The 230,686-nt window shown below is 62.3% G+C and carries 200 protein-coding genes, 1 tRNA gene and 3 pseudogenes (1 of these 204 cut by a window edge); 80 read left to right on the top strand and 124 right to left on the bottom strand.

Features of this window, described 5'->3' with window-relative positions; genetic code table 11:
- On the top strand, positions 1-1,247 hold the 3' portion of the coding sequence (locus ACIQC5_RS01020) for an O-antigen ligase family protein (protein ID WP_400277783.1). It extends 52 nt beyond the left edge of the window; 1,247 of the gene's 1,299 nt are visible here — the last part of the coding sequence; the start codon falls outside the window, past its left edge; its stop codon occupies positions 1,245-1,247.
- Positions 1,248-2,208: 961 nt separating this feature from the next.
- On the opposite strand, the gene ACIQC5_RS01015 is transcribed toward ACIQC5_RS01020, so the two are convergent.
- The 9 genes from ACIQC5_RS01015 to ACIQC5_RS00975 form a co-directional block, all read right to left on the bottom strand.
- On the bottom strand, positions 2,209-3,072 hold the full coding sequence (locus tag ACIQC5_RS01015) for a CpsD/CapB family tyrosine-protein kinase (RefSeq protein WP_400278669.1): 864 nt from the start codon (positions 3,070-3,072) through the stop codon (positions 2,209-2,211).
- Positions 3,073-3,151: 79 nt separating this feature from the next.
- Positions 3,152-3,616 carry a YveK family protein gene (locus ACIQC5_RS01010; protein ID WP_400277782.1) on the bottom strand — a complete coding sequence of 155 codons (465 nt, stop codon included), beginning with the start codon at positions 3,614-3,616 and terminating at the stop codon, positions 3,152-3,154.
- 277 nt (positions 3,617-3,893) lie between these two features.
- Complete coding sequence (locus ACIQC5_RS01005) at positions 3,894-4,775, bottom strand: glycosyltransferase family 2 protein (protein WP_400277780.1); 882 nt, start codon at positions 4,773-4,775, stop codon at positions 3,894-3,896.
- Positions 4,772-5,893, bottom strand: coding sequence for a polysaccharide pyruvyl transferase family protein (locus ACIQC5_RS01000; protein WP_400277779.1), 1,122 nt, complete (start codon positions 5,891-5,893; stop codon positions 4,772-4,774). The genes ACIQC5_RS01005 and ACIQC5_RS01000 overlap by 4 nt, the downstream gene beginning before the upstream one ends.
- Entirely contained in the window at positions 5,884-6,852 is a 969-nt protein-coding gene (locus ACIQC5_RS00995) for a nitroreductase family protein (RefSeq protein WP_400277777.1), read from the bottom strand. Before ACIQC5_RS00995 ends, ACIQC5_RS01000 begins: the two co-directional genes overlap by 10 nt.
- Positions 6,853-6,927: 75 nt before the next feature.
- Positions 6,928-8,160 carry a lipopolysaccharide biosynthesis protein gene (locus ACIQC5_RS00990; RefSeq protein WP_400277776.1) on the bottom strand — a complete coding sequence of 411 codons (1,233 nt, stop codon included), beginning with the start codon at positions 8,158-8,160 and terminating at the stop codon, positions 6,928-6,930.
- 170 nt (positions 8,161-8,330) lie between these two features.
- Positions 8,331-8,855 (bottom strand): serine O-acetyltransferase, encoded by a 525-nt coding sequence (locus ACIQC5_RS00985; protein WP_400278668.1) that lies wholly within the window; start codon positions 8,853-8,855, stop codon positions 8,331-8,333.
- Positions 8,839-9,999, bottom strand: coding sequence for a glycosyltransferase family 4 protein (locus ACIQC5_RS00980; RefSeq protein WP_400277775.1), 1,161 nt, complete (start codon positions 9,997-9,999; stop codon positions 8,839-8,841). The genes ACIQC5_RS00985 and ACIQC5_RS00980 overlap by 17 nt, the downstream gene beginning before the upstream one ends.
- Positions 9,996-10,721, bottom strand: coding sequence for a WecB/TagA/CpsF family glycosyltransferase (locus ACIQC5_RS00975; RefSeq protein ID WP_400277774.1), 726 nt, complete (start codon positions 10,719-10,721; stop codon positions 9,996-9,998). Before ACIQC5_RS00975 ends, ACIQC5_RS00980 begins: the two co-directional genes overlap by 4 nt.
- A gap of 292 nt (positions 10,722-11,013) precedes the next feature.
- Here ACIQC5_RS00975 and gmd point away from each other — a divergent pair, with 292 nt between their 5' ends.
- The 7 genes from gmd to ACIQC5_RS00940 all read left to right on the top strand — a co-directional run bounded on the left by gmd (position 11,014) and on the right by ACIQC5_RS00940 (position 19,235).
- On the top strand, positions 11,014-12,042 hold the full coding sequence (gene gmd, locus ACIQC5_RS00970; protein WP_400277773.1) for a GDP-mannose 4,6-dehydratase: 1,029 nt from the start codon (positions 11,014-11,016) through the stop codon (positions 12,040-12,042).
- On the top strand, positions 12,042-13,016 hold the full coding sequence (locus tag ACIQC5_RS00965; protein ID WP_400277771.1) for a GDP-L-fucose synthase family protein: 975 nt from the start codon (positions 12,042-12,044) through the stop codon (positions 13,014-13,016). The genes gmd and ACIQC5_RS00965 overlap by 1 nt, the downstream gene beginning before the upstream one ends.
- A 42-nt stretch (positions 13,017-13,058) precedes the next feature.
- Positions 13,059-14,495 carry a sugar transferase gene (locus tag ACIQC5_RS00960; protein WP_400277769.1) on the top strand — a complete coding sequence of 479 codons (1,437 nt, stop codon included), beginning with the start codon at positions 13,059-13,061 and terminating at the stop codon, positions 14,493-14,495.
- A 43-nt stretch (positions 14,496-14,538) separates the two neighbouring features.
- Positions 14,539-15,852 carry a UDP-glucose dehydrogenase family protein gene (locus tag ACIQC5_RS00955; RefSeq protein ID WP_400277768.1) on the top strand — a complete coding sequence of 438 codons (1,314 nt, stop codon included), beginning with the start codon at positions 14,539-14,541 and terminating at the stop codon, positions 15,850-15,852.
- Between the two features lie 126 nt (positions 15,853-15,978).
- Positions 15,979-17,721, top strand: coding sequence for a DUF4012 domain-containing protein (locus tag ACIQC5_RS00950; protein ID WP_400277767.1), 1,743 nt, complete (start codon positions 15,979-15,981; stop codon positions 17,719-17,721).
- A gap of 178 nt (positions 17,722-17,899) precedes the next feature.
- Positions 17,900-18,511, top strand: a complete 612-nt coding sequence (locus ACIQC5_RS00945; RefSeq protein WP_400277766.1) for an LPXTG cell wall anchor domain-containing protein — start codon at positions 17,900-17,902, stop codon at positions 18,509-18,511.
- Positions 18,512-18,803: 292 nt separating this feature from the next.
- Positions 18,804-19,235, top strand: coding sequence for a VanZ family protein (locus ACIQC5_RS00940; RefSeq protein WP_400277765.1), 432 nt, complete (start codon positions 18,804-18,806; stop codon positions 19,233-19,235).
- On the opposite strand, the gene ACIQC5_RS00935 is transcribed toward ACIQC5_RS00940, so the two are convergent.
- The 3 genes from ACIQC5_RS00935 to ACIQC5_RS00925 all read right to left on the bottom strand — a co-directional run bounded on the left by ACIQC5_RS00935 (position 19,232) and on the right by ACIQC5_RS00925 (position 21,711).
- Positions 19,232-20,035: an alpha/beta fold hydrolase gene (locus ACIQC5_RS00935; RefSeq protein WP_400277764.1), complete on the bottom strand. Its 804-nt coding sequence runs from the start codon at positions 20,033-20,035 to the stop codon at positions 19,232-19,234. The genes ACIQC5_RS00940 and ACIQC5_RS00935 overlap by 4 nt on opposite strands.
- Before the next feature lie 19 nt (positions 20,036-20,054).
- On the bottom strand, positions 20,055-20,948 hold the full coding sequence (gene galU, locus ACIQC5_RS00930; protein ID WP_400277762.1) for a UTP--glucose-1-phosphate uridylyltransferase GalU: 894 nt from the start codon (positions 20,946-20,948) through the stop codon (positions 20,055-20,057).
- A gap of 172 nt (positions 20,949-21,120) precedes the next feature.
- Entirely contained in the window at positions 21,121-21,711 is a 591-nt protein-coding gene (locus ACIQC5_RS00925) for a hypothetical protein (RefSeq protein WP_400277760.1), read from the bottom strand.
- A gap of 410 nt (positions 21,712-22,121) precedes the next feature.
- Between ACIQC5_RS00925 and ACIQC5_RS00920 the strand changes: the two genes are divergently transcribed.
- The 8 genes from ACIQC5_RS00920 to ACIQC5_RS00885 all read left to right on the top strand — a co-directional run bounded on the left by ACIQC5_RS00920 (position 22,122) and on the right by ACIQC5_RS00885 (position 31,272).
- On the top strand, positions 22,122-22,823 hold the full coding sequence (locus ACIQC5_RS00920) for a DUF6270 domain-containing protein (protein ID WP_400277759.1): 702 nt from the start codon (positions 22,122-22,124) through the stop codon (positions 22,821-22,823).
- A 449-nt stretch (positions 22,824-23,272) separates the two neighbouring features.
- A complete protein-coding gene (locus ACIQC5_RS00915) occupies positions 23,273-24,955 on the top strand; it encodes an amidohydrolase family protein (protein ID WP_400277757.1) in 1,683 nt (560 codons plus the stop codon).
- Between the two features lie 99 nt (positions 24,956-25,054).
- Positions 25,055-25,975: an ABC transporter substrate-binding protein gene (locus ACIQC5_RS00910; RefSeq protein WP_400277756.1), complete on the top strand. Its 921-nt coding sequence runs from the start codon at positions 25,055-25,057 to the stop codon at positions 25,973-25,975.
- A gap of 34 nt (positions 25,976-26,009) precedes the next feature.
- The gene (locus ACIQC5_RS00905; protein WP_400277754.1) at positions 26,010-26,960 is read left to right on the top strand and encodes an amino acid ABC transporter permease; all 951 of its coding nucleotides are present in this window, start codon (positions 26,010-26,012) and stop codon (positions 26,958-26,960) included.
- Between the two features lie 26 nt (positions 26,961-26,986).
- Positions 26,987-27,736, top strand: a complete 750-nt coding sequence (locus ACIQC5_RS00900) for an amino acid ABC transporter ATP-binding protein (RefSeq protein WP_400278666.1) — start codon at positions 26,987-26,989, stop codon at positions 27,734-27,736.
- Positions 27,737-27,861: 125 nt separating this feature from the next.
- Complete coding sequence (locus ACIQC5_RS00895) at positions 27,862-28,566, top strand: GntR family transcriptional regulator (protein ID WP_400277752.1); 705 nt, start codon at positions 27,862-27,864, stop codon at positions 28,564-28,566.
- Between the two features lie 33 nt (positions 28,567-28,599).
- A complete protein-coding gene (locus tag ACIQC5_RS00890) occupies positions 28,600-29,586 on the top strand; it encodes an ornithine cyclodeaminase family protein (RefSeq protein WP_400277751.1) in 987 nt (328 codons plus the stop codon).
- A gap of 168 nt (positions 29,587-29,754) precedes the next feature.
- The gene (locus ACIQC5_RS00885; protein WP_400277749.1) at positions 29,755-31,272 is read left to right on the top strand and encodes a sensor histidine kinase; all 1,518 of its coding nucleotides are present in this window, start codon (positions 29,755-29,757) and stop codon (positions 31,270-31,272) included.
- Positions 31,273-31,334: 62 nt separating this feature from the next.
- Here the strand turns inward: ACIQC5_RS00885 and ACIQC5_RS00880 are convergent, their stop codons facing one another.
- The 3 genes from ACIQC5_RS00880 to ACIQC5_RS00870 form a co-directional block, all read right to left on the bottom strand.
- Positions 31,335-32,798, bottom strand: coding sequence for a YdiU family protein (locus ACIQC5_RS00880; protein ID WP_400277748.1), 1,464 nt, complete (start codon positions 32,796-32,798; stop codon positions 31,335-31,337).
- 43 nt (positions 32,799-32,841) lie between these two features.
- A complete protein-coding gene (locus ACIQC5_RS00875) occupies positions 32,842-33,219 on the bottom strand; it encodes a hypothetical protein (RefSeq protein ID WP_400277746.1) in 378 nt (125 codons plus the stop codon).
- A gap of 116 nt (positions 33,220-33,335) precedes the next feature.
- Positions 33,336-35,684 (bottom strand): glycosyltransferase family 2 protein, encoded by a 2,349-nt coding sequence (locus ACIQC5_RS00870; RefSeq protein ID WP_400277744.1) that lies wholly within the window; start codon positions 35,682-35,684, stop codon positions 33,336-33,338.
- A 221-nt stretch (positions 35,685-35,905) separates the two neighbouring features.
- On the opposite strand from ACIQC5_RS00870, the gene ACIQC5_RS00865 reads away from it, so the two are divergent.
- On the top strand, positions 35,906-37,471 hold the full coding sequence (locus tag ACIQC5_RS00865) for a glycosyl hydrolase family 18 (RefSeq protein ID WP_400277743.1): 1,566 nt from the start codon (positions 35,906-35,908) through the stop codon (positions 37,469-37,471).
- 53 nt (positions 37,472-37,524) lie between these two features.
- Positions 37,525-39,069, top strand: a complete 1,545-nt coding sequence (locus ACIQC5_RS00860; protein ID WP_400277741.1) for a hypothetical protein — start codon at positions 37,525-37,527, stop codon at positions 39,067-39,069.
- 11 nt (positions 39,070-39,080) lie between these two features.
- Here the strand turns inward: ACIQC5_RS00860 and ACIQC5_RS00855 are convergent, their stop codons facing one another.
- From ACIQC5_RS00855 to paaA, 6 genes are read right to left on the bottom strand one after another with little or no spacing between them, the layout of a single operon-like run.
- On the bottom strand, positions 39,081-39,860 hold the full coding sequence (locus ACIQC5_RS00855; protein ID WP_400277740.1) for an enoyl-CoA hydratase/isomerase family protein: 780 nt from the start codon (positions 39,858-39,860) through the stop codon (positions 39,081-39,083).
- A 9-nt stretch (positions 39,861-39,869) separates the two neighbouring features.
- Positions 39,870-41,075, bottom strand: coding sequence for a 1,2-phenylacetyl-CoA epoxidase subunit PaaE (paaE, locus tag ACIQC5_RS00850; protein WP_400277739.1), 1,206 nt, complete (start codon positions 41,073-41,075; stop codon positions 39,870-39,872).
- A gap of 8 nt (positions 41,076-41,083) precedes the next feature.
- Complete coding sequence (gene paaD / locus ACIQC5_RS00845) at positions 41,084-41,629, bottom strand: 1,2-phenylacetyl-CoA epoxidase subunit PaaD (protein WP_400277737.1); 546 nt, start codon at positions 41,627-41,629, stop codon at positions 41,084-41,086.
- 5 nt (positions 41,630-41,634) lie between these two features.
- The gene (gene paaC / locus ACIQC5_RS00840) at positions 41,635-42,555 is read right to left on the bottom strand and encodes a 1,2-phenylacetyl-CoA epoxidase subunit PaaC (RefSeq protein ID WP_400277736.1); all 921 of its coding nucleotides are present in this window, start codon (positions 42,553-42,555) and stop codon (positions 41,635-41,637) included.
- Positions 42,552-42,914, bottom strand: coding sequence for a 1,2-phenylacetyl-CoA epoxidase subunit PaaB (gene paaB, locus ACIQC5_RS00835; RefSeq protein WP_400277735.1), 363 nt, complete (start codon positions 42,912-42,914; stop codon positions 42,552-42,554). Before paaB ends, paaC begins: the two co-directional genes overlap by 4 nt.
- Positions 42,911-43,906 carry a 1,2-phenylacetyl-CoA epoxidase subunit PaaA gene (gene paaA, locus ACIQC5_RS00830; protein WP_400277733.1) on the bottom strand — a complete coding sequence of 332 codons (996 nt, stop codon included), beginning with the start codon at positions 43,904-43,906 and terminating at the stop codon, positions 42,911-42,913. Before paaA ends, paaB begins: the two co-directional genes overlap by 4 nt.
- 179 nt (positions 43,907-44,085) lie before the next feature.
- Between paaA and ACIQC5_RS00825 the strand changes: the two genes are divergently transcribed.
- Complete coding sequence (locus ACIQC5_RS00825) at positions 44,086-44,703, top strand: low molecular weight phosphatase family protein (RefSeq protein WP_400277731.1); 618 nt, start codon at positions 44,086-44,088, stop codon at positions 44,701-44,703.
- 139 nt (positions 44,704-44,842) lie between these two features.
- Here ACIQC5_RS00825 and ACIQC5_RS00820 read toward each other — a convergent pair whose 3' ends face one another.
- Complete coding sequence (locus tag ACIQC5_RS00820) at positions 44,843-45,814, bottom strand: LysM peptidoglycan-binding domain-containing protein (protein ID WP_400277729.1); 972 nt, start codon at positions 45,812-45,814, stop codon at positions 44,843-44,845.
- A gap of 383 nt (positions 45,815-46,197) precedes the next feature.
- Between ACIQC5_RS00820 and ACIQC5_RS00815 the strand changes: the two genes are divergently transcribed.
- The 3 genes from ACIQC5_RS00815 (at position 46,198) to ACIQC5_RS00805 (ending at position 52,597) form a co-directional block, all read left to right on the top strand.
- Positions 46,198-47,880 carry an alkaline phosphatase D family protein gene (locus ACIQC5_RS00815; RefSeq protein WP_400277727.1) on the top strand — a complete coding sequence of 561 codons (1,683 nt, stop codon included), beginning with the start codon at positions 46,198-46,200 and terminating at the stop codon, positions 47,878-47,880.
- Positions 47,881-48,128: 248 nt separating this feature from the next.
- Positions 48,129-51,677: a response regulator gene (locus ACIQC5_RS00810; RefSeq protein WP_400277726.1), complete on the top strand. Its 3,549-nt coding sequence runs from the start codon at positions 48,129-48,131 to the stop codon at positions 51,675-51,677.
- Entirely contained in the window at positions 51,674-52,597 is a 924-nt protein-coding gene (locus ACIQC5_RS00805) for a diguanylate cyclase (protein WP_400277724.1), read from the top strand. Before ACIQC5_RS00810 ends, ACIQC5_RS00805 begins: the two co-directional genes overlap by 4 nt.
- A 58-nt stretch (positions 52,598-52,655) precedes the next feature.
- Here the strand turns inward: ACIQC5_RS00805 and ACIQC5_RS00800 are convergent, their stop codons facing one another.
- The 8 genes from ACIQC5_RS00800 to ACIQC5_RS00765 all read right to left on the bottom strand — a co-directional run bounded on the left by ACIQC5_RS00800 (position 52,656) and on the right by ACIQC5_RS00765 (position 62,812).
- Positions 52,656-53,879, bottom strand: coding sequence for a hypothetical protein (locus ACIQC5_RS00800; RefSeq protein ID WP_400277723.1), 1,224 nt, complete (start codon positions 53,877-53,879; stop codon positions 52,656-52,658).
- Positions 53,880-54,020: 141 nt separating this feature from the next.
- On the bottom strand, positions 54,021-55,328 hold the full coding sequence (locus ACIQC5_RS00795; RefSeq protein WP_400277722.1) for a hypothetical protein: 1,308 nt from the start codon (positions 55,326-55,328) through the stop codon (positions 54,021-54,023).
- Positions 55,329-55,342: 14 nt separating this feature from the next.
- A complete protein-coding gene (locus tag ACIQC5_RS00790) occupies positions 55,343-56,926 on the bottom strand; it encodes an ArnT family glycosyltransferase (protein WP_400277720.1) in 1,584 nt (527 codons plus the stop codon).
- A gap of 59 nt (positions 56,927-56,985) precedes the next feature.
- The gene (locus tag ACIQC5_RS00785) at positions 56,986-57,792 is read right to left on the bottom strand and encodes a PIG-L deacetylase family protein (protein WP_400277718.1); all 807 of its coding nucleotides are present in this window, start codon (positions 57,790-57,792) and stop codon (positions 56,986-56,988) included.
- Positions 57,793-58,878 (bottom strand): glycosyltransferase family 4 protein, encoded by a 1,086-nt coding sequence (locus tag ACIQC5_RS00780; RefSeq protein WP_400277717.1) that lies wholly within the window; start codon positions 58,876-58,878, stop codon positions 57,793-57,795.
- A 130-nt stretch (positions 58,879-59,008) separates the two neighbouring features.
- Complete coding sequence (locus tag ACIQC5_RS00775; protein ID WP_400277716.1) at positions 59,009-60,565, bottom strand: lipopolysaccharide biosynthesis protein; 1,557 nt, start codon at positions 60,563-60,565, stop codon at positions 59,009-59,011.
- 13 nt (positions 60,566-60,578) lie between these two features.
- Positions 60,579-62,018, bottom strand: coding sequence for a glycosyltransferase family 4 protein (locus tag ACIQC5_RS00770; protein WP_400277715.1), 1,440 nt, complete (start codon positions 62,016-62,018; stop codon positions 60,579-60,581).
- Positions 62,015-62,812: a glycosyltransferase gene (locus ACIQC5_RS00765; RefSeq protein WP_400277714.1), complete on the bottom strand. Its 798-nt coding sequence runs from the start codon at positions 62,810-62,812 to the stop codon at positions 62,015-62,017. The genes ACIQC5_RS00770 and ACIQC5_RS00765 overlap by 4 nt, the downstream gene beginning before the upstream one ends.
- Positions 62,813-63,002: 190 nt before the next feature.
- On the opposite strand from ACIQC5_RS00765, the gene ACIQC5_RS00760 reads away from it, so the two are divergent.
- Positions 63,003-65,222: a S9 family peptidase gene (locus ACIQC5_RS00760; RefSeq protein WP_400277712.1), complete on the top strand. Its 2,220-nt coding sequence runs from the start codon at positions 63,003-63,005 to the stop codon at positions 65,220-65,222.
- Positions 65,223-65,287: 65 nt separating this feature from the next.
- Here the strand turns inward: ACIQC5_RS00760 and ACIQC5_RS00755 are convergent, their stop codons facing one another.
- Positions 65,288-66,100 carry a class I SAM-dependent methyltransferase gene (locus tag ACIQC5_RS00755; RefSeq protein ID WP_400277710.1) on the bottom strand — a complete coding sequence of 271 codons (813 nt, stop codon included), beginning with the start codon at positions 66,098-66,100 and terminating at the stop codon, positions 65,288-65,290.
- Positions 66,101-66,119: 19 nt separating this feature from the next.
- A complete protein-coding gene (locus ACIQC5_RS00750; RefSeq protein WP_400277709.1) occupies positions 66,120-66,503 on the bottom strand; it encodes an STAS/SEC14 domain-containing protein in 384 nt (127 codons plus the stop codon).
- A gap of 240 nt (positions 66,504-66,743) precedes the next feature.
- Here ACIQC5_RS00750 and ACIQC5_RS00745 point away from each other — a divergent pair, with 240 nt between their 5' ends.
- Complete coding sequence (locus ACIQC5_RS00745) at positions 66,744-68,387, top strand: ATP-binding protein (RefSeq protein ID WP_400277708.1); 1,644 nt, start codon at positions 66,744-66,746, stop codon at positions 68,385-68,387.
- A gap of 82 nt (positions 68,388-68,469) precedes the next feature.
- On the opposite strand, the gene ACIQC5_RS00740 is transcribed toward ACIQC5_RS00745, so the two are convergent.
- Positions 68,470-68,643 (bottom strand): hypothetical protein, encoded by a 174-nt coding sequence (locus tag ACIQC5_RS00740; protein WP_400277707.1) that lies wholly within the window; start codon positions 68,641-68,643, stop codon positions 68,470-68,472.
- A gap of 108 nt (positions 68,644-68,751) precedes the next feature.
- Here ACIQC5_RS00740 and ACIQC5_RS00735 point away from each other — a divergent pair, with 108 nt between their 5' ends.
- Positions 68,752-69,783 carry a hypothetical protein gene (locus tag ACIQC5_RS00735; protein WP_400277706.1) on the top strand — a complete coding sequence of 344 codons (1,032 nt, stop codon included), beginning with the start codon at positions 68,752-68,754 and terminating at the stop codon, positions 69,781-69,783.
- Between the two features lie 2 nt (positions 69,784-69,785).
- Positions 69,786-71,342, top strand: coding sequence for a putative bifunctional diguanylate cyclase/phosphodiesterase (locus ACIQC5_RS00730; RefSeq protein WP_400277704.1), 1,557 nt, complete (start codon positions 69,786-69,788; stop codon positions 71,340-71,342).
- A gap of 63 nt (positions 71,343-71,405) precedes the next feature.
- Here the strand turns inward: ACIQC5_RS00730 and ACIQC5_RS00725 are convergent, their stop codons facing one another.
- Entirely contained in the window at positions 71,406-71,966 is a 561-nt protein-coding gene (locus tag ACIQC5_RS00725; RefSeq protein WP_400277703.1) for a GNAT family N-acetyltransferase, read from the bottom strand.
- A gap of 131 nt (positions 71,967-72,097) precedes the next feature.
- Here ACIQC5_RS00725 and ACIQC5_RS00720 point away from each other — a divergent pair, with 131 nt between their 5' ends.
- From ACIQC5_RS00720 to ACIQC5_RS00710, 3 genes are all read left to right on the top strand, one after another.
- Complete coding sequence (locus ACIQC5_RS00720; RefSeq protein WP_400277702.1) at positions 72,098-72,562, top strand: hotdog fold thioesterase; 465 nt, start codon at positions 72,098-72,100, stop codon at positions 72,560-72,562.
- A 6-nt stretch (positions 72,563-72,568) separates the two neighbouring features.
- Positions 72,569-73,918 (top strand): phenylacetate--CoA ligase PaaK, encoded by a 1,350-nt coding sequence (paaK, locus tag ACIQC5_RS00715; RefSeq protein WP_400277701.1) that lies wholly within the window; start codon positions 72,569-72,571, stop codon positions 73,916-73,918.
- Positions 73,919-74,009: 91 nt separating this feature from the next.
- On the top strand, positions 74,010-74,612 hold the full coding sequence (locus ACIQC5_RS00710; protein WP_400277699.1) for a TetR/AcrR family transcriptional regulator: 603 nt from the start codon (positions 74,010-74,012) through the stop codon (positions 74,610-74,612).
- Between the two features lie 335 nt (positions 74,613-74,947).
- On the opposite strand, the gene ACIQC5_RS00705 is transcribed toward ACIQC5_RS00710, so the two are convergent.
- Positions 74,948-75,355 carry a VOC family protein gene (locus tag ACIQC5_RS00705; RefSeq protein WP_400277698.1) on the bottom strand — a complete coding sequence of 136 codons (408 nt, stop codon included), beginning with the start codon at positions 75,353-75,355 and terminating at the stop codon, positions 74,948-74,950.
- Between the two features lie 164 nt (positions 75,356-75,519).
- On the opposite strand from ACIQC5_RS00705, the gene ACIQC5_RS00700 reads away from it, so the two are divergent.
- From ACIQC5_RS00700 to ACIQC5_RS00685, 4 genes are read left to right on the top strand one after another with little or no spacing between them, the layout of a single operon-like run.
- Complete coding sequence (locus tag ACIQC5_RS00700) at positions 75,520-76,875, top strand: MFS transporter (RefSeq protein WP_400277696.1); 1,356 nt, start codon at positions 75,520-75,522, stop codon at positions 76,873-76,875.
- Between the two features lie 43 nt (positions 76,876-76,918).
- A complete protein-coding gene (locus tag ACIQC5_RS00695) occupies positions 76,919-79,135 on the top strand; it encodes an arylsulfatase (RefSeq protein WP_400277695.1) in 2,217 nt (738 codons plus the stop codon).
- 9 nt (positions 79,136-79,144) lie between these two features.
- On the top strand, positions 79,145-80,116 hold the full coding sequence (locus ACIQC5_RS00690; RefSeq protein ID WP_400277694.1) for a nucleoside hydrolase: 972 nt from the start codon (positions 79,145-79,147) through the stop codon (positions 80,114-80,116).
- Positions 80,103-81,122, top strand: a complete 1,020-nt coding sequence (locus ACIQC5_RS00685) for a LacI family DNA-binding transcriptional regulator (protein ID WP_400277692.1) — start codon at positions 80,103-80,105, stop codon at positions 81,120-81,122. Before ACIQC5_RS00690 ends, ACIQC5_RS00685 begins: the two co-directional genes overlap by 14 nt.
- A 79-nt stretch (positions 81,123-81,201) precedes the next feature.
- Here the strand turns inward: ACIQC5_RS00685 and paaZ are convergent, their stop codons facing one another.
- The 17 genes from paaZ to ACIQC5_RS00600 all read right to left on the bottom strand — a co-directional run bounded on the left by paaZ (position 81,202) and on the right by ACIQC5_RS00600 (position 99,864).
- The gene (paaZ, locus tag ACIQC5_RS00680) at positions 81,202-83,301 is read right to left on the bottom strand and encodes a phenylacetic acid degradation bifunctional protein PaaZ (RefSeq protein ID WP_400277691.1); all 2,100 of its coding nucleotides are present in this window, start codon (positions 83,299-83,301) and stop codon (positions 81,202-81,204) included.
- A 244-nt stretch (positions 83,302-83,545) separates the two neighbouring features.
- Positions 83,546-84,259 carry a tyrosine-protein phosphatase gene (locus ACIQC5_RS00675; RefSeq protein WP_400277689.1) on the bottom strand — a complete coding sequence of 238 codons (714 nt, stop codon included), beginning with the start codon at positions 84,257-84,259 and terminating at the stop codon, positions 83,546-83,548.
- A gap of 146 nt (positions 84,260-84,405) precedes the next feature.
- On the bottom strand, positions 84,406-85,293 hold the full coding sequence (locus ACIQC5_RS00670; protein WP_400277688.1) for an SGNH/GDSL hydrolase family protein: 888 nt from the start codon (positions 85,291-85,293) through the stop codon (positions 84,406-84,408).
- A gap of 196 nt (positions 85,294-85,489) precedes the next feature.
- On the bottom strand, positions 85,490-86,083 hold the full coding sequence (locus tag ACIQC5_RS00665) for a GNAT family N-acetyltransferase (protein ID WP_400277686.1): 594 nt from the start codon (positions 86,081-86,083) through the stop codon (positions 85,490-85,492).
- Positions 86,084-86,124: 41 nt separating this feature from the next.
- Positions 86,125-86,988 (bottom strand): 3-hydroxyacyl-CoA dehydrogenase family protein, encoded by an 864-nt coding sequence (locus tag ACIQC5_RS00660; RefSeq protein ID WP_400277685.1) that lies wholly within the window; start codon positions 86,986-86,988, stop codon positions 86,125-86,127.
- Position 86,989: 1 nt separating this feature from the next.
- Positions 86,990-87,787 carry an enoyl-CoA hydratase/isomerase family protein gene (locus ACIQC5_RS00655; protein WP_400277684.1) on the bottom strand — a complete coding sequence of 266 codons (798 nt, stop codon included), beginning with the start codon at positions 87,785-87,787 and terminating at the stop codon, positions 86,990-86,992.
- Positions 87,787-89,013 (bottom strand): thiolase family protein, encoded by a 1,227-nt coding sequence (locus ACIQC5_RS00650; protein ID WP_400277683.1) that lies wholly within the window; start codon positions 89,011-89,013, stop codon positions 87,787-87,789. The genes ACIQC5_RS00655 and ACIQC5_RS00650 overlap by 1 nt, the downstream gene beginning before the upstream one ends.
- A gap of 130 nt (positions 89,014-89,143) precedes the next feature.
- Entirely contained in the window at positions 89,144-89,800 is a 657-nt protein-coding gene (locus ACIQC5_RS00645; protein WP_400277682.1) for a pentapeptide repeat-containing protein, read from the bottom strand.
- Complete coding sequence (locus ACIQC5_RS00640) at positions 89,800-90,258, bottom strand: SRPBCC family protein (protein WP_400277681.1); 459 nt, start codon at positions 90,256-90,258, stop codon at positions 89,800-89,802. Before ACIQC5_RS00640 ends, ACIQC5_RS00645 begins: the two co-directional genes overlap by 1 nt.
- Positions 90,259-90,422: 164 nt before the next feature.
- Positions 90,423-91,886, bottom strand: coding sequence for an amino acid permease (locus ACIQC5_RS00635; protein ID WP_400277679.1), 1,464 nt, complete (start codon positions 91,884-91,886; stop codon positions 90,423-90,425).
- Between the two features lie 278 nt (positions 91,887-92,164).
- A complete protein-coding gene (locus ACIQC5_RS00630) occupies positions 92,165-92,473 on the bottom strand; it encodes a Rieske (2Fe-2S) protein (RefSeq protein ID WP_400277677.1) in 309 nt (102 codons plus the stop codon).
- Between the two features lie 17 nt (positions 92,474-92,490).
- Positions 92,491-95,007: a nitrite reductase large subunit NirB gene (gene nirB / locus ACIQC5_RS00625; protein WP_400277675.1), complete on the bottom strand. Its 2,517-nt coding sequence runs from the start codon at positions 95,005-95,007 to the stop codon at positions 92,491-92,493.
- Positions 95,007-95,354, bottom strand: coding sequence for a molybdopterin oxidoreductase (locus ACIQC5_RS00620; RefSeq protein WP_400277674.1), 348 nt, complete (start codon positions 95,352-95,354; stop codon positions 95,007-95,009). Before ACIQC5_RS00620 ends, nirB begins: the two co-directional genes overlap by 1 nt.
- 139 nt (positions 95,355-95,493) lie before the next feature.
- The gene (locus ACIQC5_RS00615; RefSeq protein ID WP_400277673.1) at positions 95,494-97,152 is read right to left on the bottom strand and encodes an ABC-F family ATP-binding cassette domain-containing protein; all 1,659 of its coding nucleotides are present in this window, start codon (positions 97,150-97,152) and stop codon (positions 95,494-95,496) included.
- 167 nt (positions 97,153-97,319) lie between these two features.
- Positions 97,320-98,183 (bottom strand): metal ABC transporter permease, encoded by an 864-nt coding sequence (locus ACIQC5_RS00610; protein ID WP_400277672.1) that lies wholly within the window; start codon positions 98,181-98,183, stop codon positions 97,320-97,322.
- Between the two features lie 5 nt (positions 98,184-98,188).
- Positions 98,189-98,923 (bottom strand): metal ABC transporter ATP-binding protein, encoded by a 735-nt coding sequence (locus ACIQC5_RS00605; protein ID WP_400277670.1) that lies wholly within the window; start codon positions 98,921-98,923, stop codon positions 98,189-98,191.
- Entirely contained in the window at positions 98,920-99,864 is a 945-nt protein-coding gene (locus ACIQC5_RS00600; RefSeq protein WP_400277669.1) for a metal ABC transporter substrate-binding protein, read from the bottom strand. The genes ACIQC5_RS00605 and ACIQC5_RS00600 overlap by 4 nt, the downstream gene beginning before the upstream one ends.
- Before the next feature lie 51 nt (positions 99,865-99,915).
- Between ACIQC5_RS00600 and ACIQC5_RS00595 the strand changes: the two genes are divergently transcribed.
- The 5 genes and pseudogenes from ACIQC5_RS00595 (at position 99,916) to ACIQC5_RS00575 (ending at position 103,796) form a co-directional block, all read left to right on the top strand.
- Positions 99,916-100,641 carry a lysostaphin resistance A-like protein gene (locus ACIQC5_RS00595; protein ID WP_400277668.1) on the top strand — a complete coding sequence of 242 codons (726 nt, stop codon included), beginning with the start codon at positions 99,916-99,918 and terminating at the stop codon, positions 100,639-100,641.
- Positions 100,642-100,657: 16 nt separating this feature from the next.
- Positions 100,658-100,734: pseudogene (locus ACIQC5_RS00590) on the top strand (VOC family protein); the annotation flags it as partial.
- Positions 100,735-100,755: 21 nt separating this feature from the next.
- Positions 100,756-101,709 (top strand): 1,4-dihydroxy-2-naphthoyl-CoA synthase, encoded by a 954-nt coding sequence (locus tag ACIQC5_RS00585; RefSeq protein ID WP_400277666.1) that lies wholly within the window; start codon positions 100,756-100,758, stop codon positions 101,707-101,709.
- A 9-nt stretch (positions 101,710-101,718) separates the two neighbouring features.
- Positions 101,719-102,852, top strand: a complete 1,134-nt coding sequence (locus tag ACIQC5_RS00580) for an AMP-binding protein (protein WP_400277665.1) — start codon at positions 101,719-101,721, stop codon at positions 102,850-102,852.
- 62 nt (positions 102,853-102,914) lie between these two features.
- A complete protein-coding gene (locus ACIQC5_RS00575; protein ID WP_400277664.1) occupies positions 102,915-103,796 on the top strand; it encodes a 1,4-dihydroxy-2-naphthoate polyprenyltransferase in 882 nt (293 codons plus the stop codon).
- 67 nt (positions 103,797-103,863) lie between these two features.
- Here the strand turns inward: ACIQC5_RS00575 and ACIQC5_RS00570 are convergent, their stop codons facing one another.
- On the bottom strand, positions 103,864-104,175 hold the full coding sequence (locus tag ACIQC5_RS00570; protein WP_400278664.1) for a DUF4229 domain-containing protein: 312 nt from the start codon (positions 104,173-104,175) through the stop codon (positions 103,864-103,866).
- Between the two features lie 87 nt (positions 104,176-104,262).
- Here ACIQC5_RS00570 and ACIQC5_RS00565 point away from each other — a divergent pair, with 87 nt between their 5' ends.
- Positions 104,263-104,673 (top strand): PLD nuclease N-terminal domain-containing protein, encoded by a 411-nt coding sequence (locus ACIQC5_RS00565; RefSeq protein ID WP_400277663.1) that lies wholly within the window; start codon positions 104,263-104,265, stop codon positions 104,671-104,673.
- A gap of 189 nt (positions 104,674-104,862) precedes the next feature.
- On the opposite strand, the gene ccsB is transcribed toward ACIQC5_RS00565, so the two are convergent.
- From ccsB to ACIQC5_RS00540, 5 genes are read right to left on the bottom strand one after another with little or no spacing between them, the layout of a single operon-like run.
- Positions 104,863-105,936 carry a c-type cytochrome biogenesis protein CcsB gene (ccsB, locus tag ACIQC5_RS00560; RefSeq protein ID WP_400277661.1) on the bottom strand — a complete coding sequence of 358 codons (1,074 nt, stop codon included), beginning with the start codon at positions 105,934-105,936 and terminating at the stop codon, positions 104,863-104,865.
- Positions 105,936-107,681, bottom strand: coding sequence for a cytochrome c biogenesis protein ResB (locus ACIQC5_RS00555; protein ID WP_400277660.1), 1,746 nt, complete (start codon positions 107,679-107,681; stop codon positions 105,936-105,938). The genes ccsB and ACIQC5_RS00555 overlap by 1 nt, the downstream gene beginning before the upstream one ends.
- Positions 107,681-108,436: a cytochrome c biogenesis CcdA family protein gene (locus ACIQC5_RS00550; RefSeq protein WP_400277658.1), complete on the bottom strand. Its 756-nt coding sequence runs from the start codon at positions 108,434-108,436 to the stop codon at positions 107,681-107,683. The genes ACIQC5_RS00555 and ACIQC5_RS00550 overlap by 1 nt, the downstream gene beginning before the upstream one ends.
- A gap of 4 nt (positions 108,437-108,440) precedes the next feature.
- The gene (locus ACIQC5_RS00545) at positions 108,441-109,046 is read right to left on the bottom strand and encodes a TlpA family protein disulfide reductase (RefSeq protein WP_400277657.1); all 606 of its coding nucleotides are present in this window, start codon (positions 109,044-109,046) and stop codon (positions 108,441-108,443) included.
- A 6-nt stretch (positions 109,047-109,052) separates the two neighbouring features.
- Positions 109,053-109,718 carry a histidine phosphatase family protein gene (locus ACIQC5_RS00540; RefSeq protein ID WP_400277655.1) on the bottom strand — a complete coding sequence of 222 codons (666 nt, stop codon included), beginning with the start codon at positions 109,716-109,718 and terminating at the stop codon, positions 109,053-109,055.
- Positions 109,719-109,934: 216 nt separating this feature from the next.
- Between ACIQC5_RS00540 and ACIQC5_RS00535 the strand changes: the two genes are divergently transcribed.
- The 3 genes from ACIQC5_RS00535 to ACIQC5_RS00525 all read left to right on the top strand — a co-directional run bounded on the left by ACIQC5_RS00535 (position 109,935) and on the right by ACIQC5_RS00525 (position 112,434).
- The gene (locus ACIQC5_RS00535) at positions 109,935-110,483 is read left to right on the top strand and encodes a YceI family protein (RefSeq protein WP_400278662.1); all 549 of its coding nucleotides are present in this window, start codon (positions 109,935-109,937) and stop codon (positions 110,481-110,483) included.
- A gap of 193 nt (positions 110,484-110,676) precedes the next feature.
- Entirely contained in the window at positions 110,677-111,339 is a 663-nt protein-coding gene (locus ACIQC5_RS00530) for a hypothetical protein (RefSeq protein ID WP_400277654.1), read from the top strand.
- Positions 111,340-111,600: 261 nt separating this feature from the next.
- Entirely contained in the window at positions 111,601-112,434 is an 834-nt protein-coding gene (locus tag ACIQC5_RS00525) for a hypothetical protein (RefSeq protein ID WP_400277653.1), read from the top strand.
- A gap of 48 nt (positions 112,435-112,482) precedes the next feature.
- Here ACIQC5_RS00525 and ACIQC5_RS00520 read toward each other — a convergent pair whose 3' ends face one another.
- From ACIQC5_RS00520 to ACIQC5_RS00455, 14 genes are all read right to left on the bottom strand, one after another.
- The gene (locus ACIQC5_RS00520) at positions 112,483-113,190 is read right to left on the bottom strand and encodes a redox-sensing transcriptional repressor Rex (RefSeq protein WP_400277651.1); all 708 of its coding nucleotides are present in this window, start codon (positions 113,188-113,190) and stop codon (positions 112,483-112,485) included.
- A gap of 76 nt (positions 113,191-113,266) precedes the next feature.
- Positions 113,267-113,521: a glutaredoxin family protein gene (locus ACIQC5_RS00515; protein ID WP_400277650.1), complete on the bottom strand. Its 255-nt coding sequence runs from the start codon at positions 113,519-113,521 to the stop codon at positions 113,267-113,269.
- 107 nt (positions 113,522-113,628) lie between these two features.
- The gene (locus ACIQC5_RS00510; RefSeq protein ID WP_400277648.1) at positions 113,629-114,594 is read right to left on the bottom strand and encodes a DUF559 domain-containing protein; all 966 of its coding nucleotides are present in this window, start codon (positions 114,592-114,594) and stop codon (positions 113,629-113,631) included.
- A 79-nt stretch (positions 114,595-114,673) separates the two neighbouring features.
- Positions 114,674-115,492, bottom strand: coding sequence for an HAD family hydrolase (locus ACIQC5_RS00505; protein ID WP_400277647.1), 819 nt, complete (start codon positions 115,490-115,492; stop codon positions 114,674-114,676).
- A 318-nt stretch (positions 115,493-115,810) separates the two neighbouring features.
- Entirely contained in the window at positions 115,811-115,909 is a 99-nt protein-coding gene (locus tag ACIQC5_RS00500; protein WP_003792170.1) for a 30S ribosomal protein bS22, read from the bottom strand.
- Between the two features lie 172 nt (positions 115,910-116,081).
- A complete protein-coding gene (locus ACIQC5_RS00495; RefSeq protein WP_017199160.1) occupies positions 116,082-116,294 on the bottom strand; it encodes a helix-turn-helix domain-containing protein in 213 nt (70 codons plus the stop codon).
- Between the two features lie 280 nt (positions 116,295-116,574).
- On the bottom strand, positions 116,575-117,714 hold the full coding sequence (locus ACIQC5_RS00490) for a 3-deoxy-7-phosphoheptulonate synthase (RefSeq protein ID WP_400277645.1): 1,140 nt from the start codon (positions 117,712-117,714) through the stop codon (positions 116,575-116,577).
- 220 nt (positions 117,715-117,934) lie between these two features.
- Complete coding sequence (locus ACIQC5_RS00485) at positions 117,935-118,942, bottom strand: acetylxylan esterase (protein ID WP_400278660.1); 1,008 nt, start codon at positions 118,940-118,942, stop codon at positions 117,935-117,937.
- Between the two features lie 75 nt (positions 118,943-119,017).
- Positions 119,018-119,737 carry a DUF1961 family protein gene (locus tag ACIQC5_RS00480; RefSeq protein WP_400277644.1) on the bottom strand — a complete coding sequence of 240 codons (720 nt, stop codon included), beginning with the start codon at positions 119,735-119,737 and terminating at the stop codon, positions 119,018-119,020.
- The gene (locus tag ACIQC5_RS00475) at positions 119,734-120,405 is read right to left on the bottom strand and encodes a rhamnogalacturonan acetylesterase (RefSeq protein ID WP_400277642.1); all 672 of its coding nucleotides are present in this window, start codon (positions 120,403-120,405) and stop codon (positions 119,734-119,736) included. The genes ACIQC5_RS00480 and ACIQC5_RS00475 overlap by 4 nt, the downstream gene beginning before the upstream one ends.
- A 60-nt stretch (positions 120,406-120,465) precedes the next feature.
- The gene (locus tag ACIQC5_RS00470) at positions 120,466-121,338 is read right to left on the bottom strand and encodes a carbohydrate ABC transporter permease (protein WP_400277641.1); all 873 of its coding nucleotides are present in this window, start codon (positions 121,336-121,338) and stop codon (positions 120,466-120,468) included.
- Positions 121,338-122,330, bottom strand: coding sequence for an ABC transporter permease (locus tag ACIQC5_RS00465; protein WP_400277640.1), 993 nt, complete (start codon positions 122,328-122,330; stop codon positions 121,338-121,340). Before ACIQC5_RS00465 ends, ACIQC5_RS00470 begins: the two co-directional genes overlap by 1 nt.
- Positions 122,309-123,853 (bottom strand): extracellular solute-binding protein, encoded by a 1,545-nt coding sequence (locus ACIQC5_RS00460; protein WP_400277638.1) that lies wholly within the window; start codon positions 123,851-123,853, stop codon positions 122,309-122,311. Before ACIQC5_RS00460 ends, ACIQC5_RS00465 begins: the two co-directional genes overlap by 22 nt.
- A gap of 189 nt (positions 123,854-124,042) precedes the next feature.
- Positions 124,043-124,801, bottom strand: coding sequence for a YesL family protein (locus ACIQC5_RS00455; protein ID WP_400277637.1), 759 nt, complete (start codon positions 124,799-124,801; stop codon positions 124,043-124,045).
- Positions 124,802-125,134: 333 nt separating this feature from the next.
- Here ACIQC5_RS00455 and ACIQC5_RS00450 point away from each other — a divergent pair, with 333 nt between their 5' ends.
- The 3 genes from ACIQC5_RS00450 (at position 125,135) to ACIQC5_RS00440 (ending at position 132,053) form a co-directional block, all read left to right on the top strand.
- Positions 125,135-127,162: a DUF6807 family protein gene (locus tag ACIQC5_RS00450; protein ID WP_400277635.1), complete on the top strand. Its 2,028-nt coding sequence runs from the start codon at positions 125,135-125,137 to the stop codon at positions 127,160-127,162.
- Complete coding sequence (locus ACIQC5_RS00445) at positions 127,159-130,467, top strand: family 78 glycoside hydrolase catalytic domain (protein ID WP_400277634.1); 3,309 nt, start codon at positions 127,159-127,161, stop codon at positions 130,465-130,467. The genes ACIQC5_RS00450 and ACIQC5_RS00445 overlap by 4 nt, the downstream gene beginning before the upstream one ends.
- Before the next feature lie 131 nt (positions 130,468-130,598).
- Positions 130,599-132,053 (top strand): NCS1 family nucleobase:cation symporter-1, encoded by a 1,455-nt coding sequence (locus tag ACIQC5_RS00440; protein ID WP_400277633.1) that lies wholly within the window; start codon positions 130,599-130,601, stop codon positions 132,051-132,053.
- Positions 132,054-132,133: 80 nt separating this feature from the next.
- On the opposite strand, the gene ACIQC5_RS00435 is transcribed toward ACIQC5_RS00440, so the two are convergent.
- The 6 genes from ACIQC5_RS00435 to ACIQC5_RS00410 all read right to left on the bottom strand — a co-directional run bounded on the left by ACIQC5_RS00435 (position 132,134) and on the right by ACIQC5_RS00410 (position 138,823).
- Entirely contained in the window at positions 132,134-133,420 is a 1,287-nt protein-coding gene (locus tag ACIQC5_RS00435) for an ABC transporter substrate-binding protein (protein WP_400277631.1), read from the bottom strand.
- A gap of 145 nt (positions 133,421-133,565) precedes the next feature.
- Positions 133,566-134,891 (bottom strand): MFS transporter, encoded by a 1,326-nt coding sequence (locus ACIQC5_RS00430; RefSeq protein WP_400277630.1) that lies wholly within the window; start codon positions 134,889-134,891, stop codon positions 133,566-133,568.
- An 82-nt stretch (positions 134,892-134,973) separates the two neighbouring features.
- Positions 134,974-135,615: a Poxvirus protein I5 gene (locus ACIQC5_RS00425; protein ID WP_400277629.1), complete on the bottom strand. Its 642-nt coding sequence runs from the start codon at positions 135,613-135,615 to the stop codon at positions 134,974-134,976.
- 25 nt (positions 135,616-135,640) lie between these two features.
- Positions 135,641-136,555, bottom strand: a complete 915-nt coding sequence (locus ACIQC5_RS00420; protein WP_400277628.1) for a carbohydrate ABC transporter permease — start codon at positions 136,553-136,555, stop codon at positions 135,641-135,643.
- Positions 136,552-137,505 (bottom strand): carbohydrate ABC transporter permease, encoded by a 954-nt coding sequence (locus ACIQC5_RS00415; protein ID WP_400277627.1) that lies wholly within the window; start codon positions 137,503-137,505, stop codon positions 136,552-136,554. Before ACIQC5_RS00415 ends, ACIQC5_RS00420 begins: the two co-directional genes overlap by 4 nt.
- A 31-nt stretch (positions 137,506-137,536) precedes the next feature.
- Complete coding sequence (locus ACIQC5_RS00410; RefSeq protein ID WP_400277625.1) at positions 137,537-138,823, bottom strand: ABC transporter substrate-binding protein; 1,287 nt, start codon at positions 138,821-138,823, stop codon at positions 137,537-137,539.
- A gap of 197 nt (positions 138,824-139,020) precedes the next feature.
- Here ACIQC5_RS00410 and ACIQC5_RS00405 point away from each other — a divergent pair, with 197 nt between their 5' ends.
- The gene (locus ACIQC5_RS00405; RefSeq protein ID WP_400277624.1) at positions 139,021-141,048 is read left to right on the top strand and encodes a beta-galactosidase; all 2,028 of its coding nucleotides are present in this window, start codon (positions 139,021-139,023) and stop codon (positions 141,046-141,048) included.
- Positions 141,049-141,129: 81 nt separating this feature from the next.
- Here the strand turns inward: ACIQC5_RS00405 and ACIQC5_RS00400 are convergent, their stop codons facing one another.
- The 3 genes from ACIQC5_RS00400 to ACIQC5_RS00390 all read right to left on the bottom strand — a co-directional run bounded on the left by ACIQC5_RS00400 (position 141,130) and on the right by ACIQC5_RS00390 (position 144,526).
- Positions 141,130-142,506: an ABC transporter substrate-binding protein gene (locus ACIQC5_RS00400; protein WP_400277623.1), complete on the bottom strand. Its 1,377-nt coding sequence runs from the start codon at positions 142,504-142,506 to the stop codon at positions 141,130-141,132.
- A gap of 150 nt (positions 142,507-142,656) precedes the next feature.
- A complete protein-coding gene (locus ACIQC5_RS00395) occupies positions 142,657-143,589 on the bottom strand; it encodes a carbohydrate ABC transporter permease (RefSeq protein ID WP_400277621.1) in 933 nt (310 codons plus the stop codon).
- Positions 143,582-144,526, bottom strand: coding sequence for a carbohydrate ABC transporter permease (locus ACIQC5_RS00390; RefSeq protein ID WP_400277620.1), 945 nt, complete (start codon positions 144,524-144,526; stop codon positions 143,582-143,584). The genes ACIQC5_RS00395 and ACIQC5_RS00390 overlap by 8 nt, the downstream gene beginning before the upstream one ends.
- Positions 144,527-144,917: 391 nt before the next feature.
- On the opposite strand from ACIQC5_RS00390, the gene ACIQC5_RS00385 reads away from it, so the two are divergent.
- The 3 genes from ACIQC5_RS00385 to ACIQC5_RS00375 are packed head-to-tail and all read left to right on the top strand — an operon-like array spanning position 144,918 to position 149,355.
- Positions 144,918-146,141: an acetylesterase gene (locus tag ACIQC5_RS00385; protein WP_400277619.1), complete on the top strand. Its 1,224-nt coding sequence runs from the start codon at positions 144,918-144,920 to the stop codon at positions 146,139-146,141.
- Positions 146,138-148,252 (top strand): DUF6807 family protein, encoded by a 2,115-nt coding sequence (locus tag ACIQC5_RS00380; RefSeq protein WP_400277617.1) that lies wholly within the window; start codon positions 146,138-146,140, stop codon positions 148,250-148,252. The genes ACIQC5_RS00385 and ACIQC5_RS00380 overlap by 4 nt, the downstream gene beginning before the upstream one ends.
- Positions 148,249-149,355, top strand: a complete 1,107-nt coding sequence (locus tag ACIQC5_RS00375; protein WP_400277615.1) for a M24 family metallopeptidase — start codon at positions 148,249-148,251, stop codon at positions 149,353-149,355. Before ACIQC5_RS00380 ends, ACIQC5_RS00375 begins: the two co-directional genes overlap by 4 nt.
- An 82-nt stretch (positions 149,356-149,437) precedes the next feature.
- Here the strand turns inward: ACIQC5_RS00375 and ACIQC5_RS00370 are convergent, their stop codons facing one another.
- Positions 149,438-150,889 (bottom strand): aldehyde dehydrogenase (NADP(+)), encoded by a 1,452-nt coding sequence (locus ACIQC5_RS00370; protein ID WP_400277613.1) that lies wholly within the window; start codon positions 150,887-150,889, stop codon positions 149,438-149,440.
- On the opposite strand from ACIQC5_RS00370, the pseudogene ACIQC5_RS00365 reads away from it, so the two are divergent.
- Positions 150,889-150,942 (top strand): annotated as a pseudogene (locus ACIQC5_RS00365) (hypothetical protein); the annotation flags it as partial. The gene ACIQC5_RS00370 and the pseudogene ACIQC5_RS00365 overlap by 1 nt on opposite strands.
- A gap of 59 nt (positions 150,943-151,001) precedes the next feature.
- Here ACIQC5_RS00365 and ACIQC5_RS00360 read toward each other — a convergent pair.
- The 4 genes and pseudogenes from ACIQC5_RS00360 to ACIQC5_RS00345 all read right to left on the bottom strand — a co-directional run.
- A pseudogene (locus ACIQC5_RS00360) lies at positions 151,002-152,063 on the bottom strand (mandelate racemase/muconate lactonizing enzyme family protein); the annotation flags it as partial.
- Positions 152,063-152,968: a 5-dehydro-4-deoxyglucarate dehydratase gene (locus ACIQC5_RS00355; protein WP_400277611.1), complete on the bottom strand. Its 906-nt coding sequence runs from the start codon at positions 152,966-152,968 to the stop codon at positions 152,063-152,065. The gene ACIQC5_RS00355 and the pseudogene ACIQC5_RS00360, both read right to left, overlap by 1 nt.
- Complete coding sequence (locus ACIQC5_RS00350) at positions 152,965-153,960, bottom strand: NAD-dependent epimerase/dehydratase family protein (RefSeq protein ID WP_400277609.1); 996 nt, start codon at positions 153,958-153,960, stop codon at positions 152,965-152,967. The genes ACIQC5_RS00355 and ACIQC5_RS00350 overlap by 4 nt, the downstream gene beginning before the upstream one ends.
- A 28-nt stretch (positions 153,961-153,988) precedes the next feature.
- Positions 153,989-155,410, bottom strand: a complete 1,422-nt coding sequence (locus ACIQC5_RS00345; RefSeq protein WP_400277608.1) for a Gfo/Idh/MocA family protein — start codon at positions 155,408-155,410, stop codon at positions 153,989-153,991.
- Between the two features lie 180 nt (positions 155,411-155,590).
- Between ACIQC5_RS00345 and ACIQC5_RS00340 the strand changes: the two genes are divergently transcribed.
- Positions 155,591-156,619, top strand: a complete 1,029-nt coding sequence (locus ACIQC5_RS00340) for a LacI family DNA-binding transcriptional regulator (RefSeq protein ID WP_400277607.1) — start codon at positions 155,591-155,593, stop codon at positions 156,617-156,619.
- Between the two features lie 70 nt (positions 156,620-156,689).
- On the opposite strand, the gene ACIQC5_RS00335 is transcribed toward ACIQC5_RS00340, so the two are convergent.
- Positions 156,690-157,388 carry a FadR/GntR family transcriptional regulator gene (locus tag ACIQC5_RS00335; RefSeq protein WP_400277606.1) on the bottom strand — a complete coding sequence of 233 codons (699 nt, stop codon included), beginning with the start codon at positions 157,386-157,388 and terminating at the stop codon, positions 156,690-156,692.
- Positions 157,389-157,464: 76 nt separating this feature from the next.
- Between ACIQC5_RS00335 and ACIQC5_RS00330 the strand changes: the two genes are divergently transcribed.
- Positions 157,465-158,811, top strand: a complete 1,347-nt coding sequence (locus ACIQC5_RS00330; RefSeq protein ID WP_400277604.1) for an alpha-hydroxy-acid oxidizing protein — start codon at positions 157,465-157,467, stop codon at positions 158,809-158,811.
- 80 nt (positions 158,812-158,891) lie between these two features.
- Here the strand turns inward: ACIQC5_RS00330 and gdhA are convergent, their stop codons facing one another.
- Both gdhA and ACIQC5_RS00320 read right to left on the bottom strand, forming a co-directional pair.
- Positions 158,892-160,229, bottom strand: coding sequence for an NADP-specific glutamate dehydrogenase (gene gdhA / locus ACIQC5_RS00325; protein WP_400277602.1), 1,338 nt, complete (start codon positions 160,227-160,229; stop codon positions 158,892-158,894).
- 225 nt (positions 160,230-160,454) lie between these two features.
- Positions 160,455-160,997, bottom strand: a complete 543-nt coding sequence (locus ACIQC5_RS00320) for an ArsR/SmtB family transcription factor (RefSeq protein ID WP_400277601.1) — start codon at positions 160,995-160,997, stop codon at positions 160,455-160,457.
- A 156-nt stretch (positions 160,998-161,153) separates the two neighbouring features.
- Between ACIQC5_RS00320 and ACIQC5_RS00315 the strand changes: the two genes are divergently transcribed.
- Positions 161,154-161,627 carry a hypothetical protein gene (locus ACIQC5_RS00315; protein ID WP_400277600.1) on the top strand — a complete coding sequence of 158 codons (474 nt, stop codon included), beginning with the start codon at positions 161,154-161,156 and terminating at the stop codon, positions 161,625-161,627.
- Between the two features lie 17 nt (positions 161,628-161,644).
- Here the strand turns inward: ACIQC5_RS00315 and ACIQC5_RS00310 are convergent, their stop codons facing one another.
- On the bottom strand, positions 161,645-162,871 hold the full coding sequence (locus ACIQC5_RS00310; protein WP_400277598.1) for an acetoin utilization protein AcuC: 1,227 nt from the start codon (positions 162,869-162,871) through the stop codon (positions 161,645-161,647).
- Positions 162,872-162,986: 115 nt separating this feature from the next.
- On the opposite strand from ACIQC5_RS00310, the gene ACIQC5_RS00305 reads away from it, so the two are divergent.
- A complete protein-coding gene (locus tag ACIQC5_RS00305) occupies positions 162,987-164,420 on the top strand; it encodes a TrkH family potassium uptake protein (RefSeq protein WP_400277597.1) in 1,434 nt (477 codons plus the stop codon).
- A 40-nt stretch (positions 164,421-164,460) separates the two neighbouring features.
- Positions 164,461-165,099, top strand: a complete 639-nt coding sequence (locus ACIQC5_RS00300; protein WP_364164415.1) for a TrkA family potassium uptake protein — start codon at positions 164,461-164,463, stop codon at positions 165,097-165,099.
- Between the two features lie 23 nt (positions 165,100-165,122).
- On the opposite strand, the gene proC is transcribed toward ACIQC5_RS00300, so the two are convergent.
- The 7 genes from proC to ACIQC5_RS00265 all read right to left on the bottom strand — a co-directional run bounded on the left by proC (position 165,123) and on the right by ACIQC5_RS00265 (position 174,122).
- Positions 165,123-165,953 (bottom strand): pyrroline-5-carboxylate reductase, encoded by an 831-nt coding sequence (proC, locus tag ACIQC5_RS00295; protein ID WP_400277596.1) that lies wholly within the window; start codon positions 165,951-165,953, stop codon positions 165,123-165,125.
- A 283-nt stretch (positions 165,954-166,236) separates the two neighbouring features.
- Complete coding sequence (locus tag ACIQC5_RS00290) at positions 166,237-167,070, bottom strand: sugar phosphate isomerase/epimerase family protein (protein WP_400277594.1); 834 nt, start codon at positions 167,068-167,070, stop codon at positions 166,237-166,239.
- Between the two features lies 1 nt (position 167,071).
- Positions 167,072-168,190 carry a Ppx/GppA phosphatase family protein gene (locus ACIQC5_RS00285; RefSeq protein WP_400277593.1) on the bottom strand — a complete coding sequence of 373 codons (1,119 nt, stop codon included), beginning with the start codon at positions 168,188-168,190 and terminating at the stop codon, positions 167,072-167,074.
- An 89-nt stretch (positions 168,191-168,279) separates the two neighbouring features.
- Positions 168,280-168,714 (bottom strand): SseB family protein, encoded by a 435-nt coding sequence (locus tag ACIQC5_RS00280; RefSeq protein WP_400277592.1) that lies wholly within the window; start codon positions 168,712-168,714, stop codon positions 168,280-168,282.
- 145 nt (positions 168,715-168,859) lie between these two features.
- On the bottom strand, positions 168,860-171,586 hold the full coding sequence (gene topA, locus ACIQC5_RS00275) for a type I DNA topoisomerase (protein WP_400277591.1): 2,727 nt from the start codon (positions 171,584-171,586) through the stop codon (positions 168,860-168,862).
- 113 nt (positions 171,587-171,699) lie between these two features.
- Complete coding sequence (locus ACIQC5_RS00270) at positions 171,700-172,338, bottom strand: ArsR/SmtB family transcription factor (protein ID WP_400277589.1); 639 nt, start codon at positions 172,336-172,338, stop codon at positions 171,700-171,702.
- Between the two features lie 68 nt (positions 172,339-172,406).
- Entirely contained in the window at positions 172,407-174,122 is a 1,716-nt protein-coding gene (locus tag ACIQC5_RS00265) for a methyltransferase (RefSeq protein WP_400277588.1), read from the bottom strand.
- Between the two features lie 92 nt (positions 174,123-174,214).
- Here ACIQC5_RS00265 and ACIQC5_RS00260 point away from each other — a divergent pair, with 92 nt between their 5' ends.
- Both ACIQC5_RS00260 and ACIQC5_RS00255 read left to right on the top strand, forming a co-directional pair.
- Positions 174,215-174,658, top strand: a complete 444-nt coding sequence (locus tag ACIQC5_RS00260; RefSeq protein WP_400277586.1) for a hypothetical protein — start codon at positions 174,215-174,217, stop codon at positions 174,656-174,658.
- 64 nt (positions 174,659-174,722) lie between these two features.
- On the top strand, positions 174,723-175,247 hold the full coding sequence (locus ACIQC5_RS00255; protein ID WP_400277585.1) for a hypothetical protein: 525 nt from the start codon (positions 174,723-174,725) through the stop codon (positions 175,245-175,247).
- A 40-nt stretch (positions 175,248-175,287) separates the two neighbouring features.
- Here ACIQC5_RS00255 and ACIQC5_RS00250 read toward each other — a convergent pair whose 3' ends face one another.
- Positions 175,288-176,184, bottom strand: a complete 897-nt coding sequence (locus ACIQC5_RS00250; RefSeq protein WP_400277583.1) for a rhodanese-related sulfurtransferase — start codon at positions 176,182-176,184, stop codon at positions 175,288-175,290.
- A 149-nt stretch (positions 176,185-176,333) separates the two neighbouring features.
- On the opposite strand from ACIQC5_RS00250, the gene ACIQC5_RS00245 reads away from it, so the two are divergent.
- Positions 176,334-177,029 (top strand): GNAT family N-acetyltransferase, encoded by a 696-nt coding sequence (locus tag ACIQC5_RS00245; RefSeq protein ID WP_400277582.1) that lies wholly within the window; start codon positions 176,334-176,336, stop codon positions 177,027-177,029.
- A 128-nt stretch (positions 177,030-177,157) separates the two neighbouring features.
- Positions 177,158-179,500 (top strand): DEAD/DEAH box helicase, encoded by a 2,343-nt coding sequence (locus ACIQC5_RS00240; RefSeq protein WP_400277581.1) that lies wholly within the window; start codon positions 177,158-177,160, stop codon positions 179,498-179,500.
- A gap of 103 nt (positions 179,501-179,603) precedes the next feature.
- Here ACIQC5_RS00240 and ACIQC5_RS00235 read toward each other — a convergent pair whose 3' ends face one another.
- From ACIQC5_RS00235 to ssd, 7 genes are all read right to left on the bottom strand, one after another.
- Positions 179,604-179,987 carry an Rv3654c family TadE-like protein gene (locus tag ACIQC5_RS00235; protein WP_400277579.1) on the bottom strand — a complete coding sequence of 128 codons (384 nt, stop codon included), beginning with the start codon at positions 179,985-179,987 and terminating at the stop codon, positions 179,604-179,606.
- Between the two features lie 36 nt (positions 179,988-180,023).
- Positions 180,024-180,536 carry a TadE family type IV pilus minor pilin gene (locus ACIQC5_RS00230; RefSeq protein ID WP_400277577.1) on the bottom strand — a complete coding sequence of 171 codons (513 nt, stop codon included), beginning with the start codon at positions 180,534-180,536 and terminating at the stop codon, positions 180,024-180,026.
- A 137-nt stretch (positions 180,537-180,673) separates the two neighbouring features.
- Positions 180,674-181,018, bottom strand: coding sequence for a DUF4244 domain-containing protein (locus tag ACIQC5_RS00225; RefSeq protein ID WP_400278658.1), 345 nt, complete (start codon positions 181,016-181,018; stop codon positions 180,674-180,676).
- A gap of 319 nt (positions 181,019-181,337) precedes the next feature.
- A complete protein-coding gene (locus ACIQC5_RS00220) occupies positions 181,338-181,949 on the bottom strand; it encodes a type II secretion system F family protein (RefSeq protein ID WP_400277576.1) in 612 nt (203 codons plus the stop codon).
- Positions 181,949-182,740 (bottom strand): type II secretion system F family protein, encoded by a 792-nt coding sequence (locus tag ACIQC5_RS00215; RefSeq protein ID WP_400277575.1) that lies wholly within the window; start codon positions 182,738-182,740, stop codon positions 181,949-181,951. The genes ACIQC5_RS00220 and ACIQC5_RS00215 overlap by 1 nt, the downstream gene beginning before the upstream one ends.
- Complete coding sequence (locus tag ACIQC5_RS00210) at positions 182,737-183,906, bottom strand: TadA family conjugal transfer-associated ATPase (protein WP_400277574.1); 1,170 nt, start codon at positions 183,904-183,906, stop codon at positions 182,737-182,739. Before ACIQC5_RS00210 ends, ACIQC5_RS00215 begins: the two co-directional genes overlap by 4 nt.
- Positions 183,907-184,049: 143 nt before the next feature.
- Complete coding sequence (gene ssd, locus ACIQC5_RS00205; protein WP_400277573.1) at positions 184,050-185,162, bottom strand: septum site-determining protein Ssd; 1,113 nt, start codon at positions 185,160-185,162, stop codon at positions 184,050-184,052.
- A 122-nt stretch (positions 185,163-185,284) separates the two neighbouring features.
- Here ssd and ACIQC5_RS00200 point away from each other — a divergent pair, with 122 nt between their 5' ends.
- The 3 genes from ACIQC5_RS00200 (at position 185,285) to ACIQC5_RS00190 (ending at position 188,312) form a co-directional block, all read left to right on the top strand.
- The gene (locus tag ACIQC5_RS00200; RefSeq protein WP_400277572.1) at positions 185,285-186,976 is read left to right on the top strand and encodes a bifunctional 3'-5' exonuclease/DNA polymerase; all 1,692 of its coding nucleotides are present in this window, start codon (positions 185,285-185,287) and stop codon (positions 186,974-186,976) included.
- Between the two features lie 57 nt (positions 186,977-187,033).
- Positions 187,034-187,918: a CHAD domain-containing protein gene (locus ACIQC5_RS00195; RefSeq protein WP_400277571.1), complete on the top strand. Its 885-nt coding sequence runs from the start codon at positions 187,034-187,036 to the stop codon at positions 187,916-187,918.
- Positions 187,919-188,111: 193 nt separating this feature from the next.
- Complete coding sequence (locus ACIQC5_RS00190) at positions 188,112-188,312, top strand: YegP family protein (protein WP_400277569.1); 201 nt, start codon at positions 188,112-188,114, stop codon at positions 188,310-188,312.
- Here ACIQC5_RS00190 and ACIQC5_RS00185 read toward each other — a convergent pair.
- From ACIQC5_RS00185 to ACIQC5_RS00175, 3 genes are read right to left on the bottom strand one after another with little or no spacing between them, the layout of a single operon-like run.
- Entirely contained in the window at positions 188,309-188,986 is a 678-nt protein-coding gene (locus ACIQC5_RS00185) for an NUDIX hydrolase (protein ID WP_400277567.1), read from the bottom strand. The genes ACIQC5_RS00190 and ACIQC5_RS00185 overlap by 4 nt on opposite strands.
- Positions 188,983-189,777 carry an endonuclease III gene (gene nth / locus ACIQC5_RS00180; protein ID WP_400277566.1) on the bottom strand — a complete coding sequence of 265 codons (795 nt, stop codon included), beginning with the start codon at positions 189,775-189,777 and terminating at the stop codon, positions 188,983-188,985. The genes ACIQC5_RS00185 and nth overlap by 4 nt, the downstream gene beginning before the upstream one ends.
- Positions 189,778-189,788: 11 nt before the next feature.
- Complete coding sequence (locus ACIQC5_RS00175; RefSeq protein ID WP_400277564.1) at positions 189,789-191,132, bottom strand: hypothetical protein; 1,344 nt, start codon at positions 191,130-191,132, stop codon at positions 189,789-189,791.
- Between the two features lie 467 nt (positions 191,133-191,599).
- Between ACIQC5_RS00175 and acs the strand changes: the two genes are divergently transcribed.
- The 4 genes from acs to ACIQC5_RS00155 all read left to right on the top strand — a co-directional run bounded on the left by acs (position 191,600) and on the right by ACIQC5_RS00155 (position 196,835).
- Complete coding sequence (gene acs, locus ACIQC5_RS00170) at positions 191,600-193,657, top strand: acetate--CoA ligase (RefSeq protein ID WP_400277562.1); 2,058 nt, start codon at positions 191,600-191,602, stop codon at positions 193,655-193,657.
- Positions 193,658-193,800: 143 nt separating this feature from the next.
- Positions 193,801-194,589 (top strand): DeoR/GlpR family DNA-binding transcription regulator, encoded by a 789-nt coding sequence (locus tag ACIQC5_RS00165; protein WP_400277560.1) that lies wholly within the window; start codon positions 193,801-193,803, stop codon positions 194,587-194,589.
- Positions 194,590-194,686: 97 nt separating this feature from the next.
- Positions 194,687-195,478, top strand: coding sequence for an ABC transporter ATP-binding protein (locus ACIQC5_RS00160; RefSeq protein ID WP_400277559.1), 792 nt, complete (start codon positions 194,687-194,689; stop codon positions 195,476-195,478).
- Entirely contained in the window at positions 195,471-196,835 is a 1,365-nt protein-coding gene (locus ACIQC5_RS00155) for an FtsX-like permease family protein (RefSeq protein ID WP_400277558.1), read from the top strand. Before ACIQC5_RS00160 ends, ACIQC5_RS00155 begins: the two co-directional genes overlap by 8 nt.
- Before the next feature lie 18 nt (positions 196,836-196,853).
- Here the strand turns inward: ACIQC5_RS00155 and ACIQC5_RS00150 are convergent, their stop codons facing one another.
- Entirely contained in the window at positions 196,854-197,873 is a 1,020-nt protein-coding gene (locus tag ACIQC5_RS00150) for a LacI family DNA-binding transcriptional regulator (protein ID WP_400277556.1), read from the bottom strand.
- A 14-nt stretch (positions 197,874-197,887) separates the two neighbouring features.
- The gene (locus ACIQC5_RS00145) at positions 197,888-199,087 is read right to left on the bottom strand and encodes a Gfo/Idh/MocA family protein (protein WP_400277555.1); all 1,200 of its coding nucleotides are present in this window, start codon (positions 199,085-199,087) and stop codon (positions 197,888-197,890) included.
- Between the two features lie 213 nt (positions 199,088-199,300).
- On the opposite strand from ACIQC5_RS00145, the gene ACIQC5_RS00140 reads away from it, so the two are divergent.
- The 4 genes from ACIQC5_RS00140 to ACIQC5_RS00125 all read left to right on the top strand — a co-directional run bounded on the left by ACIQC5_RS00140 (position 199,301) and on the right by ACIQC5_RS00125 (position 204,918).
- Complete coding sequence (locus tag ACIQC5_RS00140) at positions 199,301-200,263, top strand: carbohydrate ABC transporter permease (RefSeq protein ID WP_400277554.1); 963 nt, start codon at positions 199,301-199,303, stop codon at positions 200,261-200,263.
- A 9-nt stretch (positions 200,264-200,272) separates the two neighbouring features.
- On the top strand, positions 200,273-201,199 hold the full coding sequence (locus ACIQC5_RS00135) for a carbohydrate ABC transporter permease (protein ID WP_400277553.1): 927 nt from the start codon (positions 200,273-200,275) through the stop codon (positions 201,197-201,199).
- A 72-nt stretch (positions 201,200-201,271) separates the two neighbouring features.
- Positions 201,272-202,624, top strand: a complete 1,353-nt coding sequence (locus ACIQC5_RS00130; RefSeq protein WP_400277552.1) for an ABC transporter substrate-binding protein — start codon at positions 201,272-201,274, stop codon at positions 202,622-202,624.
- A gap of 116 nt (positions 202,625-202,740) precedes the next feature.
- Complete coding sequence (locus ACIQC5_RS00125) at positions 202,741-204,918, top strand: alpha-galactosidase (RefSeq protein ID WP_400277551.1); 2,178 nt, start codon at positions 202,741-202,743, stop codon at positions 204,916-204,918.
- A gap of 117 nt (positions 204,919-205,035) precedes the next feature.
- Here the strand turns inward: ACIQC5_RS00125 and aroQ are convergent, their stop codons facing one another.
- Together aroQ and ACIQC5_RS00115 are read right to left on the bottom strand one after the other, a co-directional pair.
- Positions 205,036-205,500: a type II 3-dehydroquinate dehydratase gene (gene aroQ / locus ACIQC5_RS00120; protein ID WP_400277550.1), complete on the bottom strand. Its 465-nt coding sequence runs from the start codon at positions 205,498-205,500 to the stop codon at positions 205,036-205,038.
- Between the two features lie 97 nt (positions 205,501-205,597).
- Positions 205,598-206,782, bottom strand: coding sequence for a MarP family serine protease (locus tag ACIQC5_RS00115; protein WP_400277548.1), 1,185 nt, complete (start codon positions 206,780-206,782; stop codon positions 205,598-205,600).
- 235 nt (positions 206,783-207,017) lie between these two features.
- Between ACIQC5_RS00115 and ACIQC5_RS00110 the strand changes: the two genes are divergently transcribed.
- Positions 207,018-207,695: a Crp/Fnr family transcriptional regulator gene (locus ACIQC5_RS00110; RefSeq protein ID WP_011775987.1), complete on the top strand. Its 678-nt coding sequence runs from the start codon at positions 207,018-207,020 to the stop codon at positions 207,693-207,695.
- A 109-nt stretch (positions 207,696-207,804) separates the two neighbouring features.
- Here the strand turns inward: ACIQC5_RS00110 and ACIQC5_RS00105 are convergent, their stop codons facing one another.
- Positions 207,805-208,959, bottom strand: a complete 1,155-nt coding sequence (locus tag ACIQC5_RS00105; protein ID WP_400277547.1) for an epoxide hydrolase family protein — start codon at positions 208,957-208,959, stop codon at positions 207,805-207,807.
- Positions 208,960-209,022: 63 nt separating this feature from the next.
- Here ACIQC5_RS00105 and ACIQC5_RS00100 point away from each other — a divergent pair, with 63 nt between their 5' ends.
- Complete coding sequence (locus ACIQC5_RS00100) at positions 209,023-210,003, top strand: helix-turn-helix transcriptional regulator (RefSeq protein WP_400277546.1); 981 nt, start codon at positions 209,023-209,025, stop codon at positions 210,001-210,003.
- 39 nt (positions 210,004-210,042) lie between these two features.
- On the opposite strand, the gene ACIQC5_RS00095 is transcribed toward ACIQC5_RS00100, so the two are convergent.
- The 3 genes from ACIQC5_RS00095 to ACIQC5_RS00085 are packed head-to-tail and all read right to left on the bottom strand — an operon-like array spanning position 210,043 to position 211,667.
- Positions 210,043-210,954 (bottom strand): NUDIX hydrolase, encoded by a 912-nt coding sequence (locus ACIQC5_RS00095; protein WP_400277545.1) that lies wholly within the window; start codon positions 210,952-210,954, stop codon positions 210,043-210,045.
- A gap of 18 nt (positions 210,955-210,972) precedes the next feature.
- Positions 210,973-211,509: a RidA family protein gene (locus tag ACIQC5_RS00090; RefSeq protein WP_400277544.1), complete on the bottom strand. Its 537-nt coding sequence runs from the start codon at positions 211,507-211,509 to the stop codon at positions 210,973-210,975.
- Positions 211,510-211,511: 2 nt separating this feature from the next.
- Entirely contained in the window at positions 211,512-211,667 is a 156-nt protein-coding gene (locus ACIQC5_RS00085; RefSeq protein WP_011775990.1) for a DUF4177 domain-containing protein, read from the bottom strand.
- On the opposite strand from ACIQC5_RS00085, the gene ACIQC5_RS00080 reads away from it, so the two are divergent.
- A complete protein-coding gene (locus ACIQC5_RS00080; RefSeq protein WP_400277542.1) occupies positions 211,666-213,990 on the top strand; it encodes a transglycosylase domain-containing protein in 2,325 nt (774 codons plus the stop codon). The two genes, ACIQC5_RS00085 and ACIQC5_RS00080, sit on opposite strands and share 2 nt — an antisense overlap.
- A 2-nt stretch (positions 213,991-213,992) precedes the next feature.
- Positions 213,993-214,934, top strand: a complete 942-nt coding sequence (locus ACIQC5_RS00075; RefSeq protein WP_400277541.1) for a metallophosphoesterase — start codon at positions 213,993-213,995, stop codon at positions 214,932-214,934.
- A gap of 39 nt (positions 214,935-214,973) precedes the next feature.
- Here ACIQC5_RS00075 and ACIQC5_RS00070 read toward each other — a convergent pair whose 3' ends face one another.
- On the bottom strand, positions 214,974-215,420 hold the full coding sequence (locus tag ACIQC5_RS00070; RefSeq protein WP_400277539.1) for a DUF2690 domain-containing protein: 447 nt from the start codon (positions 215,418-215,420) through the stop codon (positions 214,974-214,976).
- A 348-nt stretch (positions 215,421-215,768) separates the two neighbouring features.
- Between ACIQC5_RS00070 and ACIQC5_RS00065 the strand changes: the two genes are divergently transcribed.
- The 3 genes from ACIQC5_RS00065 to ACIQC5_RS00055 all read left to right on the top strand — a co-directional run bounded on the left by ACIQC5_RS00065 (position 215,769) and on the right by ACIQC5_RS00055 (position 219,593).
- Positions 215,769-217,568: an ABC transporter ATP-binding protein gene (locus ACIQC5_RS00065; protein WP_400277538.1), complete on the top strand. Its 1,800-nt coding sequence runs from the start codon at positions 215,769-215,771 to the stop codon at positions 217,566-217,568.
- Positions 217,565-219,397 carry an ABC transporter ATP-binding protein gene (locus ACIQC5_RS00060; protein ID WP_400277536.1) on the top strand — a complete coding sequence of 611 codons (1,833 nt, stop codon included), beginning with the start codon at positions 217,565-217,567 and terminating at the stop codon, positions 219,395-219,397. The genes ACIQC5_RS00065 and ACIQC5_RS00060 overlap by 4 nt, the downstream gene beginning before the upstream one ends.
- A 119-nt stretch (positions 219,398-219,516) precedes the next feature.
- Positions 219,517-219,593 (top strand) — tRNA-Pro (locus tag ACIQC5_RS00055).
- A gap of 158 nt (positions 219,594-219,751) precedes the next feature.
- On the opposite strand, the gene ACIQC5_RS00050 is transcribed toward ACIQC5_RS00055, so the two are convergent.
- Positions 219,752-219,979, bottom strand: a complete 228-nt coding sequence (locus ACIQC5_RS00050; RefSeq protein WP_400277535.1) for a hypothetical protein — start codon at positions 219,977-219,979, stop codon at positions 219,752-219,754.
- A gap of 126 nt (positions 219,980-220,105) precedes the next feature.
- Between ACIQC5_RS00050 and ACIQC5_RS00045 the strand changes: the two genes are divergently transcribed.
- Complete coding sequence (locus ACIQC5_RS00045) at positions 220,106-221,374, top strand: helix-turn-helix domain-containing protein (protein ID WP_400277534.1); 1,269 nt, start codon at positions 220,106-220,108, stop codon at positions 221,372-221,374.
- 73 nt (positions 221,375-221,447) lie between these two features.
- On the opposite strand, the gene ACIQC5_RS00040 is transcribed toward ACIQC5_RS00045, so the two are convergent.
- Entirely contained in the window at positions 221,448-222,383 is a 936-nt protein-coding gene (locus ACIQC5_RS00040) for a phosphoribosylaminoimidazolesuccinocarboxamide synthase (protein ID WP_400277533.1), read from the bottom strand.
- Positions 222,384-222,385: 2 nt separating this feature from the next.
- On the bottom strand, positions 222,386-223,696 hold the full coding sequence (purD, locus tag ACIQC5_RS00035) for a phosphoribosylamine--glycine ligase (protein WP_400278656.1): 1,311 nt from the start codon (positions 223,694-223,696) through the stop codon (positions 222,386-222,388).
- A 103-nt stretch (positions 223,697-223,799) separates the two neighbouring features.
- Between purD and ACIQC5_RS00030 the strand changes: the two genes are divergently transcribed.
- Both ACIQC5_RS00030 and ACIQC5_RS00025 read left to right on the top strand, forming a co-directional pair.
- A complete protein-coding gene (locus ACIQC5_RS00030; RefSeq protein WP_400277532.1) occupies positions 223,800-224,816 on the top strand; it encodes an asparaginase in 1,017 nt (338 codons plus the stop codon).
- A 51-nt stretch (positions 224,817-224,867) separates the two neighbouring features.
- Complete coding sequence (locus tag ACIQC5_RS00025; RefSeq protein WP_400277531.1) at positions 224,868-225,269, top strand: sterol carrier family protein; 402 nt, start codon at positions 224,868-224,870, stop codon at positions 225,267-225,269.
- Positions 225,270-225,339: 70 nt separating this feature from the next.
- On the opposite strand, the gene ACIQC5_RS00020 is transcribed toward ACIQC5_RS00025, so the two are convergent.
- From ACIQC5_RS00020 to ACIQC5_RS00005, 4 genes are all read right to left on the bottom strand, one after another.
- Complete coding sequence (locus ACIQC5_RS00020) at positions 225,340-226,827, bottom strand: cation:dicarboxylate symporter family transporter (protein WP_400277529.1); 1,488 nt, start codon at positions 226,825-226,827, stop codon at positions 225,340-225,342.
- Positions 226,828-227,080: 253 nt separating this feature from the next.
- The gene (locus ACIQC5_RS00015; protein WP_400277527.1) at positions 227,081-227,848 is read right to left on the bottom strand and encodes an SDR family oxidoreductase; all 768 of its coding nucleotides are present in this window, start codon (positions 227,846-227,848) and stop codon (positions 227,081-227,083) included.
- Positions 227,849-227,872: 24 nt separating this feature from the next.
- Positions 227,873-228,652 (bottom strand): aspartate/glutamate racemase family protein, encoded by a 780-nt coding sequence (locus ACIQC5_RS00010; protein ID WP_400277526.1) that lies wholly within the window; start codon positions 228,650-228,652, stop codon positions 227,873-227,875.
- Between the two features lie 95 nt (positions 228,653-228,747).
- A complete protein-coding gene (locus ACIQC5_RS00005; RefSeq protein WP_400277525.1) occupies positions 228,748-230,310 on the bottom strand; it encodes an NCS1 family nucleobase:cation symporter-1 in 1,563 nt (520 codons plus the stop codon).
- Between the last annotated feature and the right edge of the window lie 376 nt (positions 230,311-230,686).

Raw genomic sequence — 230,686 nt, 5'->3', positions numbered from 1 at the left:
CCGTACGCCTAAAGCAACAGGAAACAACCATCCGGGCTAAGGCTCCCATGCTTCTGACCCTGACAACGGTGTGGCTGTTGCTGGTTGATTCTCTTACCAGGGTGTCTGCCGGGCCGTTCAGCCTTTCGGGAGCCCTAACACTAGCCACGGCAGCTCTCTGCATTTTCCTCTCACCAATCGTCTTTCTTTCGCGCGCGTCCGGAAGGATTGGCACAGGGCGTGCCAGCCTGCCGTGGCCGCTGACGGCGTTCGTTGTGTTCGCCCTCAGTGCGCTGATCGTGACTCCCTCTGCAGAGGGTTTACAGAACGTTGCCGTATACACGATCTTTACTGCAACCGTGGCTTTGACGTCAGTGCAGGTTTCCCCGGCCGACGCCGAAGTACTCGGACGTAGAATTCGAGTCTTGGCCATTATCGTCACCGGCGCTTTTCTGGCCACGAACCTAGCCGGAATTCAGCTGTTTGGTGAGAGGTCCTTTGGCCTGGTCGGCTTGATCTTCCTGGCAGTCCTAATCCCGCATACACCGAAGAACAGGTTGGCCGGTTTGGCGCCATTCCTAGTCGCCGGCACCATAGCACTGAGCCTCTCCCGTACGGCGACGGTTGTTGCAATTACGATGCTCATGTTCCTCGCCGTACGCGCGAGGCGAGGATATAGATTGCTGGCATCTTTCTTCCTCGCAGCTGCGGCCGGAGCCGTCGCATATTGGCTCTTTAATTACTATGAACCCTTCAGAGAGCGGTTCATAGCTGGCGATGGAGCAGCCACAGTAGGCGGTGTCGAGCTAAACACTTCGGGCCGCGCAGTTCTTTGGGATATTACATACCGCTCGGCTCAAGAGGCACCCATTTTGGGGCACGGTCCAGGTTCGGCTTCGGCCCTCATAACGCCACTTTTCCGAAACATCGGACATCCACACAACGAGTACTTGAGGATCCTGCACGATTTCGGCTGGGTCGGTCTTCTACTATTCGGAGCGGGCATGATATTGCTAATCGCCCGAATCATTGTTCGGGCGAGATACTCTAGCAACCCAATTCATTGGTCTGCCCTTCTAGCTCTGTTTGCCGTGCTAGTTGCAGCCATCACAGACAATGTCATCGTGTACCCATTCGTCATGATGCCCTTAGGGCTGCTCGTGGGCGCTTCGCTAGGTTCGCCTTCTGGGCCGGCCCGAATTAGTCCGCAGTCAAACCGAGGGAAGACACGCTCAGGACGTGGACTGGTCGCGACGGCGAACAGGTGAGTAGCCCCGGCAAGTTTGCCCGAATAAGTTATGGTTGCCCTGCGCCCGGGTGCCAAGCCCATATCCACGAACCACAGAACCCGTCGCTACCCAGGCCACAAACGGTGATCATCCACGGTTAGCAACGTTTCGTGGCGCTGATCGCCGCGTGGCGAAAGAACCGCGTTGACCCGACGCGATAGTCGTCGTTGCCGAGCATCCGCGCTGCCACGGTGTCGACATCGGGCAGTTTGCAGTGTCGCGGAATCCGGCATATGAGCCACCCACAACCGAGACATCGAGGGATGCGGTGATCCAAGGTAGCTTCCCGATACCGATACGATTGCGGCCGCCAAAAGGGCGACCCAAAGCGTGTGGACCGAACCAGTCCTCGCATCTGGAGGGATCCGCGGCGAACATCCTGCGCCGACACGGGTACATCACGGAAGAGTCTCCAGTTCGCCCGAGCGGGCCGACGACGGCGCGTCGTCCAGATGTTGGGCTAGCGGGATTGCACGCGTGCCAACAAACCCACATGAGGGGGCTTGCTTCGATGGTCGATTCAATACGGACCAACCGCGAAGAGCCCCTACCCCGGCGTTTCTGTGCCGATCATGCGATAGTAGAAGGTCGAAGTTCGCTGTGCCTGCTTCGCAGCGTAGGCCAAGTAGGCTCAACTAGGGCTCCGCTTCTAACTCCTGCCCCATTTATGAGGGTGCGCGAAACATCCATCCCGCTACGGCTGCGAGTCCTTCAAGCTTCACAGCAGGAAACCTGACATACCACCGCTGGGAGCCCGCGGTCACTGGGCTGGTTGATGACTCTTGCCTCTTCAACCGTGGCCCTTCCATCTCCATTGACAGCGGAAACGTTAGCCTACTGACTTGGCCGTAGCTGTCGCCAAAACACGACGATGCGACTGAAACGCCGACGTCGCGCGGGTTGCACGGAGCACCAAAATGAGGCCGAAGACGAGCCGCGGTCACGCGCCCTTGGCCGAGGACATGCGTTCCGAATTTGACCGACTCCCTGAGGACTCTGCATCCGTCCGATAGTAGCTGTAGGCGTAAGCGTCCGGACCCTTGGCCGGCAATTGGTTGAGAACCATCCCGAAAACGTTCGAGTCTACAAGTTCAAGTGAATTCAGCGATTTCTCTAGATCATGTTGGCGAAGCTTATGGGAGCCAATAACAACCATTACGCCGCCAACATGCTGCGATAGGACCGCCGCGTCTGTGACCGGTAGAAGAGGAGGAGCATCAATGACGACCGTATCGAAAGCACCCTCCAATCGGAGAATCAACTGTTTCATTCCCTCAGAGCCCAAGAGCTCGCTGGGGTTTGGAGGTATCTCGCCTGAGGTCAGTACAAACAGATTGTCTTCGCCCCAAGCCTGAAGTAGATCGTTGACATCAGCCTTACCGACAAGGTATGTCGTTAGCCCCGCATTTCGGTCCAAGCCGAGGTAGTCACTAACCATGGGTCGGCGGAGGTCCGCGTCTACGAGACAAACCGACTGACCTGCCTGAGCTAGGGCGATGGATAGATTTATCGCCGTGGTACTTTTCCCCTCTCCAGGCAACGAGGATGTCACAAGCACAGATTTTGCTCGGCCCGAAACGTTCGCAAACTGAAGGTTTGTGCGCAACTGTCGGAATGACTCGGCACGAGGACTCTGGTGGGCGGCCTGTGTCAGAAGGGGCTTCCGAGTAGCGTCTTGGTCGAAGGAAATCCCACCCAGGAGCGGAGCATCAGTCACCTTCCGCAAATCGGCTTCAGTGCGAACTCGGTTGTCCAACACTGTCCTCAGAAGGGCGGCCGCTATGCCAAGGACAAGCCCGACCATGAAACCCAAGATCACATTAAGTCGGCCGTTCGGCGCCGACGGGGCAAGCGGTGCTTTGGCAGGCTTGATGATTGACAAGCTAACGGGCGACGACCCCCCCCGTCTTTGGCTTCTCCAAAGTATCTACCGTTCGTATCAGGCTGTCGCCCACGGCCTGCGCCAACGCAGCAGCTTGGACCGCGGATGCATCGGAAACTGAGATCTTGATCAGAACCGTGTTAAGTTCGGTCGTTGCAGTCACTCTCGATGCCAGTTCTTCGGCGGACACACTAATCCCCAGGGAATCGATTGCCGGCTGTAGAACTAAAGGCGAATCGATGGTTTGCACATACGACAAAACTCGCGCCTGGCTGAAATTGTTGCCCTGCTGCAGTTCCTGAACAGTGCCCGAGTTCTGAATTGCAACGAACAGTTGCGTCTCCGCTGTGTACGTTGGCTTGGAGAGCACAGTCAGCAGGCCGCCTGCCAAGAGCCCGAACAATGTGAAAGCAGTGATCAAGATCCAGTTGCGACGGAGAATTCGCACGTAGTCACGTATGTTCAAACCGAGTCCCCTTGAGTTGATAACTGGAAGTTGGCAGAGAGTGCCTTGGGGCGCCAACACGCCCACGGTAATTGTACGCATACGGCTGCGCCCTTTAGCGATTGAGGGCCCCTAGTCCGATGGTTCGCTAGCTTCACCAGTGCACCGACGAGTATGTCGCACTTGGCTGGAACCTGTTGGGCCGCCCGTTGCCATGTGTGAATGCAGTCTAGAGCGGAAAGATCGCGTTCGCGACAATATTTCCATTGGCTACGAAGGAGCGTTTCGGTAGCGGAAATCAGGCATCGACCGTACTGGTTCCACGCTGGCTCTCGCGCGCCCTCAATCTTAGTCGGGCTAATTGTGCCTGCTCACGAGCATTGCGAATGAGCCAACTCTTGAACGAATTAAGGTAGCCGATTGGCGTCCGCCTAATCTCCGTTGGCAGCTGATCAAGTGCCACTCCACTGCGTTGGGCAACGTTCCGACGTCGCGCCAAGTCGGCATACCAGTCGTTGCGGACAACGTAGCCAAGGCTAATCGGCCTGCTTGTACGGTATTTCACAAGTGGGATGGCGAGAGTGGCCAATCTAACTGGGCCCAACCGTAGGAGAAGACTGAAATCCTGGGCCCTCAAGCACGCTTCGTCGTAGCCGCCCACCTCAACGACCTGACTCCTTCGAAACATGGCTGCCGGATGTGGAATGGGCATCTTTTGGGCCAGTTGTCTAGCCCTGATTTCCGAAGTGTTCGTCGGCCAGCCTCCGACAACCGGTCCGCCCCACGCGCCGAACTCAAGAACCTGGGCCGATACTGCTCCAAGCTGCGGATCTTGGCTCAGTTGCTCAACTTGGAGTTCTAACCGCTGTGGCATAGAAATGTCGTCAGCGTCCATCACTGCGATAAAAGTCCCACGAGCAAGGGAGATGGCCCGATTGCGGCAGACGCCGGACCCAGAGTTCGTTTCCATCCGAATGATGGATACTCGGGGATCAGTAAAGTGCTCCGCTACAAAATCTGCCGTTCCGTCAGTCGAGGCGTCGTCCACTACCAACAACTCCCAGGAGTCAAAGGTTTGTTCCAGAATCGACTGAATGGCGTCGCCGATGACCTGCCGGTCGTTGAACGTCGGCATGATCACCGAAACGAGTGGTACTTCAGTGTGGCCGTTCGTACTCACAACGCCGATCCCTTCGCTGCAGGACCAATGACGTCTCGGACCTGACTCCACATAGCCTCAATCGACGAAACAAGAACCTGTCGTCGATGCTCCAGATCGCTACTCTTGGCCGATTCGACAACGAGGTCTAGCTTTTCTGACACGGAGTTGGGATCGTCCGGTTCGGCAAGCCAGTCGTCGACTCCAAACTGACTTAGCACTTCTCGATACTTGTGCGACCACGAGTGCGTAAGCACCGGCGTATTAGTGGTCAAAGCTGCCAAGACAGCGTGGTATCTCCCCGAAATCACAATCTCGGACTCAGCGATGAAGCGCTTCGTTTCCCAGCCCGTGAGGTCCGCAACAATACGAAGCGGCTCTTCAGACTGTAGGTGCTGCAGTAGCTGAAGATCCCGTTGCCCCTCATGTAGCAGGCCGACGACATCCAGCTGGTGGCGTCGGGCCCAGCGGACGCCCTCGATCAAGGAGGCGACATACGCCCCTTTGTCCCCGCGCTCCGCCAAGTTCCAATTGGGCACAACGACCATCCGCCTCAACCTAGGGAATTTGCCGCTCCGCAAATCTTCGCCGATGGTTATGTCCGGCACATGTTCGGACACCTGCGAGCCAAGCCCAAGGCTTCGTAGGTGTTCAGCCGAAGTGCTGTCTCGCGGAAAGACCAACCGGCAGATACTCAGAGCCTCCCGACACATGCTGGCAAGCGCTGGGTCAGTAAAGGCGCCATAGGCCTGTGGCAATGCGATTACCGGAATCCCCTGGCTATCCCACTGACGATACTTTCGCTGTAGCCACTTGGCTGTTTCAACGCCCCAAGCGTCGCCAAGTGCGAAGCCTGACGCATCCAGTACTCCGGATAAACCCTTAATACTGACGAGCTTCCCTGTCCGGACCTTCGGCAGATACTTGTCTGCCTTGTCGATCCTTGGGTTGCCCACGTATTGCGCAAGCCCAAGTTCCGCGATTAGCGATGGGTCTACTTTTCCGAATGTAACCGCAGGCTGCAGACCCATCCCGCGCAGTCGAGCAGCACAGGTCCTCAACAGGTGTTCAGCCCCGCGGTTGCCCAGAAACTTGTCCCCAACTTCGGCTCCGTTAATCAGAATGGTGTTTAGCGCCATGTCACTACCGTCCCCATGTTTCGTTTGTGGCTCCTGGGAACCTCTTGACCGTCGGTGCCATACCCAATTGCTATGAGCATGATGACTCTTTCATCCTTCTGAAGACTCAACGCCTCAGACATCCTTCTGTTTAGCGAGGGGATTTCCGGCCAGTTGATGCAGCACGAACTCAAGCCGAGGCTTTCCAGGGAGAGTATGAAACCCGTCGCGAAAAGACCACCATCAACGTAGATCGCGTGTCTGTCCCGGTGGTGCTCGTAGCCCCGGTGTTGACCTATTAGGACGCCGAGCAACGGAATCTGGTGCGAGAAGCCTGCGGTCCCCATCGGGATGGCGGCGACCTGGTCCAGGAGGGTGCCTTGCTCCAAGAGCTCCAACCTGAAGCTCTGCCGGTTGCAGGCACTAGGCGCGGTCAGTCCGACTTCCAGCGCCTTTTCAATCACGTTCCTCGGCACAGGATTCGGATTGAACCAGCGAACTGAACGACGATTACGAGCCGCCTCCGAAATCCCATCGAACGAAGTTTCAGAATTCAACGAACGGTAAGGGAACGGTGACAGTTCCTCCGCAACCACCGAGTGAGTATGATCCGTTAGATCCCAACGTCTCCGTGCCCGCACTATTCGATCATCTGATGATTCTCGCGTAGCTTCAAAGAACCTTGCCAACACATCCCTAGCCCACTGCAGTTCGCCCCAGTCCTCTGTGCCTGATGAGCACAGGTTAATGTACGTATCGACCGTGCCCTCAACATAGTCAGCTGCGAAGGACTTTCTCATCGGCCGAGAAATCAAGCCTTTCTCGATCCTATGGACTGAACGACGGAGAAACATTCGGTGGTCGCGACGTCTTTCGCCACTAAAATGCAACTGGTTACCATGGAGGACAGCATTCTTTTCATCGCTGAAGGCACCTGTCACGAGAAAATAGAGGCTGGCTCCTAGACCCACCTTGGCCATGTGGGAGGCCTTGCTGAAGACTGTTCGTTTTTGTCGGCGGAGTGACTCGACAATCCTGTCAGAAGGTTTCAACTTCTATTGCCTTTCAGATATTGCTCGGTACGCAGTGAGCCGGACGGTTCTTTTTGAAAGCATGAGTCCACCGAAGGCAAGGCAAAGAAGGCGCCGACCCTGCTTGGTAGTCGCCATGCTGATGCCTAGGGACAACGGGTGTGCAACGGCAGCTGCCAACGCGGCACCTAGCACTCCAAAGACTGGGATCAGGACCAGATTAAGGCCCGCACTACAACACAGCATCGTTAGATTATTCACCAAACTGACGTTGTAGGCCTTTTCAATAATTATAAGACGACTCAGGAATTGCCGCTGAAAAACAAAGAAGGTGGAAATTGCATAGATGGGCAGCAAGCCCGCAGCAATCGAGAATTCCGACCCATAAAGCCATTCAATGAGAAACGGACCAGCGAGTGCCAAAAATAACGTCATGCCTAAGCCAAGCAGGCCAATCAATCGTCCATTTCTTCGCGCGCTTCGAGCGTAGCTAGAGGGGCTACCGCTTGAACGAACGAGACCGTTGAAAAGAACGGTGACCAAACTTGTCGCAAGAATTACAGAAGCCTCGACAGGTCGACTTGCCGTGGAGTACTGACCCACATCAGTTTGACCAATCAGTGCGCCAACAATAAAGAGATCGATTCGTTGAGCCAGGGATGACATCACATTCCCAAGCCACAGACTGCGAAGTGACCAGATCTGCTCAATTCCCGATCTGTATTCACGAAATGCAGCGGGAATAAGTCTGAGCAGGAACCCAGATCGAGGCAAGACAGCGATCTGCCAAAGAGCCGCCTCAACGCCCTGCCATATCAGCACACGGGGAAGATCGCCATCACTGGCTGCGTAGAATTTTGGTATGGCCACAACCAAAACGACCAACGTTCTAGCAATACCCATTGAGAAGAAGTGCCCTTTAGCGGACTTTCCAAGCTCACCGACATCAAAAGTTCCAATGGCATAACCGCTGAAAAACACAGCTAAGGCCACGGGATCATCAATAATACCAGTGCCCGCACTAACTAGGCCGCCCACCACGAACGTTGGCAGAATCAGTACGAGTCGCGATGAAATAAGCGAAATAATAGAAGCTTCGACGTTCGGACCGGCGGTCAAAAGCCTGTGGACGGCGGCCCCCGCCAAACCTCCGACGGAAACTGCCTGCATGAGCGCCGCGCCAGCCAGAAGCAACGACAACGCACCAAGGTCGTCGGCGCCTGAGCTCCGACCAAGTAGAACTGTCAGAATGAACAAGCTCAGGACTCGAAGTACGATCCCCGCAGTTAGTGCACTCGTTTTCGTAACCGCGGAGACAAATTTTCTAAAGCTGCTCGGCCGCGCTTTCTGCGGGACGGCCTTCAATTGAGTCTGAGAGGATTCCATTCCGGTTCAGACACTTCTTTGAAATATTTGCTGCAAAACCATCACCGCTCGGCGCTGACAATTTCACGTGCTGGATTACCTGCAACGACGGACCCTGCAAGTACGTCTCGGGTGACAACTGAGCCGGCACCTATCTTTGAATTCTCTCCAACATTCACACCGCCGATGATGATCGCATTCGCCCCAATTTCCACACCGTCCTCAATTACTGGACACGGACCTCCAGGAACCTTATTTCCAATCACAATGCCATTTCTCAAGGTGACCTTGGAGCCGATTATCGTATGATCGTTGACTACCAACCCGAAGCCATGAAAAATCGTTATCCCCGGGCCAACGACTGTTTTGGGGCGGAGCTCCAACCCAAGGAGAAACTCCGTAAGTACTCGATACAATGCCACAAAAGGAAATGAAATCACCCTCGGCCGCTCATTGTCCTGCATGAGCCATTGGCAAGTACGTAGCGCTATAAGAACGAGTTGCGCCTTAGGATCACGGGGGTTTGCCGCGCAGTCAGCGGCAATGAATCGCCGAAGATCGCTGGCGGTTTCAATTCCTAAGTTCATTTTTTTCACGCCCCGTACTCGTAATGGTCCGTTGGTAGATTTCTGTCATCCTGTCGATCCAAGCTGACTCGGTATACTCCTGAAGGTAACGTGCCTTGGATTTCTCTGAATAGTAAGCATGCCGGCTATTCACGGTCCGAATGGCGTCACCAACCGATTCGGCGTGTGCATATACCACGCCGTGTGCATGCCTGACGATGTCGTCAGCAGCGCTGTTTCCCGCCCTGGCAACTACGGGCAGGCCCGCTGCCATCGCCTCCAAGTAAATGGTTGGAAGCCCTTCCGCCCAACTACTCGGCAGAATGAGACCAGTAGCGCCGCGGAGCTCGGCCAGTAACGTTTCCCGAGGGACGGCACCTGCGAAAGAAACGTTGGGGCCGCCAAGACTGGCGGCTTGAGCAAGAGACGGGCCGTCACCAAACACTGTCAGAGGCTGGTCGTCCGGCCAGCTTTGTAGTAGCTCAACGATGCCCTTTTCCGGGGTTAGGCGCCCGGCATATATCCATGCCTGCTTCGCCAACTTCCCTGAGCTGTGCAAATCGGCACCGACGAAATTCGGCACTATCGTACATCTGGGCTCCCGAAGTCCCAGCTCTCGATATTTCGCCAACGCACGATCGGACAAAAAGATCAGTTCGTTCGCCCGCGACAGAAGAGGATCCCTGTTCAATCCTCGAGAGTTACGAATGGCCAGCGGAAGACTGGCAATACGTGAGTCCTTGTAGCAGGCATGGATTACAGCATTGTGGTGTCCCGACTCCGGACACTCGGAGCAATTCTCGCCGTCTCGGAACAAGGTTCCGGCCGCACAGACTGGGCGAAAGTTATGGACTGTTGCCACGACCGGCCCCTGCCATACTCGAAGCCAATGGGTCGAATAGTTCGGAAATAAGTTATGCACATGCACAATGTCCGGAGAAAAGCTCTTCAGCCGCTCAACAGGAGATTCGCCTCGTCCGCTAACGACGTTAATGGCGGTCCTAAGCTTGTAGTGCGGTTCTTTGGCTAGATCGTCCGTTCTAACGTCAACGAGGAGGACGTCGTGGCCACTCTTTGATAGCGCCTGGACCTGCATTTCTACTACATTGTTTTCGCCGCTTGGCACCGCCCCCGAGTAGAAACTGTGGACAACTGCAATCCTCACCTTGACAGGCTATTTCTCGTGGCCGCATACAAGAACACCACGTTGCCCCACGCATAACGCTTCCATAGCCTTCGTGGCTCGGAGAGAAGGCGGTGAAGCCATTCGAATCCAATGGCCGTAACCCATCGAGGAGACACAGGCTTGGTTCCCGCCGAGAAATCAAAGGCTGCCCCCACGGCCGCACTCATAATCCCAACGGATGCCAGCCTTGCCGCTTCATAGTCCTGCTTGGGCGTCCCGAGGCCGACCCAGACTATTTCGGCGCCAGAAGCCCGAATCTGGTCGTCCTGCGCATCTAATTCTTCCGATGACATGTTCCGGAATGGAGGACTAAAGCTTCCAACAATTTGGACCCCTGGGTATCGCGCCTCCAAGCTTAGCTGGAGTTTTCGAAGGGTCTCATCAGTGGAACCAAGCAAGTAATGGCGAAGACCAACGTCTCGCCCGCGACTCATTACAGCCTCAAAAAGTCCAGGACCGCGAACCTGATGCAGGCGGCGGTGCAGCACGGAGATTGGCTTGCCATCGGGGAAGTTGAGAGCAGACTCTGAGACGCACTTTCGAAACGAGGAATCCGTTTCTGCTAAGGCGATGCTATAGGCGTTGAGGAAATGGATGTCGGCCGCTGGCCCGCCGGCCCTGACTCTGCCAATGATTATGTCTACGGCCTGATCGGGCGTCGAAGACGAAAACGGAACACCTGCAAATTTTACCTTGTCCATTGTACCCCCTGCCAATGATTACACCCGTTGATGCCGACCGGTCCAAGCGAAGCGCATCGAGTCATACGGCGCGGTTCGCGGGACTGTTCGGTCGGCCCAGTGTACCAATTGACCAAGCCTGTAAAGATTCAGTTGTGTAAAACATCGAAACGAAACCATTGTGTAACCCAGTAGCAAGTGAAAGCAGGTAGGCTGACCGCCAACGGCCGTCCGTTGTGTGGGCGCAGCGACTCAGGCGTCGCCCACGGGCCGGTAAATTTGGTTTCATGTCACAGACTCAGGGGGAACTGCGTTGACTAAACGTGCCTTCATCACCGGTATTACAGGTCAGGACGGCTCCTATCTTGCGGAGTTGTTGCTCGCGAAGGGGTATGAAGTTCACGGACTTATTCGCCGGGCCTCGACGTTCAACACAGCTCGAATTGACCACTTGTATGTTGACCCTCACGACCCGAAGGCGAAACTCTTTCTTCACTACGGTGATCTCAGTGACGGTGCGCGCCTTGTGACACTCATGGCCGAAATACGTCCGGATGAGGTTTACAACCTTGCGGCCCAGTCTCATGTACGTGTCTCATTTGACGAGCCCGAGCACACCGGGGACACAACAGGAATTGGCTCCATCCGGCTCCTCGAGGCCGTCCGGATGTCCGGCATCGAAACGAGGTTCTATCAGGCCTCATCGTCTGAAATGTTCGGCGCCACTCCTCCTCCGCAGGACGAGGACACTCCGTTCTATCCCAGATCTCCTTATGGAGCCGCCAAGGTATATAGCTACTGGGTCACCAAGAACTACCGCGAGGCCTACGGTATGTTCGCGGTCAACGGGATTCTCTTCAATCACGAATCGCCACGTCGTGGCGAAACATTTGTAACACGGAAGATCACCCGTGCCGTCGCCGCGATCAAGGCCGGCCGACAGGATCTCCTGTTTATGGGAAACCTGGACGCCGTACGTGACTGGGGCTACGCAGCAGAGTACGTCGAAGGTATGTGGCGGATGCTGCAAGCAGATGCACCCGAGGACTTCGTCCTCGCTACTGGCGGCAACTACACGGTTAAGGATTTCCTCCAGATCGCCTTCGAGCACGCAGGACTGAATTGGGAGGAACACGTACGATTCGACGAGCGGTACCTTCGCCCCACAGAAGTCGATGCTCTCGTTGGTGACGCTTCAAAAGCACACGAAAAATTGGGCTGGAAAGCGACAGTTCAGACTCCGGAACTTGCTCGCATCATGGTGGACGCTGATATCGAAGCACTCAAGAACGCCGGGAACCACTGGATCGACACCGTCGACCTTGAGAGCTGGAGGAACTAATGGCTGAGGCCACAGCATTCCGGCCTGGTCCCCTGGACCGCGATGCAAGCTTCTATGTTGCGGGCCACAAGGGCTTGGTGGGTTCCGCTATCTGGCGCAGGCTCAAAACCGAGGGCTTCACAGGCTTGACCGGACGGACCTCAGCAGAGCTCGATCTGAAGAATCGGGAAGCGGTATTTGCCTTTTTCGCCGAGAACAAACCCCGTTATGTCGTGCTAGCTGCCGCGAAAGTGGGCGGTATTCTGGCCAATAGTACCTATCCTGTGGACTTCTTGAGCGATAACCTAAGGATCCAGGTCAACGTATTGGATGCTGCCCGCGAGTATGGCACGGAGCGGTTGCTCTTCTTGGGTTCGTCCTGCATTTACCCCAAGTTCGCTGAACAGCCGATTCGTGAGGATTCGCTACTGACTGGGCACTTGGAACCCACAAATGACGCCTATGCTATAGCGAAAATTGCTGGAATCATGCATGTGCAGGCCATCCGACGACAATACGGTTTGCCGTGGATCTCGGCAATGCCGACTAACTTGTACGGTCCCGGGGACAACTTTTCACCGACGGGTTCCCACGTGCTTCCCGCGCTGATCCGTCGCTACGATGAAGCTGCTGCTTCGGGGGCCAACGCCGTAACGAACTGGGGATCTGGTTCACCGCGTCGAGAATTCCTCCACGTTGATGACATGGCGTCGGCATGCCTGCACCTACTGGAACATTACGACGGCCCCGAACAGGTGAATGTAGGGACCGGGACAGACGTCACGATCAAGGAACTTGCTGAGATCGTCGCCGACTCGGTGGGGTACGACGGCGCCATCGAATGGGACACGTCAAAGCCAGATGGGACGCCCCGCAAGCTCCTAGACACTTCGCGCCTTTCGGCAGTGGGGTGGACAGCCTCCATTGCGCTAGAGGACGGAATCCGGTCGACGGTCGCATGGTACCGATCGAATCTCGCGAAAATCCGCAGCTAGTCGTCGTCAGTTTCGCAGCTTCGGAAAGGGAATGGGGCCTCTTTGAGTCGTGATAAGGATTGGCAGGTCCGAGCATCCCGCCGACTGCGTGTGGTGGATGCTTTTGTCATTGCATGGGCTGTCGTGGGCGCATACGTAATTCGGTTCGGGTTCGACCCTGACTTTGTGATAACAGGTCAGGAGGCCAATTACGTTTGGATGTCCGTCGCCATCGCGGTTGTCTGGTGGTTCATGCTTGGCGCGTGGAACAGCCGGCAAAGCCGGATTCTGGGCGCCGGTCCCGATGAGTACAAGCGAGTAGCAGCGGCTTCACTTTGGTTATTTGGGCTAATTGCTATCTTCTCGTACGTCCTGAGGCTCGAACCCGCTCGGGGCTACGTGGGAATAGCTCTTCCCGTCGGTTTGGCCGGACTGTTGCTCGCGCGCTGGCTGCTCCGCCAACACCTCAGCGTCGCGAGGCAAAAGGGTGACAGCATGTCAAGACTCCTGCTTCTTGGTGGTCCGAGTGCCGTTGCTCACTTAGCTTCATCGCTTTACCGCGCAAAGCATTCAGGATATCTCCCAGTTGCGGCATACACGCCTGGCGCGCCTGGGCGACCGAGCATCGAACCCAATTCCGGGCTACCGATACTGGGCCACGACACCGATACGGATTCCGTTTTGGCCGCAATCGAAAGCTGCCAAGCTGATGCCGTAGCTGTCTCCGCTGGCGTTCAGTTGCATCCCCAAACCATTCGACACCTGGGGTGGGAACTCGCCGCTCGGAATATCGGTCTCATCATGGCTCCAGCCCTCACCGACATAGCCGGGCCCAGGATCCATACGCAACAGGTAGCAGGGCTTCCGCTGATCCACGTAACAACACCGACGCTTGAGGGCGGCCAACGCGTAGCCAAACGTCTTTTCGACGTTCTGGTGTCCGGAATTCTGATCGTGATCGCGTCGCCTCTCATGATTGCAATCGCCTTGTTGGTCAAGATTGGCAGCAATGGCCCCGTTCTTTTCAAACAGGACCGTGTGGGTATCGAGGGGCAACACTTCCAAATGTTGAAGTTCAGGTCCATGGTGCTGGATGCCGAGGCACGCTTACTGGAACTGCAGCATCGGAACGAGGGGAACGGCTTGCTCTTCAAGATCAAGGATGACCCTCGCATAACCCGAGTCGGAGGGGTCCTCCGAAAATACAGCCTCGACGAATTGCCACAACTATTCAACGTGTTCGTTGGCGCCATGAGCCTCGTGGGCCCCCGCCCTCCACTTCCTCGAGAAGTGGAGGCCTACGAGAGCGACGTGCGACGCCGCCTGTTAGTCAAACCAGGGCTCACCGGACTTTGGCAGGTCAGCGGACGGTCAAACCTGTCATGGCAGGACTCCGTTCGCCTCGACCTCTACTACGTTGAGAACTGGTCTCTTGCAGGAGATTTGGTGATCATTCTCCGTACAGCCCGCGCAGTGTTCCATAGCACTGGCGCTTATTAGCCCTTCCCGTCCAACGCAGTCGACTGCGAAAGGAACAACTCATATGCGTATTTCAGTCATTGGCTGCGGTTACCTGGGTGCAGTGCATGCCGCCTGCATGGCGAAACTGGGTCATGAAGTCGTGGGGATTGACGTAGACGATCGCAAGATCGCTGACCTGTCTGCCGCCAAGGCTCCATTTTACGAGCCTGGCCTAGAAGCACTCCTCAAGGATGTCCAGGAGACAGGAAGGCTTACGTTCACTACCGACATGGCTTCCGCCGCCGGCAATGACGTCCACTTCATCTGTGTTGGCACGCCGCAGAAGAAGGGTGAAAACGGGGCGGACTTGACATACGTCGACGCAGCCACGCAGGGGCTTCTCCCTTACTTGGCACCCGGAGACCTTGTCGTAGGTAAATCGACTGTTCCCGTTGGCACAGCTGCACGGCTCGCGGGACTAATTACGGATCACGAGCCAAAGGCGCATTTAGTTTGGAATCCTGAGTTCCTACGCGAAGGACATGCCGTCTCCGACACACTGCATCCCGATCGATTCGTCTACGGGGTTTCTGACGGTTCGGAAGACCACACAGCCGTGGCAGTTTTGGATGAGGTCTATGCGACGCCACTTTCGAGCGGAACGCCAAGACTTGTTACGGACCTTCCTACAGCTGAATTGGTCAAGACAGCTGCAAATTCCTTCCTCGCAACTAAGATCTCTTTCATTAACGCGATGGCGGAACTCTGCGACGCTGCTGGGGCAGACGTTACAAGGCTGGCGGATGCCATCGGCATGGATGACAGAATCGGGAGAAAATTCCTTCAAGCCGGCATCGGTTTTGGTGGCGGATGCCTTCCAAAAGACATCCGCGCATTCATGGCAAGAGCTGGTGAACTTGGAGCCGACCAAGCGCTTACCTTCCTCCGGGAAGTGGATGCTATCAACATGCGGCGCCGCACGCGCGTCGTGGAGTTAACGCGCGAACTGTGCGGTGACGGCCTCCTTGGCAAGCGGATCACCGTCTTGGGCGCAGCTTTTAAACCGGAGAGCGACGACGTTCGTGACTCCCCCGCTCTAAGCATCGCGGCCCAGCTGCAGCTGCAAGGCGCAGTTGTCACAGTGAGCGACCCGAAGGCACTGGCTAATGCGGCGCGGCGTTTTCCGGAACTCCAATATGTCCAAGACCTGGAGACCGCGGCCCATAACGCTGACGCCGTGTTGCTCCTCACGGAATGGCAGGAATATCGTGAACTCGACCCGCATCTGCTCAAGGACACTGTGGCCACGCCACGAATCCTGGACGGGCGCAATGTACTTGATCCAGCTAAATGGCGCGCCGCCGGTTGGCAATATCGCGGGCTTGGACGGCCGTAGGCAGTGAATATCAGTAACAACATGGCACCGAATAGAGCCACCAAGAACGGTGGGAAGCCCTCGCGCTCCCGGCGCCGACTAAGGCGGCGCCTATTGACAGCGGGTATCTGGACGACAGTTCTGACAATGGCAATCCTAGGAGTCAGTGTCTGGCTTGGAGCAAAAGCAGCAACGATTAAGTCTGAATTGCAGGCCGCTACTGCGCTCCTTCCAACACTGAAGGATCAGATCGCGGCCGAAGATGCCGCCGCGGCAGCCAAAACAGTCGGCTCGCTTGTTGAACACACTTCGTTGGCTCGGAGTGCCGCTAGCGACCCGCTGTGGAAAGCAACTTCGGCACTGCCGTGGATAGGTCCCAACCTGCAGGCCGCAAGTGATATAACAACTGCCGCAGACGACGTCGCGCGCCTCGGAGCCGTGCCTCTCGTCAAGGTCTATCAATCCCTCGACTGGAAAGCCTTGACGCCGACCTCAGAGGGCATGGACCTGGCACCCCTTAAGGCCGCTGCACCGAATGTACAGACGGCCGCCCACGCGGTTAGAGAGTCTGCCCAGCGCCTGAAGCGTATCGACGCGACAACCCTACTCCCTGAGATCGCCGGCCCACTTGTTTCGGCCCGTGACGAGCTCTCCAGCCTCAGCGAGGGACTGGAGTCTGCGGCGGATGTGGCCAATCTGGCCCCGTCGATGTTGGGGTCCGACACTCCGCGAGAGTACCTGCTCCTTATTCAGAACAACGCCGAGTCAAGGACAACTGGTGGCATCCCAGGCGCGCTCGCTGTGCTCAGCCTTGACAAGGGCAAACTTTCGCTCAGATCCCAAACGAGCGCAGGTGCTCTTGGTGCTTTTGTTCCCCCGGTGACAATTGATGAAGAACAAAAGGCGATCTACTCAGCCCGAGTTGGCAAGTTTATGCAGGACGTCAACCTCACGCCTGATTTCGCTACGACCGCGAGCACGGCTCAAACAATGTGGGAACAAAAAACCGGGGAGCGTCTTGACGGCGTGCTGTCGATCGATCCGGTCGCACTGAGTTTCTTACTAGAGGCTACCGGACCAGTAACTATCACTGATCCTTTAGTTCAGAAGATCGGCGGGGAACTTCCTTCGGAACTAAACAGCAAGAACGTTGTTCGTACTCTGCTCTCCGACGCGTATGCGTCAATCGAAGATCCCAACCTCCAGGATGTGTACTTCGCTGGTGCCGCGAAGGAAATCTTCTCCGCCGTCTCTGCTGGAAAGAGTGACCCCAAAGGCTTGATCGACGCTATTTCAAAAGGCATTGACGAACATAGGATCTTACTGTGGTCCGCCGCTGGAGGTGAACAATCCACTATTAGCAAGTACTCACTCGGCGGACTGGTCTCGGGCTCAAGTGTTTCTCCGACGCAGTTTGGTGTCTATTTCAACGACGGAACTGGCGCCAAAATGGACTATTGGACCAAGCGAACGGTCCAAGTAGTGAAGGACTGTACGCGCGATGGCTACCGCGAAGTCACTGTAAGAGTCACGAGCACCAACACGGCCCCGGCCGATGCGGCTACGTCGCTACCGAAATATGTGACGGGCGGTGGCATGTTTGGGGTGCCTGCGGGCACAGTACAGACAAATGTGGTCGCTTACGGGCCGGTTCAGTCAGATATTGACACGGTTGTCAAGGATGGCGAAAAGATCACCTTTGCCGCGCAACGCCACAGCCAGCGAGCGGTGGGCACGACAACCATCAGGCTTGCCCCTGGCGAGAGCACTTCTCTCGAGTTCAATTTTGGCCACATCGTGCAGCATGCCGAGCCCGAAATACTTGTCACTCCCACCACTCAGGCGGTCAAGGATGTGATCAAAGGTTCACAGAAGTCTTCCTGTGAATAGCGCAAGACGTGTACGTTAATCCTTTGTAACGGGGATGGATTTACTTTGCCCGGTTCACTCGTAAATGATAAGTTCTTTGTGGGCAACACATGAGATTTCACTTACGGTCGCGTGCACGTAGGGTCTCGGAAATCTCCAACACCACGTGGCATCCATTAAATGGTCTCAGGGGGGACACATGAAAAAGTCTTTAGCAGCACTTACACTTGCGGGGTCCATCGCACTGCTCGGCGCGGTTCCGGCCGTCGCAGCTAACTACCCGGCACCGGGAACAAACGTTGCCGTATCAGACGCCGCTGTAGCTCCCGGCGAAGCTTTTGTCTTCAGCGGCTCGGGCTTCACACCGGGAGAAGGTATCACCATCACGGTTACGCCGACGGGCACGCCGGCAGCCAGCGGCGGCAGCGTTTCCGCTGGTAGCCTCTCGGTTTCCGGACGCATCCCGCTGGCTCCGTCGACTTTGGGCGCTGTCGCTGACGGAAGCGGCGCTTTCGCGCTTCCGATCACCATCAACGAACCTGGCTCCTACGCCCTGACAGCTACCGGAAACACCTCCGGTGTCACGGTCGGTCCCGTCACGGTTGTTGTAGGCGGCGCTGGTCTGGCGAACACAGGTGGCTCTGGCACCGGGACCAACCTGGCAAACACCGGCGGCGTACCGCTGGCAAACACCGGCGCTGACTCCAGCCTGATCCTGTGGTCCATCGTGGGCGCAGGTGCACTTGCAGCAGGTACAGCATCCGTGGTGGTCGCCCGCCGCCGCGCAAAGAGCTCCGAGGTTTCTGCATAACAGCATCACCTCAAGCAGTTGAGGGTGGCTTGTCAACGAAGATTTCGTTGACAAGCCACCCTTTTTCTTGCCTATACTCCCCACCCCGGGGCAACTGTGGTATTCATGTGGCTATGGCAGGGACAGGGCGGCATTGGCGTAGGCGGAAGTGGCATTATGACCTCCGCATGCCTGCCATTCATCTGCCTGACTTAAGTCCAGACTTTCCCAAGTATTTATTCTTGGGCCTTCTGGCGATTGCGGCGTTCGCCGTAAGCGCGTGGGCCCTCATTCGAATTTCCTGAAGGTGCACTTGAAAAACCCACTCCCCTGGCGCATCTGCCTGGCAACATATCTGGTGGGTTTGGCAGCGGTAGGTTCTTGGCCAACACCCGTAGACAAGCCGATTCAAGGAACGCTTGCCTCACTGTTGAATTACCTCCACCACCACGGCGTGCCCGAGTGGTTTAGCTATAGCGTGATCGAGGTCTCAGCCAATGTGGCCATGTTTGTTCCGCTCGGAATCCTGGCCGCGATGGCCCTGCCCACAAGGGCCTGGTGGCACATCGCCGGGATCGGATTGTTCGTGTCCACGTGCATGGAGCTCGGACAACTATTTTTTATTACAGCGCGCTTTTCAACGGTTGTAGACGTTGTCACAAACACATTAGGAACTGTCATAGGCATCGGTGCGGCGCGACTGATAGCGCCTAGGAAGGCCCCAGGCCTTGCTGAGGCTTACTAACTGCTAAGGAACGTTTCTACGTCCTGTGCCACCCGTTCAGGGCTTTCCCAGAGGACCAGGTGCCCTGTGTCCTGATAGATCGTCAATAGGGAGCCTGGGATGCGGCCTGCCAGAGTCTGTTGATGGTGCCGCGGGACCAGATGATCGTGAGCGCCCCAAAGGATGAGCGTCGGCACAGCGGTTGACCCGGCTTCCGTCGGCGGGACCGCTTCATACAACCCCCGCAAGGACGCCTTCCAAACGGACGCCGGCATGGCCAACGCGTCGTGAACCCGGTCTTCGATGTAGCCGGCAGGGACAGTGTGCAGCAAGCGATACCAAGACAACGATTCCCGTACCCATTCCTCGGAAACAGGATCTGTCAGGGCGTCCACTTCGTCGGCAAATGGAGGACGGGAATGCAGGCTCAAAGGTGCACCTACAAGCACCACCGAGGCCACTCGGTCGGGATGTGTCACCGCCAACTGCTGGGCAACATATCCCCCGCTGGAAGAACCCAGAACATGAGCACGGGGTATCTGAAGGGCATCCAGTACAGCGGCGACATCCTCCGCGACCTCCACCAAGGAGTAGCCCTCCTCGGGCTTGTCGGCACCGCCATGTCCTCGCAGATCGGGCGCAACAAGGACCCTCGGCTGAAGCGAGGCAATCAGCCGATCGAAGCTCCCCCGCGATTCACCCCAAGCATGCAACAAGAGCAACGGCGCCCCGCCGTCGTCGTTCCCGCCCAAGTGCCCCTGAACAAAACACGGCACTCGGATTCCGGTGCGCAAGCGGATGGTCCAGACCCCGGATTCCATGAGCCCAGACTAGGCCCTTTCAGTCCAAGAAATCCTTCATCCAGGACTTCAGGTCCTCGCCGAATTCAGGTCGCTCGGAGGCCAGTGTGATGACTGCCTTCAGGTAGCTGAGCTTGTCACCGGTGTCGTAGCGACGGCCACGGAAAACGACGCCGTAAACGCCGGACCCTTCGCCCTCCCCCGCGGCGAGTGTCTGCAGGGCGTCAGTCAGCTGAATCTCGCCACCACGACCGGGCTCGGTCTGTTCCAAAACATCAAACACGGAAGGATGCAGGACATAACGTCCAATGACGGCCAAATTGGAGGGCGCATCTTCGAGGCTGGGCTTCTCAACCAGGCTGTTGACGCGGACGTAGCCTTCACCGTCAATTGCTGAGATATCGGCACAGCCATAAGCGCTGATTTGCGAAGACTCTACCTCGATCAAAGCGATGACCGACCCACCGGTTTTCGCTTGAACATCCATCATGGTGGCCAAGAGTTCGTCGCGCTCATCAATGAGGTCGTCCCCCAGCAGAACAGCAAAAGGCTCGTCTCCCACATGCTGGCGGCCACAGAGGACTGCATGGCCAAGCCCTTTCGGCTCTCCCTGACGTACGTAGTGGATCGGGCCCAGTGCCGAGGCGTGCTGGACAGCATCCAGCCGCTGCTGATCGCCCTTCAGTTCAAGGGAGCGCTCAAGGGCCGGAGTCCGGTCAAAATGGTCTTCCAAAGCCCGCTTGCTTTGGCCCGTGATCATGAGGATGTCAGTGAGGCCAGCGTTCACGGCTTCCTCCACCACGTACTGGATTGCCGGTGCGTCCACAACCGGCAGCATCTCCTTCGGCATTGCCTTGGTGGCGGGCAAGAAGCGCGTGCCCAATCCAGCAGCCGGAATTACAGCTTTACGCACAATATTCCCCCGTGTTGTCATGAGCAAACTCTATAAACTCGCTCAGGAAATGCGAAATTTGATACCCGTATATTAGTTAATACCGTTCAAGGGTGTCTACCCCTTCGGATTCAGGTTCAAAGGGCAGGTGCTTTCCGGTTTCCCGGAAAGCACCTGCCCTCAGTGAAAACGTATTACTTATTGAAGCCTAGGCCTAGGCCTGGGCCTTGGCCTTGGCTCGGCGAATCAGCGCTGCAGATGCTGCGCTGGCCGCCAGAGCGCCTCCGCCAACCAGCGACCACAGGACCAGACTGGAATCGGCAGGGGCGCCGGCGGCGGTGACGCTGGAAGCACCAGTGAAGCCGGGATTGCCCTTGCCGCCGCCATGGTTGCCGCCGCCATTGTTGTTGCCTCCGCCGTTGCCGGAGTTCACAGTAATAGCTGCCCAGCGTGTATTGCCGGACGTGGCGCCGACGGCGCTGATCTTGTAGTTGCCGCCGTCCACGAAGGTAATGCTGGTGGAAAAGGCGCCAGTACTATCCGCGGCGACGCTGAAGGCGGACGGAGCGGGCCGCTCACCGCCCGAATCCTTCTTGCCGCCTGTCCGCTCAAACGTGATGTTGATGGTTTCGCCGGCGAAGTAGCCGCTGCCGGCGAAGGTGATGGATTCGCCGGCAGCAATGGTGCCGTCGGAAACGGTGCCCTGCTCATTGCCCGGCGCCGGGTAGGTGGTTGCCACGGCCGGAGCCGTGCCAACCAGTGCGAGTATGCCTGCAAGCGCAAGCGCTGCAATAGACTTCTTCAAATGTCCCCCCTGAGACGAATTACGAAATTAATGTGATGTTGCGGATGCAGATCCCCCATGGAATAGCGTTCCGAAATCCCAAATGCCTATCCAGGGACGACGGTATCATTCACGGCCTGCTCTCAGCAGAGCTACTTGGGAGTAGTTACACAGGGTTAACCTGCGGTCTATCTGGTCGACTCGCAGCCAGCAAAACTGGATGACAGCGGATTGTGACAACGGATTGTGACAACCAAGTGGAGTTAGCCGGGCAGACTTGACAAGCACCTACGCCAGCGGGGCGACTCCAGTTTTCGGCCCCATTGTTGGCTCTCTTTGCGGTTCACCGGATCTGCAGTTTGTCGGCGGCAGCGCCGCTCGCTAGATATCGGTTGGAACGCAGCCCTCGACTGCTCCTGTAGGCTACCTAGGTGCCGTCTGTCTTCATATATGGGAGCTGCGTTTCCCGAGATCCATTTGAAAAACCCAGCGAATTCGAGCTCAAGGGCTACTTCGCCAGGTCATCAGTGGGCAGCGCCTTCCGCATGCCACCACCCCCGGACATCGAACTACCGAACGTTGACGCGCTGGCGAGCCGGTTCCAAAAGCGGATGGTTCAGTCGGACATCACAAAGTCCCTCTCAGAGTCGCTCACCACCACCGACTACGACGTGCTCGTGGTCGACTTCATTGACGAACGCATGAATACGATCGAGCTCGGTGCGACTGCATTCACAGCGTCGGAGGAGCTCAAAGCAACCGGTTACGCGGTTGACCCAGCCAACATCCACGAACCATGGAGCCCTATCGGCTTGGCCCACCGCCTCGAGGGAATTCGAGCGCTCACACGGATTGTTGACCCGCTCAAGATCGTCGTAAACCGTGTTCACTGGGCAACCGTTGACACGGACGGAGTGCCCTTTCCCCGTTCGCTGTGGTTCGACAGAAACAACAAGTTGCTCTACAACCTCTACAAAGAGATTGAGAAAACGCCGGGCGTCAGGTTCATCGATTACCCGGGCGGGGCACCCCTGGCCGCCCCCAAACACAAGTGGGGCCGGCAGCCGTTCCACTACAGCGAAGCTGCAAACGATCACTTCCTCTCTGAGCTCACGCGCTTGACGAACGCCTAGAGCGTTAGAACAAGACCGCACTCACACTCATGCTCTGACCGGCTCTCCGACAGTCGGCCATGGACTTCAGCGAGACTCGAGGTCGCCGGCTCCTGAGCAGCTCCCCCACGTCGCCGCTCGAAGCGGCGGCAGCTCCGCCATCGTACGCCCGGGAAGAATCAATCTCAGGTCTCACCGAGCCACCCCCTACCCGACCAGGGCACCCGTTTGTGTCGACGTGGCCCTCAATTGTGACGATCGTCATATTTTCACCATGAGACGACGATACGCCTTACAGTCCGCGGAATCTGGAGCATTTTGGTATGCCAAAGACTGGGTTACAGCCATCAGTTTTCGCGCCATGTCGGCAATCAGGAATCAGACCGTTGACCTGATTTTCCAGCTTGGTATACCGTGAGCGCATTCGGCGCCTACTTAGGCTGGCGCCATGACGAGGTAGGGAACGGCTAATGGGTGAAGTTGAACAGGTTTCCGCGAGCGCCGAGGCAGGATGTGCCGTGTGCGGCGCGGACGAGGTCCTGGCTTCGGAACGAGATGAGCGAAGCGTCCGAGGCCAGCGTCCTCAGATGAATGCGGAGAGGGTAGAAAGAGACTCAGGCCTCGCAGCGAAGCGGGGACTCGGAGTCGACGGGCTTCGGGACCACAGCCGGCCGCTGGTCCTGTCCCCCAGTTGGGTCTTGGCGCACGTCAACGACGAGATGGTTTTGTTGGCCGACCACGACGTTGTGGTGAAGGACGGCCGGATCGAGGCTGTCCGGCCACGCTCCGGCACTACCGACGAGCGCATCGACATGCACGGGCAATTGCTGCTTCCGGGTTTGATTTCCATGCACAGCCACGTAGCAGGCGGCGCTGCCACCCGCGGATACGTCGAGGGCAATCTGACTCCGATGAGCAAGGGGGCCCCGCTGCGGCAAGGCAGGCAATTCCTCAAGGCGATGGTGCTGTTGGAGGATCTGCCGGACGAAGACCTGGACACGATGACGGCACTCAACCTGGCAGAAATACTCCGGGGCGGTTGCACCACGCAAGTAGAGATGTCCAAGGGTCTGCGATCGATGCAGTCCTACGTTCGCGTGGCACGGCAGTTCGGCATCCGCGGTTATCCATCAGGGGCCGTCCCCGGGATGAAGCGCATCCTCCCGATCTGGAAAAGGGGAACGGACGATCAAGTGCTGTTTGATTCTGTCCCGGACACCATGGCAGAGATCCAGCAGAACCTGGAGTACGCCCGGACCATCAACGGTGCCGACGACGGACGGATCCTGCCCATGATGGCACCGGCCACCAACGCAGTGCACACCCCGGAAACGTTCGCCGCAATGAAGGCCGCCGCGCAGGAACTGAACGGCCTCCACATCCACCTTCAGGCCGGTTACGGCAGGGCGCCGCAGCCTGACAAGGTAGCCATGAACCGGTTGTGGGGCCAAGACGAGATCCCTTGGCTGCACAGTTTGGGAATCTTCGATGGATCCGTGCGGGTCTTCGGGGCCCACTTGCTGGGAATCGACTTCGAACGGGACCTCCCACTCCTGGCCAACTCGAGCTTCACTTTTGCAAACTGCCCATCCGGCACTGGCGCAGGCGTAACACCGGCACAGTGGCCGTGGCCGGAGGTCCTTGGAGCCGGCGTCAATTCGGGCATCGGTTTGGACACGCATTCGAATGACTACATCGAAAACCTCAAGATGGCCGTCATTTACGGGCGCATCCGCGCCGACTTCCTCGGCGATTCGACTCCCGTGCCCATGGTCCGCCCCTCCATTTGGACGGCGGTTGAGGCGGCTACGTTGGGCGGCGCCCGGGGCCTTGGCCGTGACGACCTGGGGCGGATCGCCGTTGGCGCGAAGGCCGACCTCACGAGCATCGACGTCAGCGGCTTGTTCGTCGGTGTTGGAACGGTTCCGCGCGAACCGCTGAACCACCTCATGTATGCCAACGGTCTTTCGGTCAGGAACGTGATGACAGACGGACAGTGGCAAGTCCGCGACGGCGCGCTGACGGTCGTCGACGAGGCCCGCCTGGTCCGCGACGCCGGCAGAGTCGTCGAGAGGATCTGGGACCAGATGGCGGCCGACGGCGTGTTCGTCGACGAGCCACGCAGCGACCTGGTACCAGCGGCTTCCCGCTAACAATTTTCCGGCACATCCCCGGCGACAAAATGCCCGGGCTGATTTGTGCTGCCATTTTTGCCCTGTATGACCCCGTTTCGATTATTAGGAGATAGATCAATGAAGAACTTTGCTCCCCGGGTACCTGGCTGCTGGAAGAAAGCAGTGGCGACCACGTTCCTTGTGTCGGTGCTTGCCAGTACCGCTGCTTGCAGCGGCGCCACTCAGACGGCCACCAAAATCGAGCCATCAGCCAGCGCGGCTCCGCTTGCCGATCTGCTTCCGGCAGACATCAAGGCCAAAGGCTCCATCATTGTTGGCACCCAGCCGGACTTTGAACCAGCCAATTTCACTCCGATCGGCGAGAACGGTGTTAAGGGATTCAACATCGACCTGATGGACGCCATGGCCGCCAAACTCGGTCTCAAAGTGACCTATCAAAAGGTCCCCTTCGACCAGCTGCTGGTAGGCGTGCAGAACGGTAAGTTCGACGCCTCAATCGCAGGCATGACCGACCGACCCGGACGTCAGGAAAAGGTCGATTTCGTTGACTACCAGGTTGCCGGAACCGTGTTCATGGTGGCCAAGGGCAACCCGAAGAAGATCACAGGCGAGCTAAACGGCGGCTGCGGAATCAAGATCGGCGGAGTCAAAGGCAACGACGACGAGCGGCTGGTCAACCTGATGGCCAAGGCTTGCACGGCCGAGGGAAAGCCTGCTCCGGAACTGATGACCTTCCCCACCGGAAGCGACAAGAACCTGGCGCTGACCTCCGGACGCGTGGATGCCATGTTCTGGCCCGACATGGCCGTCTCGGTAGTGCAGCGGGAAACTGGCGGAAAACTGGAATCAGTGCCCGTGAACTTCGAGGAAAAGGTCTTCCTCGGCATGATCTTCAATAAGCAGGCTCCCCAGCTCCGTGACGCCTTCCTCAAGGCAACTGAGGCCATCCACGAGGACGGCACGTATGACGAAATCCTGAAGAAGTGGGACGTAACCGTCATCGACTTGCCGACTCCCGGAATCAACCTCGCCAAGTGACCATCAGTTCCCCAACACGAAGAATGGAGCGCTGATGAGCATGCATTTAGCTGCAGATTCCCGCGTAAGAACTCCCGATCCTGGGTCCGGGGAAGTCATTCCGGCACTGGGCGAAAAGGCAAGAAAGCGAAAGCCTTACGGACAATGGGTTTCCGGAAGCCTGATTCTGGCTGTGATCTTCATGTTCATTTGGACGCAGGCAGGCAATGAGAATCTCGACTGGTCCGGCGTCGGTCAGTTCATGTTCCACCCGGCAATACTCAAGGGCATCACTGTTACCCTCCAACTTGCCGTCTTCAGCATGATGATTTCCGTAGTTCTGGCCTTCGGCATTGCCCTCATGTGCCAAAGCCGAAACCGAGTGGCATCGGCCGTGGGCAAACTGTATGTGTGGTTCTTCCGGGGCGTGCCGCTCCTGGTACAAATCCTCATCTGGTTCAACCTGGCCGTGCTGTATCCCACGATTTTGGGGACGGACACGAATCAACTGATTTCGGGATTCACTGCCGGCCTCTGCGCACTCTCTTTGGCCGAGTCCGGATACATGGCTGAGATCATCCGTGGCGGCATCATTTCCGTCAACAAGGGCCAGACGGAGGCAGGCCTCAGCATTGGGCTCACCCGAGGGCAGGCGCTGCGCCGGATTGTGCTCCCCCAGACAATCCGCGTGATCATTCCGCCAACGGGCAACCAGTTCATCGGGCTGCTGAAGGCCAGCTCCCTGGTTTCCGCGATCGGAGGCAGCGACCTGCTCACGCAAACGCAGCTGATCTATGGCCAGAACTTCAAAATCGTTCCGCTGCTGATTGTCGCCACGGCCTGGTACCTGATCCTGGTGAGCGTCGCCAGCGTTGGACAGTACTTCCTGGAGCGAAAGTTCAACCCTGAAGCTGCGTCCTCCGGGCTGAACTTGCGGCAAATCTTCACGGGACGCCCAGCGCGTCGGCAACAGCCTTCCCTTCTCACAAAGGCGGACGAGTCGTGACCACAACGGCAACACGAGCACCCTTGATGGTGGCTCAGGGCATCAACAAGTGGCTGGGACAAAACCACATCCTCAGGGGCGTTGACATGTCCATCGAGGCCGGCGAGATTGTCTGTGTACTTGGCCCGTCAGGGTCCGGCAAGAGTACGCTCTTGCGGTGCATCAACGGCCTGGAATCCATTGAATCGGGCACGATCCTGGTTGGTGGGGACCGTGTGGGCTTCAAGACCCACAAGGGGCACTTGTACGAGCACACCGAAGCTGAAGCGGCAAAGATGCGCCGAAGGGTTGGTATGGTCTTCCAGCATTTCAACCTCTTCAACCACATGACAGCTTTGCAAAACGTGACGTATGGCCCGCGCCGCGTCCTCGGTCAGTCAAAGGCAGAGGCCTTGGAACTGGGACTCGATGCGCTCAGCAAGGTCGGTTTGGCTGACAAGCCAGGGTCATACCCTGCCCAACTTTCGGGCGGGCAACAGCAGCGCGTAGCGATTGCCCGGGCTTTGGCCATGAAGCCGCAGCTCATGCTGTTCGACGAACCCACCAGCGCCTTGGACCCGGAGTTGGTGGGGGACGTCCTGACCGTCATGAAGCGGGTTGCTGAGGAGGGAATGACCATGATCGTTGTCACCCACGAGATCGGCTTCGCTCGAGAGGTGGCCGACAGAGTGGTGTTCATGGACGAGGGCCGTGTTGTTGAATCCGGCCCTGCGGCCCAGGTTCTGGATAGCCCTGCCCATCAGCGGACTGCGAATTTCCTGCGTCACGTCAAGTGAGGCCGTCTCCCAAAAGGTGAGTTTGGCCGTGGGGAAGCCCAGCTCCCCACGCAGTATCCCCAGATAAGCGTGGGGTCCGGCGAATACCGGACCCCACGTCTGAAGAACAGGAACGTACAACAAGAATGTCGGATTTTGCAGCACTCGCGGAGGCGCCAAACTCCGGGTCACGGACCGCCTTGGCCTATGTGCACATCAGGGACCGGATCATCAGCGGCGATCTCATTCCCGGTACCTGGCTCCGGGAGCGGGACCTGTCCTCAGAGCTCAACATGTCCCGGGTGCCAATCCGGGAAGCGCTCGTTCAGCTTGAGGCCGACGGATTTACCACCGTTGGTCCCCGCCACGGCGCCGTCGTCCGGCAAATGACCATCCAGGACGTGAATGAGGTGTTCGACATCAGGCTGAGCATCGAGGTTTCGGCGACGAGCATAGCCGCACGCCAAGTGTCTGAGGGGGCAGACCCTGCCCGTCTGCTCGAGGTGATGGCCCACGCAGAGTCGCTGGTCAGCAGCGAGGACGAAGACCTCAGAGCCCGCACGAACGTTGCCATTCACGACGAAATCTTCCGCCTGACCGGCAATGAGCTACTGACATCCGTGATCCGCCCCGTGGCCAATCGCATGCGCTGGCTCTTCGGCAATGTGGTCCAGCAAGACGCCTCACAGCTCTGCCGGGAACACGGGGAAATCTGCCAGGCAATCTGCAGCGGTCAAACCGAACTTGCCTCTGCGCTTGCCGTGGCACACATCGAGCACAGCCGGGGTCCGGCCATTTCCCAACTGGAAGGACGAATTCCGCGCCACCGACCGGGCCCGACAGCACCTTAACAACCCTTTTCGTTCCTTCGATCCGAGGTACCCATGACACTCGTTCTCACAGCATCGACTCTTGAAACGCTGGCCAGCATGGCCGAGACCATTACCGCCGTCGAACGCGGCTTTGGCGACATCGCGCGGGGTACTGCCCTTCAGCCGGGACCGCTGTCCCTTCATCTGCCGTCCTCGGAGGCCCGCTATCTGCTCATGGCAGGGCTGGCGGAAACTCAAAACCTTGCAGCCGTGAAGCTGCTCTCGGATATTCCTGCCAACCAGCTCAAGGGACTGCCCACACAGCGCTCCAGCATCCTCTTGGCTGATCGGCACACGGGAGAAACCCTGGCACTCCTGGATGGGCGCGTACCCACCCGCATTCGAACCGCTGCAGCAAGCGCAGTGGCCAGCAAGTACCTGGCAAGGCCCGACAGTTCCACACTGGGTCTGGTGGGCGCGGGAGCCTTGGCTATCGCCCACCTCGAAGCCATGCTTCACGTCATTCCCCTCCGCACTGTGGTTGTATGGTCGCGGAGCTCGTCCACCCTTGCGGCCTTCGAAGCCAAGACCGCCCACCATCCCATCGAGCTGGTCAAAGCGTCCAGCGTCCAGGAAGCCGTGGAAGCTGCAGATGTGTTGTGCACCCTCACGCCATCAGTGGAACCCCTGGTCCGTGGTGAGTGGTTCCGCCCTGGACTCCACGTCAACGCAGTCGGAGCCCGTCCGAGGCCGACCCACCGCGAAATCGATGCGGCGGGGATGAGCGGTTCCAGGGTGTTCGTTGACAGTCTGCAGACCGCCGTCGAGAAATCGGGCGACCTCATGATGGCCGTTGGTGAAGGCGCCATGTCGATGGACGACGTCCAAGGTGAGCTCGGCAGGATAATCTCCGGGGAGATCACCGGCCGTACGTCGGATCAGGACGTCACACTCTTCAATTCTGTGGGGATCGGCATGCTGGACCTGGCAATTGGGCGACTGCTCTACGATGCTGCGATCCTTCACGGCCTGGGAACGAGTATTGATATGTCCCGCTGATATGTGGGCCAGCCATTCCGTCAGTCACTATGCTTGGCAGCACAGGACTTGATTTCCATGATGGACGGAAGGTACTTGGCTATGGGGGATAGCGTTTTCTTGCCGCTGGAAGATTATTTCAGCAGAACTGGAACGCGAATGGCGGTTGTTTTATGTCAGCTGCCGTTGATGGCCACAGTGACGTTTATTGTTTTCCTGGCAGTTCTCTTCAACCCCGCCAGCCTGGTACACCCGGCCTTCTTCCTGGTAGTTTTCCTGCACGTCCTGATCCTGGGGATTTGCCTCGTTCTTCCGTGGAACCGTCTTCCCTCCTGGAGCTTCATCTTCATTCCCGTAGTGGACTGTCTAGTGCTGGGCCTCCTGCGCGAGGTCGGCGGTCCGGTACTTAGCGTGGTGGGACTGGTCATGGCGTTCCCTGTGATTTGGCTGTCGGTCAGCGCCAGCAAGATCCGGCTGGCTCTGGCCATCCTGGCGCCCCTTTGCGCCACCGTTGCTTCGCCGTTCGTCTTGGGGCACGAGGTTGAACGGTCAGAGATGATCCGCATGATTGTCTTCCCTGCCATCATGGGCGGTTTGGCGGTCACCGGGCATGCCGTTGCTCGCGGGCTGATCAAACATACCGATCGGCTGGACCGTAAGGACCGCGAATTGGTGCGACTTCATGGAGCCACCAAGGAACACGCACAACTCCTGGATACCGTCCTTGAAACAGTCAACGTAGGTGTCTGGGCCATGGACTCGAACGGCGCGGACATTCTCACCAACCGTCGTCTCCGCGCCGATCGTTCGTGGGCCCAGGAGTCGACTGAGGCCTTGAACCCGTTCACCCTGGAGCTTGGTCAGTTCCATGAAGAACGGAACAGTCCTGCCGACCTTGCCGTCCGAGGCGCAAGCTTCACCAACAGACTGGTCCGGGCGGGCGATGGGGAGAAGCAGCGCACCTTTTCGACGGCGGCACGTCCGCTGCTCGACGAAGCCGGCCAGCTGAAGGGTTCCATCATTGCCTTCACTGACGTCACTGCACTGCTGAAGGCGCAAACAGCCCGGGACAAGTTCGTGGCCACGATCTCCCACGAACTTCGAACTCCGCTAACGTCCATCCTCGGTTATCTGGAAATACTCGACCACCAGCCAAATCCCGCGTTCATGGGCATCATCGAACGGAACGCAGAACGTCTACTGACTCTTGTCAACGATTTGCTGCTGGTCGCATCCGAAGACCTCGAACTACGACGCCGGCCCACCGACGTCTCCGAACTGCTCCAGGAGGCGGTCAAGAACGCCAGGCCCGCGGCGGCAGCAAGGGATATCACTATTGCCGTGCGAATCCACGATTGCGTAGAGGCAGATGTAGACTCTGGCCAATTCTCCAAAGCCATTGACCAGTTGCTGTCCAACGCCATCAAGTTCTCCCCCGAAGGCAGCCAAGTGGCCATCGGTCTACGCGGAAATGACGGCAAGGTGGAACTGTCTGTCAGCGATCACGGAATCGGCATGACCGAACAAGAACAAAATGAAGCCTTTACCAAGTTCTTCAGATCCGACCGGGCCATGGAATCCGCAATACCCGGGGCAGGCCTGGGGCTCCCGCTGAGCAAAGCCATCATCGAAGCCCACGGCGGAACGATCGGGTTGAACAGCCAGCCCGGATCCGGCACCACTGTGACGGTCACCGTTCCGCGTTAGGCGCCAGAGGACCCCCGTGTGAGGTGGCGGCAGCGGCGTCGTCGTACGTGTGCTGTGGACGTTTACGTGCCGCAGAACGTCCGGTAGGGGCCAAAGCTCTCCGGAGCCGGGGCTGCGTAGTGTTCCAGCCCTGGCCGTTCGGAGTAGGGGGAATCTACTGCTTGGAGCAACCGTTCCAGTGGGCCTGTGTCCCCTTCCGTGGCGGCGGACAGTGCTTCTTCTACCAGGTGGTTGCGCGGGATGTAGATGGGGTTGGCCCGATCCATGGCATCAGCATCCGGCGTTACAGCCCGCCAACGTTCCAGCCATGCATCGAACGCTGCCAGGTCAACGATCATGCCGCGGGCGGGTTCAGCGTGCCCACGGGCGGCCTTTCCGAGGCTCCGGAAAAATGACGTGTAGTCCGCGCGTGATTCCTGAACCAGCCCGAGAAGCTCGTCAACCAGCTCGGACGCCACATCGTGGTCAACACGGTCGCTGACGCCAAGTTTGGCCTTCATGCCGTTGAACCAAGAAGCGCTGTACTGCTGACGGAACCCATTAAGCGCCTCAACGGCAAGCGCCACTGCCTGCTCCTCATCGTCGTGGATAAGAGGCGCCAGTGATTCGGCGAAACGGGCAAGGTTCCACTCCGCCACAAGCGGCTGGTTGCGATAGGCATAACGCCCTGACTCATCGATGGAGCTGAATACCGCTCCAGGATCGAAACCCTCCATGAATGCGCAGGGGCCGTAATCTATGGTTTCGCCAGACACTGTCATGTTGTCGGTGTTCATAACCCCGTGCACGAATCCCACCAGCATCCACTGCGCCACGAGTCTCGCCTGAACCGATATGACGTCCCTCAGGAGGCCAAGGTAACGGTTGGCTTCCCCGGCCGAGGACGGGTGGTGACGTTCGATCGCGTTGTCAGCAAGACGGCGAAGCAGACCCAAGTCATCGGTGGCCCTGGCGAATTGGAAACTGCCCACCCGCAAGTGGCTGCCGGCCACCCGGGTCAGAACCGCCCCGGGAAGGAGCGTCTCACGCTGAACGGGACGGCCTGTCGCGACCACGGCAAGGGACCTCGTGGTGGGAATGTTCAAAGCATGCATCGACTCACTCACGATGTACTCGCGCAGCATGGGACCAACCACTGCCCGGCCGTCACCGTTTCGGGCAAAAGGCGTCCGCCCCGAGCCCTTGAGGTGGACGTCGCGGAGCTTCCCGTCAGCGCTGGCGATCTCACCCAGCAGGAGGGCACGCCCGTCCCCCAAACGGGGTGAATACCAGCCGAACTGGTGACCGGAGTACGCCTGGGCCACGGGATTCGCTTCCTCCGGGACGGCATTACCGATCAGCAGCCGTACGCCCTCCGGGCTCCGGAGAAAATCAGGGTCAAAACCCAGTTCGACGGCGAGTGGCTGGTTGAGTACCAGAAGCTGCGGATCAGGCGCTTCCTCCGCCCGCCAAGGAATAGCCATCTCCGGGAAGTCCCGGGCGAAATGTCCCTCAAGCAAAGCGGTGGGATGCGCAATGTGGCTCATCATTCAAGGATATCGAGGTGCTGTGGTGCTCAGGGCATGGTGCTCAGGGCTGGATGTGACGCCTCAATGCGTCAAGCGTGGTCTCCGGCGAGGTGTTGAAGCAGAAAGAGATCCCGGGTGATTCTGCACTGCACACGTTGATAACCCGTTCGAAGAGTTCGGTGTACTCCGGGATCATCCTGATGCCACCACCGATCATCACCAGGCCGAATCGATCCCGGACGAACGCTGCACGAACCTCTGCCTCGGCCTCGTCGGGCGAGGTGCCGATCAGGCAGGACACGGCATCAAAACCCGCAGCGATCGTCGCGCCGAAGCCAGCCTCGATCCGCTCGGTCATGGTTGCCTCATCAAGACCGGGCGGCAGTTTGCTGTAGTCGAGCGCCCCGGCATGGATACCGATCATCAGGATTCGAGTCATGGTGCCACTGTGCCACGCAGTGAAATGTTTGTCTGCTTCCCGCCACGGCGCCCACGCCTGCCGCAAGCTTCCGAGAGCGCAGATCGGCTCCAACTGGAGCCAGTTTGACACTGTGCTCAGCGAAGCGAGATCCGCCGTCGGCGGTCTGTGCCGCCGCGGAGGTCCCTATTAAGCCTGCGGTCGCCGTGGTAAAGAATAGATTCCCAGTCGACTTCCTCGGCGGTTTTGGGTACTACCAGGGAGCCTGCAGGGACCTTGGATTTGGGTGTGACGTAGAGCCAGTTGATGGCCCCCAGGAAGACATCCACCACCGAGTTCCACAGACCGATGTAGGCCTGGATGCAAATCATGGCCAACACGGCATTCAGTGAAGCGAAAGCGACGTTGCCCCAATTGCCCTGTTCCGCGTCTCTCCAGATAGTCAGTACCGAGAACGCGACAATGGCATACGGAGTCAAGACATAGATGGCCGGCGCTGCTGTTCGATCCTTGACTTTGGGGGTGCGGACAAAGGGGATCTTGTCGCCCGTAAGACCCTGCTGGAGCGACTTCAGCACGCCCGCCAGGTTGACGGGAAGCAGGATGAGGTTGAACCCGTAAATCCGGAAGATATCGGTGAAACGATGGCCGCAGTCACGAAGGTCGGAGCCCATGCACAGGAAGTATGGGAGGGCGGCAACGAAAACTGCGGGACTGAGAAGCCTGCTGTCGTATGGGTACGCCAGCAGGAAGAGTAGCCCGAAGCTGGCCCAGGAAATCGATACCATGTAATTCACCCGCAGCAGCACCTCGCGAATGAGGATCCTCTGATGTTGGCTGCGCCGCTGCGAAAGCTGGTCCAAAAACTTCGGCAGGATCAGCAATCCGCCGTTGGCCCAGCGCCGCCGCTGAACCACCAGTGAACCAAAGTCAGGTGGGGTGGCGCTGTAACTCAGGCGCTCCGGGTAATTGACGAGGGTCCATCCATGACTTCCCAAGTCGATGCTGGATTCCGTGTCCTCAATGACAGTACGGTCCTGAATGTAGGTTCGGATTTCGAACCCACCAACCGTCTCCACTTCAACGATGTCTTCAAGTGCGCGTTTTCGGATGATCGCATTGGCGCCCACCCAAAACGTTGCCCCGTAGAACGTCAGTCCTTGATGCAATATGTGCTGGATGTCTGTGGTGGCACCGGCGATCCTTTCGATCCGGGTAGGGGCGCCACGGAACGAGGAATACGGTGTTTGCGTCACGGCCACCCGCTCATTGCCTGCAGATTCCAGGAAATACACCAACCGCAAGCAATAGTCCCGCAACAGCAGCGAGTCCGCGTCCAGGGTCAGCAAATATGCGCTGTCAGGAACCACCAGGTCGTCCTCGCGCGGAACATGGGAGGGACGCAGCACCAGACTTCGCGCCGTCTCCTCCACTCTCCACCGTTTGCCCATCAGGGAGATGTAAGCGTTGAGGTTCATGGCTTTGTTGGCCTCATGCGAAAGGCTGGCGTAGCGCTTACGCTCGAATGTCTCCGTCCGTACGTTGAAAATCCAGGTGAGACGAAGGTAAAGCTGCTCCATGCGTTCGGGGCTGGGCGCGGCGTTTTGGGCTTTCGCGGCATTTAGTGCCAACAACACCAGCCGAAGTTCGCGGGCCAGTCCCATGATGACCAAGTCCACGAAGAACTCGTCCACATGGTCCTGGACGGCTTCGGCCTCGGCCATTGCTTCCAGCCACTCCACGGCCGCCTCATACTCGCCGATCAGCACCTGAAGCTCCTCCGCAGGGGAAGCCACCGGCAACGTTGACCCATGACTCCCCCGGAAAGCGGCCAGTGCCCTATTCGTGCGGGCGGCTGGTGCTGCCAGGGCATTTGCGATCTGGCCAGCCAACGCACGGGTCTGTTCGAGGCGTTGTATTTTCTCGGATTCAGTCGGGTGAGGTGGATCATCCAGCAGCAACACCACACGCAGATCCGGAAACTCTTGGAGCGCGGCAGACCAAAGAGTTGCCCGCACAACATGGGGCTCCTCAGCATAGGACGGCACGAGTACCGTCACGGCCTGGTTGTAATCGGCAAAATGGTTATCCAGTTCGCCCCGGGGCACCCGACGGTGCTCCTTGAATCGATAGAGCGCCCCCTGCCGGGCCATGAGGTACATGAAAGCCGAGAACGTGAGGAAAGTGACGACGATAAGGTATGAAATCGACTCAAATCCGAACCGGAACCCGGAATTCGCATTATCCACAAACTGCCGAATGACGGTGGAGACGACGTAATAAATCCAAGACGCCGCCGTCACCAACATGGCCACCCGGCCGAGTACGATCTTTCGCGCCGACGGCGCAGGATGAACGATTGCCAAGGGCTCGGAACGACGCTCCGATCCCCATTGCCGTTTGCGTCCTGCACTTTCCAGCCGGTCATTTGGAAGCGTACTGGGATCCCGTGCGAGATCCGGTGAATCAACCAACTGGTCTGTCATAATTCCCCATCAGACTGTGAACCGGGCCCCGCGGCCCGGCACGGCTGAACGTCCGCCTTTTCCGAGCCAAGACGACGCCGATTGCCCCTTATAGTAATCGATGGCAAGGGCCTTCCCATTCCCCGTTTCGTCGATGGAAATCACTGGCATGACTTCGGGCCGCGTCGCAGTAATCTTGCATTTATTGGGCTCCAAATTCCGGCATCAACGTGGGGGTATTTATGTCGAGTCACTTTCCTGGGCGGAAGCTGTCCTGGGTTCGGCTCTCCGTGCTCCTGGCGGTGATAGCGGCAGTTGCAGGAGCCGGCGTCGTTTCCTGGCGAACGTACGTCGATTCCCGGGCGGCGGCAGCAACGCCGTCGGTCTTCAACGGCTACGTTGACGTGACAGCCACCCCCAAGTACGCATTTGAGCAGCCAGCCACTGAGGACACAAAGTCCGTGGTTTTGTCTTTCATAGTGGCCGATGCAAAAGATGGATGTGCGCCCTCCTGGGGGTCCTTTTACAGCCTTGACGCAGCCGCAACTGATCTGGATTTGGACCGACGCATCGCGAGATTGCGGCAAAACGGCGGCGACATCGCCGTATCCTTCGGCGGACTATCAAACCAGGAACTGTCCACCGCGTGCACCGATGACACCCGGCTGCAGGACGCCTACTCAACGGTAGTGGACCGCTACGGGCTGACCACGATTGATCTGGACATGGAAGGCGCCGCGCTGGCAGACAAGAACGCAATAGCGCGGCAGGCCAAAGCCATGGCCGTCCTGCAACAAAACCGTCAGGCGCAGGGCAAAGGCCTGTCCCTGTGGCTCACCCTGCCCGTGTCTCCGGCAGGGCTCACAGCGGAAGGGACGGCCGCCGTCGAACAGATGCTGGCTGCCGGAGTAAAACTAACCGGAGTCAACATCATGACCATGGACTATGGGGACAGCCGGGCGGCCGGCCAATCCATGCTTCAGGCGTCCATCGCGGCTGCGGAAGCAACCCACGCCCAGCTGGGCGACATCTACGCCAACGCAGGACAGGACCTGGGTGCACAGACACTCTGGCGCAAGCTGGGCCTGACCCCCATGATCGGCCAAAACGACATCGTGGCCGACGTCTTCACCCTGGAGGACGCCCACGGGCTTCACGACTTCGCCCAAAACAAAGGCATAGGCAGGATGTCCATGTGGTCTTTGAACCGGGATGCAGAATGTGGTCCGAACTATCCCACACTGTCCGTGGTGTCCGGCGCGTGCAGTGGCGTGCCACAGGGCGGTACCCGCTTCTCCTCCGCACTGAGCGCCGATTTTGGATCCAAAGCCACCACCGCCCCCAGCCCTGCCCAGTCAACGGGCACAGCCACGGCAACAGCGGTAATCGACGACCCCGCCACCAGCCCCTATCCAATCTGGTCCCCGGCGGCCACCTACGTGAAATCGAACAGGACCGTTTGGCAGGGCAACGTCTACGAGGCGAAATGGTGGACGAAGAACGAGGCGCCGAATGACCCCATTCTTGACGGAGCCGCTGCGCCCTGGAAGCTGATCGGTCCTGTCCTTCCCGGCGACCGGCCCGCACCCGAAATCACCGTTCCCGCCGGAACATATCCCGAGTGGTCGCCCGAAACCATTTACCACAAGGGAGACAGGGTGATGCTGGGCCAGCACGTATTCGAAGCCAAATGGTGGGTCCAAACACAGAGCCCGGAAGCGGCGCTGCAGGGCTCTACGGACTCGGCATGGATGAAACTCGCAAACGAGGGACTCACCAAACCAATCTCCGGAGCGGCGGGTGGGTAATTGCCTCCGACGTACGCAACCAGACGAACCATCTAAATTTCCTTGGGGGAACCATGAAATTGTCAGCCACTCGTGGATTCGCCGCATTGAAATCTGCGGGGCTCGCCATCACTGCCGTTGGGGCGGCGATGGTGCTGTCGGCATGCATCGCGCTTCCCCTGCCCGGCCTGCCCGTTGCGACTACGCCACCCTCAAGCAAGGCGCCCGAGGCGCGAAGCATGGAGATCGCGACGGCGGCCTGGGAAGTTGCGCTCGAACCCATCGGACAGCCGGTGGTCACCGACGGCGTTGCCTTGGTTTACGCAAAGACCCCTGCCGGAGTTGCAGCCCATGCCATTTCAGTTTCGAACGGCAAGGAACTGTGGACACAGCCCGTTCATCCGGGGTATGCGGCGCCTGCCATTCCCCTTGAGCCTGCAGTTACCAGGACCGCTGCAGGCACGAGCGCAGCGGTCTTCCTGCAGGCTGCGACTCCCCCGGCCAATAATGGCGGCGTCACGTGGTGGACTGCTCCCGTGGCCTTTGACCTGAAAACAGGCAATGAGCTCTACCGTGGCAGGCCAGAACTGGTCAGCACCCGTCCCTTTGCCTGCGACGACCACGTGGACATGTGCTTTATCGCCTTTGATGAAACATCCCAAACAGTGGAGCACTGGGTGGACTTGGATTCCGGCGAAGATCTGGCCGGTCCCGAAATCAACCCACTCACGGGGAATTTCCGGCCGGTGGGCAAAGAACTGTACTCGGTGGTGGCGAACGGCATCGAAACGCTGGCCCACGTCTCCTACGGCGAAGTGCTTTGGGAAGTTGAAATCGAGAAAATCTTTGGCAAAGGGGCCAGCACCGGCATGGGCTGGCACTTCACCTACTCTGAAAAGCTGGATCTCTACGTCGGCTCCGTTGGAATCAACCCTACGGATTTTTCACCCGACAAATTTACAGAGCAAACCTTCTCACTAAACTTGCGCGAAACGGCCAAGACCGTAGGCTTCCGGGCTTCAAGCGCACGGATTCTGTGGACAGCGGACGGCTCACAGGTGGAATGCTCCAAAACCATTGGCACAGTAGCGACGAAGCTGGAGGGTGGCGACGCATTCCCCATTCGATGTGAGTACACCGAGGGGTACATTGAATTTCCCGCGGGCAAGTACAGAGGTGCCAAGTCGAAGCTGGTCGGCTACGACCCCCTGACCGGCGACGCCGCATGGGAAACCGAGCCCATGGATGTCGGCTGGAACACGAGGGAACTCATTCCTACAGCAAGTCGCGGCGATCTGGTGATTGCGGGCGTCCCTAGGAGCGTGAATCTCTTGGACACCCGGACCGGCAAGTTCCGCGGGGCAAGCTTCGAGGACGTGTTTGTCTGCCTGAAGGAGACCACCTACACGTCACCTCCAAACGGACCCTACGAGGACCAGCCTGGCGGTGTCATCGGCGCTGGCTCGGTTACGGGTTTTCCATGCATGAAGAGTGGCACGGCCGTCCCAGCACTCACATACGGTGCGCTCACCGACCTCACCACTGCGGAGGACGGCATGGCCGTGATCTCGTTGGAAGGAAAAGTGGCCGGGTACAAGCTTCTGAACGAATTTACATAAGGAGCTGAGAACTACCCCTTGAAAACCGGCGCCCGCTTCTCCTGGAACGCCCGGAAGCCTTCGGCGTAGTCGTCGGTCTTGCACAGCCGTGCCTGCTCGGTGTTTTCCTCGGTCATGGAGGCCCACAGGCCCAGGCGCTGATCACGGATGTGGGCCACGAGTTCCTTGGACGCAACAAACGCTTGAGTCGCCCCGGTCGCCACCCGTGAAACGATCTCCCTGGTCACGGGCAAGAGTGAATCGGCAGGCATCGCGCGGCTGAACATCCCCTGTTCCACAGCTTCGGCGCCGGAAATGAGGTCGGCCGTGTAGATCAGGTCAAGCGTGCGGTGCATGCCAAGGCGCTCGGTAAAGTACCAATGCCCACCGGAATCCAACGTGGCGCCGAGCTTCGCAAAGGGTGAGCCGAATTTGGCATTGTCCGCCACGTACACAACATCGGTTGCCAGCAGAAGTCCCAGCCCAACACCCAGGCAAGCGCCATGAGCAGCAGCAAAAGTAGGTGCCGGGAAAGCTGCCATCTTCTTGAGCAGCGGTTCCACAAGACCACCCAGGTAGGCCTGCGCGTCATCGGTCTCAGGAGTAACCGCAGCGATGTCGCGGCCGGCGCAGAAGGCGCGCCCCTCTCCGCGAAGCAGCAGCGCCCGCACCTCACCGCGTGAGGCGGCGGCAGCAGCGTCGTCGTACGCCTTATCCAGTTCCGCAAGCGCGTCCTCGTTGAGCGAGTTCAGCTTTTCCGGGGCGTTGAGGACAATTTCGGCAATACCGTTGGCAATGGAGAGCTCGATCATGGGGACTCCTTAGACGTCGAAGTCGACGGTAACTTCTTCGCTGGTGGGGTGGGACTGGCAGGTGAGGACGTAGCCCTTGTCCAGCTCGTCCTGCTCAAGGGCGTAGTTCTCGTCCATGGTCACCGTACCGGTGATCAACTTGGCGCGGCAGGTACCGCAGACGCCACCGGCACACGCGAACGGAACATCCGGGCGGACGCGGAGCGCGGCGTTGAGGATGGACTCGCGGGCGTGCGTGGGGCTCGCGACATCCCCCGTGAGGCCGTCCAGCTTGAACGTGATCTTGAACGTGTCCTGCGACTCGTCCTCCACAACGGGACGTCCGGAGTGGCCTTCGGGACGGTCCGGACGACCCGTGGTGAACAGCTCGAAGCGGACATGTTCCGGCTCCACACCACGGGCAGCGAGAGTATCGCGGCACAACTGCACCAGCTCGAACGGCCCACAGAGGAACCATTCATCAACGTCCTCGGCATGAATCGCGCTGCTGAGCAGGGCCTGCAGCTTCTCGGAATCGATGCGGCCGGTCATCAGCGGCGCGATCCGCTGCTCGCGGGACAGCACGTGGTGCAGCGCCAGGCGCGACGGGTACTTGTCCTTCAGGTCCGCCAGCTCCTCCAGGAACATGACGTCCATGGCGGCCTTGTTGGCGTAGACCAAGTCAAAACGGGTGTCCGGGTTGGCGGCGAGCAGCGTCCGCGCAATCGCGATCACCGGCGTGATGCCGGAACCGGCTGCGATCGCCACGAAACTACCGGCACCCCCGGCCAACTCCTCGGGGTGGTTCATGGAGTTCATGACGTTGTGCTGGACGGACGAACCGTCCTTACCGTGCCGCGAAATGAACGCACCCTGCGGGCTCATGACGTCAAGGACGTCGCCAGCCTTCAGCTCGGCATTGGCCCACGTGGAAAAAATGCCGCCAAGGTCCTTCTTGATGGCCACGCGGATCTCGCTGCTGCCGTCCTCGAAACTGCGCGGCTCTGCGCAAATCGAGTAGCTGCGGCGGACCTCATGGGGCTCACCGTTCTCATCGGGAAGCGTCGTGCGCAACGCGACGTACTGACCGGGGAGGTAGTCGTACTGCCCGGCCAGCTCGACGGGAACGCCGAACGTGACCTCGATTGCGTCGTCCGTAAGGCGGCGGACTTCCGAGACGGTCAGGTTATGGAAAGACGCACGACGGCGGCTGGCTGTCTGGGTTTCGGTGGTCATGGAATTCCTTAGAGGACTTTGAAGTAGTCGAACGGTTCCTTGCAGTCCTGGCAGACGAACAGCGCCTTGCAGGACGTGGAACCAAAGCGGGTCAGCTCCTTGGTGTTCAGCGACGAACACTGCGGGCACTTCACGGCCAGGCTCAGGCGGACGGGGCCCGAGTGGCCACCGGCCTTTGAGCTTCCCGTGGGAGGGGCGATGCCGTACTCCTGCAACTTGGCCTTGCCGGACTCGGTCATCCAGTCCGTGGTCCATGCCGGAGCGAGCACCAGGTTGATGTCCACGCTGGCGTAGCCTGCTTTTTCGAAAGCCTTGCGCAGATCGTCCCCGATCGCGTCCAACGCCGGGCAGCCCGAGTAGGTGGGCGTGATGGTGACCTCGACGGCGGTACTTGCCGGGCCGCCGTCGTGCAGGTCTGTTGCTTCTGTGACCCGCACGCCGCGGAGGATCCCCAGGTCCTCGATGGTGAGGACCGGGATCTCCGGATCGCAGACCGTGGACGCGATGTCCCAGGCCCGTTGCTCTTGTGTCTGCATTTCTGAACGGGCAAGCATGCTGGTCACCAGCTCGCGCCGGGATGTTCGCGGGCAAGCACCTGCATCTCAGCAAGGATGTAGCCCAGGAACTCGGAGTGCTTGCCGCGGCGTCCACCGCCCAAAGACTGCGGGACGCCGGGGATTTCGAGCTCGGCCTCGGCCATGATCCCGCCCGTGAGGCGGTCGAAGTCGGCGCGAAGGCTGGAGGGCTGCACGGCGACGCCGGCCTCAGCCAGACGCATGGTGAGCTCGTCGTCTTCGAAGAGTTCGTCAACGTACGGCCACACGAGTTTGAAGCCCTGAATGATGCGCGCGCGGGACTCGTCCGTGCCACCAGCCAGGCGCAGCACCCACTGAGCGCTGTGGTCGCGGTGGTAGTCCACTTCCTTGACGGCCTTCGCGGAAATGGCTGCGATGGTGGCGTCCGTGGACTTCATGAGCCGCGTATAAAGCTCGTACTGGTAGTAGCTGACGATGAACTGGCGCGCGATGGTCACCGCGAAATCCCCGTTGGGCTGCTCGAAAAGGTGCGCCGAACGGAACTCGTGCTCACGGCGGAAGTATGCGAGGTCGTCCTCGGACTTGTCCCACGCAGCACCGGCATACGTCAGGAACGAGCGGGCGTGGCCCAACTGGTCCAAGGCGATGTTGCCCAGGGCGATGTCTTCCTCGAGTTCAGGTGCGCGGGAAATCCAGTGGCCCAGGCGCTGAGCGAGGATCAGGCCGTCGTCGCCGATTCGCAGCGCAAATTCCGCCACGTCTTCGGTGGGTTTGACCTCGCCGCGGCGGATCTCCAGGGCGATGTCCTCAGGACGCAAAGCATTGCCCGGTGTGATGCGCGTGGCGCTGGCTGAACCGTCACCGGAAGCGCCTGCTCCGTGGACGCCAACGGAGATGTCGCCGTGGCCCTCGATTGCGAAGTCAGTTTCGTGGTTGGTGGTCACAGGTGCTTCACGCCTTCGCTCTTGGTGTAGTACGTGGCGTGGCGGTAATCCTTGCCCTGCGGGGACTCAAAGAAGGAACCCTTGGAGTCCGGATCGCTGGAGGAAATCGCCTCGGCCGGGACAACCCAGATGGAGACGCCCTCGTTGCGGCGGGTGTACAGATCGCGGGCATTCCGGAGCGCCATGGCTGCGTCAGGTGCGTGCAAGGAGCCGGCGTGCACGTGGGAAAGACCACGGCTGGAGCGGACGAAAACTTCCCAGAGGGACCAGGGGGCTTCGTGGTGCTGTTGTTCGGTGGTGACCCCGGCAACAGGGGTCCCCGGCCGGGCTTGCGAGGTTGGGGAGTCGTTGGGGATCATGCTGCGTGTTCCTTCTGTGCTTGCTTGCGGGCGTACGCAACGGCGGCTTCGCGAACCCAGGCACCGTTTTCGTGTGCCTCACGGCGGCGCTCGATGCGCTGCGAGTTACAGGGGCCGCGGCCGGCCAGGACTTCCTTGAACTCGTTCCAGTCCAAGGGTCCGTGCTCCCACTTCTTGGTTTCTTCGTTGAAACGGATGTCCTTGTCCGGGAGGGTCAGGCCGAGGACACGGACCTGCTCCACCATCATGCCGACGAACCGGCTGCGCAGTTCATCGTTACTGAACCGCTTGATGTTCCAAGCCATGGACTGCTTGGAGTTGGGTGAATCGTCATCCGGCGGGCCGAACATCATCAGCGACGGCGCGTACCAACGGTTCACGGCCTCCTGGGCCATCTGCTTCTGCGCAGGCGTGCCATTGGAGAGCTCAAGCAGGATCTCGAAACCCTGGCGCTGGTGGAACGACTCTTCCTTGCAGATGCGCACCATTGCGCGTCCATAAGGACCGTACGATGCACGGCACAGCGGGACCTGGTTGCAGATGGCAGCACCATCAACAAGCCAGCCGATGGCTCCCATGTCTGCCCACGTCACGGCTGGATAGTTGAAGATGGACGAGTACCGGGCCTTGCCGGCAATCAGGTCATCCATCATCTTGTCCCGGGTCTGGCCCAGGGTTTCTGCCGCCGAGTACAGGTACAGGCCATGGCCCGCTTCGTCCTGGACCTTGGCCATGAGGATGGACTTGCGCTTCAAGCTCGGGGCGCGGGTGATCCAGTTGGCTTCCGGCTGCATCCCGATGATTTCCGAGTGTGCATGCTGCGAAACCTGACGCAGCAAAGTCTTGCGGTAAGCCTCCGGCATCCAGTCGCGCGGTTCGATGCGCGAGTCTTCCGAGATGATGCGATCAAAGTACGCCTTACCGGCCGCCTCCCGCTCTTGCTCTTCCGGGGACAGCTCAGCGGGCACTGATTGCAGATTCTGCGATGCCATGGTTGCTCCTAATAAATTACCGACCGTTCGTTCAGAATATGCGGAGGGGGCGATTTCCGTCAAGCTTTCCGGGCGGGTTGCAGGTCACCTCCGGATGTTGACAAGGACTCGTCGGGGACCACGTGTTAACTTGGGGTTGGACCGCCCCGTCCCGCACGTCACATGGAAAAGAGCTTTACGTGGAATCGCAGCAACCGTTCCGGATCCTCACAGTCTGCACCGGAAACATCTGCCGCTCACCGGTGGCGGAACGGCTCCTGCAGGCAGGACTTGATCAGGTTCAGGCGGGCGCCTTTGAAGTGCGAAGCGCCGGAACGCGGGCAATGGTGGGCGACCCAATCCAGCCTCTTTCGGCTGACATCGTCCACAACTTCGGTGGCCGCTCCGAAGCTTTCGCAGCGCGCCAACTAAATTCCAGGATTCTCCGGGAAACCGACCTGGTCCTGGCCATGACGCAGAAACATCGCGGCGAAGTTCTTCAACTGGATGCTTCCCTGCTGAAACGCACCTTCACCATCCGTGAGTTCGCCCGGATGCTCGCCGTCTTGGAATCGCGAGAAGTGGCATCGGACGCAGACGCCGCTCCCTCAGCGTCGATCGGCGACTTTTGGCGTTCGCTGGCAACCAGGGCTGCATCGGTCAGGCATCTCGCACTGCCGGGAGACCCTTCCGAGAACGACGTCATCGACCCCTACCGCCGAGGCGAAGATGCCTACCGACAGATGGAAGACGAACTTGCTCCGGCCATTCTTGGCATCCTTCGCTACGCACGGATAACGGCGCCGGCAACCCGATAGCAGACGCCGTAGGTGCCGGCACCCGCACCACACTTACAGACGCCGAAAAGCGGAGAGCGCCGAATCGACGCTCCCCGCTTCTTGGGGTTCCCTAAATTCACATCACCGCGCGGCCACTCAATGACTCGCGGCCACTCAATTAGTTGAGGGCGATCACCAGCATCTGGTTGGTTCCAGGAATGCAGGTCTGCAGGACTGCCCGCGGGAACCCACCGAACACGGCAGCCACATTGTTGGTGGTGCCGCCCTGGGGTACTTGTCCGCGAGCTGACACAGTGTATGTGCCGTAACCCGCGATCGTGACCGTTTGGCCCACGCCGATTCCCGAGAACCTTGCCCAGCCACCGCAGAAATCGTGCTCGGTGATAAAGAGCGAATAGCCGTCGGTTGGGGTGAAATGGATCGGCCCAATGCAGGCGTCCACCAAGGACTGGCCTCCGGAGCCGGCTACGTAGATGGTCCAGCCGGCCGGCGCAGCTGCCGGTGCCGGAGCAGCCTGCGCTGGTGCGGCAGCTTGGGCTGGTGCCGCGGCTTGCGCTGGTGCGGCGGGTGCCGGCTCGATGAGTGGAATTGCCGGCCCAGTGAGCTTCAAAGTCTGTCCGGGCATGATCACCGAGTAAGGACTCAGGCCATTGGCGGCCAGCATCGCGCTGACGTCCACGCCGAATCGTGCCGCAATGGAGCTAACCGTGTCTCCGGAAACAACCGTGTAGATGTTGGGGTCCGCTGCGGGTGCGGCAGGTGGAGCCGGCTCGGCCGCCACAGCCGGTGGGGCCGCGGCTGGTTCGGCCGCAACGGATGGAACGGCCGCGGGCGCCGCAGCTTCCGGAGCGGGGGCCGATGCTTCGGCCGTGGCGCTTGTGGAGGCAGAAGGGGATGCCTCTACTGATGGCACGTCCGACTGTTCGTTGGTCACCGTCAGGCCGACGACGGAGCCCGGGTTGGTTGTCCACGAAATCACCCAGAACAACAACGGGACAAGAAGTCCAATTGCTGCCAGCAGGGTGACCGTCACCAGAGGCATTTTGGACCTCCCGAATCGCGGGGACCGAGCACTGATGGGCGTTGTGGTTATGGGCGGAATGTGGGAATCGAGATCATTCATATTCATGGGGAATCCTGGGGAACCTAGGCCGGGACTGCACGCAAAGGAGGGCCGTCGCAGCCCAAAGGCTGTGCGCGGGCAGTAATGGGAGGAGCGCCGCTCGCAATTGCGAGAGGGGCGGACCACCGATGAGCCGGTGGAACGGAAATTCAGAAAACCCTAGGGAATTTCAATCGTAGAAATTGGCCAAGGTGACCACACGAGTAGGAGATACTCGTCTTTCTGCAGTACCGGCGCGATTTGCTCTAGGTATTACGCAATTTTCGTCGTCGCACCACTTGCTCAGTACTCACAAATGAAGTAATGCCGCTTCGATTACCCGCGGTGGGGTCCGATTTCCTTCACCTGAGCCTCACCCTCTGTTCATTGCGGCCCTGAACAGTGGAACCATGACTGACCTCTCGCGCCGCACCCTCGTCAAAACGTCCCTCGCCACCCTTGCCCTCGCCGGCGTGGCCACCGGCACCGCCGCCCCTGCATCGGCCGCCCCTGCTTCCGGAGCCCCGTCCGCTATCCCCCTGGTCCGTAAGCGCCTCACGCTGCCCAATGGGATCGCCACGGGTGACGTCACCTCGGACTCCGCCGTGCTGTGGTCGCGCGCGTCCGGGCCCGGTCGGATGATGGCCCGCCTCCAAGCAGTGGACAGCGCCGGCCAAGTCCTTCAAGGACGCTACGGATTCAGCCGCACTATCCAAGGACCGCTGGCCAACGAAGCCAGCGACTTCACCGCCAAGATCCATGCGAAGAGCCTCCCCGCAGGTACGCGGTTCGCGGTGGAACTCAATTTCGAGGACGAGAATGGCCTCGGCGAGGCAGTCAAGGGAACGTTCAGCACAGCGCCCGGTTCCGCTGCCGGAAAGTACGACGGCGGCACTGAAGACGCGCGCGGGGGCGGCAGTCCGTCGTCGTACTCCCAAAGCTTCGTGTGGACCGGCGATACCGCCGGCCAAGGTTGGGGCATCAACGAGGACCTGGGTGGGATGCGCGGCTACAAGGCCATGCACGCCACGCGCCCGGACTTCTTCATCCACTCCGGGGACACCATCTACGCCGATGGCCCCATCTCCGCCACGGTCACCGAAAAGGACGGCCGGGTGTGGCGGAACATCGTCACGGAGGAAGTCTCCAAGGTGGCCGAGACCCTCAAGGAATACCGCGGCCGACACCGGTACAACCAGATGGACGCCAACATGCTCGCCATGTTCGCGGACGTCCCGGTGATCGCGCAGTGGGACGACCACGAAACCACCAACAACTGGTATCCCGGCGAAATCCTGGACGACGCCCGATACACCGAGCGCGACGTCAACGTGCTCGCTGCGCGCGGCCGCCAGGCGTGGCAGGAGAACATGCCGATCGCTGACTCGGCGGCGCTATGGCGCCCTGGAACGTTCGACGCCGGGCAGTACCAACCTGCGCGCATCTATCGGAAGATTTCCCGCGGCCCGCAGCTGGACATCTTTTGCCTCGACATGCGGACGTTCAAGTCCCCCAACACTGACGGCAAAGAACCGTACGCCACCAACATTCTGGGCCAGGAGCAGGTGGACTGGCTCATCAAGGAAGTGCGGAAATCCAAGGCCACGTGGAAGGTCATCGCAGCTGACCTGCCGTTGGGCATCATCGTGCCGGACGGGGCCGTGAACCAGGAAAGCCTGTCCAACCGCGACAACGGCGCTCCCCTTGGCCGGGAACTGGAAATCGCAGGAGTGCTGAGTGCCTTCAAACGGGATGGCGTGAAAAACGTTGTGTGGCTCACTGCTGACGTCCACTACTGCGCAGCCCATCACTACTCCCCCGAGCGGGCCACCTTCACGGACTTCGATCCGTTCTGGGAATTCGTAGCCGGCCCCATCAACGCCGGCTCGTTCGGTCCGAATGCCATGGACGGAACGTTCGGCCCCGAAGTGGTGTTCGCCAAGGCCGGGCGTTTCCCCGGCGAGTCACCGCGGGATGGCGAGAACCAGTATTTCGGGCACGTAGCCCTTGGCCCCGACGGCACGTTCACGGTGAGCCTCCGCAACGCCAACGGCGCCGTGATCTTCTCGAAGGCCCTCACCCCCGCTCACTAGCCCAACTGAGTCGCATTTGTGCGCGTTTTGAACGCTCAAAACGCGCACAACTGCGACTCAGTTGGGGTTTCACGGTGCGTCACGTTTGTGTGTTCCCAGTCACTTAAGGCCCGGTTGGGCGTATGCTTCCCTCAGCGCGAAGGCAAGATGCGTTGTTCGCTTTTGGTGGGGCCACTTTTGAAGGCAGGGGTTCAGTGGCAGGAGTGAAGCACGAGGTTCTTCCGGTGCGCTTGCAACCGGTTCGGGACATGCCGTTTTTCCTTATCGCGACCGCACTGTGTGCGGTCCTCTTGGCCGTAGGGCTCGGCAGCGGCATTGGAACGTCGACGGCGCAGCTTGCGGGCGATCTGGCGTTGCTGGTCGCAGTCCTAACAGCACTGGTGACGCACGCCCGTGCCGCACTGCAACGCCGCGACAACACCACTGGGCGATTGTTCGTGGTGGCCGGACTGGCGCTGTGGTCGGCAGGAATGTGCATCTGGACGTACTACGGCATAACCCTCGACCATGTGTATCCCTTCCCGTCTTTGGCAGACATCGGCTTCGTCTGGTACGCGCTGCCCGTTTCGATCGGCCTGTTCTTGTTGCTCCGGGGGAAGGGGCTCCGTCTCCCGCTTCGCCGCACCATCCTGGACGCGGGTGTAGTAGCCAGTTCAATGTTCTTTATCGTCTGGAGTTCGTTGCTGGGGCCATTGGCCGGTGAAACCGGTCAAGACCCCCTCGCGCTGGCGACACAAATGGCCTACCCGATTGCCGACGTCTTCATGGTCTCCGTAGTGATCGTCCTGACCATGCGGGCAGCCCGCGGCCGACGCCTTCCTTGGCTATGCCTCGGCATCGGATTCTGGGTACTCGCCATCACGGACCTCACATATGTCCGCTTGACCATCGAAGGCGTGACTGGCGTCACGGGCTCGCCGCTGGCTCTGGGTTGGGTGGTGGCATTCCTTTTGGTGGGGCTCAGTCCACTGGTTCGGGAAGCGGACCATTCCAGCAAGGACGGGCGGGCTTACGCCGCGATGCTGGAGCTGCTGCCCTACCTGCCCGTGTTCAGTGCAGTGTTCTTCTCGCGCAGCCGCCCCATCGCCGGTGATCCGATCCTTTTAGTGACCGGGCTGACTGTGGTGGTGTTCGTGATCGTGCGGCAGGTGCTGATCGTCGTCGAAAATGTGACGCTGACCAGCGAGCTTGAATCGAAAGTCGCCGAGCGGACAGCGGAGCTGGAAGGCCTCGGGGCAATCGTGAACTCGTCCGCCGACGCGATTGTGGGCGAAACCCCCGACGGTTTCATCACCAGCTGGAACCCCGGAGCCGAGCGCATCTACGGCTACCCCGCCACCGACGCAATCGGCCGGCACAGCGACTTCTTCATCCCGAAAGACCTGCTGGAAGAAGAACGCGCTGTCCTGGCCACCACCGCGCTGAGCGGCCACGTCCACAACTATGAGACCCACAGGCGGCGCGCTGACGGTGTCATCATTCCCGTCTCAATCACCATGTCCCCCGTCCAGGGCGAGACCGGCATCCGTGGTGTCGCCACGATTTCCCGGGATATCACCCAACGACGCGAGGCGGAGGCCGAACTCATGGCCGCCCGTGAAGCGGCGTTGGAATCCAGCCGCCTCAAATCCGAGTTCCTGGCCACCATGAGCCACGAAATCCGGACCCCCCTCAACGCCGTCATCGGCCTCACTTCCCTCCTGATGGGCACGCGCCTCAACGAGGTCCAACACCAGTACGCACAAGGCGTCAAGGGCGCGGGCGAGGTCCTGCTGACACTCATCAACGACATCCTGGACTTCTCCAAGCTCGAAGCCGGCAAGGTTGATTTGGACGTGGCCGCGTTCGATCCCCGTGCTCTGGTGGAAGAGGTTGCAGCTTTGGTTGTGGAAGCTGCGCAGGGCAAGGACCTCGAGCTGGTTTCCTACTGCCACCCGGACGTTCCTGAACAGCTCATGGGCGACGCCGGCCGCATCCGGCAAATCCTGCTGAACCTGGCATCCAACGCAGTGAAGTTCACTCCGTCAGGCGAGGTGGAGATCCAGGTTTCGGTGGTCGATCAGGTTACGGACGACGCCGGAACGCACGACGCCGGCACGGGTCACCGGGGTGCCGGGCACGCGGGCACCGGCACAGCCTCCCTGCGCTTCGAGGTACGCGACACCGGAATCGGCATCAGCGCTGCCGACCATCAGAGATTGTTCGAGTCTTTCGCGCAAGCAGATGCCTCCACTACGCGTCGCTACGGCGGTACGGGCCTTGGCTTGGCCATCTCCCGGCGGCTGACCGAAGTCATGGGCGGCGAAATCGGCCTCGATAGCGAGGTAGGTGTTGGCAGCAAGTTCTGGTTCGTCCTGGACCTGCCCATTGGCCCCTCCGTACCCGAGACCGCCCGGCCCCTGCCCGCCACGCTCACAGGCCGCAAAGTCCTGGTGGTGGACGACAACGCAACCAACCGCTTGGTGCTCGAGGCGCAACTGGCCAGTTGGGGCATGGTGCCGGTGGCCTTTGCCGATGCCCGCTCCGCCCTGGATGCCTACCGAGCCGCGGTTTCCACCAGCCACCCCTACGACATTGCCGTGGTGGACATGTGCATGCCGGACACCGACGGCCTCGAGCTGGCCCGCCAGATCAACGCGGACGGCAATGGTGTGCCGGAATTCATCCTGCTGACCTCCACCATGCAAGTGGACAGGGCCAGCCTGACCTCGGCAGGCATCCAGGAGTACCTCACCAAGCCGGTTCGCAGCTCGGAGTTCTACAACCGGCTGCAACGACTCATGGCGTCCAAGCCCATCGGCACGTCAACCGTTACACGAGCGAAAGCCCCAGCTTCGCAGTGGGTCTCACCCGCGGAGGATTCCACGCCCGAAACGCTACTGCCGAGGCAGCTTGGCAGGCTTCTGGTGGCTGAGGACAACGAGGTCAATCAACTGGTTGCCCGCGGCATGGCCAACCGCCTTGGCTACGAGGTAGACATCGTCGACGACGGCGCCCAGGCCGTCGCAGCCACCCTGTCCGGGAGGTATGTGGCCGTGCTCATGGACTGCCACATGCCAGTGATGGATGGTTTCGAAGCCACCCGGACCATCCGAACCCGCGATGCCTCAATCGGCAGAATTCCCATCATCGCCATGACGGCCGGAGCCTTGAACGAAGACCGCGAGCGCTGCCTGGCCGCCGGCATGGACGACTACATCAGCAAGCCCGTGGATATGGACAAACTGGGCTCGGTCCTTGCCCGTTGGGTGCCCCAGCCGGATGCTGCCAGCGATGCGGCGCAGGCGGGAGCGGCGCAGGTGGAGGCAGCGCGGCCGGATGCGGTGCTGCTGGCTGTGACGGGGCAGCCGACCGAAGCGTCGCCGTCGGCAACAGGGCAACCGGGCGAAGCGCCGCCGTCGAACGCTGAACCCGAAGAAGGCCCAGCAGTGGCCGCTGTTCTTGATCACGGACGCCTGGAGATCTTGCGCGAACTCGGACCGGCAGACGGCTTTGGTCTGTTGCCGGAAGCCGTCAAGGCCTTCAAACATGAATCCCAGCGGGGGTTGCTATCCCTGGACGCGGCAATGCAGGACGGACAAGCCCCGGCGGTGGAAGCAGCAGCCCACAAACTCGCTGGAGCAGCCGCGAACATCGGGGCGATCGAAGCGGCAAGTTTATGCAAGGAATTGGAGCGACTCGGGCGCGACGGCGCCGCGGATTTGGGGACCCGTGGGCTTGAAATCCTCCAACGACTGCACGCAGAACTCGCCCGGGTGGACAACGCCCTGGAGCGCATGATGTTGGGAGCGCCATGAAAGTCCTCATTGCGGATGACGACCTCATCTCACGGATGATCACCAAGGCTGCCGTGGAGCAGTCCGGTCACGAATGCATTGTCGCGACCGACGGTGATTCAGCGTGGGAGCTCTTCAAGGAGCACAGTCCCGAGGCCGTAGTGACTGACCTGATGATGCCTGGCCTCAATGGGCTGGACCTCTGCCGCAACATCCGGGCGTCAGAGGAAGACTCTTATACCTACCTGATCCTGGTGACATCCCATGGGTCCAGGGAGGATGTGCTGACAGGCATGGAAGCCGGCGCGGATGACTACGTCACCAAGCCCCTGGACCCTTTCAGCCTGCACATCCGCCTCTTGGCTGCGCAGCGGATTACCTCACTGCACGCAGACCTGGCCCGCTACCGCTCAGCACTCACCGAACAAGCCCGCACCGATCCGTTGACCAAGCTGCACAACCGCTTGAAGCTGACCGAAGACCTGGCCCAACTGCACGCGCGCAGTGATCGCTACTCGCGGGACTACTGCCTTGCCATGGTGGATGTGGACAACTTCAAGAGCTACAACGACATCTACGGCCACCAAGCCGGCGACGCCGCACTCGTGTCCATCGCCGCCACTCTGGCCGGCCAGGTCCGGCAGACCGACGGCGTGTACAGGTTTGGCGGGGAGGAGTTCCTGATGGTGCTCCGTGAACAGTCGGCGGCGAGCGCTCACGGTGTCCTGGAACGCGTCCGCTCAGCGGTCTTGGAACTCAAGATTGACCATTCCGGAGATCCAGACGGCATCTTGAGCATCAGTGCTGGCGTGTCCGCCTACACGGACGGGCACAGGGCAGGGACCGAGCAACTGCTGCGCGAGGCGGACCTGGCCCTCTACGCAGCCAAGGCCGCGGGCAGGAACCGGGTGTCCCTGGCCGATGCCCTCCGCTCAGAGTGACCAGCAACTTCACTGGTGGAGGTGAGGCACAGCGGTTACCTGCCTTATCCTTCGCGCGTCAGCACACCGCGCTCTGAATATTGCGGGCATTTACATTCCCTGTGCCAGCCGGAAGGCGGTAATCACCTGAATTGCATGCCGTATTGTCTGTCATCGTCACGTAAGTCACCGGGCGCTCGAAGTCCACCGCCCCGCCGGTGGTCTTGATGTCGTTGTTTTTGAAGGTATTCCCTACGACCTGGATGTGGTGGATTTGCTTCGTACCGTCGTAATAGGCGTCGTGCAACCCCCGAGGCGAACCCCAAACGGTGTTACCTGTGATGTCAATGTTGTAAACAACCCCGGATCCTCCAGCAAGGTCAATCCCGGCGCCGTGACGGCCTCCACGCACGTTGTTATTGGCAATCCTGATGTCATGAACGTCCTCATCGCCGTACGTGTGAACGGCGATACCGTCGTCTCCGTCAGTGCCCTTGCGCTGGTCCACTACGTTTCCAACAATGTCCCCGTTGCTCGTGTTCATCGCATGAATGCCATCCAGTTCCACGTACTTTCCGCTGGTTGCCGACTGTGTGCTGCTGTCCTTAACACACCAATTCTCACCACCAACAAATGCGATGGAGTACGTAAAAGGGTTCCTCGTATGAACGCTTTGGACGAGCGAATTCACTGAATTGCGCACGTCAATCACGTACTCATTCAGGCGGCCAGACACATTGCCGTTCAACGAGTCACCTGATTGGTCTGCCGTGAAGTTGGAGAGGGTAGTATTGTCGGCGCCTGCTGTCGTCACGATCGGATATCCACCAGCGGGGCCGTTGTTACTAGTGAATGAAGGACCAGCTTTCAGGATCGTTTCAGGGCCTACACCTTCAAGCTTGACGTTGCTCTCCATCCGCAACTTGCCATTGATAATGAACGTGCCGGCAGGGATTTTTACCACTCCCCCGCCAGCGATTCCGGCCGCGTTAATTCTGCCTTGGATACTTGCAGTATCGTCGAGCGCATCGTTCGGAGTGGCGGTGACGCTATAAATGCTGGTCGAGCTGCTACCCGTGGCACCGCTTAACGAACACGACGACGATGTGACCGTGAGGGCTGCGGCACCTTGAAGGGAAGTAGCTGCTGCTGGGGCAGCGGTTGACGCGAGAACACAAAGAACAACCACGGCGCTTCTCATAGCGGTCGTACTGCGGGCAACGCGTCCTTTCCGGCGCGATGAGTGACTAGCGCCGTCGGGAGACGGCCAGTCGAAGATAATACTGCCTTTGAAATTAGCCACCGGTGTCAGTCTCCTCTGTGTTTTCGGCCTGGATGCGACGAGGCGTCCGTTCGTTGAGTGAGCGCACCTCGGTGGAAGTGACGTGAACTTTGGATTTTCTTTGGTGCCGCTCTTCTATAGCTCCGACTGTTTTCGGGGGCGTCACTGCTGAGCCGGGGGCTGCAACCTCTGGATGACTTCCTTGTAGTCCTCAGTGGTAACACCGCTGCCTTCGTCATCAAAGAGGTTCTCTTCGAAGCCGAACAGGAACATGGTCATCCCACATTGCACGGCGTACCCCGGAGCATTGCGCAATTGTTCAGCAAGGCTGTGTGATTGCGGTGAGCCGCCGGTGAAAGGTGCATTGGGAGGACCGGGGTTTTCACCGACCAGTCCCAGCCCGGCTCGCCGAGCCAAGGCGCTCGTGTACCGGTGGGAGGACCACCGTGAGACATCTTCCATCAGCATGCTCTCGTCGTCAGTGGGCAGGCACTGATCTTGCCGCGGAACGGCCGCGGCTGCACTCACGGCCGAGACGTCATCCAAGCCCGTGAAGTCCACGTCCACCCCTGGCAACGTTGCGAGCGCAGCGAAGTGAGCAGAATAGTCCAGGCCGCGTTCTTGGGCGCCATCCGGATTGGCCCGGCCATCCAAGCGTCCTTGCATGGCTAGTGCTTTGTCATTCGGCAAGACTCCTCGACCCGCAACGGGAACATGCATGCGCCCTTGATAGCCAAGTTTCCGTAGCTCGCGTATCTGCCATACGACTGCGTCCACCGTAGATCCGGCATACCAGTCCCACCACCGTTGGACCTGCTCGTCAGTTACGGACCGCCCGTGCCATGAGCTGGAGCCCGGAACCCACCCCGGCATGGGAGAAGGCGCAACGCCTTCAGCCAAACCGATGCCGTACTGGGGGGCGTCACCAAATGCCCAGTACTCGCGGTCATGTCCACCGTCACCGGGCCCTGGGTACCCCAGCTCCCCGCTGGCATTCGTCCCGACTCGTATTGCCGCTATGCCCTCAAACCCTAGGTCCGACGCAACAAGGGCCAAGTACTTTTGCGCCGCATCCCGCACTTTGGCACTGAATACGAGCTCGGACCCCTCGTCCTTTGGCACGCCCCCTGCGCTTCCCCGCAGCACACCTCCGGGCAGACCCCTTACCCAATCAGGCGGGTAATGCAGGCCAGGGGAGAGGACCACAGCCAGGCCAGCCTCACGGCAGCGGTTCAGTCGTTCGCGAACCTCTGCCACGTAGTGATGGTCCACCCGTCCGGCTCCCGGCTGGTACCGATCCCATGCCAAGGGTAATTCCACTACGGATACGCCGGCCTCCTGAAGTTCTGCGAGGCGTTCAGGTGTGCACGATGCACCCAGAACGCCGAAAGACAAGAGTTCTGCCGCCGGATCGGTCTGCACACCACAACCGACGATCACAGATGTTGTCATCATCAACAGCAAGGCCACACGAAGCAGGCTTCTCACGGGTAGCCGCCGGTCACAGGAGGGACGTTCAGTCCGCCCGCGACAGCGGCGTCCAATTTTGCGCGGTCCAACTGCCACACAACGGTGTCGCCTGACGTTGGTCCGCTGAAAGTGAAAACCGGTTGGGCGTTGTCCTGCAGCCAGTCCAGGAACTCAGGTGCGGCGAAGCCGTAGCCCTCGCTCAGTTGTCTCCCCTGTGTCAGGACATATTGCGCCTCGCGGTCATGCAGGGACTGCAAGGATGGCAAGACCTCCCACCCCTCATGCGGCATGAGCGCGAACTCACCAGTTACTGACGTCAAACCCACCTTGGAGGACATGGGCAGCTCGGCGTTCATCCAGTCCCGGGCACGGACAAGCCCGTCATCGACTACTGATCTTGCCTGAACACCCAGAAAGAGGCTGAGTATGGTCATGATTGCTGTGGCAGGCATGACGAGCGCCCGCAGACGGGGACGCCATTGCACCACCATCACAGCGGCTACGGGCACCGAAACCAGGGCAGCCAGCACCACGCAGTAGCCAAACTGTTCCTCTGCCGCCCCGAAGAAGACGGAGTAGATACCCACCAAGCCGGTAAAAAGCGAGAACAATCCAATAGCCCTCCGTTCCACCAGCGCAGACATAGCAGTTACTGCCCCAGCCACGATGGAAAGGCCCAGAAGCAGATAGCTGGTGCCGAAGCGTCCGACCAGGTCAATGAGCCGGTCTGCAAGGCTAACGCTGTGGACTGAATTGAAGCCTGTCATCTGAACGACGCCCATCATCCGTAGGACGCCCACCGATTTTTGTTCAATGAACTGCGGAATCAGCCCGCTGGCAGCGATCAAACCCAGATAAACCAGATAGGGAACTGTGGAGCAGACGAGGATTCGCAAGGCTGTTTGGAGGGGCACGGTTCTGCGCCAGACCACCGCGGCAAGCAACGGAACCACGGTGAACACGGCAGTCATGTCTTTCGTGGCGATGGCCAGTCCGAAGACCAATCCGGCGCTGATTTCAAGCCACAGGCGGGTTCGCCCCGACTTACGGTCGAGCAGCAACAGGACCAATAACCATCCCGACAAGACCGCCAGGCCAGCTGGAGTCTCCATCATCAACCGCCCATCCATGCGAAGGACAAACGGGTCGCTGGCCAGAATGACGCCAGCAACAACGGCAGGCCCAACACCCACCAGACGGCGAACCAACAGGAAACAGACCACCACCGCAACTGCTCCGAGAACACTATTGACCCAGCGCAACTGCAACGCCAAGTCCATGGAGTGGCCTTGGAGGCCCAGCACGCGGATGACCACTGCGTTGAGGGCGTAAGAGCCCGGAGGATGCAGGAAAAACGGGGTGCCAAGGATTGATGGCATGTGGCCATCCGCTATTTGCCTTGCAACGTCTGCGTAGGTTACTTCGTCAATGAAGACGTCATTGGCCTGTTGAACACCGAACAGCCGGAAGACCGTGGCCAGCAAGCCTACAAGGACTGCAACCCACAAGTGTGCCCGCAACGCCCGCTGAGAGGCACGGGCAGACCTCCGCGCCCGCCCACGGGGGGCAGTGACTTCGAGTTGGTAAAGCGAATTCATAATGCCCCTTATGTGAAGCGAAAAAGTCCTGAAGTAGAGGAAGCTGTGAGAAACAGCGGCTAGTCGACGTTGAGTTGTCCGGGCACAAAGTACGTTTCCGGTTTCAGGGGGATTACTCCGCTGGGGAACAGGGCATCTGCCTGCGTGGGATACTGCCTGATGCGCCCGCGTTTTGCGTCGAGTCCGGTATCCCAGGTCCACGGCACAAAGCCCAATTTGGACATGTGCGTTTTGTCCGGGACGGCAGCCAGATCGTAGGGAAAGTCTGAGTACATCACCACGTTGTCCGGGTGTCCTTTGCCTACCTCCCGGGTGATCAGGTGGTCCACATGCTTCCCCACCCCTGCCGGGCAAAACAACAGCTCAGCTTTGGTTTGTGCCATGAGTACGGCGATGTCGGAGCGAAGCTGGCGGATGAGGGCTCGATCACCCTTGGCGATCCTGCCCATCGCGATGTCGAACCGGTAGGTGGGGTAGCGGTGAGTGAGCTCCGGGAGCAGCCTCTCCCACTCGCTGCTCCCCAGCAATGGTGGCTTGCGCCGTCGTCGAAACAGCGCGTCCACTTCGCCAAGGTGGATGGATTGAACTCCCATGTCCTGCAGCACGGCACGGTCCTCCGACCGCCTGGCCTGAAACAATTCCCCAGCGTCCGGAACGGTGCATTGGCGCATGAAGGATCGGGCTGCCCGCGTGTGGGGTGATGGCATTGCCTCAGTGAACAGCGTTGCCACGATGATCTGCCGCCCTTGGGCCTGGGCTTCAATAAGCGAGCCGCATGACAGGACTGCATCATCCAGATGGGGTGACAGGAACAGCCAGGGGGCGTCGCCCGCCATGGAATGTTCGACTCGTGATCGGAGCGGCATTCAAGCCCTTTCGGCGTGGTCGGCTTGTGGCCGCCGGGTTTGAGGGTTCTTCAGTTCAGTGAGAGCGGTGCGATAGGCCTGCGCCTGCTTGTCGGCGAGCGCATCCCAGTTGTAACCGGCGGCAAACTTCCGCCCTTGCTCAGCCACGTGCTCCAGCCCCGTTTGGGAGTAACGGGAGGCAATTTCATCAGCCAGTGCCAGAACATCGAAAGCCTCCACTACCCACCCGGTACCGGGCGGGATGATCTCTTTCAGGCAAGGAATGTCGAAGGCAATAACGGGAGTGCCTGCCGCGAGCGCGTCAATGGCCACCAGCCCGAAGGTTTCGTGCCGCGAGGGCACTACCAGCAGCCGGGCATCGCTGAGAACCTGGAACTTCTTTTCCCCGGACAGCCACCCGAGCACCTGCACGCGCTCGGAGAGACCCTTGTCCCGGACGGACGTGCGCAGCCGTTCCTCGTCCGGGCCTGTTCCGGCGATCAGCAGTTTGCCTTCTACCCTTTCGCAGGCGTGCGCCCAGGCTTCCAGAAGGAGATCCAAGCCCTTGTGCCCGTACTCCAGTCGTCCGATGAAGAGGACATCCTTCCCCAGCCGGGGTTGGTTGTTCCAGACTCCAGGATCTACGCCGTTGCCGATGACGTCCACATGCAGGTCCGGGTTCAGTTCCTTTAACCGATCCCCGATGCCCTGCGAAACCGAGATGAGCCTGCGGTGCTTCCGCACGCCCAGTCGCTCTATCCAGTGCAGGGGCAGCTTGTACTGCCGTGCCTTGTCCCTGGCATGCAGCCATTGGACAACACCGATGGTGGGGCGCTTGGTCCAGAGCGGTGCGGCCATGGTCGAAAACGGAGCGAAAAAATCCTCCACCACCAGCTCGGTAGCCGACCGGCGCTTGCATACCTCGAACGGTAGCCGCGCAATATAGGCCACTAGCCTGGTTAGGCGGCTACTGCCCTTTCCGAAGCCGATGGGCACATAGTGCACGCCGTCTTCGACGCGTTCCTGCCAGCCTGGATAGCGGGTGGTCAGCACTGTGATCTGGAAGCCCTTTGTCGCCAGACGCCGATTGATTTCGTGCGTCCTCACTGATCCCCCGCCTGCCCCGGGCATTCGCGGATCTTCAAAGCCCAAATGCAAAACTTTCATAGCTGTCTTCCCGTCTATACATTTCTGGAGGGCAGCACCCTGCCCGTTGCAACTCCACAACTCCGCCGAATCAGCAGCAGTGGCGTCCTCTTTGAGAAGCACGTCGGTGAGGTGCGCCATGCGACCGGCGGCCGGTAGATTTGCTGCGTCTGCCAACCTGCCGACGTCGGGAAATCCTGAAGTCGTTCCTGTGCGGCAGCATGCCGCGCTGGTGGGCAAGAACGGTGGCACCGCTGATGCCGGCAAGAAGCAACCAGAGCAAGGGCTGCAGGTGCGCGGCGCCGGCAAGGACCACGATCAGGGCGAACGCCAGGATGGCGAACCTGCCCGTCCCCTTTCCCTGGTTGGCAGACGCCAGCACTGGACGCGCCAAGAGTGTCAGGACCAGGCCGGCGGTCACCGAACCGACGGCGGATCCCACGGCCATTCCCGAGACGGCGTTCAACTGCCAGCCGATCCACAGCCCGCCAATAACCAGAACACACGCACAAGCAAGGCCGATTTGGCAGCGGCGGTAGGCACGCATGGCAAGGAGAATGGTGGCGAGCACCATCAGGACGGCATAGCCAAGACCGGAAGCCGCCAGCCATGGCAGGAGTCCAAGGGAGCCGTGATACTTCTGCGGAACGATGAGGCCGGACATCAAGGGCGGTGCCGTGGCGATGATGGCGAAGGCCACCACCACAAGCTGCCCGAACGAGGCGAAGGAAGCGCCCAGCACCTCGCTGACCTTGACTCCAGGGGTGCGAAGCAAGGGAAATGCCACTAGCGCTGTCCCCGCAGCCACGTAGACGGGCCCCTTTGCAATGGTGGCGAGCGCTTGGAAACCTGCCGCCTCAACCGAGCCGTTGTCCAGAAAGCCGACCACTACGACGTCGATCCCCACCAGCACGGACACGACGCACAGGACCGACGCAATATCGCTCGTTTCGGCCCATCGCCACTTCTGAAGCAGCACCCCCGGACGCCAGCGGAGATCCCGATAGAACGACCACGGCACCACAAGAGGAGCCAGGCACCCCGCGACAAAACCGAGGACCGCTCCCCCGGCACCCCACGCCATAACGATCACCAGCAGGCTGAAGATCAGCCGCAAGACAACCTCGCCGATGGTGGACACTGCGTACCACGTGAAGCGGAGTTCGCCCTGAAGCCACCCGGCGGGCGCATTCACCACGAAAATGACAACGGCTGCCAGAGCCACCACTGCTGCCAGGTCCGGGCTGGCAAGTGCGAGAGTCACGCCGCCGGTGATGGCCGCTGCGGCAATTCCCGCCAGACAGGACACGAAGACCGAGAAGGCCACGCCGTTCCGCCGCTCTTCGGACCCTTCCGGATGCACGGCGACCACGTGGGACAGAGGAAGCGGAACCATTGCATTGGCCACGATCCCCACCACGCCAAGGATCATCGCGGCGGCGGCGAATTGTGTGTAATCCGCTGTCCCCAGCATGTTGGCCATGAGCAGCGTGCACGCGTAGCTGACCACACCCACCAGCCCCGCCGACACAGCCAGGAAGCCACTGTTTTGAGCTATGTTGACGTCGCGGTTCGGCGTCCTTCCCCGGCTTTCAGCTCTGGGCCTCAAGCGCACTGCGGTGGTTATGGCATGTTCGGATGAATCCACTGATTAGCTACCGTTACTGGCCATCGTTGGCTTCGGCCGGGGCGAAGACACGTCCGGGCCCGGCAAGCAAGGTGCTGCGGCTTGCCGATCGGATCTCCGCAGTGGCTACGCCGATCTTCTTCATGGCGGCAAATGCCTCGAACTCGTCCCGGCCCTTCATAATGATGGATACGTGACCGTCGGCCAGGGCATACTCGTCGGTCGGCCTCAGGGCGGTTGTGAAATCAATGCCCTGAGGAACCTCGAAGTGAACCAGTGTGGACAAGTCCGAGTGGGAGGCGCGTGGATCTCCGCCGTCACGGCGCATCTTCGCTTCCGCCAGGAGCACCCCCGTGAGCAGCATGGTGCTGCGTTCCCAGGTAAAGCAGCGGGCCCATTCACGGCACTCGCCGGAGACCATGGTGGCTGCTTCGGGTTCAGTCAACTCTGTGATCGCATCAACCATGGCGGGTCCGAAGTCCGTAGGATGGTCCACCAGCCATCCCGTACGACCGTCCACTACAGAATCCCTGATTCCCGGAACCCGCAGCGCCAAACACGGCACGCCCCAGGCTGCGGCCTCGACTACTGAACAACCCCAGCCTTCTGACGCCGACGTGGTGGCAGTCATCCATGCACGGCTCAACAGGGTGTCACGGACCTCATTGGGTTGGTATCCGTGGAAAGTGATGGCATGGTCCAGGCCGAGGTCCATGGCCAGTTGCTGCAGGCGGGCCCGTTCGGGACCATCCCCCACTATGTCCATGCGCAAGGTGGGAAGTCTCCGCGCGGCCACGGCGAACTGGCCCAGTAGCAGGTCCAGCCGCTTGTGGGGCACCAGACGGCTCACGACGGCGATGGTGGGCTCAGCGGCCCGCACGGCAACAGTGGGTGGAATGTCGATGGTGCCGTTCGGCACCACGTGGATGGGGCCCGTGAATCCAAGCTTTCGCAGCTCCAGACGGGTTGAAGGCGATACCGCCACGATGGCGCGCTGCCCGTACACCGTCTTGGCGCCACTGCTTTCGAGGAAGCGGCCCAAAGCGGCCATGGGCGGGGAGAAGCGGGTGCGGAACTGTTCTTGATGCACGTGGTGGACCAGCTGGACGATCGGGATGTCGCTACGCAGGAATAAGGGAGAAAAGAACGGGATTCCGTTTTGGCAATCCACCACGGCATCGAACTGGCCGTTGGTGCGCAGGAGTCTCATCGCGGCCTGCCCGTAGATGGAGAGTGCTCCGCCACCGCGCAATATACGGATGCCGTCAATGATCTCCTCGGCTGACTGGCCGGTGTCCCGGCCGGTAAACCACGTGACATGAACTCCGCTGCTCACCCATCTGCGCGAGATTTCATGCATGTACTGCTCGGCGCCGCCTGCCTGAGAATGCCTGACATCGCGCCAATTGAGCACCAGTACATGTTTCCCGGCAAGCTGCGTTGGGGCACTTGTGGCCGCAGCCGCCTCAGTCACGGCGCCACCTTCTGCAGTTGGAGGACCGACGCAAAACTTGCGACTCCGTCGTGGAAGGGCCGGAAGGTGGATTCTGCTCCGTCCGTCCAGGCCACGGGCAGCTCAACTATCCGTGCCTCATCGTGTTGAAGGCGGAGAAGGAGCTCAACATCGAAGGCGAAACCCGTGGTTCGGCACTGCACCATGGCCGCAGTGAGAGCATCCCGTTCAAAGAACTTGAAACCGCACTGAGTATCGAGGATGCCTTTCACCTTGGATTTGGTGAGGGCCCGGAACGCCTTGCCACCCATGCGCCGGCCAAGCTGTTGCGGGCGTACCAACGTGGAGCCCGGCGCGTGGCGCGAAGCGATGACCGCTGATGCACCAGCGTCAAGATGCGACATCGCCGTCGTCAGCGTGTCCAATGGCGTGGCGAGGTCGGCATCAAAGAAGCCTGTGTACTTGGACGTCCCGCTCAGTAAGCCACGGCGAACAGCTGCTCCCTTGCCGCGGCGCGAACACCCCACCAGGGAGATCTGTATGCTGTCTCTCTTCTCCTGGGAAATCCGGCGAACCACCGCTCCCGTCTCATCCACGCTTCCGTTGTCCACCACCACAATGCGCGAAGTCCACGGTTGGCTTGCAAGGAAATCGACGGTACTTATGAGGGTGTCGGGAATTCGCGCGGCCTCGTTGTACGCCGGAATGATGACCTCAAGGTCAACCTCGGAACGGCGCAACGAATCAGTGCGTCGCCGCTCGTGGGGCCTCCCCCGTTTGCCGATGTGGATACTGGGCGAATGAAGCAAACCCATCTGAACCTCCAAGATTCCGGAACGGCACCAAGTCGTGCTCGCCTCCTAAGCAGTGGGAAGACACCCCAAGTCATGACGCGAGTCTGACGTGAAGGTTCAAGTTGTTCCCGTCCGGGCCTTAATGAGCAGGTGCGGGCGCTCTGAGCGAAATCGCTGGTTCCTTGTCAGAGTGCGTCTATAGAGTTGCCACATGAGCCACACCTCTCCCGCATCCGCCCCTGCCACCACCTCGGAGGCGCTCCCTCCGATCGCCAAGCATGTTCCCAGCCACCGCGAACACCACGGCGACGTTTTTGTGGACAACTACGAGTGGCTCCGGGAGAAGGAATCGGCTGAGGTGGTAGACCACCTCAAGGCCGAGAACGCCTACCAAGAGGCGGTGACGGCTCACCAGGAACCGTTGCGTGAGGCGATGTTCCAGGAGATCAAGGGCCGCACGCAGGAAACGGACCTCTCTGTGCCCAGCCGCAAGGACGGTTGGTGGTACTACAGCCGCTCCGTGGAGGGCAAGGAATACAGCATCCAGTGCCGCGTCCTGGCTCAAAACACCGGCGACCCCGTGGCGGACTGGACTCCGCCGTCGGTGGAGCCGGGCGTCGACATCGACGGCGAGCAAGTGCTCCTGGACGGCAATGTGGAAGCCGAGGGCCAGCCGTTCTTCAGCATGGGCGGTGCCGCCGTAACCGTGGACGGCACCCTGTACGCGTACGCCGTGGACAACTCCGGAGACGAGCGTTTCACCCTCCGAATCAAGGACCTCCGTACTGGCGAGCTCCTCCCGGACGTCATCGAGAACATCTTCTACGGCGTGGCTTTCTCCCCTGACGGCACCCGACTTTTCTATACGGTGGTGGATGATTCCTGGCGTCCGTACCAGGTGAAAGCGCACGTGTTGGGCACGCCGGTCACCGAGGACGCGATCATCTATCAGGAAGACGACGTCGCCATGTGGCTCGGCTTTGATCTCGCCTCGGACCGCCGTCACTTGATTCTTAGCATCGGCTGCTCTGAGTTCAGCGAAACGCGCCTGCTGAAGTTCGCGGACTACGACGCCGGTCTGACCACGGTCATCCCCCGCGAAGAGCACATTCTTTATGAAGCCGAGCCGTTCCTTCTGGAGGGCGAAGAGACCCTCCTGCTGACGCACAACAAGAACGCCATCAACTCCATGGTGAGCCTGGTACAGCCAAGCGAGCTCAGCAAGCCGCTGGCCGAACAGCACTGGCGTACCGTCGTCGAGCATTCTGACGACGTTCGCGTCAACGGCGCGGGCGTAACGTCCACGCACGCGGTGCTGTCCGTCCGGAAGGACACCATCGAACGTGTCCAGGTATTGCCGCTGGCGGGCCTCGGCACGCCGCAGCAGGGCGCTCCCATTGAGCCCGCGTTCGACGACGAACTGTACACGGCAGGCGTCTCCGGCTCGGACTACGAGGCTCCCGTAATCCGCATGGGCTACACGTCGTATTTCACGCCGTCACGCGTCTACGACTTTGTCCTGCCCACCGCTGAGCTGCCCGACGGCCAGCTGCTGCTCCGCAAGGAAAGCCCGGTCCTGGGCGGCTACAACGCCCAGGACTACGTAGCGACGCGTGAGTGGGCGACGGCCGACGACGGCACCCGGGTACCGCTGTCGGTGCTGCGGCACGCTTCTGTGCAGCCGGATGGCACCGCCGCGGGTCTGGTGTACGGCTACGGCTCCTATGAGGTCAGCATGGATCCAGGCTTCGGCGTGGCTCGTCTTTCGCTGCTGGACCGCGGGATCGTGATGGTCATTGCGCACATCCGCGGCGGCGGCGAGCTGGGCCGCCAGTGGTACGAGGACGGCAAGAAGCTCAGCAAGAAGAACACCTTCACGGACTTCATCGCCGCTACCGACTGGCTGGCAGGCTCGGGCTGGGCGGATTCCTCGCGGATAGCAGCCATGGGCGGTTCCGCTGGGGGCCTGCTGATGGGTGCCATCGCGAACCTGGCCCCGGAGAAGTATGCCGCGGTAGTGGCGCAGGTACCGTTCGTGGATGCGCTGACCACCATCCTGGACCCCGAGCTGCCGTTGTCCGCCCTGGAATGGGAGGAATGGGGCAACCCCATCACTGATCCTGAGGTGTACGCCTACATGAAGTCCTACACCCCCTACGAGAATGTGCGGTCAGTGGATTACCCCAAGATCGCCGCCGTGACCTCGTTCAACGACACCCGCGTCTTATACGTGGAACCCGCCAAGTGGGTGCAGGCGCTGCGCTCCGTTTCGACGGGTTCCGAGCCGATCGTCATGAAGATCGAGATGGACGGCGGACACGGTGGCGCGTCGGGCCGCTACGTGCAGTGGCGGGAACGGGCGTGGGACTACGCCTTCGTTGCCGACTCCCTTGGCGCCACGGAATTGCTCCCGGGAGCAGGGCTCAAGTAGCAGCCCGTTCTGCTCGCCCGGAGACCCGGTTGGATGTTCTCGCAGCGGGCTGGCCCCGGCGCGTGTCAGCCTTTGCTCTGCGCGCGGAGGACCGCGAAATAGCCGGGGATCACGTCCGGGTTGGAAGGATTGCTCAGCGGTCGCGTTTCGATGCTCGCCGGACCGTCCTCCACCAGGCTCCAGTCCGCCGTCGGGAACGCCTTGGCACGTTGCGCTGCGCCAAAGCGGCCCGGCATGGGCAGTCCGCGGATGGCCCCCTCCAATGGCGCCGGTATGGAGTTCCGTGTGGCGCCCAGGTGGCTGACGTAGTCCACAGGACTGCCGGGAAAGTTGGTTTCGGCCAGGAAGACGCTCCCGCGGCGTCCGACGACGGGCAGCAGGTTGCGTGCCAAAGCTGCCCGGCCGTCGCGGTCCAACACGTGCAGGACGCCACGGATGAACACGTTCGCATCGCCGGTCATACCGGCCGCATTCAGCGCGGTCGCGATGGTTCCCCCAGCATCAGGTGCCGTTATGTCGCACACGGCGAATGACGCCGTCGTACCTTCCCCTGATTCGAACCGGGCACGTTCAACCGCGTTTGCTGAGTAGTCCACGCCCAAGGCGTGCGGGAAACGATCGGCAAGCAGGCGCGTGAAACTGCCATTGCCGCATCCAACATCAACCACCGGGAGACGGGGATCGAGGTGCTCCAGTTTGGCAAGATATCCCTCCAGCTCGTGGTCGCTGCCGGAGTCCCACAGAACATCGCCACTGGCTCCGGTTGACCGGACATTTCCCCAGAATCGGTCCCACGCCGTGAGCGGATCTTTGGGCGCGCCGGAAGAAAGCCTGATGAGGCGCGGGATGAGGAGGTACTTCCTGAGGGCGGCGAACACTCTCCAAATATAGGCGGCGTTAGCCTTCTTTCAGCCAGTCCATGGCCTCCGTTTCGGAGGTAAAGAACCGCGTAGGGCAGGGAGCTTTGAAAATACCCATGAAGAAATTGGCAATAACCCTGTCCACCGGAGACGAACCCAGCAGGGCAATTCGGTTGGCTTGGCAGGGTTTGGCAAACACCGAGCGGGCACCCCGGGTGACGTCATTCGTGGTGGCCATGTCCACGATCATGGGGTGCCGGTCAACGCCGCACAACTCGTTGACCCGGTCCATGGCCCGTTGGGCGTCGGCTTCCTTGATTCTGGCTCCGCGGGGCCATGTCAGCCTCAGAATTCCGGGCTCCTCAAGTTCCAGCTCAAACATCACTTGCTGGTGGTCTTGAGGTGCTGCTGGCTGATCCACAGTGATACTCCAGGAGGCTTGGGTGGCAAAGCGGCTGTCAGCAGGTCCCCGGCCGGACTGACAATCTCTAGGCTTACGAATCCCGTGCTGAATGTAAAGAGCAGCTCTTGCATTGCGTCGTGAAAAGGTCGCAGGCTAAACCCAATTGCTGCTGTGAGGCCGTTGGCCGGGATACCGCTGATATGGTGTTCCCAAATCACGAATTACCGTGGAACGCAGCGTTGTAACGGAAGGGGCTCAGTGGGTACGAACGGGGCCAGTATTCAGCACGTTTCCCGCTCCGCCGTGGTTGCGGATTCAGACGCCGCTCGTTTGGCTTTGACCACCGACGCACTTGTGGCTGCCGGTTTCGACATCATTGCCGCCTCAGACCATGAATCCCTGACCGTACAGCTGGCCGAAAACAGCCCGTCCGTGGTGGTCCTGGAGAACTCCCTCGGCCACGGACTCCACAGTCCAGGTGTTCCGGTCCTGCTGCTCCTGAACCCCGGCGACTCCGTTAATCTGGACGACGTCGAGGCACTGCGCGAAGTGGACTACGTCATGAGTCCTGTGCGCGCCGAGGAACTCACCCTGCGCGTTGAAACGTTGATCGGACGCGCCCGGGAACGGCAAAGGGCGCGCGAAGAAGTTGAGGCCCTGCGTGAGAGCCTCCGAAAAGTATCCGCAGCCGTCCGGGCAACCAACGACTCCCAGCGCATAGCGGACCATGTTGTCAGCGGCTTCGGCGAAGCATTGGGAGTGGACCACGTTTGGTTCGCGACTTTCCGTGACGAGCGCGTCCCACTCATCCGTGCGCAATGGAACCGGCCCGGGCTTGCGCAGCTCCCCGCGAAGCTTGGCGCCAGCGAGGACGCCGTTGCCGAGGTTGCCAACAGCCTCTGGACCGAAGCTGACGTCCTTGCCGTGTCAGATCACGCCGCGGAACCTGCCACCAAGGTGTCCTTGGCACTGCAGGAATGGTCCGGTGAACTCAATCCAGTGTCATCGGTGATCCTTCCAGTAGGAGAAGGACCGTCGGCCCTTGGCATCGTAGTTCTAGCCACCGTGCACGACCATCACGAGTGGACCCGCGTGGAAATCGCCCTCATGCAGCACGTAGCAGGCAACGTGGCACACGGACTTATCCAAGGCCACCTCATCAGTGCCCAGCAAAGGGTCCTCCAGCAACTGCGGGCCTTGGACAAGGCCAAGACGGACTTCCTCGCCACGGTCAATCACGAGCTACGGACGCCCCTGACCTCCATCACGGCCTACCTGGACATGATCCGGGACGGTTCCGGGGGCCCCGTTCCGGAAGGCATCGAAAAGATGCTTGACGTCATCGCCCGGAACTCGGACCGGTTGCGCAGGCTCATCACGGACATGCTGACGGTCTCCAAGCAGGACGGCAGCAGCCTGAACCTCAAGCCCGTGGACATCGCCCAACTCCTCCAAGTGGTGGTGGCGACGCTTCGACCCCAGGCCGAGTCACGGCACGTCTCCGTCGACTTTGACGAGGGCGCCGAGGACATTGAGGTCACGGCAGACGAAGCCCAACTGGAGCAGGTCTTCACCAACATCGTGGCCAACGCCATCAAGTTCACCCCAGAGGGCGGCAAGGTGGGGATCACCAGCGAGCGTTCCGCCTCAAAAGACGGCGGGCGTTCGGTGCTGATCCGCGTTGCCGACACAGGGTTGGGTATCCCGGAGCACGACCTGCCGCACGTCCTGACGCGATTCTTCCGGGCATCCAACGCGACCTCGACGGCGGTCCCCGGAAGCGGACTCGGCCTTGCCATAGCCCACGACATCATCAGCCGCCACATGGGGCGCCTGGAACTTGACTCCACTCTGGGCGCCGGAACCACCGTTTCCGTGGAATTGCCGGTAGGTGGCCCTTAGGTGTTAAAAACTGATGTCCCGGGCCCAAGCCCCGGGACATCAGTTTTATGTCAGCCTGTTACAAAACAGGCTCACCGGATATTTAGTTCGGCCACCACCCAATGCTGGTGGTGCTTGTGGTCGTGGTGGTGCTGTTTGGCCACCAGCCGATTGCCTCGGTGTTGGTTTCCTGTGCCGGTGCTGCATTGACGGTACCCACGAATCCGGTAACCGCCAGAATGCCTGCCATAAGCAGCGTGGCTGCAAATTTTTTCATCAAGTGTGCCCCTTTTCAAACTGATGCGAACTTAGCGTGTGACCTGAAAAAAGGTCACGGGGCTCACTATACGAGGAATTCGACGCTAAGGACATGGATAATGGGCACATGCCAAGTCCCCAACTAGCTCCCCATCTCGTGGCCGGGCTCAACGCACGCGCCAAATGGAAGAGTCGGGACTTCGACGAGGCATTCCGGCAGGCTGGAGAAGCGTCCGAGCTTGCCAATGAAGCCGGTGACGACATGGCTTGGTGGGACATGAAATCCTTGCAGGCTGAGTGTCTCCGCGACCACGGCAGGATCACTGAATTCCTGTCGTTGGCCACCGAATTGATGGAGAACAGCCTTACAACGGCATCCCCGGAGCTTGGCGCCCGGGCCGGTACCATGGTCGCCGTCGCGCTGCAGGGATTGGGCCGCCTTGCCGAGGCGGCAACGACTGCCGCCGACGCCGCGAAACTCGCCGCGGGTGACCCCGATTTGGTCTACGTGCAGATCCTTGCCCAGCGGGCATTGATTGCCGCCTTGGCCGAAAGCCGGCAGCTTGAAGATGCTTGGCGGGAATGCCTGGAATTGGAAACCCTGCTAAGCGACTATGTCGACGAAGACACAGCAGGCAAAGGTTACTGGGTGATCGGAAATGTAGCCTTCCTGGCCGACCGCGTTGCGGAAGGAAGCCGATACCACGACCTCGCGGCTGAAAGGCTTTCGCCGTCAAAGGACGTGGATTTGTGGGCCAGGTTCAATCGTGCTTCTGCGGAAATGCGCCTTCAGGCCCGTCTCAGCGATGCTGCAACACTGCGTTGCATTGAGCGGGCCGAGCTTGCCACCGACATTGTTGGCGGATCCGAGCGCGACCATATGGAAATGTCATTGGTCCGGGCTCATTGGAATTACCTCAGTGGCGATATGCACGCGGCCATAGCCATTCTTGAACCGCTGTGTGCGAAATCGTCCATCTTGGCGACCCAAACCTCGGCCGAGGCCCACTTCCTTTTGGCACGGGCACTGGTTTCTGCTGGTCGCGGCAAGGATGCCCTGACGTTCTTTGGTGAAGCGGCCGGCCTTTTCGACCAAGCCGCGCTCCCGGAACGCGGCACCGCTGTCCGCGACTATCTGCGGGACACGGTTGGGGAGTAAGCATGCCGGAAGGGAGCATGTATTCCGGAAAGGACCCCCGGCTGGGGTTGCTTCTGGACGGAATCGTCCGGTTGGCCGCCGGTGACCTGAACACACGAATCGAAGTGTCGGACGCCCGGGACGAGATCGACGCCGTCATCATGGGCACCAACCTGCTGGCAGAAGACCTCCAGATCATTTACGAGGAGCTGGAACAACGCGTAGCGGCCAGGACGCAGCAACTCCATGAGGCGCATATGGAAATGCAGCACATGGCCATGACCGATCCCCTCACGGGCCTCTACAACCGCTCGGCTTTTGCCGCCGCCTTGAACGAAGCTCAGGAAAAGGGGGCTACGGGTAGCAAACGTCCGGCCATCCTGCTGCTCGACATGGACGGCTTCAAGGGCATCAACGATTCCCTGGGCCACACCATCGGCGACCAGGTCCTGACGATCGTCGGCGACCGCATCGGCGGCGCCGTCCGCGAGGAGGACATGGTGGCCCGTATGGGCGGCGACGAATTCGCTGTTCTGCTGCAGGAGGTCACTCCTGCCACGGCCACCTCCATAGCCGGCCGAATATTGGCTGCGGTGGACCAGACCATGGAAGTGGAAGGTGAACACATCCGCTGCGGCGTCAGCATGGGCCTCCGCATGGCAGACCCGGGCCAGAGCGCCCAGGAATTGTTGATGGAAGCCGACATTGCCATGTACGAGTCCAAGGGTGATGGCCGGGGCAAGCTCAAGGTCTTCGAACCGTCCATGCTGCACGCCCGGCAAATGCGAAACCAGCTGGTGAGCGAACTGAAAGAAGCAATTGCCGGTTCCCAACTGGTGCTGAACTATCAGCCCATCATCCGACTGGAAACGGGCGAGATTGAAGGCGTGGAGGCATTGGTCCGCTGGAACCACCCCACGCGCGGCATCATCATGCCGGACGAGTTCATCCCTGTGGCCGAGGAAACCGGGATGATCTCCGACCTCGGCATCTGGGTGCTCCGCACCGCCGTCGAGCAGTTGCAGCGGTGGCGCAGCCACCCGCTCACCGCACACCACAACTTCAACATGCGCATCAACATCACGGCCGCGGACCTGCAGCGCCTTGATTTCGTGGAGGACGTCCGGGAAACGCTGCAGTCGGCGGGGCTGGAACCGTCACAGTTGGTCTTGGAACTGACGGAAAGCGCGGTCATCCAAGGCAACGACCTCGACCGATACACATTGATCAGCCTGGAGCGGCTCGGTGTCGGCATGGAAATCGACGACTTCGGTACGGGCTACTCCTCGATCGACTACCTCCGCCGGTTGCCTGTGCACGCCGTCAAGGTGGACCGGTCGCTGCTCTCCGCCCTCGGCAGCGATCCGGCGCAGCCTGCGCTCCTGGCCGCGGTGCTGCAGCTGATCCGCGCATGCGGCCTGGGTGCTGTGTGGGAAGGCATCGAGACGGCCGAACAGGCTGAGTACCTGCTGAGCATCGGGTGTACCAGCGGGCAGGGCTACTTCTTCAGCCGGCCGTTGCCCGAACCACAGCTCACCGAACAGCTGATGCACCACAAAGTGTGGCCCATTCGGGACTGAACGCACGACGGCGGGCGGCTGGTTTTGCCTGCCATGGCGCGGCAGGCGTCAGGGCTTCCGGCTTCAGGCCTGTCGGTGCGCCCGCCACTCGGAATCGAGGATGGCATAGATGTTCTCGCTGGCCCAAGCGCCCTTGTAGTGCCAGTTGTCCACCAGAGTGGCCTCCAAACGCATCCCGAGACGCTGGCAAATCCCTGCCGAGCCGGTGTTCAGGGCATCCAGCTTGGCGTCGATCCTGTGGAAGTGGAGTTGGTCGAAGGCCAGTTTCATCACGGCTTCTGCTGCCTCCGTGGCGAATCCCTGACCACGACCCTCCGGGTGCAGAATCCACCCGAGCTCAGCCTGCCCGGACCCTTCGAGCCATTTGAGGACAATCTCACCCATCAGTCCGGGTCGGTCACGGCGTTCGATGGCCAGGCACGCCCAGTCACCTTCATGCTTGAACTGGGAATTCGCGTAGCGGCCCAGGACCTCCATGGACTGCGTCATGGTCAGTTCGGGGCGCAGGAGGAACCGTGCCGTCTCGGGAAGCGATTGGTACGCGTGGAAACGTTCGAGGTCCCTTGCCTCGAAGCGCCGCAGGATGAGTCGTTCGGTCAGGATCGGAAGCTCGATTTCGGGCATGTCTTCGAGGCTACCGCGCCTCGGCAAATCCATGTCCCGCGCCTCCCCACATCCATGTCCAGTCTTGACAGTTCGAGCGATCTGGGATTACCTAATGAACATTCGGTAAATAAAGCTGGAGGCAATGACGCATGGTTGAAACAACCCTCTCCGGTGCATCGCACCACATCCTGACCAACGACTACGCGTCCGAATGGATGGGCATCGAGGTCCTCAAGATCGACGACGGCCATGCCACCATCCGCATGCACCTCCGCCAGGAAATGCTCAACGGCTTCGGCATGGCCCACGGCGGAATGATCTTCGCCTTCGCGGACACTGCCTTCGCGCTGGCCTGCAACCCGGCCAACCCCACGCCCAAGCAAGCTGCCAACATCACGGTGGCATCCGGCGTCGACATCAATTTCATCAAGCCGGCCTTCCAAGGCCAGGTGATTACCGCCGTCGCAAATCGCCGCGCCAGTACCGGACGCAGCGGCCTCTACGACATCCAGATCTACGCCCTCACCCCCTCACCTGATGCCGAGTCCGACGCCGAGCCCGGAGAACTCATCGCAGAGTTCCGTGGCCGCAGCCGCACCATCTCCAAGAAGTAGGAACCCATGACCCAGAACACCGTGGCCGCACCCGCCGCTACTACCTCCAAGGACAGTGCCCCCGTGCTGGACCGTGAAGAAACCATCTCCCGCGACGAGCTCGAAGCGCTACAGCTGGCCCGCCTCCAGCACACCGTTGCCTACGCGTACGATCGCGTGCCGCTGTACAAGCGCAAGTTCGACGAAGCAGGCGTCCACCCCTCGGACCTCCGCGAGTTGAGCGACCTCGGCAAGTTCCCGTACACCACCAAGGAAGACCTCCGCCTGGAGTACCCCTTCGGCATGTTCGCGGTCCCGCAGGACCAGGTTGCCCGCATCCACGCGAGCTCCGGCACCACCGGCCGCCCCACCGTGGTGGGCTACACCAAGAACGACCTCGCCAACTGGGCCACCCTGGTTGCCCGCTCGCTGCGCGCCTCGGGCGTCCGGCCCGGCATGAAGGTCCACAACGCCTACGGCTATGGTCTCTTCACTGGCGGCCTCGGCGCGCACGCCGGCGCTGAAGCGCTTGGCTGCACGGTCATCCCGATGTCCGGCGGCCAGACCGAACGCCAGATCCAGCTCATCCAGGACTTCAAACCCGACGCCATCCTGGCCACGCCCACGTACCTGCTGACGATCGCCGACGCCATGGCACACCAGGGCATCGACCCCACCTCCACGTCGCTGAAGTACGCAGTGCTTGGCGCGGAACCGTGGACGGAAGAGATGCGTCACGAACTCGAAACCACCATGAACATCAAAGCCTCGGACATCTACGGGCTCTCCGAGGTCATGGGCCCGGGCGTCGCCGGCGAAGCCGTTGAAACACAGGACGGCTGCCACATCTGGGAAGACCACTTCCGCCCCGAAATCATCGACCCGTTCGACCACTCCACGGTCCTGGGCGACGGCGAACCCGGCGAGCTCGTCTTCACGTCTTTGACGAAGGAGGCGTTGCCGATCATCCGCTACCGCACCAAGGACCTCACCCGGCTGCTGCCCGGCACCGCACGTCCGGCGCACCGGCGCATGGGCCGCATCACCGGCCGCAGCGACGACATGATCATCCTGCGCGGCGTGAACCTCTTCCCGTCCCAGATCGAAGAAATCGCCCTGCGCATCCCTGAACTCAGCCCGCACTTCCAGCTCGAAATCACCCGGCCCGAAGGCAAGCGCATGGATTCACTGACGGTGAAGATTGAGCGCCGCGAGAACGTTCCGTCCGAGGCAGGCACGACGGCGGCGCATACCTTGCGTGAGCAGATCAAGATTCACATCGGGTCCTCTTGCGTGGTTGACGTGGTTGAGCCGGGCTCGCTTGAACGGTCCAACGGGAAGCTCCGCCGGATCTACGACATGCGCCCCAAAGGCTGAGGTTTTGCGTTCGCCGCATGTCAGCCTCGAATCGCTGACATGCGGCGTCGCCGAACAGGAGCCCGCCTAGAGATCGTGAGAAAATGCCACCATGCCTACTGAGACCACCACTAAGCGCGGACGGCCCGGTTACGACCAACAATCGGTGCTCCGCATCGCCGTCGACGTCTTCAACCGGCACGGGTACGACGCAACGTCCATGGGCATCCTGGCCGAGAACCTCGGGATCTCCAAGTCAGCCATTTACCACCACGTGCCGTCGAAGGGCGACCTGCTGAAGCTCGCGCTGGACCACGCCCTGGGTGGTCTCGAAGCCATCCTGGACGAACCCTCAGCAACCTCCGGGCCCGCCGATGCGCGGCTCGAGTTCGTGCTCCGGCAAACCATTGCCGTCCTGGTGGACAGACTGCCGTTCGTGACACTTCTTCTGCGGCTCCGCGGCAACACGGAGATTGAGCGGAACGCCCTTGAACGACGACGCGCGTTCGACCACAAGGTGGCAGCGCTGATCTCCGCAGCCCGTGAGGACGGCTCCCTGCGCCAGGACATCGATCCCCGCACGGTCACGCGCCTCCTTTTCGGCACCATCAACTCGATCGTGGAGTGGTACAAGCCCGGCGGCTCCCTGTCCCCGGAGAAGCTCGCGGACGACGTCATCACCATGGCATTCGACGGACTCCACACGGCGGCTTAACCCCCTCTCACATCCCGGCCCGTTTGGCCCCACGTTCTCCCACATCCCGGCCCGTTTGGGCCAACGCTCTCCCACATCCCGCCCCGTTTGGGCCAACGTTCTCCCACATCCCGTCCCGTTTGGGCCAACGTTCTCCCACATCCCGTCGACTGGGAAGGCGAGCCGGCACCGCCGTCGTGAATGACGTCACGTGAAAGAGGATCCGCCGAAAGGCGCCGGGACGTGAAAGAGGATCGGGCCTACGACGCCCAACCACGCCCCGTCCACGCCTGGCACGGCGAAACGCTTCCCCTGAGGGGGAAGCGTTTCGTGTTCGTGCGGCAAGTGCCTGCCGGTCAGAGTTGGTATTCAGCCTGCTGGCCGAGGGTTTCATGGATGCACAGGACGTTGTTCTCGGTGTCCATGAACCAGGCGCATTTTTCGGCATCCGTGGTGCAAATGTGGTTTTCGGTCTTGAGGTCGGGCTCGTCGTAGTCCTGGAAAGTTACGCCGTGGGCTTCCATCTCCTCCACTATCCGCTCGATGTTCTGTACTTCAAAGCTCAGGGCGGTGTGACCGGAGTGCTTACCGTCCGTGACGGGCAACAATTGCAGCATGGGGCCGCCGTCGTTGCCGAACAAATCATTTCCACCCCAGGTCCTGCCGCGGTGCGGGAGGCCGAGCTTTTCCGCATAGAACATGCGTGCACGGCTCATGTCATCGACGGGCAGGACAGTAGTGGCTGTGTTGAGGGCTAGATGCATGTGGCCACCTCCTACGTTGGAAATCTTACGCTCGCCAACTAACCCTTGACAGGTGTCCAGCCCGGCTCTACGGTTATGAGATCGATCCCATCCTCTGAAGAAGGAACCATTGCAGACGCGTATGAGATCGATCCCACAGATATTGTTAATCGACGAGGACTAACATGAACCCCCACCCAACGATCCATCCGTCAAAGGCCCCTGCGAAGACTTCTCCGTGGACGGCCGCCACTGCCAGCACTATCGGCTCCGTGCTGGAGTACTACGATTTCTTCGTTTACGGCCCCATGGCCGCACTCGTCTTCGGCGCCATTTTCTTCCCAAGCGGCGACCCCGGACTGGCCGCGGTCCTCTCGCTGAGCACCTTCGCCGTCGGCTTCATCGCCCGCCCCCTCGGCGGCATCGTGATCGGACACCTTGGCGACCGCGTGGGCCGAAAGAAGATGCTCCTCTTCACGTTCTTCCTCACCGGCCTTGTCACTGTGGGCATCGGCCTTTTGCCCACATATGCCCAGGTCGGAGTATGGGCACCGATCATGCTCGTTTCGCTGCGTTTCCTGCAAGGAATCGGGCTCGGTGGCGAGTGGGGCGGGGCCGCGCTGCTCGCCGTCGAACATGCACCGGAAGCCAAGCGTGGCTTCTTTGGCAGTCTTGTCCAGGCCGGGGCACCGATCGGTGTCATCCTGTCCAGTGGCGTCGTCGCGATCCTGACCGGCACGTTGTCACGGGCGGACCTGCTGGCATGGGGCTGGCGGATCCCGTTCCTGCTCAGTGTCATCCTGGTCATTTTCGGCCTGGTCCTCAGGATGAAGATCTCCGAAACACCTGACTTCGAAAAGGCAGCAGCCACACCCGCCGCCAAAGAGAAATTGCCACTGGTGGTCGCCCTTCGCCGTTACCCCAAGCAAATCCTGGCCATGATCGGCGTGCACGTCAGCGACACCACCTTGGGCTTCATGCAGGGTGTCTTCATCATCGGCTTCGCTACCACCACGCTGGGCATCAGTCCCACTGTTGCCCTGATGGCCAATATCGCCTCATCCATCACCAACTTGATCACCACACCCCTGGCTGGCATCATTTCGGACCGATTCGGCCCGCGCCGGATCCTGGTGACCGCCACCGCGGCCTTGGCACTCTGGGCCTTCCCGATGTTCTGGCTCATGGAAACCAAGAGCGTTGCGGCCCTGTTCGTGGTGATGTCGGCCAACGGCATCATTGTGGGAATGCTCTTCAGCCAGCAAGCCACCCTGTTTGCCGCAGTGCTGGACCCAAAGGTCCGCTACACCGGCATGTCCATCGGCTTCCAGGTTGCCACGGTGATCGGCGGCGGCTTTGGCCCACTCATTGCCCAGGCCCTTCAGAACAACGCCGGCGGGGCAACGTGGAGCATCTCCGGATATCTGGTGCTCGTAGCCCTGGTTGCACTGGGCTGCGCCGTCTACCTGACCTCCCGCAGAGTCCAGTACGTCGCAACAACTCCCGCAGCGGCCCCGTCCTTGCACGCTCCACAGCGCTGACCCACCCGACGCACAAGCATTGAACAGAACGGAAACCGCAGCAATGCAGCAGGAATTTCGCGGCCGCATCGGCACCACAGTGGCCGAATCCGAAGCTTGGTGGCCCGAGCAACCCGGAGCCAACAGCACCGCACCCAACATTCTCATGGTCATCCTTGACGACACCGGCTGGTCCGATTTCGGGTGCTTCGGCTCGGAAATCGACACACCGGCCATTGACGGACTGGCAGGTCACGGCCTCAGGTACACCAATTTCCACGTCACACCGCTGTGCTCCCCCACGCGGGCCAGCTTGCTGACAGGCCGCAACCACCACTCCGTGGGTATGCGCTTCCTGGCCGACGCGGACACAGGGTTCCCCAATTCCCGCGGCTGCGTCCGCCCGGACGTGCCCCTCCTCCCTGAGGTTCTGCGCAGCAAAGGGTACGGCACGTACCTGGCCGGCAAATGGCACCTTGCACCACTGAATGAGCTCACGCCTGCCGGCCCCTTCCACAACTGGCCCCTGAGCCGCGGATTCGACCGCTTCTACGGGTTCCTCGACGGCTGCACGGACCAGTACTCCCCCGAACTCGTGGCCGACAACCACAGCATCGAGCCACCGTCCCGGGACGGTTATCACTTGAGTGAGGACCTGGCCGATCAATCAATTCGCTTCCTCAAGGACCACACCACCTACAGGCCGCACGCACCGTTCTTCCTCCAGCTCGCCTTGGGAGCCACACACGCTCCTTTCCAGGCACCGCGGGAGTACATCGAAAAGTACGTTGACGTCTTTACCAAGGGTTGGGACAAGACCCGTGCCGAACGGCTAAAGCGACAGGTGGAACTTGGCGTCGTGCCCGACGGGACGGCCCTCACCGAACGGCTGGATGAAGTCCGGGCCTGGGACGACCTGGACAGCACGGAGCAAGACGTATTCGCACATTTGCAGGCAGCCTTCGCCGGCTTCCTGGAGCACGCAGATGCGCAGATTGGCCGCGTACTGGAGTCCTTGAAGGCCATGGATCTGTACCAGAACACCATCGTGCTGGTCATGTCGGATAACGGCGCTTCCCGTGAGGGCGGTCCCTCTGGTGATGTGGATTGCAATGCTCCGTACTCGGGCGTCCGCAGGACCGCCGTCGAGCAGGTCAGTTTGTTGCCAAAACTCGGCAGCCCCCTCGGCGGTGCCCACTACCCTGAAGGCTGGGCGATGGCAGGAAACACGCCGTTCCGCCGCTACAAGCAGTTCGTTGACCTTGGCGGCGTTCGGTCGCCCTTGGTGGTTTCCTGGCCGGACGGAATCAGCTCGGTCGGTGAAGTCCGGGACCAGTTCCTGCACGCGATCGACATCATGCCCACGTTGATGGACGCGGCCGGCATTGAAACGGACACAGCTTTCGACGGCGGGTCAGCAGTTGCGACGTTCAGCGCGGCTGACGCGGACGAGCCACGCGAAACGCAGTTCTGGGAAATGCTCGGACACCGTGCCATCCGCCACGGCGACTGGAAAGCAGTCACTGCCCATATCCACGGCCAGGACTACAGCCAGGACGATTGGCGGCTGTACAACACCCGCGACGACTTCGCGGAGGCAAACAACCTGGCCGATAAAGACCCCGCCCGGCTTGCATCCCTCCAGTCGCTTTGGTGGCAAGAAGCAGAACAGGTCGGTGCGTTTCCGCTTGACGACCGCACGCTGGTGGAACTGCTCACCGCCCGCGGTCCGGCCGGTTTGGTCAACCGCAAGGAGATCATCTTCCGCGCCGGTCAGAGCCACGTCCCCTTGGCGAGTGCGATCACCGGGAGCGATCGAGCCCTGCAATTCACTGTGCACTTGCAGGACTTCCGGCCCGGCATGGAGGGCGTGTTGGTTTCCAGCGGCAACCTGCAGGGCGGGTACGTGCTCTACGTGCGCAACGATGTCCTGATCTTTGAACACAACGCCTTGGGCACTCGCGTGGTGCTGAAGTCGGACGTCGGGATTCCTGGCGGGACAAGCACAGTTGGTGTGCGGCTCACACCTTCGGAGGACCGTTCAGCACGGGTGGAGCTGCTCCACGATGAGGTGGTGGTTGCCGAAACCGGAATTCCCCGCACATCCAGCCACCTCTCTTTCTGGGGCATGGACATCGGTGCTGACCCCGTGAGTACTGTTTCCACGGAGTACGAGGCCCCGTTTGCCTTCCCCGCGGACGCAATCGACCGCGTCGCGTTGCACTTCAGGGACTCCCCGGACTTGGAAGACCTCGCCGAACTCATCGAATCCACGGAATAGGGTACGGGCATGGGACAACTCATTCTGGACGTCGATACCGGCGTGGACGATGCTCTGGCGTTGATGCTCGCCGCACGCCATCCTGACTGGAACCTGCGCGCTGTCACCTGCGTTGCCGGCAACACCAGTCTGGAGGGCGTGGTGCGCAATACAATCACGGTTCTCGACGCCGTCGGCGCCACCAGCGTGCCCGTCGCGGCTGGAGCTGCGCGGCCCCTGCTCGGCGAACCGCACGACGCCGGGCACGTGCACGGTTCTGACGGGTTGGCCGATCTTGGTTGGCCTCCGTCCACCCGCGCGCCCGCGGCGATTCACGCCGTCGAACTTTTACGCCGTGAGATTCTGGCGAGTCCTGAGCCCGTCACCCTGGTTCCGCTGGCCCCGATGACGAACATTGCCCTGTTGCTGCGGACTTACCCCGAGGTCGCCACGAACATCGGGCGGATCGTTTTCATGGGCGGGTCGGCATCCGCGGGCAATGCCTCGCCGGTGGCCGAATTCAATGTGTGGCATGATCCTGAGGCCGCCCAGATCGTCATCAGCAGCGGGCTACCGATCACCATGTATGGCTTGGACGTGTTCTACTCAGCCGCCGTGGAGGCGCCCGATATCCGGCTGCTGCTTGAAGCGGACGACGCCGGATGCCGGCTGAGCGGGCAACTTCTGTCCCATTTGGCCAGGGTCAACGGGGACGACTTCCGCTTGACCTCACCTGGGTCAGCCGGACTCGGTGACGCCGGAGCCGTCTGTGCGGTGATCGATCCCGAAGGACTGACCACCAGCCGGCTTCGGGTCGAAGTCAGTTTGTCGACACCGCTGACCCGTGGACAAACCGTGGTGGATCACCGGACCAAGGCCTCGGAGACCACTCTTCCCCACGGTTATCTCAGCCAGGACAGCATCGAGGTGGCATTGGACGTGGACGGGCCGCGGTATGCGTCGCTGTTTCTCGATACCATCAGATCCCATGACGGTAACTAGCCCAGCACCAGCCACCATGATTGATGTCGCCCGGGCGGCCGGCGTTTCCCGGGCCACCGTTTCGCGGGTGTTCACCTCGCCGTCGACCGTAGCGGAAGAGACCCGCACCAAGGTGATGGACGCCGTCGCGCGGCTCAACTACGTGCCAAACAGCGCGGCCCGCAGCCTGCGCAGCGGACGGTCCAGCACCATAGCGCTCCTTGTGGGCGACATCGCCCAGCCCTTCCACAGCCAACTGGCGAAGGCGGTGGCGCATGCCGCCGAAGCACGAGGCTACAGCGTCCTGCTCTGCGACCTCGACCACAGCATTACGCGTCTGGAGCGACTGTTGGACTCCCTTCCGCTCCAAGGTGTGGACGGCGTCATTCTGGCCACCGGTGACAACGTTGATACGCCCCATGTGCGTGCCGCCATTGAGGATGCCGAGGACCGTGGCACAAAAATTCTGCTCGGCACGCCGCAGCTTGCAGGGACCGGCACCCTGGTGATGACCACTGATTATGAATCGGTGGCCTACCAGGCGACGAAACACTTGCTGGACCAAGGTCGGTGGCCGGTGGCACTTCTGGGTGGCAGTACGGCGTCGGTGCTTTCGCCGTTCCTCAAGAGCGGATACCTGCGGGCATGCGCAGAGGCGGGACATTCCGATGTCATCCTTGCTCCCACGGAATACAGCACGGACGCCGCGCGTAGCGCGACGCAGGAGCTCCTTGAATCGTCGCAGCAGCCCGAAGGCATCGTGGCGTCAAGCGTCAGTGTGGCTTTGGGCGCCATGTCAGCATTGGCAGATGCCGGACTGGGGGCTCCCGGGAGAATCGGCCTTGTGGCGTGCGAGGAAGTCCTCTTGGCCGACCAGCTGCGGCCCAGGCTCACGACTGTGGGTACCAAGCTGGATCTGCAAGGTGCTGCCATGGCTGACGCGTTGATCGATGCTATCCAGGGGACGGCGACAGAGAGCCAGGATTGGGCCCCCGCGTTGATTTTGAGGGAATCCAGCGCCGGCTAAGCACAACGCGGGGTCACTTACGGCCCATGTTTCCCGCCAACATGGGCTGTAAGTGACCCCGCGTTGCTTTAGGTGGTGTCTACTTTTCCACGAGCGTCAGGACGTCGTACGTGGCCACGATTTCGTCGTTCTGGTTGGTCAGCACGGCGTCCCAGGCAACTTCGCCGTATTCATCGGTCTCCCGCGGGGTGATCTTCTTGGCGGTCAGCGTCACGCGGATGGAATCGCCGGCTGCCACGGGGGTGATGAAGCGCAGGGTCTCCAAGCCGTAGTTGGCCAACACGGGGCCCGGTGCGGGCTCCACGAAGAGTCCGGCGGCCCAGCTCAGGAGCAGGTAACCGTGCGCCACGATGCCCGGGAAGAACGGGTTGGCTTCGGCAGCTTCCTGGTTGGTGTGGGCGTAGAACGTGTCACCCGTCGAGTTGGCGAAGGCCGTGATGTCCTCAAGGGTCACTTGACGCAGCTCGGAGCGCACGGCGTCACCGATGCGGAGCGTCGAGAGGTGCTTCCGGAACGGGTGCTCCCCTTCGGTTTCAACCGTGAAGTTACGGTCCGCGCCGGTGTGCCACTGACCCGTGACAGCTGTGAGCATATTGGGCGAGCCCTGGATGGCCGTGCGCTGCATGTGGTGGAGGACGGAGCGGATGCCACCCAGTTCCTCGCCGCCACCTGCGCGTCCGGGACCACCGTGGACCAGGTGTGGGACAGGCGAGCCGTGGCCGGTTGAGGAGCGTGCGTCTTCACGGTTGAGCATGTGAACGCGCCCGTGATGGGCGGCGATTCCGGTCACCAGATCGCGTGCAACGGCGGGATCGTTGGTGCACACCGAGGCCACCAGCGAGCCTGCCCCGCGGGCGGCGAGACGAATGGCGTCGGGAAGATCGGTGTAGCCAATCACCGAGGACACGGGACCGAATGCTTCCAGCGAGTGGACCTCTTCGGCCTCCGCGTCAGCCCAGCTAAGGAGAACCGGCGACATGAACGCGCCGCCATCCACCACGCCCACGGTGCCGCCGACCGAGGTGACCGACGGCGAATCCAGAGATCCGTACGCAAGCTCACCTCCGGCGTCGAGCATTGACTGAACAGCGGCGCGGACATCGGCCAGCTGTTCGAGCGATGCCAAGGCGCCCATGGTGACGCCCTCAGCGCGCGGGTCGCCGACCACGACGCGCTCCGTGATGCGGGCGCCGACGGCGGAAGCGACGTCGGCGGTCAGCTCCTGCGGCACGATGATACGGCGGATGGCCGTGCACTTCTGACCCGCCTTGACTGTCATTTCGGTGACGACTGCCTTGATGAAGGCGTCGAATTCGGGCGTACCGGGAACGGCATCGGGACCGAGGATCGCGGCGTTCAGCGAGTCGGTCTCGGACGTGAAACGGACACCGCCCTGGACAACGTTCTTGTGGGCTTTGAGTGAGTTGGCCGTGGAGGCCGAGCCGGTGAAGGAGAGGAGGTCGCGGTAATCGAGTTCGTCCAGGATTGTCCGTGCGGAACCGGAGATCAACTGAAGGGAGCCCGCCGGGAGGATGCCGGACTCAACGATCGCCTTGACTGCGGCCGCGGCCACATAGCCCGTGGGTGTGGCCGGTTTGACGATGGTGGGGACGCCAGCCAGGAAGGCGGGGGCGAACTTCTCCAGCATTCCCCAGACCGGGAAGTTGAAGGCATTGATCTGGACAGCGACGCCCGGAATCCGCGTGTAAATGTGCTCTGCGACGAACGACCCGTCCTTGGACAGGGTTTCCATGGGCCCGTCCACCACAACCTGCGAGTTCGGCAGTTCGCGTCGGCCCTTGGAACCGAACGTGAAGAGCACGCCGATGCCGCCGTCAATATCGATCATGTTGTCGATCTTGGTGGCACCGGTCTGCGACGAGGAGTCGTACAGCTCCTGGCGCCGGCCGTTCAGGTACATGGCAAGCTCTTTGAGCTTGAGGGCGCGCTGGTGGAAGGTCAGCTTCCCGAGTTCCGTCTGGCCGGTAGTGCGGCCGTAATTGACGACGGCGGCAAGGTCCAGTCCGTCGGTGCTCACGTTGGCCAGGACCTCTCCGGTGCTGGCGTCGCGGACGGGAACCGTTTTGGCATCAGGTGCCGGCGTCCACCAGGCATCCTGGACATAGCTGGGGACGGTTGCAACGGCTGTGGTTTCCGGGGCGACTGCGGTAGTGGTCATCGTCGACGGGTCCTTCCAAGGCACGTGAAATCGGCACGGTCATTGAGTCTGCTGTGAGCAAACATTACTGACCGGCCGTTCGGTAATATATACAGGGTACATGAAGGCCGGAAGATGCACAGCAGAAATTTTCCGGCGCCCTCTCACATCCCACCCGCTTCCGGCGGACGCCCTTTCACATCCCACCCGATTTCGGCGGACGCTCTTTCACATCCCACCCGCTTCCGGCGGACGCCCTTTCACATCACTGCAGCTTGGCGTGAATGGCCGCCATGTCTTCCTCGGTGACGCCATTCCGCGCCAGGAATGCCGCAACATCCAGCGTTCCCAGAAACTCCCGGAGGCTGCGACGCCTCCGTTCCAGCTGCGCCTCCAGTGCAGCCTCGTCAAGATAGGGATCATGGGCGTGCGGAGCTCCATGGGTACGGTGCCGTTCATTGATGCCGCGCGCAGCGAGTTCATAGCCTCGAACGATCTCCTCATCGCCGACGCCCGCCAGCCGCTGCAGCATCAGCGCGATCACCCCACTGCGATCCCTGCCCGCCGAGCAGTGAATCACCACCTTGCCGGGCGAAACCGCAATGGCCTTGAACACCCTCGCGACCCTCTCCTCAAACAGCCCCACGTACTCGCCGTACTGCGCCGGATCCTTGAGGTACTGACCAAACAGCTCACCGAAGGCGTCGTGGTCAGGGTCCTCAGTCGGGCAATGCACGACGTCGATACGCGCCTTCACGTCGTCGGGCACCTCGGGATCGGTGTCACGGTGCTGCCGCTCTCGCGAGGTGCGGAGATCGATCACGGTGCGGACGCCGTCGTCGTACATCTGCTGCCAACCGGCCGCGGTGAGCCATTCGCGTCTCCCCATCCGAAAAACGTCGCCGGCAACGCGCCAAGCGTTCACGGCACCGTCCCATCGGACGCCCTGCTGACTCGACGCTTCGGCTTTCCCATCCATACGTGCCAGCTAAGCACACGCGGCGTCGGGACGTGGGAGAGGATCCGCCGAAAAGGGGCGGGACGTGAGAGAGGATCCGCCAAAAAGGCGCAGGACGTGAAAGAGGATCCGCCGAAAAGGGGCGGGACGTGGGAGAGGGTCCGTTCCTATTGCTTGGCGAGTTTCGCGGGTTTGATTGCTGATATCAGGGCCGACGCGTAGCCATTCAAGTGTCCGGCGACATTCGGGTGGAAGTTGGCGTCCGGAAGCGGGCTAAGGAATTCCAGGACGATCCACGATTCCGCGCCGGAGTTGGCTGCGTGCCCGATGAACCTGCTGGTGACGTCAACGAACTGCGCGTTGGTTCCGCTGGCCAGCACAGCCGCCTTGATGGTGGCGTTGAGGGCATCAACGGCCTGATTCACCAGGAGCTGGTTGCTTGGCGGGAGTACTGGGACTCCGTTGACGGGGTCGAAGAGCCGCGGGTAGCCCATGACCGCGATTCGGGCGTTGGGCGCGGCGGCCTGGATTGCTTGATACGTGCTCACAAGCCCGGCCTGAAGCGAAGGTAGGTTCGCAGCAACCGCCGCGACTGTGTCGGCACAACTCACGGGACCGGGTGCCGAGCACGCGGCCAGGATCAGCAGGCTGCCGGCGTCGATTGCACCAGCTGTGACGCTGACCAATCCAGCATTCTGCAGTGCGGGCTGCCCGCCGAGGACTTGCTCCAGCACGGTTGGCGTTACCCCGTCGTAGAAGGGGCTGGCTGGGGATAAGACCGCTCCGTGGCAGGCCAAGTTGGCCAGCAACGTGACGCGTCCGGTGGCGGCGACGTCGTCCACATAACCCGGATGGCTTTGCCAGCACGCCACGGGTGGCCGGTAGAGTCCACCGGAACCCGTGCCCGCCGTGTACGAATCACCGAGGGCTACATACGTGACGGGTGGCGGCGGTGCGGCGTTGGCCGGACTTGTCATGAACCCCAGGATGAACGCCAAGACGGCGAGCCCGCCCGCAAAAGCCGTGTACCGCCGTCGTGCTCGATGAGTTGCCATGATTTTTCCCCTTCATGCTGCTGGCTGGGACTCCGGGTGATCCCATGAACTGATCACTTTGCGGCTCGCCCACCAGTCGGCCGCGTACCGGGGCAATGTGTTGGCCAGATTACGCCTGGCAGGGAAGGGGGTACAGACCTTGAAGGTACTCGTTTTTCTGCGACCGCCCGTGTGGGGTGTTCGCAGCGCCGCGTGGCTAGCGCTGCTTGTCCAGCCTGAGCTCCAGGCCGTTGCGCACCGCGGGCCACTCGTGCTCCAGGATGGAGAACACTACGGTGTCGCGGAGTGCGCCGTCGGCGCTGCGGGAGTGGTTGCGCAACACGCCGTCCTGCTTGGCGCCGAGCCGGGCAATCGCTTCGCGGGACTGGAGGTTGTGCCAGTGCGTGCGGAATTCGACGGCGGGGCAGCCCAAGGTTTCGAAGGCGTGGCGCAGGAGCAGCAGTTTGGAATCCGGGTTGGTTCCACTGCCCTGAGCGGAGACGGCGTTCCACGTGGAGCCGATCTCGACGCGCGGGGTGACGGCGTCGATATTCATGTACGTCGTCATGCCGATCAGCTTGCCTGTGGCGTTGTGTCTCGTGGCGAACGGCAGCATGGAGCCGCTTTCCTGGAGTACCAGGCGGCGCTCGATTTCAGCGGCCATTCCCTCGGGCGTCGGGACCGACGTGTACCAAAGCTTCCAAAGCTCGCCGTCCTTGGCCGCCTCCACCAGGCCATCCTGGTGCTCGTGGGTCAGCGGTTCGAGCGTCACGAATTTGCCGGTCAGGGTGATGGGTTCGATAGAAGTCACCCGGTTAGCCTATCTGTCGCCTACCGGGGTGGGTGGGGACGTTAGTCAGCCCAGTCAAAGAAGCCCTTGCCGGACTTGCGGCCAAGTTCGCCCCTGGCCACTTTGTCCCGCAGGATCTGTGGCGGGGCGAAGCGGTCGCCAAGCGTGGAGTGCAGGTACTCCGCGATGCCGAGCCGCACGTCCAGCCCAACAATGTCCGTGGTCTTCAACGGGCCAGTCGGGTGCTTATAGCCCAGGACCATGGCGGCATCGATGTCCTCCGCGGACGCCACGCCTTCCTCCACCATGCGCATCGCCTCGAGAGCAATCGCCACACCCAGACGGGACGACGCGAAGCCAGGTGCGTCATTGACCACGACGGCGGTCTTGCCGAGTGCCTCGGTCCAACTTTTCGCCGCTGCAGCGAGTTCGGGAGACGTCTCTTTGGCCAGCACCACTTCGATGAGAGTGGAGGCGGGCACCGGGTTGAAGAAGTGGAGACCCACAAAATTGGCGGGACGGCGGAGCTCATTGGCCAACCCCGTGACGGACAGTGAGGACGTGTTCGAAGCCAGGAACGCGTCGGCGGACAAGTGGTCCTCAACAGCCTTCAGTGCGCTGACTTTGAGCTCGTAGTCCTCTGGCACAGCCTCTACCACGAGACCGCAGTGGATGAACGATTCGTAATCCGTGGAGGTACTGAATCGGGCCAGCGCTTCCTCGGCTGACTCCGCAAGGGTTCCGCGCGCCGCGGACTTGGCAACGGCCTCGACCACCCTGCCCTGCGCGCCGGCTGCGGCTTCATGATCGCGTTCTACGACGATCACTGTGGCGCCTTTGGTCAGGAACGCGTGGGCTATGCCGGCACCCATCCGGCCTCCGCCGAGGACTCCGACAACGTGTGGGATGGCGGGAACAGTTGTCATTTCAGGTCCTGTCTTGCGTGGGAGCGTCAGTGTCTTGCGATGCTTTCGCCGATTTCTTATCGAGGAAAGCCTGCATACGGTCGAACTTGGCCTGGGACTCGAAAAGGATTCCCTGCGCGAGCGTGTCGATCAGCGGGTGAGCCTCTGCCGGGGCGTGGAACACGGACTTGGTGATCCTTACGGCCAGCGCGTCCTGGCGGCTGATCCGATCGGCCAGGTTGTGTGCCGCATCCATGAGTTCCGGAGCCTCGTGGATTTCCGTGATGAGGCTGATCCGCAACGCTTCCTCGGCCCGCAGCACCGCACCGGCCAGCAGGATCTCCTTGGCCTTCGGCTCACCCACGAGTTCCTTCAGCCGCCACGTCGCGCCCGCCGCAGCCAGGATTCCCAAGCCGGTCTCCGGGTTGCCGATCCTGACGCTCGGTGTTCCGATGCGGAAATCAGCAGCGTAGGCGAGTTCAGCACCGCCGCCCAGGCAATAACCGTCCAAGGCTGCGATCACGGGCATCGGAAGCTTGGCGATGCGCACGAAGATGGTTGAATTGATCCCCTGCAGGGCGTCATCACGCCGGCGTTCGCGGAGTTGTCCGATGTCGGCACCCGAGGCGAACACGCCGTCAGTACCGGCGATGATCAGGATCTTGGGGTTCCGTTCCAGCTCGGCACACACCGAATGGAGCTCGTCCACCATCTTTTGGTCGATCGCGTTGCGGACTTCAGGCCTGTTCAACTGAACAGTAAGGCGGTCCTCGCGTTCCTCGATCAGGAGCGTAGTGAAGTCTTCCGGGTTCAGTGCCATTACACGCCTTCCAGCAGCATTGCGGTGCCCTGCCCGACGCCGATGCACATCGTGGCCAGGCCGAGCTTCGGTCCATTGTTGGAGGCAAGTTCGCGCTCCATGCGGCCCAGCAGCGTTATCGCGATGCGCGAGCCGCTGGAACCGAGCGGGTGCCCCAAACTGATGGCGCCGCCGTCGTTATTCACAATGTCGGGATCGAGTCCCAGGCGACGCATGCTTGCCAGCGACTGGGTGGCGAACGCTTCGTTCAGTTCCACGGCGCCGAGCTGATCCACGGTGAGGCCGGTGCGGTCAAGGATTTTCTGCGTTGCCGGAACCGGGCCGATGCCCATGATTTCCGGCGCGCAACCAGCCGAGGCTCCGTCCACAATCCGTGCGCGCGGCGTCAGGCCAAACTTCTTGATGGCGGCCTCGGACGCGACGATGATGGCCGACGCGCCGTCGTTGAGCGTTGATGAATTGCCGGCGGTAACAACGGAGCCTCCGGCGACGACAGGCCGCAGGCCGGCCAGAACCTCCATGGTGGTGCCGGCGCGCGGTCCCTCGTCCGTGTCCACCACCGTCTCACCCTTGCGGTTCTTGACAGTGACGGGGACGATCTCGTCTTTGAAGCGTCCGCCGGCAATGGCTGCCAGGGCCCGCTCGTGCGAGCGAACGGCGAAGGCGTCGGCGTCTTCACGCGAGATCTTGTCCACTCGGCCAACTTCCTCGGCCGTTTCGGGCATGGAGTAGGTCATCTTGCCGTCGCGGGACAGCTCTCCCTTGGTGAACAGCGGGTTCGCGAAGCGCCAGCCAATGGAGGTGTCGAAGATTTGGCCGGGCTTGGCGAACGCCGTTGACGGTTTCTCCTGGACCCAAGGCGCCCGGCTCATGGATTCGACGCCGCCGGCCACCACGATGTCCGCGGCTCCCGACTTGATCATGTGGCTCGCCATGATGATGGCACTCAGCCCCGAGGCGCACAGCCTGTTGACCGTGATGCCGGGGATGTGGAGGGGAAGTCCCGCGAGGATGGTGGCCATCCGGGCCACGTTGCGGTTCTCCTCACCTGCGCCGTTCGCGTTGCCCAGGATGACCTCGTCAATGGAGTCAGGATCGACGCCGGCACGCGCCACCGCTTCCCGGACCACCAACGCTGCGAGATCGTCCGGGCGGACGGAGGACAGCGCCCCACCGTAGCGACCGACAGGCGTTCGTGCGCCGCCAACAAGAAAAGCCTCGACCATGAGAACATCCTTCGCGAAGTGAAAGGGACCGAATCGGAATAATATACCGACCGTTCGTTCTATAAAGATTACACGGCCTTGCGAGCCGGTCAACAGATGAAGCCCTCAACTGGACCGGCCCGGCCACCCGTCAGACCACCCGGATCCCCAAATGTCCGGCCAGCAGAGGCGCCATCAAACTCAACTGGTAATCGTCGATTACCACGCCCGCGAGGCCAGCCAACCCATTGAGCGTACGGAATTCCGAACCCCGCAGATCCACATCCTTGAACTTGGCGCCCGTGACATCCAAGGTTCCGATGGTGCAGTTCTTCAGGGCCACACGCGTCCCCGCGCAACCTCCGAGGTCGAGCTCGTTGATGATGCAGTCGGAAATCCGGACATCCAAGAGCTTTGAGCCGCGCAGGTTCACATAGTCCAACTTGCCGCCGTCGATTCGGACAGAGCGCCAGTTGCCCTCGTAAAGTTCGGCAGAGCCCCACCGTGGATTGCTGATCTCGACGTCCTGCCAGGAAGTGCGGGCAGCCATGAACACGGGAGCATACGGCTCGCCGAGGATGCACTCCCGGAACGTGGCGCCCCGCAATTGGGCCTCATTGAAGGACACACCGTTCAGTTCGCACTCGATGAAGTCGGCCCCGCTGAGTTCTGCGCCATCCGCGGAGACGCGGGTGAACCTGAGTCCGTCGTACCGCTCGCCACGCTGGAAGTCCGGGGCGTCGTCGTCGTGCAGTTCTTCCAACCGCACCGGCGAGATCTTGGGAGCCGCAACCTTCGCAGCCGCCATCAGAGGGATTCCGCCTTTGCTGCAATCTCCGCGAGGTCCTTGCTGAGGGCCTTGCGGGTCATGCTCATCCCGATCTTCCCGAACAGGGCCATGGTGATCTTGCTGATGAGCGATGGTTGGAGGATCTCCGCGCCGAACGTCAGGGTGAGGTCCGTCCCGCCGTCGCGCTCGGCAAGGCTGAAGCGCGTGGTGTAGTCCGCCCCGCCCTGGAGCGCCTTGACGGTGGTGCTGCGTGGTGGGTCGGTCTGGGACACCCACATTTCGACGGTTTCCTGCCTGCCCATCATGGTGCGGGTTTCTTTCCAGCGCGTGCCCTCACCGTACGGGCCTTCGCTAAGCATCTGGATGGCATCGATGCCCGAGAGCGTGCCGGCCGAGCCCGGAATGTCCGAGATGACGGCCCAGACCTTCTCCGGAGTGGCGTTGATGTGCTGCGTCAGGGTGGTGGTGTGATCCATACGTCGAGCCTATCCCCGACCCCTGACAGTCCCAACTGACCCGCATTGTGGGGCCCGTTCTGCGCGCCCACCACACCGAATGGGACGCACGCCAGGCCCCACAACGCGAACGGCGGGTGCCCCCGGAAAGGAGGCACCCGCCGTCGAGCGTTGGTAAGAGAGACTTAGCTGAACAGCTCGCTCTTCGGCTCGTTGTTCTTGACCTTCTGCCAGCCGAGCCACAGGACCAGGGCGAAGAACGGGATGGTCGCCAGGGTCCAGAGACCCAGCAGGAAGACCTCGCCGGTTGCCTTGTCCGTCATGGTGTCGAAGCCGATCAACACGGTAATGGCCAGCAGCGCAATGAGGCCCAACCAGCTGGTCCACGGCGAGCCGGGCATGGGCAGGCTGGAGACGTTGCCGCGCTTCTTCCGCAGGGCAATCTGGCTCGCGAAGATGGAGCCCCACGTAAAGATCACGCCGATGGAGGCCGTGTTCAGCGCGAGGTCGAACGCGTGCGAGCCACCCAGCCAGATGTTCAGGAGGATGCCCACCAGGTAGACAGCGCCGATGGCCAGGATTGCCGCGTACGGCACGTGGCGTGTGGACATCTTGGTGAGCCACTGGGGTGCGTGGCCGTTGTTGGCCATGGTGCGGAAGATACGGCCGATCGAGTACAGCCCCGAGTTGCAGGAGGACAGTGCGGCGGTGATGACGATCATGTTCATGACGTCGCCCATCCAGCCGAGGCCCATCTGGCCGAAGACGGTAACGAACGGCGAGGTGCCTGCCACGTACTGATCGGACGGCAGCAGCATCGCGAGGAGCATCACGGAACCGACGTAGAAGACAACGATACGAACCACGACGGCGCGGATCGCCTTGGGAACTTCACGTTCCGGGTTCTGCATCTCACCAGCGGTAATGCCGACGAGTTCGATGGCGTTGTAGGCGAAGATCACGGCGTTGAGGACCAGGATCATCACCAGGCCGCCCTTGGGGAACATGCCGCCGTCGTCGTGGAACAGGTTGCCCACGGAAGCGTGGCCGGTACCTACCTGGGCGTTGGTGACAACCATGAAGGTACCCACGGCCAGGAAGATCACGATTGCCGCGACCTTGAGGCAGGAAGCCCAGAATTCGAACTCGCCGAACGCCTTGACGCTGAACAGGTTTACGGCCACCAGCAGCACCAGCGCGGCGATGGCGGACAGTTCCACGGGAACGTTGGGGAAGAAGAATTGGAAGTACAGGCCGATCGCGATGAGTTCGGCGATGCCCGTCATGGCCCAGTTGATGAAGTACATCCAGCCGGACAGGAAGGCGCCCTTTTTGCCGAACATTTCACCGGCGTAGCTCACGAACGAGCCCGAGGTCTGGCGGTACATGATCAGTTCGCCGAGGGCGCGCATCAGCAGGTAAGCGATGACGCCGGCGATTGCGTAGGAGAAAATCAGGGCCGGACCGGTGGAGGCCAAGCGGCCACCGGCGCCCATGAACAGGCCGACGCCGATAGCGCCGCCCATGGCGATCATGGTGACGTGGCGCCGGCTCAGGGTCTTCTGGTAACCCTCGGCGCTGAGGGTGGAGCCGACGGCGGTGGATGGGGCCGTGGGGTTCTGGAGATCTGTGGGGGTACTTTGCGGCACAGCTGTTCCTTGTGGGTTGGGGTATTGCTGTAGGTGTTTACGCCTATGCCGGAACATGGGCGTCTTGGCCACACAAAATTCGAGCTTTCCCCGTTGGAGGACGTCGAAGTGTGACAAAGAACGCAGAACGCCGAAGGTTCGCGCAACCCGTCTATCTTACGGGATTAACGGGAATGCCCGTGACGCAGGCAACAACGAGCCCCTTCACCAGAGCAACGCGAGGTCACTTACGGCCCATGTTTCCCCCTGGAATGGGCCGTAAGTGACCCCGCGTTGCTTTAGGAGATCAGGACGATATTCCGGCTCTCATCTGCGAAGACTTTGTACGTCCGCAGGGGTTTCCCACCCGTGGTGGAGCACCCGGTGTCCAGTTCAAACGAGTTCTGGTGCAGTGGGCACATGACCACGGATTGGTCGATGGTTCCGTCCGCAATCGGCCCGCCTTTGTGGGGGCAAACCGCGGAGAGTGCCCGCAGCGTCCCGTCCCGGAGCCGGAACACGGCAACCTGCTCGCCGTCGATCCCGAAGGCCCGGCCTTCGCCGAACGGAATTTGCTCCACCGGGCCCAGCACACGCGGATTATTCATCGAACCGGCACCCCCGTTCATCGGACCGGCACCTGGGGCAGGACCGTCAGCGGCAGTGAGGTGCGGAATTGGCCAGGGGTGAGTGGATCATCCCGTTCGCTCCACGGATCCACGTAGCTGTCCACGGACGCCTGCATGGCGTCATCCAGGCGGCCGGCGATACCTTCGGAGTCGTCCAGGATCACGCTGCGGATGCGGTCAATCCCCACCCGGGGAACAAACGCATACGTCCGCTCCAACCAGTTCGCGTTTTCCCGGTAGTACTGCATGAAACGACCCGCCAGGAGCGTGACTTCCTCGGGCGTATCCACCGTGACCAGCAGATCGCCCTTACGGATGTGGGCGCCGGCCGCTCCCCCAATGTAGATCTCCCAGCGGCCGCCCTCCACCGCCACGACCCCAACGTCCTTCACCAAAGACTCGGCACAGTTTCTGGGACAACCGGAGACCGCGAGTTTCAGCTTTGCCGGTGACTCAATTCCTTGGAACCGGGACTCCAGCCCGATGCCGAGCCCAGTGGAATCGCCGGTCCCGAAGCGGCAGTAGTCCTTCCCTACACAGGTCTTGACCGTGCGGAAACTCTTGCCATACGCATACCCCGAGGGCATGTCCAGGTCGGCCCACACTTGTGGCAGATCTTCCTTCGGAACGCCCAAAAGGTCGATCCGTTGCCCGCCCGTCAGTTTGATCATGGGGATGTTGTGTTTCTCCGCGACGTCGGCAATTCGGCGGAGCTGCTGCACGGAGGTCACCCCGCCCTTCATCTGCGGAACCACGGAGAACGTCCCGTCCCGTTGGATATTGGCGTGCACGCGGTCATTGATGAAGCGGGCGTCACGCTCATCGATGTACTCCTCCGCCAGCATCATCTTCATCAGGGAGGCCAGTCCCATCTTGGATTTGGCGTCCTCGACGCTCCCGGGAGCCAACGCGGCAAACACTTGGGACACGGACCGCAGCCCGAGCTCCCGTATCCGGGACATCAACGAAGCCTTGTCCAAAGGAATACCTGGCACGTAGTAGCTCGCCGCCGGGTCCTCCTCCACGGCCCCGCCGGCAGCCCACTCCACCACTTGCGTGACAAGCAGCTTGCACGAACCGCAGCCCTTGCCGGCCCGGGTCGCTTCCATCGCAGCCGCAACGGAACGGCACCCGCCCTCAACCGCCGCGACGAGCGCCCCCTTGGAAACGCCGTTGCAGTTACAAATCTGCGCCGAGTCCGCCAGCTCGGAAACACTCTCATCCTCTCCCGGCGAACCGAGATCGAACATCAGGGAGAGCCGCTCTTCAGGGAGCGGCAACCCTTGGTCGAATGCCTGGGTCAGGTAGGCCACTTTGCGGCTATCGCCCAACAGCGTGGCACCAACCATCTTGTTGTCGCGGATGACGATCGATTTGAACACGCCGCGGCTGGGCTCCGAGAACACAATGTGCTCGTCCGTGTCCCGTTCCGGCCCGTGCAGGCCCATCGAAGCGACGTCGACGCCGGCCACCTTCAGTTTGGTGGCGGTCCGGGAACCGAGATAGACCGACGAACGATCCATGCCCGTGACCTGGTCGGCCAACACGGCAGCTTGCTCCCACAACGGCGCCACGAGCCCGTACACCTCACCCCGGTGCTGGACGCACTCGCCCACCGCGTAGATGTCCTCTTCGTCCATGACCCGCAGGTGGTCATCCACCACGATGGCCCGTTCCACGGCCAAACCGCTCACGACGGCGACATCCACGTTGGGCCTGATGCCTGCGGTGACCACCACCATGTCGCAGTCGAGGTCGGGTTTGTCCCGCAGGCTCACTCCAGTGATCCGGTCCTTGCCCAGGATCGCGGTGGTGCGGCTTCCCGTGTGCACTTCGATGCCCAGCGCCTCAACGCTGCGCCGCAGTATTGCACCGCCGTCGGGCCCCATTTGTGCACTCATGAGGTGACCGCCGGAGTGGACCACAGCAACATCAAGACCATAGGCCTGGAGCCCCCGGGCCGCCTCCAACCCGAGCAGCCCGCCGCCGATCACAACGGCCCGGCGGTGGTGATCTTCTTGGGCGAACTGAACCATTTTGCGGGTATCGTCCATGGTCCGGAAGGTGAAGATGCCGTGCCGGACCGAGCCGCTGGGCGTGTAGAGGCCATCCATGGGTGGCAGGAAGGAGCGGCTGCCTGTCGCGATGATCAGGACGTCGTATGGCACCACCCGGCCATCGCTGGCGAAGACGTGCCTGCTGAACTTGTCTACCCGCTCCACGCGGACCCCGGCGTGCAGGGTGATGTTGTTTTCCTGGTACCACGGCAGTGCGTTGAGGAAGATATCCGCATCGCTTTCCTCGCCGGAGAGTACGTGGCTGAGCATGATCCGGTTGTAGTTTCCATAGGGTTCGTCGCCGAACATCGTGATGGAGAACTGCTCGGCGCCTCCCCGGGACAAGATCTCCTCCACAGCCCGGGCGCCGGCCATGCCATTGCCGATCACCACGAGCTTCCGCAGCGCAGCCCCGGCCCGTGGTGACCCTGGGACGCGGTCCAGCACGCTGGTCATCAGTGCTCCACCATGCCAAGGTCCACCACGACAGATCCCCGAACGCCCGCGGCTGCCACGATGAACAGCTCGATCACCGAACCGCCGTCAATGTCTTCGACCACCCTGAGCGGCACATGCACGTCACCCTTGGCACCGATGGGGAAGTACCGCATGGGCACGCCGTCGCGCATGAGGACAACAGTGATCAGCTCAGGGCTCGAGTTACCGCCACGGAAGTACAGCGTCTGGTTGACCACGCCGTCCGGGACAAAGTGCGAGAGCTCGCTGTGGATGGGAACCGGCTTCTCCAGCCCGGTACCTTCGAAATGGTAGATGCCCTGCAGGAAGAGATTCTTGGTGATCACGGGACAAGTCCTTTCAGCCGGCTTCCTCCCATGGTGCTCCGCCGTTGTTTCAGGACACGCTGCACCGTGTTTCCGACCGCAGGACAGGGCGTAACGATCGCTTTGCGAACAACTCACCCAGGCCGGAATCCCGTGAGTCTTAGAGCAACTCGCCGCCCTGCATGCCGTACCGGACCCATGTCCCGGCAAAGGCAGCACCGGCACAGCGATCAAACCACTCCCCCAGTGCACGGTCATGGCTCACGATCACCAGGGTCCCTGCGAAGTCGGCGAGCGCAGCTTCCAGCTGTTCCACCAGCACGGGCGCCAGATGGTTGGTGGGTTCGTCCACGATCATGGTCTCGAAGCCACCCAACAGGAGTCGTGCGAGTGCGAGGCGGCGTTGTTGGCCGGCCGACAGGCCGCCCACGGGCACGTGAAACTCGGCCGGGCGGAACAGCCCCAGACGCAAGAGGCCCTCGGCATGTTCGTCAATGTTCCCGCCCAACCCGGCAGCGAACGCGGGCAACAACCGGAGCCCGGGACGAGCCGGCACATCCAGCTCCTGTTTCAGGTACCCCACTTTGCCCTGCACTGCCACGGTTCCGGCATCAGCTTCCAGCGTTCCAGCCAGGACGGAGAGCAACGTGGACTTGCCTGCCCCGTTGGGACCAGTGATCAACACCTTCTCCCCGGCTTCCACCCGCAGGTCCGTTGGTTTGAGGCGCCCTGGCACGCTGACGCCGCGTGCTTCCATCGCGGGCGCCGACTTCGACTCAGAATCTGCAGCCTCAAGCCCCAGCGGAGCCGCCAATTTCAGCGGCACAGGAGGCCGATCCACCGGGTTCTCCTCCAGCCGCCTCAGCCGTTCCTGTGCGTTGCGTACTTTGCTGGTGGCGGCACGCTGCCACGTGCCCTTCTTGAAGCCGGCGGCGAATTTGTCATTGTCGCGCACACGGCCGTACCCCATGGTGCCGGAGACCGTGGCGGCCTGCAGCCGTTCGGCAGCCATGGAGTCGAGCCACTCCTGGTACTGCTGCACCCAGCGTGCCCGCTCTGCGGCTTTGTCGCGGAGGTAGCCGTCGTACCCGTTGCCATAGCGGTTGACGGTGCGGCGGTCGGCGTCGACTTCCATCACAGTGCTGGCCACTTTCCGCAGCAGCACGCGATCGTGTGAGACCACCACCACGGTCCCGCGGTGGGCGGCCAGCCGTGACTCCAGCCATGCCGTGCCACTGGCGTCCAGATGGTTGGTAGGTTCGTCCAGCAGCAGCGCGTCGGCAGGGTCCGCGAGCAGGCAGGCAAGCGCCACGCGCTCCTGCTCGCCTCCGGACAGGGATCCAAGCGCTCGACGCCGGTCCAAGCCTCCCAGCCCCAGCCGGTCCAGGGCGGCTTCCACCCGGGATTCGGCAGCGTAGCCCTCGCGGAGTTGATACTGGGTTTGCAGGCTTCCGTAGAGCTCCAGTTCATCGGTGTCCGCATCCGCCAGGTCCCGTTCAAGCTCGAGGATCCGGGCTTCCAACGCGCGCAAGGCACTCAGGGAAGAGTCGATCGCCTGGCCGACGGTCAGCGACTCCGGGAAGCCGTGGGTCTGGGCGAGGTGACCAACGCGGTAGCCGGTATTCCCCAGCAAACCCGCGGTGCCGTCGTCGGGCGTTTCAAGTCCTGCCAGTAAGCGCAGCAGGGTAGACTTCCCGGCCCCGTTTTCGCCGACGATTGCCACGTGCTCGCCGTGGTCGATGACCAGGTCAACGGCATGAAAAAGTTCGCGGTCCCCGTAGCCATGGGAAACGCCGGAAAGGTAAAGGTGGTCAGTCAAGAGGAGTCCTCGGGGTCCGCAGTGTGTGGCAAAGGCCGATGGGTACTGGGGATGCAGCCGAAAGATGGGCTGCGACTCAAGACTTCATCGGTCCAGCCTGCCCGGCCTGGGCGTTCGAGTCAAGCCGGGACGCCACCAATGGCACCATGTGCCGGGCAGGACCACTGCTAGACCGTAACGATGGCCCGCTTCCGGCGGGCTTTTGCCAGGCGGGTGCCGATCAGGCCCTGCCGGGGGCTGAAGAGATACACGACGGCGAACACGGCGCCTTGGGTGACTACCACCATGGCTCCCGAGGCGGTGTCCAGGTAGTAGCTCAGGTAGATGCCTGTCACCGAGCACACCACGGAGATGATGGGGGCGATGAGCAGCATCCGGGAGAAACGGTCCGTGAGCAGGTACGCGGTGGCGCCGGGGATGATCAGCATGGCGACTACGAGCACCACGCCCACGGTCTGCAGGGCCACCACGGAGGTCAGTGCGAGCAGACCCAGGAGCAAGGCGCCGAGCCGTTTCGGGGAGAGACCGATCGCGTGGGCGTGCGTGGGATCAAAGGCATAGAGGGTCAGGTCTCGGCGTTTGACGATCAGGATCGCGAAGGCCACCACGCCGAGGATCACTACTTGGATGAGGTCCGGGACGCTCACGCCGAGCAGGTTGCCGAAGATGATGTGGTTCAGGTCGGTCTGGCTCGGGGTTACCGAAATCAGGACCAACCCGAGCGCGAACAGCGAGGTGAACACGATCCCGATCGCGGCGTCCTCTTTCACCCGGCTCGTGTTGCGCACCACGCCGATCAGCGTCACCGCGATCAGCGCGAACACCAACGCACCGAGTGCGAACGGCGCGCCAACAATGTACGCGAGCACGACGCCGGGCAGCACGGCGTGCGAGACGGCGTCGCCCATGAGGGACCAACCGATCAGGACGAGCCAGCAACTGAGCACGGCACAGACCACTGCGGCGATCGCGGTGGTGGCCAGGGCACGGACCATGAAGTCGTAGGTGAGTGGTTCAAGCAGGAATTCCATGGCGCTTAGCCCCTGTTCATGACGTCGAGGCCGAAGGCCATGGCAAGGTTTTCCGGTTGCAGCACCACGTCCGGGCTGCCATGCATCAAGACTTTGCGCATCAACAGCACCGCTTCGTCGCACAACTGCGGGAGCGCGTGCAGATCGTGCGTGGAGATCAGGATCGTGGCGCCGTCGCCCGCGAGTTCGCGTAACAGGCGTGTAATCGTGGCTTCGGAGCGCTTATCCACCCCTGCGAACGGTTCATCCAGCAACATCATCGTGGCGCCTTGGGCAATGCCGCGGGCCACGAACGCTCGCTTCTTCTGGCCGCCTGAAAGCTGGCCGATCTGGCGATCGGCGAACTCGCTCAGCTCCACCCGTTCAAGGGCGTGGTCCACGGCTTCGCGGTCCGCTTTCCGGGGACGCCGGGTGAAGCCCAACTGCCCGTAACGGCCCATCATCACCACGTCACGGACCGAGAGCGGGAACGCCCAGTCCACATCCTCGCTCTGCGGAACGTACCCGATGCCGGCTTCCTTGCGGCTCTTCACCGGCGGATGCCCATTGATCAGGACCCGCCCGGAGTCGGGTTTCACCATGCCCATGATGGCCTTGAACAGCGTGGACTTGCCCGAGCCGTTCATGCCCACCAACCCACAGATCCGGGAGTGGTCCAGGCTCAGCGAGGCTGAATCCAAGGCCAGGACCTCGCCGTAGTGGACCGTGACATTCTCAACGACAATTGCGGGGGTGCTCATGATGCGCTTCCTGTCAGGGCCGTGGTGATGGTCTTCGCATCATGGCGCATCAAGTCCAGGTACGTAGGGACCGGGCCATCAGCCTCGGAGAGCGAATCGACATACAACACCCCACCGAACTTCGCCCCGGTGGCACCGACAACCTGCTGCATGGGCGCATCGGAGACCGTGGACTCACAGAACACTGCCGGGACCTGGTTGTCCTTGACGAACTCGATGGCCCGCGCAATCTGCTGCGGGGTGGCCTGCTGTTCAGCGTTCACCGCCCAGATGTAGACCTCTTTCAGGCCGGCATCGCGGGCAAGGTAGGAGAAAGCGCCCTCGCACGTCACCAACGCCCGGTGGTTCTGCGGCAGGACCGACAGCTTGGATACCATCTCGTCCTGGACTGTCTGAAGCTCGGCGTTGTACGCCTTGGCATTCGCCTCGAACTCCGCAGCATGGGCCGGGTCCAGCTTGGCGAAAGCCTTGGCCATGTTGTTCGCATAGATCTGCACGTTGCTCGGGGACATCCACGCATGCGGGTTCGGCTTGCCTTGGTACGAGTCCTCGGCGATCGGCATGACCTCCACGCCCTCACTCACCACAGCGTGCGGGACATCCAGGCCCTCCACGAACTGCGCGAACCAGGCCTCCAAATTCAGGCCGTTATCCAGAATCAGATCGGCTTGGGCGGCCTTACGGATATCCCCCGGAGTGGGCTCATAGCCGTGGATCTCGGCCCCGGCCTTCGTAATGGACTCCACCCGCAGCTTGTCCCCTGCCACGTTTTTGGCCACATCAGCCAGAACAGTAAACGTGGTCAGGACAACGGGCTTGTCATCACTTCCGGCGGCGGTGTTGCCACCGCAAGCTGATGCTCCGAGGGCAAGGGCGATGATGGCAAGGATGGCGGCGAAACGGCGGACGTCTTTGGCGCGCCGAAACGAAAAGTTAGGCATGCCGAACATTTTATCCACGCGAGGCCCGTACCGCAAAGCTAGGCTGGTCACATGGGCATCATTTCGACGCACGCAAAGCTCTACCGCTTCAATGCCCTCGACGCCGCAGCCGTAGCCGCCTACCTCGGGTTCACCGTGTACTTCACTGTGGCGGGCGAATCGATTGAACAGCTCATGCTCCGGATTTTTCCCGAGCCGGCCACAGCCTCGTATGCCGTCAACGCAGCCTTTTATGCCGCCGTCGGGATATTCGCCATCGTGTCCGCCCGACGCGTGGTGGGCCGGGATCTCCGGATCCTAGGCACGCGCCCGTGGTTCACGTTGGTCATGGTGCCGCTGGCCGTGGTTGTCATGCTGGTGATCACCGCGATCTTCGTGGCGGCGCTGGGCACAGCGCAGAGCTCGGAAAACCAGCTCGGCATCCAAGGACTCCTGCAGCAGGTACCCGCGTGGCTGATGATTCCGTTGTTGGTGGTTCTGGGACCGTTCGTGGAGGAATACCTCTTCCGGCATCTCTTGATCGGCAAACTATCGCAGCACGTCAATATCTGGATCTGCTGCGTCCTGTCCGTGGTGGTCTTCGCTTCCATCCATGTGGTGGGCCGCGAAGGGCTCGAGCTGTCCGCCTTGGCGCCATACCTCGGGATGGCGATCGTTCTCGTCGCGGTGTACGTGTGGACGGGGAAAAACCTGATGTTCTCCTACTTCGTGCACGCCACCAAGAACCTCCTGGCCGTGGTCCTGATCTATACGGTGCCGCCCGAGCTGTTCAGCTAACGCCTCGTTGAGGAACCTGTGGACTGCCAGCCGGGGACCCATGAATGGCACACCACGGCCGACCCCGAAGGCAACGAGTTCTGTATCAGCTGAGGCCATTACTACACTCGGACTGTGAACAACGATCTACCTGCCAAGGTTTCCGACGTCTTTGACCCCTCGCGCTGGCGCACCGTTTCCGGCTTCGGCGACTTCCAGGACATGACCTATCACCGGCAGGTGGAGCGTTCGGCTGACGGCACCACCGTCAAGGATCTCCCCACAGTCCGCATCGCGTTCAACCGGCCCGAGGTCCGCAACGCGTTCCGCCCGGGCACAGTCGACGAGCTCTACCGTGCCATGGACCACGCGCGAATGACCCCGGATGTGGCTACGGTCCTGCTCACGGGCAACGGCCCATCGGAGAAGGACGGCGGGCACTCGTTCTGCTCGGGCGGCGACCAGCGGATCCGGGGCCGCGATGGCTACCGGTACGCCGAGGGTGACACACAGGAGACGATCGACCCCGCCCGTGCCGGCAGGCTCCACATCCTGGAAGTCCAGCGGCTTATGCGCACCATGCCCAAGGTGGTCATCGCAGTCGTCAACGGTTGGGCGGCCGGCGGCGGCCACTCGCTGCACGTGGTCAGCGACCTCACCATCGCCTCGCGCGAACACGGCAAGTTCAAGCAGACGGACGCCACAGTGGGAAGTTTCGACGCCGGATACGGCTCTGCGCTGCTGGCCCGCCAGATCGGGCAGAAAGCCGCGCGCGAGATCTTCTTCCTGGCCCGCGAATACTCCGCCGAGGACATGGTCCGCATGGGTGCCGTCAACGAGGCCGTGGACCACGCGCGCCTCGAAGAGGTTGCCCTTGAGTACGCGGCCGACATCGCCCGACAGTCTCCGCAGGCCATAAGGATGCTCAAATTCGCCTTCAACCTGGCCGACGACGGCCTGGCGGGGCAACAGGTCTTCGCCGGCGAGGCGACGCGTCTGGCATACATGACGGACGAGGCCGTGGAGGGCAAGGAAGCGTTCCTCGAAAAACGCGATCCCGACTGGTCCAACTTCCCCTACTACTTCTAGGACCCCTCCTTGAACATCGATCTCGTCCTGAAAGCACTCGCCGCTGCCCTGCACGGCGAGGGTCCCGCCGTCGAAATTGTGGTTGACGCTGACGGCGAACCGACCACAGTTCCGGTGGAAACCGGCGTCGAGGATGCCGCAGTGGTGGTCCGCACGTCCGGTTCCACCGGTACTCCCAAGGCGACGGTCCTCACCGTCGATGCCCTCGCGGCTTCTTCCGTGGCGACGGCCATGGCGCTGCGCGGCGAAGGTCAGTGGCTGTTGGCGCTCCCCCTGCAGTATGTGGCCGGCGTACAGGTACTGGTGCGTTCGCTCTATGCCGGAACGCGTCCGTGGGTGATGGACCAATCGAACGGTTTCACTCCCGAGGCCTTCACCGCCGCCGCTGAGGAACTCACGGACAAGATCCGTTTCACGTCGCTGGTGCCCACCCAGCTGCAGCGGCTCCTGGATTCCCCAGGGCCTGAGACGCTCGCGGTTCTGCGCCGCTTCAACGCGATCCTCCTGGGCGGCGCACCGGCGTCGCCCGAACTCCTGGCCGCCGCCCACGCCGAGGGCCTTAAGGTTGTCACCACCTACGGCTCCGCTGAAACCTGCGGCGGGTGCGTGTATGACGGCGAGCCGCTGGACGGCGTCGAGGTCCGGATCGGCGAGGGCCGGCTGGAGGGCCGCGTCCTGCTGGGTGGCGATACCGTGGCGGCCGGCTACCTCAGCAATGGCGATCCGGACGCGTTCTTCGAAGAGGACGGCGTCCGCTGGTACGTGACCGGCGATCTCGGCGAACTCTCCGCCGACGGCAAGCTGACCGTGCTGGGCCGCGCCGACGACGTCATCATCACCGGCGGCGTCAAAGCCTCCGCCGCTTACATCCAAAACAAGCTCGAAGCGCTCGACGGCGTCACCGCGGCTTTCGTGGCAGGCGTCCCGTCGCGCGAATGGGGCCAAGCTGTGGCAGCCTACGTGGCTGTCGACGACGCGACCCCGGAAGGCCTCAAGGGTTTCACGGCCCGTCGCGAAGCAGCCTTGGGGGCTCTGGCTCCCAAAACGGTGCTGGCGGACGTGCAGCTGATATTGCTCCCCAACGGAAAACCGGACCGGCTGGCCATGATCGAACTGCTTTCCAACCTGCATCAGGGACAATAGACAAGTTCTCCCGGACGACGACTCTGACTTTAGATCTACGCGAAACACACGAGGTACTGCACGTGGCGACAGCTGCACAATGGATTCAAGGAGCCCGGCTCCGCACACTGCCCGCGGCGATTGCGCCCGTCCTGATCGGTTCGGCGGCAGCGTATGAGCTCCAGGCTTTCCGACTGCCGAACGCGATTCTGGCAGCCCTCGTGGCGCTCCTCCTCCAAGTAGGCGTCAACTACGCCAACGACTACTCCGACGGCATCCGCGGCACGGACGAGGAACGAGTGGGTCCGTTGCGGCTGGTGGGTTCGGGCGTCGCAAAGCCCGAGCACGTGAAGTGGGCCGCGTTCGCCCTGTTTGGCGCCGCGATGGTGTTCGGACTCATCCTGGTGATCATCACCCAAACGTGGTGGCTGATCCTGGTTGGCATCGGCTGTGTGTTGGCTGCCTGGGGTTACACGGGCGGCAAGAACCCCTACGGCTACATGGGCTTGGGCGACGTCTTCGTTTTCGTGTTCTTTGGACTGGTGGCCACGCTCGGCACCACGTACACGCAGGCCGGGCAGGTCAGCCTGGCAGCGGTCATTGGTGCGATCGGCACCGGACTCATCGCCTGCGCCCTGCTGATGGCCAACAATGTCCGAGACATTCCCACCGATACTGTCGCCGGTAAGCGGACCTTGGCCGTGCGCCTGGGCGACCGCCATGCCCGCGAGAGCTACGTGCTCATGCTGGCCGTTGCCATCCTGCTCGTGATCGTGCTTGCCCCGACCAAGCCGTGGATGCTGATCGTGCTCCTGCTGATCCCGGCCTGCCTGATGCCCGCGTGGCTCATGGTCAACGGTAAGAAGCGCAAGAGCCTCATCCCGGTCCTCAAGCAGACCGGCCTGATCAACCTCGGATACAGCGTTTTGTTCTCGCTGGGCCTGGTCCTGAGCCACGGCTTCTAGTCCTATTTACAGCAACGCCCCCCAAGAAACCTTCTTGGGGGGCGTTGCTGTACAGAATCCCGGGGGTTTAGGCGGTGCCAGGGCGCTTGTCGTTGTTGACCGCAATGTCCGGGTTGTTGTCCACCAAACCATCCTCCACGGCGGCATCCTCAACTTCACCGGCCGTCCGGAGGGGCTTGGCCCGACCGGAGAAGCGCTCCCGCATGGCTGCAGTGGCGGCGTCGCGCTGCTTCTGGAAGAAGAGGTAGCTGATGGCGAACGCGATCAGCCCCGCGAAGACCACCGCCAGAATCCAGCCGACGCCCAAAAAGGCGAACAGCACGAACAACGGCACGAACAGCGCCAAACGGATCAGGGAATACTTCAAGAAAGCCACGATCCAAGTTTAGCCGCCCGGATGGTTGCACTCTGATCACGGCCTGTTCCGGGCGTCCAGCGAAAGCATAACGGCGACTAGACTTGATGCATGCTCCGGGTTGTTGGCGTCGTCGTAGTCCTTGTCATCTTCGTCTACGCCCTCGTGGACGTGATCCGCACTGATGGCCGTGAAACGCGTGGCATTTCCAAGCCCGCGTGGATCATCGTGATGATCCTCCTGCCGCTGCTGGGCGCCGTCCTCTGGTTCATCTTCGGCCGGCCGTACGGCAAGCCCAAGGCCCAGCCCACGTATCGCCACCCCACTGCACCGGACGACGACCCCGATTTCCTCCGCAACCTGGAAACCCGTCGCCGGAACCAATCTGAAGCGGACCGCCTCAAGAAGCTCAAGGAAGAGCTCGATGCCAAGGAACGCAAGCTCAACAAGCAGCCCGACGCAGAGTCCGGGGATGCCAAGCGCAGCGAGCCGGATCCCCACGATACCGACGGACTGAAGTAGGCCACCATGGGCCGGCCTGCTGATGGACCGCGGAACCGGCAGCCGTCAGCTACCGAAACCCCATCAGGCAGGCCTCCCCTGACGGTGACCTCGCCGCAATCGAGGCTCTGCACGCCGTGGTCTTAGGGGGCGGATGCACCCTGCCGGCCCCTGGCTTGGAGTCACCAAGGGCCCGGGGGCCTCAGCGGCTTAGAGCCCCGAGTATGAGTGCAGGCCGTTGAAAACCGTGTTCACGAGCGTGAAGTTGATGATGACGCACGCGTAGCCCACAATCGACAACCACGCTGCGCGCGTTCCGGTCCAACCGCGCGTCGCCCGGGCGTGCAGGTAGCCCGCATAGACCACCCAGATCACGAACGTCCACACTTCCTTGGGATCCCAGCCCCAGAACCTGCCCCACGCCTTTTCGGCCCAGATGGCGCCGAACATGAGCGTGAAGGTCCAGCCGATGAAGGCAATCGCGTTGATGCGGTAGGACAGGTTTTCCAGGCTCAGCGCGTTGGGTACCACCCGCATGAAGGCAAGGTTGTCCGCACGGCCTGCGGCAAGGTTCTTCTGCCGGTACGACTGAAGCAACTGCAGCGCGGACATGGCGAAGGTGAGAGTGAAAAGAGCCGAGGACAGCACGGCAATGGATACGTGGATGACGAGCCAGTAGCTCTGCAGAGCAGGAACCAGGTGGCCCACCGGTGTCCAGAAGGATACGGAGGCAGCCACCAGCATGATGATGGCCAGGCCGAGCACGAACGTGCCCAGGAAGCGCAGGTCACGGCGGATCAGCGTGATGAGGAAGACAGCGACTGCAACGAAAGCGCCGGTGGTGAGGAACTCGTACATGTTGCCCCACGGCACACGGCCCGCGCCCAAGGCACGCGTTACGACGCCTGCGCCGTGGATCAACACGCCCAGTACTGTCAGCGCCACGGCAACGCGGGCTGGTACACGGCGTTCGGCTGCGTACTTCATGTCGCCTGCCGCTGTGCCGCTCTCAACGGTGAGGCCCGACGTCGGGCGCTCGGCGCGGCCAGCCGGCCCACCGGCGTCGGGACCTCCCAAGCCAACCGTCGCACCAACGCGGCCAGCGGCCACGGTGACCTTTTCGGCGCCGGCGGCGGCCGCAGCCTTGAGGTCGAGGGCGTGGAACGTCTTGCTGCTCTTGGCCAGATCCCAGGCAAATGCGATGAACGCCACGGTGTACGTGCCGGCGGCCAACAGCATGAACAGCTCGCTGTATTGGCCCAGGGTTTCGTTGATTGCGGGCATTACTGGTCCTTCGAGGTTGAGGAAGAGACGGTGTCGGTTGTGTCGGGGTCACCGGAGATGCGCCATTCGCGGGCCAAGAGTTCGCGCAGTGCTGCGGCTTCACCGGCCAGGCGGTGGTCTTCGCCGCGGGCCAACAGGCCGTATTCCACCATGGTTCGGCCGTCCTCGTGGGTTCCGGTGCGGACCCAGACGCGGCGGCGGTTGATGTAGAGCGAGGTCACCAGGCCGGCCACTGCCAGGAGGCCGAAGAGCAGTGCATACAGCTGGCCGGGGTTGTGGTGGATGTCGATGCCCACGTACTTCTTGACGCCGTCGAAGGTGATACTGCCCTTGCCCTCGGGAAGCGTGGCTGTGGTACCCGGAGCCAGCGTGATGCCGCCCGCTTCCAGGTCACGGCCATTGAGTTGCTTCAGGTTCTTGACGTCCAGTTCGAAGACGTTCTGCGGCACGCCTTTGTCCAGCCCAAGGTCGCCGTAGAAAGAGTTGAGGCTCAGCTGCGGGTTGATCAGCTCGGGATCGCCGCTGAACGAGATTCCCTCGTCAGTGACGAACGCCGTGGGCAGGAAGAAGCCCACAAAACCGAGCTGTTCGGGCTTGCCGTCCGGAACCTTGATGACCACGGACGAGTAGTAGTTGTCACCCTGAACCTTGGCCGTCACAGGACCCTGGAAGGCGATGTTGCCCTCGCCGTCACGGACCGTTACCACCGGTGCGTAGCCGTTTCCGGTGAGGTAGAGGCTGGTGCCGCCGAGCGAAATGGGGTCGTTGACCTTCAGGACTTGCTTCTCAGCCGGCGAATCCGGGGTTTCCTTGGTGGTGACCTCGGCGGTGTAGTCGATCGGCTGGCCGAACTTGCTTTTCGTTTCGCGGTCGAACGTGGCCTCAAACTTGTCCAATTGGATGGAGTAAGGCTGCAATGAGCTGCTCTGGAAGTTGGTCCCCGGTGTGAACTGGTCGTAGCCAACCAACGTATTTACGAACGTATCGCCTTCCACCAGGATGCGCTGGCCGCTGTACCCGAACAGGCCCCCGATGGCCACGGACACCAGCACACCGATCAGCGCGGTGTGGAACACCAGGTTGCCCACTTCCTTCAGGAAGCCGCGCTCGGCACCCAAGTTCGGAAGGGCGCCGTCGACGTCCCTGACCTCAACGCGGTAGCCGCGCTTCTTGAGCAGCCCGGCGGCATCGTTGATGGCCTTCGACGCCGGGATCCCGGCGTCGGCGGGCAGTGCCAGCGTGCCGTACTCCGGCAGGCGCGAAAGACGTTTGGGGGTGCGCGGCGGCTGCGACTTCATGGCCTTGTAATGGGCGATCGCGCGCGGCGTGACACAGCCAATCAGCGAAATGAACAGCAGGATATAGATCGCGGAGAACCAGGCCGAGGAGTAGACATCGAACATCTGGAGGGCATCCAGGAACGGTCCGGTCGCCGGGTTGTTCTTGATCCACTCCGTGACCGTTACCGGATTCGCGGCCCGCTGCGGGAACAAGGAGCCCGGCACTGCGCCTACCGCGAGCAGGAGCAGCAGGAACAGGGCCGTGCGCATGCTGGTCAGCTGCGTCCACGACCACCGGAGCATGTCCTTGAAACCGAGCGCGGGAAGGGCTGCCTCGGCCTTGGCCTGCTTGACCTTGCTTTTGCCCTCGTCGCTGCCGTCGGCGTTGCGTTCGGGCAGGTCTGCAGCCTCGACTGCGTCAGTGCCTGCGGCGTTCTTCTTCTTGGCTTTCACGGACTCGCTCATCAGATCGGCAACTTCACATCGGTTTGGAACCAGTACTGCAACTCGGTCACCCAGGTGCCCCACACACCGGTGGCCATCAGGATGCCGAGCAAAATCAGGATGCCTCCGCCAATGCGCTGAATGGCCAGGCGGTGCGTCCGGAAGAACGCCATGACACCCATCCCCCGGCGGACCGCCAACGCGATCAGGAGGAAGGGAACGCCCAAGCCAAGGCTATAGACAAACGCCAGCAACGCACCTTTTGCCGCCGAGGATCCGCCGGACATGCTCAGCAACTGCACTGCGGAGTAGGTGGGGCCGATGCACGGCGCCCAGCCGAGACCGAACGTCAGGCCCAGAAGCGGCGCGCCCCACAGACCGGCTGGAGGCTTGGCGTGGAGCTTGGCGTCACGCTGGAGCCAACCGAATCCGCCCATGAAAACGATGCCCATGACAATCACCAGGACACCCAGCAATTGCGTGATCCAGGCATTTTGCGGGCCGGTCAGCAACGTGCCGAGCTGGCCGAATGCACCGCCAAGGAGGACGAAAATCACGGAGAACCCGAGTACGAACAAACCGATTCCGGCGAGCATGCGGCCGCGCCGCTGCTTCTGGAGGTCGACGCCGGTCAGCCCGGTCACGTAGCCCAAGTAACCGGGCACGAGGGGAAGGACGCATGGCGAAAGGAACGAAACCAGCCCTGCCAACAGTGCCACGGGCACAGCCAGCAGCAGTGAACCGTTAAGGATCGTCTCGGCGAAGGGGCTGTTCATGGCGCTACTCAGCTACTGCGGACGTGATGAGGGCTTTGAGGGTACTCTTCTCGATTTCACCGAGCACGCGGGAGGCCACTTTGCCGTCCTTGTCCAGGACCAGCGTGGTGGGAACGGCTCCAGGAGGAACGATCCCGGAGACGGACAGCAGCACGGCGCCGTCCTTGTCGTTGAAGCTCGGGTACGTCAGGTTGAAGGTCTTGTCGAAGGCCTCCGCGGTGGCTTTCTCATCGCGGAGGTTCACACCGAAGAACTGGACGCCCTGGTCCTTGAATTCCTGGTGGAGCGCTTCAAGCTGCGGGGCTTCCACGCGGCAGGGGGCGCAGGCAGCGAACCAGAAGTTCAGCACCGTGACTTTGCCTTTGAGGTCCTCGGGCTTTACGTCAGTGCCGTTGAACAGCGTGCCCTTGAGGGCAACGGGTGCGGCACGGTCAGCCTTGGCGAACTCGGTCACGGAACCGTCGCCGGCAACATAGTTCTTGTTGTCGCCCGCTTTGGCCTGCTTGGCCAGGGCGTCTTCCTGCGCACACGCTGAAAGGCCCATGGTCAGGCCGGCAAGGAGGACGCCGCCGGCCGTGAGTGCTGCGCGGCGGGAAAGGTTGGTGTCCATATCTCTCTATGCCCCCGGGGTGCTGGCCGCGCCGGGAAGCAGCACGGCAGCGGGTTCGCTGTAGTCAACGCGCGCAATCTTGCCGTCGTCGTCGAATACAAGGGACGTCAGGGAAGTGAGCGTGCATTCACGCTTGCGGGGATCGTGCGCAAGGCGACGCCCCTCGGCGGTCAAGCGGGTGGACCAAATCGGCAGCTGGTGACTGACGAGCACGGCTTCGGCGCCGTCGCCACCCAGCTCAATGGCCTTGACCCGTGCATCCTCCACCGCGGCCAGCACACGGGCGGCCTGTTCGGTATACGGTTCGCCCCACGACGGGCGCATTGGATTGCGGAAGTAGATCCAGTGCTTTGGTTTCATGAATTCGCCGGGGGTGGGGTGGAGACCCTCAAAGTGGTTCTCTGCCTCGATGATCCGTGGCTCGGTGTGGATCTCGAGATTGAGAGCCTCGGCCGTGGGCATGGCCGTTTCCTGGGCGCGCGTCAGCGGCGAGGCGACCAGGTAGACGATCTTGGCACCATCGCTGACGCGGGCTGCGAAGTGGTCCGCGAGCATCCGGGCCATCTGCCGGCCCCGCTCGGAGAGGTGGAATTCCGGCAGCCGGCCATACAGGACGCCATCGGGATTGTGGACCTCGCCATGGCGAAGCAGATGGACAGTTGCTTGGGGCATGTTTACCAGTTTCTCAAAGAAGCGGGGCGATCTGAAATCTTCTACCGACAGTAGAACTCAAAGTTTTCCGAAAATGTTCCAGCGGAGTGGAATAAAAGATGCATATGCATGTTTATACTGAGTACAGCGCTCGGTTGACACTTCAAGTAATCGCTTGGAGCTGCCGGCCGGGCAAGCAAGCGGAAACCTTCCACACCACTTAGGAGCAACACCATGATGACTATCCCCGCCAACGTCACCACCGGCATCTGGACCCTCGACAACTCGCACAGCGAGATCGGCTTCACCGTCCGCCACGCGGGCATCAGCAAGGTCCGCGGCCAGTTCAAGGACGCCGAGGCCACCCTGGAGGTCGGCGAAGCACTGACCGATTCCAAGGTCACCGCCTCCATCCAGACCGCCAGCTTCGACTCCGGCGACGTCAACCGCGACGGCCACGTCAAGGGTGAAGACTTCTTCGACGTCGAGAAGTTCCCGGAAATGACCTTCGTCTCCCGCCACGTCAAGGCCAACGGCGACGGCTTCGACCTCGTGGGCGATCTCACCATCAAGGGCGTCACCAAAGAGGTCTCCATCGAGACCGAATTCAACGGCGTAGCGGTCGACCCGTTCGGCAACACCCGGGCAGGCATCTCCGGCGAGACCACCATCAGCCGCAAGGAGTTCGGCCTCACCTGGAACGCCGTGCTCGAAGCCGGCGGCGTCCTGGTCAGCGACAAGGTTGTCATCAACCTTGAGCTCGCGTTCATCGCACCTTCCGCCTGATCCTGTCCGGCCCCTGTCCGGGATCATCATGCGCATCAACGGCGCCTCAGCACAGTGCATGTTCACCGTGCGGGGGCGCCGTTTCGCGTACTCATGAGTCACCCACCAATTGTTCGGCAGATAGCCTGTATTTGGCTGCGAATTGGCTCCGAATTTCCTATGCATCCTTCAACCTGCGGTCTAAAGTGATGCCATGAGTAACCCAGACGAAGTTCCACAGCCTCAGCAGCCCGGCGCCCAGCCTCCGCAGCCCGGCAATGTTCCTCCTGCGGGTTACCAGCCTCCGCAGGGCTACCAACCACCACAGGGATATCAGCCGCCGTCGCAGCCCGTTCCTCCGGCTCAGCCGGGCCAGCCAGCCCAGCCGGGCGGTTTCCACTTCGAGATGCCCACTGACGGACCCCGTAACTTCAATGACGTGATGCCGCAGGGCGGATTCTCCGGAATCTTCAAAACACAGGGCTTGCCCACAGAGCTGAAAGTGTCCTACTTCATCTGGGTCATTTGGGGCCTGATCGGCCTCCTGCTCGGACTCATCGGCTTCTTCGTCGTTATCGCGGCCTTCGCGTTCGCACCGGGCTATGCCGCTTTGGCTCTGGTCTTCGTGTTGATCGGGTTGGCGGTCTCGGCGGCACAAATCGTCATGGCCATGAAGATGAAGGAAGGCAAGGAGTGGGCCCGCCTCGCCTTGACCATCCTGGCCGCCGTTTCCTTGCTGCTCGCCATCTTCAGCGCCGCAAACGCCGGCGGGGCCGGCGGCAACTGGTTCGGCTTCCTCGTCAGCGCCGTCGCAGTGGTGCTGATGTGGCTCCCGAACTCGCAACTCTGGTTCAAGGCAGTCAAGGGCGGCGTCTAGCGCTACCTCATATGCCGCCGTCGGGTTTGACGGGCGAGCATGCGAGCAGAAGGCCGCGGCCGGTTCCCCGGGGGACCCCGCGGCCTTCATCATGAAGGCGTAAGCCGTCAGGATGATTTCCCCGCGATACAGGAAATTCCTGCGTGTGATCGGTAGCAGCGCCGGACCCTGGAGGTACGGTTGAAGCAGAGCCAGGCTGGGGGAGGGTCTTCTTGCTGAACCCGGCAGCCGTCACAGCAGTCGAACAAGCAAAGGAACAGCATGAGCAACCCTCCGTACCCGCCGTCCAACCCGGGCGACGCTCCCAAGCCTGAGCAGCCGCAGTACGGCGAACGCTCCCCCGAACAGGGACAGCAGCCATCCGCGCCGCAGCCTCCCGCACCGCAGTATGGTCAGCCCGCTGCACCCCAGTACGGCCAGCCGGCCCCGCAGCCGCCCTCACCTTACGGCCAGCCCGCCGCACCCCAGTACGGGCAGCAGGCTCCGCAGTTCGGTCAGCAGGCTCCGCAGTTCGGGCAGCAGGCTCCGCAGTTCGGTCAGCAGCCCTCGCCGTACGGCCAGGTTCCGCAGTACGGCCAGGACACCAACTGGCCGAGCCAGCAACCAGGTCCTGCAACGGTTCCCCCGCTGGTCAACATGTCCTTCTGGATGATCATCGCAGCCGGCGCACTCTCCGCCATCAGCTCGCTGGTTCTTGCCTTCAGCGGAGGGCAGCCCTTCATTGATGCCATGATGCAGCAAGCTGCCCAGCAGGGCCAGGAGTTCCCTCCCGGTGCCTTTGAAGGCATGCAGGGCGCCATGGCAGTGGGCGGAATCATCGGCGCCATCATTTCGCTGGGCCTCTACGCGCTGGTGGCCTTCCCGGTCCGCAAGGGCAAGAACTGGGCCAGGATCCTTGGCACGGTCTTCGCTGCGATCTCCGTTCTGGGCCTCACCAGCCTCTTCACCCTCGGCGCGCTCTACGGCGTGCTCCAGCTCCTGACAATCCTGCTGGGTGTCGCAGCGATCGTCCTGCTGTACCTGCCGGCGTCGGCCCCGTACTTCCGCAAGCAGCAGGCATTCGGCAACCCATACCAGAACCCGTACGGCCGCTAGGCCTTACATATTCAGCAGCACCCTCCAACGGGCGTGGACCCGGTTCGGCTAAACAGCCTGGCCCGGTGTCTGCGCCCGCTGTGCGTGGTAGGCCAGAATCTGGAGTTCGGTGGCCATGTCCACTTTGCGCAGGTTGACGTGCGGCGGGACCTGCAGCAGCACCGGGGCGAAGCTGAGGATGCTCCGGATTCCCGCGGCGATCACCCGGTCGCAGACTGCTTGGGCAACAGTCGCTGGAAGCGCCAGCACCACCATGTTGGTGTGCGTACGTTCCAGGACCCGCTCCAATTCCGCGGTATCGCTGACCCGCAGCCAGCCGACCTCGTTGCCGATCACCATCGGGTCCGCATCGAAGATTGCCACGACGTCGAAACCCCTCGATTCGAAGCCGCCGTACCGTGCCAAGGCCTTGCCGAGGTTACCGGCACCGACTATCGCGACCTTCCAGTCGTGCGTCAGTCCAAGAGCCGCAGCGATGTGCCGGCTCAGGTATTGGACTTCGTAACCGACACCACGCGTGCCGTAGGAGCCCACATAGGACAGGTCCTTGCGAAGGGTGGAAGAGCTGACGCCCGAGGCTTCGGCCAGGGCTTCGGAGGAGACGCGTTCCACGCCTTCCGCCAAAAGGGAGTTGAGCGCGCGCAAATAAAGAGTCATCCGGGCCACAGCAGCGGGCGGGATCTGCTTCGTCGCAGCTTCGTTATCACCCGTCGTTGCCTCCGGGGACGGTTCCAGCGCAGTCACGGTATTCTCCATTGAGTTGCTTGTTGTTCCACTCTAGGGCCCTGTTGCCGGACTCAACAAAAGCCGTTACTTTCCGGTAACCGCGCCGTCAGTTTTGGATGACTTTCTGCAGTACACGGGTCAGCCGTTGCTCGTCGATCTTCCAAAAGTCGCGCTGGATGCCGTTCACCAACACCACGGGAATCTCTTCTGCGTAACGCTCCTGGAGTTCGGGGTCGGCGTCGATGGTCTGCTCCGACCAGTTCACGCCAAGCGAAGACGTAACGCGTTCGACGGCGGCACGCGCCTCCGCGCAGAGGTGGCAGTCAGCTTTGGTGAGGAGTACGACGTCGGGATTAGCCATGTCTCAACGGTATCTGTCCACGCCCTTCTCCCCCAACGCTCTCCCACATCCCACCCCCAGCCGGGCCACCCCCACTCACATCCCACCCCCAACCGGGCCACCCTCACTCACATCCCACCCCGGACGAAGCCAGCGCGGACGGCCGGATCTGTCCAGGCGGTCCGGAGCACTTTCTTGATCCGCCGTGTGGCTTTGGCAAAGTTGTCCGCCAGATCCTCTTTTCCAAATTTGAGGACTACCCATCCTGCTGCTTCGAAAGCCTTATCCCGACGCCGATCGCTCAGTGCCTGTGCCTCCTCAAGGTGATGACCGCCGTCGTACTGGATGGCGACCCGGCGGCCGCGGAAGCCCAAATCAGCCGAGGGCGAGAACGGGTCATCTGGTCGAAGTCGGACCTGCAACTCTGGTTCCGGAATGCCGGCGTCAAGCATGGCAAGTCGCAGGAGCGTCTCAGGTGCAGAATCCGCCCCTACGCGCATGATCTCCAACGCTTCCCTGGCACGGACCACGCCCTGGAAATTCTTGTGGCGGTCCACCATTGTCCTGAGGGCAGCGATGGTTGTGAAGGAGTCAGTTCGCCCTTCGAATTCCGGCCGGGGAATCCGAATCAGTTCGTCGCCAAGACAGACCAGATCGGACAGTGGCAGACGACGTGCCAGGTCCAGCCATGTTCTGGCACGTGTGCTGATGCAGATGCCGTGAACATTCTCGATTTCGTCTTCGGAAACCAACACCGTGTGCCCTATCACTCCCTTGCGTCGTACCGGCTGCAAATGGCGAGGCTTGCTCAGGTGAAGCTCGTTGGAATCCGACAGCCAAGGGGGCAGGCAAAGCCCATGGATGCGGGCGGCCGTAACATGTGAGACCCAGGCGCCTGGGCTCGAAGCCGAGAGAGACCGAGCGGCAGCGGTGAGTTCAAAATCCCAGTCGGCATGCCGATACAACCCCCGGCTCACCGACTCAATTTCGGGACGACGCCATAACTGCGGCCGCGCAACGCCAGCAGTAATGGCCTCTTCCAGCGTAAACGGAGCGACGACAAGCGTTGCGGGGAAGGGCGTTGATTTTTCCATACGGCATTGTTGCCCAGAAGCACTTAAGCCTGCAGAAGTTATCCACAGGTGCGTTTGGGCGGGCCGGATCCAGGAGAGTTTAAACGCGTGGGCCGCGGAAATTTGAGAAACCTCGCCACAGCCCGTAGACAGCCCCGCCCACGGTGGCTGCCTTGAGCCCGAGAGTCGCGGCCCTGCGGCCGGACCGGAAGTCATACACGGGCCAGTTGTGCTCGCGCGCGTGGCGGCGGAGCCGGGAATCCGGATTGATGACCACCGGATGGCCCACAAGGGTGAGGAGCGGGATGTCGTTTGCAGAGTCGCTGTATGCCCAGCAGTGATCGAGATCCAGGTTCTCTTCCTCGGCCACCCGCTTGACTGCCACGGCTTTGGCTGAACCGTGCAGAATGTCGCCCACCAAGCGCCCGGTGTACATGCCGGCTTCTACCTCGCCCACCGTTCCCAGTGCGCCGGTCAGCCCGAGCCTGGTGGAAATCACCGTCGCAACTTCAATGGGAGTGGCGGTCACCAACCAGACCTTTCGCCCCACGCGCAGGTGCTGTTCGGCCAGCGCCTTTGTTCCGGGCCAGATCCGGGACTCGATCATTTCGTCGTAGACCTCTTCGCCCAGAGCCATGACATCCGCCACCGAAATACCGGCCGCAAGGGTGAGGGCAGAGTCGCGAACGGAATGGACGTCATCCATGTTTTCGCCGCGCATCACAAACTTGAACTGTTTCCAGGCGAAGCCGGCTGCCTGGGAGAGAGTGAACGCCTTGCGCTCATACATCTTGCGGGCCACATGGAAGAGGCTCGCGCCCTTCATGAGGGTGTTGTCGACGTCGAAGAAAGCGGCTTCGCCAGTGTGCTGCGGCGCCTTGGCCTCCGTGACCGCAGCGGCGTTCTTCTCGTCGGGCATGCCTCGAGTCTAGCCAAATTGCCCGGTCAGTGCTGCGGGCGCACGACGGCGACTGTGCCGCCGTCGTGCGTATGACGTGAGAGAGGGCCGATGGAAACCCGACAGGATGTGAGAGAGGGCCGGGGGAAACCCGACAGGATGTGAGAGGGGGCCGGTGGAAACCCGACAGGACCTGAGAGAGGGCCGATGGAAACCCGACAGGACCTGAGAGAGGGCCGATGGAAACCCGACGGGATGTGAGAGAGGACCGGTGGGGTGGGATGCAAAAATGCCCGCCGCCTCGAAAGGCTGCGGGCATTCACGCTTTGTGAAGTATCTCTACTTCTTATTGCGGCGCTGGTGGCGAGTCTTGCGAAGCAGCTTGCGGTGCTTCTTCTTGGCCATACGCTTGCGGCGCTTCTTGATAACTGAACCCACGAAAGTTCCTTACAAACTAGATGAAGGTCCTGTCTGTTGGAACGGATCCGCGGACAAAGCAGCAGACAGCACAACTGACAGATTCTTACAATGACGTAAAACGTTCCTTAACAGAGTACCGCTTCGGAGGGGCACCCCGTGACCACGGTCCGCGGGACGGACCTTGGCAGCCTCAGGCAGTTTCGGATTGCCCGTCCACCACAGCACCTTTGAGGTACTGGGCAACGGCCTCTTCCGGAACCCGGAAGGAACGGCCGAACCGGACGGCCGGCATTTCCCCTGAGTGGACCAGGCGATACACAGTCATTTTGGAAACACGCAAGACGTCGGCCACTTCAGCCACCGTCATGAAACGCGCATTCGAGAAGTTAGTCTCCGCGGACATTTCCCATATTCCTTTGCTCTCAGCTGGACAGGACACCCCCAGTAGAACGGTGTGCCGATGCTGAGCCATCAAACAACCATGTGCTAGATACTCTAGGGGCTGATGGGGCCAATGTGAAAGTGTTTCCAGCAACTGGGAGCCTGCTTCTCGGCTGTAGATCACCCGTTTCGGGGGTTGGCTGCGAGGAATGCCGAACGCACGGCATGATCCGCAGCGAACCCCCGAAACGGGCCACCCCCGAACGGAACACGGCCGGAACGGGACCCGGCTCAGCCCGCCACTACTCGGCCGTAGCAACCCGACGCTTGCGGGCAGAGGCGGCAAGCTGCTCCAGCACCGACGCCGTAACATCCCACTCCATGCAGGCGTCCGTCACGCTTTGGCCGTAGACCAATTCCTGCTCACCTGCCAGCTGCTTGGCCGTATCCAGGTTCTGTGCCCCGCCAACCAGGAAGCTTTCGAGCATCACGCCGGCGATCGGCGAGCTCTCCCCTGCCTCAAGCTGCGCACCGATTTCCAGCGCAACTTCGGCCTGACGGTGGTGGCTCTTGCCGCTGTTGGCGTGGCTGGCGTCCACGATCAGGCGGGGGTTCAGTCCCTTCGCGGCCAACTTGGACGAGGCGGCAGCGACATCTTCCTGCGAGTAGTTCGGGCCCTTGCGTCCGCCGCGCAGGATCACGTGGGTGTCCGGGTTGCCCGACGTCGCCACGAGAGCCGCGCGACCGTCGTCGTCGATTCCGAGGAAGGCCTGCTCAGCGGCAGAGGCGCCGCACGCGTCAATCGCCACCTGGAGGTCGCCGTCGGTGCCGTTCTTGAAGCCGATGGGCATGGACAGGCCGGAGGCGAGCTGGCGGTGGATCTGGCTTTCGGTGGTGCGGGCGCCGATCGCGCCCCAGGATACGAGGTCCGCCATGTACTGCGGGCTGATCGGCTCCAGGAATTCGGTGGCCGTGGGAAGTCCGAGCGCCGTGACCTGCTTCAGGAAGCCACGGGCTGCGCGCAGGCCTGCGGCGATGTCGTGGCTGCCGTCGAGGTGGGGATCGTTGATGAGGCCCTTCCAGCCGACCGTGGTGCGCGGCTTCTCGAAGTAGGTGCGCATGACCACCAGCAAGTCTTCCTTGTGCTTCTCGGCCTGGCTGACCAGCCGGCGGGCGTATTCAAGGCCGGCCTTGGGATCGTGGATGGAGCACGGACCAACGATCACCAGCAGACGGTCATCAACGCCGTCCATGATGGCGCGGACTTCGTCACGGCCACGGTCGACGACGGCAGCTGAGCGGGCGTCGAGCGGCAACTCAGCGATGAGGTCCTGCGGTGCCGGAAGGGGCTCGAAGCGGGCGACGCGGAGGTTGGAGGTGGTGGGCTGCGTGGCGTTAGCGGATTCGAGCGATTCAGTGGGTTCTGCGGTGATGCTGGTCATTTTCTGGGTCCTGTTCCGGATGCGGAGCGGGCCCCTTTTCAGAACCCGCCGGATATGGCGAAGGGCAGAGAATGATCTCTGCCCTGTTGGCTCTGAAGGAAAGTTGGATGCGTGTCAGTTAGACGCGGGCCCCTCCAGAGCCAACGAAAAATACGCATACCAACGGTTAGTCATAGCCACACCATAACCGCGGTTCAGTGAACGGGACAAATCGTGTCCATCAAGATGACAGCAGTTTGCGAAGGAACTGCAACTGCTTGATCCAGTGATGCTCCTGCCCACCCTCGTGGTTGTTGAAGCGGTAAACCTCGACGTCCTTCTCCGGGGCGCCGCCTGAAACCCCGTAATTGTTGTAGCTTGCGAAGACGGTGGACGGCGGGCAAATGTCGTCCATCTGCGCCGCGGAAAAGAGCGCAGGCACACTGGCAGCCCGGCCCAGGTGCACGCCGTCGAAATAGTTCAACACAGCCAACATGGAGTCATAGCGGTCCCGGTGGCGGCCCAGGAAGCCGGCAATCTCCGGATACGGACCACGCGGGGCGATGTCGATCGCGCGCGGGAAATCCTGCAGGAACGGGACGTCGGGCAGCGCGGCGATGACGCCGTCGAGCCTTCCGGCCGCAAGCCCTGCAGCCGCAACGGTGATGCCCCCGCCTTGGCTCACACCGGCCAGGATTACTTTGGAACGGTCGACGGCGGGATGGCTCTGCGCCGCTTCTACCGCCCGGAAGGCGTCCACGTAGACTCGCCGGAAATAATAGTTGTCTTGGTGATCGGCGCCTCGGGTCATGAGTCCGGCGTAGTTGATGCCGCCCGCCGAGGGGTGCGGATCCGGGGTGTCTCCGGAGACGCCGCCATAGCCTTGGCCGCGCGTATCCATAATGAAGTGCGCGTAGCCGGCCTGTGCCCATCGGGTGTTCTGGTTGACGAGTCCGCGGCCACCTGAATAGCCGATGTACTCCACCACGACGGGAAGCTCGGCGCTGGGCTCAAGCTGGGACGGGACATGCAGCCAGCCCTTGATGCGGTCTCCTCCGAAGCCGGAATACGAGACATCGAAGGTGTCGATCACGCCGAGGTAGTTGTCCACGGGCTCAAAGACTGCCGCCAGCGGGTGCGCCTGCGCCTCGGCAAGGGTGCGGTCCCAGAAGGCGTCCAGATCCGCCGGCGGCACCGCGCTGGAGGTGTAGTCGCGGAGCTGCTCAAGGGGAAGATCGAAGAGGGGCATGGTCCATTCCGGTTCAGGTTGGTAAGAGGGGTGGCGGGGGGCTGATGCAGGCAAGTGCGGCATCCTGAGGACATCCTACGTCATGGCGCCGTGTCCCGGGTCGCAGGATTCCGCGGCTCGAAGAGTCTCGACGACAAGGTTCCGGTAGGCGGCCTTGAGGGGCGCCATCTGGCGGATTCCGAAGTATCCGCCGCCCAAATGCTGCGGGCCCGGGTCGTCCCACTCGAACAGGGGCAGGCCGTTGATGGAGAAGCCCACCCGCGGGCCATCCTTGATGACTTCCATCCGATAGAAGCCGTTCGCGTCGTCTGCCGGAGGGAGCGGATCGGCGCCCTGTGTCACGAGCTCGAAGCCGGCGCTCTTTCGAAGGTTGCACGTCCGGAACGCCCGCTCGGAAGCGTACTTATGCCGGAAGTACGAGATATGAAGGGCATCGATGTCCCCCGAGTGATACTGCGGATAGAAGCCCGTTCGCGGTGCCAAGTCTGAGGAGAAAAGGTTCTCCCCGCGATGACCCGCTGCGGAGAAGAACACCATGGCAAGGCCGGGCTCCGCCAACGGCAGGAACTCCCAGCTGATCCGGACGTGATCCGGCAGTTCTTCCCGGCACCACAGGGTCCAGTGCGCGCGATCTCCGTGCTCCTCCGCGTCAAGCGAGCCCGACAGGACCAGCGCGCTGGTCCCATCGGCACCCACGCCCGGCCCGCCGTCGTCGTACGTTCCTGACTGAACCGGACCTTCGGCGACCCAATCAGCAATGTCCGCAGGACCCCTCAGGGCGTTGGAATAGATCAAACCTGCGCTCCCACCCTGACGCTGGAAGCCAGCCCGTAGCCCAAGGCCTCCAACTGCTCGGCGACGAAAACCGCAATGCGTTTGGCACCCTTCTCGTGGAAGTGCGTATCGTCCTCGAGGCCGCCGGCCCAGTGCGAGTGCTCGCCGGGAGCGACGTGGAAGAACAATTCCTTGGAGCGTTCCTCCCCCAGTTCGGTATAGAGGTTGCGGGTCCAGGCATTGAGGTCAATGACGGCCACGCCAAGTTCGTCCGCCAGTTTGCGAACCACCAGAGGGTAGTCGCCCAACGTGACATCGAGGCGTCCGGCCGTGAAGTGTCGCCGCTCCACCGAGGTGCACAGGATGGGAACGCCGCCCTTGGACCGGACGTCGGCCAACATGCGGCGGAGGTTGTCCGTATAGCCAGTCCGGGCGGCGAGGTGCTCGCGCTTTTGGTCGTTGTGGCCGAATTGGATCAGGACAAGATCGCCCTGCACCGTCTGATGGAGCAACTCGTGCCAGAGGCCCTCAGCACGGAACGACTCCGTGGTGGCACCACCCTTGGCATGGTTGTGGACGGCGGCCCACCAGTAGGTCTCAGGCGCGAGATGGGCGCCCCAGCCGCTCATGGGGTACTCGTAGCTGGGGCAGGCAGCCACAGTGGAGTCGCCCGCGAGGAGGATTTTCATGGTTGTCCTTTCGTGATTTTGGGAGCGCAAGAGCCACGGGAGCCCAAGAGCCGCGGCACGTCAGCCCTTGACGGACCCGATCAGCATGCCCTTGGCGAAGTGCTTCTGCAGGAACGGGTAGAAGATCAGGATGGGCAGGGTGGCCACCACGATCACGGCGAACTTGATGCCTTGCTCGGGCGGGATGTACGTGGGGTCGACGTTGCCGGTGCCAAGCAGGTCCGAGGCCGCGGTGACTTGGCGCAGGTACATCTGCAGCGTCCACATGTTGTTATCGCTGAGGTACAGCAGCGGGGACATGAAGTCATTCCAGATCCCTACGGCATAGAACAGGGCAAAGGTAGCCAACACCGGTTTGGACAACGGCAGCAGGATGCGCCAGAGAATCCCGATTTCCGTGGCACCGTCCATCTTGGCGGACTCTTCCAACTCAGCGGGGAGTTCCTGGAAGAAGTTCTTGATGATGATCAAGCTGAACGGGTTGATGGCCGCGGGCAGGATCAGCGCCCAGTAGCTGTTCAGCAAGCCCAGGTCCTTGACCAGCAGGAACGTGGGGATCATGCCCCCGGAGAAGACCATGGCGAAGACCACCAGGGACAGGATCAGTTTCCGCCCCCGCAGCCCGCGTTTGGCCAGCGGATAGGCCATGGTGACTGTCAGGACCAATTGCACCAGGGTGCCCACCACCGTGACCAGCACAGTGGTGATCAGTGCCCGGGTAAATGCCGGCGTGGAGAAGATGTACTCGTAGGCGGAGAAGGTGAATTGCTCCGGCCAGACGAAGAACGCCCGTCGGGTGATTTCCGCTTCCGTGGCGAAGGACCCAGCCATGACGTACACGAACGGCAGCAAGGTGATGATGCCGATCAGGGACAGGAAGACGTAATTGGCGGCATCGAAAACCCGTCCGCCGGTGGTGTTGTGAATCTTCATTAGAACAGTCCGCTCTGGTTGAACCGCTTGGACAGCCAGTTGGTGCCGAAGATCAGCACGATGCCCACCAGGGACTTGAAAAGCCCGACGGCGGTGCTGTAGCTGTAGGCGCCTTGGGTGATGCCCACAAAGTAGACGTAGGTATCGAAGACGTCGGCCACGCTGCGGTTGAGTGCGTTGGTCATGAGGTAGATCTGTTCAAACCCCGTGTTCAGCATCTGCCCGATGGCCAGGATCAGCATCACGATGATGGTGGAACGGATGCCGGGCAGGGTGATGTGCCAGACGCGACGGAACCTGCCGGCGCCGTCGATAATCGCAGCCTCGTACTGGTCCTGATCCACGGTGGCCAGCGCGGCCAGGAAAATGATGGTCCCCCAGCCGGTGTTCTTCCAGATTTCCTGGAGCACGATCAGCGGCCGGAACCAGTTGGGATCCGACAGGATGTCCACGTTGGTGCCGAACAAGCCGTTGACGAACTGGAACAACGGTCCAATGTCCAGGGCGAAAAGCAGGAAGCTCAGTGACGCCACGATGGTCCAGGACAAGAAGTGCGGAATGTACACGAGCGTCTGCACTGTTCGCTTGAGGATCGAGAGCCGGACCTCGTTGAGCAGCAGCGCCAAGATGATGGTCAGAGGAAAGGCGATGCCCAGGTTCAGTACCGCCAGGATCAGGGTGTTGCCGAGCAAACGCGGGAAATCCGGATTGGCAAAGAAATCCGTGAAGTTCGTGACGCCCACCCAGGGGCTGCCATTGACACCAAGGAAAGGGACGTAGTCCTTGAACGCGATGGACACCCCGTACATGGGCCCGTATCGGAACACCGCGAAATACAGGACTCCAGGCAACAACAGCAGATACAGCCACTTGTAGTGCGCAAAGTGAACGGCGAAGCCGCGCCGCCGCAACGGGGCGGGCGGCTGCGTGGCCGCCCGCTCCGCAGCTTTGGCTTCAACAACCGGGGCGGTCACTTCTTGGTGTCCTGCCACAGCTTGTTGATTTCTTCCTTGACCTTTTCACCGCCGCTGGTGTTCCACAGCTTGATGGCGTCCTTCAGGCCCTGCTCGTCGATCTGGCCGGCGAGATACTTGATGCGGGCATCGGAGACGATGTTGTCCAGCTGCGCGCCCTTGGCCACGTAGGTCGGTGAAACAAACGCGGCAGCCGGGTTGTAGACGGCACTCTTGAGGTCTTCGGCCATCAGCTTGACCCGGTCATCGTAGACCTTCTGCTCATACTCGGAGGCCTGCTTGACCGGGTAGTAGTTGTTGCCGGTGACGTTGGTGCCGAGCTGGGCGTAGCTCTTGATATCGGTGTTGACCACCTTGCCCTCCGGCGTTTCGGGCTTGATGGTGGCGGCGAGGCCCTCTTCTTCGGTGAAGTTCACGCCCTCGATGCCGTTGTTGAGGAGTACTGCAACTTCCTTGCTGTTCATCTTGTCCAGGAACGAGAGCACGTTGTTCAGCTCAGCTTCGGTGCGGACACTGGACTTGGGAATGGCCAGGAAGCCGGAGTAGCCATCGGTGGGGTGCGCGTGAAGTTCGCCGTCCGGCCCCTTGAGGTTGCCGACGAAGCCCACCTTGTTCTCGAAGTCGTTGGGGTTGGCCTGCTTGAAGAGGTTGATCAGCACGCTGACCCGGGAATCGACGTCGACAATGATGCCGCCCTTGCCGTTGAAAAACGGTTCGTTCCATTTGGTGCCGTCGAACGTGGCGAAATCAGGGTTGATGAGTTTCTCATCCACCATCTTCTTGACGAAGCGGTTGGCCTCCAGGAATTCCTCGGTCTCGAAGCTCGGAACCAGCTTGCCGTCCTTCTCGGTCCACCGGTTGCCGGCGCCGTACCACTCTTCGATGATGTCGTAGGGGCTGTTGGTCCCGAGCGCACCCCACTTGGGAATGGTGATGCCGTAGGTGTCGTTCTGGCCGTTGCCGTCAGGATCCTGTTCAGTGAATGCCTTGGCCACTTTGTAGAGGTCTTCGGTGGTCTCCGGCGCCTTCAGACCCAGTTTGTCCAGCCAGTCCTGACGGAACATGACCGCGGCACGGATAGGGTTGCGGGCGCGGAATACGCCGTACACCTTGCCGTTGACGCTGGCGTTCTGCTCCACGTCCGGGAACGTGGTCTTGAGGTTCGGGTAGTCCTTGAGCTTGTCCGTCAGGTCCCAGAAGGCGCCCGCTTCGGCATTCTTCACGAAGCCGGGCGACTTGCTCTGGACCACCATGACCTGCGGAATTTCCGAGGATGCCAGCGTGATGTTCATCTTGTCCTCATAGGACGAGTTCGGCGCCCAGGTGATGTTGATGTCCTTGCCGGTCAACTCCTCCAGCTTCGTCTGGACGGCGCCATCGGCTGTAGGCGGCTGGGCCTCCAGGAAGGGAGCCATGATGCTGACGGATTTGAGGTCCGCAGCGGGCGCTTCGCCACCGCAGGCGGTCAGCGCCAGGGCAGCAGAAACGACGACGGCGGCCGCCAGCACTGGCTTCTTACGGGACAGGATGTTCTTGGTCATTGCTGTTCCTTTTCCACTTCTTCGGGGTTGGTTGAGATTGACGGTGTGTCTGCGGAGTTGGCAGGAAAGCTCTTGAAACTCCACAGGGATGTTTCGCTTTGATACGTTTCATTAATGCCGGCGACCGGGGTGTCCAAGGAGCGATGCAGGAGCATCCTGGTATCAACGGGAGGGCGGTTGCGTGGAACCTCAGACAAGGTTGCCCTCCCGCCTGACGGCTGGGGCAGCAGTTGCCGGGCCTGCGGGCGCCGAGCCTGCCGCTGCCGGGCCTGCCGCCGCCGGGCCTGCCGCTGCCGGGGCTACGAGGACCCGCCCCCCGCCCGCTTCACCGGCGCCCATGGCGTGGTCGTTCGCAGCAAAGAAGCGATCGCACAGCCACCCGGTGACATAGAGCCACGCCCCGACCCCAAAGAACGGAATCAATCCGGGCACCGAACGGCAAACAAACACGGCGGCCGCAGTCACAAAAAGGAGAATGGCGGTGCCGGCGAGGTGCCTCATGGCAAAGCGTGAGGACATCAGGAAGTACTGGGGCAGCGGCAAGGTGTAGCGGGCAAACATCGGGAAGAGGTAGCAGCACGCTCCGGCAGCAAAGAGGGCAGCGACGAAGATCGCCGCCGACGCCACTTGCGAGCCAAAGTCCCAGCCCGCCGAGAAATACGCCCAGTTCAGGACGAGCGCTACGCCCACCATGAGCACAGGCAACCCAAGAGCATTCCCCTTGGCGAAGTTCTTGAAGTACTCGCGGGCGAAGCGGCGCACAAGCGGCACGGCATCGCCGCGCACCTTCTCGCGAACCAGGATGTGAGCTGCCACAGTGCTGGGACCACACCCAAGGACAACGCCACCCAGTACCGTGAAAATGATCCACAGGATATTCAGGCATGCAATCCACAAGAGTGTGTCAAAGAGCGTGTAGGCCTTAAAGCCAAAGGCGGCAGACGCCATGGCATCCCCTCTCCATCGTTGCAGAAGAAGCCCGATCTGCTGGCAAGAAAAGTTGTTGCGAAGTTGCGGAACAACGAGTTATGCGAGCCGATCAGGGTAGCCCGGGTGGGCCGCGTCACAGTCAGTAAACGCTTTCCCGAAAATCTAGACGCATCCCCTCGCGAGAGTCAAGACAATTCTTGAATCGTTACATTCCAGTCAAACCCGCGCTACACTGGGCTCAGTCGGGTCTGGGAAAGCGCTTGCTAGGTGTAGCCTGAACCCGCCGGGACACTTCACGAATACCTTGACGACGGCGTCATTGCCTCGTTGCAGCGCCAGCAGAGGAGAACCATGGACAAGCCGTCCGACGAGTCAGCCCTGAGCACCAAGACGCCCGGGAGAGCCCCGGCGAGAATAGCCCTGGTTGGTGTTCACGGCTTCGGAGCACACCACTTGGGCAACCTTGAGCGTCTTGGCCATTTGGGAACGGTGGACCTCGTCGCTGTGGCGGATCCCAACCCTCCGGCACCCGGCGCGTTGCCGGAGAACACTGCCATTCACGCCGATCTGGATGCCCTGTTGGCCGGTGGACACCAGCCAGACGTCATCATTGTGGCAACTCCCATCCAGACCCATGCGCCGCTGGCACTGGCAGCGCTCGCCTCGGCCGCGGACCTTTATCTGGAGAAACCCCCGGTCGCGTCAATGGAGGATTTCCATCGACTTCAGGAAGCCGCCACCGCTGCCGGCCGCAGCGTCCAAATCGGATTCCAAAGCCTCGGTTCACACGCCATCAAGGCACTCGAACGCCTGGCCAGCGGCGAAGCCACGGACGAACTCCCCGGTATTGGAACCCTCAAAGGAATCTCGGCTACCGGCCGATGGGTCCGGGACCGCGCCTACTACAAGCGGTCGCGATGGGCTGGAAAGCGCAGCCTGGACGGGGTGGACGTCGTGGACGGTGTGGCCACGAACCCGCTTGCCCACGCCATTGCCACGGCCTTGCGCATCGCCGGCGCCCGCACCGCAAACGACCTCGCTTCGGTGGACACCGACCTCTACCGCGCCAACGACATCGAAGCGGATGACACCTCGGTGATCCGGATGCGGACCGTGGACGGGTTGCCCATCACCTGCGCCTTGACGCTTTGCGCCGCCGAGTCCGTGGAACCTTACGTCACCCTCCATGGAACGGAAGGAACTGCCGTGTTCCACTACACGGAGGACCGGGTCACAGTACGCAACGGCGACGGCGAATCGACCCGCGCGTTCGGCCGCGACGACCTCACCGAAAACCTGCTCCAGCACCTGTCGTCAGGAACGCCGCTCCTAAGCCCCTTGGATCACAGCGGCGCCTTCATGCGTGTTCTCGAGGCCATCCGCACCGCCGAGGCTCCCGCGCTCATTCCCCACACCAGCGTCGACTGGGTTGGCCAGGGCGATCAGGCCCACGCCGTGATCCCGGGCATCGAGGAAATCCTGGATCGTGCCACCCGCGCCCACGCCACCTTCAGCGAATTGGGCCTCCCCTGGGCGCGTCCGACCACCACGGGCGCGGAGCCTCTCTTCTCCTCAGCGAACAACCCTGCCGCCACCCTTCGCAGCGGAGCGGACCTCGAAACCGAACTCTCGCCCCGGCCGTACCTCCACCCGGTCGGCACGTTGTCCGGCACAGTGGTGACCGATCACTTGCCGGCGGATCACGTTTGGCATCTCGGCGCGGGATTCGCCCTGCAGGACGTCAATGGCAGCAACTTCTGGGGCGGCCGGAGCTACCGCCGATCGGCTGGGAAGTATGTGGACCTCTTGGACCACGGCCGCATTGAAGCAGCGAAGATCACCCGTGAAGACGACCGGACGACCCTTGAACTCGACTGGCTGGCCTCCGACGGCGGCTTGGTCCTCGAGGAGCGACGATCATACGGGCGGACCGTTGTTGACTCACGCACTTGGCGCCTCGACATCGAGACGGAACTGCTCGCCGTCGTCGATGTTTCACTCGGCAGCCCCGGTTCGCATGGTGCCCCGGGCAGCGGCTACGGCGGCTTCTTCTGGCGTCTTCCTGTCAATGGCTCGCCCCGCGTCTTCTCCTCAACAGGTGACGGGGAGCCTGCCGTGCATGGTTCCGTTGCGCCGTGGCTGGCGTGGACGGGAGAGTTCGACGGCGGCCCTGCCACTCTGGTTTTTGCCGCGCCACCGGAATCGCCGGACCCATGGTTCGTCCGGTTGTCCGAATACCCGGCCGTCGGCTCGGCCCTCGCTTGGGACAAGGCCGTTGAGCTCACTGCCGGATCCACCGTCAAGCGCACCAACTCCGTCTGGATCAGTGACGGAAGGCTGGATCTCCAGGAAATCCAACGCTTGGTGGCCGGCCTGTGAGCGCTGGCGCCACCTCCGGCCTCAGGGCCACGAGTCTGACCATCCAAGGCCTTGCCCACTGCCTGACCGCACCGGCCAAGCCGTTCTTCGGCTGGCAATTGGACGCCATGACTGACGCGGGGACAGCGGAGGCCCTGCAAAGCGCCTACCGCATCCGCGTGCACAACAGCTCGGGCGCAGACATATGGGACTCAGGCACCGTTGCCTCCAACAAGCAACACCACATCCCCTATACAGGTCCGGATCTTGCCCCGGACAGCGACTATGAATGGACCGTTCAGCTCACGGATGCCGCCGGTTTCACGGCCGAGCCGAGTGTACCGGCGGTCTTCAGCACGGGCCTCTTCAGCTCAGCCCAGGCCAGCACGGGGCTCGTCAGCTCAGCCCTGGCCAGCACAGGCCACGCCAGCACAGGAAGCGGCTGGACCGCGGCCTGGATCCATCGTGCGCCAGGTGGTCGCGCACCCCTGGAACTCGTCGACGGCGTCCTGCGCGTAAGCGCTTCGCCATACCTTCCGTGGACGGCAACGCCAGCTACTCCAGCGCACGCAATCACCGACCTCCGCATCACCGCACGCTTCCGGCTGCGGCTTGGCACGGCCGGCATCCTGCTTCGCAGCAGCGGGCCGGGAACCGGGCTCTTGCTGGAGATCAAGCCGGAGCATGCGGCGGTACTCCGGCCGGCGCCGGCTTGGGAGGCGGGCGCCGGATCACTGCCTTTCACAGAGTCGATCGCCGAAACGAAGGCCTTCGAAGCCGCGGCTCACTCGAGGGCAAGCACGGCCCCCGAGCCCGGTTGGCAGGATCTGCTGATCACCGACGACGGCGAGCGGATCGCCGTCGAGTTGGGGGGTGCCGTGATCCTGGAAGCCCTCGTCCCTCAAGCCACAGCGACAGACAACGCCACCGGCCCAGCCACCGGCCTCGCGTTCCATCAGGGTCCGCGTAGCCAGGCGGAGTATCTCTCCGTGAGTGTCTCCACCGGCGGCACGGAAATCCTCACCAGCGATTTCACCGAACCGGACGCCCTTAAGGATTGGAAAACCACCACTCCGTACCGCCAGCCGGATGAATGGACCGTGGCGAAGACAGCCATTCAGCTCTCAGGCACTGTGGTCCGCGCGCGCCTGTACGCTGCCGCCAGCCACCATGCCAGCTTCTCCATCAACGGAAGCCTTTGCCTGGAAACCACCAATTTCGGCTACCCCGGCGAGCATTTCTACAACGCCTCCGACGTCACCGCAGCGCTGCGGGCCAGCAGCGGTTCCGCAGCGCTGACCGCCGTCGCGCATTGGTACGGACCTGGACAGGGCCGCGCTGCCGGGCGTCCGGGCCTGCTCGCGCAGCTCACGGTGGAGTACGACGACGGCCGACGGGACGTGTTCGGAACTGGCCCCGACTGGCTGGTTGCCGAGGGCCCCTACCGCCAAAGCGGATACCGCAACGACGAGGGCGATCCGATCGAGCACCTCGATGCGACGGCTTGGCCGGAGGTCTGGCACCCTGCGAAGTCCCTCGGGAAGCATCCGGTTCGCGACTTTCCGGTGCTGGAACCCAACCATGCGGCCGTCGCGCGGACGTATTCCCCCGCCCTCGAGATCCTCATAGCGGACGACGGCACTCCGGTGGCAGACTTCGGCAAGGTCATTCCCGTGCGCCCGGTGGTGGAGTTCCTTCGCGGCGTCCACGGGCGAACGGTGATGCTGCGGGCGGGCTACAACCTCCGGAATGATGGCCGTGTGGACAGCGGGAAGATGCCCAGCCAAAACACGGATATGTCGTTCCCCTATACGCAAGCGGATGGACCACAACGCTATGAGGCACGCGTTCATCTGGGCTTCCGCTACTTGGAGCTGCCGGGCGTGGATCCCAGTGAACTCGGGGAAATCGGCGGACTCATGATCCATGCCGATCACCCGGATAGCGGCAATTTCACGAGCTCGGATCCCACCTTGGACCGGGTTTTCACGCTGCTGAAGGATTCTGCTTTGCTGGGCGTCCAGGAGCAGTTCGTGGACACTCCGACGCGGGAGAAGGGCCAGTTCCTGGGTGACGCCGTAAACATCTCGTACGCCACCATGGCGTTGTTCGGCGAGCGCGGTTTTACGGCCAAGGCCTTGCGCGAGTTCGCGGGTTCAGCGCGCCGGTATTGGTATTCACCTCAAGAGCGGGGCCGCTACAACGCCGTATATCCCAACGGCGACGGCAAGCGCGACATCCCGGATTTCTCGCTCATGATGCCCGAATGGGTGGAGGACTACTACCGGATAAGCGGCGACGACGCTTTGGTGGCCGAGCTCCTCCCCTTCCTTCAGGACTCAGCGGACTACGTTGTGCGGCACATTCCCGACGACGGTCCCACCGCCGGGCTCGTGACTCACCTCGGGGGCGGGTCCGGTCCGTACCTGCACGGCATCGTTGACTGGCCGGCGCCTGGCCGCTTCGGCTACGACATGGACTGCGCGGCGCGCACCACGGTCAATGCCCAATCGTGGTCAGTGCTCGACGCCGTTAGCCGGCTTTGCAGGGTTGCCGGCCTTGAGCGGGAGGCAGCTCGGTACGCTGCGGCAGCAAGGTCACTTTCGGCTGAGATGAACTCACGCCTCCGCGTAGATGGAGTGATGGTGGACGGGCTTTACGCCGACGGCCGCCCCAGCCTCAATGCGTCCCAACATGCAACGTCGTTCCCGTTGTCCTTCGGCATCACCCCGCAAGTCCACGCAGCCAAGGACGCCGAACGAATCGCCGGAATGGGCATGCGCCAAGGGCCCATGACGGTTCACAGGTTGTTCCGGGCGCTGTTGTCACAGGGCCGTCTGGACGATGTCCTCAACCTCCTCACCGACTCCAGCCAACCCGGTTGGGCGAAGCAGCTTGCAGCCGGCGCCTCCTTCACCTGGGAAGCATGGGAACTCGTGGAGGGCACGGACTACAGCCAATCCCATGCGTGGTCGGCCTCCGTGGTGCGGGAGATCCTGGAATGCTTCCTCGGTGTCCGGGTCACCGCGCCGGGTGCGGCCGCCGTCGTGATTGAACCGCCGGTGTGCCGGCTGGACCATGCCGCGGGCAGTGTCCCGACGCAGCGCGGAGTTGTTGCTGTGACCTGGCGCCGCACTCCGAGTGGCATGGAACTGGATTGCACGGTGCCTGCCGGCGTGACAGCGAGCGTGGTGGTGCCCGCGGGATACTATGCGGCCACGCGTTCCGGACAGCGGGAAGCCCAGATCTTTGAAGCGGCTCGGGACCACACGTTTGACGCTTCGCCGGGAACGTGGAGGTTCGTGCCCGTCGAACCTGGTTGCTGAGCCTCAACAGGTCTATTTCCCGCCTGCATCGCTGAGTACATTGGTACCAATGGATGCGCCATCGGTTCCCCTCCAGGTTGGGGCCTCCAAGCCGACGTTCCGCATGTAGGCGTTTGGGAAGTGAGGGCCAGGTGTCTCACGTCATTCCGCCGGGGGTCAGCCGGCGTCTGTACAACGAAGACCTCGCGCCGGCGGAGCACCGCACGTGGGGTTTCTATTCGCTGTTTGCGATGTGGATGTCGGACATTCATTCGCTGGGCGGCTATACGTTCGCGGCGGGCCTCTTCGCGCTGGGGCTTGGTGCTTGGCAGGTGTTCCTGGCACTGGTCGCGGGGATTGTGATCGTTTTTGTGCTGATGAATTTCTCCGGGTACGCCGGCCAGAAGACCGGAGTTCCCTACCCCGTGCTCGCCCGGATCTCGTTTGGAACGTTCGGCGCCAACCTGCCTGCCTTGATTCGCGCACTCGTGGCTATCGCCTGGTACGGGATCCAGACGTGGCTGGCCTCGCGCGCCGTCATCGTCATCGCCCTGGAGATCTGGCCCGAACTCAGAGGCCTCACTGAGAACAACTTCCTGGGGGAATCCGCCCTGGGCTGGCTGGCCTTCCTGCTGATGTGGTCGCTCCAGCTTCTTCTGCTTCGAAACGGCATGGAGACCATCCGGAGGTTCCAGGACTGGGCCGGGCCCGCCGTGTGGGCCGTGATGGGCGTGCTGGTGGTCTACATCCTGATCAATGCCGGGTGGAATATCTCCCTCGACCTGCCCGGAGGTAACGCGCCATGGGGAGTCACCCACGCATTCTTCGCCGCCACGGCGCTGACGGTGACCTACTTTTCCACGCTCATGCTCAATTTCTGCGACTTCTCCCGGTTCGCGCCCTCCCGCAAGGCTGTGCGAACAGCCAACTTGTGGGGGCTGCCGGTCAATTTCATCGCCTTTTCCATCGTTTCGGTCGTCGTCACCGCCGGGACCTTCAAGGTGTACGGGGAGTACATCTACGACCCCGTTGAGATCGTTGGGCGGATCGACAACATCTGGGCTCTCTTGCTCGGCGCTGTCACCTTCGCCGTGGCAACACTCGGTATCAACGTCGTGGCAAACTTCGTCTCACCCGCCTACGACCTCGCGAACGCCTGGCCCTCGCGGATAGACTTCCGGCGCGGCGGACTGATCGCCGCCATGATCGCACTTGTCATTACGCCCTGGAACCTGTTCAACAGTCCGGTGGTCATCAACCTGTTCCTCGGTGGACTCGGGGCTCTCCTGGGGCCGTTGTTCGGGATCATCATGGTTGACTACTACGTGCTCCGCAAGCAGCGTGTGCTGGTTCGGGACCTGTTCAGGGAAGAGGGGTACTACACGTACACCCACGGCTGGAACCAGAAAGCTCTCCTCTCGTTTATCGTCTCCGCCGTCCCGGCTGTGATCCTCGCGCTGGTTCCTGTGTTTGCCGCTGCCTCTGCCTTCTCATGGTTTATCGGGGCAGGCGTGGCGGGTACTGTGCACTATTTCATCTCGCGCAATGACACCAGCCTGGCTGAATCGGTCACGGCTGCCGCCAACGAAGAAGCCATCCCAGGCTGACCTCGGCAAAGCATCCCGCGAGACTGCACTTAAGCCTCATGTTCCTCGCGGACATGGGGCCTAAGTGCAGTTTCGAGGCCCTAGAGCGCGCTCTTGGCCTCGTCCATGGCCTTCTTGGCGGCGTCAGCGGGAGAGAGCCGGTTGAAGTGGACCTCCAAGGCATAGCGGCCCAGCACCTCCACCACTGAACTGGAACCGGCTGGCGGGACGGGGACGGCGTCGCCAAGTTCGGACGAGATTTCGTCGATGAACTTGGCCGTTGCGGCGTCCTCGGGGGTCAGCTTGGGCGTCACTGCTGCCCTGACTTCAGAGTTCGCGGGAATCCCGCGGTCCGCCAAGGCAATTTCGCCCGCTTCCACGCTGTTGGAGAGGAAGTCGATGAACTTCTGGACCTCAGCGGGGTGCTTTGTCCGGGAACTTGCCGACCAGAACTGGGACGACTTGTAGTATTGCTCGGCACCGGCCGCGGTCCCGTCCGTGCTCGGTGGACGGTGGATCTCCAACGCCTGGCCGGACGCCTTGCTCAAGGCGGACAACTGGTTGGACCAGTACCAGCCCAGAGCGAAGCGGTTGGTGGACAGACCCTGCTGGTCCACTGACGCGGTAACTTCTTCCGTCATGACCGACGCCGGTGGCACGGCCTTGGCGTCCCGCATCGCGGCTTGGTATTCGTACCAGTCAGTGAGCGCACCCTCATCGAATCCGAGTTTGCCATCCGGGGTGAAGAGCGACTTGCCGTGCTGGCGCAGCCAGAGGTTCATGGCGGCATCGCCGGTGACAGCGCCCGATCCGTAGACGCCGCTCTTGCTCTTCTCCGTGATGGACGCCGCGGTCTTGGTGTATTCGTCCCAGGTCCAGGTCTTGTCGTCCGGAAGCGCAACACCACTGGCTGCAAGCAGTGACGGGTTTGCCAGGACCACCTGGGCATTCACGCCGGCAGTGACGGCGTATTGCTTGCCCTCAACCTTGCCAGCGTCGGCAACGGCCTGGTCAAACTTGGCGAGGTTTACGTCCTTCAGTTCCAGCAACGCTCCGCGACCGGCATACTCCCCCAAGTAGGCCGCGTCCATCTGGATGACGTCCGGGGCGTCCTGCGAGGCAACTTGGGTGGCGAGCTTGTCCCAGTAGCCGGACCAGTCGCCGTACTCGCCCTCGATCTTGATGTTGGGGTTCTTGGCTTCGAAGGCGTCAATGAGCTTCTGGGTCATCTTGTGGCGGACGTCCGAGCCCCACCAGCTGAAGCGCAGTGTTACGGTACCGTCCGATGAAGCCTGCGGGGAGCTGCCACAACCGGTCATCGTTATGGCTACTGCCGCCGCGGCCGCTGCGACCTTCGCCGCAAAGTTTTTTCGTGCACGAATCGACATCTGGAGTCCTTGTCTGGAGGCCGGTGAGTCTTGCAGATGCGCGTTGGAGAAAACGCTTTCTCAGCGTAAATGTGCGCTACGTCACTAGTCAAGGTATTTTTTGTTAGTTTCTCCGTGCCACTTGCACAAAAGAAAGCAACAACTCTCAGATCGCTGGCAGTTCACCGTGGTTCCGCCGTCGTGAGTACATCCACAGCAAGAACCCGATCACCACTGCGGACATCATCCCCAGTGCCCCTGTGACCACCAACCCGATTCGTACGCCGAAGTCTTCCGTTAACCATCCCGCAAGGAGTCCGCCCAAGGCGTGGCCACCCAGGAGCAGCGGGAAGTAGAGCGCCAAGACGCGTCCGCGGACGCTCGATCCGGCCTCGAGCTGGACAGCCGTGGCCGCGCTGGTCAGGAAGGCAAGCGTCATGAATCCCACCACCACCAGCATCACCACGAAAGATTCCTGCGTAGGCATGAGCGCTGCGAGCAACTGCGTCAAGCCAAATAATCCGGCGCTGACTACGATCCCCTTGCGTCCGAAGCGCTTGATCCGCGTGGCAACCAATGCTCCAGCCAAAGCTCCCATGGCGCTGACCGTGTTGAACAGTCCGAAGCCCGCCGGGCCGCTGTGCCAGACCCTGTCAGCGAAGGCCGCGAGAACCACAGGTCCGTTCATGCCAAAGGCGCCCAACAGCCCGGCCAGCAACATGGTGAGCAGGAGCGGTGGCCGGGCTCGCACAAAGCGGAAGCCTGCCAGGATCTGACCGCGTCTCGAAGACGGCCCGTCACCCGATATCCCGTGGGAAGCATGGAGTTCACCTGGCCGCATGGCGAGGATCATGACCATGACCGCAACTCCGATGCCGGCATTGGCGGCAAACGCCGCCGCGGAACCAGCGTGGGCGATGACTACACCGGCCAGCGCAGGTCCGGCCATAGCGCCCAACTGTCCAATGGCGCTGTTGAGGCCGATGGCTGCAGGAAGGCCGGCGTCGCCCACCACCTCGTTGACGAAGACCTGACGGGCTGGCCCATCGATTGCACTGGTGATGCCCAAGGCAATGCAGGACGCGTAGACAACCCACACATCATGGCCGCCTGCGGCGTTCCACACTGCGAGTCCGGCGGCAAGCAACACAGCCACCGACTGGCAGACCACCAAGATGCGGCGTTTTGGGAAAAGATCCACCAGCACACCACTGACGGGTCCCACCACGAGCATGGGCAGGAACTGCAGGGCCACAGCCACACCAACCGCCGCGGGACTGCCGGTAAGCTGCAGCACCAGCCAGTCCTGGGCCAGCCGCTGCATCCACACTCCCCCGCTGCCAGCCAGCGAAAGCGTGACGAAGATCCGGTAGTTGTGGTGCCTGAGCGGGTAGTACCAGGTTTCGGTGGATCGGGCGGTGGCCGGCTTCCGGCGTCGGTCAGATAGGCGGCTTGGGTCTGATGGGCGCGGCGGGAAAGGGCGCGGTGACACGAAGGTGGTCTACTCTCTTCGAGTTCTTGTGCAGCTCGTGTCCCCATCAGAGTCCTATGGGGGCACCAGCTGCACCAAACTCCTAACGATGGGATCTGATCTTGATGGCGGCGGCGGCCAGAATCAGGGTGCCTGGCACGATCACGAACAGCGCCTGCAACATCCACACAAACACCACCGCCATGAACACTGCTGCCAGCAGGAGGAGCGATCCACTCCAGTCACGGACGGCATCATCCTTGGCTTCGGCGTAGGCCACCTGCCAGCGCTGCGGCCCCGGGAGTTCGGCGGCATCGCCATTCCAGTTCACGCCGCCGCTCCAGTTGGCGGCGATCCGCAGGAACAGCACCGCGCCTGCCGCGGCGAGAATCAAGGTCGCCGGCAGGATGACTGCCCGGCCGGGCAGTTGACCAACCCAAGCGAGCAGCAGGTTCAGGACAATCACGACGGCGGCTGCCGCCGTCGTGATTCCCGTCCTCCAACTGCCGGGCAGCGCCCGGCGGAAATTGCTCCAAAGGCTCCTGAGGGAATCGTCCCTGCCGCTGAGGTGCCGTTCCAGGTGGGCAACGCCGGCCGCATAGGCTGCCGGCGCCGTCACCAAGGGAATCGACAGGAGGAGGACGATGACGCCCGCAAGGATGGTCTCGGCGAAGAGGGCAAAGCGGTTGACCGGAATGCCGGGCTTCTCCGCGTGGGACTTTCCTGATGTGTCCATGACACTCATTTGTTCTTCAGCCTTTCCGCGTCCGCTAGCCCTTGAGGCCCTGGGTTGAAACGCCTTCTACGATGTAGCGCTGGAAGACCAGGAAGAAGACCAACACGGGGAGCAGGGCGAGAACGGACATGGCGATCATGGCTCCATAATCCGAGCTCTGGGTCTGGTCCACGAACAACCGCAGCGCCAATGGCAGTGGGTACTTTTCGGGGGTGTTGAGGTAAAGCAGCGGGCCCAGGAAGTCGTTCCAGCTCCAGATGAAGGAGAAGATCGAGGTCGAGATCAAGGCCGGCTTCATGAGCGGGAGCATGATGGAGCCGAAGATGCGGACGTGTCCGGCGCCGTCGATGCGGGCCGCTTCGTCCAGTTCGGCCGGGAGGCCGCGCATGAACTGGACCATGAGGAACACGAAGAACGCGTCGGCGGCGAGGAACTTGCCGATCAACAGGGGCACGTAGGTGTCCACCAGGCCGAGCTGCTGGAACACGATGTACTGCGGGATAATCACCACGTGGAAGGGCAACAGCAAGGTGGCGATCATCATGCCGAAGAACAATCCACGGCCCGGGAAGTTGATCCGGGCAAAGGCGTAGGCGGAGATGCTCGCCGACAGGACGGTGCCTACCACGGCGCCGACCGCCAGGATCAGGGAGTTGGTGAAGAACGTCAGCGTGGACACGCCGCCGATCCCGTCCATAGCCGTGATGAAGTTGTCGAAGCTGAAGTTGTTGGACCACAGCGAGGTGTTGGCGCCACCGATTTCAGAGTTCGGCTTGAACGACGACGCAACCATCCACAGGGCCGGGTAGAGGACGATCGCCACCAGCGCCAACGCGACGATGTGGAAGATGGTGCTCTTGATCCGTTTGGCCGTGGTGGACTCGGACTTCGGGTTGTAGGCCGGGGTTGCCGATTGCGTAGATTGCGTGGGGGTTGCCATGGTTGTCATTTCGCATCACCGCTGTAGTGGACCCAGGACTTGGAGGTCTTGAAGAAGATCAGCGTAATGATGCCGACCACCACCACCAGGAGCCAGGCCATCGCCGAGGCGTAGCCCATCCGGAAGTCACTGAAACCGCGCAGGTAGAGGTAAAGGGTGTAGAAGAGGGTGGATCCTGCCGGGCCGCCTTCGCCATTGGAAATGATGTAGGCCGAAGCGAAGATCTGGAACGCGTGGATGGTTTCCATCAGCAGGTTGAAGAAGATCACCGGGGAAAGCATGGGCCAGGTGATGTTGAAGAACTTCCGGACCGGGCCTGCGCCGTCCATCGAGGCCGCCTCGTAGAGGTCAGCCGGGATCTGCTTCAGGCCAGCCAGGAAGATCACCATAGGGGCACCGAACTGCCATACGGTCAGCAGGATCATCATGCCCATGGTCATGTTGGGGTTGCCTACCCAGCCGCCGAGGTTGATGCCGAAGAAGGAAAGGCCTTGGTCAACGGGGCCGGAATCACCGAACATCGCTTTCCAGACGATCGCGATTGACACCGACGCACCGATCAGCGAGGGGGCATAGAACGCTGAACGGTAGAAGCCCTGGCCCTTGCGCTTGCTGTTGAGGAGCATGGCGATCGCCAACGCCGCCGCGAGTTTCAGCGGGGTACCGAAGACCACGTAGCTGAGGGTCACGCCCACGGACTGAAGGAAGCGTTCGTCCTGGAAGAGCGTGGTGTAGTTATCCAAGCCAATCCACTTGGGCGCTTCGAAGAGGTTGTAATTGGTGAAGGAGAGGTACAGCGAGGAAATCATCGGGCCTACGGTCAGGGCGATGAATCCCAGCAGCCAGGGAAGCAGGAAGGTGTAGCCGGCGCGGGCGTCCGCCCCACGCCGCCGCGATGCGCGCGGCTGCGTGGGAGCGGACGACGTCGAACGCCTGCTCAGGGTTGGGCTTTGAGTCATGAGTTCTATCCGTTGGTCGGGGAAGTCCGGATCAGGCGTTTTGCTTGATAAGGTCTTCGGCTTCCTTGAACCACGCGTCGGCCGCGCCGTCGACGGTGAGCTTTCCGTAGTTCAGTTCCGAGCTGACGCGCTTGAAGGAAGCTTCGAGGGTTCCGAAACCGACAATGGGCGGCTCGGGAGCATCCTTGAGGTACTTCTCGATTGACTTCTCGTAGTCCACCACGAGCTTGTCGGTGCCTTCGAAGGTGGTGCCATCGCGCTGGGTCTTCGACGCCGGAACACCGCGGGAGGTCTTGAAGATCTGGCCGACCTCGGGGTCGTTGACCATGAAGTCGATGAAGCGGGCAGCAGCATCCTTGTATTTGGTCTTGGCGCTGGCCACCATGAGCATGGACGGCTTGAGGAAGAGACCCAGGTTCTCCGGGTCGTCGGAGGGAACCGGAACCAGTTTGAGTTCCTTGGCGCCGCTGTCGCCGAGGTAAGCGGCCATGAAGTTGTCCCACGTGACTTCCGTGGCGGTCACATTGGAGCCGAACGGCGACTTGGGCAGCAACTGGGTGGTCTTGTCTTCACCGACCAGGGCCGGGGTGCCACGAAGCTGGGCGGTGGTGTTCCACCACTTCTTGAGGTCGTCCTTGGAGAAGCCCAGCTTGCCTTCATCGGTGAAGGCCTTGATGTTGTTCTGGCGCAGCCAGATGTTGAACATCCACCACACGCTGGTGTAGTCGGTACCGCCAAAGATGGCTCCGTTGCCCTTCTGGCCCACCTCGGTCAGGAAGGCGTTGTATTCCTTGTAGTTCCAGGTGCCATCCGGCTCAGCGATGCCCATGGTCTTGAGCTTGGCGGGGTCGTAGTAGACCGCGAAGGCGTTGGTGCTTGTGGGGATACCGTAGGTCTTGCCACGGATCTGGCCCGAGGGCAGGAGCGACTTTTCGAAAGCATCCGTGTTGATCTTCACGGTGCCGAGGTCAAGGAGCTGGTTCCGCTGGCCGTAATCGCGAAGGTAGGAAAGGTCCCACTGCATGACGTCGGGGAGGCCGCCACCGGCTGCTTCCGTGGCCCGCTTCTGCCAGTATCCGGCGAAGTCGGTGAAGTTGCCGTTGACCTTGATGTCAGGGTTCTTGGATTCGAACAGTGCGATGGCCTTGCGGGTGCGCTCAGCGCGGTCATCGTTGCCCCACCAGGTGTAGTTGATGGTGACGGGGTTCGACGCCGAACCCGTTTGTGCCGGCGATGAAGACTGGCCGCAAGCCGAGAGGAACGCGGCAGATGCGGTGCCGAGAGCCACTGTGGTGAGGAAATTCCTTCTGTTGATCATAAGAGCCTCCTTGCTCAGTTGGTGCAAGCTTCGTCAGATCTTTACAACGTGGCAGTGATCTCGCTTACACTCGTTCTGAATCGATACAATATCCCTAATCGGGAACCTGGGCAAGCGTTTTCCAAAGATCATGTTTCACTGCCACCAACCGCGCTCGACCCGATATCCTGCATAACAAACCTGACGAAGGAGTCCCCGTGCCCTCCCTTGAATTCTCCCGAGGTCCGTCCGTTTGGAACAGCATCGACGGCCTGGCATACGGCGGTGACTACAACCCCGAGCAGTGGCCGGAGGACATCCGGTTGGAAGACATCGAGCTGATGAAGGAAGCCGGTGTCAACCTGCTGAGCGTCGCCATTTTCTCCTGGGGGCTCTTGGAACCCGTGGAGGGACAGTACGACTTCGGCTGGCTGGACGAGGTCATGGACAACCTTGCCGCAGCCGGAATCAAGGTGGCGTTGGCTACCGCCACGGCATCGCCACCGGCCTGGCTCGCGAAAAAGTACCCGGAAATCCTGCCTGTCACGGCGGACGGAACCACGCTGGAACGCGGCTCACGGCGGCACTACACTCCGTCGTCGTCCGTGTACCGCCGGTACGCCACCACCATGACGCGTGTTATAGCCGAACGGTACAAGGACCACCCGGCGCTGGCCCTGTGGCACGTCGACAATGAGCTCGGCTGCCACGTTTCCGAGTTCCATGGCGCCGAAGACGTCGAAGCCTTCCGCCGGTGGCTGGAACGCCGCTATGGATCCATCGACGCGCTCAACGAATCCTGGGGAACCGCCTTCTGGTCCCAGCACTACGCTTCTTTCGAAGAGATCATCCCGCCCGGCATGGCGCCCACCATGCTGAATCCGGGGCAGCAACTGGACTTCGCCCGCTTCAGCTCATGGGCATTCATGGACTACTACCGCGCGTTGCTTGCCGTGATCCGCGACGTCACGCCGAACGTTCCGGCAACCACCAACTTCATGGTCTCCAGCGCCACCAAAGCCCTGGATTACTTCGATTGGGCCAAGAACATGGACGTCGTCGCCAACGACCATTACCTTGTGGCAGCAGACCCCGAACGCACCATTGAACTCGCGTTCAGCGCGGACCTCACTCGCGGCGTGGCCGGCGGCGAGCCGTGGATGCTGATGGAACACTCGACGTCGGCGGTCAACTGGCAGCCGCACAACCAGCCCAAGATGCCCGGTGAAATGCTGCGCAACTCGCTCCAGCACGTTGCCCGCGGCGCCGACGCTGTCATGTTCTTCCAGTGGCGGCAAAGCAAAGCAGGCTCGGAGAAGTTCCACTCGGCCATGGTTCCGCATGGCGGGCGCGACACGCAGGTATGGCGCAACGTGGTGGAGCTCGGAGCCGCGCTGTCCACGTTGGATTCCGTCAAGGGCTCCCGCGTGGAATCCCAGGTGGCCATCGTGTTCGACTACGAGGCATGGTGGGCTTCGGAACTGGACTCGCACCCCAGCAATTCGCTGAAGTACCTCGAGACAATGCGGGCGTTCCACCGGTCCCTGTACCTGCGCGGGGTCACCGCGGACTTCGTCCACCCCTCTGCCGACCTCTCCGGTTACAAAGTGGTCCTGGTCTGCACGCTGCATGCCGTGACCGACGCTGCAGCCGCTTCGATCGCCGCGGCAGCAGAGGCCGGCGCGACAGTTTTGATCAGCTACTTCAGCGGCGTTGTGGACGAGCGTGACCATGTCCGCCTGGGCGGCTACCCAGGCGCTTTCCGCGAACTTCTGGGCATCCGGACCGAGGAATTCCACCCGCTGTTCCCCGGTTCATCTGTCACGTTGAGCGACGGAACCGTGGGTTCGCTCTGGAGCGAACACGTCCACGTCGGAGCGTCCACTGAGGTGCTTGCAACATTCACGGACTACCCGCTCGACGGCGTTCCGGCACTTACGCGCAGGGCTGTCGGCGCCGGATCTGCCTGGTACCTGGCTACGCTGCCCGACGCCGATGGCATCGACGCACTAACCGACCGCCTTCTGGCCGAAGCCGGCGTGACGTCCGCCGCCGAGGCTTCTGCCGGCGTCGAACTGACGCGCCGCCGTGCCGCAGACGGCCGGAGCTTCCTGTTTGCCGTCAACCACAGTCGCGAGGACGCCACCGTGAAGGCCGACGGCGACGAGCTGCTCAGCGGGCTCCGCTTCAGCGGCGTCGTACCCGCCGGAGCCGTCGCCGTCATCGCGGAAGACCAACCCGCGTAAGGGACAGCAAAAACCGCGCCCCGGGCGGATCACGAATGATTCGCCCGGGGCGCGGTTCTGTGGCGCAATGCCTGGTGAAGACTAGGCCCCGATTGCGGACTTCATTTCGTCCACAGCCTTCTTGCCGGCCTCTTCCGTGGAGAGCCTTTCAAACAGGACCTCGGAGCTGTAGCGCTTGATGATCTCCTGGATGGCGCCTGCACCCTTCGGCGGAGCAGCAGGCGCTTCGCCAAGTTCGGGCTGGATGTCGCTGATGAAATTGACCACCTTGGTGTCCGCCGCGGCCAGCTTGGGTGCAATGGCGTCGCGGACTTCGGAGTTCGGGTAAACACCGCGGTCTGCCAGCAGGATTTCTCCGGCCTTGACGTTGTTGGTCAGGAAGTTGATGAACTTTGCCGTCTCTTCAGGGTGCTTGGTCCTGGATGAGGCGGACCAGAACTGGGACGCCTTGTACCAGAGCTGCGTATCCGACGCCTTGCCGGTCTTGGACGGGAAGCGGAGGATCTGCAGTTCACCACCGGCAGCCTTCTCGAGCGCGGGAAGCTGGTTGGACCACCAGAACGCCATGCCATTCTTGCCAGTGGCCAGGCCGCTCTGGTCCAGCGGAGCAGCTTCGGCTTCAACAATCTCCGATGCCGACGGAACTGCCTTCTTCTCGCTCAGTTCCTTCAGGAAATCCCAGTAACCCTTGATGTCCGACGGCTCGAAGCCCAGCTTGCCGTCAGAGGTGTAGAGCGACTTGCCGTTCTGGCGCAGCCAGACTCCGAGGGAAGCTTCGTCCGTACCGTAGGCTGCAGCGCCGTAGGTTCCCTTGGGTGACTTGGACGTGACCTCCGCGGCGATGCGCTCAAAGTCGTCCCAAGTCCAGGTCTTGTCATCCGGGAGTGCGACGCCGGCAGCCTTGAAGACGGCCGGGTTGGCAAGAATCGTGGCAGCGTTGATGCCTGCCGCAATGCCGGTGAGCCCCTTGGCACCCTTACCCGCGTTCAGTGCGGCTTCGTCCAACTTGGAGGTGTCAATGTCGTACTTGGAGAGGTCCAGGAGTGCGCCACGGGTGGAGTATTCCGTGATGTACTTTTCGTCCATCTGGATGACGTCCGGAGCATCGTTGGCGGCAACCTGCGTTGCCAGCTTGTCCCAGTAACCACTCCAGTCGCCGTACTCGGCCTTGACCTTGATGTTCGGGTTCTCGGCCTCGAACGCAGCGATGGCCGCCTGCGTCAGCTGTGCGCGCTTGTCGCCGCCCCACCACGAGAAGCGGAGCTCTACCTTGCCGTCGGCGCTTTTCTGCTCTGCCCCGCCACCACAAGCACTGAGTGCCAGGACGGCAGCTGCCGTGGCCGCGATGATGGCTGAGGCGCGAAGCCTGCGCTTGGCCCGCTTGGCTTTGGGGTCCGACGCGCGGACACCTTGGGCCACTGCGGGGGCGACTGCTTCACCCTTTGGAAATACCGGCACTGTTGTCTCCGATCTTCTTTGATCTTGATGCGAATGAGAAAGCGTTTTCTTGAATGCACCTTATGGTACAAGTCACACTCTTGTATGACAAGACGTCGACTTGTCTTAGGTGTTGGCAAGGGCCCGCGGACCCTCGCCATCGATCCGGGCCTATTTGATACCGGTGGTTGCGATGCCCTTGATGAGGAACCGCTGGCCGAACAGGAAGACGAGGAACACCGGGAAGAGGGACACGATGGACATCGCAAAGAGCGATCCCCAACTGGTGGCCGATTGGGAGTCCACGAAAGCGCGCAAAGCGACGGGAACGGTGAACATGTCCGGGTCCGTCAGGTAGATCAGGGCGCCGAAGAAGTCATTCCAGGTCCAAATGAAGGTGAAGATGGTGGTGGTGGCAAGAGCCGGGACCATCAGGGGCAGGATGACCCGCAGGAAGATCCTGGGGTGGCCGGCGCCGTCAATGCGGGCAGCTTCATCGAGTTCCTTGGGAATACCGCGAATGAACTGGACCATGAGGAAGACGAAGAATGCGTCCGTGGCCAGGAGTTTGGGCACGATGAGCGGCCAGAACGTGTTCACCCAGCCGATCTGCGAGAACAAGATGTACTGGGGCACGATCACCACGTGGAACGGAAGCATGATGGTCAGCAGCATGATGCCGAAGAACAGCTTCTTGCCGGTGAACTGCAGGCGGGCAAACGCGTACGCCGCCATGGAGCAGGAGATCAGGTTTCCCACGATCGAGCCGAGGACCACAATCGCCGAGTTGAGCATGTAGTGGCCGAAGGGGTGGGTCAGCGCGGACCAGCCATCGGTGTAGTTGCTCATTTCAAGACTGTCCAACCACAGTCCGGGCTCCCGGAAGATGAGGTCGTTTGGCCGGAGCGAGGACACGACCATCCATAGCAGCGGGTAGATCATCACCCCGCCGACCAGGATCAGGATCGCGTGCTTGACGAGTCCCTTGATACGGGCGCTGCGGCTGAACGCCAGGCTTCCCGGAGATTCACGGCGGCGCGGGCTTTTGCTGGGCTTCCCTTTGTCGGAGGAAGTGCTGGCGGGGAGGGTCTGGAGTTTAGTCATCGTAGAACACCCAATACTTTGAAGCGATGAAGTTGATGGCAGTGAAGGCACCGATGATGACCAGCAGGAACCAGGCCATCGCTGAGGCGTAACCCATATCAAACTGGCCAAAGCCCTTTTGGTAGAGGTAGAGCGTGAAGAACATGGTGGAGTCGGACGGACCGCCGTTGCCGCCGGAGACGATGAACGCCTGGGTGAACGACTGGAACGAGCCGATGATCTGCAGCACCAGGTTGAAGAAGATGATGGGGCTCAACATAGGCAGCGTGATCCGCCAGAACTTCTGCAGCGTGGTGGCACCATCGACTTCAGCAGCCTCGTAATACATGTTCGGGATCTGCCGCAGGCCAGCCAGGAAGATGATCATCGGGCTGCCGAACGTCCACACGTGCAGCAGGATGATGGAACCCAGAGAGGTATTGGGGTCCGAGATCCAGCCCGGCCCCTCGATGCCGATCATGGCAAGGACTTGGTTTACCAGGCCGGTGGTCCCGAAGATTTGCTTCCAGAGGATGGCGACAGCCACGGATCCGCCGAGTAGCGACGGCAAGTAGAAGATGGAGCGGTAGAACGGAAGACCGCGAATGCCCTTATCCAGGACCAAAGCGATCAGCAGCGCCACAGCGAGCTGCAGCGGAACGCCCACCAGGACATACGTGAACGTGACGCGAAGCGAGTTGTGCAGCCGCGCGTCGCCGAACATGCGGACGAAGTTATCCAGGCCAACCCATTCCGGCGGCTGCAGGAGGTTGTAGTCGGTGAAGGACAGGTACAACGACATCAGCATGGGGCCGACCGTGATGACCGCCAGGCCAATCAGCCACGGGAGGAGGAAGACATAGGCGGCCTTGTTGTCGCGGCCGTTCGCCTTCTTCTCTTCCTTGCTCATGGGGCCCTTGCGCCGGCTCATGGTGGAGAGTTCGCCAATAGCGCTCATCGCTTCCCCCTCGCAGGACCGCAGACGCCTTCCGACGTCCCGGGGTATTGCTGTGCGGCCATGTGGTCTCCTTTGGTCATCGTGGCCTTCCACGGAATACGGGTCTTGACACTTACTGCCGCGGGGGACGCCATCTGAGTACCCGGCGAAGTCCCCTCGCCAACCAGGATTGAAGTCCCGGTCAATAGCGGCTCCGTACCAAAGTAAACGTTTTCTTGACCCATGTACAGCCTTTTGCTAATTTTTGAGAAAGCGTTTTCTTGCTGAAGCCGCTTCACCTGTTTTCCCCACGCTGAAGAAGCCCGGCGTGCGGTCCCGCACACCTATCCGCATCGAAAAGGCAGGACACCATTGTTCCGCACGAACTGCCACTGCCATGACGACGGCTGACATGGCACCAACAACTGCCCGGCCCAGCGCCTTGGCTGGTTACGAGGACTGGCCCGCATACGCCGCAAGGCATAAGCACCACGCAGGATCGCCGCTTGCCCAAGAGCTCGCCGATACCCTGGGCGTTCCCGCAGTGGCCCACGATGCCGAGTACCGGGCTGACTCTGAAGTAACGCACGACGGCGTCATCACCTCGCGATTGTCGTGGCAGCCCGGCTTTGGGCCCAGGACGTCCGCCTGGTTCGTGCGTCCGGCCGACGCCAGTGGCCCCCTGCCCGGCCTTCTGGCCCTCCATTGCCATGGAGGTATTAAGTCCCACGGCGCGGAACGGCTGGTCGCCATGCCAAGCAGCGAAAACCAACACGGCGCCGGTACGAGGCCAACGGACACCTTGGGCCCGCTGCCCCTTGACCCGCTACCCCGTGAGTTGCGCGAAAAGCTCTACGGCGGACGCCCGTTGGCCACGTGGCTGGCGCAGCAAGGCTTCGCCGTCCTGGCACACGACACCTTCATGTGGGGAAGCCGGCGGTTCGGCCTCGAACCCCAACCGTGGCGGACTGCCAACGCAGTCAACGGCAAGCGCGCACTCTGGCGGGAGGCCGGCGTCGAACCCTCCAAGGTTGAGGAGTACAACGCAGCGGCCGCGTCGCATGAGGAGACGGTGGCCAAGGCCGCGACCCTCCTGGGCAGCAGCGTGGCTGGTGTGGCCGCACACGATGACCTTGCGGCGTTGGGCGTCCTCGCGGCGCTGCCGGGAGTGGACGCGCAGCGACTCGGATGCCTTGGCTTCTCCGGTGGCGGTGGCCGGGCCATGGTGCTCGCGGCCCTCAGCCCGCTGATTCGCAGTTACGTGGTCACTTGCATGATGACCACCTTCGACTCGCTGCTCCCGGCGTACCTCGACGCCCACTCCTGGTTGCTGCACTCCCCTGGGCTGTCAAAGCTGGGTGACTGGCCGGATCTGGTGGTGCGCTCCACCGCAGACGCGGTGCTGGTCCAGTACGCCCTGGCCGATGAGCTTTTCCCGGAACAGGGAATGCGCGACGCCGACGCCCACCTGACAGCGCGGATGTCATCGGGGCGATACACCGGGAGCCTTTGGCCCGGCCCCCATGTCTTCACCCCGGCCATGCAGGACGAGGCGGCCGCATTCCTCGCCGCAAGTCTGCGGGCCCACCACTCCGACAAATTTCCCGCCACTGATCCCGCTAGGACAACCCCATGACCTTGCCCTCAACGTCCGCCGAGACCTCATCGGCTACCGGCGTCCCTCTGGCCGATCGGCCCAGGTTGCCTCGCATCGCGCTGGTTGGCGTCCACGGCTTCGGCGCCAGGCACCTGGATAACATCTCGCGCCTCAGCGACGCGGGCGCCCTCGAGTTGGTGGCCGTCGCCGATCCTCTGCCGCCAACCCAAGGCCGGCTTGGCCCCGAAGTGCAGATCTTCGGCTCCCTCGACGAGCTCCTGACGGCTGGAACTGCACCGGACGTCGTCATCATCTCCACGCCCATCCAAACGCACGCCCCTCTTGCCCTCGCCGCGATCGCCGCCGGGGCCGATGTCTTCCTGGAGAAGCCTCCGGTGGCCTCCATGGCGCAGTACGCCGAAGTACTGGCGGCCGCGGAACAGGCCGGCAGACTCGTGCAGGTGGGCTTCCAAAGCCTTGGCTCACACGCCCTCCCGGCCATCGAAAAGCTGGTGGGATCAGGAGAAATCGGCGAAGTCCGGGGCATCAGCGCCACCGGCCTTTGGGTCCGGACCATCGGCTACTTCCAGCGTTCGCGTTGGGCCGGCAAGCGCAGCCTCAACGGAACGGACGTGGTGGACGGAGTGGCAACGAACGCCCTGGCGCATGCTGTGGCCACAGGGCTGCGCCTCGCCGGCGCGCGAACCGTTGCCGACGTCGAACTCGTTGAGACGGACCTGTACCGCGCCAACAACACCGAAAGCGACGACACATCCGTTGTCCGGGTGCGGACGGCGGATGGCACCGTTCTGACGTGTGCACTGACGCTGTGCGCCGCTGAGCAGTCGGCGCCCGCTGTCACCGTCTACGGGACGCTGGGGCAAATCCACTTCTCCTACACAGACGACCACGTGGAAATCACCACTCCGGGCGGCCGTCGCACCGAGCGGTTCGGCCGGACGGACCTCTTGGAGAACCTGCTCGCTGCACGCTCGGGCGGCGAGCTCCTCAGCCCGCTCAGCGGCACGGGCGCCTACGTGACCGTGTTGGAGGCCATCCGCAGTGCACCCGCTCCCCAGCCGATCCACCCGGACTTCATCACGTGGAGGGGCGACGGCGACGAGGCACACCCCGTTGTTCACGGCATCGAATCCCTGGTCCGCCGAGCTGCGGTGGGACAAGCCACGTTCGCTGAGCTCGGGGCTCCCTGGGCCCGCGAGCCAGGCCTCCCGGTATTGAGCATCGATGGGACGCCGGTCGCCACCCTCCAGGATGGGACGCATATCCGGCCAACGTCGTCGCCACGCCCGTACCTTCACCCGGTGCGCACCCTTTCCGGCACTGTGGTCACCGACCACGTGCCCGAGGACCATGTGTGGCACCTCGGCGCGGGCGTAGCCATCCAGGACGTGGATGGGATCAACTTCTGGGGCGGACGCACCTATACGCGCGACGCCGGAGGTTACGTGTGGCGCAAGGATCACGGCCGGATCGTCCTCGAATCGGCGGTGGACCAGGCCAGTGGCAGGGTCACCGGGGAACAGTCCAGGCAGGAACAGTTGGCCTGGCTCGGCCCTGACGGCGCGGCAATCCTGCGCGAACAGCGCGAATGGCACTGGTCCGCCGTCGGGCTTTCTGCGTGGCAACTAACCCTGGATTTCACGCTCGAATCCGCCACTGGACGTCCCGTGCTACTGGGCAGTCCCGGCTCGAACGGACGCCTGCAGGGCGGTTACGGCGGCTTCTTCTGGCGACTCCCGAAAGTCGCCGGCGCAACCATCTGGACCCCCGACTCCCGTGGCGAGGACGCTGTGCATGGCAGCGTTGCGCCGTGGCTGGCTTGGGCAGGAACGTTCAGTGCGCAGGCGCTCGACGCCGGACCCGTAGGCAGCGCGTATGACGCCTCGGCTCCTGCTGCGGGAGGCCGCCCCGCCACACTGGTGTTCTTATCCGCCCCGCAAGCACCGGACCCGTGGTTCGTGAGGCAGTCGGGCTATCCCGGCGTCGGCCTCTCCTTGGCATGGGACACGCCTGTGGCCGCCGAGCCGGGACGCCCGATCCACCGGACAGTCACCGTTCTCATCGCCGACGGATTCCTCGCTACACAAGACATTGAAACGCTCATCACTACTTTGGGGGAAAAGGCATGACCACGCCCACTCAATCCACGCCGGCAGTATCCGTTTCGGCCCCTGGCAACGCGGCCGACAGGGCCGTAAAGCGCCGACGCGTCCTGGATATCCTGGACGCCGTCGGTCGTGATTCGCTGCTGCTCACCACCCACACCGCGCTCACGTGGTATCTGGATGGCAGCCGAATGCACGTCAGTCTCGCTGGCGACCCGATCGCCGCTCTGCTGGTGGACCGGGAAGGTGACCACCTGGTGAGCTTCAACAACGAAGCCGAACGGATCGCCGCCGAGGAACTTCCGCAGGGCGTGGACCTCCACACGGTGCCATGGCACGGCCAGCTTCACGCCACGGCGTCGGCCCTTGCCATGGACGGCAGCCCACTGGCTGAGGCTGCCGTCGCTGCGGAATTGCGGGCAGCACGGCAGCAGCTCCTTCCTGGCGAGGCGGCACGCTACGCGCAGTTGTGTGCCGATGCCGCCGTCGCAATGACTGATGTCCTCACAGCGGCAACGCCGGAGAGCACGGAGTTTCAGGTTGTCTCTGCGATTGCCGCACGCATCGTTGCTGCGGGCGCCGAGCCCCTGGTGCTCCTGTGCAATGGCAGCGATCGCAGTACTTTCCGCCATCCCCTGGCCACGCACTCCCCCATCGGTCGACGAGCCATGGCAGTGGTGTGCGCACGGCGCCACGGCTTGGTAGCCAACGTGACGCGATGGGTGGCGTTCGACGCCGGTACTCCCCAGGAGCACGACGCCGAGGCTCGGATCGCAGCAGTGGAGGCCGACATCTTCCGGGCCACTGTGCCGGGCGCCAAACTCAACGAGGTCTTCACGGAAATCCAGACGGCCTACAGTCGTCACGGTTTCGGAGAGGACCAGTGGCGGCAACACCACCAAGGCGGTCCGGCGGGCTACGCAGGACGTGATCCCAGGGTGACTGCCGACGTGGACGACGCCGTTGTCCTGAACCAGCCCTTCACGTGGAATCCTTCCGCCCCCGGCGTGAAGATCGAGGACACCGTGCTGCTGACCGGCTCCGGCGTTCAAGTGCTGACGGTGGACGAGCGCTGGCCGATCACCATTGTGGACGGACGCCTGCGCCCGTTGACGCTGCGGCCCTAAGCGGCACACCTGAAGTACCGACGCCAAAGGGGCGGGGCCACCATCACGGTGACCCCGCCCCTTTCGTCCCTTGTCTGGGGCGTTAGCCGAGCTTCAGCACGCCATCCACGCGACGCGGGATGCCCAGCGGATTCGCCTCGCGCAATGCAGGGTGCAGGATGCTTTCGGGTGCATCCTGGTAAGCGACCGGACGCTGGAAGCGGCGTACCGCCGTCGCGCCTACGGAGGTGAACAACGACGTCGTGGCCGGGTACGGACCGCCGTGCTGCTGCGACCAGTTAACGGCAACACCGGTGGGCCAGCCATCGAACAGAACGCGGCCGGCAAGCTCACTGAGCTGTTCCACGAGCGCGGAAACGTCCTCACCAGGCTGCGCGTGCACGGTTCCCGTCAAGCTGCCCGGCACCTTGGCCAGCGCCTGGGACAGTTCTTCCTGGTTGGCATACTCGATCAGCAGCGTGGTGGGGCCAAAGCACTCTTCCAGCAGCTCGTCCGGGCGCTCCAGAACGTTGGCAGCGCTCGTGGCGAACACCACGGGAGCGGCGCCGTCGGACAAGCTGTCCTGCTCAACGGTGCCACTGACGACGGCGACACCCGGCTGGTCTGCGACGCTGCGGAGGCCGTGCGGGTAGGCTTCGGCGATGCGCTCGGTCAGCATGGCTGAGGTCGGCTTGTCCTTGCTGGCCTCGGCAAGCTGCGAAGCGAACTCCGTGCCCGCGGGAATGAACACGAGCCCGGGCTTGGTGCAGAACTGGCCCGCGCCCTGCGTGAACGAACCAGCCAGGCCGGCCGCAAGCTCCGCGCCGCGTTCGGCCAAAGCGTCAGCCGTGATGACCACGGGGTTCAGGCTGCCAAGTTCGCCGTAGAACGGGATTGGCTCCGGGCGTGAATTGGCGAGGTCGAACAGCGCGCGGCCGCCGGGAATCGACCCGGTGAAACCAACGGCCTTGATCGCCGGATCCTGCACCAAGGCTGTGCCGGCTTCGCGGCCGCTGACCAGTGCAAAAAGGCCGTCCGGGGCACCGGCGTTGGCCAAGGCCTCGGTGACAACCTCTGCGGTGCGCTCAGACAAGCGAAGGTGTCCGGAATGCGCCTTGACGATCACCGAGCAGCCGACAGCCAGGGCCGACGCCGTGTCACCGCCGGCCACGGAAAACGCGAACGGGAAGTTCGACGCCGAGAACACCGCCACCGGGCCAATCGGACGCAGGATGCGGCGCAAGTCCGGCTTGGGCGGGGTAGAGGAAGGATCCGCATGGTCAATCACGGCTTCCAAGTACGAGCCCTCGGTGATGACGTTTGCGAACAACCTCAGCTGTCCGCTGGTCCTGGCCACCTCGCCGGTGAGCCTGACGGCGCCAAGGCTTGTCTCGCCGTCGGCGATCGCCACGAGTTCCGCCACATTGGCGTCAAGGGCGTCGGCGACGGCGTTCAGCCATGCCGCGCGTTCGGTGTCGGAAGCTGACGCGGCTACCTTCGCCGCGGCCGTAGCTGCCGCAGTCACGGCGGTCAGGTCAAGAGTTGCTGTACTCAATGCGGTTTCCTTTACTCTCAGGGGCGGATTGCTCAGGGGCGGAGTTCCCGGAGGCGGATTTCTCAGATGCGGATTTCCCGGAGGCGGAGCCTTCAGGGGCGGCCGGCGTCACTGCAAAGTCGAAGCCGAGCCCGGGACGGCCTGTGGTGCTGAGCCGGCTGTTGCGGATCCGTACCGGAGAGCGTGCGGACAGGATGCCGAGTTGCTCGAAAGATGCGTCCTCCACATCCTCCACGCTGACAGCCTCGGCCAAGGTGAGCGCCAATTGACCGGAAAGTTCCGGAAGCAGGTGCGGTGCCACCCTGATGCTGTTGGCGCGGGCCAGCTCAACAATCCTGCGGAACGGCGTAATGCCGCCCACGCGGACAATGTTGGGCTGGATGATGTCCACGGCGCCAGCCTCAATGAAGTCGCGGAAACGGTAGATCGTGTGGACGTTTTCCCCGAGCGCGATCGGAACCGGAGAATGCCTGCGAAGGCGCCGGTAAGCCCAGAGGTCATCGGCCCGGATGGGTTCTTCGAGCCATTCCAGTCCGTATTCGCCCAGCACATCCAAGGCCCGGAACGTATGGGCAAGGTCCCAACGCTGGTTTGCGTCGATCATGAGCAGCCGGTCCGGGCCGATGACGTCCCGAACCGCGGCTACGCGTTCGGCATCTTCCCTCAGCTCAGGCTTGCCCACCTTGATCTTCACGGCCCTGTGTCCGGCCGCAACCCACCTCTGGGCCTGCTCAACAAGCTGATCCAGGGTGTAGTGCAGGTTCACTCCGGACCCATACACTTCCACCGAGTCCTGGCGTTGGCCCAGGAGCCCCGTCACCGAGGTCTGTGCCTGCCGTGCTTTCAGGTCCCAGAGGGCGAGGTCCACGCCGGCCATGGCGATCGTGGTCAGGCCTCCCCCGCCGGCTTCATGCAGCCGCTTCCAGAGCTGGTCCCACACGACCTCCGGGTTGGCCTCGAGACCCAGGATGAACGGGGCGATGTCGTGGTCCAGGAGGGCTTTGACAGCCTGGGGTCCAATGGTGGGTGTCCACGAGAAGCCGTGGCCCGTGCCGCCGTCGTCCGTGGTCAGTTCGGTGACAATCACATGGTTCTCGGGGGCCTCCGCGCCCCAGCTGCGGAGCAGCGGAACCGTGATCAGGCGGGTGGTAAGGCCCGTGATGCGGGCTGCCATCAGCTGCCGGCCAGCTCGTGGCCCTTGGCCAGGATTGCCTTGAGTTCCAGCAACTGCTCCTCGGTGGGGTCAACCAGCGGAGGCCGGACCGGGCCAACAGGCAGTCCGGCAAGCCGGAGGCCGGCCTTGATGAGGGAGACACCGAAGCCGGGCGTCTGGTCGCGGAGCCGGACGAGAGGCGCGTAGAAGCCCTCGAGGAGAGCGTTGCGGCGGTCCTCGTCGCCTGCGACGTAAGCGTCGTAGTACGCCTTCGCGATCTCCGGGGCCATGGCGAACGCGGCGGAGGAGTACAGCGGGATACCCAAGCCGCGGTACGCGCCCTGCGTCAGTTCCGCGGTAAGAAGACCGTTGAACAACGCGAAGTCGGTGCGTCCACAGGCGTTGATGGCGGATACGATTTCCTGTGCCAGTCCGACGTCGCCGATTCCGTCCTTGAAGCCGATCACCTTCGGGTTCGCGGTGAGGCGGGTCATGGCTGCGGCCGTGAACTTGGCCGTGCCGCGGTGGTAGACGATCACGGGCAGGCTGCTGGCAGCGGCGATCGCCTCGACGTAAGCCACAACACCATCGGTGGGACCGGTGACGAGGTACGGCGGGAGCACCAGCAAGGCGTCGGCGCCGGCTTCCTCGGCCACCTTCGCTGCGGCAAGTGCATGGCCAAGCGGTCCGCCCGCGCCGGCAACCACCGGAACGGCTCCGGCGACGGCCTCGACGGCGGCAGTCACCACGGTGCGGATCTCGTCGAGGGACAGTGCGTGGAATTCACCCGTGCCGCAGGCTGGGAAAACGCCACCCGGGCCGTACGGAAGGCGCGAGGTGATGTGTTCCTTCAGAAGGGATACATCCACCGAGCCGTCTTCGGCGAAGGGCGTGACGGGGAAGAACAGTACGCCGTCGAAATTCATGGTGTCTCCTTGGTTGCTCCCGCCGGGACCAGGCCGGCGTGGTTCTCGTCGTTGAGTGTTTGTTGTTCATGTGCTGTATCGGGGCCCTCGAAGGGCGGTGTCAGTTCGGTGCGCCAAGAACGCTTCGGTTCCCAACCGAGTAGCTCACGCGCCTTGTCCACCGAGAAGGCAGGGCTGGTACCGGTCAGGTGTTCCGTTAGCGGGCCGCTGCCCGGCAGGAAGCGCGGGAACAGTTCCGAAAGCGGTGCTGCAGCCAGAGCATCCTTGGCCCCAACGAAAAACACCTGCCCATTGGGGATGGAGTCCATCTTGTCCAGCAGTACGTCCAGGAATTCGGCAACGTCCCGGGCATCGACGTAGTTGAACAGTGCCGGTGCGGACAGTGCCGGGTCCTGCAACCTCTCGCGAACGGTGTGGCCCTGCTGCGTCAGTGCGCCTTCCCACTCTTCCGGAGAGATCACGTAGCACGGCCGGAACGCCGCGTACCGGATCTTCCCGCCTTGGGCTGCGGCGAACATCTGCACGGTCTGCTCAGCGATCAGCTTGGACAGTGCGTAGGCGTTCCACGGCTTGGGCGGCGTCTGCTCATCGAGCGGGAACGACGGCGGCAGCCACCCGGCCGGTGAGCCATAGCCCAGGGCGGTGGGGCTGCTTGCCGTGACAATCTTCGGCACACCGGCGTCCGTGGCGGCACTGATGACCGCATAGGCGAGCCGGGTGTTCGTGCTGAAGATGACTTCCTCGGGTGCGCTGAAAGGTACGGCAATGGCAGCGAGGTGGATGACGGCGTCGGGGGCTGTTTCCCGGATGAGCCGCTCGGCCTCTCCCGGTGCCAGGAGGTCAGCCGTGTACTGGAAGGCACCGGCCGGCAGCTGCTCCGCGGGAATGGCGTCGCGGTCCACCGAAAGTACCTCGTGACCGGCCTCAGCGAGGCCAGCCACCACGCTGCGGCCGAGTCGACCGGAACCGCCGGTGACGAAAATCCTGCTCATGTGGTGTTCCTTATGGTTCGAAGGCCGTTTAGGCCTGGCCGCGGCTGAGGTCAGCGCCCAGTCCGAGCTCGCTGATTCGGACGGGGAGGTCGGTGTCCAGGGACTGGTTGCCGGCAATGCCTACGGAGACGGAACGGAGGCCGTCGATGTAGCCGGAGGGACGGCCCAGCGGGTCAACCCCCGGACCGTTGAAAAGGTCCGAGAGCAGCAGGTTGTCGCCGCCACCGTGGCCGCCTTCGCCATTGATGATCGGGACCTCGTACGCGGCCTCCCAGTGGCGCTGGACCACGAGTCGCTCACCGTTGCGGCGAACGGCATCCTCCTCCTCGATGGGCGTTGCGCTCGGGTCCACCACGGTCTTCTTATCGGTGCTGGACAGCACGGCGGCGCGCTCCACAACCTCGAGTTCGGCCCGGCCTTCGGTGCCGTTGACGGTCACCCGGTAGCCTTCCCACGGGCTGTGGGCGTTGAGGGAATAGCTCAGCGTCGGACCGCCCTGATAGTCCACAACCAGTGCCAGGTTGTCCTCGATGGTGATTCCTTCGGTGAAGACATCCTGGTCGCGACGGTAGCCGTCGAACTTCTCGTTGTCGTAGTAGAGGGCCTTCAGCCGCTCGTCGTCGCGGAGGTCCAAGCGGAACGGATCATGCCCCAGGCCGTCCACCGTGCCACGCTCAGGACGGGGTCCCAAACCGCGGGCTGCAGCATTCTTGTCACCGTAGAAGCGCAGTCCGCCCGAGGCGAAGACACGCTCGGGAACGTCGTTGATCCACCAGTTGACGAGGTCGAAGTGGTGCGAGGCCTTGTGGATGAGCAGGCCGCCGGAGTTCTTCTTCTCACGGTGCCAGCGGCGGAAGTAGTCGGCGCCGTGCACCGTGTCCAGGACCCAGCTGAAGTCAATGGACGTGACCTTGCCGATCACCCCGTTCTGGATGACCTCTTTGAGCGCGGTATTGCGCGGCGAGTAGCGGTAGTTGAACGTGACCACCACGTTCCGGCCCGTTTCCGCCACGGCAGCGGTGATGCGGCGGCAGCCCTCGACGTCGATCGTCAGTGGCTTTTCCACCACGACGTCGGCCCCGGCCTCCAGCGCTTCAACGATGTAGTCCGCGTGCGTGTAGTCAGGCGTGGTGACGATGACACGCTCAATGTTGTTGGCCTGGATGAATTCCGTCAGCTGGCCCGGCTCGAACGACGCAACGGGAGCCGGTGCACCGAGTTCCTGAATGAGGTCCTGATAGAAATCCACCCTGCCCTGATTGACGTCGGACATGGCCACGAGCTCGGCGACGTCCGAGTGCTGTCCATAGATGGCCCGGATGTACATCTCGGACCGGCCGCCGGTTCCAATCAGTGCAATGCGGGTCCGGTTGCGTCCAGTGCCGCCGGCAGTGGCAGCGGATGCTTGCGCTGCGACGGAGTGGGTCTCGGCGGTGTCGACGTTGACCATGGGGGATGCCCCTTTCCAAAGGCAGGAGTGAACCGCTTGACGACGCGGCTTTATCTGGGAAGAATCATGAGAAAGCGTTTTCTCAGAGCGTTATAAGCTTTGTATCAAGACTCTGGCGGTCACGTCAACCATTGCCCCGACGACGGGGCAACACGGAGGCGGCCAATGGGAAGGGGCCACATGGCACGCAGGAACACAAACAGGCGGATCGGCATTGCCGATGTCGCGGAGAAGGCAGGCGTCTCGCACGCCACTGTGTCGCGCGTCATGAACGGTAACTCGGCGGTGGATCCCGGCATTGCCGAGCGCGTCCGTGCGGCGGCAGCCGAATTGAAGTACCAACCCAACCCGGTGGGCCGCAGCCTGGCCCTGGGCAAAACCGACACCATCGGCATTGTGGTCCCGGACCTGGCAAACCCCACGTTCCAGGCCATCCTGCGCGGACTCAGCATTGCCGCAGCGCAAGACGGCTACCGTGTACTCATTGCCGATTCCTCGGAAGTCACCAGCGAGGAAGCCATCCTGGCCGGCGAGGCCCGCCGGCGCTGCGATGGCGTAGTCCTGTGTGCTCCCCGCATGGCCGACGCCGAGCTCGAGGAACTCGCCCCCACCCTTCACCCTTTGGTGCTCATCAACCGCACCACCATCGCCACCAACACCCCCAGCCTCAGCGTGGATTACGGGCAGGGCATCCAGGAATTGGCCCAGCATCTGGTGGGCCTGGGGCACACCCGCCTCGCGTTCCTGTCCGGCCCGGAGCACAGCGCCTCCAACCGGCAACGCCTGGTGGGACTGGATCAGTTCCGCAAGCAGCACCCGGAAATCGAACTGCAGATGCTGTTCGGCGGATCCAACTTTGACTCGGGACACGAATCAACGGAAGCCATCATCGCCTCGGGCGCCACGGGCGTTCTGGCGTTCAACGACCTCGTGGCCATGGGCTTGCTCAGCGGGCTCCACGAACGCGGAGTACGCGTGCCCGAAGACATCTCCGTCACGGGTTTCGACGACATCCCCTTCGCCCGCTACACCACCCCACCACTCACCACGGCAGCCGTACCCATCAACGAACTGGGAAGCCTGGCGTGGCGCCGGATGAAGGAGCAGATTCAGCAAGCCGGCGAAGCGCAGGTACAGGCGCAGGATGAATTCTCACCCCGGATGGAGATCCGCAAGAGCACTGCAGCGCCCGCGCTCAAGCCCGCCTAGAAATGCAACGCGGGGTCACTTACGGCCCATCCGGAAGCCCATCATGGGCCATAAGTGACCCCGCGTTGCTCTAATTTCCGGAGGCCTCCGAGCCCACTCCGGCCTCCTTGTAGAAGCCCTCGATGTGGGCGGCCACAAGGTCCGCTGCCGAACCGCCGTCGTTCGCGTTGACCGCAGCGAGAATCGCCCGGTGCTCAGCACGAAGCCTGCTGGAGGTGGCGTCCCAATCGGGGAGATTCCCCGTCAGCTCCCTCGCATATCCCTCGATCGCACCGCGCAGCGAGGCCATCATGGCGCTGACCACAGAGTTGCCCGCAGCCTCTGCCAGGGCAACGTGGAAGCGTGCGTCGAGCGCCAGGAAGGTGTCGACGTCAGGTCCGGCATCCATCTGGTCAAGGAGGTCGGCAGCCTCTTCCAGGGCCAGCGCGCCCGGCTTCGCACGGTTTGCGGCCCAGGATTCGAGCAGCACACGGGTCTCCACTATGTCGGCAACCGGGAGATGCCGCGTCGCTACGTGCAGCCGCAAGGTCGAGCCCAGCGCTGAACCGGGTTCGGCGATCACCACCGTGCCCGCATCCTTGCCCGAACCAACGCCTGCCCGGACCACACCCATGGCTTCGAGAATCCGCACGGCCTCGCGCACCGACGTGCGGGAAACCGCCAATTGTTCGGCCATGGCACGCTCGCCCGGAAGCCGGCCACCGAGGGCGAGGTCGCCGTCGGACAGCTGTTTCTCAATCCACTGCAGGACAAGTTCGTGGGTACGCATAGGGGAATACTAGTTGATGTGGTCCGACCACATGCTTTACAGTGTGGTTAGACCACACAATTCAAGGGAGAACCGCATGACCGAGACCCTCGACTCCAAGCCCACCGATTCGCCGGCCAAGGCTGCGCCGGCTGAGGCGGGCAACGACGCAGACCCGAAGCTGCCCACCCAGGCCGCCTCCGCCGTCGTGCGTCCGCCGGCGCTGAAGCGGCGCGTACCCAAGGTGGCGGACCTGGCTCCGCTCATGCAGTTCAAGAAACCCGAGTTCAGCAAGGCCGCACGCCTCAAGCGCGCCAGCACCATCTGGGACCTGCGCGACATGGCCAAGCGCCGCACGCCGCAGGCACCGTTCGACTACACCGACGGCGCGGCGGAAGCAGAGATCACGCTTCGCCGGGCGCGCCAGGCTTTCCAGGACATCGAATTCCGTCCCGGCATCCTGCGTGACGTGTCCAAGGTGGACCTCCGCACGGACATTCTCGGACAAGAATCCAAGCTCCCGTTTGGCATTGCCCCCACGGGATTCACGCGCATGATGCAGTCCGAGGGTGAATACGCTGGCTCGCAGGCCGCCGAAGCCGCAGGCATTCCGTACACCCTGTCCACCATGGGCACGGCCTCGATTGAAGACGTCGCCACTGCAGCTCCGAACGGCCGCAACTGGTTCCAGCTGTACCTGTGGACCGATCGCGACCGTTCGCTCGAACTCATCGAGCGCGCGGCCAAGGCCGGCAATGACACCCTCATGGTCACCGTGGACACAGCAGTAGCAGGCGCCCGACTCCGCGACGTGCGCAACGGCATGACCATTCCGCCGGCACTGACCTTGAAGACCGTCCTGGACGCTTCTTACCGCCCGGCCTGGTGGTTCAACTTCCTCACGCACGAGCCCCTGACGTTCGCGTCTCTCTCGCGCTACACGGGCACTGTCGCTGACCTGATCAACTCAATGTTCGACCCCACACTGACGTACGAGGACCTCGACTGGCTGCGCGAAACCTGGAAGGGCAAGCTCGTGGTCAAGGGAATCCAGACGGTTGAGGATGCCCGCAAGGTAGTGGACCACGGAGCTGACGGCATCGTCCTGTCCAACCACGGGGGCCGCCAATTGGACCGCGCGCCCATCCCGTTCCACCTGTTGCCGGACGTTTCAGCAGCGCTGAAGGCGGACAACAGCAAGGCCGCGGTCATGCTGGATACGGGCATCATGAGCGGCGCGGACATCGTGGCCGCGCTGGCGCTGGGGGCCGACTTCGCGCTGATCGGCCGGGCGTACCTGTACGGCCTGATGGCCGGCGGCCGCGATGGTGTGGACCGGACCATCCAGATCCTTGAGAAGGACATGACACGGACCATGGCGCTTCTGGGTGTCAGCAAGGTCTCGGACCTCAACCCGGATCACGTGCGGCTGCTGCAGCACTAGCGCCCGCCCAACTAAGTAGCAGTAGAGGCCGTTTTGAGCGTTCAAAACGGCCTCTACTGCTACTCAGATGGGCACGGGGGCTAGATCAGGCCCTGGGCCAGCATCGCGTCGGCTACCTTGACGAAGCCGCCAATGTTGGCGCCCACCACGTAGTTACCCGGTGCACCGTATTCCTCGGCCGTGGCAGCGCAGCGATCGTGGATGCCCACCATAATTTCGGTGAGGCGCTGCTCGGTGTGCTCAAAGGACCATGAGTCACGGCTGGCGTTCTGCTGCATTTCAAGGGCCGACGTCGCCACGCCTCCAGCATTCGCTGCCTTGCCCGGCCCGAACAGGACACCGGACTCCTGGAAGACGGACACTGCCGAACGCGTGGACGGCATATTCGCGCCTTCCGCCACCGCGATCAGGCCGTTGCTGACGAGCTTGGCGGCAGCATCGCCGTCGAGTTCGTTCTGCGTGGCGCAAGGCAGCGCCACCGTACCATTGACGTCCCACACCGAGCCGCCTGCAACGTGGCTGGAACCGGGCCGACGCGTTGCGTAGTCGGTGAGGCGCCCGCGCTCCACTTCCTTGATCTGGCGCAAGAGTTCGACGTCGATGCCCGCCTCGTCCACGATGTAACCGGCCGAATCGGAACAGGCTACTACCGTGGCGCCCAGCGCCTGGGCTTTGGCGATCGCGTGGATGGCCACATTTCCGGAACCGGACACCACCACTCGCTGGTCCTCAAAGGAAGCGCCGCGGGTCTTCAGCATCTCCTGCGCGAAGATCACCGTGCCATAACCCGTCGCCTCGGGGCGGACCAACGAGCCACCCCAGGAGATGCCCTTGCCGGTCAGGACACCGGACTCGTAGCGGTTGGTGATGCGCTTGTACTGGCCAAACAGGTAGCCGATCTCCCTGCCGCCAACACCAATGTCGCCAGCGGGAACGTCCGTGTATTCGCCGATGTGGCGGTACAGCTCAGTCATAAAGGACTGGCAGAACCGCATGATCTCGGCGTCGGAACGGCCGCGGGGGTCAAAATCGGAGCCGCCCTTCCCGCCGCCGATGGGCATGCCTGTGAGTGCGTTTTTGAAGATCTGCTCGAAGCCGAGGAATTTAACGATGCCCAGGTAGACGGACGGATGGAAGCGCAGACCACCCTTGTACGGGCCGAGCGCAGAGTTGAACTCCACCCGGAATCCGCGGTTCACGTGGACGCGGCCGGCGTCGTCGGTCCACGGGACGCGGAAGATGATCTGGCGCTCAGGTTCGCAGAGCCGCTCAAGGACGGCACCTTCGAGGAACTCGGGGTGACGGTCGTGGACCGGGCCAAGGCTTTCGAAGACCTCAGTCACCGCTTGGTGGAATTCTTTTTCACCCGGGTTCCGCGCCAATACGGTATTCCGGACAGCTTCGAGCCTCGAATCCATGCGTCTTCCTATCCATCAGTGCGCCGACCCGCGGCGAGACGATTCAGTCCCGCTCATGGTTGCACCGATGGACGTAGGATCTCCACCCGAAGGGAATGTGACCCTTCGTCGCCGAGTTAACACAACCGTAGAAAAACCTTGAAAATTCAAGGAAACCAAAGGTAAACAAAACCTCACAATGTGAGGAGTATCACGTTAGCTTGGCGCCCTGCACCCGTTTCGTGGTTACCGCTTCCGCCCGAACTTGGGCAGATTGGGCAGGTTCGGGAGATTGGCCAAAAGGTCCGCGGCCTTGGTTGCGGCACGGCCAACGGTACGGCCGATCTGCTGCGGAACAGTATCGTCCGCACCAGCCTCAACGGGCACAGCAGCCTCGGCTGCGTGGACCTTGACTGCTTGGCCTACGGCTGCCGGACGCGTGGCCACAGCTTCACCTGAAGAAGCATCAGCGACCGGGACGGGCTCACTGGCAGCGGCGGAAGGCACGACGGCGGCGGGAGCCGCTGTTCCGACGTCGAACGTTTCCAGCCAACTGGCGACGCCCGCGAGCGGCTTGGGGTTCAGGGCATAGAAACGCTTCTGGCCCTGCGCGCGCATGCTGACGAGGTCAGCCTCCCGCAGAACCTTCAAATGCTTTGAGATCGTGGGCTGGCTTGCTGCCAGTTCTTCCACCAATTCGCCTACAGCTTTATCCCCAGAGCGGAGGGAAACCAGAATGTCGCGCCTGGTTGCCTCAGCTATGACGGCAAATACGTCGTCAGTCACCATGCCTCCCACCCTAGCGACATATACGCCAATTGGCATCCCTGTTTCTTGCCGCGACGGGTACGGATCGTTGACCCAATCAGGGGCCGGTGCTACAACGGAGTCACGGTCCGTCCGGGCTGCCAGGCCCCGGCCGCCAAAAGCACGGGGTGCATGGCCATGACTGACATTCTCCGGCGGCACATGTTCAACATCATCGCCGCAGTTTTCCTGGCGCTTTTCGTGTTCGTCTGGGTGACAGTGTTGGTGCGCGTGGGGACCTGGATACCCACAGGCGGCGCGGTTGCGCCTGAGCTCAACGGCGCTTTGGTGACTGCGGCGGGCGTCTTGGCCACTTCGCTCAGTTCCCTGACGGCGTCGGCGTTGGGCTTCACGATTTCCGAGGTCAAGCGTGATCAGGCCGAAACCGGCCAGAGCAGTCCCTTGGTCAACCCCGCGGAGGTTGCATCACGGCTTTCCGGCCGGGTGATCTTCGCCATCATGGTCTACATGACCATGGGGATGCTGGTCCTGGTGCTGTGGTTGTTCAAGGGGCAGGCGTCCACGGACCTCATTGGCGCCTTCGCGTTGTCCTTGCTGGGTTGGCTCGTAGGTGCTGCCGGCGTGGTGTTCCAGACCGAAAAGACCAGCTGAAAGGCGGGGGCCTGGCTTTAGTCGAACCAGGGATCCAGTCCGTACAACGGGAAGATTTCCTTGCGCGTGGCTATTACAGTCCGGTCCACCTCATCGGCGGGGTCGTAGCCGACCTCCCATGACCGCCACCACACGTCCACGCCGTCACCCATGGACTCCGGCGCCCACACACCGTAGGTCTCCTTGACATAGGTGCGCCACGCCTCGGGCACCGGTGCGGCCAAGGGCACCGGACGCTGCGTCACCATCCCGATCAGGTGGCTCCACGCGCGCGGCACAACACCTGTGACGTCATAGCCGCCGCCCCCGGTGGCGATCCAACGGTTTTCGCAGTAGCGGGCAGACAAACTTGCGACGGCGGCAGCCGCCTCGCGCTGCCCGTCCACGCTCAGATTCAAGTGCGTCAGCGGATCCAGCCGGTGCGAATCACAGCCGTGCTGGCTGACAATCACCTCTGGTTGGAAGGCACCCACAAGCTGCGGCACCACGGCGTGGAAGGCCCGCAACCAGGCGGCGTCACCCGTGAAGGCAGGGAGGGCGACATTCACGGACGTGCCCACGGCGTTCGGCCCACCGGTTTCGTTGGCGAAGCCTGTTCCGGGAAAGAGCGTCAGGCCCGTTTCATGCAGGGAGATCGTCAGGACCCGGGGGTCGTTCCAGAAGATGCTTTGCGTCCCGTCGCCGTGATGAGCGTCGACGTCGATGCTGACGATCCGCTGCACACCGCCGTCGAGCAGTCGCTGGATGGCAAGGGCAACATCGTTGTAGACGCAGAACCCGCTTGCACGTTCACGCGCGGCGTGATGCATTCCTCCGCTGAAGTTCACGGCACGGACTGCATGACCGGACAGGACCGAGTCCGCGGCGAGCAGCGAACCGCCGGCAAGCCGGGCACTGGCCTCATGCATCCCTGCGAAGGCGGGGTCATCCTCGGTCCCCAGGCCTCGCTCCTCTTCGGGGACGGAGGGGTCGTTGCTGACGCGGCGCACTGCCTCGACATACCCGGCGCTGTGGACGGTCAGAAGTTCGACGTCGGTAGCCAGCGCGGGCGCCTCCACCGCCACATGGCTGTGGTCAAAGAGCCCGAGCGAGTCTGCGAGCCTGGCCGTCAGTTCGAGGCGCTGCGGCGCCATGGGGTGGCCCGGACCAAAATTGTAGGCAGTCATGGCCGGGTCCCACACCACCGTCGTTGGCAGTGCGGACCGCGTAATGCTGGAAGCCATTTTTCCAAGCCTGGAGTTCATCCAGAACAGGCTACCTGAGCCCCGAGGGGCCGCCCGCCCCGTTACGCCGCTGGAATAGTGGTTTACTACTCAAGAAAGCATTGTCCGAATCCAGGAAGAGCGAAAAAGCACTGCCATGACGCAAAGCCAGTCGAGGTCCAAGAACCCGACCAACTGGCAACCCGGCCAGCAGGAACGGGAAGGCCTTTGGATCTTCACGGGCGTGCGCGACTTCATCGACAACATCGCGAACACCTCCCCGGCCCGTTTGGCCCTGGCTGCCTTCTCCATGGTTATCCTGCTCTTCACCGGGCTGCTTTCCCTTCCCGCCGCCGCTGCTTCGGGCGAGCCGACTCCCCTGCACCAGTCCATGTTCACTGCCGTTTCCAGTGTGTGTGTCACCGGCTTGACGGTGGTTTCGACGGCCACGCACTGGTCCTTCTTTGGGCAACTGGTCATCCTGGTAGGCATTTTCGTGGGTGGCTTGGGCACGTTGACGCTCGCTTCCCTGTTGGCCCTCATGGTCAGCAAACGCCTGGGTGTCCGGGGCAAGCTCATCGCCCAAGAGGCCATGAACAATGCCGGGCGTCTCGGTGAAGTGGGTACGCTGCTCCGGATCGTTATTGTCACGTCCGTGGTGATCGAGGCAGCCTTGGCGTTGGCCCTGATCCCGCGCTTCATGGTCCTTGGCGAGCCGTTCTGGCAGTCGGTGTGGCACGGCGTCTTCTACTCGATCTCGTCCTTCAACAACGCCGGATTTACGCCGCATTCAGACGGAATCGTGCCCTACGAAACCGACCTCTGGATCTTGATTCCGCTCATGCTTGGCGTTTTCCTGGGCAGCCTCGGCTTTCCCGTGGTGATGGTGCTCCAGCAGAACGGGCTCAACTGGAAAAAGTGGAACCTGCACACCAAGCTCACCATCCAGGTCTCGTTCATTCTGTTGGTCGCCGGAACGCTCCTTTGGGCTCTCATGGAATGGGACAACGTCCGCACCATCGCCCACATGGACTTCGGCGACAAGATGATCCATTCGCTCTTTGCCTCTGTAATGACGCGTTCGGGCGGTTTCAACCTCGTGGACCAGAACCACATGGAATCCACCACCATGCTCCTCACCGATGCCTTAATGTTCGCCGGTGGCGGTTCAGCCTCGACGGCGGGCGGCATCAAGGTGACCACTATCGCCGTCATGTTCCTCGCCATCGTGGCCGAAGCCCGCGGCGACGCCGACGTCAAGGTCTATGGCCGCACCATCCCCCAAGGCACCATGCGGGTTGCCATCTCCGTGATCGTCGCCGGCGCCACGCTCGTTTCCGTGGCAGCGTTCCTGCTGCTGGCCATCAGCGGGGCCTCGCTGGACAGGGTCCTCTTCGAGACCATTTCCGCCTTTGCCACCGTGGGGCTAAGCACCAACCTCAGCGCCGAGCTGCCGCCGTCTGGCGTTTATGTCCTGACCGTGCTCATGTTCGCGGGCCGCCTCGGCACCGTAACCCTCGCTGCCGGACTGGCCTTGCGCCAGCGCAGCCAGCTATACCACTACCCGGAAGAGAGGCCAATCATTGGCTAGTTCGACAGGAGCGGCCAACCGGCCCGCCCACAACGCCCCAGTGTTGGTCATCGGCCTGGGCCGGTTCGGCTCCGCCACAGCCGAACAACTGGTGAAGCAAGGCCGCGAGGTGCTCGCCATAGAACGCGACCGTTCCCTCGTCCAGAAGTGGGCTCCAGTACTGACTCACGTGGTGGAAGCCGATGCCACCAACATCGATGCCCTGCGCCAACTCGGCGCCCAGGAATTCAGCTCGGCCGTCGTGGGCGTGGGCACATCGATCGAATCCTCAGTGCTCATCACCGTGAACCTCGTGGACCTCGGTATCCAGCACCTCTGGGTCAAGGCCATCACGCCCTCGCACGGCAAGATCCTGAGCCGGATCGGCGCCAACCACGTCATCTACCCGGAGGCCGACGCCGGCGTCCGCGCCGCCCACCTGGTGTCCGGCCGCATGCTCGACTTCATCGAGTTCGACGACGATTACGCGATCGTCAAAATGTATCCGCCCAAGGAAACCGTGGGCTTCACGCTGGAGGAATCGAAGGTCCGGTCCAAGTACGGCGTGACCATTGTGGGTGTGAAAACCCCCGGCGAGGACTTCACCTACGCCCGGCCGGAAACCAAAGTGTCCGGCCACGACATGCTGATCGTGTCCGGACACGTGGACCTGCTGGAGCGCTTCGCAGCCCGCCCGTAGTCTTGGTGAGTCTTTGAAGGGAGTTAGCCCAGTTGCGCGGTGATCTCCGCTGCGCGGGCAGCCGCCGCGCGGGCGCCGTCAGCGATGATGCGGGGAATCCCACCGTCGTCGAAGGCTGCAATGGCACGCTCGGTGGTGCCGTTGGGGCTGGTGACGGCGACGCGGAGCTTGGTCGGGTCGGCACCCGGTTCGGCCAGCATGAAGCCTGCGCCTGCTACGGTCTCGCGGGCCAGCATGACTGACAACTCAGCATCCAGGCCGAGTTCGACGCCGGCAGCCGCCATCGCTTCGGCCAGGTAGAAGGCGTAGGCAGGACCGGAACCGCTGATGGCGGACAACGCGTCCACCTGCTCTTCCGGGATCTCCACCACAGTGCCGGCACCGGCCAGCGCCACTTTGGCTTGTTCCAGCTGTTCCGGCGTGCAATGGGTTCCCGGCGAGACGGAAACGACGCCGCGCCCCAGTTTTGCGGGCGTGTTCGGCATGGTGCGGATCACCGGCTGTCCGGCCGGGAGGGCCGCCTCCAGCTGGGCGATGGAGACCGCCGCGGCCACGCTGACCACGATGGTGTCCTTCGCCAGCGCCGGGCTGATTTCCCGTGCCAGGTCCGCAATGCCAACCGGTTTGACGCCCAGGATGACGATCCCGGAGCCCTTGGTGGCAAGCTTGTTGTTGTCCGGCTCTTCCTCGCCCGCAATGGCCATCACTCCGTGGCGCTGAGCGAGCTCGTCCGCACGCTCAGCGCGGCGGACCGTCGCGACAATGTCTGACGGGTCTGTACCGGCAGCCAGAAGGCCGGCCAGGATGGCCTCGTTCATGGATCCACAGCCAAGGAATGCGATTCGGTTGCTCATTGATCCATCATTGCAGTTAGCCCTCGGATGGGGCGAACGTCTTCCGGATTTCGGATTCCCAGCTTGTTCCCAAGGTTATTGCAGGCTGCACCCATTCTTGGTCCGTAACTTAGTAGTTACCTCATTGAGGGTGCGAGTGATGAGGCGGGCATGGGGATGTCCGCCAGCAGCACCGGTGGCCGGGCGGGTTTTTCCCCCATTTCCCGATTCGGCCGCCGGTGCTTTCGCATTTAACGCGTGGTGTCTTGGTGCGGCGTTGGGCGCGGACCCGCCACGCCGAACGCTATTTGTCGTGTGAGCGGACCAGCGGAACGCTGAGGTGCTGACGGGCGAACCGAAGGGTTTCTGCCAGCATTTCCTCCCGCTCACCTGCGACTTTCGCCTTGCGGGTGGAAATCTCAGCCACCACCACGCCGCTGAAACCGTTGCCGGCCAGATGCTGCAGTACGTCGGCACACTGCTGGGTCCCGGTACCTGGCACCAAGTGTTCGTCCTTGCCGGATCCCGATCCGTCCGTGAGGTGCACGTGGCGGAGCTTGCTCCCCAACGCCTGGACGGCTTCCAAACTGTTGGCCCCGGCAGTTGCAGCATGCGAGAAATCCCATGTGACGTCGTCGTAATCCTGTCCGAGCGGGTCCCAGTGCGGCAGGTACGCCACCGCTTCACGGCCCCGGACGCGCCACGGGTACATGTTCTCCACAGCGATGTGGACCTGGTACATAGCAGCGATTTCGCGGACACCTGCAGCGAAATTCTCCGCGTAGTTGGACTGCCAGCGAAATGGGGGGTGGACCACCACGGTATCGCAGCCGACGTCCCTGGCCATCTGGCAGGACTTCTCGATCTTGTTCCAGGCTGCGCCCCACACTTGCTGGGTGAGCAACAGCGTAGGCGCGTGGATGGAGACGATCTGCTGGCGGTAACGGTGACTCAGTTGGATCAGCGCATCAGGATTCTGGCTCGTGGCGTTATTGGTCACCATCACCTCGACGCCGTCGTAACCCAGGTCCTGCGCCACGGCAAAGGCGTCATGGACGCTCAGCGGGTACACAGAGGCGCTGGAAAGCGCTACGGGGATCTGGCGGCCATTTACTTCAGGTTCGACGTCGGTACTCATCTCAGGAGGCCAGCCCGCCTGCAACCGGGGCCGGGATTGGTGCAGCAAGGCCGGAATCCGGAGTGGTCACCGGAAACTCCGCAACAGTGAGGTCCTGGCGGTCCGCGTGCCCGTTGCCTTCCTTCGCTGCCTTTTTCTTGGACTTGTCCTTCTTGCGTTTGCCCACATGCGGGGCCGGGTCCAATGCTTCCTCGAAGACCAGCTGGTCGAGTCGACGCAGAATCAGGCCTTCCCGCAAAGCCCAGGGGCAAATCTCCATCTTGGGAAATTCGAAAAGCTCCAAGGCGGCCTCGGCCACCAACGCCCCGGCAAGGAGCTGACGGGCACGGGCATCTGAAACGCCGGGGAGGTACAGGCGGTCCTCAACCGTCATGGCCGAAATCCGCTGGGCCCACAATCCGAGGTCGGCAGCGTGAAGCTCTCGCTTGACGTACGGCCCGGCGGCGCTGGGAGCCGCACCTGCAATGCGGGCCAGGGATCGGAATGTCTTGGACGTGCCCGCCACCAGGTTGGCCCGGCCGAGTTCATGGAAGTTCCGGACCACGGGCTTCAAGGTAGAGCGGATATAGCGGCGGAGTTCCTTGACGCTCTTCGCCGAGGGCGGATCGTCGTGGAGCCAGTCACGGGTCAAACGGCTGGCACCCAAAGGTACGGACGTGGCAAACTCCGGAAGCTCATCCGTTCCATAGGCCATTTCGAAGGACCCGCCGCCGATGTCCAGATCCAGGATGGGGCCCGCTCCCCAGCCGTACCAGCGCCGGACTGCAAAGAACGTCATGGACGCTTCTTCACTGCCCGTCAGCTCCTGGAGGGTCACCGTGGTCTCGTGCTTGACGCGTGCAAGCACTTCCGCACCGTTGGTCGCTTCGCGGATGGCCGATGTACAGAAAGCCAGCAGGTCTTCGGCCTTGTGCCGGGCGGCAAACTCCCAGGCTTCCAGGACGAACTCAATCAGCTCGGTCTGGCCGGCGTCGTTGATGTTTCCGTCGCCGTCGAGGTATTGAACCAGCGATAACGGTCGCTTGTGGGAGGCGAAAGCCACCGGGCGCGCGCCAGGATGGGCATCCACGAGGAGCAGGTGGACGGTGTTGGAACCGATGTCGAGAACGCCAAGACGCATTCTGCCATTATTCACCGATTCGAAGCCCGTGAAGCAACTTCGCGACCACGTTTCGGTTGCGTGCTGGTGCCTTGGAGCTTCGCAGACCGCTATTGGGTGGGCTCCCCGACCTCGTCTGCCCGCTTGAAGTCGCGGCGAATGTTCGCAATGCCTTCAGGGTCGATTTCGAAGCCGTAGGCACTGCCCGGGTTGATGACCATGCCCAGCTCATCGCCGATGTTCCCCAAGATCGCCGAACCCATGGTGCCGAGGACGTGCGGGGCGGCGTCGAGGAAACGTTCGTCTACGCGGCTCGGGTGGCTGAAGACCGCCAAAACGGGCTGGCCTTCGGCGTTCGACAAGACCAACGGCTCCACGGACGAGTCGGGGCCATCCACGGCTTCCGAGCTCACCAGATAGACCTCGTTATTGAGGAAAGCGAGGATGACATCCACCGGGTTCGCGTCCGGTTGTTCGGCCAAGGCAAGCTTCGCCTCGAGGTCGTTCAAAGGTTCGTTGTCCGGTGCAACAGTCTGTTCAGTCATGCTTCTACTCGACCACGATGCCCGCCCGGACGCAATTCGCCACCATTAACGCACATGACAAACGGGAGCGATCCGCCGGCGTGGTTGCATCGCTGAACGAGCACGCCACACCGGGAATCCCTCCCGTTCCGCCATCTGAATCGAGCTACTTTTTGGCGGCCGCTTTCCTCGCCGGCGCCTTGCGGGTGGTGGTGGTCCGCTTGACCGGGCCCTTGGCCCGCTTTTCTGCCAGGAGTTCGACGGCGCGTTCGCGGGTCAGTTCCTCCAGCGAGGTTGAGCGCGGCACGGTGATGTTGGTGACGCCGTCGGTGATGTACGGGCCGAAGCGACCTTCCTTCACGACGATGTTCTTCTCCGACACAGGGTCCGGGCCAAACTCAGCCAACGGCGGAACCGCTGCACGGGCGCCGCGTTGCTTGGGCTGTGAGTAGATCTCCAGTGCCTGTTCCAGCGTGATCGTGAAGATCTCCTCTTCGGACCCGATGGAGCGGGAGTCAGTGCCCTTTTTCAGGTAGGGACCGAACCGGCCGTTCTGGACCGTGATGGGGTTGCCTTCGGCATCCTCACCAAGAACCCGGGGCAGGCTCATGAGCTGCAGTGCTTCGTCCAGCGTGACACTGTCCACGGTCATGGATTGGAACAGCGAACCCGTGCGCGGTTTGGCCTTGACGGGCTTCTTCGGCGGCTTGGGCTTGCCGTTCTTGTAGTACTCAACGGGCTGGTTGGCCAGCTGCTCCTCGGTCATCTCGGGGATGATCTCGGTGACGTAGGCTCCGTAGCGGCCGTTCTTGGCAACCACTGTGTGGCCGGTGTGCGGGTCTGCTCCGAGGACTCGTTCCTCCGGGGCAGCGGTTTCCATCAGCTCGATGGCTTTGGCAGCCGTGAGCTCGTCAGGTGCCAGTTCCTCGGGGACGTTGGCGCGTGCCGACTCGATGACCTCACCGGTCTTCTCGTCCACCGTGGGGATGCTGCTCTCGAGGTACGGACCGAACTTTCCAACCCGGAGCGTGATGCCTTCTGCGATGGGCACTGAGTTGATCTCGCGGGCATCGATTTCGCCGAGGTTGTTCACGATGCTCAGCAGGCCGGGATCGGCGTCTTCACCGTAGTAGAAGTGCTTCAGCCAAGCTGCGCCAACGGCCTGACCGTTGGCGATCTTGTCCAGGTCGCCTTCCATGTCTGCCGTGAATTCGTAATCCACGTAGTCTGTGAAGTGCTGCTCCAGCAAGCGGATCACCGAGAAGGCGATCCAGCTCGGAACCAAGGCCGAACCTTGCTTCCGAACGTACCCACGGTCCTGGATAGTGGAAATCGTGGAAGCGTAGGTGGACGGGCGTCCGATGCCCCGCTTTTCCAGCTCAGCCGTCAGCGACGCTTCCGTGTAACGGGGAGGAGGCGAGGTTTCGTGACCAACAGCGACGATGTCCGAGGCTGTCAGGGAATCGTCCTTGGCAACGTTCGGCAGGCGGCGGGCGTCGTCGGAATCATCGTCCCCGCGGCTCTCATCCTTGCCTTCTTCGTAGGCTGCGAGGAAACCGGGGAAAGTGATGACCGTACCGGATGCGGAGAACTCTGCGTCCCGGCCATCCGCGGCCACGGCACCCAGCCGGATGGTGGCCGTGGAACCCTTGGCGTCTGCCATCTGCGATGCGACCGTCCGCTTCCAGATGAGCTCGTACAGGCGGAATTCATCACCGCTGAGCTGTTTAGCAACCTGGGCGGGGGTCCGGAAGGAGTCACCCGCCGGGCGGATGGCCTCGTGGGCTTCCTGTGCGTTGGCCGCCTTGTTGGCGTAGACGCGAGGGCTCTGGGGAACATATTCGGGACCGTAGAGTTCAGCGGCCTGACGGCGTGCGGCCGTGACAGCTTCATCGCTCAACGCGGACGAGTCCGTACGCATATAAGTGATGTAGCCGTTTTCATACAGGCGCTGGGCAACCTGCATGGTGCTCTTGGAGGAGAACCGGAGTTTACGGCCGGCCTCCTGCTGCAGTGTGGAGGTAGTGAACGGTGCAGCGGGACGGCGCGTGTACGGCTTGGTGTCGACCGAGCGAACCCGGAAATCGGCGTTCTCCAGGCCGGAGGCCAATGACGTAGCCATTTCCTCGTTGACGTGCACCACGTTGGAGGAGGTGAGCTGGCCGTCGTCGTTGAAGTCGCGACCGCTGGCAACCTTGGAGCCGTCCACAGCGGCAAGCTTGGCCTTAAACGAACCCGAATCCGCGCCGAACTGGCCGGTCAGGTCCCAATACGACGCCGATTTGAAGGCCATGCGCTCGCGTTCACGGTCCACCACCATGCGGGTCACCACAGACTGGACACGGCCGGCGGACAAGCCGCGGGCCACCTTACGCCACAGCACCGGAGAGATCTCGTAGCCGTAGAGCCGGTCAAGGATACGACGGGTTTCCTGGGCGTCCACCAAAGCGGTGTCGACGTCGCGGAGGTTGTCCATGGCACGGTGGATGGCTTCCTTGGTGATTTCACCGAAAGTCATGCGGTACACGGGAACCTTGGGCTTCAGGACCTCGAGGAGGTGCCACGCGATGGCTTCGCCTTCGCGGTCCCCATCGGTTGCGAGATAGAGCGCATCAGCGTCTTTCAGCTGCGCTTTGAGCTCGGCTACCTTTTTCTTCTTGTCCGGCGAGACGACGTAGTACGGCTTGAAGTCGTTTTCAATGTCGACGGCGAACTTGCCCAGCGAGGTCTTCTTGAGTTCTGCAGGGAGGTCCGACGGCTGCGGGAGGTCCCGGATGTGGCCGATGGAAGCCTCGACGATGAAGCCCTCGCCAAGGTACTTGGCGATGGTCTTGCTCTTGGCCGGAGACTCGACAATCACGAGTTTCTTGCCGGATTTTGCCTTGCTGGGCACGGTGCTCCTACAGAAAAAATGTGTACTTGGGCTGGTGCCCATATTGGCCTAGTTCACCATAGATTGCAGAATCCTGCGCTCAGCCGGTGAAATGGGGGACCCTGTCCGGGCTGTTATTTGCCCGGAGCCACGCGGTCATCCGGGATCATGGACCACAGGGTAGCAACGCGCTCAGCCCCCTGCGGAATCCGGGTGGGATCGTCAAGTTCGTACTCGCGCAAGACCTCTCGAATCCTGTCGGATAATTCCTTGCGTTGATCATTGGTCAGGTACAGCAAGTTGCTCGCCAGCACCACCGACGCCGGCTCCTCCCCCGCATCACCCCGCTGCTTGCGCTCGCCACGGGCTTTGGCAAACGCCGAGGCCCTGCGCCGGAAGGCATCCAGTTCAAGATCCACTACCGCAATTTCCGGGCTGGCCACACTGCCTCCGGAGATGGTGAAGTCCGTGCCGGCAGCTTTCCAGCGGCGTTCGCGGGCGTCACCGGCGTTTTCGGCGGGTGCCACGATTCCCCACTTTTGCAGGGCCCGCAGGTGATAGCTCATAGCGCTGGGCGTGAGGCCCGTCCGGGCGGCGAGTTCGGTGGCCGTGTGGCTCACCTGCGTGGCATAGAGCTCGGAAATGACCTCGAGACGGGCTGCGTGCGCCAAGGCCCGAATAGCCTTGGGATCGGTAATCTCAACCGTCTTCTCGGCCCGCTTCCGGCTCGGGGCACCGCCTGACGCTTGGGATGTCTCGTTGTTTGAAATCACTTCTTCAGTGTAGACAGGGCCACCAGCGCGCAGCGGCGACCCTTGTGGGCGCCGCGCCGCATTGATGGTCACGAGGACCCCTGGTTCGGATCAAGCGCGTGCCCATCAGGAGCGTCCTGGTCTGGAAGGAGGAAGCCGTCGCGGACGAGGTTCCCTACTTCATTGAGGAGCCCGGACCGGAAGGAATCCTCGTCAAAGTCTTCGCCCCCACCCAGGAGTGCCACCAAGGCCCCAATAATTTGTTTGACGGAGAGCTCGCCGTCGCACGCGGAGACGAATCCCGCCAGCTCCGTGCTCAGCAGGTTGGTGCGTCGGAGGCCGGCTCCTTGCCGGAGCAGGATCACACCGGGATGCTGGGCACCCGGCCGCTGATGACGTTCCTCCGTGACGTCGTCAGCCACCATGAGATGCGCTTCTGCCAAGGAATTCCCATAAAGCCAGTCCACGCGTTCCACTGCTGCGCCAAGGTGGGGGCCGATGGGTTGCTCTATGGGATAGGTGATTTCCTCGAAGCGGCTGAAGGGTTCCCGGTTATGTGCCGGGGCTTGAGTATGTCGCTGCGACGGGTTCCCTGCCTGGGCTCGACGCAACCAGATCATTCCGAAGCCGATGCCTTCCACGTTGCGCGAGGCGAAGTCATCGAGGTAGGCGGCGTAGGAATCCTGGTAATGCCGCCGGTCCCGCGTTTCCGACGCATCCTGGAGCCAGGTCTCGGCATACTGTTCCGGCCCCAATTGTTCGCGCTGAATGAACCATCCGTCCAAGCCGGAATCTTGAAGCCACGAGGCAGGCCGGTCCTGCCACTGCGATTCCGTAGTGATTTCCCAGTTGCCCAGCATCTGGGCCGTGCCACCCGGTGCGAGGACCGAGGGCAAAGTCTTGACCAGGGCAGCAACGATGTCGTCGCCCGGTAGTCCACCGTCGCGATAGGTGAATTGGTCGGTTGCCGATTCGCCGCTGCTCCGTGGAGTAATCACGAAGGGCGGATTGGACACCACCAGCCCAAAACTTTCTCCCGACACCGGTTCCAGCAAGGACCCCAACCGCAGGCTGACTCTGGCCTCCAGGTTTTCGGTGTCCAACCCCAACTCCCCGGCGTTAAGCAGCAAGTTGAAGCGGGTGAATGCGAGCGCCCGTACAGAGATATCTGTGGCCGTGACGTGCTCGCAGTGATGCAGGAGATGGAACGTCTGGATTCCGCAGCCGGTGCCCAGGTCCAGCGCCCGTTCTGTGTGTGGTCGGATGGTGGTTTGAACCAGCGTGGTGGATGCCTGCCCGATTCCCAGCACATGGTCGTGCCGCAGGACTCCGGGTTGCTGATGTGCGGCGAGATCACTGGCTACCCATAGCTCAGCGCCTCCGCTGCCATCAGCATTCGGGTTCCAGCCGTAGGGCCGGAGATCCACTTTTGCAGTGACAATGCCGGCGTTTTGGGTGACGAGGCCCAGATCCACCAAGCCGTCTGTGCGGATACCGGGCAGAGCGGAGTCGACGTCGGGCTGGGATTGCGGAACAGCAAGCAACCAGAGCCGAACCACCACCGCGAGCGCACGACTGGCCGGTTCCGCCGAAGCCAGGAGTCGCTCACTCTCCAACAGTGCAGGAATGAGCTGGTCCCTGTTGAGTGCCGCGTAGGCGGATCCACCGAGAAGCTCAGCGACGGAGTCCACCGTGTACGAGACGGCGCGGAGGTCCATTGCGAGCGCCGTGAGCAGCCCCGGGAGGTCACTGCGGGGGGCGTCGGGAGTGTTGCCGGCGGTAAATAAGGTAGCGGATTCAGTCACCGTGCAAGTCTATGGGTGCCTCTCACCGGAGCGCGGCTCGGGGTTGGTCTATGTGGAAAAAGCTGGTCGCCGGAACCCGGTAGCGTTGAATCATGCTCAACTTCTCCTCCACATGGCACCGCATGGGCCTGTTTGCATTCGCCGTCGGAAGCCTGCTGGCAATCAGTGCCTGCCAGGCACCGGGCAACGTCGCTGACGCTGACGTTCCCGCCTGGAAAGAGAAAGTGCTGCCGGCGGTAAGCGGGACGGTACTGGAGGATTCGGGCAAGATCCTGAACAGGGAACCGCTGGTCAAAGAGGCTTCCAGCGTCGCGGCCGGGTCCTACACACTGACCATGGCCTGCGACGGCGGCGGCAAGGCTTTCTTTGCTGTGTCCGCTGCGGGAAAGCAGATCGCTGACGCGGGAGCCGCCTGCAATGGCAGCCTGGAGGTTGTGAAGATCAGAGTCCCGGATACCGCCGCCGTCAGCATCTCGACGAGCAGCGTGGACGCACCGTTGATCTTTGCCTACCAACTGGTTCCGGCCGGCAAATAGGGCTGCCACGGCAGGTCCCATCCGCCCCTATGGGGCGGGGCCTGCACCGGCGTAAAGTCAGGTTATGGGCAGCAAGGGCGCCCTCCCGGTGAGGTTGCAACGGCTGGCAAGGACCGCCGTCGTACTTTTGCTTGTGCTGTTCAGTGCCTCGGCATGTGAGTACACCTATGACGACGGAAGGCCGGAGGCTGGTCCCACCGTCACGGCAACCAATGCGGCACTTCCACCGGACCCGTCGCTGGAGCAAACTGTCACCGGTGAAGAACTGAAAGAGTGGGCACGCGGGGCGCTGCCGGACTCTCAGGGACAATCGTTCTATTCCAGCAGCGGTTACCTGAACCCGGGCGAGTCCAGAACCGAACAAACCGTTCAACTGCCCGGCGGTACCTACGCCGTTACGCTGGCCTGCCGAGGCACCCGGCGGGTGACGTTTGTGGTCACCTTGGCCGACGCGGAGCTCGTCAACCTGACCTTGGGATGCGCCAACGCCCGCGTCAACGTGGTCCAGCTGGAAAAGGATGCCATTTTGTCGATCACGGTCGGCTCAAGGTCGGACGCCAACTTCGCGTACCGCGTCAGCCGGCTTTAACGAGTACCGTGCTTTTGCCTGTTTTCCTGAAGGAATCGTCCTAAGCGGCCGCGCAGCCCTCCGGGCAGCGCAGCGTTTCCGGGCTCGACGCACACTCGGCGCAGTAGAGCGTCAGCGTGCGGCAGCTAAGGTTCGAGCAGTTCTCAAACTTGTTGGTGGGCGCAGCGCAGCGAACACATTCGCCAATGGTTTTGGCGTCGTCGCTGAATTCGACATGCATGCGCTTGTCGAACACGTACAACGAACCTTCCCAAAGCCCCTGGTCCTTGAAGGTTTCGCCGTAGCGGACGATCCCGCCATCAAGCTGGTACACCTCTTTGAAGCCACGGTTGACCATCAGGCTGGACAGCACCTCGCAGCGGATGCCTCCAGTGCAGTACGTAACAATGGGCTTGTCCTTGAGGGCGTCGTACTTGCCGGAGTCCAGCTCCTTGATGAAGTCATGGGTAGTGGCAACATCCGGGACAATGGCGTCCTTGAACTTGCCGATCTGGGCTTCAAAAGCATTACGACCATCGAAGAACACCACGTCCTCGCCGTCGGCTTTCTTGGCGTCTACGAGCGTGTGGAGTTCCTCAGGCTGCAAATGCTTGCCGCCTCCCACCACGCCTTTCTCGTCGACTTTGAGTTCCCCCGGCGCTCCAAACGAGACAATTTCGTCGCGGACCTTGACGCTCAGGCGGGGGAAGTCGGCGGCGCCGCCCTCGGACCACTTAAAGTCGATGCCGTGGAAACCCTTGTATTCGCGGGTGGTCTTCACGTACTGCTTCATTTTGTTGAGCTCGCCGCCCACCGTGGCGTTGATGCCGTCCTTGGAGATCAGGATACGACCGGTAAGCCCCAGTTTTTCGCACAGGGCACGCTGCCAAAGACGCACGGCGTCGGGGTCGGCGATCGGGGTAAAGCCATAGAAGAGCACAATTCGGTTCAGAGCCACTATTAAAGGGTACTGGGTGCAGTAAAATCCGCTCTCCTGCAGGGCCGGCAGAGGGCTCGCCCGGGTAAAGCGATCACAATTTCATAAGCAAGGTTTCCCATGCCCTGATGCCCCTGTTGCTTCATGCACCGCTGGCATACTCTTCCTACATGAGTCCAGACGCCTTGGTTGAAGACATCGCGCACCTTTTGGAAGTCTGGGTGGCCGGTTGGGCCGGTTGCCGGGGCTATGAAGTACGCCAGGAAGGGCGCTTCCCCGCGGCTCTGCGAGCCGACAAAACCGGGGACTGGGAGTATTTCGCCCACGATCCCTCAGACGAAGAGTTCGCAGCGCTGGCAGCTAAAACCGCGGAAGCCGATACGCGCATCCTGACAGTGCTGACCAACGACGTTCAGCGCTACAAATACCTGGCCGAGCAGCATGGACTGAACGTCACGTCCGCCTCTCAGACCATGATGATCGTCGACATGGAAACCCAGGATGCCGAAGATCCCTGGCTACCTGATGACGACCTCGAACTGGCCACCTCAGAAACTAACGGCGTCCACCACGCGGTAGTACATTCCGGCGAGCAGGTTGCTGCCAGCGGCCGGGTATTCGTGGTCAACGGCACTGCAGTTTTCGACAAGATCGTCACAGAGCCAAACTTCCAGCGCCGCGGTTTGGGCAGCTTCATCATGAAGGCTTTGGCCGCACAGGCGTTTGCCCACGATGTGCAGAACGGTCTCCTGCTGGCTTCCCTGGACGGCCAGAAGCTCTACTCCCACCTTGGCTGGGACAGCGTCTGCCATGTGCTCATGATGTCCACCAGCAGCGAAGAGGGGTCCGACCTGTCCGTAGCCTGAACCAGCGACGGTTCTGCCGGGCTTTCAAGCCAAGTTGGCGTGAACAACTCAGTTGAACTGCCAGGATACGACGGCGGCACCCGTGGGGACCGCCGTTCGTGCGCCCCACACAGTGACAGAATGATTCGGTGGCTGCACCGAATTCGCTGATCTCCCTTCTGGGCCGGACCCCGGACCCCGAGCAGCTGCGTCATGTCCACACAATTCCCGCGCGCAAGGCCGTCAATGAGCCCTGGCCGCAGTGGGTGCACACCGACATTGTGGACGCCTACAGGAGCCTCGGCATCCACGAGCCCTACCGGCACCAGATCCAGGCCGCCGAACTCGCCCACTCCGGCGAACATGTAGTGATCGCCACTGGCACTGCTTCGGGCAAATCGTTGGCATACCAACTGCCGGCTTTGGACGCGATCCACCGCTCCGAGCTGCGGGTGCTGTCCGAGCCCGGAAAGATTCACGACGACGGTGCGGTGACCCTGTACCTGTCCCCCACCAAGGCGCTCGCTGCTGATCAACTGGCAGCTATCCGCTCGCTGAACTTGCCCACAGTCCGCGCGGAAACGTACGACGGCGACACTGACCAAGCGTCCCGGCGCTGGATCCGCGACCACGCCAATTTCATTCTGGCCAACCCCGACATGCTGCATTTCGGCATCCTGCCCAACCACACGTGGTGGGCCAGGTTCTTCCGCCGGTTGCGGTACGTGATCGTCGACGAAGCCCACAGCTACCGAGGGGTTTTTGGCTCCCATGTGGCCAACCTCATGAGGCGCCTCCGCCGGATCTGCGCTTACTACGGTGCTGGTACAACGTTCCCTGAACCCATCTTCATTGCGGCCTCGGCCACAGCGTCGGATCCCGCTGTTTCGTTCGGCAGGCTCATTGGTGCCCCCGTCAGGGAAGTCTCCGAGGACTGCTCCCCCCACGGTTCCACCACAGTTGCCTTCTGGGAACCGGCCCTCACGGAAACAAAAGGCGAGAACGGAGCCAAATCCCGCCGCACTGCCGTAGCCGAAAGTGCGGACATCCTGGCAAACCTTGTTTCCTCCCGGGTGCGTACCATCGCCTTCATCAAGTCGAGGCGGGGCGCCGAATCGATCTCCTCGATCACCAAGAGACTCTTGGACGAGGTGGACCCAAGCCTTCCCCAACGCGTAGCGGCATACCGTTCCGGGTATTTGCCGGAGGAACGTCGAGCCCTTGAAAAGGCTTTGCGTTCCGGTGAACTCTTGGGCGTGTCCAGCACCTCGGCGTTGGAACTCGGTATCGACATCTCGGGACTCGACGCCGTGCTGGTTGCCGGCTGGCCGGGAACCAGGGCTTCGCTGTTCCAGCAGATCGGCCGTGCCGGCAGGGCAGGCCAAGACGCCATCGCCGCCTTCGTGGCCAGCGACGATCCCCTGGATACGTACCTGGTGAACCACCCCGAGGCGATCTTTGACGTCTCCGTGGAAGCCACCGTTTTCGATCCCGGCAACCCCTATGTCTTGGGGCCGCATCTCTGTGCGGCTGCGGCGGAATTGCCCATCGGCCCTGCGGAGCTCGGGCTCTTCGGCCCCTCTGCCGAAGGTCTCCTTGACCGGTTGGTGGCGCAAGGGTATCTCCGCAAACGCCCGGCCGGCTGGTTCTGGACGCACCCGCAGAGTGCTGCCGGAATGGTTAATCTGCGTGCCGACGGCGGCGGGCCGGTCAGCATCGTTGATGCAGACACCGGCTCCCTGCTGGGCACCATGGACTCTCCACAGACGCATTACCAGGCCCACACTGGCGCCATATATGTGCATCAAGGCGACAGCTACCTCGTGGAAGAACTCAACGAAACAGACCATTGTGTGATGGTGCGCCGCGCGAATCCCGACTTCTACACCACGGCGCGGGACGTAACTCAGATCGAGGTCCTGAAGACGGTCCGCTCCGTTCAATGGGGCGACATCGCGGTTCATTTCGGCGACGTAAAGGTTACTACCCAAGTGGTCTCCTTCCAGCGCAAGGCCTTGATTTCCAACGAGATCCTGGGAGAAGAGCCCCTGGACCTTGGGGCCCGGGACCTCTTCACCAAGGCTGTGTGGTTCGTGGTGGACAACCGGTCATTGCGCGACGCCGATCTGGTGGAAGCGCAGTTTCCCGGAGCATTGCATGCCGCCGAGCATGCGGCCATCGGGCTCCTTCCTCTCGTGGCCTCGAGCGACCGCTGGGATATTGGTGGCGTTTCGACTGCCTTGCATGCAGACACTGGAGTGCCCACGATCTTTGTCTATGACGGCCATCCGGGCGGTGCGGGGTTCGCTGAGCGAGGCTTCGAAAAGGCCAAAGTGTGGCTCACCGCCACGCGGGAGGCCATCAAAGCGTGTGAATGCGATACCGGCTGCCCGTCCTGCGTGCAGTCCCCCAAATGCGGAAACAAGAACAACCCACTGGACAAGGCAGCCGCCATCACACTCCTGGACGTGCTGTTGAAGGACTCTTTCTAGGGCAGCGGCTCCTTCCACGGCCGCCGCTCCTTCCAGGGCAACGGCCCCTTCCAGGGCAGCGGCGCTTTCTAGGGCAGCGGCCTTCCCCCGGTGGTGACTGTGCCTAGGGTGGTGGCCCCGCGCGTGCTTTGCCTGTTGCCGCGCCGAACACCGAATGCTGCACCAGCTCTGTTGCAACCTCGACCACCTCGCCACGAACCACGACGCACGAGGTCAACCGGGCATCATGCTGCTCGGCCAGCTCTGCCGCAACATCACACGGCTCCCCCGACGTGAGTCCGCGGGCTGCATCTGCTCCTGCAAGGGCAGCCAGGTCCGCGGCCGACGCGGCCCTCGATGCCATAACTCCCGCCTGTGCCAGGAACAACACCCCTGCAAGGAGCGACATCACGACGCATCCAAGCACCAAGGCCAGTACCGTCCCGGCGCCGCGCTCGGACGTGGGTGCCTCCGCGTCTGTCACGGCATGCGCGTTGAGGTTTGACACTTCAACCCTCCGCCCAGAGTTCCGCAGACAGCCCCATTACGCTCCGCCCCCAAAGCACGGGATTAGCTCCGAATGGGTCCTGGCCGAGGTCACTCCGGTCACCAACTGCCAGCCGCCGCACCCCGGGTCTACGGCACTGCCCATCGCCAACTGCCAGCCGCCGCAACCCGGGTCTACGGCAGGACCCATCGCCAACTGCCAGCCGTTCCCACCGCCCAGAGCGGCGGCCCGTGATACCTCAGCCTTGGCCGAGGCTGAAGCAGTCAGAGTCCAGGGGATCACGGCGCCCAGCGCACCACCGACTCGCGCCGAAGCTGTCACCGTCAGCCATTCGTCGTCCCGGCCAACTACTGCTGTAGCCCCCTCCCCGGCAAGGCGAACGACTATTCCCTGCACTGCGTTGCTGTCCTCGCCCCTGGCCAAAGCCCTGGCGCCCGCCCTGGCCGCTTCTTCCAAGCGAAGTTGTGTAATCCCAGCTGCCGCACCTGCCAGCAGGAAGGCCAGAAGCACGAGTACGGCCGGCAGGGCCACCGCGAACTCGGCAGTCACAGCCCCGGAAATGCTGCCCTGCCCCGGAGCCCGCTTGGGCCACGAATCCGTCCCCGGCGTCCGCCTTTCCCCAACATCTTCGTCTCTGTTGAGGAAACGTGGTTCCGGCTTGTCGTGGGCTTCCGGCAGCACACAGGTCACGGCAACTGCAGGGCCGTACGAATAAGGTTGAGCAGGAAGCCGCGGACCTCCTCGCTGCGCAGGATGACAACCAAGAGGCCTGCCAAGCCGACGGCGGCGAGCGTGGCGATGGCGTACTCAGCGGTGGCCATTCCCGCTTCGGAAGCTCTGAGCCGGCCACGCTTCCTTGCCTGGGACCTTCGTGTCCGAACGGGAGGGACGGCTGGGGTCTCCCGCTCGGAAAGCGCGGAAGGCAACTGGTGGACAGTCGCGCTACGTGGAACCGCTGTGCCCTCCGGCTCGGCTGACGCGACCACGCCCCGCGCCGTCAGCCTCCGGACGTCCAGCTCCCGCATAGCCATGTCCCCTCCCGCCAGCTCCCGCATAGCCATGTCCCCTCCCGCCAGCTCCCGCATAGCCATGTCCCGCGCCGGAAGATCCGGCGCCCCAGCCGATGAATCTTCGCGTTCAAGGACTGCCAAGGAACTGTGCCGTGCGCCCTGCGCCGTGGGCTGTGTGTGGGTTGCTGCTTGCATGATGTTCCCTTCAGATGATGCCGACCGATCAGCCGGCTAAGACGACTCTTCCGTTCCTTTGTCCGGTCCAGAAGTGCTTGATGCTGCCAAGTGGATAAACCCCTGGTTCGTGCGGTTGTGGAGGAAAAGTGACCACACCGGCGCCTCAGCCGGACGGCAGCATGGCGATCAGGACAGGGACGATTCCCAGGCAGATAAATGCGGGAAGGGAGCAGATTCCCAGCGGGACTACGAGCTTCACGCCCAGGGCAGCGGCCCGCTTTTCCGCCGCCCTGAATTGTTCACGGCGTTCCCTGGCTGCCTGGGCATAGAGGATGGATGCCGATGGAGCCCCGGTGAGGGCAGCGAAAGCCAAGGCCTCTTTTAGCCGGGCAACTTCCGATACTTGGTTTGCCGAGCTGCGCCAAGCTGTTTCCCAGTCCGCCCCAATCGACAACGCAGCCACCACGGGCCGCAGGGAGACGCTGATGGATGGTGAGGCGCACGTGGCAATCAGTTCCAAAGCGCGTCCGATACCAGCCCCGGCGTCGAGCATGGATGCTAAGAGTTCTAGCATCATTGCGGTGTCGCGCAGTCCGTCCGAGGAACCCACGTCCTCCGAAGACAGAGGAGCGCCGTTGCCGGCCCCGGCAGCAACAGCCGTTGGGTCGCGCAATCTCCGGTAAAGCTGTCGCCGAAGCCGCGACGGCGCCGCCAGACCGATGACGGACGCGGTTATGAGAACCCCGGCCAAGGCCAGAGCTGGCAGCCCTCCCATCAGCCGCCGCCACCGGCAGCAGCGACCAAACGGGAAGACCACAGGCGCCCGGCGACGGTGAGCACAAGTCCTGTGGCCAGTGTCGCCATGCCCAATACGTTGTCGAGGAGGATTCCCAGCGGGTCAACTCCCAAGGCCATGCCCAGACCCAGTCCGAGGACGGGGAGCCACGACAAGAGACGGACTGTCGCTTTGGGTCCTGCGAGCGCCGTTTGCCGTGCCGCTTCAGCGTCTTCTTCGGCCTCAAGTTGTGATGCGAATCGGGTAAGAATGTCGGCCAGTGGGCAGCCGCTGGTCTCGGCGATATCCAGGCAGGCGGCCAGTTCCACCCAGATCCTCCGTTCGACGTTTCCACGGCTGGGATACGCCTTCTCCACGGCGCCGCGTATGGCTTCGGCGGCGGAATTGCCCACACTGGACGATGAGCGTGCAGCACCGAGTACTCGGATTGACGCTTCGGAGAGTGTCGCCGCGGCGCGCTGCGCTCCCGAATAGGCCGTTCTCCTGTTGTCGCCCGTCAGGCCCGAATGAACGAGCCACATTTCCTCCCAAAGCCTCGCCGCTCCGCGTCCACCGCGTAGGAGCGCCGCGAGTTGTTGAACCAGGACCACCAAGGACAAAGGTTCGGCCCGGACGCGGCGGTATGCACCGATCCTCAAGCCAAGGTGTCCTCCAATGGCCTCAGCCGCTGTGCGCCGCCGGCCGCCGAGGTCGCGCCATCTTTGGGGCGCAGGCTTTCTGAATTCGAACCACGCGGCAGCCGCTAAGGCGAGTACCAGAAGGGCATTCATGCAGCCGGTCCGGAGCTCGTTGCCGGTGCGATCCCGCAGTCCAGGGACAATCTGGCAGCCAAGACAGCCCAGGCGGGCCCCTGCACCATAGGGCCTTGGTTCGACTGCAGCGCAGGAACAACAGTTTGGCCGGCAGCAGAGTCTGTCAGCATGCCTACGGAAACGAGTTTCCGCCCCTGCTGCGTGCGTTCCACGTGGATCACGACGTCCAGTGCACTGGAAACCTGGAGTCGCACTGCCTCTGCGTTCAGGCCTGCGAGCGCGCCCAGCGCGACCAGCCTGGCAGGTACGGCCTCTGCGGTGTTGGCGTGAATAGTGCCACCCCCACCGGTGTGGCCGGTGTTGAGCGCGGTGAGCAGTTCACGGACTTCCGCTCCGCGGCACTCGCCAACAATCAGCCGGTCAGGTCGCATCCTCAGGGCTTGCCGGACCAACTCGCCCAGATCCAGGGCGCCGCCGCCTTCAAGGTTTCCGTGGCGTGATTCGAGCGTGACGACGTGGGGGTGGACAGGATTGAGCTCGGCCGCATCCTCGATCAGCACCAACCGTTCCCCGGGACGGCTCAACCCCAGCATCGTGGAGAGGAGGGTGGTTTTGCCGGATCCTGTTGCTCCACTGATCAGAAAGCTCAGCCGGCAGTCCATGATGGCCCGCAGTACGGTTTCCTCGAGTTCGTTGAACATGCCGCCGGTGCGGAGTTCTTCCAGGGTGAAGACCTCTTCGCGTCGAATACGTATGGACAGCAGTGTTCCTGCCGTTGAGATCGGCGGCAGGACCGCGTGCACGCGGTAGCCTCCGTTCAGCCTGACATCCACACACGGCGAGCCATCATCCAGGCGGCGGCCGCCGGCTGAAACCAACCTCGCGGCGAGGGACCTGATCTGCTGTTCATTGTGGAAGTGAACCGAGGACCGTTCCAGGCCTTGCCCGCGATCCAACCACACGGACTCCACACCGTTCACGAAAATGTCCGTGACGTTGGGGTCCCGGACAAGGTGCTGCAGGGGGCCCAATCCGTTGAGCTCGGCGCTGATGGTCTCAGCAGCTTCCAGTGCACCGGCAGTTCCCAGGACTTTCCCACTGGCCTGGACCGCGGCAGCGACGCTGGACGGCGTCACTGGACCGCGCCCGGACAGCACGGATTCGCGGACGGTCTCCAGAAGCATCGAATCAAGCCTTCGGTTCTGTCGACGCCGACCACCGGCAGGAGCCAGGCCGCTCAAAGGCAGGCCGCTCAAAGGCAGGCCGCCCTTCGGCAACGCCGAGCCTGGCAACCCTGCCCCGGGTGAGGCTGATCGCGGGAAGTCTGTCATTCGGAACCACCGTGAAGGTCCAACACGGCGTCGGCGAATCTCATGACGGGGCGTCGCCGGCCCAGCTCAAGCAGCCGCCCGAATTCGGTCCCTGCAGCAACCCCGCGGACCTCCGGAACAATTCCGGACAGGGGCAGCCCCAATGATTCGGCTATTAATGGCGCGTCCATGGCTGCTGCGACGTTGCCCCTGATCAGGAGTCCGGTGTCCACAGGCGGGAGTTCGTTGAGGATCCGTGCGGCAGCAACGGCGGATTTGAGGTGTGCCTTGGCGAGGAGAAGGATCTTGTCGCAGGCCCAGGCCAGAGTCCTGATTCCTTCAGTCCCCCTGCCGATGTCCACAACGACGAGTTCGAAGCTTCTCCGCGCGGCGTCGACCACAGCCGCGACAGAACCGGCGTCGGGCGTTTGTACCGGGTCCCGGGTACCTGGCCAGGACAGGAACGCAAAACCGCCTGCCACCGGCAGGGAATCGCGAAGCTGACCGGGGTCAATGCTGCCGCGTGCGTCGGCGAAATCCGGCCAGCGAAGTCCCGGTATGTCCTCCAAAGTGACGGCGAGTTCCAGGCCCCCACCCAAGGGGTCGCCGTCAATGAGCAGGGTACTGACACCATGCCCGGCGGCGGCTTGGGCAAGCCACACCGCACAGGTGGAAGCTCCCACTCCGCCGCAGCCTCCGATGATGCCCAGGACGGTGCCACCGGGGTCCGGCGAACCGGATTGGCTCAGATGTTCAGCCAGCCACGTCGCGGCCTCTGGCAGCACGGCAACACGCTCAGCGCCCAGAGCCGCCGCGAGCCTCCAAAGCCCGTCACCTTCGGCGCTCCTGCCCAGCAAAACGGCGGGCGCTCGCCGTCGTGGAGGGAGTTCCCTGACATCGCTCCCCACCAGCACGACGTCGGCACTGTCCCAACCGTGGATGGCTTCACTCACGTCCACGGCTGTGCGCAGGCTGCCTCCGATCGCTGCAACGATCCGCTTGGCCTCTTCTTCAAGGTAGGGATCGCCCGTGACAAGGAGAATTTCGCCAGATTCCCGTGGCACCCAGGACTCGTCCGGATCCGACGACTCGATGAAGGCCTGTCTGTGCCCAAGCTGGTGCTTACTCATGAGGCCACTCTTGTCCCGTTGACGGAAGCATAGAAGCGGTCAAAACCTGTATGTGGACAACACAGCGGAATCCCATGCTGTGGAGGAAGTGTCATGCACCATCCCAAGGCAGAATGGAGACCATGTATTTGCTGCTTGCCGCCCACCCGGACGGCGCAGCCATACAAAGAATCTCTCCCGCCGGTAAGCCCACCGCCGACGCCCGCGTGGTCCGCAAAGGCGAGTTACCCGCCGTCGTGCGTGAATTTGAGACCCAGCGGCCACGCTGGGTCTGGCTCCGTGCGCAGGACTGGTACCCGGAGCTCCTGGTGCATGGGGTCGAAGTGGAACGCTGCCACGACCTCTCTCTGTGCGGCGCCATTCTGGCGCACTCCGAGTTCACAGCCCATACCGAATACGCGCAGAATGCCGAGAAACTGACCCAGGACGACGACGCCGCACCGCCCCGGACGCTGCAACCCCCTCCTCCACCCGCTGAGCAGGGCGCTCTGTTCGAGGACTTCACTCCTGGCCCGGCAAGGGCAGGGCTGGCCGAGCTCCGGACTGAATTCGCGGCCCAGCAGCACGCCCTCGCCCAGGTCACCACAGACGATCAAAGGAAACAACGGCTTCAGTTGTTGCTGGCCGCTGAGTCCGCATGCGCCATTGTCGCCGTGGAAATGCAACACGCAGGTGTCCCATGGCGCGAAGAGCTGCACGAGCAGATTCTGGCCGGCTATCTGGGTGACCGCCCGCAATTCGGGCACAGGCCGCCCGCGCTGGAAGCCCTGTGCAGTGAGCTGCGGGACATCCTGAAGTCCCCAAGCCTGAACCCGGACTCACCGCAGGACCTCATGCGTGCCCTGCATCGCAACGGGATCGAGGTCAAAAGCACCCGGCAATGGGAGCTCCAGGAATCCAAGCACCCTGCCATCCAGCCGCTGCTGGCCTACAAGAAACTGTCCCGCCTCCACACCGCCAACGGTTGGGCGTGGCTGGACGCGTGGGTGCGTGACGGCCGTTTCCACCCCGAGTATGTGGTGGGTGGCGTCGTATCCGGCCGATGGGCCTCACGAGGCGGCGGCGCCCTCCAAATTCCGCGCAATATCCGGGGCGCGGTGCATGCCGATCCCGGCCACAAACTCATCGTCGCCGACGCCTCGCAGCTTGAGCCGCGCGTGCTCGTTGCCCTCGCGCAAGACACGAAAATGGCCGAGGCTGCGCGGGACAAGGATCTCTATGCGGGCATCGCGGCCCAAGGATTTGGCGGCGACAGGGCAAAAGCCAAGATTGCGCTGCTCGGCGCCATCTACGGCGCAACCACGGGCGAATCGGGCCGGCTCATGCCGCAGTTGGCACGCACATATCCCCACGCCGTCGGCTTCGTGGAGCAGGCCGCGCGCGACGGCGAAGCCGGTCGAACCGTGACATCGCGGCTCGGCCGAAGCAGCCCACCGCCGTCAGCCGGATGGTTGCGAAGCCAGCAGTCCACCACCGCGGAGGAACAGCGGCGCGCCGACAACCTTGCCCGCTCCCGCGGCCGATTCACGCGCAATTTCGTGGTTCAGGGCTCGGCAGCCGAGTGGGCATCGTGCTGGTTGGCGGAATTACGACGGCGGCTGCGCGCTTTGCGTGCCGAAGGCTCGCCATCCGGGGAACTCGTCTTTTTCCTCCACGACGAAGTCATGGTGCATGCACCTGATGACGCCGTGGACGCCTGCATCCAGGCGATCGAGGAATCCGCGAATGCAGCAAAAGAGCTCATGTTCGGGCGGGTCCCCGTCGAGTTTCCGGTGAGCATCGCCGTCGTCGATTCCTACGACAAGGCGAAGTAGCCGCCGGGACGCGGCCAAAGCCTTGTCCCACGTCACGGACCGGAGGAAACTGACCCCGTGGGCTCCGATGTGCGGGATTCGCTGAGCTTGTACATAGCCTTCCAGCTGACGGAGCTGGAAGGCTATTTGCCGTTGATCGCCGCGGCCGACCAGGAGGCGGTCCACAGCGCCAGGCTCGCACTCCGCCGCCTTCGCTCCGTACTTTCCTGCTACGAGCCGCTCCTTCCACACGTACCCAAACCAGAACACAAGGATGTCCGTTGGCTGGCGCGCTCGCTCGGTGAAGCCAGGGATGCATACGTTCTCGGCAAGCGGATTACTTTGTCTTTGGACGCGTCAGATGCTTGGCGCGCACCCGATCCGCTGCAGGAAGCGGTGCGCGTGCTGATGTCGGCGAGCAATCGTTCCGCTGCCCGTCTTGGCTCCGACGAGCGGGCCCGGCGAACCATCCATGCCTGCCGTGAGGCCCTCCTGTCTGAAGGATCCAACGGCCAGCCCCGGCTACGAAAGAACGGATCCCCGCACCGAATGGCCGACGTCGCTGAACTGCTGCAACAGCAGTGGGAAGCCATTCAGCGCAGTCTTGGGGCTGAAGCCGCAGCCGTCGGGGAGGAAGAACGCAGCGAGCTCCTGCACCGTGCCCGCAAGGACATCAAGGGCCTCCGGTACTCTGTTGAGGCCGTCGCCGAGGTGATCGGTCCGGCCGCAACGGCCATCATCCAGCCGGCGGTCGGCATGCAGCGCATCCTGGGCGAACTTCACGACAGCGTGGTGGCCACTGACTGGATTGATGGACTGTCCGGGTTGCCTGGGGTGGACGGCCTGGATAGGCAGGAACTCCGGCTCATGGAGCAGCGCAGGATGGCAAAAGCTGACGCGCAGTTCAGGGCGGCCGGACTGGAGTATCCGCTTCCCGCACCGCGCCGGGTGCTGCTGTTTTGACTGCCCGAACACTAGCCATCGGCGGGCCTCCGAGCCAGTCACATCTCGCTATGTGATCGGCGATGACCGCCGTATGACGAGTACCCGACGGTAACTTTAAATCCCCGCACCTTCTGGATACCTTCAAAGTGTGGCGCGTGGCACACTGCGCCCGGCACTGTGCAATGAAGCATTCATAGGGGGAACAGCAACGATGGCTGGCCGATTTGAAATCATCAAAGACAACGAAGAGTCGTACCGATTCCGACTCACCGCAGCGGACGGAACGGTAGTTGCGGAATCACCCACGTTCAAACACCTCAAGGGCGTGGTGGACGGCATCAACGCGGTTCGCGAAAATGCGGCGACGGGATTGATAGTGGACCGCTCGACGGCGGGACGCAAGGCCGCTTAGAGCTCGACCTCGTGCAGCCTGCCTTCGTCCCAAGGGACTGTCCAGCCAAGCTCATCGAAGAGCCCGCTGAGGACCATTCCCGTAAAGCCCCAGACCAGGACACCGTTCACGGTGAACCCCGGGCTGGTGAAGGTCCGTCCAAAACGGGAAATCGTCGCCGTGACACGGTTCGCGGGATCCAACAGGTCCCGGACCGGGACGCGGAAAACCTGGGCGGATTCGCCGTAGTCCACAACACGGACCGGCGATGGCGACGCCCACCAGGCCAGCACAGGGGTGACTCGAAAATTGCTGCGAATGAGCCCCAGTTCCGGGATGACGCCAAGCACCTTCACGCCTCCGGCATCGAGGCCCGTCTCCTCGACGGCTTCACGGAGCGCAGCCGCCACCACGGACTCGTCTTCCGGGTCAACACTGCCGCCCGGGAAGGCAACTTGCCCGGGGTGATCGTCCAGGGTGTGCGCCCTTTCCAGCAGCAGGACATCGAGATCCGCCGCGGCAATCGGGCGGTCGGATTCGGCAGGGACATCGTCCAACACCCCAAAGAGCATCAGGACAGCCGCCGGCCGGTTGGTCTCGGGGCTGACCGGAAGTTTCGCCCAGTGGGCAGAGTAGCCATGCTCGCCGGACTCAAACCGGGTGACCAGTCCCGCGAGATCTTCCAGCGCCGTCACCGGGGCCTCCTTTGGGATTCCATGCGGATCTCGGCCGCGCGGTGTGTCTCGGCCAGTAATTGTTCCAACAGGTCCTCGTTGCCGGGCGCCAGCTCGTACTTCAGCAATTTGGCTGCCTTCACAGGGTCTGTCTCGCCGTCGCCGTAGCTGGGGCACAGGCTCGCGACCGGACAAGCACCGCAGGCCGGCTTCTTCGCATGGCAAATCCGCCGACCATGGAAGACGACCCGATGCGAGAGCATGGTCCAATCCTTCGGCTCGAACAGTTCGGCAACGTCGAACTCGATCTTCACCGGGTCATCCGACACCGTCCAACCAAACCGGCGGGCCAATCGGCCGAAGTGCGTATCCACGGTGATCCCGGGGACACCAAAGGCGTTCCCCAAGACAACGTTTGCCGTTTTCCGCCCGACACCCGGGAGCGTCACCAGGTCTTCAAGACGGCCCGGTACCTGGCCGTCGAACTCGTCCACCAATCGGGTGCTCAGCGCAAGGACGTTCCGGGCTTTCGCCCTGAAAAAGCCTGTGGGCTGCAGGATGGCTTCCAACTCTGCGGGATCTGCCTCGGACAAGGCGCGGGCGTCGGGGTAGCGGGCAAACAGGATCTTGGTGACCTGATTGACCAGCACATCCGTGGTTTGGGCCGAAAGAACGGTGGCCACCACCAGCTCGAACGGATTACGGAAATCCAGCTCGGCATGGGCATAGGGATACTTGTCCGCGAGGACCCTGTTGATCCTGCGGGCCCGGCGCTTGAGGGCGAGCGGGGAGCCAGCTTCAGCGATGGCCACGACGTCCTTCCTTAGCCGCGTTCGATGTTGCTGAGCTCCCGAAGGACTCCGACTTTGCCGTCCGTGTCCTGGACCAGGAACTCGTGGCCACGGTCTTCGAGGGCAAGTACCCAGCCACCCGGTTCGATCGTGAAGACAGGCGACCCGGTCTGCTCGTTGTACACCGTCCGTGGCTGGGCCACTGCAAACCAGAACGCCTCGTACGCAGGCGTGTGGCTGGACTCGTCGGGTCGGCTCGCGGGGTCCACCGTGGCACCGATGGAGTCGCTGACGACCCGCGTATCACCGGACACAATGGGCGTCGCCATGGTGGCAGCCCACGGACGCTGGGATGCAGGCTGCTCGGCGGAGGGCTGATGCGCTGCGGGCTCGTTGTCTGCCGTCTGCTGCGCCGCGGGCGGCTGGGTTGTGTGCTGCGTCGTGGCTGCTTCAGGAGCTGCAGGCTTCGCGGGCCCGCCGAAAGCGACGTCGGGCTCAGCCGGTGAAGGCTCTGGCGCAGCCTCTGCCGCGGTGGCAGCCGGAGTTCCAGCCGCAGCGGGAGCCGCGGAAGCCACCGGTTCTGCCGAAGGCTGCACATCCACAGCGGGCCTGGAGTCTCGTGCCTCGCCGACGACGGGTGCCCCACTCGTTGGGGGCTGGGTGGCCGAGGTAGCTGACGCGGCGGGCGTTACCGGCGGCGTGTAGGGGCTACTTGTCCCGGTTCCGAAGCCGGCATTCGAAGACCCAAAGCCAGCGGCGGACGGGGCTTTCGCTTCCTTGGGGGCTTTCGGGGCCTTGGGTGCAGCGGGTTTGCGGCTGGGGACAGCGGCCTCTCGGGCCACCACGTGGGCAGGCGCCTCAGCGCGGTCCTTAAAGTCAGCAGAGAGCCACGGCAGGTGAGGAGCAAGAACAGTTGCTGCGAGCAGGCCCAACGACCCCACCAACCCCAGCAGGACACTGCCATTGAAGGAATCGGTAATGGTCAGGAAGAACAAGGGCAAAGCGAAGGACGCCGTCACGGATGCGAATTGGTCGATCGACAGCGAGCCCACGCGGACGATGGTGCCGGGCTGAAGCCGCCGGGCCACGAACAGGGCCACAACCACCAGCGGCAGGATGATCCCCAGCAGCAGGAAGAAGAGGTTACCAAGGTTCCAGAGGTTGTAGCGGCCACCGAACATCGGCAAGAGCGACGCGATGAACATCAGGAGCGTGGAACCAAAGATGGTGAGGTCGCGGATAGTGAAAGGACCCAGAACGGCCTGGTACTTGGCAGGAGTGGCGGAACCGGCACCGCCTGTTGCAGGGGCCGTTCCAGCCGCGGTGTCCGGTCCCGTCGGATTCGAGTCGTGCGGGCCTGGGCTCTGCGGGTTCATGTATTTCTCCTTCGTACGGCGGCGCCTTGGGCATTCCTGCCCGGGGTTTGAGACGGGATTCCGCCAAAAACCGGGCACGCCTCCAATGCGTCCCAAGACTTCTTCAGCCTATGTCACGCCACTGACAGTCTTCTAGCCGAAACCAGGCAGACGGCACCTGCACAGGAAACTCCAAGCTCTCTTTCAGAAGAAGAGTGAAGCCCGGCGTAACCGCGGATGGCGAGTGCCGCCGTCGTCGTCATGTAAGCGGTTCCCAGCACCACAATGCGCCATTCGGCGCTAAATCCGCGCCGCTCGCTGGCGGATTTGTGACGACGCACACGTAGGATCTCCCGAGACGATAGTGTTGATGCCGGACAGCACTCTGCGGAGCCCCTGCGGGAACGCTCGACGCCGGTTTTCGGCGGCGGCGCGACACCTGCGGACGGCGTCCGCGCAGCAAAGATCGATGAATAATGAGGTTCACCATGTCCCAGGACACCACCGGATCCACGGCCACCGCTGCAGCTTCAACGGCTCAGAACGGACAGGCCCCGCACGTCGAGGCCCTCGAAAATCTTCTTCATGAGGACCGTAAGTTTGCTCCGTCGGCGGAGTTTTCCGCGAATGCCGTGACCAGCGCTGACGCATATGCCGAGGCTGAGGCTGACCGCCCGGCGTTCTGGGCGAAGCAGGCCCGTGAGCTGCTGACCTGGGACAAGGACTTCACCGAGGCCTTGGATTGGTCCAACCCGCCGTTTGCCAAGTGGTTCGTGGGCGGCGAGATCAACGCCGCGTACAACGCGCTGGACCGGCACGTCGAGAACGGCCTGGGCGACCGGGTTGCGATCTACTTTGAGGGCGAACCCGGGGACACCCGCACCTACACGTATGCGCAGCTGACCGAAGAAGTGAAGAAGGCCGCCAACGCGTTCGAGTCCCTCGGCGTTGCCAAGGGCGACCGCGTGGCCGTCTACCTGCCCATGATTCCTGAGGCCGTTATCACCTTGCTGGCCTGCGCCCGGATCGGCGCGGTGCACTCAGTGGTGTTCGGCGGGTTCTCCGCGGACGCACTGCGGTCCCGGATCGAGGACGCCGAAGCCAAGCTCGTGGTCACCGCCGACGGCACCTACCGCCGCGGCAAGCCCAGCGCGCTGAAGCCTGCCGTGGACGAAGCCCTCTCCGCTATGGAAAACGCCGAAGGCCACTCAGTGACCAACGTCGTAGTGGTCAAGCGCAACGGCGAGGACGTCAACTGGGTCCAAGGCCGCGACCTCTGGTGGTCCGACACCGTCGATGTCGCAGCTACCGAGCACACCGCCGTCGGGCATGACTCCGAGCACCCATTGTTCATCCTGTACACCTCCGGCACCACTGGTAAGCCCAAGGGCATCCTGCACACCACGGGCGGCTACCTTACCCAGGGCGCGTACACGCACAAGGCCGTGTTCGATCTCCACCCGGAAACGGACGTGTACTGGTGCACGGCCGACGTCGGCTGGGTCACCGGCCACTCGTACGTCGCGTACGCACCACTGGTCAACGGCGCCACCCAGCTCATGTATGAAGGCACTCCCGATTCCCCGCACCAGGGCCGCTGGTGGGAACTGGTGGAAAAGTACAAGGTCTCCATCCTGTACACCGCCCCGACCGCGATCCGGACGTTCATGAAATGGGGCCGGGAGATCCCGGACAAGTACGATCTCTCTTCCATCCGTGTCCTGGGCTCCGTGGGCGAATCCATCAACCCCGAAGCGTGGATGTGGTACCGGGACGTCATCGGCGCCAACGCCGGTAAGAACGGTGAAAAGAAGGACAACCCCGCCCCGATCGTGGACACCTGGTGGCAGACCGAAACCGGCGCGCAGATGATCGCACCGCTGCCCGGCGTTACCGCCACCAAGCCCGGCTCGGCACAGGTCCCGCTGCCCGGCATCGCCGTGGACGTCGTGGACGAGAACGGCGTATCCGTGGCCAACGGCGAAGGCGGCTACCTGGTGGTCCGCGAACCGTGGCCCTCCATGCTCCGCGGCATCTGGGGCGACCCGGAACGCTTCAAGGACACCTACTGGTCCCGGTTCGAGGCCATGTACTTCGCAGGCGACGGCGCCAAGAAGGACGAAGACGGCGACGTCTGGCTCCTGGGCCGCGTGGACGATGTCATGAACGTCTCCGGCCACCGCCTCTCCACCACCGAAATCGAATCCGCCCTGGTCTCGCACCCGTCCGTCGCTGAAGCGGCCGTGGTCGGCGCCGCTGACGAGACCACCGGACAGGCCGTCGTCGCGTTCGTCATCCTCCGCGGTGACGCCGTGAACAACGGCGACGAAACCGTCCTGGAACTGCGCAACCACGTGGGCAAGGAAATCGGCCCGATCGCCAAACCCAAGCAGCTCCTCATCGTCCCGGAACTGCCCAAAACCCGGTCCGGCAAGATCGTCCGCCGCCTCCTCAAGGACATCGCAGAAGGCCGCGACACCGGCGACGCCACCACCCTGGCCGACCCCAGCATCATGACCCAGATCGCCGAATCGCTCCGGAAGTAACGTCACCAGCTTGGAATAACGACGACGGCGCCGCCCACCTTGCACGGTGAGCGGCGCCGTCGGTGTCCCTGCACGTCGGGGGACGGTACGGCACCCTAGACTGAGAACCTGACCAATCAGTCACGCTCCAAGGGAAGGTCCTGATGCTCCAGGCAGCACGCCACACCGCCATCATTGACGCCGTCCAGCGCGAGCGCGTGGTCCGGGTCTCGGACCTGGCACAATTGCTCGGCGTCTCCCCCATGACCGTGCGGCGGGACATCGAAGCCCTTGAGGAGACCGGTCGCGTTGAGCGCATCCATGGCGGCGCGAAACTGCCCGGCGATGCCAGCACCCACGAACCAGGTTTCGAGCTGAAGTCCACGCAGCTGACCGCGGAGAAGCATGCGATCGCGGTCGAAGCCGCCACGCTCGTCCACGAAGGCATGGCGATTGGCCTCAGCGCCGGAACCACCACGTGGGCCTTGGCCAAGGAACTCGTCAATGGCCCCCGTATCACCGTGGTCACCAACTCGGTGCGGATCGCCGACCTTTTCCACCATGGCGCGTCATCGGGTCCTGCCCGCTTCGGCTCCACGGTGATCCTGATTGGCGGCGAGCGCACGCCGTCGGACGCGTTGGTGGGCCCCATTGCAACGTCCTCGCTTAAGCAGCTTCATCTGGATGCCTTGTTCCTGGGTGTGCACGGGATGGACGCCCAGGCAGGATTCACCACGCCCAACCTCCTTGAGGCCGAGACCGATCGGGCCTTCATGGCTTCTGCGCGGAGCACCGTGGTCCTCGCAGACCACAGCAAGTGGGGCGTGGTGGGCATCGCCTCAATCGCCCAGTTGGAAGAAGCCGATGAACTCATCACTGATTCCCTGCTCGGCGAGGATGCCCGGCGAATCCTGGGCGAGAGCGTAGGAAAGCTGCGGGTCGCGGACGTCTAACCCCAGTAGGGGTCTCATACCGTGGGTGGAGGGCCGCGGCCGGACTTCAGCCGCCGGACTGACGCCCTGGGCTGGGTCCGTTGGGGATGCTGGATCCATGAACGCCATCCTCTGCGCCCAACGCCTCTCCAAGCACTACCCTGGCAGCATCGCGCTCGACCAGGTCGACTTCGTTGCCAACGCCGGGGAATCCATCGCGATCATCGGCCCCTCAGGTTCGGGCAAGACGACGCTCCTGCATTGCCTCGCCGGAATTTTGAGGCCCGACGCCGGCACTGTCACCTTGAACTCTCCAGCCGGCCCGCTCCGCTTGGATTCCCTGGGGGACGGTGCTCTTTCACGGCTTCGCCGCGAGGAGTTCGGCTTCGTTTTCCAACAAGGAATGCTCCTGCCGGAACTGACCGCGGTGGAGAACGTGGCCTTGGCGCTGATGCTCAACGGCACGGACCGGGCCACCTCCGAGGCACGTGCTGCGGAGTGGCTGGCCGCCCTGGGACTGGCCGGCATGGAACGACGCAGGCTCGGTGAATTGTCCGGCGGGCAGGTTCAGCGGGTAGCCATTGCCCGAGCCCAGGTGACCGGCGCGCGTGTGGTCTTTGCCGACGAGCCAACGGGCGCCTTGGATTCGGCGACGTCCAACGAGGTCCTCGACGTGCTCCTGCGATCTGTAGCAGCCAACGGCAGGACACTCTTGGTGGTGACCCATGATCCCAACGTGGCGGCACGATGCCGACGGGTCGTGGAACTGCGGGACGGCCGGATTGTGGCGGACAGTGGCAGCAGGGTTGCGGCCGAAGGCCCGGTTGCGGATGGCAGGCCGATTCAGCCATCCCCGGCGGTCCAGTCCGCGCCCGCGACCAAGGACTTCAAGGGTGCCTTCAATGTCTAGCCTCACCATGGCCTTGCGCCTGTCACCGTTCATGAGCCGCGGAACCAGCGAGGCGGGTCATAACCTCCGAGAGTCCGGCCTGCCCATTCTCGCCTTCGGCACTGTCACAGCGCTGCTGCTGACGGTGGCCGGCGGTTCGCAGATCTTCTGGTCGTGGACCGACGACCTTGCGGGCACGTATCAGGCCTTGGCGGTCGTCGCCGTGGTCCTCCTGATCATCCCGTTGCTGACGCTTGGTGCCTCTGCCGCCCGGCTTGCCGCCCGCCGTCGTGATGACCGTTTGGCGTCCCTTCGCCTGCTGGGCGCCAGCAGTGGAACAGTCGTCTGGATGACGGTCATCGAGTCCACCGCTCTCGCCGCTGTGGGCGCGGTGGCCGGAGCCGGACTCTACGCCTGCATCGCCCCGTTCCTCGGCCTCATCCAGTTCCGCGGCCACGCAATCGGCGGTTACGCCTGGCTGTCGGTTCCGTCCATCCTGGCCTGCATCGTTGCGGTCTGCGTACTGGCAGCGGCGAGCGCCGCCTTGGGCCTTCGGAAGGTGGTGGTGACGCCGCTGGGCGTTCGAACCAGGCAAGCGGCCGACGGCGCGCACTGGGTTCGCGGTCTCGTGGCAGCTGCCGTGGTGATCACGGGAGTGGTGGCCATGGGCATGCTCAGCAGCTTTGGCGCGTTCTTGGTGATTGTGGCCGTCATGGGCGGCTGCTTCGGGCTCGCTTTGCTGGCGCTGAACCTCATGGGTCCGTGGATCCTGCGGCTGCGGGCATCCTCGCAACTCAAGCGGGCCAAGGGGCCCGAGCAGCTGCTGGCTGCGCGAACTGTCCTGGAGAGCCCCAAGGAATCCTGGCGGCAAGTGGGCGGCGTGGCCATGACCAGTTTCGTGGGTGTGTTCGTGGGTGTTGGCATGGCCGTGGCCGACACCATGGGCGGCAGCGCGTCAGGTGAGACCACCTTGCTGGTGCGGGACATCAACACCGGAGTCATGATCACGCTGTTGGGATCGTTCCTGATGGTGGCGTGTTCTGCCGGCGTCAATCAGACCGCCGCAGTCTTGGATCGGGCATCCATGCTGGTTGCACTGGACCGGGTGGGCATGCCCCGAAGGCTCATGGTGGCAGCGAGGGTCAGGGCTGTGATGTCGCCGCTGTTCCTGGTGGCCGGAATCTCGGCCGCAGCAGCGGCCGCGCTGGTCCTGCCCCTGACCGGCGCTGCGGTTCTGACGAAACCTGTGGTGTTGCTGACCGTTGTGGGCGTTTTCGCGGCTGGGTTTCTTTTGGTTCGGCTGGCTGTTGCTGCGGGGACTGCCCGGATCAGCCAAGTACTCGCCCGCCCGGAGCGTTACGCCAGTATGGACTCGTAGCCGTCTCGGCGCAGAAGGTTACTTGCACCCGCAGGACTGCCGCACAATCAGCTCTGTGGGCAGGATGCGGTGCTGCAGTTCATCGCCGCGCCGCTCCCCCACCAAGGCCTGAACAGCTGCCTCGGCCATTGCCTTCACCGGTTGGGCCATGGTGGTCAGCGCCGGCCAGCTGTATTCGGAATCGATGGAGCCGTCAAACGACACCAGCGCCATATCGTTGGGAACGTTCAGACCGGCCTCGTGGAGGGCCCTCAGAATGCCGATGGCCTGCATGTCGTTGCTGGCAAAGATCGCGGTGGGCCGGTTGGCCATGGACAGGAAGCGTTTGCCTACCTCGTAGCCGCCGGGCCGGGTGAACTCGCCATGCAGTATTGGGCCGTCGGGCAAACCGGCCCCCCGCAAGGTGGCAAGCCACCCTACTTCGCGCCCGTCGAGCTGGTTTCCGGTGTTGGTGCCAATCGCCAGGCCGATGTTCGTGTGGCCGTGTCCGATCAAGTGCTCCACTGCCGCCCGCGCACCGGCTTGCAGGTCGACGCCCACGCTGTTGAAGCCCGGAGGCGACCCTGCGTTGTTCAGCAAAACCGACGGAATCTCGGAGGCTTCGAGGTCGGTCAGGTCGGGATCGAACACACAGCTTGCCAGGAAAACGCCGTCCACTTGGCGGGCAGCAAGGTTGCGGATGTTCTTGCGTTCCTTGGCCATGTTGCCGTCCGAATTGGTCAGCACGATGCCGTATCCCAGCTCCGCCGCGGCATCCTCCACCGCGTGCGCGAGCTGGGAGAAGAACGGATTGGTGTTGTCCGGGACCACGACGCCGATTGTTTCGCTGGATCCCAGTTTCAGCGCCCGCGCCGCGGCGTTGGGCCGATACCCGAGAACCCGGATGGCATCGCGCACCTTGGCTTCCGTGGCCGGGGCAACGTTCTTGGGCCCACCATTAACCACATAACTCACGACGGCGGTACTCACCCCGGCGTACCGGGCCACGTCCTTGCGTGTCACCGGGCCGCGCGGGGCTTGTACTGCTGAAGTCGTCATGGAGTAAATGCTAGCTATTCCGCCGGGGCATCGCCGAAATCGCGGATCGACAGCCGCTCGCCACCTCGCAGGGCGGACTCGTGGGCAACGATTCCGGGGAGCGTGAACCGGGCCGCGACCCAGGCATTGACCGGTGGCAGTGTGCCGTTGTTCACGGCGGTGACAAAGTCGTCCACCAGGAATTGGTGGCTGCCCTCGTGACCGTTCGGCGCACCGAGGAATTCCTGGGGCAACCGCGACTGATCGTGCACAGGGGCCAGCCCGGAGATGAAGGCGTCCCGCAATTCCGGGGCAACATCGGCAAGGGACGGATCATCGACGGACATGCTGGGCTTGGTTTCCACCTGTTCCGAGACGTCCTCAACAGTCGATTTGTCTTGCCACACCGTGGTGGTGGCCAGCTGCTCAAAGCTGGCTTCCGTGCCGAAGAAGCGGAAACGTGATTCCCGGATGTGGGAGGGGTAGCCCACCCGGCGCATCTCGTTGGTGCGCATGGCCCCGCCGTCGTTCATTTCGAACAAAGCCGTCGCGTTCGAGAAGTCGTTGGCGAACATGCTGATGTCTTTGTCGAACACCCCGTCAGCGCGGTCGTCCTTGACGCCGATGCAGCTGACGCTGACCGCATGACCGGGCACTGCGCCGAGGACACCGCCGATGGCGTGCGTCGGGTACAGCATGGGCGGGTAGCTCGCCGTTTCCTTCCAGCGGTCTCCCCCGCTGTACTGGTACGCCTCGTAGAAGCCAAGGTCCATGTCGTGGACGTAATCGCCCTCGGTGTAGAAGATCCGGCCAAATTTGCCAGCTTGGTGCTGCTGACGGGCGAACACTGTGGCGGGGTTGTAATAGCTGGTCTCACCCATGGCGTAGACCAGCTTCGTCTCGCGGACTGCCTCGATGATGCGCTCGATTTCCTCTTCGGAGATGGCCATCGGCACGGCCGAGTAGACGTGCTTGCCGGCCCTGAGGGCCCGTTCGACGAGGGGTCCGTGAGTCCACCGTTGCGTAAAGATCGCGACAGCATCGACGTCGGACTCCAGCAGCTCTTCAAAGGATCCCAACACGCCGTCCAAGCCCCATCGTTCCTTCGCGGTGGCTGCGCGTTCCGGCAGCTCGTCAACGGCATAGACCGCACTGACGCCGGGGTGGAGCTTGAACAAATGGGCAAAGTGTCCGCCGAACTGTCCGACACCCACTACACCGATCGAAAACGTCATTGTTTACCTTCCTGGAGCCGCCTGCGGCAGCTGGTTGTGATGACCCCTTAGGGAATGAATTGAGTCTTGCATCACGATCTACACGAGTCAACAAACTGGACACTTTCGAACAATAAACAACAAAAATCAGCGAAAACTCTTGCCAAGCTCAAATCTACTCGTGTAGATTCAGGTCCAGTTGTTATCCGCATCACAGTTAGGAAAGGGTCGACGATGACCACGCTCACCAAACAGCCCGATCCGGGACTCTCCGCCACCAGGGGATCCCGGAAGACACGGAAGCGGGGAAAACCAGCCGACGGTTTCCGCGGCATCGGGGACCTGAAGGTCGCACTCTTCTTCATCGCTCCGGCGATGGTCGGATTGATCCTCTTCTACCTCGTGCCAACCATCCGGGGCATCTACCTCAGCTTCACGGAGTACAGCATCCTGGGCGATCCGGAATGGATTGGCGCCAGGAACTACGAACGCATAGCCAAGGATCCGCTGTTCTGGAACGCCTTGGGCGTCACCTCGGAATACGTGGTGATCAACATTGTCCTTCAGACGGCGTTGGCCCTGGGCCTGGCAATCCTGATGCACCGGGTGGCAAAGTCCACCCTCATCCGCGGTGCCCTCCTGATGCCCTACCTGATGGCAAACGTCATCGCGGCCCTGCTGTGGTTCTGGATGCTTGATTACCAGATCGGCATCATCAACCAGATCATCGAGTGGACCGGACTGCCCCGGGTGGCTTTCTTCGGAAGCGAGCAATGGGCCATCCCCACCCAAGCACTCATCAACACCTGGCGACACATGGGCTACACAGCGCTCCTGATCTTCGCCGGACTGCAGGCCATCCCGAACAGCGTCTACGAGGCCGCCAGCATCGACGGTTCCAGGGCCGTGAGCACCTTCTGGCGGATCACCCTGCCGCTGCTGCGACCGGTCCTGGTACTGGTCCTCGTGGTAACCGTGATCGGTTCGTTCCAAGTCTTTGACACCGTTGCCGTTACCACCGCCGGCGGGCCAGTCAACGCCACCCGCGTGCTGCAGTTCTACATCTACCAGCGCGCCTTCAACGAACAGGACTTCGGCTACGGATCCGCACTGGCCGTCATCCTCTTCCTCATCCTCGCCATCGTCGCTTTCATCCAGATGAAGTTCCTCCGCGGCAACCAGTCGGACCTGGACTAAGGACACGCCATGACCACTCTTGCTTCCCCCAAGAACGGCGCCCGCCGTCGTCCATTCAGCCGTCCCTTCAACTGGCGCCGCGCCATCGCCTTGACCCTCCTCACCCTGGCCATCGCCGTGAGCATCCTGCCCTTCTACTGGGTGCTGCGCACAGCCCTGTCCTCCAACGGCTCCCTCGCGGCGAACTCCGCCAACCTGCTGCCAGCCGACTTCAACCTGGGCGCGTTCAAGCGGGTCTTCGGCCTCCAAAGTGCCTCCGAAGCCATCGCGGAAGGCGGCTCGGGCGCCTCGATCAATTTCTGGCAGTACCTGTGGAACTCGCTGCTTTTCTCCGGCATCACTACGGCCTGTGCCGTGTTCTTCAGCTCGATGGCCGCCTATGCCTTCTCCCGACTGCGGTGGAAAGGCCGCGACGCGGTCTTCTCCCTGTTCCTTGCCACAATGCTCGTCCCGCCGATCTTCACCGCCCTGCCCAACTTCCTGCTCATCAAGAACCTGGGCCTGCTGAATTCCATGCTCGGACTGGTGCTTCCCTACCTGTTCATGACCCCGTTCGCGATCTTCTTCATGCGCCAGTTCTTCCTGAACATGTCCAGGGAAGTTGAAGAAGCTGCAATGCTCGACGGCGCCAAGCACTGGCGGATCTTTTTCCAGATCATCATGCCCAACGCCGCCGCCCCGATCGCGACCCTGGCGCTGCTGACCTTCATGGGCCAGTGGAACGAATACTTCTGGCCCCTGCTCGTGGGCACCTCCGAAGAATCCCGAGTGCTCACCGTGGGCCTGGGGGTCTTCAAATCCCAGTCCCCGCAGGGCGCACCGGACTGGTCCGGCCTCATGGCCGCAACGCTCGTGTCCGCCACGCCCGTGCTGATCCTCTTCGCCATCTTCGGCAAACGGATCGTCAACTCCATCGGCTTCAACGGCACCAAGTAGCTTTCTCCACCTCCCTCCCGCGGAAACCGGCATGTGCCGACCCGCACCACACCCGTCCTGAAAGGACCAACCATGATGAACAAGAAGGCATTCGGCGCCGTCGCCGTAGCAGCAGTGGCTGCTCTCGCCCTGTCCGCCTGCTCGGGCGGAAGCTCCGGAGGAGACACTGCCAAGGGCGAGATCAGCTACTGGCTCTGGGACGCCAACCAGCTCCCTGCCTACCAGCAATGCGCCACGGACTTCACCAAGGCCAACCCGGATATCACCGTCAAGATCACCCAGACCGGTTGGGATGACTACTGGTCCAAAATCACCAATGGCATGGCCTCCGGCACCGCACCGGACGTCTTTACCGACCACCTGTCCAAGTACCCGGACTTCCTCAAGACCAAGCAGCTGGTGGCCCTTGACGACGCCGTCACGCAGGACAAGGTAGACCTATCCCAGTACAACGAAGGCCTCGCTGACCTGTGGGTAGGCCAGGACGGCAAGCGCTACGGCTTGCCCAAGGACTGGGACACCATCGCCCTGTTCTACAACCAGAAGATGGCCACCGACGCCGGCATCACCCCTGAACAGATGGGCTCACTGACCTGGAACCCGCAGGACGGCGGAACGTACGAGAAGGCAATCGCCCGACTCACCGTGGACAAAAACGGCAAACGTGGCGATGAGGCAGGCTTCGACAAGAACAACGTTGCCGTCTACGGATTGGGCCTGCCGGGCTCCGATGCCGAGAACGCCGGCCAGACGCAGTGGAGCTACCTGTCTGCCACCACTGGCTGGACCACCACGGACAAGAACCCTTGGGGCACCCACTTCAACTACGACGACACGAAACTCCAGGCCACCATCGACTGGTGGGCATCGCTCGCCGCGAAGGGCTACATGCCCAAGCTTGAAACCACCGTGGGCGCCAACGCTGCCGACAGCTTCGGCGCAGGCAAGGCCGCCATCAACAGCAATGGTTCCTGGATGATCGGCCAGTACACCGGCTACAAGGGCATCGACGTCGGCATCGCGCCCACCCCTCAGGGCCCCGACGGCAAGCGCGCCTCCATGTTCAACGGCCTGGCTGATTCCGTTTGGGCAGGCACCAAGAAGAAGGACGCCGCCATCAAGTGGGTCGAATACCTCGGCTCCGCGGCCTGCCAGGATGTCGTCGCCTCCAAGGCCGTCGTGTTCCCGGCTATCACCACGTCCTCCGAGAAGGCCGCAGACGCCTTCAAGGCCAAGAACGTAGACGTCAGCGCCTTCACCCAGCACGTGAAGGACAAGACCACCTTCATGCTCCCGATCACGGACAACGCCGCCAAGGTTTCGGGAATCATGAAGCCGGCCATGGACGCGGTAATCGCCGGCAAGGCCCCGGCCAGTTCCCTGACGGCCGCCAACGAACAGGTCAACGCCCTCTTCGCGAAGTAGGCCTGAACGCCCCATAATAGGGGACCACTGACAGGTCCGGGCGCCGTTTGCTCCTCGGTGGCGGCGCCCGGACCACCACTTTTCCACGAACCACCTTCCCGAAAGCGACTCACCCCATGCAACCGCTTCATCTCCGTTCCGCCGGCACCAGCCTGGTGATCAGCACCCATCGAGGAGAGGCCGAAATTTCCCACTGGGGAGCCGACCTGGGTGATGCCCTGCCGGACTTGGCCATCCTGAACGAGCCCATCGCCCCCTCCTCGATTGACGGCACTGTCCCGGCCGGGCTCATCCCCCAGGCCTCCTCCTCATGGCAAGGCCGTCCCGGGCTGCGCGGACACCGCATCATTGACGGCATCGCCGGCTTCGATTTTTCGGTTCGCCTGCGGGCGGTGAGCGCAACAGCGGACGGCAACACCGCCGTCGTCGTCCAAGCGGATCCCGACGCCGGTATTACCGTGACGACCAACCTCACCTTGCACCCCGGCGGCCTTTTGGAACTGCGCAATACAGTCGCCAACCACGGCACATCACCGTTCCAGGTGGATGAGCTGGCCACCATGCTTCCGGTCTCGCCCGAGGCCGTCGAACTCCTGGATCTGACGGGCCGCTGGTGCCGCGAACGCCACCCGCAGCGCCGCGCCATCCAGCAGGGAACCTGGGTGCGGACTGGTCGCCACGGACGCACCGGGCATGACTCCTCGCTCCTGCTCGCGGCCGGGACAGCCGGATTCGGCAACCGCCACGGCAAGGTGTGGGCGACACATTTGGCCTGGAGCGGCAACCACGAACAATTCGCGGACAACGTGGCGGCCGGGCGCACCATGGTGGGCGGCTCTGAGTTGCTCGGTCCCGCCGAAGCGGTGCTGCAGCCGGGTGAAAGCTACACGACGCCCGCGCTGTTCGCGGCCTACTCGGACCACGGGCTGGACGGCATCAGCGAGGCGCTCTACAGCTGGTTCCGCTCCCGGCCGCACCATGTGAACACGCCGCGTCCAGTGGTCCTCAACACCTGGGAAGCGGTCTACTTCGACCATAACCTGGACACCCTGATCGAGCTCGCGGAGTCCGCAGCGGACCTCGGCGTGGAACGCTTCGTGCTCGACGACGGATGGTTCCGCGGGCGCCGCAACGATCACGCCGGACTGGGCGACTGGTATGTGGACGAGACCGTGTGGCCCGAGGGCCTCACACCGTTGATCGACGCCGTGACCTCGCATGGCATGGAGTTCGGTCTCTGGGTGGAGCCCGAAATGATCAACCTCGATTCCGACATCGCCCGTGCGCATCCCGAATGGATCGTGGGTCCATCTGTGACATCGTTCAAGGACGGCGGCCGGCTCCCCCTCGAATGGCGGCATCAGCACGTCATTGACCTCGCGAACCCTGAGGCCTGGCAGTACGTCTACGACCGTATCGATGCCCTGCTGCGCGAGAACAAGATCAGCTACCTCAAGTGGGACCAGAACCGGGACCTCCTGGAGCACGGACATGCCGGCCGGGCCTCGGTCCACGCACAGACACTGGCCGCCTACCGGCTCTTTGAGGCCCTCGGCGCGGCCCATCCCGGCGTCGAGATCGAGAGTTGCTCTTCCGGGGGCGCCCGCGTTGACCTTGGCATCCTCGAGCGGACACAGCGGATCTGGGCTTCGGACTGCAACGATGCCCTGGAGCGTCAGACCATCCAACGGTGGACCGGCATGGTGGTCCCGCCGGAACTCGTGGGCGGACACATCGGCCCCACAACGTCCCACACCACAGCCCGCACGCACGACCTCTCGTTCCGCGCCATCACGGCGTTGTTCGGGCACTTCGGCATGGAGTGGGATGTCCGCTCGGTCACGGGGGCCGAACGCGAGGAACTCCAACGGTTCATCGGTCTGTACAAGGAACACCGGGCGCTGATCCACAGTGGACGAGCGGTGCGCGCCGACGTCCCGGACGAGTCATTGATGCTGCACGGCGTTGTTGCTGGCTTTGGCGAGCACGACGGCGACGTTCCGGCCGGTGCAACCGCGGCACTTTTCGCGCTGGTCAAGACCCGGACAGGTTTCGCCGAGCAAACCGGCCGGGTGGCGATTCCGGGACTCGATCCTGCCCGCTCCTACCGGGTCGAGGCAATCTTCCCCTCCCCAGCGGACGCCGACTACGGGCACACATTCACTGAGGCCCAGCCGGCGGCGTGGCTGTCAGAGGGCGCGGTGGCTTCCGGAAGGTTCCTGGGCGAGGTAGGGCTGACCATGCCGCTGCTGAACCCCGAGCACGCGATCCTGCTGCGGTGCACGGCTCTCTGACCGTCTCTCACATCCCGACCCGTTCCCGGGAACCGCCTCTCACATCCCGACCCGTTCCCGGGAACCGCCTCTCACATCCCGACCCGTTCCCGGGAACCTTCTCTCACATCCCGACCTTTAGACTGCTTCCGCCAAGTAGTCGATGGCCAGTTTGTAGCCCAACACACCGGCGCCAACGATGATCGCCGTACACACTCCTGATAGGTAGGAGTGGTGACGGAACTCTTCGCGCTGGTGAACGTTGGTGATGTGGACCTCGACGGCGGGAAGCTGCACGGCCGCCAAGGCGTCCCGCAGGGCGACGGAAGTATGAGTGAAGGCTCCGGCATTGATGACAATTCCGACGGCGGTGCCGCGGGCTGCGTGGATGGCGTCCAGAAGGTCGCCCTCGTGGTTCGACTGGACACAGTCAACGGTGAATCCATGGGCGGCAGCCGCGGTCATGGCCAGTTGCTCGACGTCGGCCAGCGTGGAAGTTCCGTACTTCTCCGGTTCGCGTGTGCCCAGAAGGTTGAGGTTGGGTCCATTGATCACAAGGATGGTGCCGCGACCGGCTTCGGTGGCGGGGGTGGCTTCAGTCATGGCTCCCAATCTATAGCTGCAAGAGGGTGTCCGGGAATCACGCCCAAAACGTGAGAGCGGGTCGGTCGAAAACACTCACGATGTGAGAGTGGATCGGTTACTTACGGGTGCACTGCCCGGGCGAGACCGGGTTGCTGAGACCAGGAGCCTGGGCAGCCACGGGCTCAAGGTCGTCCATGGTGAGGGCGAAACCGAGTGCGGCATCGGTGGTGGTCTTGGCGAAGATCAGGCCTGCCACTTGGCCCTGCATGGTGAGCAACGGTCCGCCTGAATTCCCGGGCTGAACGTCCCCGGCAAGCTTGTAAACCTGCTCGGGCGAGGGGTTGTTGCCGTAGATATCCGGCACCAGGATGGTGGAAATCCCCTGGACGGTGGCAGGCTTCGACTGGAACGGACCGCCGTGCGGGTAACCGGCGAACGCAGCCGAACTTCCGGAAGCGAGATCCGAGCTCAGGGGCAACGGATTGGAGGGAAGTCCGTCCACGGCCAGCACCGCGATGTCCCGCTGGGGGTCGAAGTAAACCACCTGACCCGGCAGCGCACCGCCGTCGGGAATCTCCACGACGGGCTGCGACACGCCCGCCACAACATGCGCGTTCGTCACGACGCGCCCGGGTGACACAACAAACCCTGAGCCTGTCTGGTTCTGGCCGCATTCGAAAGCAGTGCCTGCGATCTTCAACACGGAACGTGCCGCCTGGTTCAGCGCGGGTGTGTCGGTGGATTCGTTCGGAATCGTCACTGGAGTAGACGGGCCGATTCCTTCGATGAGCTTCGGGATGCCGTCCCCGATGACCGTGGAACGCAGCTGCGCCATGGTGGTTTTGACCGGGGTGGGCGTCAACGAATCGATGTACCGGATAACCCGCGACTGCGCGAGCTGCTGCGAAACAAACGGCACACCCAGCGAACTGATGCTGAACGCCAACATGGACATGACCAGCGCCGCAACCACCACGCTGACCACGCCACCCACCACACGGTCCACCGCGTGCAGCGGCTTGATCCGCACTGCGTGGCGCACTTTCCGCCCGATCATGGTGCCAAGCCCGTGGCCCAAAGCAATGAGTACGACGGCGGAGCCCACCGTGGCGGTCAGCCTCCAACCGCTGTCGGCCACCCAGCCGCTCACCAGCGGCACTGCCATGAAGGCAGCAATGGCACCGACTGCGAAACCAGCGATGCCTCCCAGCGTCACGAGGAAGCCGTTGCGCAGGCCATAGATAAGGTAGGACAGCAGCATCAAGATCAATGCCAGATCCAAAATCGTCAAGCCAAACACCAATGCTCCTCACAGCCGGGTTGCGCCAATTCTAGATGGGCCCCCTGACAAGAAACCGTTAGTCCGGTCACGATACGGTGGCATCGGAGATGTCCTGCGGGCCCGTCAACAGGCCTCAGAGCGGGACAAACCCGCGTCGTTTCAGCGTTTCACGTGCCAAGTACGTCACAGAAGCTCAAAAATTCTGAAACAATGGCTGGAGCGCCACGACCGAAACTTATATTCAGGAGAATTCATGGACATCGAGGTATTGCGCCGCGCACCCCTCTTCGCCACCCTTGACGACGACGCATTCCGCCTGCTGACGGACGAACTCACCGAGGTGGACCTTTCACGTGGAGCCTCAGTGTTCCGCGAAGGCGACCAGGGTGACCAGCTGTACTTCATCGTTTCCGGCAAGGTCAAGCTTGGCCGCACTTCCCCTGACGGCCGCGAGTCCCTGCTGGCCATCCTTGGCCCGGGCGAGCTCTTCGGCGAAATGGCACTGTTCGACCCCAGCCCGCGCACCGCGACGGCCACCGCCGTCTCGGAGACCCGCCTGGCAGGCCTGAAAAACGAGAGCCTCAACGCCCTGCTCCGCACGCGTCCCGAGGTTTCTGCCCAGTTGCTGCAGGCCCTTGCCCGCCGCCTGCGCCGCACGAACGACTCCCTGTCCGACCTCGTCTTCTCGGACGTCCCCGGTCGCGTAGCCAAGGCCCTTCTGGATCTGGCCGACCGCTTCGGCCGCCCGGCCACCGACGGCGTCCTGGTAGCTCACGAACTGACGCAGGAAGAACTTGCCCAGCTGGTTGGAGCTTCCCGCGAAACTGTCAACAAGGCACTGGCCGAGTTCGTACAGCGCGGTTGGCTGCGTCTGGAAGCCCGCGCCGTCGTCATCCTCGACATGCAGCGGCTTCGCCAGCGTTCGCGCTAAAGTCTTTCCACAAAAAGCCGTCCCGGTGTGAACCGGGGCGGCTTTTTGTCGCTGGTTACAGCGTTGTCGCAGGTTACCGCGTTGTCGCTGGTTACAGCGTTGTCGTCGGTTACCGCCGGGTGGGCAGTTTCGCGAAGAATGCCCGAATGTCACCAGCTACCAGCGCCGGGACTTCCAAAGCTGCGAAATGTCCGCCCTCCTCAAATCGACTCCAGTGCACGATGTTTGCATTGTCGCGTTCTGCGAAAACACGGATCGTCTGGAAGTCATCCTTGAAAACGGCGACGCCGGTGGGTGCGGCGTTCACGCGCGTCTCGGCCTGGGAGCGCGCGTTATCGAGATAGCTTCGGCTCATTCCTGCTGCCGCATTCGCGAACCAGTTCACGGTCACTTCAGTAAGGATCTTCTCGAGCGGCACGAGCGAGGTGCCGTTGCCGAACGAATTGAACAGCTCGCTGTAAGCCAGAAGTCCCACAGGTGAGTCGCTCAATCCCACCGCCACCGTCTGTGGCCGACTCGCGTTCATGGAGTTGTATCCCCCGACGGACTGGAACCATTCCATATGCGCAAGGCCCGCATAATCTTGTGGTTCGAGCCTCTCGAACTCACCCGGGTCACCGGACGGGAACGAGAAAAGCTGCAGCACGTGGAGGCCAAGGAATCCGTCGGGGTTGAGAAGTCCGAGTTCTCGTGCCACCATAGCGCCGTTGTCGGAACCGTGGATTCCGTAGTGGGAGTATCCGAGCCCGCGCATGAGAACGTCATAGGCGCGCGCCACGCGGGCAGTATTCCAGCCGGCGTCGGCGACCGGGGCGGAGAACCCGTAGCCGGGAGCATCCGGGATCACCACGTCGAAGGCGTCCTCTGCCCGCCCGCCGTGCGATACGGGATCGATGAGTTCGTCGATCATGTCGAGGTAATCAACGGAAGATCCTGGGTAGGTGTGGGCCAGAAGCAGCGGCGTAGCGCCAGGATGCGGTGAGCGCACGTGGATGAAGTGAAAACGCTGCCCATCGATCTCAGTGGTGAAGTGCGGGACAGCGTTGATGCGCGCTTCTTGGACGCGCCAGTCGAAGCCATTGGTCCACACGTCCAATGCATCGCGAAGGTATGCGTTCGGTGTCCCGGCGTCCCAGTCGTCCACTGGAGCTGCTTGAGGCAAACGTGTCCTGGCCAGCCGCTCCATCAGGTCGTCGAGTTCGGCCTGGGGAACGTCGAGTCGGAAGTCGCGGATATGGAGGTTCGTGTCTGTGATGTTCACCATGTTTAAGACGATACGGTGGATATAGGAACGGTTTCTTCCGCATGGAACGAGGAATCTCAAGCAATGTCCTCTACTGCTGAACGCCTGTTGGCGCTCCTTTCTCTGCTGCAGTCCCGGGCCGATTGGAAGGGTCCTGAACTCGCGGCCCGTCTCGGCGTAACTACACGCACCGTGCGCAACGACATCGACCGGTTACGGGAGCTCGGCTACCCCGTCGATGCGACGCGGGGGACTGCTGGAGGCTATCGACTCGGTGCCGGCGGCAAGCTCCCACCTCTCCTTCTCGACGATGAGGAAGCCGTCGCCGTCGCTATCGGTCTGCGTACCGCAACAGGCATCGCCGGCATTGCCGAGTCGAGCGCCCGTGCCCTCGCCAAGCTGGAACAGGTGCTCCCTTCGCGGCTGCGGCCAACCGTGACGGCGCTCTCGACTGTGGACCGTGCGCCCGAGAACAACGGAACGGATGCGCCCGACCCTGAAGTCAACCACTCAGTCCTCGCCGCAATCGCCGCAGCGATCCGCGACGTCGAATGGTTCCGTTTCGATGACCGCGGTACGTCAAAGCTTGTGGAACCTTATCGCCTGCTGAGTTGGCAGCGGCGCTGGTACTTGGTGGGGCGTGATCCGACCACCTCTGAATGGGACGTCTTCCGCGCCGATTGGATTGAGCCGCAGATGCGTACGTGGCGCCGGTTCACCCCGTCCCCGCTGCCCGGCGGCGACTACACGGCATTCGCCATGCGATCCATCGCGGCCAGCGGCTGGAAAGTCCATGCGCGCCTTCGCGTCGCCGCTCCAGCGGAAGCCGTCCTCGCGCGAATCAACCATACGGTGGGCGTCGTCGAGTCGATCTCCGATACCGAATCCGTACTGGTCACCGGTGCCGACAGCCTCGAAACCATCGCCGCGTACATTGGGATGCTCGGCATGGATTTCACCGTCGAGTCGCCGGCGGCTTTGGTGCCGCACCTGAGGCACCTCGCTCAGGTCTACCTCCGCGCGGCGAACGGCGTAGAGCTGCCGCAGTCCCCCGGCGGGATGTGAGAGACGATCCAGAAAAACCCGACGGGATGTGAGAGACGATCAGCGTTCGCGCTGCGGCTCGCCGGCTACGGTTCTGGCAGCCTCGACCTCGAGCATGAGTTCACCGGCCTCGTTCACAAGCCTTGGCTGGTAAACGTGCGCCTTGCGCTTGTAGCTGAGGTAGGCGATGCAACCGTTGGCGTGGGCCATCTTCTCCAGCATGATTTCCGAGCCAGGGACAAGGAGTTGGCCAAGCGTGAGCCCGACGGTATTTTCCTGGGCGACTTCGTCGCCGAGGGCCGTGGTGTCGCGGAGCTCGATGGCTTGGGCGGCGCACACCCAACGGCCCCAGACTCCCTTGCTGCCCAGGATGGAGGGCTGCTGGTTGACGGGCACCGTGGCGGCAAAGTAGCGCGTATTGAAACGAGTGTGGGCGAAGTCCGGGCTGAGCCAGTTCACCAAGGGCTTGAGCAGGTCCGTGCGCAGCGACAGTCCTCGTTTGGAGAGCATCTCCGTGAAGGACTTCTCCTGCGCTGCCACGGCTTCGCGAGCGCGCATCCAGTCGACGGTGGAGTTCGATTCAACGGTCGACGAAGCGTCCGGTCCCGCGAGCAGGACTCCGGTTTCTTCGAAGAGTTCGCGGATGGCGCCAACCACGTGACGGCGGGCGAGTCCGACGTCGTCCGTACCCATGTGCTCAGCCCACTGCTGAGGTGAGGGGCCCAACCAACCGACGGGGTCGTCGTCGGTGGCTTCGAGGGACCCGCCGGGGTACGCGAGGACGCCCAGCGGCGAGGAGCCTGGCCTGTAGCCAAGCCAGGTCTCCAAACCGGTGGGCGAATCGCGCAAAAGTACTACTGATGATGCGTAGCGCGCGGCCCTGGGGGTCCGTTCGCCAAGCTCAAGCCAGTTTCGTGCTGCCCCTTCGAGTTCCGGAGGGAGGACGAACAGGCGGCGGGCTAGCTGCGGCACGTTGGTTGAACCGGTTCCTTAGCTGAATTCAGCAATGAGCTCGACCTCGACAGGCGAGTCGAGTGGCAGGACGGAAACGCCGACGGCGGAGCGTGCGTGCTTGCCTGCGTCACCGAATACCTGGCCGAGGAGCTCGGAGGCACCGTTAATAACGCCGGGCTGGCCAGTGAAGGTGGGATCGGACGATACGAAACCGACCACCTTGACGATGCGCGTGATGCGGTCGAGGTCGCCGATGACGCTCTTGACTGCGGCGAGGGCGTTGATGGCGCATACTGCGGCGTAGCGCTTGGCGTCCTCGGGATCAACGGTCGGTTCGTCGGAGGTGCCCAACTCGCCGAGGGATACCTTGCCCGTAGCTTCAAGTTTGCCGTTAATAAAGGGCAGCTGTCCGGAGGTGTAAACGTAGCTGCCGGACACTACTGCGGGCACGTAGGCGGCCACGGGAGCGGCGACCTCGGGGAGGGTCAGTCCGAGCTCCGCCAGACGCTGTTCAACAGCCGACGTCGGGGCGCCGGATTCCGCGGGAGACGTGGTTTCTGCGGGGGTTGTCATAGTTACTGCTTCTCCCTTTTCAGGTATGCAACAAGGCCTTTTCCATCGGGTCCACCGACGACTTGGACGAGCTCCCAGCCGTCCTCGCCCCACTGGTCCAGGATCTGCTTGGTGGCATGGATAATGAGCGGAATCGTGGCGTACTCCCATTTGGTCATGACAGAAAGCCTAGCCCTTGCCGGTAAAGTGGAAAACATGGTGACTCGCAAGAACCCCATATTCGACACTGCCACCACCCTCGGAAAGATACTAGGTTTCCTTGGCGTGAGTGCGATCTGTGGCGTCCTGGTGGCGGGCCTGCTGGTCCCTGCCGCGGCCGTCTCAGGCAGTGCCGCCAGTGGTTCAATTCAGTTCTTTGACACTCTGCCGGCGGAACTCCAGGTGGACCCGCCCAGCCAGAACACCACGATTCTGGCCAAGGACGGGACGCCCATCGCGTCCATCTACGCCGAGAACCGCACCAAAGTGCCGCTGGACCAGATGAGCCCGTTCATCAAGGACGCAGTTGTCGCCATTGAAGACAGCCGCTTCTATGAGCACGGCGGCATCGACACCACAGGCATCATGCGAGCCCTGGTAAGCACCGCCCGCGGTAACAAGCAGGGCGCATCCACCATTACCCAGCAGTACGTCAACAACGTCATCAATGAGTCACTGGTGGCATCCGGCAAGGAAGACGACGTCAAGCTCAACGGTTACAACAAGGGCGTTGGCGACAAGCTCCGCGAAATGAAACTTGCGATCGCCCTGGAGAAGAAATTCTCCAAGGAGCAGATCCTCGAGGGCTACCTCAACATCGTCTTCTTCAACCGTGACGCCTACGGCATTGAGGCTGCGTCGAAGTTCTTCTTCAGCACCTCTGCCAAGGATTTGACGCTCCCGCAGGCCGCACTTCTTGCCGGCTTGGTGAACAGCCCGTCGGCCTTCGATCCGATCGCGAACCCGGAAAACGCGCAAAAGCGCCGTGACCTGGTGCTTGCCGCCATGGTCAACCAGAACAAAATCACGCAGGCCGAGTACGACGAAGCCATTGCTACGCCGGTCACCACCAAGGTCACTCCAGCCCGTCAAGGCTGTGCCTACGCCACCATGGCTCCGTACTTCTGCGACTACGTGCTGCACTTGCTCTTCAACAACCCCGCCTACGGTGACACCGAAGAGGAACGCGTCAAGCGCGTCATGCGCGGCGGCCTGACCATCCAGACCACCCTGGATCCCACCGCCCAGGCGGTTGCCCAGCAACAGGTCGATGGAACCGCAGGCGCCAACCCCGACAAGTGGGGTGCTTCGATCACCTCCGTCCAGCCGGGCACCGGGCAGATCGTGAGCATGGCCCAGAACACCGTGTGGCTCCCTCAAGAGGGGAAGTTCGATCAGACGCAGAACTTCAACGTCGATGTTCTGGATGCCAAGGGCAATGACCTCAACGGCATCGGCGGATTCCAGCCCGGTTCCACGATGAAGCCCTTCACGTTCGCTGAATGGCTGAACGAGGGCAAGTCGATGAACACGACGATCAATGCCTCTGTCCGGCGGTATGGCCAGAACTTCCCGTGGAAGAACACCTGCGAAACCCCGACGGTTGGCTGGTATGACGCCACGAACGGCACGTTCGATCTTCAGAATTCAGACAGCGTTCACTACAGGAACATGACCGTGCTGTACGGTCTTATGAACTCCATCAACACCGCGACGTTTGCTTCGGCTTCCCAGGTTGACCTCTGCGGAATCCAGAAGATCGTCGACGCCACCGGCATCCACGGCGGCCTTCCGATCCGGGATGACAATAACAAGGTCACCGATCCGAATCCCAAGGTTCCCATGACCACGCTGGCCAACCTGATTGGTTCCACGCAGACAGCACCGCTGACCATGGCAGCAGCCTTTGCAACGTTCGCCGCTGACGGCAAGTACTGCGAGCCGATCGCCATTACGTCGGTCAAGGATCCGTCCGGCGCTGAGCTGCCGGCCCAGTCCTCCACCTGCCGTGACGCAGTGAAGCCTGAGGTTGCGCGGGGCGTGGCGTACGCGATGCAGGAAGTCCTCAACGCAGGTTCGGGTTCACTGATCCGCCCCAGCCTCTCAACCAAGGCCAACTTCCCCGTTGCTGCAAAGACCGGTACCAACGACACCAACGGTTCCACATGGGTAGTCGGTTACACCACCGGCCTGGCAACCGCTTCCTGGTTCGGAGATCCGCTGGACAACCAGTCCCGCCCGGGCCGAAACCTGACCATTAACGGCAAGTTCTACGACTCGATTGACGGTTACATGATCGCCGGTCCGCAGTTCACCAACTACATGTTGTCCGTGGCACCGGCATATGGAACCAATCCGTTCCAGGCTCCGCCGTCCAACCTGTTGGGCACGCCGACTCCCACGCAGCGTTCCACGCCGTCCACCACCACGCCGTCCACGGCTCCCTCCACTGCTCCGTCAAGCAACAGTGGGAACGGCAACGGCAACGGCAACAAGGGCTGATCGTGTCCTTCGGTGATTCACTGGCAAACCGCGTCCGCATTGTCGGGCGCGGTTTCGCCGTTACTTCTGCACTCGGCGTGACAGTGGGTGCAGCAGCGGCGGCCTATGGTTGGTGGGAAAAGGACCAGTTCGAGGTCCGCCACGAAACTCTCGCCATCTTGCCGGAGGGTTCCAACCCGCTAAGGGTCCTGCACTTGAGCGATATCCACTTCGTTCCCGGTCAGGACAAGAAGACCCAGTGGTTGCAGTCCTTGGCTGACTTGAAGCCAGACCTGGTGGTCAACACCGGCGACAACCTGAGCCACGTCAAGGCGATCGATCCGTTGATCAGCGCGCTCCGCCCGTTGATGGAGTTCCCGGGTGTTTTCGTCCCCGGGTCCAACGACTACTACGCACCACGGATCAAGAATCCTGCCGGGTACTTCCGTGGGCCTTCCACGCTCAGGAACGATCCCATCAAACTGGATTGGCCCAGGCTGCGTTCCGCTTTCGGCATGGCTGGCTGGGTGGACCTCACCAACCGGCACCAGTCCGTAGTGCTGAACGGTCTGCGTTTCGACTTCTCCGGCGTGGACGATCCTCACCTGAAGCGTGAACGGTACGCGGGGTGGCCGCGCGGCACAGTGAACCAGGACGCCCGTCCTCACCTGAGGGTCGCCGTCATCCACGCCCCGTATCAGCGGGTACTGGACCATTTCACGGAGGCAGAAGCCGATCTGATCTTGGCCGGACACACTCACGGCGGCCAGATCTGCATCCCCGGCTACGGTGCGCTCGTCTCCAATTGCGACCTCCCCACGTGGCGCGCCAAGGGCCTCCACGATTGGGAAAGCGATGGATTCACGACGCCGGTGAACGTCTCGGGCGGTATCGGCACCTCACGCTTCGCCCCGGTCCGCATCGCGTGTCGCCCCGAAGCGGTTCTGCTGACGCTCACGTCGTAGAGCCCGGCGGACTCGGGCCCTACGACGCCCTCAGCAAACTCAGCAGAAGGTTCGCGAGTTGTTCATTTCAACGACACCGCTAGCAATATCCGTAATGCTTGAACCAACTGTCACGCACGTACTGCCAGGTGCGTACACCATGTTGGAGTAGTCAGTACCAACGTTGGTGACACCGGCGCGCATACTGCCGCCAGGGACCGTGCCCACGAAAATTCCGGCATTATAGTAATTTCCGGAAACGTTGCCGTACAGGTTAACCCAATTGGTCTGGCATGCTGGCGAGTACATGAGCTGAATCTTGCCTTGCACTTGGTTGTATTTTTGATTGACCATGTTCCAAGTCGAGACAACATATGCGCCTGAAGCGCAGCCCGACGATACCGGATCCAGGCCATGATGTGACGCGGAGGCGTTGGCCGCCGGCGCCATCAGCACCGCCGACGCGGCCACCGCTATGACAGCAGCAAGTGTAGTTCTCTTACGCATTCCCCAACCTAACGTAATTTGTGAATTTCCAGTTTCGTAAAGCGGAGCTAGGCTAACAGTCCATGTCAGTCCTACAAAGTCCCGCATTTCGACCTGTGGATAAGTGCCTGTTCGCTGGACGCCAACGCATCTTTCTTTTGCGGCTCCCGTCGGCCGGCGGGTCGGGGCGGTGATCTACGGGGCCGGCAGTCCGACGCAACCTAGCACCATTACGAATCTCAATAACTGTCAGGAACTTTCCACATAGCAAAGTGTGGTCCTGTGAAACGAATCACCTCATGGCATAGGGTAGTTGCTACGGGAAACTACCTCCGCACCATCTGAAGATCCAGCTGTTGAGAAGCGGGCATGTCCAAACAATCGTCATTCTTCACATCCGTCGGCCGCTTGTACCCCCACGTACGGCCCATACTCCCCCGGCTTTTCATGGGCCTCATCTGCGCCCTGCTGGCCAGCATCGTGGCCTTGGCCATCCCACAGGTCCTGCGTGTCCTTATCAACGACTCGCTCCAACCCGGTGGCGACACGGGCGCAGTCTGGGCTGCCGCCGTCGTCATCCTTGTCCTTGGTGTGGCGGAAGCAGGACTGGTGGCCTTGCGCCGGCAGTTCGTTATCAACCCGGCCACCACAGTGGAAACGAAAATGCGGGTGTCCCTCTATGGACACCTGCAGCAACTCACGGTCTCGTTCCATGACCGTTGGGGATCCGGGCAACTGCTCTCGCGCGCCATGACGGACCTCAGCTTCCTGCGCCGCTGGATGGCATTCGGCGCGATCATGCTGGTGGTCACCACGCTGACGGTGATCATCGGCGTGGCCGTCATGTTTTCCATGAGCTGGCAGCTGGCCCTGATCTTCCTGGCAGCAGCTGTACCGATCATGATCTACTCGTTCCGTTTCCGTCGGCGCTTCAGCCTGGTCACGCGTCTGAGCCAGGACCAGGCCGGCGATCTCGCCACCACCGTGGAGGAATCCGTCCACGGCATCCGCGTCTTGAAGGCATTTGGCCGCAGCCGCGAGGCGCTGGAGAACTTCAATGGCCAGGCGGAGGAACTGCGCCAAACCGAAATCGCGAAGGCAAAGCAGCAAGCCAGCTTCACGCTGGTGGTGACGCTCCTTCCGGAACTGGCACTCGGCGTCGGCCTGGTGGTCGGCATCATGCTCGCAGCGAGTGGGCAGTTGAGCATCGGATCGCTGGTCGCGTTCTTCGCGACTGCCGCGGTAGTGGCAGCTCCCGTGGAATTCTCGGGCATGCTTCTGGCCATGGCGCTGACGGCCAAGACGGCACTGGACCGCCACTTCGAAGTCATGGATACAGCGAACACCATCACCTCGCCCGAGCAGGCCGCGGTCCCGGCAGCCGTGCAGGGCGCTTTGCGCTTTGAGCAAGCTGGTTTTGGATTCGACGACGGCGGTCGGCTCCTGCGGGACATCACGTTGGACGTCCGTCCCGGCGAAACCATGGCCCTTGTGGGCATCACGGGCAGTGGCAAGAGCGCCCTGTTGCAACTCGTCCCCCGCTTGTACGACGTGACCGAGGGTGCCGTGACGATCGACGGCGTCAACGTGCGGGACTTCGATCTCGAAGCCCTCCGGTCCGCGGTAGCCGTGGCGTTCGAGGACACAACGCTGTTCTCCAGCTCGGTCCGGGACAACGTCCTGCTCGGCGCCCCGGACCCCAGCGATGCCGCGCTGGATGAAGCCCTGGACGTCGCACAGGCCCACTTCGCATACTCACTCCCTGACGGCGTGGACACACTGATTGGCGAGGAAGGGCTGAGCCTGTCCGGTGGCCAGCGCCAACGAATCGCGCTTGCCCGGGCCATCGCAGCCAAGCCCAAGGTCCTGGTGCTGGACGACCCCCTCTCCGCTTTGGACGTCAATACCGAGGAACGGGTGGAGGCCCGGCTGCGGGAGGTCCTGAACCAGACCACCACGCTGATCGTCGCCCACCGGCCCTCCACTGTGGCCTTGGCGGACCGGGTGGCTTTGCTCGAAAACGGGACCATCACCGCCGTCGGGACCCATACGGAACTGCTGGCAGAGAACGACCATTACCGCTACGTGATCGCGAGCCTGGATACCGGCCCGAAGGACCTGGACAGCGAATTGGACGAGCTCGAGAACGCCCAGGAGGCCCGCCGATGAGCTCCACCACTTTTGGAACCGCGAACGAAGACAACACGCTTCTCACCAAAGCGGACAGCAAAGCCGTACGACGCCGGTCACTTGCCTTGCTTGCCTCGCTGATCCGCCCTGTACGGTTGCGTTTCTGGCTGACAATCGCCATGGTGATCGTCAGCCAACTGACCCGCGTAGCGGGGCCGGCGCTGATCGCGTTCGGCATCGACAACGCGCTCCCAGCGTTGCAGGCGGGCGATAATTTCCCGTTGGTCCTGGCCGGTGCGTTGTACTTGGCTGCGGCCATCGCCACTGCAGGAATGACCGCCCTTTACGTGACCTCCACTGCGCGCCTGAGCCAGGCAATGCTCCTGGATCTGCGACTCCGCGTCTTCAGGCACACCCAGCGTTTGAGCCTGGAGTTCCACGAGAAGTACACGTCCGGCCGCATCATCGCGCGCCAGACCTCCGACCTTGAAGCCCTCCGGGAACTGCTCGACTCAGGAGTAAGCTCGCTGGCTTCGGGGATGCTGTTCATGCTGTTCACGGCTTTCACCGTGTTCGCCTTGGACTGGCGCACGGGCCTGATCATGCTCGCGGCCGGCGTTCCGATGTTCTTCCTGGCCCGCTGGTACCAGAAGCACTCGCAGATCGCATTCCGGGAGTCCCGTGTGGTGTCAGCGCGGCTGATCGTGCACTTCGTGGAAACCATGACCGGCATCCGGGCAGTAAAGGCCTTCCGCAAGGAGCGCGAGAACGCCGGGCAGTACGGCCAACTGGCTGAGGACTACCGCAAGAACACTGTCCGCTCCATCAACCTCAACGGCATTTTCCAACCGGGACTGGTGCTGATCGGCAACGTCTGCGTCGCCGTCGTGCTGTTGTTTGGTGGCTTCCGGGTCCTGGGCGGCGACCTCGCTGTCGGTGTCCTGCTGGCACTCATCCTTTCCACCAAGCGCTTCTTCCAGCCCGTGGACCAGATGGCCATGTTCTACAACTCCTTCCAGAGTGCGCAGGCTGCACTGGAGAAGGTCTCGGGCCTCCTGGAAGAGATCCCCACCGTTCGTCCGCCAAAGACCCCGGTGCCACTCAGGAGCTCCAGCGGCGAGATCGACTTCAGCAACGTGGAGTTCGGCTACGGCGACGGCAAGCTGGTGGTCCCCACGATGGACCTGCACATTCCCGCCGGCCAGACCGTAGCTTTGGTGGGGCAGACCGGCGCAGGGAAATCCACCCTGGCCAAGCTTCTGGCGCGCTTCTACGACGTCACGTCCGGCTCCATCCGCCTGGACGGAATTGATCTGCGGGACCTATCCACCACAGACCTGCGCCGTGCAGTAGTGATGGTGACCCAGGAAGCGTTCCTGTTCAGCGGATCGGTAGCGGACAACATCGCGCTGGGCCGCCCCGAGGCAAGCCGCGGGGAAATCGAAGCAGCAGCCCAGACCGTGGGAGCCCACGAGTTCATCACGAGCCTGCCGGACGGCTACGACACGGACGTCAACAAGCGTGGCGGACGTGTCTCTGCTGGCCAGCGGCAATTGATCGGCTTCGCCCGCGCGTTCCTGGCCGCGCCCGCGGTCCTGATCCTCGATGAAGCGACGTCCTCCTTGGACATTCCCTCGGAACGCATGGTCCAGCAAGGACTCGCCAACCTGTTGGAGGGTGTCGCGGGTGGCGATGCTGCCCGGACAGCCATCATCATCGCGCACCGCTTGTCCACCGTAGAGACCGCAGACCGGGTCCTCGTGGTGCACGATGGCCGCATTGTGGAGGACGGAACGCCTGCTGAGCTGATCAGTGGTGGCGGCCGATTCGCCCAGTTGCACGGCGCCTGGCGGGACTCGCTCGTCTGACCCGGCGCTGGGCCGGGGGTGCCGGGGCGAAGCGGCCGTTGTGACCAGCGACACGCCCTCCTCGATTTCGCATCACGGGCCGTTTCAGCTATTCTTGAACAGTTGCTTTCGCAGCGGATCGGGATGTAGCGCAGCTTGGTAGCGCGCTTCGTTCGGGACGAAGAGGTCGCAGGTTCAAATCCTGTCATCCCGACCAAAACAAAGAGGGTCTTCCATTCGGAAGGCCCTCTTTGCGTTATCCGCCCCGTTCAGCTGGTGTCAGGTTCAGGGGGCCGGCCACCAAACTTTCGGTGGAAATGAGAAACCCCGGAGCGTCGCTCGTCACGCTCCGGGGTTTCTCTTCAATTCAATTGTTTACATAGGATCCGGCCAGTTGCCGATGGACGACGTGGTGTACGTGGTGTCGGTTGTCTTGGTCGGTGTGGTTGTGGTGCTGGCCCGCATGGGGTCGGGCCAGTTGCCAATTGCACTTACGGTAGAGCCGGAGTCCACTGCCGAAGCAGCGGACATGATCGCGGGAGCCGCGGCCGTGAATGCCACAGCGCCTGCCAAAGCGACTGAAGCAGCGATTTTCTTGAACATAGTTTTCCCCAATGCGAGTCGGATTCGTTACGGAAATTGCGCGGTCCCTGTTGACATACATTGTAAAATGTTTTCCACAGAGACTGTCAAGGTTTTGGTGAAAAAGACACCTGTAGGAGGGACCCCGTGGGAAACGGATTCGGCGAGAAGCTACGTGCCGAACGGCTCGAACGTGGGTTGACGCAGGCAGAGTTGGGCAAGAACCTGTACTCGCCGAGCTATATTTCATTGCTTGAAACCGGCCGACGTGAGCCCACTGCTGAGGTCATCGAGGAGCTCGCACGGCGGCTGGAGTTGGCCCCCAAGGCACTGGAGGCCTGGAGTCAGCCGGTATCCATCAGCGACGCCGAGTACGTGCTGGCGGGGCTTTACGCCCGGCAGGCCTGGGACTTGAGGGACTACCAACTGGCAGCCAGCCACGCCGCCACCGCAGCGCAGATCGCCCTGGAGGCCAAGAACAACAGCGCTTGGTGGAACATGACGTACATGCAGGCAGAATGCGTGATGAAGCAGGGCATGTTGAAGGAATGCCAGCAAATCGTCGAGCATCTGCTGGAGCACCCCATGGCCACGGAATCCGCCGGCCTGGGTGTTCGTGCCTGGCAGATGCTTGCCGCTGTGTGCCACGGCCAAGGCCAACTGGCTACCGCCGTCGAGCATGCGAAGCAGGCAGTAAAGCTGAGCGAGCAACTGCCCAAAGGATCCACGCTGATCATCGGTGCGCACCGTGCACTGATCGGCGCGTTGGCCGAAAGCGGCAAGCTCGACGAAGCGTGGACGTATTGCCTGGCCATGATCGAGCACATGGACGAGCACTCCATGTCGCAACTGGCCGGCGAGGTCGCCTGGGTGGTGGGGAACGTCGCTTTCATGCGGCACGACTACATTGAAGGCATCAAGCACCACGAGCGCGCTGCCAAGCTTCTCTCCCCCGCCAACGACATCGAACTTTGGGCCCGCTTTAACAAGGCCTCGGCGGCGGTCCGCTTGTCCTCCGGGATCGTGGAACCGGAGACGCTTTCTTCCATTGAACGCGCCGAACTCGCTTTGTCGATCGTGGGCGGAAACAAGACGGACCAGCTTGAGGTCGCGTTCATCCGCGCCCGCTGGCTGTACTTGACAGGTGACATTCCGGCCGCAGTGTCCAAGCTCCGCGAAATCTACGAGGACCGCAAGGTCCTGGCACGGCACACGGCCGGCGAAGTCTCGCTGCTCCTGGGCAAGTCTCTCAAGGCAGCCGGCGAGTCGACCGAAGCCCTGCATTACCTGGAAGAAGCACAGCACGATTTCAGCGCCGCTGGAGCCTCGGACCGGGTGCAGCAAGCAATGGACGCTGTCCTGGAAATCCGGTTGGCCGAGCGCCGCGCCGCAAAGGAACATTCCGAGGCCAGCTAGACCCAACTAAGTCGCAGTAGAGCACGTTTTGAGCGGTCAAAACGCGCTCTACTGCGACTTAGTTGGGTGGGACCTACGCGAACGTGCGGCCCGTCAGCTTCTCATACGCCTCGACGTAGCGGGCGCGCGTGCGGTCCACGACGTCGGCAGGAAGTGCCGGCGGCGGAGTGTCCGAGGCCTTGTCCCAACCGGACTCGGCGGAGGTCAGCCAGTCACGGACGTACTGCTTGTCGTACGAGGGCTGCGACTGGCCCGGCGCATACGTGGACGCATCCCAGAACCGCGAGGAATCCGGAGTCAGGACTTCGTCGCCCAGGGTGATGATGCCAGTAGCTGCGTCAATTCCGAACTCCACCTTGGTATCGGCGAGGATGATGCCGCGTTCACGGGCGATTTCCTCGGCACGGGTGTAGATCTTCAATGTGAGTTCGCTGAGGCGGGCCGCGATGTCGTCGCCCACCATGGCTACGACGTCGTCGTAAGTGATGTTTTCGTCGTGCTCGCCAACCTCGGCCTTGGCCGACGGGGTGAACAAAGCCTTCTCCAGCCGGGATCCATCCACGAGGCCCTCCGGCAGGGGGATCTCACAGACCGTACGGGAGTGCTTGTACTCAGCCAGGCCTGAACCAGTGAGGTACCCCCGGGCAATGCATTCCACCGGGAACATGTCCAGCTTCTTGCAGATCATGGCACGGCCCTGGACGGCGGCAGGAACGCCGCCCTCCACAGTGGAAGCCAACACGTGGTGCTCTACGTCCAGCTGATCAAACCACCAGAGGCTGAGCTGCGTGAGAATGCGGCCCTTGTCCGGGATTTCGCTGCTCAGGACGTGGTCGTACGCGCTGATGCGGTCGCTGGCGACCACCAGGACGCATTCCTGGCCGAACCTTTCGGTGATGGATTCATCGGCCGGAACGTACAGGTCGCGGACCTTGCCGGAGTAGACGTGCGTCCAACCGGGAAGTTGCAGGGCCTCGGTCTCGAGGCCGCCGGGAGTGCTTTCAGTCATGCTCAGGCCTGTACTTTCGGGATGGTTCCGGTGGCTGCGTAGGGCACGCGGATTTCGCCGCGCGCGGCCTTGCCTCCGATGTCCGTGCGGAACTGCGAGCCTTCAAGCTGAACCAGCTCGACGCCGTCGTACGCCTTTTCGCGGGCCTCCACCAGATCGGAACCGAGCGCGACAACCGCCAGGACGCGGCCGCCGGCCGAGACGACCTTGCCTTCCTCATCCAGCGCGGTGCCGGCGTGGACTACGTGGACGCCGTCAAGCTCGTCCACCTTCTTCAGGCCGCGGATGCGATCGCCCGTGCGGGGCGTGTCCGGGTAGTTTTCGGCGGCAACGACGACGGCGACTGCCGTGTCCTTGGACCAGCGCAGCTCTTCTGCGGTATCCAGTTCGCCCTTGGCAGCTGCCAGGAGCAGCGCGCCGAGCGGCGTCTTGAGTCGTGCCAGAACGGCTTGCGTTTCGGGGTCGCCGAAGCGGACATTGAACTCGATGACGCGTGTGCCGCGCGACGTCAGGGCAAGTCCGCAGTACAACACGCCGATGAACGGGGTGCCGCGGCGGGCCATCTCGTCCACAGTGGGCTGTGCCACGCGGTCGATGACTTCCTGGACCAGCCCCTCGGGAGCCCATTCGAGCGGTGTGTACGCGCCCATGCCACCAGTGTTGGGGCCTTCGTCATTGTCGAAAATGCGCTTGAAGTCCTGCGCCGGGGACAACGGGACGGTGGTGCGGCCGTCGCAGAGGACGAACAGGGAGACCTCAGGGCCGTCAAGGAATTCCTCGATGACTACCGTTCCACCGGCGTCGAAGCATGCCTGGGCGTGGGCCAGGGCTTCGTCGCGGTCGTTGGTGACCACAACGCCCTTGCCGGCGGCCAGGCCGTCGTCCTTCACCACGTGCGGAGCGCCGAAGGTGTCCAGTGCGTCTGCAGCTTCCTCAGCGTTCGTGGCCACGCGGGCCATCGCCGTGGGAACGCCGGCTTCAGCCATGATCTGCTTGGCGAAGGCCTTGGAGGCTTCCAGCTGGGCTGCTTCCTTGCTGGGACCGAAGACCGGGATACCGGCTTCCCGGACGGCGTCGGAGACACCCGCGGCAAGCGGGGCTTCCGGTCCGACGACCACCAGGTCCACTGCCAGCTTGGTGGCGAGGGCGGACACGGCTTCCGGGTTGTTCCCGTCAATCGCGTGGGTGGGAACGAGTTTGCTGATGCCTGCGTTACCCGGGGCCGCGTGGACCTCGGAAACGTTGGGATCTTCAAGCAGAGAGCGGACAATGGCGTGTTCGCGGCCGCCTGGGCCAATGACGAGTACCTTCACAGTCTTCAAGGGTACTTTGTGAAGGGCACCCCGTCCTAAGCTGTGTCGCTCCCCGGGCATGGGATGACCCGGGATCTGCCCCGCCGCGCCCTAGACTGGCCTCATGCCACTGAGTTCCCATGAAACGTTCAACGTTGAATCCGCAGTCGAACTGGCCGTGATCGAACGCAGTGGCTTTATCGAATCCCGGCACATCGGCGCGGCCGTTGTCCTGTCCGGAGACGGCTCGGTTGTCACACAGCTGGGCGACATCGCAGCCCCCATCTTCGCGCGCTCCACCCTGAAGCCTTTCCAGGCCTTGGCATCCATGCAGTCCGGCGTTCCGCTCCGCGGCGCCCAGGTTGCCGTGGCGTGCGGCAGCCACACCGGATCCCTGGACCACATGGATGTGGTGGAAGGAATGCTCAAGGCAGCCGGCATCCGCGAAGAGCAGCTCCAATGCCCCACCGCCTGGCCGCAGGATGAAACTGCGCGCAACTGGCTGGTGCGCTCCGAACGCGGCATGTCCAAGCTCGCTTCCAACTGCTCCGGGAAGCACGCCGCGTTCCTTTGGGCGTGCACGGAGAACGGCTGGGACACCCGCAGCTATCTTGAGCCGAACCACCCCCTCCAGCAGCGGGTGCGGGGAGTGATCGAGGAGTACAGCGGGGAATCCATTTCGCATCTGGGAATCGACGGCTGCGGTGCTCCGGTTGCAGCGATCTCGCTGACCGGCCTGGCCCGGGCCTATTCGCGGCTGGCCAAGTCACCGGGCGATCCCTCTTCCAATGCCCGCGCCGCCACTATCGCCACCTCCATGCTCGACTATCCGTGGGCCGTCCAAGGCAAGGGCGAATCCAACACGATCGTCATGGAAGAGCTCGACGTCCTGGCCAAGGGTGGCGCTGAGGGAGTGCTGGTCCTGGCCACGCAGACGGGGGCCACTGCGGCCGTCAAGATGCTGGATGGCAACTTCCGGGCCACCGCGCTGGTGGGCCTGACGCTGCTTGCCGTGAGCGGGGCGTTGGACATCCCCGGCGTCTCGAGCGTCCTGGAGAAAGTGGTTGAGCCGGTACTTGGCGGTGGGCGGCCAGTGGGCAAGATCCGTTTGGGGCACGCTGTGTCGGCTTTGCTCGGCTGAACTGATCGCTCGGTAGAACCAGGCACCAAATAGAAAAGGAAAGGCTGTGTCATGGCTGTTGCACGCCGACGCATTGACGTCGAAGAGGGCCGCGCCGCACTGGCGGCCTGGCTGACCGCCGTCGGCCCCTCGCGTGGCCAAGCTCCTGGCGCCGAGGCGGGGACACCGCCGTCGCGCTCATTAATTGCGACGGCGGTCCGCTTCTCGCTTGAGGAAGTCACCGCCCGCGCGCCCGGCAATTCGGTGGAGGTCCGCGTCCCGCCGTTTGGCGTCACGCAATGCGTGGAGGGGCCCCGCCACACGCGGGGCACTCCCCCGAACGTGATCGAGTGCGACGCCGACACATGGCTTTCATTGGTGACCGGTCGGATCTCGTGGGCGGACGCTGTTTCGAACCACTTGGTGGCTGCGTCCGGGCTGCGTGCGGATCTTTCGGACCTGCTTCCGCTGTAACCGGTTTGTGGACGGCCGATGCCCCCAAGACCGCGTCTTAGGGGCACCAGCTGCACATTCACTTGTGTGATTAGTCGGGGCAGACCGGTGTGGTTGCTTGTCCCGGCTTGCTCATCTCGAACTGCGGGATATCGTCCGCTGCGGGGCCGCCGCGGAACTTCGGCGAGGGGTTCTGACCCCCGCTGAGCCGCTGGAGTTCCTGCTCTTCGAAGATCTCTTCTTTGCCCAGCATGATGGCCGAATCCTCGTTGGTGATTTCGCCGTTGAAAGCGCGGACCATGACATCACGGTCAAACTGGCCTTCCCACTTTGCGACGACGAACGTTGCCACACAGTTTCCGAGCAAGTTGACGACGACCCGCATGGAGTCCATGAGGCGGTCGGCTCCGAGGAGGAGTGCGACGCCGGCAACCGGGAAGATGCCGAGGGCGGCGGCCGTAGCCGAGAGCGCCAGGAAGGATGAACCCGGAACACCTGCCATGCCCTTGGAGGTCAGGAGCAACACACCGAGTGCGGCCAACTGCTGGCCGAGGTCAAGGTTGTGGCCGAACGCCTGGGCCAGGAACAGCAGCGAGATCGAAAGGTAGATCGCGGCGCCGTCGAGGTTGAAGGAGTAGCCGGTGGGGACTACCAATCCGGTGGTTGCACGGGAGCAACCGGCATTGGTCAGCTTGGTCATGATGCGCGGCATGACGGCTTCCGTGGAGGCTGTGCCGAGTGCCAGCAGGAATTCTTCGCGGGTGTACTTCAGGAACTGCCACAACGGAACCCGGGCGAAGCCCCAGGCCACCAGGAACAGCAGGCCAATAAAGACGATCGCCGCTCCGTAGCAGGAGGCGATCAGCAAGGCATACGTGCCCAACGTGCCCAGGCCGTACTGGCCGATGATGAACGCCATGGCACCGAAAGCACCAATGGGAGCCACTTTCATGATCCAGGACATGATCTTGAAGATCAGTTCAAGGACGGTTTCCATGAGGCTGATGACCGGCATGCAACGCTCTCGGCCGATAACCACGATTGCAGCACCGAAGAAGACCGAGAAGAACAGCACCTGGAGGAGGCTGTTGTTCGCGAAGGCGCCGATGACGCTGGTGGGGATGACATCCAGGATGAACGCTGCCGCATCCTTGGGCACTGCGTGGCCGGTCTTGGCATCAAGCGCTTCCTGGGAAAGCGTTGACGGATCGATGTTCAGGCCGGAACCGGGCTGAACGATGTTGCCGACGACGAGTCCGAAGACCAGGGCGAAAAGCGTGGCGCCGGTGAAGTACAGGAGGGCTTTGACCCCGACCCTTCCGACCGCCTTGACGTCGCCGACCGCCGAGATGCCCGTGACGATCACGAGGAAAATCAGCGGAGCGATGATCATTTTGATGAGTTGAATGAATCCATCGCCCAGTGGCCGGAGGGTGGACCCGATATTCGGCCAGAAATGACCGATGAGCACACCTGCGACGACGGCGATCAGGATTTGGAAGAAGAGCGACTTGTACAGTGGCTTCTTCTTCAGCGGGGCCGAACTCGCCTTCAGCGCCGCAGAGTCTGGGATCTTCATTGATCTGAACCAATCAGTTGGGAACAGCCCCACATTTGGGGGATGTTTTCAATGTAATCCCGCTCACACGATTCCGCAAGGGGAAAATGAATTTCCATATTGCGGAAAGTCACATTCGGTGGAAAGGCTGGTAGCGGAGGCTTCCTGACCTCTTTTGACAAGGAAAAGCCCACGACACGCCCAAAATAGGGGCGTGTCGTGGGCGAAGTTGATGCAAAGAAGGTCAGGACGGCACGCGTAGGCTCCGGCCGACCTAGCCGCGGCCCACGAAGGGCATGCCCGCCGCCGTAACCACGAGGGAACCCACGCTTGCCGAGGCAGGCATGTTGGCCATCATCAGGACCGCACGGGCGGCGTCCTCCACGGGGAACATGGGTTCCACACGGCGGGTGCCGTCAGCCTGCAGCGCGCCCGAACCAACGCCGATGGTGTCCATGATTTCGGTCCGTGTGTTGCCGATGTCGATCTGCCCGCAGGTGATCCCGAACTCACGGCCATCCAGCTCGATGCTCTTGGTCAGTCCGGTCATCGCATGCTTGGTCACGGTGTACGCAACAGACCTGGGGCGCGGTGAGTGCGCAGAGATGGAGCCGTTATTGATGATGCGGCCACCCTGCGGCTCCTGGGCCTTCATGGTCCGCACGGCTTCGGCGGCACACAACATGGAGCCGGTCACGTTGACGCGCAACGTGGCCTCCCACTCGTCAACGTCGATCTCGCCAACGTCGCCGGAGGGCCCAAAGATGCCCGCGTTGTTGAACAGCACATCCACCCGCCCCCAGCGTTGGTGAACCTCAGCGAAAAGGCGGGCGACGTCGTCGGGCACTGTCACGTCGCACGGCACCACCAGCGCGTCCGGGTGACGGTCGGCGGTCTCAAGCAACTGCGGCTCGCGGCGCCCGGCCAAAGCCACGCGGTAGCCTTCGGCGAGCATGAGCCGGGCAACAGCCCTGCCGATGCCCGAACCGGCCCCGGTGACGACGGCGACCCTGTAGTCTGCGGGCGGCCTGGAGTCAGTCATGGTGTTGCCTTTCGGATGTTGCCGTTAGCGGGCGGCCTGAGCCTCGGCGGATTGAGGTGCAGTTTGGGCTCCGCCAGTCGTGCCGGCGGTTATTGGCCAGCCTATGACAGTCTTGGGACGCGGCGTGGCGTAGGTGCGGACCTTGGACGTGGTCAGCCCGAGCCGTACGAGCGATTCGGCAATCGTGACCGCCGCTGCGACACCATCGACCACCGGGACACCAGTGCGCTGGCGGATCTGTTCGTCGAGTCCGGCCATGCCGCCACAACCGAGCACGATCACCTCGGCCTTGTCGTTGAGCACCGCTTCCTCGGCTTGGCCAACAATGGCCTCGACGGCGCGGTCCGGGTACTCCTCAAGCTCAAGGACGGCCATGCCGCTGGCCCGGACAGAGGCGCAGCGCGCTTCCAGGCCGGCAAGCTTGAGGCGGTCCTCGATCAGCGGGACAGCACGATCGAGGGTGGTGACCACCGAATACTTGTGGCCGAGGAACATCGCCGTACTCGCGGCCGCCTCGGTAATGTCCACCACCGGGACGTCGAGGAGTTCCTGCAATCCTTCGCGGCCGTGCTCGCCGTAACCGGCCTGGATCACTGCGTCGAAGGGTTCAGGGTAGTTGACCACCGCATCCATCACGGCGATCGCGGCGAGGTAGCTCTCGAAGTTGCCCTCACAGGAATCGGCGCCGAAGCGCGGTGTGATCCCGATGATTTCCGTTCCCGGGGCGGCTGCGGCGCGGGCTTGGGCAGCAATGGAGTCGGTCATGGATTGGGTGGTGTTCACGTTTGCGACAAGGATGCGCATGGTTTCCTCTCAACGGCAGCGCCCGCCCTTGGTCCAGTGGGACCGGAGTCCGGGTGACTGGGGCAGGGCGGGCGGCACCTTGATTGCGGTGGTTGTCAGTGGGTGCTGGCGACGGCGATCGGCTCGCCGGAGACGTCCTCGTGGGCTTGCTTCTTGTCAGCCACAGCGAAGTACGTGAGTGCCGCAACGCCCGCTCCGATGAACCAGGCGAAGGGTGCAGCCGCAGCCAGCGCCGGGATGAACGCAATGGCGATAGCCAACGCGGCGGCGGGAATCATGGCAAGGATCGCCCTGGGGTTGACGCCACGCTTGTAGAAGTAGGCACCCTTGGGATCCTCGGAGTAAAGCTCGGGGACGTTGACCTTGCCCCGGCGGATCAGCCAGTAGTCGGCCATCACAACGCCGAAGAGCGGGCCGAGGAGTGCACCAAGACCGCCCAGGAAGTACACGATCACCAGCGGGTTGTTGTAAAGGTTCCACGGCAGGATGATGAGGCCGATGGTGCCGCTGACCCAGGCCGCCTTGCGGAAGTTCAGGTGCCGCGGGAAGAGGTTGGTCAGCGCGTAGACCGGAGCCACAAAGTTCGCCATCAAGTTCACGGCGATGGTCAGGATCAGCAGGGCAAGGCAAGCCAGCACCAGCAGGAGCGTGTTCGGGATGCTCTGGACAATGTCCGAGGGGCTCTCGATGACCGTCCCGTTGATCTTGTACTGACCGCCGGCCATGATCACCACGATTGCACCGAAGACCAGCATGTTGATGGGGATGCCCCAGAAGTTGCCCTTGACGATTGACTTCTTGGACGTCGATGACCGGGTGAAGTCGCAGAAGTTCAGGACGAACGTTCCGTAGATGGATACCCAGAGGGCGCCACCGGCAAAGATGGTCAGCCACATCTCGGTGCCTTCAAGGCCCTTGATGCCGGACCACTGGATAGCGCCGCCGGCCTCGATGAAGACCCACACGGCGATCGCGGCCATGGTCACCAGGATGATGGGGCCTGCGAAGGCCTCGTACTTGCGGATCATTTCCATGCCGAAGCTGACAATGACCAACTGCACGATCCACAGGGCTACGAAGGAGAGCCAGCCAAGTGTCGAGAGGCCAAGGAGGGAGTTGCTGTCCAGGTCCTTCAAACCGGGGGCCATGGCGACGAGCATGACGCGAAGCACTACGGATGCCAGGTAGGTCTGGATACCGAACCAGGCGACAGCGACGGCGCCACGGACCAGGCTGGCAATCTGAGCACCGCGGATGCCGAAGCTGATGCGGCTCATGACAGGGAAGGGCACGCCGGTCTTTTGTCCCATGAACCCGGAGAAGTTCAGCAGGGCGAACAGCAGGACGGCGCCGATACCCAGTGCTACGAGGATCTGCCAGCCGCCCAAACCGAGCGAGAACAGTCCGATCGCGAAGGCATAGTTACCCAGGCTGTGGACGTCGTTGGCCCAGAGGGTAAAGATGCTGTAGCTCGTCCACTTACGGCCTTTGGCCTTGGTGGGAGCGAGGTCAATGTTGTACAGGCTGGGACTGATGATACGGCCTGAGGCTTCGGAGGCGATCTCGCAGAGGGCTGTGTTACCCACTGCCGGGTGGTTGGGGCCACCCTTTAGGTCATCCGGAGTCTCAGTGACGCCGACTGATGAAGTCGTCTGCATCGTGGATCTCCACTTCGTACTGTTTCCACAATATGGAAACAAGTTATTGAATAGTGAAAGAACTCTATGACTCAGGTCACGTCACGTCAAGGGCCGGACGTGTATGCAGGGTCACATTTGGTTGCTTGCGACGAGGTTTCCCAGTTGACTGTTGAAGTTCGCGACTTCGTGTTGACGGTACCCATCAGCCCGGATAATCTCGAATTGCAGAATTTTATTCTCACAATACGAAATTCCTTGAGCGCCCCCACAGAGCAAGCGCCCAGACATTCAATGAAGAGAGGTTGGACGTGGCTGCAGGAGAAGAGACCTCACACATCCTCAGCGGGTTGACTGCCCAGCTGCCTGATCGTGATCCGGAAGAGACCGCGGAGTG

The organism is Paenarthrobacter sp. NPDC092416 (assembly GCF_044755025.1).
In the GTDB taxonomy this organism is placed as follows: Bacteria; Actinomycetota; Actinomycetes; order Actinomycetales; family Micrococcaceae; genus Arthrobacter.
The sequence above is the reverse complement of the archived record's forward strand: the minus strand, read 5'-3'. Positions and strand labels throughout refer to the sequence as shown.

Coding starts and splice junctions, on each gene's coding strand:
- ACIQC5_RS01015 (WP_400278669.1), bottom strand. CDS start 3,072: ATGGTCGGGCTTGTCCTTGGCATAGCGGCCGCCCTTCTGAGGACAGTG.
- ACIQC5_RS01000 (WP_400277779.1), bottom strand. CDS start 5,893: ATGGCGCTAAACACCATTCTGATTAACGGAGCCGAAGTTGGGGACAAG.
- ACIQC5_RS00995 (WP_400277777.1), bottom strand. CDS start 6,852: ATGGCCAAGGTGGGTCTAGGAGCCAGCCTCTATTTTCTCGTGACAGGT.
- ACIQC5_RS00985 (WP_400278668.1), bottom strand. CDS start 8,855: ATGAACTTAGGAATTGAAACCGCCAGCGATCTTCGGCGATTCATTGCC.
- ACIQC5_RS00975 (WP_400277774.1), bottom strand. CDS start 10,721: ATGGACAAGGTAAAATTTGCAGGTGTTCCGTTTTCGTCTTCGACGCCC.
- ACIQC5_RS00965 (WP_400277771.1), top strand. CDS start 12,042: ATGGCTGAGGCCACAGCATTCCGGCCTGGTCCCCTGGACCGCGATGCA.
- ACIQC5_RS00955 (WP_400277768.1), top strand. CDS start 14,539: ATGCGTATTTCAGTCATTGGCTGCGGTTACCTGGGTGCAGTGCATGCC.
- ACIQC5_RS00950 (WP_400277767.1), top strand. CDS start 15,979: ATGGCAATCCTAGGAGTCAGTGTCTGGCTTGGAGCAAAAGCAGCAACG.
- ACIQC5_RS00945 (WP_400277766.1), top strand. CDS start 17,900: ATGAAAAAGTCTTTAGCAGCACTTACACTTGCGGGGTCCATCGCACTG.
- ACIQC5_RS00935 (WP_400277764.1), bottom strand. CDS start 20,035: ATGGAATCCGGGGTCTGGACCATCCGCTTGCGCACCGGAATCCGAGTG.
- galU (WP_400277762.1), bottom strand. CDS start 20,948: ATGACAACACGGGGGAATATTGTGCGTAAAGCTGTAATTCCGGCTGCT.
- ACIQC5_RS00915 (WP_400277757.1), top strand. CDS start 23,273: ATGGGTGAAGTTGAACAGGTTTCCGCGAGCGCCGAGGCAGGATGTGCC.
- ACIQC5_RS00910 (WP_400277756.1), top strand. CDS start 25,055: ATGAAGAACTTTGCTCCCCGGGTACCTGGCTGCTGGAAGAAAGCAGTG.
- ACIQC5_RS00905 (WP_400277754.1), top strand. CDS start 26,010: ATGAGCATGCATTTAGCTGCAGATTCCCGCGTAAGAACTCCCGATCCT.
- ACIQC5_RS00900 (WP_400278666.1), top strand. CDS start 26,987: ATGGTGGCTCAGGGCATCAACAAGTGGCTGGGACAAAACCACATCCTC.
- ACIQC5_RS00895 (WP_400277752.1), top strand. CDS start 27,862: ATGTCGGATTTTGCAGCACTCGCGGAGGCGCCAAACTCCGGGTCACGG.
- ACIQC5_RS00890 (WP_400277751.1), top strand. CDS start 28,600: ATGACACTCGTTCTCACAGCATCGACTCTTGAAACGCTGGCCAGCATG.
- ACIQC5_RS00885 (WP_400277749.1), top strand. CDS start 29,755: ATGGCCACAGTGACGTTTATTGTTTTCCTGGCAGTTCTCTTCAACCCC.
- ACIQC5_RS00880 (WP_400277748.1), bottom strand. CDS start 32,798: ATGAGCCACATTGCGCATCCCACCGCTTTGCTTGAGGGACATTTCGCC.
- ACIQC5_RS00875 (WP_400277746.1), bottom strand. CDS start 33,219: ATGACTCGAATCCTGATGATCGGTATCCATGCCGGGGCGCTCGACTAC.
- ACIQC5_RS00870 (WP_400277744.1), bottom strand. CDS start 35,684: ATGACAGACCAGTTGGTTGATTCACCGGATCTCGCACGGGATCCCAGT.
- ACIQC5_RS00865 (WP_400277743.1), top strand. CDS start 35,906: ATGTCGAGTCACTTTCCTGGGCGGAAGCTGTCCTGGGTTCGGCTCTCC.
- ACIQC5_RS00860 (WP_400277741.1), top strand. CDS start 37,525: ATGAAATTGTCAGCCACTCGTGGATTCGCCGCATTGAAATCTGCGGGG.
- ACIQC5_RS00855 (WP_400277740.1), bottom strand. CDS start 39,860: ATGATCGAGCTCTCCATTGCCAACGGTATTGCCGAAATTGTCCTCAAC.
- paaE (WP_400277739.1), bottom strand. CDS start 41,075: ATGACCACCGAAACCCAGACAGCCAGCCGCCGTCGTGCGTCTTTCCAT.
- paaD (WP_400277737.1), bottom strand. CDS start 41,629: ATGCTTGCCCGTTCAGAAATGCAGACACAAGAGCAACGGGCCTGGGAC.
- paaB (WP_400277735.1), bottom strand. CDS start 42,914: ATGATCCCCAACGACTCCCCAACCTCGCAAGCCCGGCCGGGGACCCCT.
- paaA (WP_400277733.1), bottom strand. CDS start 43,906: ATGGCATCGCAGAATCTGCAATCAGTGCCCGCTGAGCTGTCCCCGGAA.
- ACIQC5_RS00820 (WP_400277729.1), bottom strand. CDS start 45,814: ATGAATATGAATGATCTCGATTCCCACATTCCGCCCATAACCACAACG.
- ACIQC5_RS00815 (WP_400277727.1), top strand. CDS start 46,198: ATGACTGACCTCTCGCGCCGCACCCTCGTCAAAACGTCCCTCGCCACC.
- ACIQC5_RS00810 (WP_400277726.1), top strand. CDS start 48,129: ATGCCGTTTTTCCTTATCGCGACCGCACTGTGTGCGGTCCTCTTGGCC.
- ACIQC5_RS00805 (WP_400277724.1), top strand. CDS start 51,674: ATGAAAGTCCTCATTGCGGATGACGACCTCATCTCACGGATGATCACC.
- ACIQC5_RS00790 (WP_400277720.1), bottom strand. CDS start 56,926: ATGAATTCGCTTTACCAACTCGAAGTCACTGCCCCCCGTGGGCGGGCG.
- ACIQC5_RS00785 (WP_400277718.1), bottom strand. CDS start 57,792: ATGCCGCTCCGATCACGAGTCGAACATTCCATGGCGGGCGACGCCCCC.
- ACIQC5_RS00765 (WP_400277714.1), bottom strand. CDS start 62,812: ATGGGTTTGCTTCATTCGCCCAGTATCCACATCGGCAAACGGGGGAGG.
- ACIQC5_RS00760 (WP_400277712.1), top strand. CDS start 63,003: ATGAGCCACACCTCTCCCGCATCCGCCCCTGCCACCACCTCGGAGGCG.
- ACIQC5_RS00740 (WP_400277707.1), bottom strand. CDS start 68,643: ATGAAAAAATTTGCAGCCACGCTGCTTATGGCAGGCATTCTGGCGGTT.
- ACIQC5_RS00735 (WP_400277706.1), top strand. CDS start 68,752: ATGCCAAGTCCCCAACTAGCTCCCCATCTCGTGGCCGGGCTCAACGCA.
- ACIQC5_RS00730 (WP_400277704.1), top strand. CDS start 69,786: ATGCCGGAAGGGAGCATGTATTCCGGAAAGGACCCCCGGCTGGGGTTG.
- ACIQC5_RS00725 (WP_400277703.1), bottom strand. CDS start 71,966: ATGCCCGAAATCGAGCTTCCGATCCTGACCGAACGACTCATCCTGCGG.
- ACIQC5_RS00720 (WP_400277702.1), top strand. CDS start 72,098: ATGGTTGAAACAACCCTCTCCGGTGCATCGCACCACATCCTGACCAAC.
- paaK (WP_400277701.1), top strand. CDS start 72,569: ATGACCCAGAACACCGTGGCCGCACCCGCCGCTACTACCTCCAAGGAC.
- ACIQC5_RS00710 (WP_400277699.1), top strand. CDS start 74,010: ATGCCTACTGAGACCACCACTAAGCGCGGACGGCCCGGTTACGACCAA.
- ACIQC5_RS00705 (WP_400277698.1), bottom strand. CDS start 75,355: ATGCATCTAGCCCTCAACACAGCCACTACTGTCCTGCCCGTCGATGAC.
- ACIQC5_RS00700 (WP_400277696.1), top strand. CDS start 75,520: ATGAACCCCCACCCAACGATCCATCCGTCAAAGGCCCCTGCGAAGACT.
- ACIQC5_RS00695 (WP_400277695.1), top strand. CDS start 76,919: ATGCAGCAGGAATTTCGCGGCCGCATCGGCACCACAGTGGCCGAATCC.
- ACIQC5_RS00690 (WP_400277694.1), top strand. CDS start 79,145: ATGGGACAACTCATTCTGGACGTCGATACCGGCGTGGACGATGCTCTG.
- ACIQC5_RS00685 (WP_400277692.1), top strand. CDS start 80,103: ATGACGGTAACTAGCCCAGCACCAGCCACCATGATTGATGTCGCCCGG.
- paaZ (WP_400277691.1), bottom strand. CDS start 83,301: ATGACCACTACCGCAGTCGCCCCGGAAACCACAGCCGTTGCAACCGTC.
- ACIQC5_RS00675 (WP_400277689.1), bottom strand. CDS start 84,259: ATGGATGGGAAAGCCGAAGCGTCGAGTCAGCAGGGCGTCCGATGGGAC.
- ACIQC5_RS00670 (WP_400277688.1), bottom strand. CDS start 85,293: ATGGCAACTCATCGAGCACGACGGCGGTACACGGCTTTTGCGGGCGGG.
- ACIQC5_RS00660 (WP_400277685.1), bottom strand. CDS start 86,988: ATGACAACTGTTCCCGCCATCCCACACGTTGTCGGAGTCCTCGGCGGA.
- ACIQC5_RS00655 (WP_400277684.1), bottom strand. CDS start 87,787: ATGGCACTGAACCCGGAAGACTTCACTACGCTCCTGATCGAGGAACGC.
- ACIQC5_RS00650 (WP_400277683.1), bottom strand. CDS start 89,013: ATGGTCGAGGCTTTTCTTGTTGGCGGCGCACGAACGCCTGTCGGTCGC.
- ACIQC5_RS00645 (WP_400277682.1), bottom strand. CDS start 89,800: ATGGCGGCTGCGAAGGTTGCGGCTCCCAAGATCTCGCCGGTGCGGTTG.
- ACIQC5_RS00640 (WP_400277681.1), bottom strand. CDS start 90,258: ATGGATCACACCACCACCCTGACGCAGCACATCAACGCCACTCCGGAG.
- ACIQC5_RS00630 (WP_400277677.1), bottom strand. CDS start 92,473: ATGAATAATCCGCGTGTGCTGGGCCCGGTGGAGCAAATTCCGTTCGGC.
- nirB (WP_400277675.1), bottom strand. CDS start 95,007: ATGACCAGCGTGCTGGACCGCGTCCCAGGGTCACCACGGGCCGGGGCT.
- ACIQC5_RS00610 (WP_400277672.1), bottom strand. CDS start 98,183: ATGGAATTCCTGCTTGAACCACTCACCTACGACTTCATGGTCCGTGCC.
- ACIQC5_RS00605 (WP_400277670.1), bottom strand. CDS start 98,923: ATGAGCACCCCCGCAATTGTCGTTGAGAATGTCACGGTCCACTACGGC.
- ACIQC5_RS00600 (WP_400277669.1), bottom strand. CDS start 99,864: ATGCCTAACTTTTCGTTTCGGCGCGCCAAAGACGTCCGCCGTTTCGCC.
- ACIQC5_RS00595 (WP_400277668.1), top strand. CDS start 99,916: ATGGGCATCATTTCGACGCACGCAAAGCTCTACCGCTTCAATGCCCTC.
- ACIQC5_RS00565 (WP_400277663.1), top strand. CDS start 104,263: ATGCTCCGGGTTGTTGGCGTCGTCGTAGTCCTTGTCATCTTCGTCTAC.
- ccsB (WP_400277661.1), bottom strand. CDS start 105,936: ATGCCCGCAATCAACGAAACCCTGGGCCAATACAGCGAGCTGTTCATG.
- ACIQC5_RS00555 (WP_400277660.1), bottom strand. CDS start 107,681: ATGAGCGAGTCCGTGAAAGCCAAGAAGAAGAACGCCGCAGGCACTGAC.
- ACIQC5_RS00550 (WP_400277658.1), bottom strand. CDS start 108,436: ATGAACAGCCCCTTCGCCGAGACGATCCTTAACGGTTCACTGCTGCTG.
- ACIQC5_RS00545 (WP_400277657.1), bottom strand. CDS start 109,046: ATGGACACCAACCTTTCCCGCCGCGCAGCACTCACGGCCGGCGGCGTC.
- ACIQC5_RS00540 (WP_400277655.1), bottom strand. CDS start 109,718: ATGCCCCAAGCAACTGTCCATCTGCTTCGCCATGGCGAGGTCCACAAT.
- ACIQC5_RS00535 (WP_400278662.1), top strand. CDS start 109,935: ATGACTATCCCCGCCAACGTCACCACCGGCATCTGGACCCTCGACAAC.
- ACIQC5_RS00530 (WP_400277654.1), top strand. CDS start 110,677: ATGAGTAACCCAGACGAAGTTCCACAGCCTCAGCAGCCCGGCGCCCAG.
- ACIQC5_RS00525 (WP_400277653.1), top strand. CDS start 111,601: ATGAGCAACCCTCCGTACCCGCCGTCCAACCCGGGCGACGCTCCCAAG.
- ACIQC5_RS00520 (WP_400277651.1), bottom strand. CDS start 113,190: ATGGAGAATACCGTGACTGCGCTGGAACCGTCCCCGGAGGCAACGACG.
- ACIQC5_RS00515 (WP_400277650.1), bottom strand. CDS start 113,521: ATGGCTAATCCCGACGTCGTACTCCTCACCAAAGCTGACTGCCACCTC.
- ACIQC5_RS00510 (WP_400277648.1), bottom strand. CDS start 114,594: ATGGAAAAATCAACGCCCTTCCCCGCAACGCTTGTCGTCGCTCCGTTT.
- ACIQC5_RS00505 (WP_400277647.1), bottom strand. CDS start 115,492: ATGCCCGACGAGAAGAACGCCGCTGCGGTCACGGAGGCCAAGGCGCCG.
- ACIQC5_RS00495 (WP_017199160.1), bottom strand. CDS start 116,294: ATGTCCGCGGAGACTAACTTCTCGAATGCGCGTTTCATGACGGTGGCT.
- ACIQC5_RS00490 (WP_400277645.1), bottom strand. CDS start 117,714: ATGACCAGCATCACCGCAGAACCCACTGAATCGCTCGAATCCGCTAAC.
- ACIQC5_RS00485 (WP_400278660.1), bottom strand. CDS start 118,942: ATGCCCCTCTTCGATCTTCCCCTTGAGCAGCTCCGCGACTACACCTCC.
- ACIQC5_RS00475 (WP_400277642.1), bottom strand. CDS start 120,405: ATGAAAATCCTCCTCGCGGGCGACTCCACTGTGGCTGCCTGCCCCAGC.
- ACIQC5_RS00470 (WP_400277641.1), bottom strand. CDS start 121,338: ATGAAGATTCACAACACCACCGGCGGACGGGTTTTCGATGCCGCCAAT.
- ACIQC5_RS00460 (WP_400277638.1), bottom strand. CDS start 123,853: ATGACCAAGAACATCCTGTCCCGTAAGAAGCCAGTGCTGGCGGCCGCC.
- ACIQC5_RS00455 (WP_400277637.1), bottom strand. CDS start 124,801: ATGGCGTCTGCCGCCTTTGGCTTTAAGGCCTACACGCTCTTTGACACA.
- ACIQC5_RS00450 (WP_400277635.1), top strand. CDS start 125,135: ATGGACAAGCCGTCCGACGAGTCAGCCCTGAGCACCAAGACGCCCGGG.
- ACIQC5_RS00435 (WP_400277631.1), bottom strand. CDS start 133,420: ATGTCGATTCGTGCACGAAAAAACTTTGCGGCGAAGGTCGCAGCGGCC.
- ACIQC5_RS00425 (WP_400277629.1), bottom strand. CDS start 135,615: ATGAGTGTCATGGACACATCAGGAAAGTCCCACGCGGAGAAGCCCGGC.
- ACIQC5_RS00420 (WP_400277628.1), bottom strand. CDS start 136,555: ATGACAACCATGGCAACCCCCACGCAATCTACGCAATCGGCAACCCCG.
- ACIQC5_RS00415 (WP_400277627.1), bottom strand. CDS start 137,505: ATGACTCAAAGCCCAACCCTGAGCAGGCGTTCGACGTCGTCCGCTCCC.
- ACIQC5_RS00410 (WP_400277625.1), bottom strand. CDS start 138,823: ATGATCAACAGAAGGAATTTCCTCACCACAGTGGCTCTCGGCACCGCA.
- ACIQC5_RS00395 (WP_400277621.1), bottom strand. CDS start 143,589: ATGACTAAACTCCAGACCCTCCCCGCCAGCACTTCCTCCGACAAAGGG.
- ACIQC5_RS00390 (WP_400277620.1), bottom strand. CDS start 144,526: ATGAGCGCTATTGGCGAACTCTCCACCATGAGCCGGCGCAAGGGCCCC.
- ACIQC5_RS00385 (WP_400277619.1), top strand. CDS start 144,918: ATGGCACCAACAACTGCCCGGCCCAGCGCCTTGGCTGGTTACGAGGAC.
- ACIQC5_RS00380 (WP_400277617.1), top strand. CDS start 146,138: ATGACCTTGCCCTCAACGTCCGCCGAGACCTCATCGGCTACCGGCGTC.
- ACIQC5_RS00375 (WP_400277615.1), top strand. CDS start 148,249: ATGACCACGCCCACTCAATCCACGCCGGCAGTATCCGTTTCGGCCCCT.
- ACIQC5_RS00355 (WP_400277611.1), bottom strand. CDS start 152,968: ATGAATTTCGACGGCGTACTGTTCTTCCCCGTCACGCCCTTCGCCGAA.
- ACIQC5_RS00350 (WP_400277609.1), bottom strand. CDS start 153,960: ATGAGCAGGATTTTCGTCACCGGCGGTTCCGGTCGACTCGGCCGCAGC.
- ACIQC5_RS00345 (WP_400277608.1), bottom strand. CDS start 155,410: ATGGTCAACGTCGACACCGCCGAGACCCACTCCGTCGCAGCGCAAGCA.
- ACIQC5_RS00340 (WP_400277607.1), top strand. CDS start 155,591: ATGGCACGCAGGAACACAAACAGGCGGATCGGCATTGCCGATGTCGCG.
- ACIQC5_RS00335 (WP_400277606.1), bottom strand. CDS start 157,388: ATGCGTACCCACGAACTTGTCCTGCAGTGGATTGAGAAACAGCTGTCC.
- ACIQC5_RS00330 (WP_400277604.1), top strand. CDS start 157,465: ATGACCGAGACCCTCGACTCCAAGCCCACCGATTCGCCGGCCAAGGCT.
- gdhA (WP_400277602.1), bottom strand. CDS start 160,229: ATGGATTCGAGGCTCGAAGCTGTCCGGAATACCGTATTGGCGCGGAAC.
- ACIQC5_RS00320 (WP_400277601.1), bottom strand. CDS start 160,997: ATGGTGACTGACGACGTATTTGCCGTCATAGCTGAGGCAACCAGGCGC.
- ACIQC5_RS00315 (WP_400277600.1), top strand. CDS start 161,154: ATGACTGACATTCTCCGGCGGCACATGTTCAACATCATCGCCGCAGTT.
- ACIQC5_RS00310 (WP_400277598.1), bottom strand. CDS start 162,871: ATGAACTCCAGGCTTGGAAAAATGGCTTCCAGCATTACGCGGTCCGCA.
- ACIQC5_RS00305 (WP_400277597.1), top strand. CDS start 162,987: ATGACGCAAAGCCAGTCGAGGTCCAAGAACCCGACCAACTGGCAACCC.
- proC (WP_400277596.1), bottom strand. CDS start 165,953: ATGAGCAACCGAATCGCATTCCTTGGCTGTGGATCCATGAACGAGGCC.
- ACIQC5_RS00290 (WP_400277594.1), bottom strand. CDS start 167,070: ATGAGTACCGACGTCGAACCTGAAGTAAATGGCCGCCAGATCCCCGTA.
- ACIQC5_RS00285 (WP_400277593.1), bottom strand. CDS start 168,190: ATGCGTCTTGGCGTTCTCGACATCGGTTCCAACACCGTCCACCTGCTC.
- ACIQC5_RS00280 (WP_400277592.1), bottom strand. CDS start 168,714: ATGACTGAACAGACTGTTGCACCGGACAACGAACCTTTGAACGACCTC.
- ACIQC5_RS00260 (WP_400277586.1), top strand. CDS start 174,215: ATGCTCAACTTCTCCTCCACATGGCACCGCATGGGCCTGTTTGCATTC.
- ACIQC5_RS00255 (WP_400277585.1), top strand. CDS start 174,723: ATGGGCAGCAAGGGCGCCCTCCCGGTGAGGTTGCAACGGCTGGCAAGG.
- ACIQC5_RS00245 (WP_400277582.1), top strand. CDS start 176,334: ATGAGTCCAGACGCCTTGGTTGAAGACATCGCGCACCTTTTGGAAGTC.
- ACIQC5_RS00225 (WP_400278658.1), bottom strand. CDS start 181,018: ATGGCTATGCGGGAGCTGGACGTCCGGAGGCTGACGGCGCGGGGCGTG.
- ACIQC5_RS00220 (WP_400277576.1), bottom strand. CDS start 181,949: ATGGGAGGGCTGCCAGCTCTGGCCTTGGCCGGGGTTCTCATAACCGCG.
- ACIQC5_RS00215 (WP_400277575.1), bottom strand. CDS start 182,740: ATGAATGCCCTTCTGGTACTCGCCTTAGCGGCTGCCGCGTGGTTCGAA.
- ACIQC5_RS00210 (WP_400277574.1), bottom strand. CDS start 183,906: ATGCTTCTGGAGACCGTCCGCGAATCCGTGCTGTCCGGGCGCGGTCCA.
- ssd (WP_400277573.1), bottom strand. CDS start 185,162: ATGAGTAAGCACCAGCTTGGGCACAGACAGGCCTTCATCGAGTCGTCG.
- ACIQC5_RS00200 (WP_400277572.1), top strand. CDS start 185,285: ATGTATTTGCTGCTTGCCGCCCACCCGGACGGCGCAGCCATACAAAGA.
- ACIQC5_RS00190 (WP_400277569.1), top strand. CDS start 188,112: ATGGCTGGCCGATTTGAAATCATCAAAGACAACGAAGAGTCGTACCGA.
- ACIQC5_RS00175 (WP_400277564.1), bottom strand. CDS start 191,132: ATGAACCCGCAGAGCCCAGGCCCGCACGACTCGAATCCGACGGGACCG.
- acs (WP_400277562.1), top strand. CDS start 191,600: ATGTCCCAGGACACCACCGGATCCACGGCCACCGCTGCAGCTTCAACG.
- ACIQC5_RS00165 (WP_400277560.1), top strand. CDS start 193,801: ATGCTCCAGGCAGCACGCCACACCGCCATCATTGACGCCGTCCAGCGC.
- ACIQC5_RS00160 (WP_400277559.1), top strand. CDS start 194,687: ATGAACGCCATCCTCTGCGCCCAACGCCTCTCCAAGCACTACCCTGGC.
- ACIQC5_RS00155 (WP_400277558.1), top strand. CDS start 195,471: ATGTCTAGCCTCACCATGGCCTTGCGCCTGTCACCGTTCATGAGCCGC.
- ACIQC5_RS00150 (WP_400277556.1), bottom strand. CDS start 197,873: ATGACGACTTCAGCAGTACAAGCCCCGCGCGGCCCGGTGACACGCAAG.
- ACIQC5_RS00145 (WP_400277555.1), bottom strand. CDS start 199,087: ATGACGTTTTCGATCGGTGTAGTGGGTGTCGGACAGTTCGGCGGACAC.
- ACIQC5_RS00140 (WP_400277554.1), top strand. CDS start 199,301: ATGACCACGCTCACCAAACAGCCCGATCCGGGACTCTCCGCCACCAGG.
- ACIQC5_RS00135 (WP_400277553.1), top strand. CDS start 200,273: ATGACCACTCTTGCTTCCCCCAAGAACGGCGCCCGCCGTCGTCCATTC.
- ACIQC5_RS00130 (WP_400277552.1), top strand. CDS start 201,272: ATGATGAACAAGAAGGCATTCGGCGCCGTCGCCGTAGCAGCAGTGGCT.
- ACIQC5_RS00125 (WP_400277551.1), top strand. CDS start 202,741: ATGCAACCGCTTCATCTCCGTTCCGCCGGCACCAGCCTGGTGATCAGC.
- aroQ (WP_400277550.1), bottom strand. CDS start 205,500: ATGACTGAAGCCACCCCCGCCACCGAAGCCGGTCGCGGCACCATCCTT.
- ACIQC5_RS00110 (WP_011775987.1), top strand. CDS start 207,018: ATGGACATCGAGGTATTGCGCCGCGCACCCCTCTTCGCCACCCTTGAC.
- ACIQC5_RS00105 (WP_400277547.1), bottom strand. CDS start 208,959: ATGGTGAACATCACAGACACGAACCTCCATATCCGCGACTTCCGACTC.
- ACIQC5_RS00100 (WP_400277546.1), top strand. CDS start 209,023: ATGTCCTCTACTGCTGAACGCCTGTTGGCGCTCCTTTCTCTGCTGCAG.
- ACIQC5_RS00090 (WP_400277544.1), bottom strand. CDS start 211,509: ATGACAACCCCCGCAGAAACCACGTCTCCCGCGGAATCCGGCGCCCCG.
- ACIQC5_RS00080 (WP_400277542.1), top strand. CDS start 211,666: ATGACAGAAAGCCTAGCCCTTGCCGGTAAAGTGGAAAACATGGTGACT.
- ACIQC5_RS00085 (WP_011775990.1), bottom strand. CDS start 211,667: ATGACCAAATGGGAGTACGCCACGATTCCGCTCATTATCCATGCCACC.
- ACIQC5_RS00070 (WP_400277539.1), bottom strand. CDS start 215,420: ATGCGTAAGAGAACTACACTTGCTGCTGTCATAGCGGTGGCCGCGTCG.
- ACIQC5_RS00065 (WP_400277538.1), top strand. CDS start 215,769: ATGTCCAAACAATCGTCATTCTTCACATCCGTCGGCCGCTTGTACCCC.
- ACIQC5_RS00060 (WP_400277536.1), top strand. CDS start 217,565: ATGAGCTCCACCACTTTTGGAACCGCGAACGAAGACAACACGCTTCTC.
- ACIQC5_RS00050 (WP_400277535.1), bottom strand. CDS start 219,979: ATGTTCAAGAAAATCGCTGCTTCAGTCGCTTTGGCAGGCGCTGTGGCA.
- ACIQC5_RS00040 (WP_400277533.1), bottom strand. CDS start 222,383: ATGACTGAAAGCACTCCCGGCGGCCTCGAGACCGAGGCCCTGCAACTT.
- ACIQC5_RS00030 (WP_400277532.1), top strand. CDS start 223,800: ATGCCACTGAGTTCCCATGAAACGTTCAACGTTGAATCCGCAGTCGAA.
- ACIQC5_RS00025 (WP_400277531.1), top strand. CDS start 224,868: ATGGCTGTTGCACGCCGACGCATTGACGTCGAAGAGGGCCGCGCCGCA.
- ACIQC5_RS00020 (WP_400277529.1), bottom strand. CDS start 226,827: ATGAAGATCCCAGACTCTGCGGCGCTGAAGGCGAGTTCGGCCCCGCTG.
- ACIQC5_RS00015 (WP_400277527.1), bottom strand. CDS start 227,848: ATGACTGACTCCAGGCCGCCCGCAGACTACAGGGTCGCCGTCGTCACC.
- ACIQC5_RS00010 (WP_400277526.1), bottom strand. CDS start 228,652: ATGCGCATCCTTGTCGCAAACGTGAACACCACCCAATCCATGACCGAC.
- ACIQC5_RS00005 (WP_400277525.1), bottom strand. CDS start 230,310: ATGCAGACGACTTCATCAGTCGGCGTCACTGAGACTCCGGATGACCTA.